196 protein-coding genes, 1 tRNA gene, 1 other RNA gene, 1 pseudogene and 1 other annotated feature (1 of these 200 cut by a window edge) are annotated in these 208,356 nt (G+C 56.7%); of the genes and pseudogenes, 96 read left to right on the top strand and 103 right to left on the bottom strand.

Features of this window, described 5'->3' with window-relative positions; translation table 11 throughout:
• Positions 1-189 precede the first annotated feature (189 nt).
• From GV764_RS11110 to tdcB, 5 genes are read right to left on the bottom strand one after another with little or no spacing between them, the layout of a single operon-like run.
• The gene (locus GV764_RS11110; protein ID WP_144132065.1) at positions 190-579 is read right to left on the bottom strand and encodes a RidA family protein; all 390 of its coding nucleotides are present in this window, start codon (positions 577-579) and stop codon (positions 190-192) included.
• Between the two features lie 54 nt (positions 580-633).
• Positions 634-2,925 carry a formate C-acetyltransferase gene (gene pflB / locus GV764_RS11105; RefSeq protein WP_161660208.1) on the bottom strand — a complete coding sequence of 764 codons (2,292 nt, stop codon included), beginning with the start codon at positions 2,923-2,925 and terminating at the stop codon, positions 634-636.
• Positions 2,926-2,967: 42 nt separating this feature from the next.
• A complete protein-coding gene (gene tdcD / locus GV764_RS11100) occupies positions 2,968-4,176 on the bottom strand; it encodes a propionate kinase (RefSeq protein ID WP_161660207.1) in 1,209 nt (402 codons plus the stop codon).
• Positions 4,177-4,230: 54 nt separating this feature from the next.
• On the bottom strand, positions 4,231-5,565 hold the full coding sequence (tdcC, locus tag GV764_RS11095; RefSeq protein ID WP_161660206.1) for a threonine/serine transporter TdcC: 1,335 nt from the start codon (positions 5,563-5,565) through the stop codon (positions 4,231-4,233).
• Between the two features lie 24 nt (positions 5,566-5,589).
• The gene (tdcB, locus tag GV764_RS11090; RefSeq protein WP_161660228.1) at positions 5,590-6,582 is read right to left on the bottom strand and encodes a bifunctional threonine ammonia-lyase/L-serine ammonia-lyase TdcB; all 993 of its coding nucleotides are present in this window, start codon (positions 6,580-6,582) and stop codon (positions 5,590-5,592) included.
• A 529-nt stretch (positions 6,583-7,111) separates the two neighbouring features.
• Here tdcB and GV764_RS11085 point away from each other — a divergent pair.
• A complete protein-coding gene (locus GV764_RS11085; RefSeq protein ID WP_161660205.1) occupies positions 7,112-8,317 on the top strand; it encodes a sugar transporter in 1,206 nt (401 codons plus the stop codon).
• A gap of 107 nt (positions 8,318-8,424) precedes the next feature.
• Here GV764_RS11085 and GV764_RS11080 read toward each other — a convergent pair whose 3' ends face one another.
• Positions 8,425-9,096, bottom strand: a complete 672-nt coding sequence (locus GV764_RS11080) for a MarC family NAAT transporter (protein WP_161660204.1) — start codon at positions 9,094-9,096, stop codon at positions 8,425-8,427.
• Between the two features lie 264 nt (positions 9,097-9,360).
• Here GV764_RS11080 and marR point away from each other — a divergent pair, with 264 nt between their 5' ends.
• Genes marR through marB form a run of 3 tightly spaced genes read left to right on the top strand, consistent with a single transcriptional unit; the run spans position 9,361 to position 10,432 of the window.
• Positions 9,361-9,795 carry a multiple antibiotic resistance transcriptional regulator MarR gene (gene marR, locus GV764_RS11075; protein ID WP_161660227.1) on the top strand — a complete coding sequence of 145 codons (435 nt, stop codon included), beginning with the start codon at positions 9,361-9,363 and terminating at the stop codon, positions 9,793-9,795.
• A 17-nt stretch (positions 9,796-9,812) separates the two neighbouring features.
• Positions 9,813-10,187: an MDR efflux pump AcrAB transcriptional activator MarA gene (gene marA, locus GV764_RS11070; RefSeq protein ID WP_161660203.1), complete on the top strand. Its 375-nt coding sequence runs from the start codon at positions 9,813-9,815 to the stop codon at positions 10,185-10,187.
• Positions 10,188-10,228: 41 nt separating this feature from the next.
• The gene (marB, locus tag GV764_RS11065) at positions 10,229-10,432 is read left to right on the top strand and encodes a multiple antibiotic resistance regulatory protein MarB (protein ID WP_161660202.1); all 204 of its coding nucleotides are present in this window, start codon (positions 10,229-10,231) and stop codon (positions 10,430-10,432) included.
• 33 nt (positions 10,433-10,465) lie between these two features.
• Here marB and eamA read toward each other — a convergent pair whose 3' ends face one another.
• Positions 10,466-11,362, bottom strand: coding sequence for an O-acetylserine/cysteine exporter (gene eamA, locus GV764_RS11060; protein ID WP_161660201.1), 897 nt, complete (start codon positions 11,360-11,362; stop codon positions 10,466-10,468).
• Between the two features lie 199 nt (positions 11,363-11,561).
• Between eamA and ydeE the strand changes: the two genes are divergently transcribed.
• Entirely contained in the window at positions 11,562-12,752 is a 1,191-nt protein-coding gene (ydeE, locus tag GV764_RS11055; RefSeq protein ID WP_161660200.1) for an efflux MFS transporter YdeE, read from the top strand.
• 32 nt (positions 12,753-12,784) lie between these two features.
• On the opposite strand, the gene urtE is transcribed toward ydeE, so the two are convergent.
• From urtE to GV764_RS11005, 10 genes are all read right to left on the bottom strand, one after another.
• Positions 12,785-13,483 (bottom strand): urea ABC transporter ATP-binding subunit UrtE, encoded by a 699-nt coding sequence (gene urtE / locus GV764_RS11050; RefSeq protein ID WP_161660199.1) that lies wholly within the window; start codon positions 13,481-13,483, stop codon positions 12,785-12,787.
• A gap of 9 nt (positions 13,484-13,492) precedes the next feature.
• The gene (gene urtD / locus GV764_RS11045; protein WP_161660226.1) at positions 13,493-14,290 is read right to left on the bottom strand and encodes an urea ABC transporter ATP-binding protein UrtD; all 798 of its coding nucleotides are present in this window, start codon (positions 14,288-14,290) and stop codon (positions 13,493-13,495) included.
• Positions 14,290-15,366, bottom strand: coding sequence for an urea ABC transporter permease subunit UrtC (gene urtC / locus GV764_RS11040; RefSeq protein WP_201743143.1), 1,077 nt, complete (start codon positions 15,364-15,366; stop codon positions 14,290-14,292). Before urtC ends, urtD begins: the two co-directional genes overlap by 1 nt.
• Positions 15,363-16,937 (bottom strand): urea ABC transporter permease subunit UrtB, encoded by a 1,575-nt coding sequence (gene urtB / locus GV764_RS11035; protein ID WP_476561217.1) that lies wholly within the window; start codon positions 16,935-16,937, stop codon positions 15,363-15,365. Before urtB ends, urtC begins: the two co-directional genes overlap by 4 nt.
• Positions 16,938-16,994: 57 nt before the next feature.
• Complete coding sequence (urtA, locus tag GV764_RS11030) at positions 16,995-18,266, bottom strand: urea ABC transporter substrate-binding protein (RefSeq protein WP_161660198.1); 1,272 nt, start codon at positions 18,264-18,266, stop codon at positions 16,995-16,997.
• Between the two features lie 36 nt (positions 18,267-18,302).
• On the bottom strand, positions 18,303-18,986 hold the full coding sequence (locus GV764_RS11025; RefSeq protein WP_161660197.1) for a GntR family transcriptional regulator: 684 nt from the start codon (positions 18,984-18,986) through the stop codon (positions 18,303-18,305).
• Positions 18,986-22,603 carry an urea carboxylase gene (gene uca, locus GV764_RS11020; RefSeq protein ID WP_161660196.1) on the bottom strand — a complete coding sequence of 1,206 codons (3,618 nt, stop codon included), beginning with the start codon at positions 22,601-22,603 and terminating at the stop codon, positions 18,986-18,988. Before uca ends, GV764_RS11025 begins: the two co-directional genes overlap by 1 nt.
• Before the next feature lie 10 nt (positions 22,604-22,613).
• Positions 22,614-24,425: an allophanate hydrolase gene (atzF, locus tag GV764_RS11015; protein WP_161660195.1), complete on the bottom strand. Its 1,812-nt coding sequence runs from the start codon at positions 24,423-24,425 to the stop codon at positions 22,614-22,616.
• 262 nt (positions 24,426-24,687) lie between these two features.
• Positions 24,688-25,791, bottom strand: coding sequence for a cobalamin-independent methionine synthase II family protein (locus GV764_RS11010; RefSeq protein ID WP_161660194.1), 1,104 nt, complete (start codon positions 25,789-25,791; stop codon positions 24,688-24,690).
• 197 nt (positions 25,792-25,988) lie between these two features.
• Positions 25,989-26,933: a sugar-binding transcriptional regulator gene (locus GV764_RS11005; RefSeq protein ID WP_161660193.1), complete on the bottom strand. Its 945-nt coding sequence runs from the start codon at positions 26,931-26,933 to the stop codon at positions 25,989-25,991.
• 207 nt (positions 26,934-27,140) lie between these two features.
• On the opposite strand from GV764_RS11005, the gene GV764_RS11000 reads away from it, so the two are divergent.
• The 8 genes from GV764_RS11000 to GV764_RS10965 all read left to right on the top strand — a co-directional run bounded on the left by GV764_RS11000 (position 27,141) and on the right by GV764_RS10965 (position 36,089).
• Entirely contained in the window at positions 27,141-28,082 is a 942-nt protein-coding gene (locus GV764_RS11000) for a D-ribose ABC transporter substrate-binding protein (protein WP_161660192.1), read from the top strand.
• A gap of 12 nt (positions 28,083-28,094) precedes the next feature.
• Positions 28,095-28,688, top strand: a complete 594-nt coding sequence (locus tag GV764_RS10995) for a DUF2291 family protein (RefSeq protein ID WP_161660191.1) — start codon at positions 28,095-28,097, stop codon at positions 28,686-28,688.
• Complete coding sequence (locus GV764_RS10990; protein WP_201743142.1) at positions 28,688-30,202, top strand: sugar ABC transporter ATP-binding protein; 1,515 nt, start codon at positions 28,688-28,690, stop codon at positions 30,200-30,202. Before GV764_RS10995 ends, GV764_RS10990 begins: the two co-directional genes overlap by 1 nt.
• Position 30,203: 1 nt before the next feature.
• Positions 30,204-31,304: an ABC transporter permease gene (locus GV764_RS10985; RefSeq protein WP_161660190.1), complete on the top strand. Its 1,101-nt coding sequence runs from the start codon at positions 30,204-30,206 to the stop codon at positions 31,302-31,304.
• Positions 31,305-31,391: 87 nt separating this feature from the next.
• Positions 31,392-32,222: a transketolase gene (locus GV764_RS10980; protein WP_161660189.1), complete on the top strand. Its 831-nt coding sequence runs from the start codon at positions 31,392-31,394 to the stop codon at positions 32,220-32,222.
• The gene (locus tag GV764_RS10975) at positions 32,215-33,159 is read left to right on the top strand and encodes a transketolase C-terminal domain-containing protein (protein ID WP_161660188.1); all 945 of its coding nucleotides are present in this window, start codon (positions 32,215-32,217) and stop codon (positions 33,157-33,159) included. Before GV764_RS10980 ends, GV764_RS10975 begins: the two co-directional genes overlap by 8 nt.
• A gap of 2 nt (positions 33,160-33,161) precedes the next feature.
• Positions 33,162-34,649, top strand: coding sequence for an FGGY family carbohydrate kinase (locus tag GV764_RS10970; protein ID WP_161660187.1), 1,488 nt, complete (start codon positions 33,162-33,164; stop codon positions 34,647-34,649).
• Between the two features lie 21 nt (positions 34,650-34,670).
• Positions 34,671-36,089, top strand: coding sequence for an L-fucose/L-arabinose isomerase family protein (locus GV764_RS10965; RefSeq protein ID WP_161660186.1), 1,419 nt, complete (start codon positions 34,671-34,673; stop codon positions 36,087-36,089).
• Positions 36,090-36,354: 265 nt separating this feature from the next.
• Here the strand turns inward: GV764_RS10965 and GV764_RS10960 are convergent.
• Positions 36,355-36,846 (bottom strand): annotated as a pseudogene (locus GV764_RS10960) (substrate binding domain-containing protein); the annotation flags it as partial.
• A 621-nt stretch (positions 36,847-37,467) separates the two neighbouring features.
• Here GV764_RS10960 and GV764_RS10955 point away from each other — a divergent pair.
• Positions 37,468-37,977, top strand: a complete 510-nt coding sequence (locus GV764_RS10955) for a hypothetical protein (RefSeq protein WP_161660185.1) — start codon at positions 37,468-37,470, stop codon at positions 37,975-37,977.
• A gap of 406 nt (positions 37,978-38,383) precedes the next feature.
• On the opposite strand, the gene GV764_RS10950 is transcribed toward GV764_RS10955, so the two are convergent.
• The 4 genes from GV764_RS10950 to GV764_RS10935 form a co-directional block, all read right to left on the bottom strand.
• The gene (locus GV764_RS10950; protein WP_161660184.1) at positions 38,384-39,325 is read right to left on the bottom strand and encodes a VirK/YbjX family protein; all 942 of its coding nucleotides are present in this window, start codon (positions 39,323-39,325) and stop codon (positions 38,384-38,386) included.
• A gap of 517 nt (positions 39,326-39,842) precedes the next feature.
• Positions 39,843-40,127, bottom strand: coding sequence for a MipA/OmpV family protein (locus GV764_RS22405; RefSeq protein ID WP_161660221.1), 285 nt, complete (start codon positions 40,125-40,127; stop codon positions 39,843-39,845).
• A 91-nt stretch (positions 40,128-40,218) separates the two neighbouring features.
• Positions 40,219-42,315 carry a pyrroloquinoline quinone-dependent dehydrogenase gene (locus GV764_RS10940; protein WP_161660183.1) on the bottom strand — a complete coding sequence of 699 codons (2,097 nt, stop codon included), beginning with the start codon at positions 42,313-42,315 and terminating at the stop codon, positions 40,219-40,221.
• Between the two features lie 12 nt (positions 42,316-42,327).
• On the bottom strand, positions 42,328-42,693 hold the full coding sequence (locus tag GV764_RS10935; RefSeq protein WP_161660182.1) for a hypothetical protein: 366 nt from the start codon (positions 42,691-42,693) through the stop codon (positions 42,328-42,330).
• A gap of 471 nt (positions 42,694-43,164) precedes the next feature.
• Between GV764_RS10935 and GV764_RS10930 the strand changes: the two genes are divergently transcribed.
• A complete protein-coding gene (locus tag GV764_RS10930; protein ID WP_161660181.1) occupies positions 43,165-43,506 on the top strand; it encodes a hypothetical protein in 342 nt (113 codons plus the stop codon).
• A gap of 237 nt (positions 43,507-43,743) precedes the next feature.
• Here GV764_RS10930 and GV764_RS10925 read toward each other — a convergent pair whose 3' ends face one another.
• The gene (locus GV764_RS10925) at positions 43,744-44,205 is read right to left on the bottom strand and encodes a winged helix-turn-helix transcriptional regulator (protein WP_161660180.1); all 462 of its coding nucleotides are present in this window, start codon (positions 44,203-44,205) and stop codon (positions 43,744-43,746) included.
• 132 nt (positions 44,206-44,337) lie between these two features.
• Between GV764_RS10925 and GV764_RS10920 the strand changes: the two genes are divergently transcribed.
• Both GV764_RS10920 and GV764_RS10915 read left to right on the top strand, forming a co-directional pair.
• A complete protein-coding gene (locus GV764_RS10920; protein WP_161660179.1) occupies positions 44,338-45,549 on the top strand; it encodes an MFS transporter in 1,212 nt (403 codons plus the stop codon).
• Positions 45,546-46,421, top strand: coding sequence for an EamA family transporter (locus GV764_RS10915; protein WP_161660178.1), 876 nt, complete (start codon positions 45,546-45,548; stop codon positions 46,419-46,421). The genes GV764_RS10920 and GV764_RS10915 overlap by 4 nt, the downstream gene beginning before the upstream one ends.
• A 35-nt stretch (positions 46,422-46,456) precedes the next feature.
• On the opposite strand, the gene GV764_RS10910 is transcribed toward GV764_RS10915, so the two are convergent.
• Together GV764_RS10910 and GV764_RS10905 are read right to left on the bottom strand one after the other, a co-directional pair.
• A complete protein-coding gene (locus GV764_RS10910) occupies positions 46,457-46,903 on the bottom strand; it encodes a hypothetical protein (RefSeq protein ID WP_161660177.1) in 447 nt (148 codons plus the stop codon).
• 44 nt (positions 46,904-46,947) lie between these two features.
• Entirely contained in the window at positions 46,948-48,441 is a 1,494-nt protein-coding gene (locus GV764_RS10905; protein WP_161660176.1) for a SmvA family efflux MFS transporter, read from the bottom strand.
• A gap of 117 nt (positions 48,442-48,558) precedes the next feature.
• On the opposite strand from GV764_RS10905, the gene GV764_RS10900 reads away from it, so the two are divergent.
• The 6 genes from GV764_RS10900 to narI all read left to right on the top strand — a co-directional run bounded on the left by GV764_RS10900 (position 48,559) and on the right by narI (position 57,523).
• The gene (locus GV764_RS10900) at positions 48,559-49,143 is read left to right on the top strand and encodes a TetR family transcriptional regulator (RefSeq protein ID WP_161660175.1); all 585 of its coding nucleotides are present in this window, start codon (positions 48,559-48,561) and stop codon (positions 49,141-49,143) included.
• A 284-nt stretch (positions 49,144-49,427) separates the two neighbouring features.
• A complete protein-coding gene (locus GV764_RS10895; protein WP_161660174.1) occupies positions 49,428-50,816 on the top strand; it encodes a NarK family nitrate/nitrite MFS transporter in 1,389 nt (462 codons plus the stop codon).
• A gap of 53 nt (positions 50,817-50,869) precedes the next feature.
• Entirely contained in the window at positions 50,870-54,610 is a 3,741-nt protein-coding gene (locus tag GV764_RS10890; protein WP_161660173.1) for a nitrate reductase subunit alpha, read from the top strand.
• A complete protein-coding gene (gene narH, locus GV764_RS10885; protein WP_161660172.1) occupies positions 54,607-56,151 on the top strand; it encodes a nitrate reductase subunit beta in 1,545 nt (514 codons plus the stop codon). The genes GV764_RS10890 and narH overlap by 4 nt, the downstream gene beginning before the upstream one ends.
• A complete protein-coding gene (gene narJ, locus GV764_RS10880) occupies positions 56,151-56,846 on the top strand; it encodes a nitrate reductase molybdenum cofactor assembly chaperone (protein ID WP_161660171.1) in 696 nt (231 codons plus the stop codon). Before narH ends, narJ begins: the two co-directional genes overlap by 1 nt.
• Positions 56,843-57,523 carry a respiratory nitrate reductase subunit gamma gene (gene narI / locus GV764_RS10875; RefSeq protein ID WP_161660170.1) on the top strand — a complete coding sequence of 227 codons (681 nt, stop codon included), beginning with the start codon at positions 56,843-56,845 and terminating at the stop codon, positions 57,521-57,523. Before narJ ends, narI begins: the two co-directional genes overlap by 4 nt.
• A 7-nt stretch (positions 57,524-57,530) precedes the next feature.
• On the opposite strand, the gene smrA is transcribed toward narI, so the two are convergent.
• Complete coding sequence (gene smrA / locus GV764_RS10870) at positions 57,531-58,094, bottom strand: DNA endonuclease SmrA (RefSeq protein WP_161660169.1); 564 nt, start codon at positions 58,092-58,094, stop codon at positions 57,531-57,533.
• 543 nt (positions 58,095-58,637) lie between these two features.
• Between smrA and ogt the strand changes: the two genes are divergently transcribed.
• From ogt to GV764_RS10850, 4 genes are all read left to right on the top strand, one after another.
• On the top strand, positions 58,638-59,153 hold the full coding sequence (gene ogt, locus GV764_RS10865) for a methylated-DNA--[protein]-cysteine S-methyltransferase (RefSeq protein WP_161660168.1): 516 nt from the start codon (positions 58,638-58,640) through the stop codon (positions 59,151-59,153).
• 167 nt (positions 59,154-59,320) lie between these two features.
• Positions 59,321-60,073, top strand: a complete 753-nt coding sequence (fnr, locus tag GV764_RS10860; RefSeq protein ID WP_125293384.1) for a fumarate/nitrate reduction transcriptional regulator Fnr — start codon at positions 59,321-59,323, stop codon at positions 60,071-60,073.
• Between the two features lie 136 nt (positions 60,074-60,209).
• Entirely contained in the window at positions 60,210-61,160 is a 951-nt protein-coding gene (gene uspE / locus GV764_RS10855) for a universal stress protein UspE (RefSeq protein ID WP_161660167.1), read from the top strand.
• 122 nt (positions 61,161-61,282) lie between these two features.
• Positions 61,283-62,296 (top strand): LacI family DNA-binding transcriptional regulator, encoded by a 1,014-nt coding sequence (locus GV764_RS10850; protein ID WP_161660166.1) that lies wholly within the window; start codon positions 61,283-61,285, stop codon positions 62,294-62,296.
• A 63-nt stretch (positions 62,297-62,359) separates the two neighbouring features.
• Here GV764_RS10850 and GV764_RS10845 read toward each other — a convergent pair whose 3' ends face one another.
• The 13 genes from GV764_RS10845 to pntA all read right to left on the bottom strand — a co-directional run bounded on the left by GV764_RS10845 (position 62,360) and on the right by pntA (position 78,213).
• Positions 62,360-63,283: an OmpG family monomeric porin gene (locus GV764_RS10845; protein WP_161660165.1), complete on the bottom strand. Its 924-nt coding sequence runs from the start codon at positions 63,281-63,283 to the stop codon at positions 62,360-62,362.
• Positions 63,284-63,355: 72 nt separating this feature from the next.
• Positions 63,356-64,438, bottom strand: coding sequence for an ABC transporter ATP-binding protein (locus tag GV764_RS10840; RefSeq protein WP_161660164.1), 1,083 nt, complete (start codon positions 64,436-64,438; stop codon positions 63,356-63,358).
• A 9-nt stretch (positions 64,439-64,447) separates the two neighbouring features.
• Entirely contained in the window at positions 64,448-65,128 is a 681-nt protein-coding gene (gene pgmB / locus GV764_RS10835; protein WP_201743141.1) for a beta-phosphoglucomutase, read from the bottom strand.
• Positions 65,106-67,379, bottom strand: a complete 2,274-nt coding sequence (locus GV764_RS10830) for a glycoside hydrolase family 65 protein (protein WP_161660163.1) — start codon at positions 67,377-67,379, stop codon at positions 65,106-65,108. The genes pgmB and GV764_RS10830 overlap by 23 nt, the downstream gene beginning before the upstream one ends.
• A complete protein-coding gene (locus GV764_RS10825) occupies positions 67,376-68,422 on the bottom strand; it encodes a D-glucoside 3-dehydrogenase (RefSeq protein WP_161660162.1) in 1,047 nt (348 codons plus the stop codon). Before GV764_RS10825 ends, GV764_RS10830 begins: the two co-directional genes overlap by 4 nt.
• 13 nt (positions 68,423-68,435) lie before the next feature.
• A complete protein-coding gene (locus tag GV764_RS10820; protein ID WP_161660161.1) occupies positions 68,436-69,224 on the bottom strand; it encodes a sugar phosphate isomerase/epimerase family protein in 789 nt (262 codons plus the stop codon).
• 18 nt (positions 69,225-69,242) lie between these two features.
• Positions 69,243-70,295 (bottom strand): D-guloside 3-dehydrogenase, encoded by a 1,053-nt coding sequence (locus GV764_RS10815; protein WP_161660160.1) that lies wholly within the window; start codon positions 70,293-70,295, stop codon positions 69,243-69,245.
• Positions 70,296-70,321: 26 nt separating this feature from the next.
• The gene (locus GV764_RS10810; protein WP_161660159.1) at positions 70,322-71,164 is read right to left on the bottom strand and encodes a carbohydrate ABC transporter permease; all 843 of its coding nucleotides are present in this window, start codon (positions 71,162-71,164) and stop codon (positions 70,322-70,324) included.
• Positions 71,151-72,029: a carbohydrate ABC transporter permease gene (locus GV764_RS10805; RefSeq protein WP_161660158.1), complete on the bottom strand. Its 879-nt coding sequence runs from the start codon at positions 72,027-72,029 to the stop codon at positions 71,151-71,153. Before GV764_RS10805 ends, GV764_RS10810 begins: the two co-directional genes overlap by 14 nt.
• A 22-nt stretch (positions 72,030-72,051) precedes the next feature.
• Positions 72,052-73,341 carry an ABC transporter substrate-binding protein gene (locus GV764_RS10800; protein ID WP_161660157.1) on the bottom strand — a complete coding sequence of 430 codons (1,290 nt, stop codon included), beginning with the start codon at positions 73,339-73,341 and terminating at the stop codon, positions 72,052-72,054.
• A gap of 18 nt (positions 73,342-73,359) precedes the next feature.
• Positions 73,360-75,039 (bottom strand): sugar phosphorylase, encoded by a 1,680-nt coding sequence (locus GV764_RS10795; RefSeq protein ID WP_161660156.1) that lies wholly within the window; start codon positions 75,037-75,039, stop codon positions 73,360-73,362.
• 245 nt (positions 75,040-75,284) lie between these two features.
• On the bottom strand, positions 75,285-76,673 hold the full coding sequence (gene pntB, locus GV764_RS10790; protein ID WP_161660155.1) for a Re/Si-specific NAD(P)(+) transhydrogenase subunit beta: 1,389 nt from the start codon (positions 76,671-76,673) through the stop codon (positions 75,285-75,287).
• A 10-nt stretch (positions 76,674-76,683) separates the two neighbouring features.
• Positions 76,684-78,213, bottom strand: coding sequence for a Re/Si-specific NAD(P)(+) transhydrogenase subunit alpha (gene pntA / locus GV764_RS10785; RefSeq protein ID WP_161660154.1), 1,530 nt, complete (start codon positions 78,211-78,213; stop codon positions 76,684-76,686).
• A 521-nt stretch (positions 78,214-78,734) separates the two neighbouring features.
• On the opposite strand from pntA, the gene ydgH reads away from it, so the two are divergent.
• From ydgH to tus, 6 genes are all read left to right on the top strand, one after another.
• Positions 78,735-79,679 carry a DUF1471 family protein YdgH gene (gene ydgH / locus GV764_RS10780; RefSeq protein ID WP_161660153.1) on the top strand — a complete coding sequence of 315 codons (945 nt, stop codon included), beginning with the start codon at positions 78,735-78,737 and terminating at the stop codon, positions 79,677-79,679.
• 190 nt (positions 79,680-79,869) lie between these two features.
• Positions 79,870-81,252: an amino acid permease gene (locus GV764_RS10775; RefSeq protein WP_161660152.1), complete on the top strand. Its 1,383-nt coding sequence runs from the start codon at positions 79,870-79,872 to the stop codon at positions 81,250-81,252.
• Between the two features lie 41 nt (positions 81,253-81,293).
• Positions 81,294-82,016 (top strand): dihydromonapterin reductase, encoded by a 723-nt coding sequence (folM, locus tag GV764_RS10770; protein ID WP_161660151.1) that lies wholly within the window; start codon positions 81,294-81,296, stop codon positions 82,014-82,016.
• Positions 82,017-82,091: 75 nt separating this feature from the next.
• Complete coding sequence (rstA, locus tag GV764_RS10765; RefSeq protein WP_161660150.1) at positions 82,092-82,814, top strand: two-component system response regulator RstA; 723 nt, start codon at positions 82,092-82,094, stop codon at positions 82,812-82,814.
• A gap of 15 nt (positions 82,815-82,829) precedes the next feature.
• Positions 82,830-84,104: a two-component system sensor histidine kinase RstB gene (gene rstB / locus GV764_RS10760; RefSeq protein WP_161660149.1), complete on the top strand. Its 1,275-nt coding sequence runs from the start codon at positions 82,830-82,832 to the stop codon at positions 84,102-84,104.
• Between the two features lie 90 nt (positions 84,105-84,194).
• Positions 84,195-85,121 (top strand): DNA replication terminus site-binding protein, encoded by a 927-nt coding sequence (gene tus / locus GV764_RS10755; protein ID WP_161660148.1) that lies wholly within the window; start codon positions 84,195-84,197, stop codon positions 85,119-85,121.
• Here tus and fumC read toward each other — a convergent pair.
• Complete coding sequence (gene fumC, locus GV764_RS10750) at positions 85,118-86,515, bottom strand: class II fumarate hydratase (protein ID WP_161660147.1); 1,398 nt, start codon at positions 86,513-86,515, stop codon at positions 85,118-85,120. The genes tus and fumC overlap by 4 nt on opposite strands.
• Before the next feature lie 153 nt (positions 86,516-86,668).
• On the bottom strand, positions 86,669-88,315 hold the full coding sequence (gene fumA, locus GV764_RS10745; RefSeq protein WP_161660146.1) for a class I fumarate hydratase FumA: 1,647 nt from the start codon (positions 88,313-88,315) through the stop codon (positions 86,669-86,671).
• 203 nt (positions 88,316-88,518) lie between these two features.
• Here fumA and manA point away from each other — a divergent pair, with 203 nt between their 5' ends.
• Both manA and GV764_RS10735 read left to right on the top strand, forming a co-directional pair.
• The gene (gene manA / locus GV764_RS10740) at positions 88,519-89,697 is read left to right on the top strand and encodes a mannose-6-phosphate isomerase (RefSeq protein ID WP_161660145.1); all 1,179 of its coding nucleotides are present in this window, start codon (positions 88,519-88,521) and stop codon (positions 89,695-89,697) included.
• A gap of 105 nt (positions 89,698-89,802) precedes the next feature.
• Entirely contained in the window at positions 89,803-91,359 is a 1,557-nt protein-coding gene (locus GV764_RS10735) for a YdgA family protein (RefSeq protein ID WP_161660144.1), read from the top strand.
• A gap of 28 nt (positions 91,360-91,387) precedes the next feature.
• Here the strand turns inward: GV764_RS10735 and malI are convergent, their stop codons facing one another.
• Positions 91,388-92,416 carry a Mal regulon transcriptional regulator MalI gene (gene malI / locus GV764_RS10730; RefSeq protein ID WP_161660143.1) on the bottom strand — a complete coding sequence of 343 codons (1,029 nt, stop codon included), beginning with the start codon at positions 92,414-92,416 and terminating at the stop codon, positions 91,388-91,390.
• A 159-nt stretch (positions 92,417-92,575) separates the two neighbouring features.
• Between malI and malX the strand changes: the two genes are divergently transcribed.
• The 3 genes from malX to add all read left to right on the top strand — a co-directional run bounded on the left by malX (position 92,576) and on the right by add (position 96,694).
• Positions 92,576-94,168: a maltose/glucose-specific PTS transporter subunit IIBC gene (gene malX / locus GV764_RS10725; RefSeq protein WP_161660142.1), complete on the top strand. Its 1,593-nt coding sequence runs from the start codon at positions 92,576-92,578 to the stop codon at positions 94,166-94,168.
• Between the two features lie 48 nt (positions 94,169-94,216).
• Positions 94,217-95,392, top strand: coding sequence for a MalY/PatB family protein (locus tag GV764_RS10720; RefSeq protein ID WP_161660141.1), 1,176 nt, complete (start codon positions 94,217-94,219; stop codon positions 95,390-95,392).
• Between the two features lie 300 nt (positions 95,393-95,692).
• Complete coding sequence (gene add, locus GV764_RS10715; protein ID WP_161660140.1) at positions 95,693-96,694, top strand: adenosine deaminase; 1,002 nt, start codon at positions 95,693-95,695, stop codon at positions 96,692-96,694.
• Positions 96,695-96,736: 42 nt separating this feature from the next.
• Here add and GV764_RS10710 read toward each other — a convergent pair whose 3' ends face one another.
• Positions 96,737-97,777: an oxidoreductase gene (locus GV764_RS10710; RefSeq protein WP_161660139.1), complete on the bottom strand. Its 1,041-nt coding sequence runs from the start codon at positions 97,775-97,777 to the stop codon at positions 96,737-96,739.
• A 582-nt stretch (positions 97,778-98,359) separates the two neighbouring features.
• Here GV764_RS10710 and ydgT point away from each other — a divergent pair.
• From ydgT to gstA, 11 genes are all read left to right on the top strand, one after another.
• Positions 98,360-98,575: a transcription modulator YdgT gene (gene ydgT, locus GV764_RS10705; protein WP_161660138.1), complete on the top strand. Its 216-nt coding sequence runs from the start codon at positions 98,360-98,362 to the stop codon at positions 98,573-98,575.
• 93 nt (positions 98,576-98,668) lie between these two features.
• On the top strand, positions 98,669-99,109 hold the full coding sequence (locus GV764_RS10700) for a DUF2569 domain-containing protein (protein WP_161660137.1): 441 nt from the start codon (positions 98,669-98,671) through the stop codon (positions 99,107-99,109).
• Between the two features lie 77 nt (positions 99,110-99,186).
• Positions 99,187-99,771, top strand: a complete 585-nt coding sequence (gene rsxA, locus GV764_RS10695; protein ID WP_161660136.1) for an electron transport complex subunit RsxA — start codon at positions 99,187-99,189, stop codon at positions 99,769-99,771.
• Entirely contained in the window at positions 99,768-100,346 is a 579-nt protein-coding gene (gene rsxB / locus GV764_RS10690; protein ID WP_161660135.1) for an electron transport complex subunit RsxB, read from the top strand. The genes rsxA and rsxB overlap by 4 nt, the downstream gene beginning before the upstream one ends.
• A complete protein-coding gene (gene rsxC / locus GV764_RS10685) occupies positions 100,339-102,381 on the top strand; it encodes an electron transport complex subunit RsxC (protein ID WP_161660134.1) in 2,043 nt (680 codons plus the stop codon). The genes rsxB and rsxC overlap by 8 nt, the downstream gene beginning before the upstream one ends.
• On the top strand, positions 102,382-103,434 hold the full coding sequence (gene rsxD, locus GV764_RS10680) for an electron transport complex subunit RsxD (RefSeq protein WP_161660133.1): 1,053 nt from the start codon (positions 102,382-102,384) through the stop codon (positions 103,432-103,434). It abuts the gene before it with no gap.
• 9 nt (positions 103,435-103,443) lie between these two features.
• The gene (rsxG, locus tag GV764_RS10675) at positions 103,444-104,067 is read left to right on the top strand and encodes an electron transport complex subunit RsxG (RefSeq protein ID WP_161660132.1); all 624 of its coding nucleotides are present in this window, start codon (positions 103,444-103,446) and stop codon (positions 104,065-104,067) included.
• Entirely contained in the window at positions 104,067-104,762 is a 696-nt protein-coding gene (locus GV764_RS10670) for an electron transport complex subunit E (protein ID WP_161660131.1), read from the top strand. Before rsxG ends, GV764_RS10670 begins: the two co-directional genes overlap by 1 nt.
• Entirely contained in the window at positions 104,762-105,397 is a 636-nt protein-coding gene (gene nth, locus GV764_RS10665) for an endonuclease III (RefSeq protein ID WP_161660130.1), read from the top strand. The genes GV764_RS10670 and nth overlap by 1 nt, the downstream gene beginning before the upstream one ends.
• Before the next feature lie 573 nt (positions 105,398-105,970).
• Positions 105,971-107,476, top strand: coding sequence for a dipeptide/tripeptide permease DtpA (gene dtpA / locus GV764_RS10660; protein WP_161660129.1), 1,506 nt, complete (start codon positions 105,971-105,973; stop codon positions 107,474-107,476).
• A 146-nt stretch (positions 107,477-107,622) separates the two neighbouring features.
• Positions 107,623-108,228, top strand: a complete 606-nt coding sequence (gene gstA, locus GV764_RS10655) for a glutathione transferase GstA (RefSeq protein ID WP_161660128.1) — start codon at positions 107,623-107,625, stop codon at positions 108,226-108,228.
• A 42-nt stretch (positions 108,229-108,270) separates the two neighbouring features.
• Here gstA and pdxY read toward each other — a convergent pair whose 3' ends face one another.
• The 5 genes from pdxY to anmK all read right to left on the bottom strand — a co-directional run bounded on the left by pdxY (position 108,271) and on the right by anmK (position 113,003).
• Entirely contained in the window at positions 108,271-109,131 is an 861-nt protein-coding gene (gene pdxY / locus GV764_RS10650; protein ID WP_161660127.1) for a pyridoxal kinase PdxY, read from the bottom strand.
• A gap of 89 nt (positions 109,132-109,220) precedes the next feature.
• Complete coding sequence (gene tyrS, locus GV764_RS10645) at positions 109,221-110,495, bottom strand: tyrosine--tRNA ligase (RefSeq protein ID WP_161660126.1); 1,275 nt, start codon at positions 110,493-110,495, stop codon at positions 109,221-109,223.
• A gap of 256 nt (positions 110,496-110,751) precedes the next feature.
• A complete protein-coding gene (gene pdxH, locus GV764_RS10640) occupies positions 110,752-111,408 on the bottom strand; it encodes a pyridoxamine 5'-phosphate oxidase (RefSeq protein WP_161660125.1) in 657 nt (218 codons plus the stop codon).
• A gap of 57 nt (positions 111,409-111,465) precedes the next feature.
• Entirely contained in the window at positions 111,466-111,789 is a 324-nt protein-coding gene (gene mliC / locus GV764_RS10635) for a C-type lysozyme inhibitor (RefSeq protein WP_161660124.1), read from the bottom strand.
• 89 nt (positions 111,790-111,878) lie between these two features.
• Entirely contained in the window at positions 111,879-113,003 is a 1,125-nt protein-coding gene (anmK, locus tag GV764_RS10630; RefSeq protein WP_161660123.1) for an anhydro-N-acetylmuramic acid kinase, read from the bottom strand.
• 278 nt (positions 113,004-113,281) lie between these two features.
• Between anmK and slyB the strand changes: the two genes are divergently transcribed.
• Positions 113,282-113,749: an outer membrane lipoprotein SlyB gene (gene slyB, locus GV764_RS10625; protein WP_125293433.1), complete on the top strand. Its 468-nt coding sequence runs from the start codon at positions 113,282-113,284 to the stop codon at positions 113,747-113,749.
• 110 nt (positions 113,750-113,859) lie between these two features.
• Here the strand turns inward: slyB and slyA are convergent, their stop codons facing one another.
• A complete protein-coding gene (slyA, locus tag GV764_RS10620) occupies positions 113,860-114,300 on the bottom strand; it encodes a transcriptional regulator SlyA (RefSeq protein WP_161660122.1) in 441 nt (146 codons plus the stop codon).
• Positions 114,301-114,503: 203 nt separating this feature from the next.
• Here slyA and GV764_RS10615 point away from each other — a divergent pair, with 203 nt between their 5' ends.
• Genes GV764_RS10615 through GV764_RS10605 form a run of 3 tightly spaced genes read left to right on the top strand, consistent with a single transcriptional unit; the run spans position 114,504 to position 117,613 of the window.
• A complete protein-coding gene (locus GV764_RS10615; RefSeq protein ID WP_161660219.1) occupies positions 114,504-114,719 on the top strand; it encodes a DUF1656 domain-containing protein in 216 nt (71 codons plus the stop codon).
• Positions 114,719-115,573, top strand: a complete 855-nt coding sequence (locus GV764_RS10610) for an efflux RND transporter periplasmic adaptor subunit (protein ID WP_161660121.1) — start codon at positions 114,719-114,721, stop codon at positions 115,571-115,573. The genes GV764_RS10615 and GV764_RS10610 overlap by 1 nt, the downstream gene beginning before the upstream one ends.
• Positions 115,574-115,576: 3 nt before the next feature.
• Positions 115,577-117,613, top strand: a complete 2,037-nt coding sequence (locus tag GV764_RS10605; RefSeq protein ID WP_161660120.1) for an FUSC family protein — start codon at positions 115,577-115,579, stop codon at positions 117,611-117,613.
• Here the strand turns inward: GV764_RS10605 and sodC are convergent.
• The 3 genes from sodC to GV764_RS10590 all read right to left on the bottom strand — a co-directional run bounded on the left by sodC (position 117,603) and on the right by GV764_RS10590 (position 119,392).
• Positions 117,603-118,124: a superoxide dismutase [Cu-Zn] SodC gene (sodC, locus tag GV764_RS10600; protein ID WP_125293438.1), complete on the bottom strand. Its 522-nt coding sequence runs from the start codon at positions 118,122-118,124 to the stop codon at positions 117,603-117,605. The two genes, GV764_RS10605 and sodC, sit on opposite strands and share 11 nt — an antisense overlap.
• A gap of 80 nt (positions 118,125-118,204) precedes the next feature.
• Positions 118,205-119,101 (bottom strand): aldo/keto reductase, encoded by an 897-nt coding sequence (locus GV764_RS10595; RefSeq protein WP_161660119.1) that lies wholly within the window; start codon positions 119,099-119,101, stop codon positions 118,205-118,207.
• Positions 119,102-119,152: 51 nt separating this feature from the next.
• On the bottom strand, positions 119,153-119,392 hold the full coding sequence (locus tag GV764_RS10590; RefSeq protein ID WP_151604873.1) for a DUF1289 domain-containing protein: 240 nt from the start codon (positions 119,390-119,392) through the stop codon (positions 119,153-119,155).
• A gap of 143 nt (positions 119,393-119,535) precedes the next feature.
• Here GV764_RS10590 and GV764_RS10585 point away from each other — a divergent pair, with 143 nt between their 5' ends.
• The 4 genes from GV764_RS10585 (at position 119,536) to rnt (ending at position 122,519) form a co-directional block, all read left to right on the top strand.
• The gene (locus GV764_RS10585) at positions 119,536-120,132 is read left to right on the top strand and encodes a TetR/AcrR family transcriptional regulator (protein ID WP_161660118.1); all 597 of its coding nucleotides are present in this window, start codon (positions 119,536-119,538) and stop codon (positions 120,130-120,132) included.
• Between the two features lie 54 nt (positions 120,133-120,186).
• A complete protein-coding gene (gene nemA / locus GV764_RS10580) occupies positions 120,187-121,284 on the top strand; it encodes an alkene reductase (RefSeq protein WP_161660117.1) in 1,098 nt (365 codons plus the stop codon).
• A 79-nt stretch (positions 121,285-121,363) separates the two neighbouring features.
• Positions 121,364-121,771 (top strand): lactoylglutathione lyase, encoded by a 408-nt coding sequence (gloA, locus tag GV764_RS10575; protein ID WP_002433542.1) that lies wholly within the window; start codon positions 121,364-121,366, stop codon positions 121,769-121,771.
• 97 nt (positions 121,772-121,868) lie between these two features.
• On the top strand, positions 121,869-122,519 hold the full coding sequence (rnt, locus tag GV764_RS10570; protein WP_161660116.1) for a ribonuclease T: 651 nt from the start codon (positions 121,869-121,871) through the stop codon (positions 122,517-122,519).
• A 44-nt stretch (positions 122,520-122,563) separates the two neighbouring features.
• On the opposite strand, the gene GV764_RS10565 is transcribed toward rnt, so the two are convergent.
• The gene (locus GV764_RS10565) at positions 122,564-122,905 is read right to left on the bottom strand and encodes a Grx4 family monothiol glutaredoxin (protein ID WP_125293445.1); all 342 of its coding nucleotides are present in this window, start codon (positions 122,903-122,905) and stop codon (positions 122,564-122,566) included.
• 330 nt (positions 122,906-123,235) lie between these two features.
• Between GV764_RS10565 and GV764_RS10560 the strand changes: the two genes are divergently transcribed.
• Both GV764_RS10560 and sodB read left to right on the top strand, forming a co-directional pair.
• Positions 123,236-124,066, top strand: coding sequence for a C40 family peptidase (locus GV764_RS10560; protein ID WP_161660115.1), 831 nt, complete (start codon positions 123,236-123,238; stop codon positions 124,064-124,066).
• A gap of 119 nt (positions 124,067-124,185) precedes the next feature.
• Entirely contained in the window at positions 124,186-124,767 is a 582-nt protein-coding gene (gene sodB / locus GV764_RS10555) for a superoxide dismutase [Fe] (protein ID WP_161660114.1), read from the top strand.
• 36 nt (positions 124,768-124,803) lie between these two features.
• Here sodB and GV764_RS10550 read toward each other — a convergent pair whose 3' ends face one another.
• Together GV764_RS10550 and cydH are read right to left on the bottom strand one after the other, a co-directional pair.
• Positions 124,804-125,970 (bottom strand): MFS transporter, encoded by a 1,167-nt coding sequence (locus GV764_RS10550; RefSeq protein ID WP_161660113.1) that lies wholly within the window; start codon positions 125,968-125,970, stop codon positions 124,804-124,806.
• A 234-nt stretch (positions 125,971-126,204) separates the two neighbouring features.
• Positions 126,205-126,294: a cytochrome bd-I oxidase subunit CydH gene (cydH, locus tag GV764_RS10545; RefSeq protein ID WP_125293449.1), complete on the bottom strand. Its 90-nt coding sequence runs from the start codon at positions 126,292-126,294 to the stop codon at positions 126,205-126,207.
• A gap of 287 nt (positions 126,295-126,581) precedes the next feature.
• Between cydH and purR the strand changes: the two genes are divergently transcribed.
• Positions 126,582-127,607 carry an HTH-type transcriptional repressor PurR gene (gene purR, locus GV764_RS10540; protein ID WP_161660112.1) on the top strand — a complete coding sequence of 342 codons (1,026 nt, stop codon included), beginning with the start codon at positions 126,582-126,584 and terminating at the stop codon, positions 127,605-127,607.
• 15 nt (positions 127,608-127,622) lie between these two features.
• On the opposite strand, the gene punR is transcribed toward purR, so the two are convergent.
• Complete coding sequence (gene punR / locus GV764_RS10535; protein ID WP_161660111.1) at positions 127,623-128,534, bottom strand: DNA-binding transcriptional activator PunR; 912 nt, start codon at positions 128,532-128,534, stop codon at positions 127,623-127,625.
• A 124-nt stretch (positions 128,535-128,658) separates the two neighbouring features.
• Between punR and punC the strand changes: the two genes are divergently transcribed.
• Together punC and cfa are read left to right on the top strand one after the other, a co-directional pair.
• A complete protein-coding gene (punC, locus tag GV764_RS10530) occupies positions 128,659-129,861 on the top strand; it encodes a purine nucleoside transporter PunC (protein ID WP_161660110.1) in 1,203 nt (400 codons plus the stop codon).
• Positions 129,862-130,115: 254 nt separating this feature from the next.
• Positions 130,116-131,264, top strand: coding sequence for a cyclopropane fatty acyl phospholipid synthase (cfa, locus tag GV764_RS10525; RefSeq protein ID WP_161660109.1), 1,149 nt, complete (start codon positions 130,116-130,118; stop codon positions 131,262-131,264).
• A gap of 34 nt (positions 131,265-131,298) precedes the next feature.
• On the opposite strand, the gene GV764_RS10520 is transcribed toward cfa, so the two are convergent.
• On the bottom strand, positions 131,299-131,934 hold the full coding sequence (locus GV764_RS10520; RefSeq protein ID WP_161660108.1) for a riboflavin synthase subunit alpha: 636 nt from the start codon (positions 131,932-131,934) through the stop codon (positions 131,299-131,301).
• A 219-nt stretch (positions 131,935-132,153) separates the two neighbouring features.
• Between GV764_RS10520 and mdtK the strand changes: the two genes are divergently transcribed.
• Positions 132,154-133,527: an MdtK family multidrug efflux MATE transporter gene (mdtK, locus tag GV764_RS10515; RefSeq protein ID WP_161660107.1), complete on the top strand. Its 1,374-nt coding sequence runs from the start codon at positions 132,154-132,156 to the stop codon at positions 133,525-133,527.
• A gap of 174 nt (positions 133,528-133,701) precedes the next feature.
• Positions 133,702-133,778, top strand: a tRNA-Val gene (locus GV764_RS10510).
• A 9-nt stretch (positions 133,779-133,787) separates the two neighbouring features.
• Here the strand turns inward: GV764_RS10510 and GV764_RS10505 are convergent.
• From GV764_RS10505 to GV764_RS10490, 4 genes are all read right to left on the bottom strand, one after another.
• Entirely contained in the window at positions 133,788-133,979 is a 192-nt protein-coding gene (locus GV764_RS10505; RefSeq protein ID WP_161660106.1) for a hypothetical protein, read from the bottom strand.
• Between the two features lie 180 nt (positions 133,980-134,159).
• Positions 134,160-134,531 carry a hypothetical protein gene (locus GV764_RS10500; protein WP_161660105.1) on the bottom strand — a complete coding sequence of 124 codons (372 nt, stop codon included), beginning with the start codon at positions 134,529-134,531 and terminating at the stop codon, positions 134,160-134,162.
• A 517-nt stretch (positions 134,532-135,048) separates the two neighbouring features.
• Complete coding sequence (fumD, locus tag GV764_RS10495; protein ID WP_161660104.1) at positions 135,049-135,267, bottom strand: fumarate hydratase FumD; 219 nt, start codon at positions 135,265-135,267, stop codon at positions 135,049-135,051.
• A 185-nt stretch (positions 135,268-135,452) separates the two neighbouring features.
• Positions 135,453-135,884 (bottom strand): OsmC family protein, encoded by a 432-nt coding sequence (locus tag GV764_RS10490; RefSeq protein ID WP_161660103.1) that lies wholly within the window; start codon positions 135,882-135,884, stop codon positions 135,453-135,455.
• A 177-nt stretch (positions 135,885-136,061) separates the two neighbouring features.
• Between GV764_RS10490 and GV764_RS10485 the strand changes: the two genes are divergently transcribed.
• The 4 genes from GV764_RS10485 to lpp all read left to right on the top strand — a co-directional run bounded on the left by GV764_RS10485 (position 136,062) and on the right by lpp (position 138,613).
• Positions 136,062-136,205 carry a hypothetical protein gene (locus tag GV764_RS10485; RefSeq protein ID WP_161660102.1) on the top strand — a complete coding sequence of 48 codons (144 nt, stop codon included), beginning with the start codon at positions 136,062-136,064 and terminating at the stop codon, positions 136,203-136,205.
• Positions 136,206-136,404: 199 nt separating this feature from the next.
• Positions 136,405-136,644 (top strand): protein YnhH, encoded by a 240-nt coding sequence (ynhH, locus tag GV764_RS22400; RefSeq protein ID WP_476561216.1) that lies wholly within the window; start codon positions 136,405-136,407, stop codon positions 136,642-136,644.
• Between the two features lie 12 nt (positions 136,645-136,656).
• The gene (gene pykF, locus GV764_RS10480) at positions 136,657-138,069 is read left to right on the top strand and encodes a pyruvate kinase PykF (RefSeq protein WP_161660101.1); all 1,413 of its coding nucleotides are present in this window, start codon (positions 136,657-136,659) and stop codon (positions 138,067-138,069) included.
• Positions 138,070-138,376: 307 nt separating this feature from the next.
• Positions 138,377-138,613 carry a murein lipoprotein Lpp gene (gene lpp / locus GV764_RS10475; protein ID WP_001082307.1) on the top strand — a complete coding sequence of 79 codons (237 nt, stop codon included), beginning with the start codon at positions 138,377-138,379 and terminating at the stop codon, positions 138,611-138,613.
• A 64-nt stretch (positions 138,614-138,677) separates the two neighbouring features.
• Here the strand turns inward: lpp and ldtE are convergent, their stop codons facing one another.
• From ldtE to sufA, 7 genes are all read right to left on the bottom strand, one after another.
• Positions 138,678-139,727: a L,D-transpeptidase LdtE gene (gene ldtE / locus GV764_RS10470; RefSeq protein ID WP_161660100.1), complete on the bottom strand. Its 1,050-nt coding sequence runs from the start codon at positions 139,725-139,727 to the stop codon at positions 138,678-138,680.
• Between the two features lie 100 nt (positions 139,728-139,827).
• Positions 139,828-140,244, bottom strand: coding sequence for a cysteine desulfuration protein SufE (sufE, locus tag GV764_RS10465; protein WP_161660099.1), 417 nt, complete (start codon positions 140,242-140,244; stop codon positions 139,828-139,830).
• 13 nt (positions 140,245-140,257) lie between these two features.
• Positions 140,258-141,478 carry a cysteine desulfurase SufS gene (gene sufS / locus GV764_RS10460; protein ID WP_161660098.1) on the bottom strand — a complete coding sequence of 407 codons (1,221 nt, stop codon included), beginning with the start codon at positions 141,476-141,478 and terminating at the stop codon, positions 140,258-140,260.
• A complete protein-coding gene (gene sufD, locus GV764_RS10455; RefSeq protein WP_161660097.1) occupies positions 141,475-142,746 on the bottom strand; it encodes a Fe-S cluster assembly protein SufD in 1,272 nt (423 codons plus the stop codon). Before sufD ends, sufS begins: the two co-directional genes overlap by 4 nt.
• The gene (gene sufC / locus GV764_RS10450; protein WP_161660096.1) at positions 142,721-143,467 is read right to left on the bottom strand and encodes a Fe-S cluster assembly ATPase SufC; all 747 of its coding nucleotides are present in this window, start codon (positions 143,465-143,467) and stop codon (positions 142,721-142,723) included. Before sufC ends, sufD begins: the two co-directional genes overlap by 26 nt.
• A 16-nt stretch (positions 143,468-143,483) precedes the next feature.
• Complete coding sequence (sufB, locus tag GV764_RS10445) at positions 143,484-144,968, bottom strand: Fe-S cluster assembly protein SufB (protein WP_161660095.1); 1,485 nt, start codon at positions 144,966-144,968, stop codon at positions 143,484-143,486.
• A gap of 2 nt (positions 144,969-144,970) precedes the next feature.
• Positions 144,971-145,348 (bottom strand): Fe-S cluster assembly scaffold SufA, encoded by a 378-nt coding sequence (gene sufA, locus GV764_RS10440; protein WP_161660094.1) that lies wholly within the window; start codon positions 145,346-145,348, stop codon positions 144,971-144,973.
• Between the two features lie 518 nt (positions 145,349-145,866).
• Between sufA and GV764_RS10435 the strand changes: the two genes are divergently transcribed.
• On the top strand, positions 145,867-146,073 hold the full coding sequence (locus tag GV764_RS10435; RefSeq protein WP_161660093.1) for a glycogen synthesis protein GlgS: 207 nt from the start codon (positions 145,867-145,869) through the stop codon (positions 146,071-146,073).
• A 75-nt stretch (positions 146,074-146,148) separates the two neighbouring features.
• Here the strand turns inward: GV764_RS10435 and GV764_RS10430 are convergent, their stop codons facing one another.
• From GV764_RS10430 to ydiJ, 3 genes are all read right to left on the bottom strand, one after another.
• The gene (locus GV764_RS10430; RefSeq protein ID WP_161660092.1) at positions 146,149-146,349 is read right to left on the bottom strand and encodes a hypothetical protein; all 201 of its coding nucleotides are present in this window, start codon (positions 146,347-146,349) and stop codon (positions 146,149-146,151) included.
• Between the two features lie 261 nt (positions 146,350-146,610).
• Entirely contained in the window at positions 146,611-147,021 is a 411-nt protein-coding gene (gene menI, locus GV764_RS10425) for a 1,4-dihydroxy-2-naphthoyl-CoA hydrolase (RefSeq protein ID WP_161660091.1), read from the bottom strand.
• Complete coding sequence (gene ydiJ, locus GV764_RS10420) at positions 147,018-150,074, bottom strand: D-2-hydroxyglutarate dehydrogenase YdiJ (RefSeq protein ID WP_161660090.1); 3,057 nt, start codon at positions 150,072-150,074, stop codon at positions 147,018-147,020. Before ydiJ ends, menI begins: the two co-directional genes overlap by 4 nt.
• 249 nt (positions 150,075-150,323) lie before the next feature.
• On the opposite strand from ydiJ, the gene ydiK reads away from it, so the two are divergent.
• A complete protein-coding gene (gene ydiK, locus GV764_RS10415) occupies positions 150,324-151,439 on the top strand; it encodes an AI-2E family transporter YdiK (protein ID WP_161660089.1) in 1,116 nt (371 codons plus the stop codon).
• Between the two features lie 185 nt (positions 151,440-151,624).
• Positions 151,625-151,732, top strand: an RNA gene (gene rprA, locus GV764_RS10410) — antisense sRNA RprA.
• A gap of 108 nt (positions 151,733-151,840) precedes the next feature.
• Here the strand turns inward: rprA and ppsA are convergent.
• Positions 151,841-154,219, bottom strand: a complete 2,379-nt coding sequence (gene ppsA, locus GV764_RS10405) for a phosphoenolpyruvate synthase (RefSeq protein WP_161660088.1) — start codon at positions 154,217-154,219, stop codon at positions 151,841-151,843.
• Between the two features lie 336 nt (positions 154,220-154,555).
• Between ppsA and ppsR the strand changes: the two genes are divergently transcribed.
• The 8 genes from ppsR (at position 154,556) to GV764_RS10365 (ending at position 162,689) form a co-directional block, all read left to right on the top strand.
• Positions 154,556-155,389, top strand: coding sequence for a posphoenolpyruvate synthetase regulatory kinase/phosphorylase PpsR (gene ppsR, locus GV764_RS10400; protein ID WP_125293472.1), 834 nt, complete (start codon positions 154,556-154,558; stop codon positions 155,387-155,389).
• 154 nt (positions 155,390-155,543) lie between these two features.
• On the top strand, positions 155,544-156,590 hold the full coding sequence (locus tag GV764_RS10395) for a 3-deoxy-7-phosphoheptulonate synthase (protein ID WP_161660087.1): 1,047 nt from the start codon (positions 155,544-155,546) through the stop codon (positions 156,588-156,590).
• 234 nt (positions 156,591-156,824) lie between these two features.
• Complete coding sequence (gene hemP / locus GV764_RS10390; RefSeq protein ID WP_439954638.1) at positions 156,825-157,004, top strand: hemin uptake protein HemP; 180 nt, start codon at positions 156,825-156,827, stop codon at positions 157,002-157,004.
• Between the two features lie 70 nt (positions 157,005-157,074).
• Complete coding sequence (locus GV764_RS10385; protein WP_161660086.1) at positions 157,075-159,063, top strand: TonB-dependent hemoglobin/transferrin/lactoferrin family receptor; 1,989 nt, start codon at positions 157,075-157,077, stop codon at positions 159,061-159,063.
• Between the two features lie 21 nt (positions 159,064-159,084).
• Entirely contained in the window at positions 159,085-160,116 is a 1,032-nt protein-coding gene (locus tag GV764_RS10380; protein WP_161660085.1) for a ChuX/HutX family heme-like substrate-binding protein, read from the top strand.
• Positions 160,113-160,931, top strand: coding sequence for a heme/hemin ABC transporter substrate-binding protein (locus GV764_RS10375; RefSeq protein WP_161660084.1), 819 nt, complete (start codon positions 160,113-160,115; stop codon positions 160,929-160,931). The genes GV764_RS10380 and GV764_RS10375 overlap by 4 nt, the downstream gene beginning before the upstream one ends.
• Positions 160,932-160,945: 14 nt before the next feature.
• The gene (locus GV764_RS10370; protein WP_201743154.1) at positions 160,946-161,917 is read left to right on the top strand and encodes a FecCD family ABC transporter permease; all 972 of its coding nucleotides are present in this window, start codon (positions 160,946-160,948) and stop codon (positions 161,915-161,917) included.
• The gene (locus GV764_RS10365) at positions 161,910-162,689 is read left to right on the top strand and encodes a heme ABC transporter ATP-binding protein (RefSeq protein ID WP_161660083.1); all 780 of its coding nucleotides are present in this window, start codon (positions 161,910-161,912) and stop codon (positions 162,687-162,689) included. Before GV764_RS10370 ends, GV764_RS10365 begins: the two co-directional genes overlap by 8 nt.
• On the opposite strand, the gene selO is transcribed toward GV764_RS10365, so the two are convergent.
• The 15 genes from selO to GV764_RS10290 all read right to left on the bottom strand — a co-directional run bounded on the left by selO (position 162,690) and on the right by GV764_RS10290 (position 176,480).
• Positions 162,690-164,135, bottom strand: coding sequence for a protein adenylyltransferase SelO (gene selO / locus GV764_RS10360; protein ID WP_161660082.1), 1,446 nt, complete (start codon positions 164,133-164,135; stop codon positions 162,690-162,692).
• Positions 164,136-164,196: 61 nt separating this feature from the next.
• Complete coding sequence (locus GV764_RS10355; protein WP_161660081.1) at positions 164,197-164,916, bottom strand: EAL domain-containing protein; 720 nt, start codon at positions 164,914-164,916, stop codon at positions 164,197-164,199.
• Positions 164,917-165,263: 347 nt separating this feature from the next.
• Positions 165,264-165,728 carry an NlpC/P60 family protein gene (locus tag GV764_RS10350; protein WP_161660080.1) on the bottom strand — a complete coding sequence of 155 codons (465 nt, stop codon included), beginning with the start codon at positions 165,726-165,728 and terminating at the stop codon, positions 165,264-165,266.
• A gap of 83 nt (positions 165,729-165,811) precedes the next feature.
• Complete coding sequence (btuD, locus tag GV764_RS10345; RefSeq protein WP_161660079.1) at positions 165,812-166,558, bottom strand: vitamin B12 ABC transporter ATP-binding protein BtuD; 747 nt, start codon at positions 166,556-166,558, stop codon at positions 165,812-165,814.
• The gene (locus GV764_RS10340) at positions 166,558-167,109 is read right to left on the bottom strand and encodes a glutathione peroxidase (protein ID WP_151604835.1); all 552 of its coding nucleotides are present in this window, start codon (positions 167,107-167,109) and stop codon (positions 166,558-166,560) included. The genes btuD and GV764_RS10340 overlap by 1 nt, the downstream gene beginning before the upstream one ends.
• A 29-nt stretch (positions 167,110-167,138) precedes the next feature.
• Positions 167,139-168,116 (bottom strand): vitamin B12 ABC transporter permease BtuC, encoded by a 978-nt coding sequence (gene btuC, locus GV764_RS10335; RefSeq protein ID WP_161660078.1) that lies wholly within the window; start codon positions 168,114-168,116, stop codon positions 167,139-167,141.
• A gap of 101 nt (positions 168,117-168,217) precedes the next feature.
• Positions 168,218-168,517 carry an integration host factor subunit alpha gene (ihfA, locus tag GV764_RS10330; protein WP_001229266.1) on the bottom strand — a complete coding sequence of 100 codons (300 nt, stop codon included), beginning with the start codon at positions 168,515-168,517 and terminating at the stop codon, positions 168,218-168,220.
• Between the two features lie 4 nt (positions 168,518-168,521).
• Positions 168,522-170,909, bottom strand: coding sequence for a phenylalanine--tRNA ligase subunit beta (gene pheT, locus GV764_RS10325; RefSeq protein ID WP_161660077.1), 2,388 nt, complete (start codon positions 170,907-170,909; stop codon positions 168,522-168,524).
• Between the two features lie 15 nt (positions 170,910-170,924).
• On the bottom strand, positions 170,925-171,908 hold the full coding sequence (pheS, locus tag GV764_RS10320) for a phenylalanine--tRNA ligase subunit alpha (protein WP_161660076.1): 984 nt from the start codon (positions 171,906-171,908) through the stop codon (positions 170,925-170,927).
• A 54-nt stretch (positions 171,909-171,962) separates the two neighbouring features.
• Positions 171,963-172,086, bottom strand: a sequence feature (Phe leader region).
• Positions 172,037-172,081, bottom strand: coding sequence for a pheST operon leader peptide PheM (gene pheM / locus GV764_RS21980; RefSeq protein ID WP_001386830.1), 45 nt, complete (start codon positions 172,079-172,081; stop codon positions 172,037-172,039). It overlaps the preceding feature by 45 nt.
• A 115-nt stretch (positions 172,087-172,201) precedes the next feature.
• Entirely contained in the window at positions 172,202-172,558 is a 357-nt protein-coding gene (gene rplT / locus GV764_RS10310; RefSeq protein WP_000124849.1) for a 50S ribosomal protein L20, read from the bottom strand.
• Between the two features lie 47 nt (positions 172,559-172,605).
• Positions 172,606-172,803 (bottom strand): 50S ribosomal protein L35, encoded by a 198-nt coding sequence (rpmI, locus tag GV764_RS10305; RefSeq protein WP_001124225.1) that lies wholly within the window; start codon positions 172,801-172,803, stop codon positions 172,606-172,608.
• Between the two features lie 98 nt (positions 172,804-172,901).
• The gene (gene infC, locus GV764_RS10300; RefSeq protein WP_125293487.1) at positions 172,902-173,444 is read right to left on the bottom strand and encodes a translation initiation factor IF-3; all 543 of its coding nucleotides are present in this window, start codon (positions 173,442-173,444) and stop codon (positions 172,902-172,904) included.
• A gap of 3 nt (positions 173,445-173,447) precedes the next feature.
• On the bottom strand, positions 173,448-175,376 hold the full coding sequence (thrS, locus tag GV764_RS10295) for a threonine--tRNA ligase (RefSeq protein WP_161660074.1): 1,929 nt from the start codon (positions 175,374-175,376) through the stop codon (positions 173,448-173,450).
• Between the two features lie 345 nt (positions 175,377-175,721).
• Positions 175,722-176,480, bottom strand: a complete 759-nt coding sequence (locus GV764_RS10290; RefSeq protein ID WP_161660073.1) for a DUF481 domain-containing protein — start codon at positions 176,478-176,480, stop codon at positions 175,722-175,724.
• 293 nt (positions 176,481-176,773) lie between these two features.
• Between GV764_RS10290 and pfkB the strand changes: the two genes are divergently transcribed.
• From pfkB to GV764_RS10275, 3 genes are all read left to right on the top strand, one after another.
• Positions 176,774-177,703: a 6-phosphofructokinase II gene (pfkB, locus tag GV764_RS10285; protein ID WP_161660072.1), complete on the top strand. Its 930-nt coding sequence runs from the start codon at positions 176,774-176,776 to the stop codon at positions 177,701-177,703.
• 80 nt (positions 177,704-177,783) lie between these two features.
• Positions 177,784-178,074 (top strand): type V toxin-antitoxin system endoribonuclease antitoxin GhoS, encoded by a 291-nt coding sequence (gene ghoS / locus GV764_RS10280; protein WP_161660216.1) that lies wholly within the window; start codon positions 177,784-177,786, stop codon positions 178,072-178,074.
• Between the two features lie 103 nt (positions 178,075-178,177).
• Positions 178,178-179,038, top strand: coding sequence for a fructosamine kinase family protein (locus tag GV764_RS10275; protein ID WP_161660071.1), 861 nt, complete (start codon positions 178,178-178,180; stop codon positions 179,036-179,038).
• Positions 179,039-179,067: 29 nt separating this feature from the next.
• Here the strand turns inward: GV764_RS10275 and GV764_RS10270 are convergent, their stop codons facing one another.
• Complete coding sequence (locus GV764_RS10270) at positions 179,068-179,604, bottom strand: YniB family protein (RefSeq protein WP_161660070.1); 537 nt, start codon at positions 179,602-179,604, stop codon at positions 179,068-179,070.
• 357 nt (positions 179,605-179,961) lie between these two features.
• Here GV764_RS10270 and hxpB point away from each other — a divergent pair, with 357 nt between their 5' ends.
• The 4 genes from hxpB (at position 179,962) to GV764_RS10250 (ending at position 183,753) form a co-directional block, all read left to right on the top strand.
• Entirely contained in the window at positions 179,962-180,630 is a 669-nt protein-coding gene (gene hxpB / locus GV764_RS10265) for a hexitol phosphatase HxpB (RefSeq protein WP_161660069.1), read from the top strand.
• Between the two features lie 141 nt (positions 180,631-180,771).
• Positions 180,772-181,533, top strand: coding sequence for a 2-dehydro-3-deoxy-D-gluconate 5-dehydrogenase KduD (gene kduD / locus GV764_RS10260; protein ID WP_161660068.1), 762 nt, complete (start codon positions 180,772-180,774; stop codon positions 181,531-181,533).
• Positions 181,534-181,642: 109 nt separating this feature from the next.
• Positions 181,643-182,233: a metal-dependent hydrolase gene (locus GV764_RS10255; RefSeq protein ID WP_125293555.1), complete on the top strand. Its 591-nt coding sequence runs from the start codon at positions 181,643-181,645 to the stop codon at positions 182,231-182,233.
• Positions 182,234-182,361: 128 nt separating this feature from the next.
• Positions 182,362-183,753, top strand: coding sequence for an L-cystine transporter (locus GV764_RS10250; protein ID WP_161660067.1), 1,392 nt, complete (start codon positions 182,362-182,364; stop codon positions 183,751-183,753).
• A gap of 67 nt (positions 183,754-183,820) precedes the next feature.
• Here GV764_RS10250 and cedA read toward each other — a convergent pair whose 3' ends face one another.
• Positions 183,821-184,051 (bottom strand): cell division activator CedA, encoded by a 231-nt coding sequence (gene cedA, locus GV764_RS10245; protein ID WP_161660066.1) that lies wholly within the window; start codon positions 184,049-184,051, stop codon positions 183,821-183,823.
• A 189-nt stretch (positions 184,052-184,240) separates the two neighbouring features.
• Between cedA and katE the strand changes: the two genes are divergently transcribed.
• The 3 genes from katE (at position 184,241) to GV764_RS10230 (ending at position 189,346) form a co-directional block, all read left to right on the top strand.
• A complete protein-coding gene (gene katE, locus GV764_RS10240; RefSeq protein ID WP_161660065.1) occupies positions 184,241-186,493 on the top strand; it encodes a catalase HPII in 2,253 nt (750 codons plus the stop codon).
• A 199-nt stretch (positions 186,494-186,692) separates the two neighbouring features.
• The gene (locus tag GV764_RS10235; RefSeq protein WP_161660064.1) at positions 186,693-188,678 is read left to right on the top strand and encodes an Hcp family type VI secretion system effector; all 1,986 of its coding nucleotides are present in this window, start codon (positions 186,693-186,695) and stop codon (positions 188,676-188,678) included.
• Positions 188,675-189,346, top strand: a complete 672-nt coding sequence (locus GV764_RS10230; protein WP_161660063.1) for a DUF2931 family protein — start codon at positions 188,675-188,677, stop codon at positions 189,344-189,346. The genes GV764_RS10235 and GV764_RS10230 overlap by 4 nt, the downstream gene beginning before the upstream one ends.
• 70 nt (positions 189,347-189,416) lie before the next feature.
• On the opposite strand, the gene osmE is transcribed toward GV764_RS10230, so the two are convergent.
• Positions 189,417-189,764, bottom strand: coding sequence for an osmotically-inducible lipoprotein OsmE (gene osmE / locus GV764_RS10225; protein ID WP_151604819.1), 348 nt, complete (start codon positions 189,762-189,764; stop codon positions 189,417-189,419).
• 244 nt (positions 189,765-190,008) lie between these two features.
• Here osmE and nadE point away from each other — a divergent pair, with 244 nt between their 5' ends.
• From nadE to cho, 3 genes are all read left to right on the top strand, one after another.
• Complete coding sequence (nadE, locus tag GV764_RS10220) at positions 190,009-190,836, top strand: ammonia-dependent NAD(+) synthetase (protein WP_161660062.1); 828 nt, start codon at positions 190,009-190,011, stop codon at positions 190,834-190,836.
• Between the two features lie 67 nt (positions 190,837-190,903).
• Complete coding sequence (gene yddG, locus GV764_RS10215) at positions 190,904-191,788, top strand: aromatic amino acid DMT transporter YddG (protein ID WP_161660061.1); 885 nt, start codon at positions 190,904-190,906, stop codon at positions 191,786-191,788.
• Between the two features lie 71 nt (positions 191,789-191,859).
• A complete protein-coding gene (gene cho, locus GV764_RS10210; protein ID WP_161660060.1) occupies positions 191,860-192,720 on the top strand; it encodes an excinuclease Cho in 861 nt (286 codons plus the stop codon).
• 2 nt (positions 192,721-192,722) lie between these two features.
• Here the strand turns inward: cho and ves are convergent, their stop codons facing one another.
• From ves to GV764_RS10170, 8 genes are all read right to left on the bottom strand, one after another.
• Entirely contained in the window at positions 192,723-193,271 is a 549-nt protein-coding gene (gene ves, locus GV764_RS10205; RefSeq protein WP_161660059.1) for an environmental stress-induced protein Ves, read from the bottom strand.
• Between the two features lie 282 nt (positions 193,272-193,553).
• Positions 193,554-194,045, bottom strand: coding sequence for an ATP-independent periplasmic protein-refolding chaperone Spy (gene spy / locus GV764_RS10200; protein WP_161660058.1), 492 nt, complete (start codon positions 194,043-194,045; stop codon positions 193,554-193,556).
• Positions 194,046-194,395: 350 nt separating this feature from the next.
• Positions 194,396-195,358 carry a succinylglutamate desuccinylase gene (gene astE, locus GV764_RS10195; RefSeq protein ID WP_161660057.1) on the bottom strand — a complete coding sequence of 321 codons (963 nt, stop codon included), beginning with the start codon at positions 195,356-195,358 and terminating at the stop codon, positions 194,396-194,398.
• 9 nt (positions 195,359-195,367) lie between these two features.
• Entirely contained in the window at positions 195,368-196,696 is a 1,329-nt protein-coding gene (gene astB / locus GV764_RS10190) for an N-succinylarginine dihydrolase (RefSeq protein WP_161660056.1), read from the bottom strand.
• Positions 196,693-198,171: a succinylglutamate-semialdehyde dehydrogenase gene (gene astD / locus GV764_RS10185; RefSeq protein WP_161660215.1), complete on the bottom strand. Its 1,479-nt coding sequence runs from the start codon at positions 198,169-198,171 to the stop codon at positions 196,693-196,695. The genes astB and astD overlap by 4 nt, the downstream gene beginning before the upstream one ends.
• Positions 198,171-199,205 (bottom strand): arginine N-succinyltransferase, encoded by a 1,035-nt coding sequence (gene astA / locus GV764_RS10180; RefSeq protein WP_161660055.1) that lies wholly within the window; start codon positions 199,203-199,205, stop codon positions 198,171-198,173. Before astA ends, astD begins: the two co-directional genes overlap by 1 nt.
• Entirely contained in the window at positions 199,202-200,422 is a 1,221-nt protein-coding gene (locus GV764_RS10175) for an aspartate aminotransferase family protein (protein WP_161660054.1), read from the bottom strand. Before GV764_RS10175 ends, astA begins: the two co-directional genes overlap by 4 nt.
• 226 nt (positions 200,423-200,648) lie before the next feature.
• Positions 200,649-200,786 carry a hypothetical protein gene (locus GV764_RS10170; RefSeq protein ID WP_161660053.1) on the bottom strand — a complete coding sequence of 46 codons (138 nt, stop codon included), beginning with the start codon at positions 200,784-200,786 and terminating at the stop codon, positions 200,649-200,651.
• A 57-nt stretch (positions 200,787-200,843) separates the two neighbouring features.
• Here GV764_RS10170 and xthA point away from each other — a divergent pair, with 57 nt between their 5' ends.
• Together xthA and GV764_RS10160 are read left to right on the top strand one after the other, a co-directional pair.
• A complete protein-coding gene (gene xthA / locus GV764_RS10165; RefSeq protein WP_161660052.1) occupies positions 200,844-201,650 on the top strand; it encodes an exodeoxyribonuclease III in 807 nt (268 codons plus the stop codon).
• A gap of 23 nt (positions 201,651-201,673) precedes the next feature.
• Entirely contained in the window at positions 201,674-202,087 is a 414-nt protein-coding gene (locus GV764_RS10160) for a pyrimidine (deoxy)nucleoside triphosphate diphosphatase (protein WP_161660051.1), read from the top strand.
• On the opposite strand, the gene GV764_RS10155 is transcribed toward GV764_RS10160, so the two are convergent.
• A complete protein-coding gene (locus GV764_RS10155) occupies positions 202,047-202,319 on the bottom strand; it encodes a YnjH family protein (RefSeq protein ID WP_161660050.1) in 273 nt (90 codons plus the stop codon). The genes GV764_RS10160 and GV764_RS10155 overlap by 41 nt on opposite strands.
• Before the next feature lie 255 nt (positions 202,320-202,574).
• Here GV764_RS10155 and gdhA point away from each other — a divergent pair, with 255 nt between their 5' ends.
• Positions 202,575-203,918: an NADP-specific glutamate dehydrogenase gene (gene gdhA, locus GV764_RS10150; protein WP_161660049.1), complete on the top strand. Its 1,344-nt coding sequence runs from the start codon at positions 202,575-202,577 to the stop codon at positions 203,916-203,918.
• A 39-nt stretch (positions 203,919-203,957) separates the two neighbouring features.
• On the opposite strand, the gene GV764_RS10145 is transcribed toward gdhA, so the two are convergent.
• The 4 genes from GV764_RS10145 to GV764_RS10130 form a co-directional block, all read right to left on the bottom strand.
• The gene (locus tag GV764_RS10145) at positions 203,958-204,134 is read right to left on the bottom strand and encodes an HTH domain-containing protein (protein ID WP_161660048.1); all 177 of its coding nucleotides are present in this window, start codon (positions 204,132-204,134) and stop codon (positions 203,958-203,960) included.
• Between the two features lie 63 nt (positions 204,135-204,197).
• Positions 204,198-206,141 carry a DNA topoisomerase III gene (locus GV764_RS10140; protein ID WP_161660047.1) on the bottom strand — a complete coding sequence of 648 codons (1,944 nt, stop codon included), beginning with the start codon at positions 206,139-206,141 and terminating at the stop codon, positions 204,198-204,200.
• Positions 206,142-206,145: 4 nt separating this feature from the next.
• Positions 206,146-207,186, bottom strand: a complete 1,041-nt coding sequence (gene selD / locus GV764_RS10135) for a selenide, water dikinase SelD (RefSeq protein WP_201743139.1) — start codon at positions 207,184-207,186, stop codon at positions 206,146-206,148.
• 126 nt (positions 207,187-207,312) lie between these two features.
• Positions 207,313-207,864 (bottom strand): NAD(P)H nitroreductase, encoded by a 552-nt coding sequence (locus GV764_RS10130; RefSeq protein ID WP_161660045.1) that lies wholly within the window; start codon positions 207,862-207,864, stop codon positions 207,313-207,315.
• 175 nt (positions 207,865-208,039) lie between these two features.
• Between GV764_RS10130 and sppA the strand changes: the two genes are divergently transcribed.
• Positions 208,040-208,356: the beginning of a signal peptide peptidase SppA gene (gene sppA, locus GV764_RS10125; RefSeq protein ID WP_161660044.1), read on the top strand. The gene runs 1,534 nt beyond the window's last position; 317 of the gene's 1,851 nt are visible here — the first part of the coding sequence; the start codon lies at positions 208,040-208,042; its stop codon lies beyond the right edge, outside the window.

The following is a 208,356-nucleotide window of genomic DNA, read 5'->3' as shown; positions in this document are numbered from 1 at the left end:
AACGAAACCATTCCACCGAACGAAACCATTCCACTAAACGGAACCCTTCCACTAAACGGAACCCTTCCACTAAACAAAAACCTCCGCCCCGTTCCACCGAGCGAAACAATCCCCCCTTGCCCCCCGGCAAAAAAAAAGCTCCCGCCTTTCGGCGAGAGCAACCAGGGTACTACAAATGAAAACCTACACTTACGGACGTACTGCAATCGCTTCGATTTCGATTTTTACATCTTTCGGCAACCGCGCCACTTCAACACACGACCGCGCCGGGAAGTTCGCGTTATGCTCCATAAAGAACCCGTTATACACACGGTTCACCGCCTCAAAATCCGCCAGATCCTTCACGAATACGGTGGTTTTGATGATGTTATTCACCGTCAGCCCCGCCGCTTCGATAATCCCTTTGACGTTTTGTAACGACTGCAGCGTTTGCGCCTCAATGTCCGCCGCAATCGCACCCGTCTCGGGGCACAGCGGGATCTGCCCGGAAGTAAAGACGAAACTGCCCATATCCACACCCTGGACGTACGGTCCGATCGCCGCCGGGGCCGTGTTGGTCGAAATAATGGTGGTAGTCATACTCGCTCCTTTTTAAAAAAGGTTATACGTGCGGCTTTCCGCCGCACGCAATGGTTACAGGGCGCTGGTGAAAGTCCTGGACACCACATCCTGCTGCTGCTCGCGGGTGAGCGCGTTAAAACGCACCGCATAGCCGGAAACGCGGATCGTCAGGGTTGGGTATTTCTCCGGATGATCGATAGCGTCCAGCAGCATTTCACGGTTCATCACGTTGACGTTAAGGTGCTGGCCGCCCTCAATCGCCACATCGTGATGGAAGTAACCGTCCAGCAGCCCTACCAGGTTGTTTTTACGCGCCATCTCGTCTTTGCCCAGCGCGGCCGGGACGATAGAGAAGGTATAGGAAATCCCGTCTTTGGCGTATTTGAACGGCAGTTTCGCCACCGACGTCAGGGACGCGACCGCGCCTTTACGATCGCGGCCGTGCATCGGGTTGGCGCCCGGCGCGAACGGCGTACCGCCACGGCGGCCATCCGGGGTGTTGCCGGTTTTCTGGCCATACACCACGTTGGAGGTAATGGTCAGAATCGACTGGGTCGGCACCGCGTTGCGGTACGTCGGCAGCGCCTGGATCTTCTGCATAAAGCGCGAGACCAGGTCGCAGGCGATGCTGTCGACGCGATCGTCGTTGTTGCCGTACTGCGGGTATTCCCCTTCAATCACAAAATCCAGCGCCAGACCGTTGTGATCGCGCACCGGCATCACGCGGGCATATTTGATTGCCGACAGCGAATCCACCGCCACCGACAGACCGGCGATACCGCAGGCCATGGTGCGGTGCACATCGCGATCGTGCAGCGCCATCAGCGAGGCTTCGTAGCTGTACTTGTCGTGCATATAGTGGATCAGGTTCAGGGCGCTGACGTACTGCACCGCCAGCCAGTCCATAAAGCTGTCGAGGCTGGCCATCACGGTGTCGTAATCCAGTACTTCATCCATGATCATCGGCGTTTTCGGGCCGACCTGGATTTTCAGCTTCTCGTCCATCCCGCCGTTGATGCAGTACAGCAGCGTTTTGGCGAGGTTGGCGCGCGCGCCGAAGAACTGCATCTGTTTGCCGATCACCATCGGGCTGACGCAGCAGGCAATGGCGTAATCGTCACTGTTGAAGTCCGGACGCATCAGATCGTCGTTCTCGTACTGCAAAGAGGACGTTTCGATTGACACTTTAGCGGCATAGGCTTTAAACGCTTTCGGCAGCGCTTCCGACCACAGAATGGTCAGGTTCGGTTCCGGCGACGGGCCCATGGTGTGCAGGGTGTTGAGATAGCGGAATGAATTTTTGGTCACCAGCGTGCGGCCATCCAGCCCCATCCCGCCGATCACTTCGGTAGCCCAAATCGGGTCGCCGGAGAACAGCGTGTCGAATTCCGGGGTACGCAGGAAGCGCACCATGCGGATTTTCATAATGAAATGGTCAATCAGCTCCTGAGCCTGCACCTCGTTCAGCACGCCGGCTTTGATGTCGCGCTCAATGTAGATGTCGAGGAAGGTCGCGGTACGGCCCAGCGACATCGCGCCGCCGTTCTGGGACTTCACCGCCGCCAGATAGCCAAAGTACAGCCACTGCACCGCTTCCTGGGCATTACGCGCCGGGCGGGAGACGTCAAAGCCGTAGTTACCGGCCATCTCGGTGATTTGCTGCAATGCGCGGCGGTGCTCGGCCAGCTCTTCACGCAGACGGATGGTGGCTTCCAGATCTTCGCCGCGCTCCAGTCTCGGTTGCAGATCGGCAAACTGCAATTCACGTTCGCGGATCAGATAAGCGGTGCCATACAGCGCCACGCGGCGGTAGTCACCGATGATGCGCCCGCGACCGTAGCCGTCCGGCAAACCGGTCAGCACGCCGGATTTACGGCAGCGCAACATGTCCGGAGAATAGACGTCGAACACGCCCTGGTTGTGGGTTTTGCGCAGATGGGTAAAGGTGTACTCGAAATCGTTGTCCATTTCGCGGCCATAGGCCTCGAAAGAACTTTTGATCATGTTGACGCCGCCGTAGGGGTGTAGCGCGCGCTTCAGCGGCTGGTCGGTTTGCAGACCGACGATTTTTTCCAGCCGCTGCTCGATATACCCCGGCGCGTGGGCGGTAATGGTTGTCGCGACATTGGTGTCGAAATCGACCGGCGCATGGGTGGCGTTCTCTTTGCGGATGCCTTCCATGACTTTTTCCCACAGCTGCACGGTGGCTGGCGTGGCGTCGGCGAGGAAGCTTTCGTCGCCTTCATACGGGGTATAGTTATGCTGAATAAAATCGCGGACGTTAATCGCTTCCTGCCAGTCAGACCCGGCGAACCCACGCCAGGCGTCGAGATACGTGTCGTTTAACGCTACATCAACCTTCATGACAAACTCCCTCTGTACGGTACAGATTTAATAAATTCGATATCAGGCAAATTCAGGCTGTGAAACCTGGCGGCCCAGGCGAATAGCATCCTGAGCGATCATTTTTTCTTCATTGGTCGGGATCACCGCCGCAGCGGCGCGCGACTGCGGCGCGGAAACCACACGCGGCCCCACGCGGTTGGGCTGGGCGTTTCTGGCGTCGTCCACCACAATGCCGAACACCTTCAGGCGTTGAATCACCAGATTGCGGATAAGCACCGAGTTCTCGCCAATCCCGCCGGTGAAGATCACCCCGTCCAGACGGCGCAGCGCGCTGGCATGGCCGCCAATATGGCGTGCGATACGGTGGACAAACGCGCCAATGGCACGCTGCGCGCCCGCATGGCCTTCGTGATACGCCTGCTCAAGCACGCGTAAATCCGACGACAACCCCGACAGGCCGAGCAGCCCGGAAGATTTATTCACCACCCGCTCCAGATCCTCAAGGCTCTGCCCGGTCTGGCGCGCAAGATAGGCCAGCGCGCCGAAATCCACATCGCCGCTGCGGGTGCCCATAATCAGCCCTTCCAGCGGGGTCATGCCCATGGAGGTATCGACGCTTTTGCCGTCCTGTACCGCGCAAATCGACGCGCCGTTACCCAGGTGGGCAATCACCAGTCCGGCGTCGTTGGGGTCCAGATTAAGCAGCGTCACGGCTTCGCTGGCCACATAGCGGTGCGAGGTGCCGTGAAAACCGTAGCGGCGCACGCCGTGCTGTTCCGCATACTGATACGGCAGCCCGTAGAGATAAGCTTCCGGTTTTAAGGTCTGATGGAAACCGGTGTCGAAGACCGCGACCTGCGGCAAACCGGGGAACAGATGGCGCGCGGCTTCCACACCCGCCAGGTTGGCGTAGTTGTGCAGCGGCGCCAGCGGCGACACTTTCTTGATTTGCTCAACCACCTCGTCGGTGATGATCACCGCGTCGCTAAAGATCTCACCGCCGTGCGCAATGCGGTGGCCGATTAACGTCACCGCATCCATTAACTGACGCGTGTCCAGCTCCCTGGCGATGGCCGCCAGCGCGGCGTCGTAGGTGCTGTCAGCGAGTTTGATTTCGGTGGTTTTATCTACCACCAGCAGGGCATTGTCGGAGCCAATGCTGTCGGCAATGCCGGAAAGAACCACGTCGCAATGCTCAACGTCTAAAACGGAAAACTTAATCGACGACGAGCCACAATTGATGACAAGTACCACAGAATCTACGTTCATTACACTGCTCCGCCCACCCTTTCGGGTGGGCTTTGAGGTTAAACAGAGTGGGGATTAAAACAGTTTGTAAGCGATGTTCAGGATGGTCAGCAGGCCAATCAGGGTAACGAAGATGTTATCCGCACGACCTTTGTACTTCGCCAGCGCCGGGGTTTTACCAATCGCGTACATCGGCAGCAGGCACAGCAGAGAAGCGATAATCGGCGCGCCCATGGCTTCAATCAGGTCCAGAATGTTCGGGTTCGCGTAAGCCACTACCCAGGTGGAGCCCATGATGAAGACCATGCTGATGGTGTTCAGTTTGCCTTCAGAGATTTTGTTTTTGTCGCCTTTGTAACCGAACTTCAGGATCAGACCGTTCAGGCCTTCCAGCGTGCCCAGGTAGTGGCCGAAGAAGGATTTGAAAATCGCCACCAGCGCAATCAGCGAAGCCGCGTATTCCAGGGTCACCGCGAAGGTAGACTTGGTGCCGCTCATGGAAGCGAAGTGGTTAGCCAGATAAGAAAGCACCGGAATGTTCTGCGCTTTGGCTTCCGCCATGTTGGCCGGAGACAGGGTGAACAGGCAGCTGAAAGCGAAGAACATCACCACGGCGACCATCAGCATGCTGGCGCGAGAGATGATCTGGGAGCATTTCTTCTCGGTGTACTCTTTCCCGAAATCGGCTTCGTACTCTTCGCGTTTGGAGACCACGAAGGAAGAGACGATCGGCGAGAAGTTAAAGGAGAACACCATGATGGAAATACCCAGCCATACGGTCACCAGGATGCCATCGTGGCCCAGCAGAGAGATATCCGCGACCTGAGCCTGTTCGATCACCGCGCCGTTCCAGTAAGGGATCAGCGACAGGGAGATCAGCACCAGGCTGGCGATAAACGGCCATACCAGGTAGCTCATCACTTTTACCATCAGGTCTTTACCAAACCAGATAACGAATGCCATCAGCAGCAGCAGGAACAGCGCCACAAAGCCGCGGTTCAACGGCGCCATGCCGAGCTGGTTGACCCAGAAGGTCATAAAGGTATTGGTGATGGTGACGCCATAAATCCACAGCAGCGGACAAATCGCGAAGAAGTACAGGAAGGTGATCACCACGCCGCCGGTTTTACCGAAGTGCTCTTCAACCGTTTCAGTGATGTTGCCTGACGGATTGCTGCCGGACAGACACAGGCGCGCCAGCGCACGGTGGCAGTAGAAGGCAATCGGGTAAGCCAGCACTAACATTAATAAAATTGGAATTAAGCCGCCAAAGCCCGCGCGAATCGGGAAAAATAATACTCCAGCGCCGATGGCCGTACCAAACAGACCCAACGTCCACGTGGTGTCAGATTTACGCCAGGCGAAGCCCGACGCTTTCTGACCGGTTACAACAGTATTATCCAAACTCATTTGAAGTATCCTGTACAAAAATTATTAGTGAGTGGTTTCGAGACCGGTAATTTGCGAAACGCGCGACAGGTCAATATTGCCACCGGAAATAACGCTAACGGTTTTCTTACCCTGGATATAATGATCAAGCTTGCCGCTTAATAATGCAGCGCTGGCTAATGCGCCTGCCCCTTCAGTGATGATTTTATTTCTCTGGATCAGGTGAACCATACTGGAGCGAATTTCTTCTTCCGTCACCAGGACAATATCCGTGACCAGATCTTTAACGATTTCATAAGTTAAAACACCGGGGCGTGCCACGTCGCAACCGTCGGCGAGCGTTCCGGCATTACGGTGATTGGTAATATGACCGGCATAATAAGAAGACGCCATACCGTGAACGTTTTCTGACTGGACGCCGATAATATTAATGCGGGGGTTGATGGATTTAATCGCCAGCGCCACGCCGGCAATCAGTCCACCGCCGCCGATGGGCACGATAACGTTGTCGACATCGTACAAATCTTCAAGGATTTCAAGGCCAATAGTGCCCTGACCGGCGATGACTTTCTCATCATCAAAGGGCGGAATAAATAAGCGCCCTTCCATCTCCATAATTTCACTGGCTTTCGCGATAGTTTCGTTAAAGCTATTTCCGTGCAGGATCACTTCTGCTGAATAATCGGTGGTTGCGGCCACTTTTGATTTCGGCGCGCAGGATGGCATCACCACCTTACCGTTAATGCCTAACATGGCACAGGAAAGAGAAACACCCTGAGCATGATTCCCTGCTGAGCAGGCAACAACGCCCTGACGCTTTTCCTCTTCAGTTAATGAACTTAATTTATTAAAGGCTCCACGAATTTTAAATGACCCGGTGCGTTGCATATTTTCAAACTTAAGAAATATTTCTCCCTTACAACGCTCGCTTAAATAATTGGAACGTGGTTGACCAGTTTTATAGATGCGCCCATTAAGACGGGTGCGGGCTTCCATAATGTCATGGATGGTCAGTGGAAGATTATCGTAGGTTATCATGGTAAATCCTTTCGTAGCCGTCTGATACAGAGTTTTATTTTCAAGACGCGGCGATCCTAAGGCACATCCACCACCATTAATGTGACACACACGTCAAAACGCCCCCGGTCAATGTTTTCGGTGAGTAATTATTGAAGAAAATGCTACGGGGTCGACATTTTAATTATTTCGGATTACTTTAACTAATCCGAAGTAAATAAAATTAGTAATACCTCTTTAGAGGCAATATGTATAATTTTAAATCGAAAGTTAATTTGCGAATTAATTACAGCGCTTTTAAATAAAATATAAATTACACCCTTCACCAGGCATTAACATATTATTTACTTATGGGTGAATTGGTGATCATAAGCAATCTGAATGTTTTTTGACCGGCATGCTTTTCCGCAAGGAAATTTTTCCGGGTATAACCGACCCCACCAACGCGCCTCTAAATGAGATTTCGATCACAAAAAGATTGAACTTCACGGAGTGATGGTTTTATGATCGCTGCATTCCCACCATTTATTAACCATCGCGATACCTTCCTATGACAAACAACGCCGTCTCACGCAAAACCGCGTGGCTGCGGGTGGTTACGCTTGCTGTCGCCGCATTCATCTTTAACACCACCGAGTTTGTGCCGGTGGGATTACTGTCTGACATCGCCAGCAGCTTTTCTATGCAAAGCGCCCAGGCAGGCATCATGTTGACGATTTATGCCTGGGTAGTGGGCCTCATGTCCCTGCCTTTTATGCTGCTGACCAGCCAGATTGAGCGCCGCAGGCTGCTGATTGCCCTGTTCGTGGTGTTTATCGCCAGCCATATCCTGTCGTTCCTCGCCTGGAGTTTTGAGGTGCTGGTGATAAGCCGCGTCGGCATCGCCTTTGCCCATGCGATCTTCTGGTCGATTACCGCCTCGCTGGCGATACGCCTGGCGCCGGCGGGCAAACGCGCCCAAGCGCTGAGCCTGATTGCCACCGGCACCGCGCTGGCATCGGTGCTGGGCATTCCGATTGGCCGCGTGGTCGGGCAGTACTTCGGCTGGCGCACCACCTTTTTCGCCATCGGGATGGGCGCATTGATTACCCTGGTATGCCTGGCGCGCCTGCTGCCGAAGCTGCCGAGCGAGCATTCCGGTTCGCTGAAAAGCCTGCCGGTGCTGTTCCGCCGCCCGGCGCTGATCGGTGTCTATATTCTGACGGTGGTGGTCGTCACCGCGCATTTCACCGCCTACAGCTATATCGAACCCTTTGTGCAGACCGTCGCCGGCCTGAGCGAAAACTTCGCCACTTATATGCTGCTGGTGCTGGGCTTTACCGGGATTATCGGTAGCGTGATCTTCGGCAAGCTGGGCAACCAGCACGCCTCGCTGCTGATCGCGCTGGCGATAGCCCTGCTGGTGTGCTGCCTGCTTCTGCTGCTGCCCGCCAGCGCTAACCGCTGGAGCCTGACCGCGCTGTGCGCCTTCTGGGGGATTGCGATTATGCTGATCGCGCTGGGAATGCAGGTGAAAGTGCTGGCGCTGGCGCCGGACGCCACCGACGTCGCTATGTCGCTGTTTTCCGGCATTTTTAATATTGGCATTGGCGCGGGGGCGCTGGTGGGCAATCTGGTGAGTATGAATCTTTCGATGGCGTCGGTGGGCTATATCGGCGCTATCCCTGCGCTGGCGGCGCTGGTGTGGGCGGCGATCATTTTCCGCCGCTGGCCGGTGTCGCTGGAGGATCCGGCGCGTCAGGTTAACCCGAACTAAACACGCTTTTCATCACGCTCTCCTGCCTGCTGAACCACGGGTTCCGGGTCAGGCGGGCGTGATAACCGTCCTGCAGCCACATCACTCAGCCAGCTTGCGCGCATCCCTTATCCTCCGTGATAGCTGCTCACAATCTCCAGCACGCCGTTAATAATAAACTGCACGCCCATACAAACCAGCAGAAAGCCCATCAGGCGCGAAATGGCTTCAATGCCGCCCTTACCCACTACGCGCATCACCGCCCCGGAACTGCGCAGGCTGCCCCACAGGATAATGCCGACAATTATAAACAGCAGCGGCGGCGCAACGGCGATAATCCAGGCCGGAAAGGCGTCGGAATGGCGCAGCGTGGAGGCAGAGCTGATGATCATCGCGATGGTGCCCGGCCCGGCGGTGCTGGGCATCGCCAGCGGCACGAACGCGATATTGGTATCCGGCTCTTTGCTGATCTCTTCGGTTTTGCTCTGGACCTCCGGCGCGTCGTGGCCTTTTGGCGCAGGAAACAGCATCCGGAAACCGATAAACGCCACAATCAGCCCGCCCGCAATACGCAGACCGGGAATCGAAATCCCGAAGGTGTCCATGACCAGCTGACCGGCGTACCACGCCACCAGCATAATCACCACCACGTTAATCGACGTCATCAGCGCGGTGCGGTTACGCTCGGCGCTGCTCATATGGCCGGACAAGCCTAAAAAAAGCGCCACGGTGGTCAGCGGGTTCGCCAGGGGTAACAGCACCACCAGCCCCAGACCCAGGGCCTTAAATAATTCCAGCATATCAATCCTCTTACGGTAAATGGCAGGCGAAGTATAAGGATGCCCGCGCCGGGATACTCTCCTCAAAGCGTAAAGTTTCGTCGCCGTCTTTACAAACCCGGTGAATAACCTGAAGGCGTTGATGAGTGGGTAACATTTCGCCGTGAAAAGTTTAACTTATGAAACGTTTTAGCAGATCGTGTCATCTTAAATCCATTCGGTTGACTTATATTTGCCTGGGCAATAATATCTGCCGTGACTAATCTACTTGCCTGGGCAACCACTGTGAACAATCCTGACGATCTGTTTAATAACATCATCCCGCTGGGTCGCCTGATCCATCTGGTGAATCAGAAAAAAGATCGTTTGCTTAATGACTACCTCTCCCCGCTGGATATCACCGCCGCGCAGTTCAAAGTGCTGTGTTCCATCCGCTGTGGAGGTTCCATTACGCCGGTGGAGCTGAAAAAGGTGCTTTCCGTAGATTTAGGCGCCCTAACCCGCATGCTTGACCGCCTGGTCAGCAAAGGCTGGATCGCACGTTTGCCGAACCCCAACGACAAGCGCGGCGTACTGATCCAGCTGACCCCGGAAGGCGCGGCGCTGTGTGAGCAATGTCATCAATTAGTAGGGCAAACCCTGCATCAAGAATTAACTAAAAATATGACGGCAGAAGAAGTGGCAACCCTTGAATACCTGCTCAAGAAGGTTCTGCCGTAACCGACGGAGATAAGACGATGTCCAGACGTAACAATGATGCGGTGACGATTCATAGCATTTTGGACTGGATTGAAGAGAATCTGGAGTCCCCACTGTCACTGGAGAAGGTGTCCGAACGTTCGGGTTACTCGAAATGGCACCTGCAACGGATGTTCAAAAAAGAAACCGGTCATTCATTAGGCCAGTACATCCGCAATCGCAAACTGACGGAAATCGCCCGGCAGTTGAAAAGCAGCAACGAGCCAATTCTGTTTTTGGCGGAGCGCTATGGGTTTGAATCGCAGCAAACCCTGACCCGCACCTTCAAGAACTATTTTTCGCTGCCGCCGCATAAGTTCCGCGTGAATGCCACCGCGAACGATGCGCTGTATCTGCACAGAATCAACCATTAAACCTGCAATAACTTCACGTGTTGTACGTGACTGAGGAAATCATGAAATACGTCTTAGCAGCCTGCGCCCTGCTGGTACTGGCGACAGGCTCTGCTGCGGCGGAGCAATCCACCGGCTTCAGCCATCAGGAAGCCCGCGACCCGATGCTGACCTCCACCACCCACTGCACCTCGCCGTATGATTTTAATCATCGCGGCGCGGGCAGCGATAAATCCGATGAGCTTGGGGTGGCATACTACAACTGAGTTTAGCGGCGGGCGTTGCGCCCGCCTGCACATTCAGGCTTTGCGCGCCTTACGCGCCATCGGGAAGCCAAACACGTTGATATACAGCCCGCCCATAATCAGCACCGCCCCGCACATCTGTAGCCATGACAGCGTCTCGCCTAACAGCAGCGCGGCGCTCGCCAGCCCCACCACCGGCACCAGCAGCGACAGCGGCGCCACGCGCCAGGTTTCATAACGCCCTAACAGCGTGCCCCAAATCCCGTAGCCGACAATCGTCGCGCCAAACGCCAGGTACAGCAGCGATAAAATGGTCACCATATCGATGTGCATCAGGCTCAGCACCACCGTGGTGGGGCCATCCAGCAGCATACTGGCGACCAGGAACGGCGCGATGGGGATCAGGGCGCTCCAGACGACCAGCGACATCACCGCCGGGCGCGCTTCATGCTGCATGATCTTCTTATTAAAAATATTGCCGCAGGCCCAGCTAAATGCGCCGCCCAGCGTCAGCATAAAGCCCAGCAGCGGCACGTGCTCGCCGGTGAGGCTGTCTTCAATCAGCACCAGCACCCCCACCACCGCCAGCAGAATCCCCGCCAGCTGGCGCGGCTGCAAACGTTCGCCAAAGGTCAGCGCGCCGAGAATGATGGTGAAAAACGCCTGCGCCTGGAGCACCAGCGAGGCCAGCCCGGCAGGCATGCCAAACTTAATCGCGCAGAACAGAAAGGCGAACTGCCCAAAGCTGATGGTCAACCCGTAGCCCAGCAACAGGCGCAGCGGGACTTTCGGACGGGCAACGAAAAACAGCGCCGGAAAGGCCACCAGCAGAAAACGTAACCCTGCCAACAGCAGCGGCGGCATCGCGTGCAGCCCCCACTTGATGACGACAAAATTGACTCCCCATACCGTCACCACCAGCAGCGCCAGTAGCCCATCTTTTCGTGTCATACCCTGCCCCAAAATAATTAAATAATTGTTAACACTTCACCCTACCGCAAATCTTTACAAAAAGGGACCACCAAAATATGCCTCGTTAAAAAGCACGTCAGAACAACAGGCTGGGTGTACAACGCCGGTACGCCGTGGTATTGCTTGAGGGCATCACAACCGCAGCACATCTCACTGCCAATGACAAAAAGATCACAATATGCAGCCCAGGCACACATTATCAATCGGCGCACTGCTCGCCTCGTCGCTTCTGTTAACCATCGGTCGCGGCGCGACGCTGCCCTTTATGACCATCTACCTCAACCGCCAGTACGCGATGCCGGTGGATGAGATTGGTATCGCCATGAGTATCGCCCTGACGGTGGGCGTGTTCTTTAGCCTCGGATTCGGCATTCTGGCCGACCGCTTCGAGAAAAAACGTTATATGCTGCTGGCCATCGCGGTGTTTGTCGGCGGCTTTATCGCAATCCCCCTGACCCACAACGCCGCGCTGGTGGTGGCCTGGTTTTCGCTGGTGAACTGCGCCTATTCGGTGTTCGCCACGGTATTGAAAAGCTATTTTTCCGATACCCTGACCCCGGCGGTAAAAGCCAAAGTCTTTTCGCTGAACTACACCTTTTTGAATATCGGCTGGACCGTCGGGCCGCCGCTCGGCACCTGGCTACTGCTGTACGGGGTCAATATGCCGTTCTGGCTGGCGGCCCTCTGCAGTTCGATCCCCTTTGTCCTGATCCAGTGCTGCGTTAAGCCGCTGCACACCAGTCCGGATAGCCAGGCCGAAAAGCGCAGCGCCATCGCCGTCCTGTTGCAGGATCGCGCGCTGATTTACTTTACCCTGTCGGCGTTTCTCGGCTCGCTGGTGTTTGGATCTTTCGCCTCCTGCATTGCGCAATACGTAATGGTAGTGGCGGACAATCGGCTGGCGGAAACCGTAATCGGCGTGGTACTGCCGGTGAACGCGGCGGTAGTGGTATCGCTGCAATACCTGGTCGGGAAGCGCATTCGCGCCGAGAATCTCAAGCGCCTGATGCTATTAGGGACGCTGTTTTTCCTGCTGGGGCTGGGCGGCTTTATGATTTCCGGAGGCAATCTGTGGCTGTGGGGATTATCCGCCGCCGTGTTTACCTTCGGGGAGCTGATCTACGCGCCAGGGGAATATATGCTGGTGGACAACATCGCGCCCAACGGCCTGAAAGCCAGCTATTTCTCCGCCCAGTCGCTGGGCTGGCTGGGCGGGGCGCTCAACCCGCTGCTGACCGGGGTGATCCTGACTCACCTGCCGCCCTGGTCGCTGTTCGCGATCCTGATGGTGGCAACGTTGGGCGCATACCTGCTGATGCTGAAAGGGATGCGCGCGCCAGGGCCTGAAGCGATAACGACAGGTATTTAAATGTACAAAAACAGGCCGGGCCTTTGCCCGGCCTAAATCGCCACCAGCCCCCTGACCCCTTCCTGCTCCATCTGGCTGCCCGCGCCGCGCTGGATGATTTCGCCGCGCGACATCACCAGGTAGCTGTCCGCCAGTTCAGCGGCGAAGTCGTAAAACTGCTCCACCAGCAATATCGCCATATCCCCGCGCTTCGCCAGCTCGGCAATCACCGCGCCGATCTGTTTAATCACCGAAGGCTGGATGCCTTCCGTCGGTTCATCCAGGATCAGCAGTTGTGGGCGGCAGGCCAGCGCCCGGCCAATCGCCAGCTGTTGCTGCTGGCCGCCGGAGAGATCGCCGCCGCGCCGCTGTTTCATTTCATGCAGCACCGGGAACAGCGCGTAGATCTCATCGGGAACGGTACGCGCGTCGCGGCCTGAAAAGCGCGACAGCCCCATCAGCAGGTTTTCCTCCACCGTTAAGCGCGGGAAAATTTCCCGGCCCTGCGGCACGTAGGCCATACCCGCCCGCACCCGCTGGTGCGGCTTCAGGCGCGTGATGTTTTTATCCTGAAAGAGGACGTCGCCGGAACGGGCGGCAATCAGCCCCATCAGGCACTTCAGCAGGGTGCTTTTCCCCACGCCGTTACGCCCCAGCAGGCAGGTAACCTGCCCCGGCTGCACCTCAAACGACACGCCGCGCAGAATATGGCTGCCGCCGTAATACTGATTCAGACCGCTGACTGTTAACATTCCTGCTCCTTAACGCCCTAAATAGACGTCGATAACCTGCTCGTTGTTCTGCACGTCGCGCAACGATCCTTCCGCCAGCACCTGGCCCTGATGCAGCACCGTCACCCGGTCGGCGATGGTTTCAACAAAACCCATATCGTGTTCCACCACCATCAATGAATGTTTTCCTGCCAGGGCGCGGAACAGCTCGGCGCTGTATTCGGTTTCTGCGTCGGTCATGCCCGCCGCCGGCTCATCGAGCAGCAGCAGGTGCGGCTCCTGAATCAGCAGCATGCCGATTTCCAGAAACTGCTTTTGCCCGTGGGATAAGGTGCCCGCCGGGCGCTGGCGTTCGGCATTCAGCCGCAGCAAGCTTAACATCTCGTCGATGCGGTCGCGCTTTTCGCCGCTGAGACGCGCCCGCAGCGTGCCCCACACCGACTTGTCGCCTTTTTGCGCCAGTTCGAGGTTTTCAAACACGCTCAGCGCCTCAAACACCGTCGGCTTCTGGAATTTGCGTCCGATGCCCTGACGGGCGATATCTATCGACGACAGCGCGGTCAGGTCGGTGGACTGGTCGTAAATCGCCCGTCCGCTCTGGGGCCGGGTTTTGCCGGTGATCACGTCCATCAGCGTGGTTTTGCCCGCGCCGTTAGGGCCGATAATGCAGCGCAGCTCACCCACGCCAATCTGCAAACTGAGATCGGTCAGCGCCTTAAAGCCGTCGAAGCTGACGTTAATGTTCTCCAGTTGCAGTACCGGGTCGGTTTGCGCGCGATACCGATCGGTCATTTGTTGACGGGTGAACAGTCCTTCATCCGGTTGCATCATTGCCTGCCTCGCTTGATCAGACCCACCACGCCGCGCGGTAAAAAGCGCGTCACCAGAATAAACATCAGCCCCAGGAACAGCAGCCAGTACTCAGGCATCGCCACGGTGAACAGGCTCTTCGCACCGTTGACCAGCCCTGCGCCAATCACCGGGCCAATCAGCGTGCCGCGCCCGCCCAGCGCCACCCAAATCGCCGCCTCGATAGAGTTGGTGGGCGACATTTCGCCGGGGTTAATGATCCCCACCTGCGGCACATACAACGCGCCCGCCAGCCCGCACAGCACCGCCGACAGCGTCCAGACCAGCAGCTTGAAACCTTTGGGATCGTAGCCGCAAAACGTCAGGCGGCTTTCCGCGTCGCGCACCGCCGTCAGCACCCGGCCAAGCTTGCTCTTCGCCAGTAGCCAGCCGATTGTCAGGCTGAGGGTTAACACCAGCACCGTGGCGACAAACAGCCCAATGCGCGTCCCGGTGGCGGTCACCGGCATCCCCAGCAGCGTGGTGAAACCGGTAAACCCGTTATTGCCGCCGAAGCCGGTTTCGTTGCGGAAAAACAGCAGCATCCCGGCCCAGGTCAGCGCCTGGGTCATGATCGAGAAATACACGCCTTTGATTTTCGAGCGAAACGCGAAGTAGCCGAACAGCAGCGCCAGCAGGCCCGGCACCAGCACAATCAGCATCAGCGTCCAGAAAAAGCTGCTGGTGCCGAACCAGTACCAGGGCAATTCGCTCCAGGACAGGAAACTCATAAACCCCGGCAGCCCGTCGCCGGCGGCCTGGCGCATTAAATACATCCCCATCGCGTAGCCGCCGAGGGCGAAAAACAGCCCGTGGCCCAGCGACAGCATCCCGGCATAGCCCCAGACCAGATCCAGCGCCACCGCCATGATCGCGTAGCAGAGGATTTTGCCCACCAGCGTCAGCATCCATTCCGACAGGTGCAGCGGATGCGCGGCGGGCAGCAGCGCCAGGAACGGCAGCACCAGCAGCGCCGCCAGGATCGCGCCGCCGAGCGCCAGGCTCAGTCTGGGTCGCCGCCGGGTGGCGGCGGTGGATAACGGCAGGCTAATCATTCAACAACCCTCCCTTTGAGTGCGAACAGGCCCTGCGGGCGTTTCTGGATAAACAGCACAATCAGCAGCAGGATCAGAATTTTGCCCAGCACCGCGCCAAGCTGCGGTTCGAGGATTTTATTCAGGATACCGAGGCTGAACGCCGCCGCCACGCTGCCCGCCAGCTGGCCGACGCCGCCCAGCACCACCACTAAAAATGAATCGATGATGTAGCCCTGGCCGAGTTCCGGGCCGACGTTGCCGAGCTGCGACAGCGCCACGCCGCCCAGCCCGGCGATGCCGGAGCCGAGGCCGAACGCCAGCATATCCACGCGCCCTTCCGGCACGCCGCAGCACGCCGCCATGGCGCGGTTTTGCGTCACTGCCCGTACGTTCATCCCCAGCCGGGTGCGGTTGAGCAACAGCCAGGTAAAGGCCAGTACCAGCAGCACAAAACCAATCACCGCCACCCGGTTCCACGGCAGGATCAGGTTCGGCAACACCTGAATGCCGCCGGAGAGCCACGCCGGGTTCGCCACCTCGACGTTCTGCGCGCCAAACGCCATGCGCACAAGCTGGATCAGCATCAGGCTGATGCCCCAGGTGGCGAGCAGCGTTTCCAGCGGACGACCGTATAAATGGCGGATCACGCTGCGTTCCAGCGTCATGCCTATCCCCGCCGTGACCAGGAACGCCACCGGCAGCGCCACCAGCGGATAGAGCGCCAGCCACTGCGGCGCCCAGGCGGCGAAAGCGTTCTGGGTAAGCCAGGTACTGTACGCGCCGAGCATCAGCATTTCGCCGTGGGCCATATTGATGACCCCCAGCAGGCCGTAGGTGATGGCGAGGCCCAGCGCCGCCAGCAGCAGAATCGACCCCAGCGACAGGCCCATAAACGCCTGGCCCGCCAGTTCGCCCCACATCAGGCGCTGGCCGATGGCCTGCACGCTTTTTTCCGCCTGGGCGCGCACGTCGGCGTCGCGTTCCGTGTGCGGATCGGTTAACGGTTGCAGCCGCGCCTGCACCTGCGGCGATCCGGAGTTCTCCAGCTGTCTGGCCGCCGCCAGACGGACGGCGGGCTGCGGGTCGGTGAGATTCAGCAGCGCCAGCGCGGTAATCAGCGCCTCGCGCACCGCGCCGTCGGTTTCCTGCTGACGGCGCGTTTCCAGCAGCGAGGCCATCTCCGGGCTGGCGTCGCGCTGTAGCGTCTGCGCGGCGCGCAACCTTTCCGTGACGTTGTCACTCACCAGATAGTGAGACGCCAGCGCCGCCGTCGCCAGATTACGCAGCCGGTTAGTCAGGCGCAGCTTTTGGGTATCGCCCGCAGGCTCTGCGGCATCGCCCAGCGGCGTTAAATTTCCGGCGCTGGCGTCAAAAACCTGTTTCCGGCTATCCAGCACCACCCGCTCGGCGGCCAGCGCTTTCAAAAACGGTAATCGGCTGGGTTCGGGCGCATTGCCCCAGGCTTCCAGCATTTTCGCCTGTTCGGCGCGGTTGGCGCGTCCGAAATCATCGCCAGCGGCGGCCCATGCGCGTGCCGGAAGCAGCAGCATCACCAACAGCACATAGATAAAGGTGGCGGGTTTCATCATCAGGTCTCCGCATCGGCTCTGCGTAAGATGGCCTCCTGTCGCCAGGAGGCATCAGGCTTAGTTGCTGGCGGTTTTCACCGGCTGGTCGGATTTTTTGTCGTTACCGGCGATAAACGGGCTCCACGGCTGGGCGCGAACCGGCTGTTCGGTCTGCCACACCACGTTAAACTGACCGTTACCTTCGATTTCGCCAATCATCACCGGCTTGTGGAGGTGATGGTTGGTGGCGTCCATGGTCAGGGTAAAGCCGGACGGGGCTTTGACGGTTTGCCCGGCCATGGCGGCGCGCACTTTGTCCACATCGGTGGTGCCGGCTTTCTCTACCGCCTGCGCCCACATATGAATGCCCACCCAGGTGGCTTCCATCGGATCGTTGGTCACCACGCTATCGGCGTTCGGCACCTTGTTGGCTTTGGCCCAGGCTTTGTACGCAGCGACAAACTGGGTATTGGTCGGGTTATCCACCGATTCAAAGTAGTTCCACGCCGCCAGGTTGCCCACCAGCGGCCTGGTGTCGATGCCGCGCAACTCCTCTTCGCCCACCGAGAATGCCACCACCGGCACGTCGGTGGCTTTCACCGCCTGGTTTGCCAGCTCTTTATAGAACGGCACGTTGGAATCGCCGTTAATGGTGGAGATCACCGCGGTTTTGCCGCCCGCCGAGAATTTTTTGATGTCCGCCACGATGGTCTGGTAATCGCTGTGGCCGAACGGCGTATACACCTCCTGGATGTCCTTATCCGCCACGCCTTTGGAATGCAGGAACGCGCGCAGGATCTTGTTGGTGGTGCGCGGGTAGACATAGTCAGTACCCAGCAGGAAGAAGCGCTTCGCGCCGCCGCCGTCTTCGGTCATCAGATATTCCACCGCCGGGATCGCCTGCTGGTTCGGTGCCGCCCCGGTATAGAACACGTTCGGCGACATCTCCTCGCCTTCATACTGCACCGGGTAGAACAGCAGCCCGTTCAGCTCCTCGAACACCGGCAGCACCGATTTACGGGATACCGAGGTCCAGCAGCCGAACACCACGTCGACGTTGTCCTGGCTCAGCAGCTGGCGGGCTTTTTCGGCAAACAGCGGCCAGTTGGACGCCGGATCCACCACCACCGGCTCAAGCTTTTTACCCAGTACGCCGCCTTTGGCGTTGATTTCGTCAATGGTCATCAGCGCCACGTTTTTCAGCGGCGTTTCCGAGATCGCCATGGTGCCGGAAAGCGAGTGCATAATCCCTACTTTGATGGTATCCGCAGCCTGAACGCTGAAGGTCACGCCCATCGCCGACACGGATGCGCAGAGGGCGAAGGCTTTTAACAAGATACGTCGTTGCATAACGATGACTCCCAAAAATGTGCTGTGTAATCAGGGTTAACGACACTTCTCCTGCCGCGCCTGGTGCAGCATATGAAGCGTAATTTTGCGAACTTCTTTCTGGCTTTGTGCGATATGCGCGGTCAGTCGGTCACACGCCTCCTCTGCGTCACGGTGGATAATGGCGAGCAAGATGGCGCTATGCTCGGCGTAAGTTGCCGCCACGCGCGGGGCCTGAGTGAAATCAAGGCGCCGCACGATGCGAATTTTCTCGGTCACTTCGCGGTGTACCCGCGCCATTTCCGGGTTACCGGCGGCGCTCACCAGCGTCATATGAAAAGCTTCATCCCAGGGCGCGACGTCGCTGCCCTCCGCCAGGGCTGGCGAGTCGATCCAGAAGCGCGCCAGTTCCTGAAGCGCAGCCGGGATCGCGCTATTCGCGCGCTGGCAAAGACGGCGCACCGCTTCGCTTTCCAGCACTACCCGCAGGTCGTAAAAGGCTTCCAGCGCGTCGAAATCCACCGGCTTCACCTGCCAGCCGCTGCGCGGCTGTACGTCCAGATAGCCCTCCTGCTCCAGGGCATACAGCGCCTGGCGCACCGGGGTGCGGCTGACGCCCACCCGGGTGGCGATATCCGATTCGCTGAACCGGTCGCCGGGCAGCAGCTGGAAATCAAAAATCGCCTGTTTGACGTGCTGATAGACCCGTCCGGCGATGCCCTCCTGGGCCAGCATGCTCATCAGCTGGCCGCCAGCCACAGCAGCGCGTCGCCGGGGCCGACCGGACGCCCCTGCTGGCAGCCTATGGCGGTGACCGTACCGTCGTTCGGGGCGCAGACCATCAGTTCCATTTTCATGGCCTCGACCACGATCAGCGGCTCGCCCTGTTTTACGCACTGTCCCGGCTCGACGAGGATTTTCCAGATATTGCCGTTGAGATCGGCGTTGACCCGCTGGCCCTGATGCGGGTCATCGGCGGCGTTAAGCATGACGCCTTCCGTGACGTTGTCACTTTCTTCGCTCTGCCAGCGCGCCACTTCTTCGCTAAACGCCGCCTGCTGACGCGCGCGAAACGCGGCGATATCGGCGGCGTTATCCGCCAGAAACTGCTGGTAGGCAGCAAAGTCGAATTCACTCTCCTCGATGCGCACCTCGGCGCGCCCTTCCCGGAAGGCTTCGCGGAATTCAGTTAATTCGTCTTCACTGACCGGATAAAAGCGCACCTGGTCGAAGAATTTCAGCAGCCACGGCTCGTCGCCAAACTGGCCGTTGCGCAGGAATTTGTTCCAGATAGGCAGCGTGCGCCCCACCAGCTGGTAGCCGCCCGGGGAATCCATGCCGTAGATGCACATATACATCCCGCCGATGCCCACGGTGCCTTCGGCGGTCCAGGTGCGCGCCGGGTTGTATTTGGAACTTAACAGGCGGTGACGCGGGTCGACCGGCACCGCGCAGGGCGCGCCGAGGTAGACGTCACCCAGCCCGAGGATCAGATAGCTGGCGTCGGCGATAATCCGCAGCACCTCGTCGCGGTCGCTCAGGCCGTTGGCGCGGGCGATGAAATCGACGTTGTTGGGCAGCCACGGCGCCGCCGGGCGCACCGTTTGCTGATAGCGCTCTACCGCCGCCAGGGTGGCGCTGTCTTCAAACGCCATCGGCAGGTGGACAATGCGCGACGGGATTTTCAACGTCGCCACGTCACCCAGCGACGCTTCCAGATGCAGCAGTTGCGCCATCAGCTGGGACTGAGAGATATGCTGCCCGTCGTAGCGCACCTGGAGCGATCGCACCCCGGGAGAGAGTTCCTCGACGCCGGAGATAGCCGCCTCGCGGATGGCTGCCATCAGCAGATGCACCCGCAGGCGCAGCGCCAGATCCAGCACGTTCTCGCCATACTCAATCAGGATGTAGCTGTCGCCCGCCTGCCGCCATACCACCGCCGGGCGTGTATCCTGCGCCTCCCACTGGGCGAGGATCGCCGCGCTGCGGGTGACGCCCGGTTCAATCGAGGCCGGAATATCCGGCAGCGTACTGGCGGCGCACAGGTTGGTGACTGCCACCTGGTGCGCCAGTTCCAGCGACTGCGCCCAGGCAAAGCTCACCGGATGGAAGCGGATTTTATCGCCAGGCTTGACCTGGCCGACTTTCCACAGCTCGCCTTTCGCGATGGTTACCGGGCAGACGAAGCCGCCGAGGCTTGGGCCGTCGCGGGTTAAAATCACCGGGAAATCACCGGTAAAGTTAATCGCGCCGATCGCGTATTCGCAGTCGTGAACGTTTGACGGATGCAGGCCCGCTTCGCCGCCGTCGGCGCGCGCCCACTGCGGTTTAGGCCCGGTCAGCCGCACGCCGAGGCGGTTGGAGTTGTAATGCACCTCCCACTCGGTGGCGAAAAAGGTTTCCATCGATTCGGGTGTAAAGAAATCCGGCGCGCCGTGCGGCCCGTACAGCACGCCGATTTCCCACGTATCGCCGTAATTCGGGATCAGCGCCGGTTCCGGCATTTGCGGCAGGGCAATCGGCGCAGGCGTAGTGCAGGCCGCCAGTTCCGGTCGGGAAATCGCCAGGATGTCGGCGACCTTCAGGGTGCGCCCGGCGTGACCGCCAAACTGCCCGAGGGCAAAGGTGGAACGGCTGCCGAGATACAGCGGCACGTCGATGCCGTTGCGCACCGCCAGATAGGTACGGCAGCCGCGGGTGGCGCGGCCCAGCGTCAGGGTTTGCCCCGCTTTGACGATGACTGGCTGCCAGTAGGCCACCGGTTTATCGTCCAGTTGCGCCGGACAGCTGGCGCCGGTCAGGGCGATAATCGCGTCGCTGTGAAAACGCAGCGTCGGGCCTTGCAGGGTAAACTCCAGCCCCGCCGCGCTCGGATGGTTGCCGACAATGCGGTTGGCAAGCTGAAACGCCAGATCGTCCATCGGCCCGGAGGGCGGTACGCCGATATCCCAGTAGCCGGGGCGGCCCGGAAAATCCTGCACGCTGCTCCAGGTGCCGGGCTCCAGCACTTCAATGGCGTAGGCCTGATAACTGACCTCATCCAGCAGCCGGGTCCACATCACCCCGGCTTTAAATTCCGGCAGCACTGCCAGCTGGCGAAGATAATCGAGGTTGGTGGCGATGCCCGCTAACCGGGTAGCGTCAAGCGCGCGGCGCAGCTTAAGCAGCGCATCCTGGCGATCCTGACCGTGAACAATGATTTTGGCGATCATCGGATCATAAAACGCGCTGACCTCGCTGCCGGTGCTGACCCAGCCGTCTACCCGCACATTATCCGGGAAGCAGACCTCGGTGAGCACGCCGGGGCTGGGCTGGAAGTTTTTGAGCGGATCTTCGGCGTAGAGCCGCACCTCAATCGCCGCGCCGCCGGGCGCACGTGCCATCGCCGGCCAGTCCAGCGGCTGCGCCGCCGCCAGCCGGACCATGCATTCGATCAGATCGAGCCCCGTCACCATTTCGGTCACCGGATGCTCCACCTGGAGCCGGGTGTTGACCTCAAGAAAATAGAACGCGTCCTGCGCCGGTTCGTAGATAAATTCCACAGTCCCCGCGCTGCGGTAATTCACCGATTCCCCCAGCGCCACGGCGGCGTTGAGCATCGCCTCGCGGGTGGACTGCGGTAAATTGGGCGCGGGCGTCTCTTCCAGCACTTTCTGGTTGCGGCGCTGGAGCGAACAGTCGCGCTCGCCGAGCGCCACCACCTTGCCCTTGCCGTCGCCGAAGATTTGCACTTCCAGATGGCGCGCCCGGTCGATGCAGCGCTCAAGGAATACGCCGTCATCGCTGAAGAACTGCGCCCCCTGGCGTTTGACGGTTTGCCACGCCTCGCACAGCGCCGCCCTGTCCTCGCAGCGCATCAGGCCGATGCCGCCGCCTCCGGCGGTGGTTTTCAGCATCAGCGGGAACCCGACCTGCGCCGCCTGCTCGCAGGCCTCTTCGAGGCTTTGCAATAGCCCGGTGCCGGGCGTCATCGGCAACCCCGCCTGCGCCGCCAGCGCCCGGGCGCGGTGCTTCTGGCCGAAATCGGCGATTTGCGAGGCGTCCGGGCCGATAAACACAATGCCCGCCATTTCACAGGCGGCGGCAAATTCCGCGCGCTCGGAGAGAAAGCCGTAGCCGGGGAAAATCGCCTCTGCGCCGCTCTCCTTTGCCGCCGCGAGGATCTTATCGATATTCAGGTAGGTGTCCCGCGCGCTGTCGCCGCCCAGGGCAATCGCCCGCGTGGCGTCGGCGACGTGCGGCGCGTTGCGGTCGCTGTCGGAATACACCGCCACGCTCTCAACGCCCATGCGGTTGAGGGTGCGAATGGCGCGGCAGGCGATTTCGCCACGGTTGGCAATCAGTACACGTTGAAACATGACGTTCTCCTCAGGCGCTGTGGTGACGGGCGAGCCAGGCTTTCCAGCCGCCCCATGACGTGATATCCGTGGCGTCTGCCAGGGCATACGGCTCGCAGATAAAGCCCTTCACCTGGCGACCGTCGTGCAGCGTCAGCGAGCCGATGCCGAGCGGCGCAGGCACTTCCGCCACCAGTTCGCCGAAGCGCGCCAGCGGCACGTCCCACAGTTCCACCACAATCGGCTGGCCCCTGTCGCCCCGCGCCAGGCCGGGCTTCGGCGGCGTGGTGTTCGCCAGGGCATACAGCTGATAGCGGGCGTCGGTGGTGGTTTCTTCCACAAAAACCGCGTTGCGGGTGGTGAGCTGGAAATTAAGCGGCTGGCCCCGCAGGTGCGCGCCCACGACCGCCAGACGCACAAACCCCTGCGCGGCGACCGGCGTGCTGACGGGTAAGGCTTTGGATGTCGCGCCTAACGGCAGCGGCAGCGCCTGCTGCCAGAGACGCCCGAAATCCGCCAGCGCCGCGTCGTGCCAGGCCGGGGCGATTAACGTAATGCCCGCCGGTAATCCGTCGGCGCGGAAATCCCCCGGCAGCGCCAGCGCGCTGAGATCGGCAAGGTTGGTAAAGTTGGTGTAGGTGCCAAACTGCGAGTTGTAGCGCACCGGCTCCCCGGCCATCTCGTCAAGGGTGCGGATGGTGGGTGATGTGGGAACCACCAGCGCGTCGAACCCGGCCAGCACGCTGTTGATTTCCCGGGCCAGCGCGGCGCGGGTGTATTCCGCCTGCCAGGCGTCGCAGGCGCTAAAGCGCTTGCCGCCCTCAACGATGCCGCGCACCGTCGGGTCCATCGCTTCCGGGAAGCGCGCCAGGGTATCGCCCACCGCGACGGTGCGTTCCGCCACCCAGGCCCCGGCGTAAAGCTGTTCGGCAAGCTGGCGGAACGGCGTGAAATCAACGGGAACGCACTGCACACCCAGCGCGTCGAGGCGCGTCAGGCTTTTGGCAAAGGCGGCTTCGCTCAGCTCATCGCCAAAAAATTCAAGGCGATCCGGCACCGCCATGCGCGGCCTGGCGCTAAAGCGCGCGGGGGCGGTATACGGGTTGCGGCGCGAATAAGCGTCTTCGGCGTCAAACCCGCCGGCGATGCGGGCGACTTGCGCCGCATCGTCGACGGTGAGCGCGAATACCGACACCGTATCGTTGAGGCGGCAGGCAGGCACCACGCCGCTCGCCGAGAACCAGCCTTTGGTCGGCTTCAGGCCAACAATGTTGTTAAAGCCCGCCGGGACGCGGCCTGAACCGGCGGTATCGGTGCCGAGGGCAAACGGCACCAGCCCGCGCGCCACCACCGAGGCCGAGCCGGAGCTGGAGCCGCCGCTGACGTAGCGGGCATCAAAGGTATTGGGCACCGCGCCATACGGCGAACGGGTGCCCACCAGTCCGGTAGCAAACTGATCGAGGTTGGTTTTGCCCACCACAATCGCCCCCGCCGCTTTGAGCTTCGCCACCACGGTGGCGTCTTTTTCCGGCAGATAGGCAAAGGCCGGACAGGCGGCGGTGGTTTCAAACCCGGCGACGTCGATATTATCTTTTACCGCAAACGGCACGCCCCACAGCGCGAAATCGTGCGGGCTTTTGCCCTCTGTCAGCCATGCGGCTAATTGCGCTATTTGCGAATCGATTAATTCCTCGCTGGCGCAGCGAATCCACGCGGGATCCTGTTTATCAAACCCATTTATAAGCTGGCGATAAATATCTGACAGGGCATCGGTCGAGTGAGAACAGAATTGTTTCCATTCATCGACAGTCATTACGCCCGGTGAAGAAGAGAGTGGCATCATTGGCTGGCATCCCAACTGGTATACAAGATGGGATTAATAAAGCAATTGTAATGCCAGTATTTAAAAAACCTTTAATTACATAATGTTAACTATTTAAATAATGAAAAAATGATATTCGCCATCACCGCGCGATAATATAAAAAGACATTTTGGTGCAAGGCTGCATTAAAGACGTGCAATAAAACAATATCCGCCTGCGTTAACAGACGGATATAAGTTTTTATTATGACAATTTATTATCGGCCATCATTAATCACGATATTTACCACACCTCAGCCGCAATCTCCGTGACCAGACGGACTTTATTCCACTGCTCGGCTGGCGTAATGGCGTTGCCCTCTTCCGTTGAGGCAAATCCGCACTGCGGGCTGAGGCAAACCTGGTTGAGATCCACATACTGTGACGCTTCTTTCAGGCGCGCTTTAATCTGCTCGCGGTGCTCCAGTTCGCCGTTTTTGGTGGTGATCAGGCCCAGCACCACCTGCTGTTTGCCCGGACGGATAAAGCGCAGCGGAGAGAAATCGCCGGAGCGGTCGTTATCATATTCAAGGAAAAACGCGTCGACGTTAACGGTGCCGAACAGCACCTCGGCCACCGGCTCGTAGCCGCCTTCGGCAATCCAGCTGGAGCGGAAGTTGCCCCGGCAAACGTGCAGGCCGATGGTCAGATCCTCCGGTTTGCCTTCCAGCGCCTGGTTCAGTACCCGGGCATAAATTTGCGCCAGATGGTCCGGGTCTTCGCCGCGATCGCGGATCTGCTGGCGCTGTTCATCAGAGCACAGGTAGGCCCAGACGGTGTCGTCGAGTTGCAGATAGCGACAGCCCGCGTCGTAAAACGCGCGGATGGCGTCGCGCCAGGTCACGGCGAGATCGGCGAAGTAGTCATCGAGATTCGGGTAGACGTTGCGGTCAATGGCTGCCGCGCCGCCGCGAAAGTGCAGCACGCTCGGGCTGGGGATAGTCATTTTCGGCTCAGCGTTGCCGCTGACGCTTTTCAGGAAGCGGAAATCTTCCAGCATCGGATGGTTGCCGAACGCCACTTTGCCGGTGACGCGCACGCTCTGGGCTTTGGTCTGGATGCCGGAGAACTGAATGCCCTGGTTCACTTCCACCAGCTCCACGCCCTGCAGTGCGGCAAAGAAATCAAGGTGCCACCAGGCGCGGCGGAATTCGCCGTCGGTGACCACCGTCAGGCCGCAGGCGCACTGCGCTTCCACACAGGCGCGGATGGCGTCGTTTTCCACCTGGCGCAGCTGGCTGGCATCGATATCACCACGGGCGAACTGTTCGCGGGCGGCCTTAATCGCGTCAGGGCGTAAGAAACTGCCGACGACATCGGCGCGGTACGGGGGAAGTTGGCGTTGCATGGTGTCTCCTTGACCCTGAAAGTAATTGCCCAGGGTGATTGTTCGCATTATGAATTTTTAGCCATCTGGACGGCTAGATGCATTCAGAGTGTCACGCAGCGGGAGGTTGTGCAAACGAAGAAAATTCACGGCACATGAGAAAAATTCACGTTGGGTTGAGGATTGCTCAGGGCACCGGTCAGATGCCCCTTACTGAATCAGGCGAGCTGGCGCGCGGTGGGATAATCGGTGATCAGCACATCGATGTATTTACCCTTCAGCGCCCCGCGAATGGCGTTGACCTTTTCGGTGCCGCCGGCCAGCGCCACCACGTGCGGGCAATCGCGCACCTGGCTGAGCTCCATGCCGATCACCGGATCTTCCTCCTTGCTCAGCACCGGCTCGCCCTCGGCATTGTAGTAATGCAGGCAGATATCCCCCACTGCGCCGCGCGCCGCCAGGGTTTTCAGCATGGCTTCGCCATAGTAGTTGCCGGAATTTTTCAGCAGCTGCGACGGCTCCAGATCGCCGATGCCGAGGATCGCCACGTCCACTTCGCTGAATTTGCGCACCACTTCCGCCACGTCATCGCTCGACACCAGCCGGGCGCGCTCTTCGACGGAATGTTCGATGCTTTGCGAGGGCAACAGCCAGGCCTGGCAGCCCAGCTGCGCCGCGAGATTCTGGGTCAAAATGGTCGCCTGCACGTTGCCGTTCGGCCCCACGCCGCCCAGCAGTTGGATCACCCCGCGCGCTTTGATGCTCTGCGGGTGCAGCTCGTCCACCATGGCGCGGATGGTGCTGCTCCAGGAGGAGATGCCCACTAAATCGTTGGGCCGCAGCCGCGTTTCCACGTAGTGCGCAGCGGCGCTGCCGATGGCGTGTTTGATTTGCGCCGATGACGCCGGTTCATCCACGTCCACCACAATCGCCTGGCGGATACCGTATTTCTGCTCCAGCGCGTTCTCCAGCGACAGAAAAATATTCGGCGGTTGGATCACGCTGATTTTCACCACCCCTTCTTTCTGGCAGCGGGTGATGACGCGCGAGACAAATGACTGCGAAAGCTGCAGAAGGCCAGCAATGTCAGATTGCTTCATTCCATCGACATAATAGAGCGTGGCGATTTTCACCAGCAGCCGTTGTTCATCCTGTTTCGACATAGCACCTCCTGAGTCCCTCTGTATTTTTATTCAAGACCGAATAAATAACAAGTAAGACCCCTTTTTGACCCATAAGTGAACAAATTGTGATCGCTTTCGCCTTTTCATCATTTCGCTGAATTGACCGTAGACAGAACAAGTTCCGGGGCATATGGTTACATTGAATAATAAATCATGTTTGAATATATATTCAATGTGGAGATAAAAATGAAACATACCCTACTGAAAGCCTCATTAGTCGCTGCGCTGTTTGCGGCGTCTGCCAACCTCTGTGCCGCTGACAACGGACTGATTGCCATTATCACCCCTTCACACGACAACCCGTTCTTTAAAGCCGAAGCGGACGGCGCTGCCGCTAAAGCCAAAGAACTCGGCTACACCACGCTGGTGGCCTCGCATGACGATGACGTGAACAAACAGAACCAGCTGATTGAGACCGCCATCGCCCGTAAAGCCAAAGCGATCATTCTTGATAACGCCGGTGCGGACGCCACCGTCGGCCCGCTGGAAAAAGCCAAAGCCGCTGGCGTTCCGGCATTCCTGATCGACCGTGAAATCAACAAAACCGGCGTAGCGGTGGCCCAGATTGTGTCGAACAACTATCAGGGCGCGCAGTTGGGCGCAGAGAAATTCGCCAAACTGCTCGACGGCAAAGGCAAATACGTTGAGCTGCTGGGCCGCCAGTCGGATACCAACGCCCACGTGCGCTCGCAGGGCTATCACGACATTCTCGACGACTACCCGGACATGAAGATGGTGGCCCAGCAGACCGCTAACTGGAGCCAGACCGAAGCCTTCAACCGTATGGAAGCCATTCTGCAAACCCAGCCGGACATCGTCGGCGTGATTTCCGGTAACGACACCATGGCGCTGGGCGCGGAAGCGGCGCTGAAAGCGGCAGGTAAAACCAATGTGATCGTGGTGGGCTTCGACGGCAGCGACTATGTGCGCGATTCGATTAAAGCCGGCAGCAACATCAAAGCCACCGTACTGCAACCGGGCTGGGAGCAGGCGCAGATGGCGGTCGTTCAGGCGGATTACTACCTGAAAAACGGTAAAGCCAAAGAGCAGGAAAAACAGTTGATGGACTGCGTGCTGATTGACGAGTCCAATGCGTCAAAACTGAACACCTTCAAACTGAGCAACTAAGCCGGAGGTTGTATGTCGTTGAAACAATGGGGTATTGGCGTGTTGTGTTGCAGTACCCTGTTGCTGACTGCCTGCCGGGTGGTGGATCTGGACGAGAATGGTAAACCGATCATTCCGCCAGATCCCAACGCGAAAGCGAGTTTCGCCAATATGACACCCGCGCAGATAGCGCAACAAACATGGGACAGCCGGGTCAGCGCCCCGGCGCGCGACCATGCGCTGGATGCCGCGACGCTGCCCAACAGCCCGACGCCGCAAAGCGTGTTTGTGCGCCTGCACAGCAACATCGAAAAAGTCGATTTAACCAACCCACGCGAACGGTCGGTGACCGTGACGCTGAACAATAAGCCGCTGGAGGTCCAGATTGGGCCGTTAATCAGGGGCAATGCGGTGCGCGACGCCGCCGGTTTTAAATTTGAGGATTTCACCAACCAGGTCCAGTTTGCTCAGCTTTCCAAAGCCTATAACCGCGAAGCGGTGAAACACCTGCCGCCGGTTGACGCGTCCTGGCAGCAGCAGCCGGTGACGATGCTAATTGCCGGCAATCTCAAAGATGGCGTGCTGTCCGACGCCGTGGCGCTGGATATCCAGCAGGGAGCGAAATAATGCAGGATCCGATTGTTTTGCGTACCCGTGGGGTGTCGATGCTGTTCCCCGGCACCGTGGCGCTGGATAACGTCGATTACAACGTCTGGCGCGGCAAAGTGAATGTGATTATCGGCGAGAACGGCGCGGGGAAATCCACGCTGATGAAAATCCTCGCCGGGGTACAGCAGCCCAGCACCGGCACCATCGAGCTCAACGGCAAACCGGTGCATTTCGCCAATACCCGTGACGCCGCCGCTCACGGCATCGGCATGGTGCATCAGGAGCTGAATCTGTTTGAGAACCTGACCGTGGCGGAAAACATCTTTCTGGGCCGCGAACTGCAACAGGGTCTGAAGCCGATTGATGAAGCCACTCAGATCCAGCGCAGCGCGGAACTGCTCAGGCGCCTCGATCAGCCGATCTCGCCCAATGAACAGGTGGCGAACCTGAAAGTCGGCCAGCAGCAGCTGGTGGAGATCGCCAAGGCGCTGGCGGAAGACGCGGATATTTTAATCCTCGACGAACCCACCTCGGCGCTGAGTAAAACCGAAGTGGAGATCCTGTTCCGGGTGATCCGTGAACTCACCCGCCAGGGCGTATCCATCATCTATATCTCCCACCGGCTGGAAGAGCTGATGGCGATTGGCGATGTGATCACCATTCTGCGCGACGGCAAGTTTCAGGCCGAGGCGCAGGTCAGCGACATCGACGTACCGTGGATCGTGCGCGAAATGCTCGGCAGCGAACCGGTGTCCAGCTTCCTGACGCCGGGCCGCCAGTTTGGCGCGCCGGTGCTGGAAGCGGAGCACATTACCTGCGTTAACGCCTCGGGCAATGCGGTCGTGGACGATGTGACCTTTAACGTGCGCGCCGGGGAAATCGTCGGCATTTACGGGCTGATGGGCGCGGGGCGTACCGAGCTGTTCGAGTGCCTGCTGGGCACCAATCGCAACTACCTCGGCAAACTGTGGCTGGACAGCAAACCGGTGCCGCCGCGCTTGTCCACAGCGGAGCGCATCCGCATGGGGATGAGCCTGGTGCCGGAAGATCGCAAGCGCACCGGCATCTTCCCGATCTCGTCGGTGGCCAGCAATTTGACCATCGCCAGCCTGTGGCGGCGTTTGCAGAGCGGGTTCGCGATTTCCCGGCGCGATGAGGAACAGGTGGTGGCGACCACCATCGGCAATCTGTCAATCAAGGTCTCCTCGCCGGAAGTCGAGATTCAGGCGCTGAGCGGCGGCAACCAGCAAAAAGTGGTGATTGGCCGCTCGCTGCTCACCAACCCGAAGCTGCTGCTGCTGGATGAACCGACGCGCGGTATCGACGTGGGTGCCAAAGCCGACGTGTTCCGCATGATGGTGCAGCTCTCCGAACAGGGTATCGCGGTGGTGTTTTCCACCTCGGATCTGAAAGAAATTATGGCGGTGTCGGACCGCATCCTGGTGATGTCCGGCGGCAAAGTGACCGCAGATATTCCCCGTGAAAACGCCGAAGAGTCGGCATTGGTTTCCGCTAGTGCACAAGGATTCTGATATGAAAACGAATGAGACAGTCGCGCTTAACGCAAGACCCGCCTCGCTATTCAGTTCGCGGGAAAATATCCTCCTGCTGCTGTTAAAGCTGCGCACTTTTATTGCGCTGTTTTTGATAGTCGGCTTTTTCTCCATCATGGTGCCCGACTTCCTCGCCATGGGCAGTATGGTGATCATGATTAAACACATCGCCATTAACGCCTTCCTGGCGCTCGGCATCACCTTTGTGATTATTACCGCGGGCATTGACCTGTCCATCGGCGCGACCCTCGGGCTGTGCGGGATGATCGCCGGGTGGCTGATCACCAAAGGCATTGTGCTGCCGATGTTCGGCATCGCGATTTTCCCCAGCGTCTGGGTGATTGTGCCGCTCGTGCTGCTGATTGGCGGGCTGATTGGCGCCACCAACGGCTGGATCATCACCCGCTATAACGTGGCCCCGTTTATCTGCACCCTCGGCACCATGTACGTGCTGCGCGGCGCGGCGATGCTGACGTCGGGAGGCGAAACCTTCCCGGGCCTCTCGGGTAACCCGCAGTTGGGCAACACCGGTTTCGACGAGATCGGCGCGGGTAACTTCCTTGGTATGCCCTGGGCTATCTGGATGATGATCGTGCTGGCGATTGCCATCGCCTACGTCGCCCGTCGCCTGCCTTTTGGCCGCCACGTTTACGCCATCGGCGATAACGAACGCGCTGCCGAACTGTCCGGCGTGAAAGTCAAACAGGTAAAAATTTGGGTCTATACCCTCTCCGGCTTCTGCGCCGCGATCGCCGGGATTGTGGTCTCCGCGCAGCTGGTGGCGAGCCACCCGGCGAACGGTACGGCCTTTGAGATGAACGCTATTGCGGCAGTGGTGCTCGGCGGAACCTCGCTGGCAGGCGGGCGCGGCACCATTCTCGGCACCCTGGTCGGCGCGTTTGTGATCGGCTTCCTGGCGGATGGCCTGGTGATGATGGGCGTCAGCGAGTTCTGGCAGATGGTGATCAAAGGCATCGTGATTATTGTGGCGGTGATTATCGACCAGATGCAGAACCGGATGCAGCAGAAAGCCGCCGTGGTGGCGCAAAAAGCCGCGATGGAAGGCAGCGCAAAAGCGTAGCGCGTCACAGTTTGGTTCGAAAGGCGATTTTTTTTACCCTTATCGAATAAATATTCATATATGATTTTTAATGCAAGAGGTAAGCCTATGAATCCGTTTTCATTGTCGGTTGCGGATCTGGAAAAGAAAGCCCGCGCGGTGCGCCGTCGCATCATTACGCTGAACGCTAACAGCCCGGCAGGCGGGCATACCGGGGCCGATCTCTCTCAGGTTGAGATCCTCACCGCGCTCTATTTCCGGGTGATGAACTGCTCGCCGGAACAGGTGAACAGCGACCAGCGCGATATGTATATTCAGTCCAAAGGCCACGCGGTGGGCGGCTATTACTGCGTGCTGGCGGAAGCCGGGTTTATTCCGGTGGAGTGGCTGTCGACCTATCAGCACGCCGACTCCCACCTGCCCGGCCACCCGGTGAAGCATAAAACCCCGGGCGTGGAGCTGAATACCGGCGCGCTCGGCCACGGGTTACCGGTGGCGGTGGGCATTGCCCTGGCGGCCAAACGCAGCAATAACCCGCGCCGGGTGTTCGTGGTCACCGGCGACGGCGAACTGGCGGAAGGCAGCAACTGGGAAGCGGCGCTGGTGGCAGCCCATTACCAGCTCGATAACCTGATCATTATTAACGATAAAAACAACTTACAGCTGGCGGGGTTAACCAAAGATATTCTCAACACCGATCCGCTGGATGAAAAATGGCGCGCGTTCGGCATGGAAGTGACCCAGTGCAACGGCAACGACATGCAGGACGTGGTGACCACCATTGAAGGGCTGAAACCGGGCGGCAAACCGCACGTGATTATCGCCAACACCACCAAAGGCGCGGGCGTGTCGTTTATTCAGGGACGCGCGGAGTGGCACCACCGGGTGCCGAAGGGTGAAGAAGTGGAACTGGCTCTGGAGGAACTGAAAGATGAGTAATAGCGAACATCTGGCAACGGTGATGGTGAATGCGTTTATCGACGCGGTAGAACGCGGTATCGACCTGGTGCCGGTGGTGGCGGACTCCACCTCCACCGCCAAAATCTCGCCGTTTATTAAACAGTTTCCGGACCGGCTGGTGAACGTCGGCATCGCCGAGCAAACCCTGGTGGGCGCCGCCGTGGGGCTGTCGATGGGCGGTAAAATCGCCGTCACCTGTAACGCCGCGCCATTTTTGATCTCCCGCGCCAACGAGCAGATCAAAGTGGACGTCTGCTACAACAACAGCAACGTCAAACTGTTCGGCCTGAACGCAGGAGCCAGCTACGGCCCGCTGGCCAGTACTCACCACAGTATCGACGACATCGCCGTGCTGCGCGGTTTCGGCAATATCGAAATCTACGCGCCCTCCTGCCCGGTTGAGTGCCGCCAGATTATCGATTACGCGCTGGATCACGTTGGCCCGGTGTATATCCGTCTCGACGGCAAAGCGCTGCCGGAGCTGCACGACGCCAGCTACAACTTTACGCCGGGCGCGATTAACGTGTTGCGCGACGGCGCGGACGTGGCGCTGGTGGCGATGGGTTCAACGGTGCATGAGATCGTCAGCGCCGCCGCGGCCCTGGCGGACCAGGGCATTGACGCGGCAGTGATCAACGTGCCCTCGATTCGCCCGTGCGATACCGCGCAACTGCTGGCCGCGCTGCAAAAATCACGCCGGGTGATCACCGTGGAAGAACATAACGTCAACGGCGGCGTCGGTAGCCTGGTGGCGGAAGTGCTGGCGGAAGCCGGTTGCGCTATCCCGCTGACCCGGCTGGGGATTGCCGACGGCGGGTACGCCATTGCCGCCGATCGTAAGGATATGCGCGCCCATCACGGTATTGACGCCGCCGGTGTGGTACGCAAAGCCACTGCGCTGTGTGAAGGAGCATAACCATGTCGAGCCCAATAATTCTCGCGATTGATGAGGGCACAACCAACGCCAAAGCGGTGGCCGTCAACCGCGAAGGGCAAATCGTCGGGCGCTGCGGCGTGGGGGTGGAGATCCGCCACCCGGCTCCCGGCCTCGCCGAGCAGGATCCGCTGGCGATCTGGCAGGCGGTGGTCGAGGCGATTAACGGCTGTTTACAGCAGGCCGGTCCGGTGCAGGTGGCCGGGATCGCCATCAGCAACCAGCGCGAATCGGTCGTAATCTGGCAACGCGCCGACGGCACCCCCCTCACCCCGGTGGTGAGCTGGCAGGACCGCCGCTCAGAGGCGCGCTGCGCTGAACTTCAGGCCCAGGGCCACGACGCGCTGATTACCCAACGCACCGGATTGCCGGTGGATCCGCTGTTCCCGGCGGCGAAAATCAGCGCCCTGCTGGAAGCCCTGCCGGACGGCGTGGCGCGTGCAGAGCGCGGTGAATTATGCATCGGCACTATCGATAGCTGGCTGAACTGGCAGTTTACAGGCGGACGCGCGTTCACCACCGATTACGCCAACGCCGCCCGCACCCAGTTGTTCAACATTTATGAAGGCCAGTGGGATGAGCAACTGCTCGCCCTGTTTAACGTGCCGCGCGCCGCGCTGGCGGACGTCAGGCCGTCGAGCGGTTTGCACGGCGAAGTGCAGGTCGGGTTTATCCCCGGCGTACCGGTGGGCACGCCGATCCTGTCGCTGATTGGCGATTCCCACGCCGCGCTCTACGCCCAGCGTCGCGCCTGCGGCAACGTGGTGAAGGCCACTTACGGCACCGGGTCGTCGCTGATGTTTTCGATTCCGGAACCGGTGTCGCGGGCCAATCGACTGAGCACCACCCTCGCCTGGCACGACGGCGAACGCACCTTCGCGCTGGAAGGCAATATCACCCATACCGGCTCCGGCGCGGCCTGGCTCGGGCGGATGCTGGGAATAAACAATCCGGCGGAACTGACCGCGCTGGCGCAGTCGGTGCCGGACAATCAGGGCGTCTATTACGTTCCGGCGCTGTCGGGCCTCGGCGCGCCCTGGTGGGATCTCCAGGCGCGCGGCACGATTTGCGGCTTAACCGACGCCGCCACGCCAGCGGTGCTGGCCCGCGCCGCGCTGGAATCGGTGGTGTATCAAATCGCCGATGTGTTTTTCGCCATGGAACAGGCCTGCGGTCAGCCGCTGGAAACGCTGTGCGTCGACGGCACCGCCACCCAAAACCGCTGGCTGATGCAGTTGCAGGCCGACGTGTTACAACGACCGTTAATTATTCAGCCCGCCGCCGAAGTTTCGGCGCTGGGCGCCGCGCTGCTCGCCGGCAACGCGCTGGGCTGGTGGCAGGAGGAAATGCCTGCGGCGCTGGCAAGCCAGGGCGAACGTATTGCGCCGCAGCCCGCGCGGCAACAACAGATGCAACAAAACTATAAACAGTGGCTTGAAGCCGTGGCGCGCTGCCGCTTTCAGCCCAAATAATCCTTTTACTGGAGTGATGCCATGTCCCGTATCCCACATCAATTAACCTTCGGCGTTATTATCGGCAACCGCGGATTCTTCCCCAGCTATCTGGTGGCGGAAGCCCGCGAGCAGGCTGAAGCGCTGTTCTCCCGCCTCGGCATCAATACCGTGATGCTGAAAGATGGCGAAACTTACCTCGGCGGCGTGGAAACCCGCCAGGATGCCAAAGTGTGCGCCGAACTGTTCCGCAAGCACCGCGACCAGATCCACGGCGTGGTGGTACTGCTGCCGAACTTTGGCGATGAAAAAGCGGTAGCGGAAGCCATTCGCCTGTCCGGTCTCAACGTGCCGGTGCTGATCCAGGCGGAAGAAGACAACCTCGATAAAATGGGCCTCGCCACCCGCCGCGACAGCTTCTGCGGAAAGATTTCCTTGTGCAACAACCTGCGCCAGTACGGCATTCCGTTTACCCTGACCACCCAGCACGTCTGCGCGCTGACCAGCGAGGTGTTCGCCAGCGATTTGCAGCGCTTTACCCAAATCTGCCGGGTGGTGAGTTCGATGAAAGGCGTGCGTATCGGGGCCATCGGCGCGCGTCCCGCGAGCTTCAATACCGTGCGCTACAGCGAAAAACTACTGGAGAAAATGGGCGTCGCGGTGGAAACCCTCGATCTGTCGGAGATTTTCACCCGCATCAAACACATCAGCGATGACGACATCCGGGTGCAGGAAAAACGCGGCATCCTGATGGACAACGCCGACGCCAGCGCCATTCCGGCGGACAAACTGGTGACCATGGCGAAACTGTTCGTGGTGATCAGCGAATGGGTGACGGCCAACGATATCGACACCACTGCCATTCAGTGCTGGACGTCATTGCAGGAAAATCTCGGGATTAACGTCTGTTCAATCATGAGCGTGATGTCCGGCCAGTTGATGCCGAGCGCCTGTGAAGTGGATGTGATGGGCGCGCTGTCGATGTACGCCCTGGCGAGCTGCTCGCTGAACCCGGCATCGATTGCCGACTGGAACAACAACTTCGGCGACGATCGCAACAAGTGCGTGCTGTTCCACTGCGGCAACTTCGCCAGCGCCAGCCTGGAATCCCCGGCGATGGGCACCGCCGATATCATCGGCACCACCGTGGGCAAAGAGAACACCTGCGGCGCGGTGCACGGTCGCCTGAAGAGCGGCCCGCTCACCTACTTCCGCCTCTCATCGGATGATTTTACCGGCGAGATCAAAGCCTACGTCGGCGAAGGCCAGTCGGTGGACGACGCGCTGGACACCGTGGGCTGCCGCGCGGTGATCGAAGTGCCGCATCTGGAAAACCTGCTGGCGTGGATCTGCAATAACGGCTTCGAACACCACGTGGCGATGAACCACTCGGCGACCGGCGCGGTGTTGCAGGAGGCATTTAGTAAGTATCTGGGGATTAGCTGTTACTGGCATCGTTGATGTTAAACAACGCTGCAACCGCACACGGCGCAGGGCCGGGTGCGGTTTTTTTTTGAGGTCCGGGTTGAGGGGCGGCGTAAAACGGCACGGCGCCGGGCGGTATTGATATCGCTTCACAGGTCCTGTTAACGTCATGCCCGCGTCACGCATCTGTCGGCTGCCCGCCTGGCAGGCGGTTTTCACCCATCCGGCAACCTGCTCAGGCTAGTTCACCGCAAACGTGGAGAGGGACGCACAACCCGCGCCCCTGCGAGGCGGAGAACGGCTATTCATTTTCCAGCCACTGTATAAAAAATTCGCTGAAGGCCGTCACCTGTAAAGGCTGAAAGCGGCGCTGCGGGTAAACAAACTGCAGGCCGACCTGCCTGCGGTCATGGCGGCTGAAGCCGATGAACTGCTCCGGAAACAGGACCGTCAGTCGGCCCTGCTCCACATCACGTTTGACATCCCACCAGGATTTACTGGCGATGCCCGCGCCCGCCAGTACCCATTGCCGCAACAGTGCGCCGTCGTCACACACCATGGCCGGCGTGACGCGCACCGTGGCCGGTGCATCCTGGCGTTCAAAGCGCCATTCGTTCATCAGCGTGCCGCGCTGCTCCATAACCAGGCAGCGATGCTGATGAAGTTCATCCGGGTGTTGCGGCAGACCGTGGCTTTCCAGATAACGTTTCGAGGCCACCAGAACACGGGAATTGGGGCGAATATACCGGGTCACCAGATTACTGTCCGGCAGGTTACCGAACCGGATGCTCAGTTTGGTCGGGCGCAGGACCTGGCGAAAGGTTACCTGTTCGTCATGGATAACCCGTTTGTTACCGGCGCGGTGGTGGATACTGAGGGTGGCGCCCTGATTAACTGAGGTTGCGGCTCTTTCCGGGGCAAGGGAGGATGAAGCGAAATACGCGGACGGACCCCGCCCCGGTTGACGATGCTGCCCAAACAGGTCGGCAGCATTTTCTCACTCGATAAATAACCCGGAGTGTGGTCGAAACCGGGGCGCCTGACCGGTTCGTGAGCCCCGTTATCGCAGGATGTACCGCTTTGTTTACGGGGTGAATTATCAACGCCACAAAGTGAAATTTTTTTAGCTATTTGTGCTTAAGTGTGATCGCCATCAATATTTGAACACCTGCGCTCCGTATAGTTATTTTACGCTGAAAAATTCACTCAACGAATATATCCGTTCCTCTTCAGCGTTCAGGCTTTGAGCGTGATAAAAGCGCGTCATCCTTGCAGGGAATCTGGTGAGGGTGGAAATAACGCGACATATCGCAATAGCGCACCCTGTTTAAACCGTTGTTCTGACTGGTTGCGGTGATACATCAGATAGCGGTTAACGTGGAATGCTCATGATATTAATAAGTAAGGTTTAATGATGAAAAAGTTATGTATTGTCGGCGTGTTGATTCTGGCGGGTTGCTCTTCTCAGGCGTCCAGAATGCAAGAATGTGAAAATCAGGGGATTAGCCGTGATACTTGCTATATCGCTGAACAAAACAGACAAAGCGCGATTAACGCTGCTGCTGAGAAACAGGCACTGGAGAACGCTGCCAGGCAATACGGTCAAGCCTCGCATAAGCATCTTGATCGGCTTGCGGCTAACGGCTGTACACAAGTTGATGAAGCTAACGGCCTGTGTGACGAAACGCATGCAAAAGCGCAAGCGCCTGTCAGTAGCGCAAAGCCTTTCACAAAGCACGTAGGGGATGTGGAAATTAAGCGTGATCGTTTAGGGCTTGTCAGTATTGATGGTAAACCCGCCGTTGAAATCGAACATGAAATGGGTAATCAATCCTTTGAAGCCGGGATATATATCACGACGATTTACGCTAACGGGAAAGTGGCACTGTTTAAAAATCGCGTATTCGTAGCGAACGCGAAATAGCGATGAATGAGCCGGCTATAAAGCGCAGCGGTAACGACTTACGGCTCCGCGACGTCCGGCACCCTGTTCAGAGTTAATGAAGACTTTACGCCTGATTTAAATTAACAGTGTTTTTATCGGTGGCGGTTATTCATTCTGAGAAATGAAAAAGGGGAGAGTGTAAGTAAATCTACGATGGTTGATGACTGATAGTATTGGGACAGGTTTGTTAATCATCCGGATTACACTCCCCCACTTCTCATGGGGGATTTTTATGTCACAGAAATTAGCGCATACGCTGCATAATAATGGGTGAACCCTTTTCAACCCTTCTTCAGGAAAAGCGGTTTGAATACCCGGCGTATTAAAAACCCGCTTAACGCACAACGCTATTTTTAACATCACGTATCAAATCATCTTGCAGACATTAAAAATACGCTTTTACGCCTGTCCCGATTTCATCAAGCAGCCCAAAGCGGCGGCGGTATTCAGCTCGTTTTTTACTGGCAATATCCTCCAGCGATTTACGTGCTATCTGAAGCGGCAATTGCCAGCAATATGCCGACACCTTTTCTCCGTCGAGAGTACGCCAGAACTCGTCATAACTGGCATGAAAGTGACGTCCTTTACTCAGCCGATAACGAAGGGCGCGGAACACATGCCCTTCATCGCTCACGGCGTGAATGGCGTTGATATGTGTTTGTGAAGCCAGTAATAAAAGAACTTCAATCAGCACACGCTTTGGGAACAAACCGTGACAGGCGCGCGTCGCCTGCTTAATTACCTCCCGTGAAACGTTTCGACGTGGCCCCTGTAATCCGCCGATCACCAGCACCGATTGACCGTTCCTGCATACGACGCTAAAAGTCAGGCTCGCCAGCAGGTTATTTTCATTATCACGGATCCATAATGTACTTTCACCCTCGCGCTCGGCTTTGTGCGCAGAAGAAGCAGTAATGCTATAACTGACGTCATCTCTGACATGAAAGTGAACAAGAGTGTGTTCAGTCGGACTTAATAAGGCCTGTGCCAGAAAAGAGGATTTAAGGCTATCGATCCAGTGATAGTGGTTAACTACAGCCTCTGCACGATCTCTGGCGCTCAGGCCCCGCATCAGGTACTGGCGATGTGTCCTGGCGGGCAGTGTGACTTGTGTAGCCAGCAGGCGGTTAAAATCATCGCGACCGGATAGCGCGTCCAGCATGTGACGGGTTGAAGACCAGAACAGAAGTGAGCGTAAAAGAAATTTCAGACGATAGTCGCGCTTCTGCCAGATGGGCCCCGGGACCCGTTTCCCTCTCACAAGCTCAGAAATGATATTTGTATGATGCGGGTGAAATGCATCGTCCTGCAGGTGTGTATGTGACACGTGAAGCTTCTCCTCTTATTCACCGCCTATTTTACAGGGCGGCTAAAAATGGATTAATACCGTGGAGAGCTTTATTTGCGTTTGGTTTACCTTTTGTTTGGTTTTGTTATACCTTGCCCCGTCATTCATCCTGACCTTCTGCAATTATCGTTCCCTGAGGGAGGCGTGTGGATTAGAGCAAAAAAAAGTGAGCAACGGCGTATATCTGATCCTGCGGTGATGTATACGTCCCCGGGCAGTCTCTGCTATTCAGATAATGCAGCCCCGGCAACCTTATTTTCAGGGATTATTTACAAACAAAACCTTCGTGAGGGATTAATGCTTAGCGAAAAGGACGGAGTGGCTTTTTAAAAAAATCACTGCATTTCTGAAGAGGACTTTCACTGATATTATCTTATTACCCCGGCGCAGAACCGGGACTCATTTAACCTGTCAGCGGCACACTGAGTTGATTATCACGGTGGGTCATCAAAATGAGTGAGTGGTAAAAGACCGGGCGAACAAACCCGGCTCATCATTAGAATGTGTAAGCAATACCGGTCCAGAAGGAAAGAAGCGAGTCTTTTTCTGTCACTGGGCTTTTTTTGACATCATCCGGCAATAAGGTGTAGCGAACCCCCCCGTAGATGTCCCAGTGTTCAGTCAGCGTATCATTCACGCTGATTTCGGCATAAGGTGTGACACTTTCACCTGGCGTATATTTTCGTAACCCACTTCTCCCGGCCTCCCCGGTGCTAACGCCGTAGTAATAGTGATTAAACTTCCGGTCATTCCAGTAAAAACCAAAGCGGGTGCGATACAGGCCGGAATTGAGTCGGTGGAAGGGTGGATTAAGAGCATAAACGTGGGGCCCTGGGGCCCCACGCTGTTTTCATTAATCGTTCTGGAAGAAGTTATTCCGGCAACGCGTAGACCACCACCTGGTCGCCCACCTGATCCTTCAGAATCGTGTTCCCTCCCGCGACGAACGCGACATACTGGCGGCCTTTATACTCATACACCGACGGGTTGGCCACCGCAGGTGCTTCAGCCTGATCTGACCACAACTCTTCGCCGGTCTCTACCGAGTAGGCGCGCACTTTGGCGTCCATTGAGGCACCAATGAAGATCACGCCGCCCGCCGTTACAGCCGGGCCGCCGATGGTGGGTGAACCCCAGCTTTCCGGCATAAAGAAGCCATACTGCTGCGATGCGCCAACAGGACGGCGCCACTTCACGTCTCCCGTATGCATATCCAGCGCCACGATTTCACCAAACGGCGGCTTCCAGCACGGCATACCCAGCCAGTTGTTCGCGACCATCAGGCGCAGGCCGTAAGGCGCGCCCTCCTGGGGCGCAAAGCCGCTCTCGTTGCCAGCGTCTTTATCGGCTTTGTCGTAGTCTTCGCGGCTATAAAGCTTCACGTACTGCACGATATGAGAGGTGTTTACGATAGCGATCTGTTTATGGGGATCAAATGCCACCCCGCCCCACTGCACGCCACCGGCGCTGTCCGGGTAGGTCAGCGCCCCCTCGCCTTTGGTGGTCGGCGGCGTGTACATTCCCTTATACGTCAGGTTATCCCACAGGCGGGAGCACTGGCCTGCGCCGACCATATCGGCCAGCGTCCAGATCTCCGGCTTTTTCGACTGATCGAGCAGCGGCGCAGGCCTGGTCGGGAATGGCTGGGTTGGCGAAAGCACTTCCCCCTGCACCGAACCGTCGCCCTGCGGAACAGGACGCTCTTCAATAGGCCAGACATCCTCCCCCGTCAGGCGGTTAACCACAAACAGGAAGCCCTGTTTGGTGGCCTGAATCAGCGCCGGGATCTGTTTGCCGTTTACGGTGATATCCATCAGCGTTGGGGCGGAGTTAATATCGTAATCCCACACGTCGTGATGCACCCACTGGCGAGACCAGACAACCTTACCGGTGTTGATATCCAGCGCGGTAGTGGATGTACCAAGCGGAATAGGATCTACCCGGTTACCGCCCCAGTAGTTCGGGGACGGGGAGGAGACCGGCAGATAGACCAGGCCATTCGCCTCGTCGGCAGACATATGCGTCCAGACGTTGGCCGTCCCGGTGCGTTTGCGGATGTCAGCGGGGATGGCTTCGAAAGACCATTCACGTTCGCCGGTCTGCGCGTTGATTGAAAAGACGGTGCCCGGAGGCGCTTCAGCATAGGCCCAGTCCTTACCGGCCCAGCCCACAAGCAGATGGTTACCGACCACCGTTGGCGGCTGAAGAATGGACAGCGGATATTTGGCGTTTACCGTGTTCCATTGATTAATATCCAGTACCCCCTTGTCCGCAAAGCCGCTGCACGGCTTGCCTGAATCGGCATCCAGCGCATACAGCCGGCCATCAACGGTGCCCATATAAACGATTTTCTGACAGGCTTCTCCGGCGACCGGTTGTTTTGCCTGCCAGTAAGAGACGCCGCGGTTTTTCAGTACCGGCTGCGTGAGAGCTTTGCGCGAAGATTTCGTGTCATAGTGCCACTTCTCTTTGCCCGTACCCGGATCCAGCGCAATCAGGCGATCGAAAGGCGTGCCTGTATAAATCGTCTCGTTAGCAAAAATCGGCGTCGCGGACCAGACGGTTGCAGGCGTGTCGCCTTTACCATCCGAGACATCGCCGGTATGAAACTCCCAGACTTTTTTCAGTTTGCCAACGTTCTCCGCCGTGATCTGGGTCAGCGGACTGTATTTCTGCGCGTTAAGCTGTCCGTGAAAGCTGTCCCAGGTTGCGGCGGAAGGCACCAGCGGCGTCGCCGGCTGGTCAGCCGACGCGACTTTCTGTCCTTCGCTTTTTCCGGTTGAGGCTTCATCGGTGGTTTTGGTGGTGCCCGGCGCCTGTTGGTCGGCAGCATCCACGTTGAGCGTTTCCTGGGTCCCCTGAGAGGCTTCGGCGGCTTTATCCTGTGCCTGCAGCGAAAGCGGAGCGACCAGCAGCGCCAGCGCTGTCATGCTGACTTTTATTAATGGGTAGTGTTTATCGTTATGCACGGGTGGGGCTCCTCAGGCTCTGACGCGGGGATGGCGGTGAACGGAAGAGCTGCTCAGCATAATCAGACCAATCAGGCCGACCACCATTGCTGCAGTAATGATGTACTGGTGCAGCAGCGCGGCTGCAAAACCAATACCCGCCAGTGCCACAAGGGTGACAATAATCAGGAAGATGCGCGCGCCACGACCGGATGCGGCACGCAGCATAAAGGCCAGTATCGCCAGTACCGCGCAGGCAATGGCAACGCCCAGCGCACCAATAGTACCCGTGACGCCAGTAAGCGGCGTCAGCCAGGCGTATAACGCAATCGCGAAGCCAGTCACCGCAGCCAGCAGCAGCAATAGCGTGCCAGCCCGTGAGGGATGAGAATACAACATACCAGGAAGTCCCCTATCACAAATAAAAATTAACCAGAAAGTCATATGCGCAGGTGAATGCCGCTGTGACTGGCAAGAACACAAGTAAAAAATTCAGGCAGTTAAGAAAACAGCGGCATAGTTCACTACACGTCACTGAGTATAGAAGAAGGTTTTTAAAGGGGTGTTCAAACATGGGTAGGGTCAATGCAGAACGCTTTCAGCATCAAGCCGACGCATCGCTCGGCGTGGAGCATCGGTGTCTGGAAATAAAGCGCTACAGTCTTGTGATAATTTGTCTCGGAATAACGTAGTTTTTATAGCGCGACCCGGTGCTCAAACTCACGGTTCCCATTGATTTGCATACTACGAGGGCTGAAAGGTCCGCCAGATATGTCTTTCAATTCTATCGATATGGTAGTGTTACTCACCTCGTTTTTAATACATCACTATGCTAGTTTGTGAAGTCTATTCCCGTGTTCAGGAGAGCCTATGGGTGTTGAGTTTCACATTACGAGAGCTGAATTTTGGGCAGATAATGATGATGCGCAGATAACTGCTGACGAATGGCTTAACTACATTAATAACGATAATGAATTAAGCAGACATATTATCAACGGCGATTACCACGCCTTGTGGTCAGGTCCCTCATTGTATGAAACGCCATGGCTTGACTGGAGCGCAGGTAATATTTATACCAAATGGCCAGATACCTGCCTGTACAAAAAAATGTTAGAGATTGCCAGACATCTCAATGCCCAGGTAATGGATGATGAGGGTACGATTTACCGTGACGAATCAGAGTGGGAGTACGATCCGTCAATCGATGCTTAACGTCTGCTTCTGTCACAGGGCTGCTGTTGCCGCCCTCACACAGTAGACGTCCGGAGACTCAGATATCTGTAAGGTATTATCCACTTTGCAGCCAGGATACCAGACCGTTCTTTCGCGTTTTTTGTGACCCAACAGTAGCGGGATCACCGAAGATTCTGCGTTTTTATGGCCTGGTTGAAAGATATCGTGAAGAACCGACGCGGGACTGGAATAGAGAGTCAGCGTTACGCAGTTAAGCTAAAGCCTGGCCCCGGCAGCGACACGTTGACGATAACAATCAGCTGGCCCCAGTTTCTCCCCCCGGGATGAGCAAACGTCTAACACGGGCAAAGGCTCGCCGTTCGCCTTATCCAGCAACACAGAGTGTATCTCGCCCTTTTCAAACATATAGCGCTCACCCCACTGCCGCATGGCGACCACAATCGGAAATACGGAACGACCCCTTTCGGTCAGGATGTATTCCTTGTAGGCGCTGCCATCAGAGGCGGGACAGATATCAAACACGCCGATTTCCACCAGATGCCTGAGACGTGCCGCAAGGATATTTTTCGCCAGGCCAAGGTTCTTCTGGAATTCGCTGAATCGCCGCACATCATCAAACGCTTCACGAATGATCATCAGACACCAGCGCTCGCCTATCGATTCTAAGGTCCGGGCAACAGGACATTCACTGGTTCTGAGCGCTTCCTGTTTAGCCATCTCCTCTCTCCTTTTGCACGTTGACAGACAGACGCCAGATTAACCTTCTGGAAAAGAAGTTGCAAAAAAAAACCTTCGCTGATAATTATGGTGGCACAGAGGTTTCAAAAAGCAACCAGAAAGGAACGCAATATGAACATTTCGGCGGGCAGAGCTTGTGCCCTGGGGATCGATACCCTGTCTTCAGGCGCGTCACCGCTATCGCCTCGAATAATCTTTTTATTCTCGCTGACCTGCGCGCTGGCGGTCGCCAATGTTTATTCTGCTCAGCCGTTACTGGAATCGATCGCCGCAAGCATGAATGTGCATCCCGGCGCCACAGGTACGGTGGTTACCGCAACCCAGGCAGGCTACGCCATCGGGTTACTCTTTCTGGTTCCGCTGGGCGATCGGTGCAATCGTAAAACGCTGGTGATTGTCCAGTTGTTGCTCTCGGTAGTGGCGTTAACCGTGGCGGCCTTTGCAGCGAATTTTATAACGCTGCTGGGCGCGATGCTGCTGGTAGGTTTGATGGCGGTGGTGGCGCAACTGATGGTCGCGTGGGCCGCAACGCTGGCGGCCCCTGAGCAGCGCGGTCAGGTTGTAGGCAGCGTGACCAGCGGCATTGTCCTGGGCATATTATCCGCACGCTTTGTATCAGGATCCATCGCCGATTTGGCTGGATGGCGGGCGGTTTATCTCACTGCCGCCTGCCTGCTATTTCTGGTATCTCTGGCACTGGCAAAAGTGATGCCCGCTACCGCTATCACCATACCGCGTACTTCATACCCTTTCCTGGTGCTGTCTGTCTTTCAGCTGTTCATTACTGAACCGCAGTTGCGTAAGCGAGGCATACTGGCTCTGCTGATTTTTGCGGCCTTCAGTATGCTCTGGACCTCAATGGTGATGCCGCTCAGCGCCCTGTCCCTGTCGCACACCCAGATCGGCTTATTTGGCTTAGCGGGGGTAGCCGGTGCGCTGGCGGCTTCCCGGGGCGGGTTGTGGGCTGACGAAGGCCGGGGGCAACGCGCGAGCGGCTCCGCGCTGGCGTTACTGACGCTCTGCTGGCTACCCATTGCCTTTCCCGAAAAATCGTTATTGTTGCTGGCTCTCGGCGCCGTCATGTTGGATTTCGCCGTCCAGACAGTTCACGTCATTAATCAAAGCATGATTATTGCCGCCAGACCCGAGGCTGCAAGCCGTCTCGTCGGGGCGTATATGTGTTTCTATTCGCTGGGAAGCGCGCTGGGCGCGATTGCCGCTACCCAGCTCTATGCGTTTGGTGGATGGCATTGCGTGTGTTATGCCGGTGCGCTGGTCAGTGCCTGCGCTTTTCTGTTCTGGTTGGGATCGCGTCACTCATGAAATTACCTCACTTACTCCTCGCGGTGTTGATTACGGCGATCTGGGGCGTCAACTTTTCCGTGATTAAATTAGGGCTGCACGCGGTCGATCCCTTTATTCTGGCCGGTCTCCGCTTTACGCTGTGCGCCCTGCCGGCGCTACTGTTTATTAAAAAACCGGATGTCCCGTGGCGTTATCTCATCGGTTACGGTCTGGTTTTTGGTATTGGTCTGTGGGGGCTGGTTAATCTGGGTATTAAAACCGGCCTGTCGGCGGGCATTGCCTCGCTGGTGCTTCAGTTCAGCGCGTTTTTCACGCTTATTGCAGGAAGCTGGCTCTTCAAAGAACCTCTCAGCCGCTATCAGTTGGCAGGTTTTGCGCTCGCCGGCGCAGGATTACTGAGCATTTTTTTCATCACCGATGGCTCAGTCACGTTCTCCGGCATGACGCTGGTGCTTGCGGCCGCGATGGCGTGGAGCATAGCTAACATCATGATCAAAAAAACCGGCACAAAACAGGTGTTTGCATTTTTGGTCTGGTCGAGCGCCTTTTCCCCCATCCCGCTTTTCCTGCTGGATTGGCTGGTCAACGGGCCCGGTGGCTATCGTTCGCTCATCAGCCATATGGATGCGCGTGCGCTGTTTTCCATTTTGTTTCAGGTTTACCCTAACACCCTGTTTGGCTATTGGGTGTGGAACTCGCTTATTAAGCGTTATCCTGTTTCCACCGTTGCGCCATTATCCTTGCTGGTGCCGGTATTTGGCATTCTCGGCTCTGTGATGATTTTTGGTGAAACCGTCCCGGCGATGAAGATTGTCGCGCTGACGCTCATTATTACAGGGCTGGCTGTCGGCCTGTATGGTCAGCGGCTACAGCGATATTTTACTCACTAGCGCGGCGGTGACGCAGACAGCCCGTTTTCCGTGGTTCAGAGATTGAAAAACGTCAGCGCTTTGATCTCCGCTTCTGGATTGGCTTGTTTAACCGCTGACAAAAAACCAGAGAAATTGTGATTAAAAATCGTTAAGTTGTTGAAAAACTCAACGTGCTTTTTCTCGCCGTGTTTAAGATAGCTCACCAACCAGTTTCGCCGGTTATTTATTTGAGTATAACCCGGTTTGATTTGAATAATTTCGCTGAGGGGAATTTTAGAGGTCACGTCGTTTTTAACCTCATATAAATACTCGCTGTCATAATAATAAACTTTCTGCGAAGCCCCCCGAAAAATCGAGGGGTTACCAGAAATTTTCTTCATGCCATTGCTTTCTGAAATAATGCGTTTTGGTTGTCGCACCGCCCTGAAAAACAGTCTGAACAGAATGAATAACGCCATCATGGGTAAAGTCACTGACAGGATATTCATTATTTCGCGCATCTTTACCCCCGGTATAAGTGAACAGTAATACTTATTGATGACGATCACTCTGTCAATCGCTGCACCGGCCTCAGCGCAAACCACACTCCTGCTGTCAGCACCAGCAGCATCCCGCTGGCGACGCTCAGCACCGCGCTGTGCGATTCTTTAAACGCCACGTTGGCAGCCCTGGCTACCTGCTCGCCCAGCGCCGGGCTTAGCTGCTGCGCCACCAGCAGCGCCTCGTTGATTGACGCGCTGGCCTGGGCCATTAGCGTGGCGGGCAGTTCCGTCGGCAGGTCAATGGCGCCGCTAAACGAATGGCTTAAAATCATGCCGAAAATGGCAATGCCCATGCCCGCACCCAGCTCATAGGCCATGGTTTCGATCGCCCCCGCCGCCGTGGCTTTTTCCTTCGGTGCCGCAGACATAATTGCAGCGGTAGAGGCCAACAGCGCGGTGGCGGCGCTAAGCCCCAGCAGGATCATCCAGCCCCAGGCCACGGCGCGCTGGTTGGCCATATCGGTCATCGCCAGGCCGTAAAAACTCAGGGCGCTCAGCGCCATGCCGAGCGTCGCCACCTTACGCAAGCCGAAGCGCCCCACCAGCGCCCCCGCCGCCGGGCCGCTAAAGCTACAGGCCAGCATCAGCGGCAGCATAAACATCCCGGCCTCCAGCGGCGTAAAGCCGTGGACAAATTGCAACTCCTGCGCCATCAGCAGTTCGAATCCGACCAGGGTGATCATCGCGGTCAGTGCCATCAGCACGCCGGTTAAAATAATGCGATGGGTAAACAGCGTCAGGTCGATCATCGGCGCGCTTGCCCGCAGCTGGCTGCGGATAAACAGCCCCATCAGCAGCGCGCCGCTGAGTAAGGCCCCGAGCACCAGCGCCAGATTGCTGTTCGCTTTCAGGCTGGTTTTCGCGGCCAGCACCAGCAGCAGGATCGCCGCGATCAGCATCAGGGCCTGGGTTAAATTCAGGGTTTGGGCACGCTGTACCGGCTGGCGCGGGATACACAATGCGGTAAACAGCAGCACCAGCGCGATAATCGGCAGATTAATCAAAAACACCGCGCCCCAGTAGTAGTGCTCAAGCAGAATACCGCCCACCAGCGGGCCGAACGCCGCGCCGCCAGAGCCGACAGCCACCCAAATCCCCAGCGCGATACCGCGCTCGCGCTCGTGATTGAAGGTGCTGCGAATGCCCGCCAGCGTCGCCGGCACGATCATCGCCGCGCCCACCGCCAGCAGCGCCCGCGCGGCAATCAGTTCGCTGGCCTGGGTTGAAAACGCCGCCGCCAGCGACGCCGCGCCAAACAGCGAACTGCCGATCAGCGTCAGGCGCTTGTAGCCGATGCGATCGCCCAGCGCCCCCATCGGCAGCACCATCCCGGCCATCACCAGCGAATAGATATCGATAATCCACAGCAGTTCGTTACCGGACGCCCCCAGCGCCAGGGTTAATGACGGCACCGCCACGTGCAGCACCGTGGCATCAATGGCAACAGGAATATAGATCAGCACCAAAATGGCTAAGGTATACCATCTACGAAACATACGTTTATCACTCTTCACACAAACTTGGACGGTTGTCCAGCATTGCGATTCTACGGAAATTTGAATGCGCGTCCAACTTTTTTGATACACTCGGGATCCGCCACTGAGGAACCAGATATGAGTTATATGAGCCGTGAAGACCGCCGGGAAAACGTGATGGAAGCCGCGATGCGCGTGGCGCTGACCGACGGACTTTCCGCCATGACGGTGCGCCGCATCGCCAGCGAGGCCGGGATCGCCGCAGGCCAGGTGCATCACCATTTTGCTTCGTCGATGGCGTTAAAAGCCGAGACGTTTTTGCGCCTCAGCCGCCAGTCGCTGGATCTGGAAGGCGCTCCGCCGCTGAAAAGCTGGCGTGCAAAGCTGAACTGGACGCTGGGATTCGATAACCCTGACATCGAGCAGTACCTCCGGCTGTTCGGCGAAGCAGAAGCCCTCGCCCGGCGCGAAGCGGAAATGAAACAGGCGTGGATAATATCGATGGAAATGTGGCATGACGCGACCACGCAAATTATTTCCGCTGGCGCAAATGAGAATGAATTTCAGCTTCGCGACACCCCGCAAAATATTGCCTGGCGAATTATCGCCTTTGTCAGCGGGCTGGATGGCATTGCTAAACTGGGATTATCCGGGATGGATGAAGAGGCCTTTCGCCGTCACGTTGATATCATGATTAATAATGAATTAACGCCCGCATCATAAAACTGCAACAGGAGAGCGGCGCAATAAATAATTGTGAATCAGGTCACTATTACTTTTTATTATTCTGTTAAAGGTTATCTATAACATTCATCGCTCAGGGTTTAATTATTACAATTAGTAACAATTAACCAAGCGGTTAATCCCCGTCACACCCTGTCTCTGCGACTTTTTTATCTATTCTTGATTTGTTCACCCATTCAATTTTGTCGCTTTATTATCAAACGGATGCGCAATTATTCGCCGTAACCTTTTGTTTCTAATGCCGATTCAGGCAAGGGGCGATCATGTTACCGACAACGACCAAATCCAATAGTTATTTATTAAAAGACTGGAAACCTGAAAACGACGCCTTCTGGAACAATAAAGGTAAAGCCATTGCGCGCCGCAATTTAGTTATTTCCGTCGCCTGCTTATTATTAGCCTTCTGCGTCTGGATGTTATTTAGCGCCGTGGCGGTCAATCTCAATAAGGTCGGGTTTAATTTCACCACCGATCAGCTTTTTTTATTAACCGCGTTACCTTCATTATCCGGCGCTATTTTACGCGTGCCCTACTCCTTTATGGTACCGGTGTTCGGTGGGCGTTACTGGACGGTATTAAGCACCGTGATCCTGATTATTCCCTGCGTCTGGCTCGGCTTCGCTATTCAAAACCCGGCTACTCCGTTTGAAGTATTTATGATCATCGCATTGCTGTGCGGATTCGCAGGGGCCAATTTCGCCTCCAGCATGGGCAATATCAGCTTCTTCTTCCCCAAAGCCCGTCAGGGCAGCGCGCTGGGGATTAACGGCGGGATGGGCAACCTGGGCGTCAGCGTGATGCAGATGGTGTCCCCGCTGGTCATCACCCTGCCGATGTTCGTGTTCCTGGGCGTACACGGCGTCGAGCAGCCGGACGGCTCTTCGCTGTGGCTGGCGAACGCCGCGTGGATTTGGGCGCCGCTGTTACTGGTCGCTACCGTCGCCGCCTGGTTCGGCATGAACGATATCGCCAGTTCGAAAGCGTCGATTCGCTCCCAGTTGCCGGTGTTGAAGCGCGCGCATCTGTGGCTGTTGAGCCTGTTGTATCTGGCGACCTTCGGCTCGTTTATCGGTTTTTCGGCAGGTTTTGCGATGCTGGCGAAAACCCAGTTCCCCGACGTCAACATCCTCAGGCTGGCGTTTTTCGGCCCGTTTATCGGCGCGCTGGCCCGCTCGGCGGGGGGCATGATCTCCGATCGCTTCGGCGGCGTGCGGGTCACGCTGATTAACTTCGTGTTTATGGCGCTGTTCAGCGCCCTGCTGTTTTTAACCCTGCCGGGCAGCGGCTCAGGCAGCTTCGTGGCGTTCTATCTGGTGTTTATGGGGCTGTTTCTCACCGCGGGTTTAGGCAGCGGCTCCACCTTCCAGATGATCGCGGTGATTTTCCGGCGCATCACGATCTACCGGGTCAAGCTGAAGGGCGGCAGCGAGCAGCAGGCCCAGCAGGAAGCGGTCACCGATACCGCCGCCGCGCTGGGCTTTATCTCCGCCATCGGCGCGGTGGGCGGTTTCTTTATCCCGAAAGCTTTCGGCACTTCGCTGGAAATGACCGGTTCTCCGGTGGGCGCCATGAAAGTGTTTCTGGTGTTCTACATCGTTTGCGTGCTGGTGACCTGGCTGGTGTATGGCCGCCCTCAGCGCGGAAAAAAATAACTATCGATTCGGCAGTATCATTCAGGAAGCCTTCTTCCTGTCAGGAGAAAGCAATGAGCAAACTTCTCGACCGATTCCGCTATTTCAAACTCAAAGGCGACACCTTTGCCGACGATCACGGCCAGGTGATGCACACCAACCGCGACTGGGAGGACAGTTATCGCCAGCGCTGGCAGTACGATAAGGTGGTGCGCTCCACGCACGGCGTGAACTGTACCGGCTCCTGTAGCTGGAAAATTTACGTCAAGAACGGCCTGGTGACCTGGGAAACCCAGCAGACCGACTATCCGCGCACCCGCCCCGACCTGCCTAATCACGAGCCGCGCGGCTGCCCGCGCGGGGCCAGCTATTCGTGGTATCTGTACAGCGCCAACCGCCTGAAGTATCCGCTGGTGCGCAAACGCCTGATCGAACTCTGGCGCGAAGCGCTGACCCACAACAGCGACCCGGTGGAAGCCTGGGCATCGATCATGGCCGACCCGGAAAAAACCCAGAGCTACAAGAAAGTGCGCGGTCGCGGCGGGTTTATCCGCTCCAGCTGGCAGGAGCTGAATCAGTTGATTGCCGCCGCCAACGTCTGGACCATCAAAACCTATGGCCCGGACCGGGTAGCCGGTTTTTCGCCGATCCCGGCGATGTCGATGGTCTCTTACGCGGCGGGCACCCGCTATCTGTCGCTGCTCGGCGGCACCTGCCTGAGCTTTTACGACTGGTATTGCGACTTACCCCCCGCGTCGCCAATGACCTGGGGCGAACAAACCGATGTCCCGGAATCCGCCGACTGGTACAACTCCAGCTATATCATCGCCTGGGGCTCTAACGTGCCGCAGACCCGCAGCCCGGACGCGCACTTTTTTACCGAGGTGCGCTACAAGGGCACCAAAACCATCGCCATCACTCCTGACTACTCGGAAGTGGCCAAGCTGTGCGACCAGTGGCTGGCCCCCAAACAGGGCACCGACAGCGCGCTGGCGATGGCGATGGGCCACGTGATTTTGCGCCAGTTCCACCTTGATAATCCCGGCGACTACTTTATCAACTACTGCCGCCGCTATACCGATATGCCGATGCTGGTGCTGCTGGAGCCGCGCCCGGAGGGTTACTACGCGCCAGGCCGGATGCTGCGCGCCAGCGATCTGCTGGACGGTTTGGGCGAGGCCAACAATCCTGAGTGGAAAACCGTGGCGTATAACCGCGCCGGGGACTTAGTGGTGCCGAACGGGTCGATTGGCTTCCGCTGGGGCGAACAGGGCAAATGGAATCTGGAAAGCCTGGCGGCAGGTGTGGAGACCGAACTGGCGCTGAGCCTGCTGGGGCGGCATGACGCCATCGACGAGGTGGCGTTCCCCTACTTCGGCGGCCAGGAAAACCCGCACTTCCGTCACGTCAAACGCGACCCGATCATGCTGCACAAACTGCCGGTGAAAACCCTGACCCTGGCGGACGGCAGTGCAGCCAGAGTTGTCAGCGTTTACGATTTGATCCTCGCGAACTACGGTCTCGATCGCGGGCTGGACGATGAACACTGCGCCAGCGATTTCAATGAAATTAAGCCCTATACCCCGGCCTGGGCGGAGCAGATTTGCGGCGTACCGCGCCGGCATATCGAGCAAATCGCCCACGAGTTCGCCGATACCGCGCTGAAAACCCACGGCCGCTCGATGATTATTCTCGGCGCGGGGGTCAACCACTGGTATCACATGGACATGAACTACCGGGGGATGATCAATATTCTGGTGTTCTGCGGCTGCGTCGGGCAAACCGGCGGCGGCTGGGCGCACTACGTCGGCCAGGAGAAATTAAGGCCGCAAACCGGCTGGCTGCCGCTGGCGTTCGCGCTGGACTGGAACCGCCCGCCGCGCCAGATGAACAGCACCTCGTTTTTCTATAATCACGCCAGCCAGTGGCGCTATGAAAAACTCACCGCGCAGGAATTACTGTCGCCGCTGGCGGATCCGTCCAGATTTACCGGTCATCTGATTGATTTCAACGTGCGGGCAGAGCGCATGGGCTGGCTGCCTTCCGCGCCGCAGTTGGGGGTTAACCCGCTGCATCTGGCCGCCAGGGCCAGAGAGGCCGGAATGTCGCCCATCGACTACACCGTTCAGGCGCTGAAATCCGGCGATTTGCGCTTCGCCTGCGAGCAGCCGGACAACGGGCAGAACCATCCGCGCAATATGTTCATCTGGCGCTCGAACCTGCTGGGCTCGTCCGGTAAAGGCCACGAGTACATGCTGCGCTACCTGCTGGGCACTGAAAGCGGCATTCAGGGCGAGGATCTGGGCAGCACCGACGACGTGAAGCCGGAAGAAGTGGAATGGCAAGGCGGCGCGATCGAAGGCAAACTGGACCTGCTGGTCACCCTCGATTTCCGCATGTCCAGTACCTGCCTGTTCTCGGATATCGTGCTGCCCACCGCCACCTGGTATGAAAAGGACGATATGAATACTTCGGATATGCATCCGTTTATTCATCCGCTCTCCGCCGCCGTGGATCCGGCGTGGGAATCGAAAAGCGACTGGGAGATTTACAAAGGCATCGCTAAAGCGTTTTCGGCGGTGTGCGTCGGGCATCTGGGTAAAGAGACCGACGTGGTGTTGCAGCCGCTGCAGCATGATTCCCCGGCGGAGCTGGCCCAGCCGTTCGAGATCCTCGACTGGCGCAAAGGCGAATGCGATCTGATCCCCGGTAAAACCGCGCCGAACATAATGGTGCTGGAGCGCGATTATCCGGCCACCTGGGAGCGCTTTACCTCCCTCGGCCCGCTGATGGATAAACTCGGCAACGGCGGCAAAGGCATCAGCTGGAATACCGAAAGCGAAGTGGAACTGCTCGGCAAGCTTAACTACCGCAAAGCCGACGGCCCCGCCGCCGGGCGGCCAAAAATCGACAGCGCCATTGACGCCTCGGAAGTGATCCTGGCGCTGGCCCCGGAAACCAACGGCCAGGTGGCGGTGAAGGCCTGGGAAGCGCTGAGTAAAATCACCGGGCGCGAGCACCATCATCTGGCGCTGCCGAAAGAAGACGAGAAGATCCGTTTTCGCGACATCGTGGCCCAGCCGCGCAAAATCATCTCCAGCCCCACCTGGTCCGGGCTGGAGGATGAGCACGTTTCCTATAACGCCGGGTACACCAACGTGCATGAACTGATCCCGTGGCGCACGCTGTCGGGCCGTCAGCAGCTGTATCAGGACCATCTGTGGATGCGCGCGTTTGGGGAAAGCCTGGTGACCTACCGTCCGCCGGTGGATACCCGCAGCGTCAGCGCGATGCGCGATGTGCCGTCCAACGGTTTTCCGGAAAAGGCGCTGAATTTCCTGACGCCGCACCAGAAATGGGGCATCCATTCCACCTACAGCGAAAACCTGCTGATGCTGACCCTGTCGCGCGGCGGGCCGATTGTCTGGATCAGCGAAAGCGATGCCAGAGAGTTAGGCATCGCCGATAACGACTGGATCGAAGCCTTCAACGCCAACGGCGCGCTCACCGCCCGCGCGGTGGTCAGCCAGCGCGTCCCGCCGGGCATGACCATGATGTATCACGCTCAGGAGCGACTGATGAATATCCCCGGTTCGGAGGTGACCGGTATGCGCGGCGGCATCCACAACTCGGTGACCCGCGTCTGCCCGAAACCGACCCATATGATCGGCGGCTACGCGCAGTTGGCCTACAGCTTTAACTACTACGGCACTGTGGGGTCGAACCGCGATGAATTCATCCTGATCCGCAAGATGCGCAACATCGACTGGCTGGATGACGAAGGCAATAACCAGCGACAGGAGGCGGCAAAATGAGAATACGTTCACAAGTCGGTATGGTGATGAACCTGGATAAGTGCATCGGCTGCCACACCTGTTCGGTGACCTGTAAAAACGTCTGGACCGGGCGCGAAGGCATGGAGTACGCCTGGTTTAATAACGTCGAAACCAAACCGGGCATCGGTTATCCGAAAAACTGGGAAGATCAGGACCGCTGGGAAGGCGGCTGGATCCGCAAAATCAGCGGGCGGCTGGTGCCGCGTCTCGGCGGCAAGCTGGGGGTGATGTCGAAAATTTTCGCCAACCCGGTCCTGCCGTCTATCGACGATTATTACGAGCCGTTCACCTTCGACTATCAGCATCTGCATAACGCGCCGGAAGGCAAACACGTTCCCACCGCCCGCCCGCGTTCGCTGCTGACCGGCAAACGCATGGAAAAAGTGGAATGGGGGCCGAACTGGGAAGAGCTGCTGGGCGGCGAATTCAGCAAGCGCCAGGCGGACAAGAACTTCGAAGCCATGCAGACCGAGATGTACGGCCAGTTTGAAAATACCTTCATGATGTACCTGCCGCGCCTGTGCGAACACTGCCTCAACCCAAGCTGCGTGGCGACCTGCCCGAGCGGCGCGATTTATAAGCGCGAGGAAGACGGCATCGTGCTGATCGACCAGGACAAATGCCGCGGCTGGCGGTTGTGCATCAGCGGCTGCCCGTACAAGAAAATCTACTTTAACTGGAAGAGCGGCAAGTCGGAGAAATGCATTCTCTGCTATCCGCGCATTGAATCCGGCCAGCCGACGGTGTGCTCGGAGACCTGCGTGGGACGCATTCGTTATCTCGGCGTGGTGCTGTACGACGCAGACCGTATTCTTGAAGCCGCCAGTACCGAACACACCACCGATCTGTACGAGCGCCAGTGCGACGTGTTCCTGAACCCTAACGATCCAAACGTGATTGAAGAAGCGCTGAAACAGGGTATTCCGGCTAACGTCATCGACGCCGCGCAGAAATCCCCGGTGTATAAGCTGGCGATGGACTGGAAGCTGGCGCTGCCGCTGCACCCGGAATACCGCACCCTGCCGATGGTCTGGTACGTGCCGCCCCTGTCGCCGATCCAGTCGGTGGCGGACGCGGGCGGCCTGCCGCGCACCGATTCGGTATTACCGGCGGTGGAGAGCCTGCGCATTCCGGTGCAGTACCTGGCGAATATGCTCAGCGCGGGCGATCCGGCCCCGGTGCTGCGCGCCCTGAAGCGCATGATGGCGATGCGCCACTATATGCGCTCGCAAACCGTCGAAGGCGTGACCGATACCCGCGCCATTGACGAAGTGGGCCTCAGCGAAGCCCAGGTGCAGGAGATGTATCGCTACCTGGCGATCGCCAACTACGAAGACCGCTTCGTGATCCCCACCAGCCACCGGGAAATGGCCCGCGACGCGTTCCCGGAGCGCAACGGCTGCGGCTTCACCTTCGGCGACGGCTGCCGCGGTTCGGACAGCAAGTTTAACCTGTTCAACAGCAGCCGCATTGACGCCATTAACATCACCGAAGTGCGCGATAAAGCGGAGGGTGAATAATGCAAAGCTTAAAAATTATCGCCCTGCTGATGGAATACCCCAACGAGGAGCTGTGGGAAGCGGCGGACGAACTGCGCGCCGCCGTGGCGCAGGACGCGCCGCGCGTCACGCCGTTTGCGGAACAGCTGTTTGCCGCCCCGCTGATCGACAAACAGGCGGAATGGTGCGAGCTGTTCGATCGGGGCCGCGCCACCTCGTTGCTGCTGTTTGAGCACGTGCACGCCGAGTCGCGGGATCGCGGCCAGGCGATGGTGGATCTGATGGCGCAATATGAAAAGGCTGGCCTGCAACTGGACAGCCGCGAACTGCCCGACTGGCTGCCGCTGTATCTGGAATATCTCAGCATCCAGCCTGAACAGGACGCGCTTCAGGGGCTGAACGACGTGGCGCCGATCCTGGCGCTGCTGGGCGGGCGGCTTAAACAGCGCCAGTCGCCGTACAGCCAGCTGTTCGATGCGCTGTTAGCGATTGCCGGCAGCCCGTACCGCAGCGACAGCGTCGTCAGTCAGGTTACCCAGGAAACCCGGGACGACACGCCGCAGGCGCTGGACGCCATCTGGGAAGAGGAACAGGTGAAGTTTATCGACGACCAGGGCTGTAGCACCGATGCGTCACCGCAACAGCAGCATCAGCGGCGCTTTAGTGACAACGTCACGCCTCAGTATCTGGATATCAGTGCCGGAGGTCCCAAATGATCAACTATCTGAATTTTTTCTTTTACGACATCTACCCGTACCTGTGCGGAACGGTGTTTATCCTCGGCAGCTGGCTGCGTTATGACTACGGACAATATACCTGGCGCGCGGGCTCCAGCCAGATGCTGGATAAAAAAGGCATGACGCTGGCGTCCAACCTGTTTCATATCGGAATTATCGGCGTGCTGTTTGGCCATTTCTTCGGGATGCTGACCCCCCACTGGATGTATGCCTGGTTTTTGCCGATGGCGACCAAACAGTTGATGGCGATGTGGCTGGGCGGGATTTGCGGCGTGCTGACGCTGGTCGGCGGGTTAATGTTGCTGTACCGGCGGATTTTCAACCCGCGCGTGCGGGCCAGCTCCAGTAACGCGGATATTCTGATCCTCGCGCTGCTGATGATCCAGTGCGCCCTGGGCCTGCTGACCATCCCGTTTTCCGCGCAGTTTATGGACGGCAGCGAAATGCTCAAACTGGTGGACTGGGCGCAGGCGGTGGTGACCTTCCAGGGCGGCGCGGCGACCTATCTTGACGGCGTGGCGTTGGTCTACCGGGTGCATCTGGTACTGGGCATGACATTGTTTCTGCTGTTCCCGTTTACCCGGCTGGTGCACATGTGGAGCGCGCCGGTGGAGTACTTCACCCGGCGCTATCAGATTGTCAAATCCCGGCGCTAGCCATGGCTCAGCGGCTGCGTTTGGCGTGACGCTCCCGGTTATCCAGCCGCTGGGCATCCGATTTTTTGAGTGCCACGTAACAGGCTCCGCTGCCGCCATGATGGGGCAGCGCAGTGCAAAACGCCTGCACCTCTTCAAACTCCCCTAACCAGCGCGCCAGATAGCTACGCACAATGTTCGCGTGGGATTTCTCTTCCCGTCCTTTGCCGTGAACGATCAGCACATTGCGCAGCCCCTGCTGTTTCGCCTGATGGATAAAGGCGAACAGTGCTTGTCGGCACTGTTCAACCGGCATACGCAGCAGACTCAGGTTCGCCTGTTGGGGGTATTTTCCCTGGCGCAGTTTATCCAGCACCCCCTGCTGCACCCCTTCGCGCTTAAATTCCAGCGGTTGGTCGAGCGGTACGATGTCCAGATAACCGGTGGTTAAAAAGTTGTCGAGTTGCAGCACGTCTATCGACGCCACCGCGCGGGCAGGCTTTGATTTTTGCCATGTGGTGCAGGAGGCGTTTTTCAGCGGTTTAACATCATCCATGGCCTCAAGAAAAAGTGATTTATCGTCAGGTTTCATCTGCGGGCCTCCGGATGTCATGCAGGTCAGACACTATAGCCGCCCTTGGCCTGTGCCTCAAGACAGGCATCAATCTTATCAAAACGTGCTTATTTTTTATTTCAGGAATTCGCTTAGATTTATCGCAAAATATCTCTTTTATAAGTTTGTGGTAATTTTTTGAGCGGCGAATAATGCAGCAATAATTATTCATCGAATCGTTTCGCTGCCGGTTTTGTGAATTTAATCACTTAAATAAATTATTCATTTTAATTCTTCGTTGCTATACCTTACTCAACCTGACACACAGGAAATAGTGCAGGAAATAAGCCCCGGACAGCACTGCTGTGTACTGTGGAGCCTGTTCGATGTCGGCAGGCTCTTTTTTTATTTTTAAAATCCCGTTATCTGGAAATAATAAACGCCTGTTGTTTCTTTTATTCTCCACCAAAAATAAAGCGCCCTGGGGCGAAATTCATTCTCGTTAAGGGGTATGTCGAATATATCTGGAACGTGCTATGTTGGCGCAATCCCTTATCCGGTGACGGCAACGAGAATATAATCATGCTAACCCTTCTTGAAGATAAAATAGACACCCCGCTGGGGCCGCTGTGGATATTGTGCGATGAGCAATTCCAGCTGCGCGCCGTGGAATGGGAAGAACACAGCGCCAGGATGGTTGAACTGCTTAATATTCACTATCGCGCCAGCGGCTATACCCGCGTCGCCAGTGACAACCCCGGCGGCCTGAGCGCAAAACTGCAGGACTATTTCGACGGCGATCTGGCGGTTATCGACACGCTGCCTACCGCGACGGCCGGTACGCCGTTCCAGCGCGACGTCTGGAAAGCGTTGCGCGCTATCCCCTGCGGGCAGATCCTCTCCTATGGTCAACTGGCTGCGCAGCTGGGTCGCAGCGGCGCGGCGCGCGCGGTGGGCGCCGCGAACGGATCCAATCCGGTAAGTATCGTCGTGCCCTGCCATCGGGTGATTGGCAGCAGCGGCGCATTAACCGGCTATGCGGGCGGCGTCACCCGTAAAGAGTGGTTACTGCGCCACGAGGGCTATCTTTTAATATAATTGAACTCATTTTTCGGAACTTTTAATATCCCTATCAATCAAGGGGATAGAAAAAAAGCACTTCTTTTTTCATGTGTTTGTGATCGGTTTGCTGTTCCGGTCGATTTACCTGCTCAACAAAAAGATGTTAAAATTGACCAATATCAATGTAAGGCTTGAGCAGACCTATGATCCCGGAAAAGCGAATTATTCGACGCATTCAGTCTGGCGGTTGTGCTATCCATTGTCAGGATTGCAGCATCAGCCAACTGTGCATCCCCTTCACCCTCAACGAACACGAGCTCGACCAGCTTGATAACATTATCGAGCGCAAAAAACCGATTCAGAAAGGGCAAACGCTGTTTAAGGCGGGTGATGAGTTGAAGTCGCTGTATGCCATTCGTTCCGGTACTATCAAGAGTTACACCATTACCGAGCAGGGCGACGAGCAAATCACTGGCTTCCACCTGGCGGGCGATTTAGTCGGCTTTGACGCCATCGGTTCTGGGCATCACCCGAGCTTCGCCCAGGCGCTTGAAACGTCGATGGTCTGCGAAATCCCGTTCGAAACCTTAGACGATCTGTCCGGTAAAATGCCGAATCTGCGTCAGCAGATGATGCGTCTGATGAGCGGCGAGATCAAAGGCGACCAGGACATGATCCTGCTGTTGTCCAAGAAAAACGCCGAAGAGCGCCTGGCCGCGTTTATCTACAACCTGTCGCGCCGTTTTGCCCAACGGGGTTTCTCACCGCGTGAGTTCCGTCTCACCATGACCCGTGGCGATATCGGTAACTATCTCGGCCTGACCGTAGAAACCATCAGCCGCCTGCTGGGTCGTTTCCAGAAAAGCGGCATGCTGGCGGTAAAAGGCAAATATATCACCATCGAAAACAGCGACACGCTGGCACAGCTGGCAGGCCATTCCCGTAACGTCGCCTAACCGCGCTTTCTAAAACGCCGTATCGTTAAATTTTTTAATTTATTGATCCGGCGTCTACTTCTCCCCTGTTTCATTCATTCTCTATGGGTTAATCTTACTTTACAGACTGTGGTTTGCAGTTGTAAGGAGACCCTGTATGGCAAATTATCAAAACATGCTGGTGGTGATTGACCCAGGCCAGGACGATCAACCCGCACTGCGGCGTGCGGTGTATTTGCATCAACGCATTGGCGGCAAAATTAAAGCCTTTCTGCCGATTTATGATTTCTCGTATGAGATGACCACCCTGCTGTCCCCCGATGAGCGCACCGCGATGCGCCAGGGCGTGATAAGCCAACGAACCGCATGGATACGCGAGCAGGCGCAGCACTATATCGAATCGGGTATCCCGATTGACATAAAAGTGGTGTGGCATAACCGCCCTTTTGAAGCCATCATCCAGGAAGTGAAAACCAGCAAGCACGATCTGGTGCTGAAAATGACCCATCAGCACGACAAACTCGAATCCGTTATCTTTACCCCCACCGACTGGCACCTTCTGCGTAAATGCCCGTGCCCGGTGTGGATGGTGAAAGACCAGCCCTGGCCGGAAGGCGGCAAAGCGCTGGTGGCGGTGAACCTGGCGAGTGAAGAGATTTACCACAACGCGCTGAACGACAAGCTGGTACGCGAGACGCTGCATCTGGCCGAGCAGGTCAACCATACCGAAGTACACCTGGTGGGCGCGTTCCCCGCCACGCCGATTAACATCGCCATCGAACTGCCCGATTTTGATCCCAGCGTGTATAACGACGCGATCCGCGGTCAGCATTTAATTGCCATGAAAGCGCTGCGCCAGAAATACTCGATTGGCGAAAACATGACTCACGTGGAAAAAGGCCTGCCGGAAGAAGTGATCCCCGATCTCGCCGAGCATTTGCAGGCCGGGATTGTGGTACTGGGCACCGTGGGCCGTACCGGACTGTCCGCTGCGTTTTTAGGCAATACCGCTGAACAGGTTATTGACCATTTGCGCTGCGATTTGCTGGCGATTAAACCAGACGACTACCAGACGCCGGTAGAGCTGGACGACGACGAAGACGATTAACCTCAGTTACCCGTGACAGCACGCCCCTGTGGCGTGCTTTTTTGGCGACGTGGTTAAAATAGACACACCATGAAGCCTGGAGTAACATCGCTGTTCTGTTTCAACAGGGAGTTTGCAGACTGATGTCGCCGACAATTTATGATATCGCACGGGTTGCAAAAGTATCTAAATCTACCGTTTCGCGAGTTCTCAATAAGCAAACCAATATTTCTGACGATGCCCGCGAGCGGGTTTTAAAGGCTATTGAAGAATTAAATTACCAACCAAATAAACTGGCGCGCGCCCTGACCTCATCAGGTTTCGACGCCATTATGGTTATTTCTACCCGTTCCACCAAAACCACTTCCGGCAATCCTTTCTTTTCCGAAGTATTGCATGCCATTATCGCACGGGCTGAGCATGAAGGCTTTGATGTGATATTACAGACGTCAAAGAACAGCGCCGAAGATTTAGAAAAATGCCTGACCAAAATAAAACAAAAAATGGTTAAAGGCATTATTATGCTCAGCTCACCCGTTAATGAGCACTTCTTTGCGGAACTGGATAAATATAATATTCCGGTGGTGGTTATCGGTGGGCTAAAGGGCTGTTATCAAAATATCGTTTCCGTGGATACCGATAATTTTCATGACAGCATCGCGTTAACGCAAACCCTGATTGACAAAGGTTTTCGGCGCATTGCCTGTTTACATGCGCCGCTTGATTATCACGTGTCACTCGACCGGCTTGAGGGATGTAAAACGGCGCTGATGCGCAACGGGCTCGCGGTCGATTCCGCGCTGATGGTTGACGGCGGTTATACCCAGCAAAGCGCGCTTGAAGCGGCGGAAAAATTGTTAACGCGCTCTCCACTTCCTGAGGCCATTTTCGCTACCGACAGTCTGAAGTTAATGAGCCTGTATCGCATGGCGGCGCGTCTTAATATTGCTATTCCGCAGCAACTGGCAGTGATCGGCTATAGCGATGCCCTGTTATCATTTATGCTGAGCCCGCCGCCAGGCGGCATTGAAGTGCCTATTCAGGCGCTCGGGGATACCAGTAGCGCGTTATTGTTTGATCGTATTGCGAATAAGCCAACCCCGGCATCAATCATACTTGCCACACAAAATGTGATTACCGGGTCAATTCCAGGATAACGTCTGAGCGCAGGTGCGTCCGCCTGCGCTCAGGGGGATATCACGAACGTTAAGGAAGGCGCGTTAAAAAGCGTAATTCACGCCTATACCTGCATAGTGAAAAATATCATGTGTATCCCCTTCGCGGTGCGTCTGCCATTCGTAAGCATATTCCAGCGTCATTGACAAACCGTTCTCGAAATCATGGGCGTACAGCAGGCCCAGACGGTTATAGTCATGATCTTCCGAATCAGAGCCGTCATTCTGCCAGTCCCAGTTGCTCCAGCGATCGATGGTTAAGCGGGTATAAGGGGTAAAGGTATTGTTTCCGAGGGCGATGGGGAAATAAATACGTGCCTCGTTTGTGGAAAACTCGCCCTGTTTATTGCCGCTCACGGTGTTATAGCCGCGCTCAAGATAATAGTGCGCCTGAACCGAGAATGTCTCATTAAAGTGATAATTTAACCCGGTTTCCGTTTCGACACGGCTATCGGAATAACCGGTTTGGTTTAGATCGTTTACGAACCGATACCAGGCCAGCCATCCCTCAAACGCCAGATCCTGATTGATTTTCACATTCCAGTCCGGCTGAATTTTCCAGCGCTGGGTATTGGCGGTACCGGCAGGAGAACCGTCCTCGTTTTTAAAATGGTAACCATAATTGCGCACACCGCCGGTTAACCCCAGGGAGAAATCATCATTTTCTGTTAACTGATAACGCAGGTTAAATTCCGGGCGGTTGAAATAGGTTCCGCGCGACATGGAACTGTAATCAACCGGACCTTCCTGATACATCACCAGATTAATACTCCAGGGACCGTAAGCGGCATTGAAATAGACAGAGGGTTCATAGAGCCCGTCCCTGTCTTCTGCCTGACCCTCGACGTTCTCAATTTCATACATCGCGCCAATGCTGTATTGCCAGCTATTTTGCGGTGTTTCCTGCGCCTGGGCACACATTGCCCCAGCAACAGGCAACAGTAGCAGCGTCCGAATTATGGCATTCATATTTTCGTTCCTTCATTTGTGGGTACTGCCGGGGTAATGCAAAGGCAAGCCGCAAGCCTGCCCTTGCGGTCATTAATCGATGGCGTGTTCCGTTTCGCTGTTGAAGAAATGGGATTTGGTCATATCAAAATAGATAGGCTGCGTTTGTCCGGCGTGATAATGCCCGTCTGCACTGGTGCGAACCACAAATTCATGCCCGCCAACCGAGGTATACAGCATAAATTCCGCGCCGGTCAGTTCGGCCACGCTAATATGCGCATCGGCGCTATTGTGTTGTTGCGCGCCCGTAGAGATATCTTCCGGACGAATCCCCATCACGATCGGTTTGCGGTAATAACCTCTGTCATTAAGCAGTTCGCGCTTTTCTTCCGGTAATTCCAGCTTGAGGGTCTCGGTCACGAAGTGGCTGCCGTCAAATGCGCCGCGCACAAAGTTCATGGCGGGTGAACCGATAAAGCCCGCGACAAACATGTTGGCCGGATGGTTGTAGACCGTTTTTGGCGTACCTACCTGCTGGATTATGCCGTCCTTGAGGATCACAATGCGCGTCGCCATGGTCATGGCTTCCGTCTGGTCGTGGGTAACGTAAATCATGGTGGTATTGAGTTTCTGGTGCAGTTTGCCGATCTCGGCGCGCATCTGCACCCGCAGCCGGGCATCCAGATTGGACAGCGGCTCATCCATCAAAAACACGCCCGCCTCCCGAACAATTGCTCTGCCCAGCGCCACCCGCTGGCGTTGCCCGCCCGAAAGCGCGCCTGGCTTGCGCTTGAGGTACTCTTTCAGGCCGAGGATCTGCGCGGCCCATTCGACTCTCTCGCTAATGACTGCCGGGGCGATTTTCTGCATTTTCAGGCCGAAAGCCATGTTGTCGTAGACGCTCATATGGGGATAGAGCGCGTAGTTCTGAAACACCATGGCGATGTCGCGCGATTTAGCAGGGACATCATTCATTCTTACCCCGTCGATATAGAGTTCACCGTGGGTGATGTCCTCCAGCCCGGCGATCATGCGCAGCGTGGTGGATTTACCGCAGCCTGACGGGCCAACGAAAACAATAAATTCCTTGTCGGCAATCTCAAGGGTGAAATCCTTTACCACGTGAACGTTATTGTCATAAACCTTCTGAAGGTGCTGTAAGGAAAGTTGTGCCATATCAATCCCTTAACGGCGAACAGACGTCGCCGTATCTGTGAGGTCCATAAGCCCGGCGATCCGCCGCCAGGTGAGTTCTTCCGTGCTGTTAAGCCGTAAATTCGCATCGGTGAGCGTAGCCCCGATACCAATCGATACCATGCCGCTGGCGTTAATCGCCGCAATCCCGGCCTGGGCGTCCTCCACGCCGATGCAGCGTTGCGGCGTGGCGCCCAGCCCGGCGCAGGCCGCGAGAAAAATTTCCGGATCGGGTTTGGAATGGACAATGCGGCTGGCGTCGGCGCAGTAATCAAACATCGCCGTCAATCCGAGCGCCTGTAATATACCCGGCGCATTTAACGAGGCGGACGCCAGACCAATGCCAATGCCGCGCGACTTTAATTCAGCCAGCAGCGAGGCGATGCCCGGCAGAACAGATTCCGGCCCCAGCGAACTCAGCAGTGCGACGTAACGGTCGTTTTTACGGCGGGCGATCGCTGCCTTCTCCGTTACGCTAAATAACTCCGCCTTACCGCCAAACTGCAAAATACGCTCAAGCGACGCCATCCGGCTGATGCCTTTTAACGACTGGTTCACCTCTTCATCTATCGTGATGCCCAACTCCGCGGCAACCGAACGCCACGCGATAAAGTGCAAATGCGCGGTATCGGTGATAACGCCGTCTAAATCAAATATCAGTGCCTGTAACATGATCCCTTCCCGGGAGCGCTCCCATCCTGAGTGAAATAAAATCCTGATACGCCCAACGCCCCTGGCCGCTAAAGGATACGGAATGACCATATAGCCGGAAGGTTAACGGCGCGGACGTTGTCATCGTCAGATGCGTTGGCGTGAGCTCCAGCGTTAACCGGATACCCTGGTAGCACAGCGGGAAGCGCAACCGCCGCCAGCCCTCGGGCAACCGCGGAGCAATGCACAGCCCGTGCTCGACGCTCACGCCGGCGAAGCCCTCAATCACACCGAGCCAGATTGCGCCCGTTGCGGCAGCATGCAAACCGTCATCACTGCTGTGCGGATCGTCACCCAGATCGATCTGGCTCCCTTCTCGCCAGAAACGGTACGCGGTCTGCGCATCGTTACAGCGCGCCGCCACGATGCCGTGGATGGTCTTGCTGAGCGACGAATCATGGATAGTGCGCGGCAGATACCACGCCAGGCTGGCCTGCTGGGTTTCTGGCGTAAACAGCCCCGGCTGGAGATAGAACAGCATCACCACGTCGGCTTGCTTGAGGATCTGCATCTCGTTGACTTCAGCCCGCGAGTAATCCAGCAAAATGGTTTGCTTGCCCGCCTGCGCCTGGTAACGGCTCAGGTCGATAAATGGCTTGCTAAAAAAACTGTCATCCTGCGGCAGCACGTGGCGCATATCAGGCACAGGCAGCCGCAAACGGGCGATAAAATCCGCCGCTTTGGTTTTAAAATCCACTGCCATCCGCGCTGCCGGGCAATGCTTCAGCGCACTTGCTACGTTGTAGAGCGCCATATAGTTAGTGAAGGCGTTGTTGTTAACGTGCTCGGTATACTCATCGGGCCCGATGACATCGTGGATTTCCAGATGACCCTCCACTTCGGTCGTGCGGCTAATCCAGAAGCAGGCCGTTTGATATAACAGTTCGCCGCCTTCCCCCTGTAAAAACGCATCGTCACCGGTAATCTCCACATAGCGCATCACGGCCCAGCCGATGTCTGCCACCAGATGATGCTCGGCCAGAGCAGACGCGACGCGCTGGCGCTGGCCGGTACGAATGTTGATGGCGGCAAATTCCGGCGTCTCTTCTTCACCCGTACGGGCGCTTTCCCACGGAAACAGCGCCCCCTGGTAACCGCAGTGGCGGGCTTTCTGCTGTGCGGCAGGCAGATTATGCCAGCGATAACGCAGGAGCTGACGCGCGATTTCAGGATGGGTATAGAGATAAAATGGCAGTAAAAATACCTCGGTATCCCAGAACACATGGCCCTTATACCCCTCGCCGGTGAGCCCTTTCGCCGCGATGCTGGCGCGTTCGTCATGTACCGGCGTCATGGCATGCAGGTGAAACAGGGCAAAGTCCAGCGCCTGCTGATCCTGCAAATCATCGCAATCCAGCTCCACCCGGCTTTGCCGCCACCACTGCGTCATGGCCTGACGCGACGCAGTCAGTAGCGCTTCATAGCCGAGGTCTGCCGCCACTTTAAGCGCCGCCAGGCTCTGCGCCTCAAGGCCGTTCGGCGTGGCGTCGGGGTCGCCTGCGATCCAGCAGATTTTTTCACAACACAGCGTATCGCCCTGGGCAACAAGGGCGGTGGAATGCTGCATCAGCTTGCGGTTAACGGCGCTGATGCGGTTTACCGCATGGGTCACCGTGCAGCGGCAGCCGATGGTCACATCGATCTGACTGCCCTGTGCGCGATAAACGCCCTGAAGATAGCGCTCTTCATAGACGCGCAGAGAAATTTCATCCAGATGCTGCCGCCCGCTGTTAGTCTGGGTCGCGTCAATACCGGTGGTCAGCTTTACCTGCGCCGCGCCGTCCAGCGGGGTGATGGAAAGCCGCATCGCAAACAGCGGTTTTTGAGCGGCAGAAAGAAAGCGGCGGCTTTCAATGCGGTAGCGCCGCCCGTTCGGGGCGCGCCAGAGTACGTCGCGCACGACTTCGCCGCTGGAGAATGACAGTTCGCGCCGCCAGTCGAGGATCTCCCCGGCCAGCAGGCTAAAAATAGCCCCGTCGATGTCGATTTCCATGCCCACCACGTCGGGCAAATTAATCAGTTCGGTTACGTCCCGCTTCCCCGCGCGGTGGTACAAGCCCGCGAGATACATGCCGCGGTTTTGCTGGCTGTAACTCTCTTCGTGGGTGGCGCGGATGCCCAGATAGCCGTTTCCTGCCGCCATCAGCGAGGCGTATTTATTCAGGCAATGCGGATCAAAGCGCGCTTCATTCAGCGTGGTCATCGGTTTCATAAGGTGACGGCGACCCCCTGCTCGGCGGCGTCATAAATCGCCTGCACCAGCCGCTGGATCTGATACCCCTGCTCGGCTTCGGCCAGCGCGACCGGGCTGCCCTTCACCGCATCGATAAAAGCAGACATCGAGCGGAAATGACGCAAATCATCCGCCGCGTCTCGCTGCATCAGGGTGACCAACTCTCCTGCTTCATCGTAATAAATATGCGCCGGGAACAGCGTGCCGCCCGCCTTATCCCCGCAGAACTGGACGTTCATGATGCTCTGCTCAGGGATATTCAGCGCGAACGAGGTTTCAAGGCGCAGAATGCCGCCGTTGTGAAATTCGAGCGTGGCGAACAGCGCGTCTTCGACGGTGTAATTCGCCGGGTCCCATGCGCCGAATTGCCCGTTGTTTTTGGTGGTGCCCAGTTTCTGAAAGCTGTGGGCGGTCACGCACTTCACCGCCGGGAATCCCAGCACAAACAGGGCGGCATCCAGCATATGAATACCGATGTCGATGAGCGGCCCGCCGCCCTGGAGCGCTTTATTGGTGAACACGCCCCAGCCCGGCACGCCGCAGCGGCGCAGCGCCCGGGCGTTAGTGACGTACACTTTCCCCAGGGTGCCCGCCGCGACCTGCTCGCGCAGCAGCTGGACGTCGAGAGCGAAACGATGATGGAAATCGTAAGCCAGCAGCCGACGCGCTTTGCGCGCCGCCAGCCGCATCTCGTCCGCCTCCTGCGGCGTCATCGCCGGGGGTTTCTCGCACATCACATGGCAACCCGCCGCCAGCGCGGCCAGCACATGCTGGTAATGAAACCGATTGGGCGAACAGACGCTGACCGCATCCGGGCGCAGCGTCGACAGCATGGTATCCACATCATCAAACGCCGCGCAGCCGTACTTATTGGCAAACATCTGCGCCTGCTCTGGCCGGTTATCGCACACGCCCACCAGCTCGGTATCTGGGCTGGCGTGATAGAACGATGCGTGAACTCTTTCGGCAATATTCCCTGCGCCGATAATGGCAACGCGCAATGTCTTGTCGCTACCGCTCATAGTGCTACGCCCCTCAGCATGACCGTAAGAAAGCGAGTGACTGGCGGTAGGCGGCGGCAGGATCGTCGGCGCGGACGCGGCACTCGTATACGACCCACCCGTCATAATCGTTGGCGCGCAACGTATCAAAATGCTTCTTGAAGTCGATGCAGCCGCTACCGGGCTGGTAGCGATGATTATCAGCAAGGTGAACGTGACCGAGCAGGTCGCGATGGGTCGTCAGCGCCGCGCTCAGGTCGTCCTCTTCAATATTCATATGGTAGAAGTCGCCGATGATCCGCACGTTGCAATACCCGCCTTCGTCGATATAGCGACGCGCCTCAGCGAGGGTATTGATCATGTGATCCTGATAGCGATTCAGCGGCTCAAGGAAAATTATAGTGCCTGTGCGGCGCGCCACCGCATCGAGCTGGCGCAGCGAGTCGCTGACCGCTTTGCGATCGCCTTCAACGCTGCGCGGCGAGGTCATCGGCGGCAAACGAAAGGTGAACATCCCCCAGGCGGCCGGGACGATAATCCCCGTACCGCCGACTTCCGACAGCGCCTCCAGAATGCGGGTGATCTGCGCGATGCCGTTCAGACGGCGCTCTTCGATAAAGTCGCCAATCCAGCCGTCATAGCCGCCGCAGGCGGTGACCACCGGCAAGCCGGTTTCCTGGATAGCCGCTTTGACTTCCGCCAGGTTATCCACCAGCAGCTTGCCGTCGATTTCAAAACCATCAAAGCCCATCGCCTTGATGTAACGGAACTTCTCTGTGATCCCCTGCGGGAAAAATGCCTGATTCTGCGTTGCGATTTTCATTTTTTACCTCCCTGTACGTTAAAACGTGACGCCCATTTTGATGCTCAGTTCCGGCTGGCGGTCGACATATTTCATATAGCTCTCCGGGCTGCTGGCGAAGGTCACCACCGGATCGATCAGGTCCTCGCAGTTGAGATAACCGTTCATCAGTAATTCCCAGCAGGTTTCCTCAATGCGTTTGCGGTTCCAGCGCGGGTAGTCCGGGTTTGGCTCGCTGCAGGCGCGGGAGAACACGATTTTGGCGTTATTGAAATGCGCCTCGCGGCCCAGATTGAACCCCGCCGGGAACGGTTTGGCGAAGGCGATATAGGAGATGGTGCCGCCGTAAGCCAGGCCGCGTAGCGCGCTTTGCAAGGCGTCTGCATAACCGCTGGATTCGATAATGCTGTCGGCGCCCTGCTTACCGGTCAGCCGTTTGATCTCCAGCCCGACATCGCACGCCAGCGGATTGAGGCAGGCATCTGCGCCGTGTCGCCGGGCGATATCGCAGCGATGCGCAATAGGATCCACGCCGATGACCGTCGAGGCGCCCGCCTTTTTGGCTAGCTGGATGGCGATTTGGCCAATCGCGCCGAGACCGACCACCACCACAAAATCGCCGACCCGCACGTTGGCGTCGCGTACGCCGCTCATGGCGAACTGCGCCGGATCGTAGCAGACCGCGTTTTTCCAGCTCGCGCCGTCCGGCATTTTGCGCAGCTTGTAGTTGTTCACGCCATTAACAATGACGGTTTCCTGAAGCGGACCATAGGTGCAAACGCGATCGCCTTTTTTAACCGCGCTGACGTCTGCGCCGATCTCAATCACATCGCCCACCACCATATTGCCGAGCTGGAAGTGCCCGAACTGGATCCCGCGCGGGGCACCTTCCGGGCGCGGCATAAACATCTGCCATTCTGAATTGAAGTCTTCATCAATAAACGGGCTGGCGGCGCGGAAATCGACCACTTCGGTGCCGTGCTTCGGCGCACCGAACAGTACCTTAATTTTGACTTCATTCGCCGCCACCGGACGATCCTGATACTCCACAAGCGCCGCCACGCGCGGCTCAGATGCAATAAGCTTTTTCATTAAAAATTCCTGAATGTAAATTGCGGTTAGCCTTTAACGCCGCCCGCGGTTAACCCACTTTTAATAAAACGTTCGGATAGCGCGTACATCACCACAACCGGCAGTGCGGTCACCAGCGATGCCGCCATCATGCGGCCCCAGATGTAATCGGGGGTGCTGAACAGCGCGTTCAGCCCAACGGGAAGCGTGAAGTTGCTGGCGCTGGAGAGGAAAATCGAGGCAAACAGAAAGTCGTTCCACGCCACCATAAAGCAGTAAACAAACACCGAGATCAGCCCGGAAATCGCCAGCGGCACGGTGATATAGAAGATGATCTGCAGTCGGTTCAGGCCATCCATCATGGCCGCCTCTTCTATTTCGTCCGGCAGCGTGTCGAAGTAGCTTTTCAACATAAATACCGCCGTCGGCAGGGTTTGCGTCACCATGGTGATAATCAGCGCCATCTCCGTGTCGTATATCCCGAGCGCGGTGATGATTTTGAACAGCGGGACCATCAGCAAAATCCCGGAAAACATATACACGGTGTAAAAACTGGCATTGACCGCCATCCGTCCTTTGAAGCGCAGTTTGGACAGGGCGTAGGCCCCAAGGATGCCGATCACAACCGCCAGCCCGGAAGAAACCAGCGACACCACCAGGCTATTCTGGAAGTAGGTGACAAACGGAAAAATGGTCGGGTTAAAAATGTCCAGGTAGTGCTGGAGCGTCCAGTGCTGCGGCAGCAGCGTCGGATGCAGCGAGATCGCCTCTTTAGAGCTTTTGAACGAGGTCATCAGCATCACAAAAAAGGGAAACAATGTGATGCCAAGAAACAGCACCAGCCCGAGATAAAACCCGATGCGCGGTGCAAGGCGTTTATTTGTTGCCATGGAGATTCACCCGTTTTCTGGAAATCAGGATCACAGCGAACACAATGGCGAACAGCACCACGGAAATCGCCGATGCTTTGCCTAAGTCGTTAAATGCGAACGCCGTTTTGTAGAGGTAGACGCCGAGGATGTCGACTTTGGTGGTCAGCAACCAGACGTCGGCGAACATGTAAAACATCCAGATCGTGCGCAGCGTGATCACCGTTGCCAGCACCGGCATAATCGCCGGCAACGTGACGATGCGAAACCGCTGCCAGGCGTTCGCCCCGTCCATTTCCGCGGCTTCATACAGCGATTTGTCGATGGTCTGTAAAATCGCGAGGAACGAGATAAATGCGTAGGGGAAATAGCGCCAGATGGCGAACAGTACCACCAGCACAAAGCTGCTGCCGGGGTTGTCGAACCACAGCGGTGCTTTTTCGTAAAGATGCAGGATATCCACACCGAGGTAGTTCACCAGCCCGTAGCCGTTGTTGAACATGTACTTCCAGGCAAACACCAGCGAGATGGACGGCGTGACGTAAGAGAGGATCACCAGCGAGCGCGCGGTTTTGCGAAACCGAAACTCGCGGTTGAAAAACAGCGCCACTGCCAGCCCTAAGCCTGAGCTCCCAATCACCACCAGCGCGGTATACCAGAAGGTCGTCCACAATGCGTGCCAGAAGCCGGGATCGCCGAGGATGCCCGCATAGTTGGCCAGCCCGACAAAATGCGCGGCAATGCGCGGATTCAGCGGCAGGCGCAAAAAACTGATTTCGACGTTCGAGAGCATTGGCCACGCCACCAGGCCCCCCAGCAATAACAGGCTGGGGGCCAGCAGCATCAGGGCAAATGGCAAATCTGAACGACCAGAAAATACCTTCATAACACCCTTCCTTGCGTTGACGTTACTGCGCAGCCAGCGCGGCGATGCGCGTTTGGCTCTGGGCCAGCGTAGCGTTTACGTCCTTGTTGCCGACCGTCACGTTATTCACCATGGCGTTCAGCGCGCCGGAGCCGGTGATATCGCCCATGCGGGTGAAGTTTTTATCGCCGACCGACCCAAAAACCTGCACGTTGGGATACTGGGCGATAAGCTGGGCGGGCAACGTGCCGAAGGCTTTGATGACCGGATTGTCTTTATAGGATGGGGTATCCGACACGGCGCGGATCACCGGCAGCGCCGCGCCAGGTGACATCAGCACCCAATCCGCCGCGTTTTGCGCCTGCTCCATAAACACCACGAATTTTTTTGCAGCCTCGGTTTCCGGCTCGGACTGACCCACGGTAAGCGTCAGCGAAGTAATCATCCCGTATACCGCCGGGCTTTTCTGGTTCGGCACCACAAAACCGAGATCCTGCGGATCGCCTTCGCTGTAGACGGCGGGTAGGATATAAGTGGAGTAAATCGCCATCGGCGCTGCGCCATTCATAAAGGCATCTTTGATTTCCATGACGTTGTTGGAACCCGGCATGGTGTCTTTGGCCAGCGCCTGATAGAACGTCAACGCCTGCGCCATTTGGGGCGTATTGATAGTCACCGCGCCGCTGGCGTCGAATACGTTGGCGTTATTGGACAGCGCAAACTGGGAAAAGGCCTGTTCGGTCATGACGCTTTCCGCCGTCGGCAGCGCAATACCGTATTTTTTATGCGCCGGATCGTTTAACGCGCCAGCGACAGCCAGCAGCGAATCCCAGTCGCGAGGCGGCTGTAGCCCTGCATTGGCTAAGGCCGATTTTTTGTACCAGATGCCCTGAATCCAGGCGCTGATCGGAACCCCGGTCCAGGCTTTTGCGTCCTCGGTGCGCACAATGCGCAGCACCCCATCGTAAAAAGCGCTATCGCCCAGGGTAGAAATCACCCCCTGAATAGCCTCCCGATCGAGCAGTTGTTCTTTATCCATGACCTTGGCGTAGTCATGACTGATCTCGATGATATCCGGCAAGGCCCCGGAGCGTGCCAGGGTGGTCACCTTGGTATTGTAGGCATCTTCTTCCACGGGCACTTGTTTAACCCTGATACCCGGATTCTCTTGTTCGAAGCGTTCGATCAGTTTGCCAATCACGGCCTGGCGCTCCTGCTCAACGGAGGAGTGCATAAATTCAATGGTGACGGAATCCTTTTTTTCATCATTGCAGCCTGCCAGTAAGGCGCAGGCGACCAGTGCTGATAACAGCACGATTTTATTTTTCCGCATGGTCATTTCCTTTTTGTATTAGCTAAGCCACAGGGATTGCCAGGGACCTAACGTTATTGCGTTACCATTAATAAATTCCCCGCGGATTAATTCATTATATTGCCCCTTCCCTAAGGATAATGACTGAGGCCGATCGGTGAAATTAAATAGCGCGGTGATTTTTCCTTCTTGCGCGTTGCCTCGAATAATTTCCAGCACGCCGTGAGATTTTTCATTAATACTGAATTCGCTGTCGGGGTGAAAGGCGGTATGACGCTTACGAACCGCAATAAGATGCGTCAATGCTTCCAGCGTGCGCGCGCGTAAATTTTCAGGTTGCGAAATTAACTGTTCGATTTCCGACTCGCGGTATTTTTGACGATTAATTGCCCGGTTATAGCCCAGGCGCGCCACACCCTGATAATCATTACGCGACCCCAGCACGCTTTGAATATAAATTGCCGGAACGCCAGGGAAGGTTAATAACAAGGCATGCGCCAGCACAAAACGCGCCAGCCGTTCATTGTCATCGCAGTCCGGCGGCGTCAGGGCGTCCATATAGGTTACGTTTAATTCATAAGGGCTACGGGTGCCGTCGGGGTTATTTTTCCAGTTGACCTTCGCGCCATCCGTTTCCAGCATTGCCACTAAATCTAAAATTTCCTGTTCGCCAATAATCCCGCGCAGCGGATTCAAACCAATGCCGTCATGCGAAGCGAGAAAGTTAAACCAGGTGGTCCGCCCGTCGCCTGTTGGCGGCAGCACGCTGGCCCAGTTTTTCAGCGTGCTCACCGACTGGGTACGAATGGCATGCAGCACCAGCGGCGGCAGCGGGAACTGGTAAACCATATGCGCTTCATCGCCGCCGTTGCCCAGGTAAGAGACGTTGTCTTTATGGGGCACGTTAGTTTCAGTCACAATTACCGTACCCGGCGCGACCTTATCGGCAACGGCGCGGAATAGCTTCACCAGCAGGTGGGTGTTTTCCAGATGGATACAGGACGTACCGGGGGTTTTCCACATAAAGCCCACGGCGTCCAGGCGAATATAATCGGCTCCCTGCTCCAGGTAGTGGATCAGCACGTCCACCATCGCCAGCATGACGTTAGGGTTGGCGAAATTGAGGTCAACCTGGTCTGCGCTGAAGGTTGTCCAGACATATTTTGTTTCGCCACTCGCAAAGGTGAACGGCGTTAACAGCGGCAATGCCCGGGGACGTGTGACGGCGGATAAATCCACGCCGGGGTCGATAGCAATAAAGAAATCCTGATATTCAGGGCTGTGATTAAGATAGCCTTTAAACCATTCGCTTTCGGCTGACATATGATTGCAAACAAAATCAAACATCAGGCGCGTGGATTTTTTAAGGGCATCGATATCGTGCCAGTCGCCATAGTCAGGAGACACCTGGTGATAATCTTTTACGGAAAATCCATCATCGGACGTCCAGGGATAAAACGGCAAGAAATGCACCAGGGGAAAAGCGCTGGCGAGATAATCATTATAAAATCGGCTGAATGTTGTTAACGTTTTTTCATTTGGTGCAGAGAATTGATCGGCATAAGTAATAAGGACCACATCTGATTCATCCCATCCCTGCTTACGGGCGCTTTTAATTCTCTGGCATCCATTGAGAACCTGCGCCGTTAATTTATCGCGTAACGCCTGATTAAAGGAATCCGGATAAATGCGTTCGACTATCTGAATTATTTTGTCCATTGCTGATTTTCCATGGTAGCGGTCCCACGAAAAAGAAATCTACTCCTGAGGCTTATTTCTGTCAATGCAGCCTGCATCACAGAAATTGTTAACACTGAAAATTGGGATGTGTGAAAGTGGACATCACGACGGGTATTTTCGGTAAAGGTCCCTGTTAGCCGCTCAGAAAGAATGTATTTATTAAACCCATTGAAAAAAGATATAAAAAAACCGCTCCGAAGAGCGGTCAGGCATTGCGCGAACCATTACAGCGCTTTAAGGATCGCATCCACGCTGGCTTTGGCATCGCCAAACAGCATATGCGTGTTTTCCTTGAAGAACAGCGGGTTCTGAACGCCAGCGTAGCCGGTATTCATCGAACGTTTAAACACGATAACGTTTTGCGCTTTCCACACTTCTAACACCGGCATACCGGCGATGGGGCTACGCGGATCGTCCTGCGCCGCCGGGTTAACCGTGTCGTTAGCGCCGATAACCAGAACGGTGTCGGTATCGGCGAAGTCGTCGTTGATTTCGTCCATTTCCAGCACGATGTCATACGGCACTTTGGCTTCCGCCAGCAGCACGTTCATATGGCCTGGCAAACGGCCCGCAACCGGGTGAATGCCGAAACGCACCTTGATGCCGCGCGCGCGCAGACGTTCAGTAATTTCCGCTACCGGATACTGCGCCTGCGCCACCGCCATGCCATAGCCAGGGGTAATGATCACCGAGTGGGAGTTTTTCAGCATCTCCGCAGTATCTTCTGCACTGATTTCACGATGCTCGCCCACTTCGTCGCTTTCGCCAGTGGAAGAACCGTCGGTGCCGAAGCCCCCCGCGATCACGCTGATAAACGAGCGGTTCATTGCCTTACACATAATGTAAGACAGAATCGCCCCCGAAGAGCCTACCAGCGCGCCGGTCACGATCAGCAGGTCGTTGCTGAGCATAAAGCCCGCCGCCGCTGCCGCCCAACCGGAATAGGAGTTGAGCATCGACACCACCACCGGCATATCCGCCCCGCCGATAGAGGCCACCAGGTGCCAGCCAAACGCCAGCGCGATGAGGGTCATAATCAGCAGCGCCAGCACCTGCAGCCCCACGCTTTCGGTACGCACGAACACGATCAGCAGCAGGAACGAGACCACCAGCGCCGCCAGGTTCAGCTTGTGACGGTTCGGCAGCATCAGCGGTTTAGACGAAATCTTGCCGCGCAGTTTGCCAAACGCCACGATGGAGCCGGTAAAGGTCACCGCGCCGATAAACACGCCCAGGAACACTTCGGTCAAATGAATGTTGACCAGAATCGGCTCCAGGCCCGCGTCGTGATACAGATAGCTGTTGAAACCCACCAGCACCGCCGCCAGACCGACGAAGCTGTGCAGAATGGCCACCAGCTCCGGCATTTCGGTCATTTCGACTTTCTTCGCCAGGTGAATACCGATCGCGCCGCCAATCACCATGGCAACGATGATCCACACCACGTTGCCGGTATCCGGCCCGAAAATGGTGGCAATCAGCGCAATTGCCATACCGGCGATACCAAACATGTTGCCCTGACGGGACGTCTCATGTTTGGAAAGCCCGGCCAGGCTGAAAATAAACAGAATCGCGGCAACAATGTATGCAGCTGTGACTAATCCTCCAGACATGTGTTACCCCTTAGTTCTTCCGGAACATTTTCAGCATGCGCTGAGTGACGGTGAATCCACCAAAAATATTGATACTGGCGATCAGCACGGCGATGAAGCTTAAGAAACTTACCCAGCCGCCATGGCCAATTTGCAATAGCGCGCCCACCACGATAATTCCCGAGATGGCGTTGGTCACCGACATCAGCGGCGTATGCAGCGCATGGGAGACGTTCCATACCACGTAGTAGCCGACGACACAGGCGAGGGCGAACACGGTGAAGTGACCGAGGAAGGCTTTCGGGGCCACATCCGCCAGCCAGCCGAACAGAATAATCGCCAGCGCCATCAGGGCGTATTTCCGCCACGGTGAAGCCGGTTTCGGCGGTTCAATGTGAGCGGCTTCGACTTTTTTGGCCGCCTGCGGCTGAGCGGAAACCTGAATCGGCGGCGCAGGCCAGGTGACTTCGCCGTCGCGGATCACGGTGACGCCGCGCACCACCACGTCATCGAAATCGATGACCACATTACCGTCTTTTTCTTTGCACAGCAGTTTCAGCAGGTTGACCAGGTTGGTACCGTAGAGCTGGGATGACTGGGTCGGCAGACGGCCCGGCAGGTCGGTATAGCCAATCACTTTCACGCCATTGGCGGTTTCAAAGACCTGGTTCGGGACGGTGTATTCGCAGTTGCCGCCGTTTTGCGCCGCCAGATCGACCACCACGCTGCCCGGCTTCATGGAGTCAACCATTTCGCGGGTGATCAGCGTCGGCGCGGGTTTACCGGGGATCAGCGCCGTGGTGACGATGATGTCGACGTCCTTCGCCTGAGCGGCAAACAGCGCCATTTCGGCCTTGATAAACGCTTCAGACATCACTTTGGCATAGCCATCGCCGCTGCCCGCCTCTTCCTTGAAATCCAGCTCAAGGAATTCCGCGCCCATACTCTGCACCTGCTCTTTCACTTCCGGGCGGGTGTCGAAGGCGCGCACGATAGCGCCGAGGCTGTTGGCCGCACCAATTGCCGCCAGACCGGCAACGCCTGCGCCAATCACCATCACTTTTGCCGGCGGAACTTTGCCTGCCGCCGTGATCTGCCCGGTGAAGAAGCGGCCGAACTGGTGCGCGGCTTCCACAATCGCCCGATAACCCGCGATGTTCGCCATTGAGCTTAAAGCATCGAGAGACTGGGCGCGCGAAATACGCGGTACCGAGTCCATGGCCATCACGGTGACGTTGCGCGCCGCCAGCTGCTCCAGCAATGCGGGGTTTTGCGCGGGCCAGATAAAGCTCACTAACGTGGTTCCCGGATTCAGCAGCGGGATTTCTTCCCCGGTGGGGGCGTTAACTTTTAAAATAACGTCCGATGCCCAGATCTCATCGGAACCCACTACCTCCGCGCCTGCCTGTACAAACGCGTCGTCATCAAAGCTTGCCAGTTTGCCCGCGTCGCGCTCAATGGCGACGGTGAAACCCAGTTTCAGCAGCTGTTCCACCGTTTTAGGCGTTGCTGCGACGCGGGTTTCATTGGCCAACCGCTCTTTTGGTACACCAATACGCATAGTATTCCCTTCCATCGGTTTTTAATGATGGTTTGCCCATTTAACCCTGGCGCAAGCAGCCCGTTCTGGCGCCGCTTAACGCCTGGAAAAATATCTTTGTAACAAACTTTCTATAACCTACTGAAAATAACGACTGTGATCCAGATTCGATCTACTGAATTTTTGGGTTAATCGCGAAAACGGAAGTGAATACCGGTGCTGATAGCTTTTTTTATCGGGTTTTCCTTCCGGAAGGCCGATTTAACGCTTTATTGCCGCGACAAAACATGATTCTACACCGCGTCAAATCGCTGTTTTAACATCAATTTAACGCTAAAAGTCATAAGCTTTATCATTTATTCCGGTCAGGCGGCTATTTTTGCATCCATAACGCGAGGTTATTACCCCAAAGAGTGCCTGGCGCACCAGATGACAAAAATGGCGCAGACAATAACGTCCTTTCAATGCAATAATCAGCGGCTGACGGTTTTTAGCATGCAATATCAGTTTTCATTTTTGCGCAAGGCAAAGGATTAATGTTTATGAAGCTCAAGAATTCCCTTCTGGTGTCTGCTGTGTTGTCGCTCTGCGCGTTATCCGCACAGGCTGCCACCGAATTAACGCCAGAGCAGGCAGCCGCGCTGAAACCCTTTGACCGTATCACCATCACGGGAAGGTTTAACGCAATCAACGAAGCGGCGACAGCCATCTCGCGTAAAGCCGATAGCGTTGGCGCCGCCTCCTTTTATATCGTTGATACGAATGACACTGGCAACAGCGGCAACTGGCGCGTCATTGCAGACGTTTATCATGAAAATGCACCAACAGCAGAAGCCGTTAAAAACCGTGTGATCGCGGGCGTCATGGAGCTGCCGAAAGATCAGGCGATTGCTCTGGAACCTTTCGACACCGTGACCGTTCAGGGCTTCTACCGTAGCCAGCCGGAAGTCAATGAAGCCATCGCCAAAGCAGCGAAAGCCAAAGACGCCGCGTCGTTCTATATCGTTCGTCAGGTCGATGCCAACCAGGGCGGCAACCAGCGTATTACCGCTTTTATCTATAAAGCAGATGCCAAAAAACGCGTACTGCAAAGCCCGGATGCCATCCCTGCGGATTCCGATGCCGGACGCGCAGCCATTGCTGCGGGCGGTGAAGCGGCTAAACAGGTTGAAATCCCGGGCGTGGCGACCACCGCTTCGCCAAGCAGCGATGTCGGCCGCTTCTTTGAAACCCAGTCGTCTAAAGGCGGTCGTTACACTGTCACGCTGCCGGACGGCACTAAAATCGAAGAAGTGAACAAAATCACCGCAGCGCAAATGGTGCCGTTCGATAGCGTGAAATTCACCGGCAACTACGGCAACATGACCGAAATCTCCTACCAGGTGGCGAAACGCGCCGCCAAAAAAGGCGCGAAGTATTACCATATTACGCGTCAGTGGCAGGAGCGCGGCGGCAACATTACTATCAGCGCCGACCTCTTTAAATAAGCGTCCCGACTACGCTTTTAAAGGCAGCCCATGGCTGCCTTTTTTCATGTGCGTAAGTTTTTATGTGATACATCATTGAAAGCTGACTTCGCACTCCGTAGAATCGCGCGCCTCAGAGCGATCCTCCATGGTTATGCGCCCGGGCGGTATAATTATTCTGGATCAGCCTTATTTTTCAAACAGGATTCCTATGGATAAAAAACTGGGCCTTACCGCATTAACCGCGCTGGTTTTAAGCTCGATGCTGGGCGCGGGCGTTTTCAGTTTGCCGCAGAATATGGCGCAGGTCGCCAGCCCCGCTGCGCTGTTGATTGGCTGGGCGATTACTGGCGTCGGGATCCTGATGCTGGCGATGGCGATGCTGTTGCTTACCCGTATCCGTCCCGATCTCGACGGCGGGATTTTCACCTACGCCCGTGAAGGTTTTGGCGAGTTAATCGGTTTTTGCTCGGCATGGGGTTACTGGCTGTGTGCGGTGATCGCCAACGTTTCCTATCTGGTCATCGTGTTTTCGGCACTCAGTTTCTTTACCGATACCCCAGAGCTGCGGCTGTTCGGCGATGGGAATACCTGGCAATCCATCGTCGGCGCGTCGGTATTACTGTGGGTTGTCCACTGGCTGGTGCTGCGCGGCGTCCAGACTGCCGCCAGCATTAACCTGGCCGCCACCCTGGCGAAGCTGTTACCGCTGGGGCTGTTTATTGTCCTGGCGATTATCGCCTTCCGGTTGCCGACCTTTAGCCTCGACTTTACCGGCGTGGCGTTAGGCGTCCCGGTGTGGGAACAGGTGAAAAATACCATGCTGATCACCCTGTGGGTGTTTATTGGTGTGGAGGGTGCGGTAGTGGTATCCGCGCGCGCCCGCAACAAACGTGACGTGGGCCGCGCTACGCTGCTGGCGGTATTTGCCGCGCTGGCGGTGTATCTGCTGGTGACGCTGCTGTCGCTGGGGGTGATCGCCCGTCCGGAGCTGGCGCAGATGCGTAACCCTTCAATGGCGGGGCTGATGGTGGAAATGATGGGGCCGTGGGGCGAAGTAATTATCGCCGCCGGGCTAATTGTTTCTGTATGCGGGGCGTATTTGAGCTGGACCATCATGGCCGCCGAGGTGCCGCTGTTGGCCGCGACCCATAAAGCCTTCCCGCGCATTTTCTCACGCCAGAATCAAAACGGCGCGCCGTCGGCGTCGCTGTGGCTGACCAATATCAGCATTCAGCTGTGCCTGGTGCTGATCTGGGCCACCGGTTCGGATTACAACACCCTGTTGACCATCGCTTCTGAGATGATTCTGGTGCCCTACTTCCTGGTCGGCGCTTACCTGCTCAAAGTCGCCACCCGGCCGCTTCACACCGCCGTAGGTGTCGGTGCCTGTATTTATGGGTTATGGTTGCTGTATGCGTCTGGCCCGATGCACCTGCTGCTTTCCGTGGTGCTGTATGCACCGGGTTTGCTGGTGTTTCTGTATGCCCGCCGCACGCACGATAACAATATCGTGCTTAAGCAAACTGAAAAATTGCTGATAGGCTTATTACTGGTTGCCGCTTTGCCAGCCACATGGATGCTGATGGGGTAAACGCCCCATCTTCGTCATGATCTACTGACGAGGGTTACGTTATGGGGAATACACCACACCGACCAATTTTGATTACCGGGGGCGGCCGCCGTATCGGGCTGGCCCTCGCCCACCATTTTCTGGCTGAAAAGCACCCGGTTATCGTGAGCTATCGCGCCCATTACCCTGCCATCGACGTGCTGACGGAGATGGGCGCGCAGTGTATCAAGGCTGATTTTTCCACCGATGAAGGCATCCTGGCTTTCGCGGAACAGGTTAAGAAACTGACGCCGTGCCTGCGCGCCATTATTCATAACGCCAGCGCCTGGCAAACGGAAAAGGCCGGGCCGATTTCCGGAGATGTGATCACCGAAATGATGCAGGTGCATGTCCACGCGCCCTATTTAATCAACCTTTCCCTTGAGCCACTGCTGCGCGGTCACGGCCATGCGGCCAGCGATATCATTCACTTTACCGATTACGTGGTGGAGCGCGGCAGCGAAAAACATATCGCCTATGCAGCCAGTAAGGCGGCGCTGGATAATATGACGCGCTCTTTTGCCCGTAAGCTTGCTCCGGAAGTCAAAGTGAACGCCATTGCCCCGTCGCTGATCTTATTTAACGAGCTGGATGACGCCGCCTACCGGCAACGCGCGCTGAATAAATCGCTGATGAAAACTGAACCGGGGGAGAAAGAAGTTATCGACCTGGTGGAATATCTGCTGACCAGCTGTTACGTGACAGGACGCAGTTTTCCGGTGGACGGCGGACGCCATCTTCGCTAGTGGTTTACCCGGCGTTAATGGAACCCGGCGCGATGAAGGTGTAACCTGTTTTTTTTGGTCGATAAGCGCCGGTCTATGAGCAAAATTGTATTTGTGGAAGACGATCCTGAGGTAGGCTCGCTGATTGCAGCCTACCTTGGCAAGCATGATATCGAGGTGATGCTGGAGACGCGCGGCGATCGGGCCATCGACGTGATTCTGGCGCAGCAGCCGGATCTGGTACTGCTGGATATTATGCTACCGGGAAAAGACGGCATGAGTCTGTGCCGCGACCTGCGCCCGCTATGGCCGGGGCCGATCGTGCTGCTCACCTCGCTGGACAGCGATATGAACCACATCCTGGCGCTGGAAATGGGCGCCAACGATTACATCCTTAAAACCACCCCGCCTGCGGTACTGCTTGCCCGCCTGCGTTTGCACTTACGCCAGCGCCTGAGCACCGCATCCCCTGAACCCACCCCGTCGCGTTCACCGCATAAAGCATTGCACTTCGGCACGCTGTGCATCGATCCCCTCAACCGCCAGGTGCGGCTGGGCGAGCGGAATGTGGTGCTCTCCACCGCCGATTTCGACCTGCTCTGGGAGCTGGCGACCCATGCCGGCAATATTATGGACCGCGACGCGCTGCTCAAAAATTTGCGCGGCGTGAGCTATGACGGGCTGGATCGCAGCGTGGATGTGGCTATCTCACGGCTAAGAAAGAAGCTCAACGACAGCGCGACCGAACCCTACCGTATCAAGACCGTGCGCAATAAGGGCTATCTCTTTGCCCCTCATGCCTGGGAAACAGCGGATTAAACGAATAGTGGCCGTATGAAGAAACTCTTTATTCAGTTTTATTTGCTGCTGTTCGTCTGTTTTCTGGTGATGACGATGCTGGTCGGCCTGGTTTATAAATTCACCGCTGAACGTGCCGGGCGCCAGTCGCTGGATGATTTAATGAAAAGCTCGCTGTACCTGATGCGCAGCGAGCTGCGCGAAATTCCGCCGAAAGACTGGAATAAAACCATTAAACAGCTGGATTTTAACCTGTCGTTCGATCTGCGGATTGAGCCTCTGAATCATTTTCATCTCGACGCCCGGCCCGCCGAGCGCCTGCGCAGCGGCGAGATCGTGGCGCTGGATGATGAATACACCTTTATTCAACGCATCCCCCGCAGCCACTACGTGCTGGCGGTTGGGCCAGTACCTTATCTCTATTTTATGCATCAAATGCGCCTGCTCGACGTGGCGCTGATTGTGTTTATTGCCTTCTCGCTGGCGGTGCCGGTATTTATCTGGCTGCGACCGCACTGGAAAGAGATGCTCCGGCTGGAATCCGCCGCGCAGCGGTTTGGAGAAGGCCATCTGGATGAGCGTATCCATTTTGACGATACCTCAAGCTTTGAACGGCTCGGCGTGGCCTTTAATCAGATGGCGGATAACATCAATACCCTGATTGCCAGTAAAAAACAGCTGATCGACGGCATTGCTCACGAACTGCGCACCCCGCTGGTGCGGCTGCGCTACCGGCTGGAGATGAGCGATAACCTGTCGGAGGCCGAAAACGCTGCGCTGAACCGCGACATTGGCCAACTGGAAGCGTTGATTGACGAACTGCTGACCTACGCCCGCCTCGACCGCCCCCAACACGAGCTGCACCTGAAACCGGTGGAATTAGCAGGCTGGCTGGAAAATCACCTCAGCGATCTCCAGGCGCTGCATCCGGCCAAAACGCTGACGCTGCTGCCCTCAACGCCGTGTGAAAGCCTGTTGGATCTACGCCTGATGGCGCGGGTGCTGGATAACTTAGTTAACAACGCGCTGCGCTACTGCCAGCAGCGTATTGAAATTCAGTTCGCCAGCGACGGCGTTACCGGCGTGTTGACGGTGGATGATGATGGACCCGGCATTCCGGACGGCGAACGCCAGCGGGTTTTTGAACCTTTTGTGCGCCTCGATCCGAGCCGCGACCGCGCAACCGGCGGCTGCGGTCTGGGGCTGGCGATTGTCAGCTCGGTGGCGACGGCGATGGGCGGCAGCGTAGCGGCCCGTCACAGCCCGCTCGGCGGCGCTCGGTTTGAATTTAGCTGGCCGCTCCAGCGCTGAATTTTACCTTGCCAGACTTTACAGCACGGTGGTCAGACGCAGGTTCTCATGCTATATCTATATAGTATGTTGTAACTAAAGGTGCCCACAATGCGCTACGATCTCGCCCAACGCCTCACGTCTACTTTTCAGGAGATGGAACATCTGCTGCTCGGGTTTAAAGAGATGCTCGAACCCTGCCGCCGGCTCAGCGCCAGGGTGTTCGCCCTTCCGCCTGTCGATAAAGGCAAAGAGCACGATCCGCTGGAAAAAATCAGCGTGACTCAGCTCCTGAGTAAAGCAGCCCATGACGCCACGATGCGTCACTTTACCCATCTTTTTATCCAGCAACAGTCGGAAAACCGCAGCAGCAAAGCGGCCCTGCGTCTGCCCGGCGCCATCTGTTATGCGGTGAGCACCGCCCAGCGCCAGCAGCTGCTGGAGACCATCCAGACGATTAACCAGCTCAAAACCCAGTTCTCGGAGATTGTCGCGGTGGAATCTGGCCTGACGCCCGCGCAGCGCTTTGAGTGGGTGCATCACTATCTGCCGGGCCTGATCACGCTAAACGCCTATCGGCAAATTACGGTGCTGGAAAACCCGGCGACCCTCCGCTTCGGCTGGGCCAATAAGCATTTCATCAAGAATTTCACCCGCGAAGAGGTGCTGGGGATGCTGGAGAAAAGTCTGAAGTCACCCCGGGCGGTGGCGCCGTGGAGCAAGGAGCAGTGGCGCGAAAAGGTGGAACAGGAGTATCACGCAATCGCCTCGTTGCCGGAAGCCGCGCGCTTCAAAATCAAGCGCCCGGTTAAGGTGCAGCCGGTGGCGCGCGTGTGGTATGCGGCGCAGCAAAAGCAGGTGCAAATCGCCTGCCCGTCGCCGCTCATCGTGCTGTGTTCCGATGAGCCCGGCACGCCGGTGCCGGAAATCGGCGAACTGCTTAACTACGATGCCGAACACGTTCAGCACCGGCATAAGCCGCAGGCGGAGCCGCTGGAACTGCTGATCCCCCGCCTGCACCTTTACCTTGCGCGTTAAGGCTTCATGCTGCCGACCATATCCTGCGGGCGCACCCAGGCGTCGAATTCGGCCTCCGTCAGGTAGCCCAGTTTCAGGGCGGAGGCCCTGAGCGTCAGCCCCTCTTTGTGGGCTTTTTTGGCGATTTCCGCCGCTTTGTCGTAGCCGATATGGGTATTGAGCGCCGTTACCAGCATCAGCGAATCGTTGAGCAACTGGTCGATGCGCTCGCGGTTCGGTTCAATCCCGGTAGCGCAATGGTGATCGAAGCTGTCCATCCCGTCTGCCAGCAGGCGAATCGACTGGAGGAAGTTGTCGATAACCATCGGGCGGAACACGTTCAACTCAAAGTTGCCCATCGCGCCGCCCATGTTGATAGCCACATCGTTGCCCATCACCTGGCAGCACAGCATGGTCAACGCTTCGCACTGGGTCGGGTTAACTTTGCCTGGCATGATCGAGCTGCCCGGTTCGTTTTCCGGAATAGTGATTTCACCGATGCCGCAGCGCGGGCCGGAGGCCAGCCAGCGTACATCGTTGGCGATTTTCATCAGCGAAGCTGCCAGCCCTTTCAGCGCGCCGTGGGCGTGAACCAGCGCGTCGCAGGTCGCCAGCGCCTCAAATTTATTCGGCGCGGTGACGAACGGCTGGTTGGTGATTGCCGCCAGCTCGTTAGCCACCCGCTCAGCATACTCCGGATGGGTATTCAGCCCGGTGCCCACCGCCGTACCGCCCAGCGCCAGTTCAGCCACGTGCGGCAGGCTCTGTTCGATGTGCCTCAGGTTATGCTCCAGCATCGCCACCCAGCCGGAAATTTCCTGCCCGAGGGTCAGCGGCGTGGCGTCCTGCAGGTGGGTACGGCCAATCTTGACGATATCGCTGAAGGCGCTGGATTTGGCTTTCAGGGTGGCGGTGAGCTGGTTGAGCGACGGGATCAGCTGCTCGCGCAGGGCAATGACCGCCGCCACGTGCATCGCCGTGGGGAACACGTCGTTGGAGCTTTGGCTTTTATTCACGTCATCGTTCGGGTGAACGTTGCGCCCCATACCACGCTCGCCGCCCAGCAGTTCGCTCGCCCGGTTCGCCAGCACTTCATTCATGTTCATGTTGGTCTGGGTGCCGGATCCGGTTTGCCAGATTGCCAGCGGGAATTCGCCGGCATGCTGGCCGTTAAGCACTTCATCCGCTGCCGAAATAATCGCCTCGCCCCGCTCTTGCGGCAACAGCTGCAAATCCATATTCACTTTGGCCGCCGCGCGTTTGGTGAGTGCCAGCGCGTGGATCAGCGCCGTCGGCATTTTTTCCGTTGAAATGCGAAAATGTTCCAGCGAGCGCTGGGTCTGCGCGCCCCACAGTTTATCGGCAGGCACATCAATCGCGCCCATGGAATCACTTTCACTACGATACGTTGCCATTCAATGTCTCCTTAACAAGAAAGTTATCAAGCCGACATGACTCACAGAAAATTAACGCTTTAAGTATTGATTAAGAAGGCCGTTTAGTTTGCTGGTTAGTGCGGTTATCGAAGGGAAAAACCGCCTCCCGTGAACGAGAGGCGGTAAAAACAGTTATTTGACGCAGCTGGCGCACTGCGAGGACTGGATTTGAGCGAAGAAGTCGTTGCCTTTGTCATCCACGAGGATAAACGCCGGGAAATCTTCCACTTCGATTTTCCAGATCGCTTCCATACCCAGCTCCGGGTATTCGACGCATTCGAGGCTCTTGATGCTGCTTTGGGCCAGCACCGCCGCCGGGCCGCCGATGCTGCCCAGGTAGAAGCCGCCGTGTTTGTGGCAGGCGTCGGTAACCTGTTTGCTGCGGTTGCCCTTCGCCAGCATGATCATACTGCCGCCGTTGGCCTGGAGCAGGTCAACGTAGGAGTCCATGCGCCCTGCGGTGGTCGGGCCGAGCGAGCCGGAGGCGTACCCTTCCGGGGTTTTGGCCGGGCCGGCGTAATAGATCGGGTGATCTTTCACGTACTGCGGCAGCCCTTCGCCGTTATCGATGCGCTCTTTGAGTTTGGCGTGGGCGATGTCGCGCGCCACGATGATGGTGCCGGAGAGCGACAGGCGGGTAGAGACCGGATATTGCGACAGTTGCGCCAGGATGTCGCTCATCGGGCGGTTAAGGTCCACGCGCACCGCTTCGCCTTCCCCTGCGCGTTGCAGTTCTTTCGGGATGTACTTGCCTGGATTATTTTCCAGTTTTTCAATCCAGATGCCCTGGCGGTTGATTTTGGCTTTGATGTTGCGGTCTGCCGAGCAGGAGACGCCCATGCCCACCGGGCAGGACGCGCCATGACGCGGCAAACGCACCACGCGGATGTCGTGGGCGAAGTATTTGCCGCCAAACTGGGCCCCGAGACCGAGTTTTTGCGCCTCTTCCAGCAGCTCTTTTTCAAGCTGGATATCGCGGAATGCCTGGCCGTGCTCATTACCTTCCGTCGGCAGGCCGTCGTAATATTTGGTGGATGCCAGCTTCACGGTTTTTAAGGTCGATTCCGCCGAGGTGCCGCCGATGACGAACGCAATGTGATACGGCGGACAGGCTGCGGTGCCAAGGCTACGCATTTTCTCCACCAGCCAGTTTTTCAGCTTGCCGGGGCTGAGCAACGCTTTGGTTTCCTGGTACAGATAGGTTTTGTTAGCTGAACCGCCGCCTTTAGCGATGCACAGGAATTTGTACTCGTCGCCGTCCACGCTGTAGAGGTCAATCTGCGCCGGTAAGTTGGTGCCGGTGTTCACCTCTTTGTACATATCCAGCGCGGCATTCTGGGAGTAACGCAGATTATCTTCGGTGTAGGTGTTATAAACGCCGTGCGCCAGCGCCGCTTCATCACCGCCGCCGGTCCAGACACGCTGGCCTTTTTTCCCGACGATAATCGCGGTGCCGGTGTCCTGGCAGGTCGGCAAAATACCTTTGGCAGCAATTTCTGAGTTGCGTAAAAATTGCAGGGCCACATACTTGTCGTTTTCGCTGGCTTCCGGGTCGGCCAGAATATCCGCTACCTGCTGCTGATGGGCCGGGCGCAGCATAAACGAAGCGTCATGGAAGGCGTGTTGCGCCAGCAAGGTCAGCGCCTGCGGTTCGACTTTAAGGATCTCCTGGCCTTCGAATTCGCTGACGCTGACGTGATCGGTGCTCAACAAATAGTATTCGGTATCATCCTTTTTGAGCGGAAAAGGGTCCTGATAATGGAAGGGTTTGTTTGACATTGTTCTCTCACTGACAGCCTAAGTTTAACTATTATTCATTCAGCACATTGTCCATGTGCCGTGTGCAAAAGCGAGTGCTGACATGCTACACAATTTTTTAACAAAAACTGAGACAAAGACGACTTTTTACCATCCGGGGTTACTTCACCACGAATTGTTGGTTTAATACAGCAAGTTAATTCCACCTTGTTAAAGGCTTAATCATGCAAAAACTCATTAACTCAGTGCAAAACTATGCCTGGGGTAGCAAAACTGCGCTTACAGAGCTGTACGGCATTGCCAATTCTGAAAATCTGCCGATGGCGGAATTATGGATGGGGGCGCACCCGAAAAGCAGTTCGAAAATTGAGGGCCAGGACGGTAGCCTTCACGCTTTGCGTGACGTGATTGATGCAGATAAGTCAGCCCTGCTGGGCGACGCGGTGGCAACGCGCTTCGGCGAATTGCCGTTCCTGTTTAAAGTGCTGTGCGCCGACCAGCCGCTGTCTATCCAGGTTCACCCCAACAAGCAGGCTTCCGAAGACGGCTTCGCCAAAGAAAATGCCGCGGGCATCCCGCTGGACGCGGCTGAGCGTAATTACAAAGATCCTAACCACAAGCCGGAACTGGTGTTTGCGTTAACGCCCTTCCTGGCGATGAACGCCTTCCGCGAATTTTCTGACATTATCGCCCTGCTCCAGCCGGTGGCGGGCGCGCATACTGCTATCGCTCATTTTCTGGAAAACCCCAATGAAGAGCGGCTGAGCCAGCTCTTCGCCGGCTTGCTGAGTATGGAAGGCGAGAAAAAATCCAGGGCGCTGGCCGTGTTGAAAGCCGCACTCAACAGTCAGCAGGGCGAACCCTGGCAGACTATCCGTATGATTTCAGCGTTTTATCCGGACGACAGTGGCCTGTTTTCTCCGCTGCTGCTGAATGTGGTGAAACTCAACCCTGGCGAGGCGATGTTCCTGTTTGCCGAAACGCCGCATGCTTACCTGAAAGGCGTGGCGCTGGAGGTGATGGCCAACTCTGACAATGTGCTGCGCGCGGGTTTAACGCCGAAGTACATCGACATCCCGGAACTGGTGGCGAACGTGAAATTCGCGCCGCGCGCCGCCGACAGCCTGCTGACCGCGCCGACGCGCGACGGCAATATGCTGGACTTCCCGATCCCGGTTGAGGACTTTGCTTTCTCTTTGCATGACCTGACCGCCGACCCCGCCACGCTGAGTCAGCAAAGCGCTGCTATCCTGTTCTGCGTAGAGGGTGAAGCGACCCTCACTCAAGAGGCTCAGACGTTGACGCTTCACGCGGGTGAATCTGCCTTTATCAGCGCCGCCGACGCCCCTGTTGGCATCAGTGGCAATGGCCGTTTAGCCCGGGTTTATAATAAGCTCAACTAAGTTACTGATCTTTTAGAAAGGCGTTGCTAAGCTTTATCCAGCACGTCATTCATCATGCCAGACGATGAGAGGTCGTCTGGCTTTATTTTTTAGGGATAAACCATTATGAAAAAATCTCTGGTTGCCGTCGGTGTGATTGTCGCTCTGGGCGTAGTGTGGACCGGCGCGTCCTGGTACACAGGCAAACAACTCGAATCGCGGATTGCTGGCATGATCGCCAACGCCAACAGCGAACTGAAGCGCAGCGCACCGCAAGCGGGCGTTGAGTTAGGCTATCAGAATTATCAGCGCGGCGTATTCTCCAGCCACCTGCAACTGGTCGTTAAACCTATCGAGGGCGTCGCCAATCCGTTGATTAAACCTGGTCAAAGCGTGGTGTTTAATGAAGACGTCAGCCATGGCCCCTTCCCGCTTGCACAATTGAAAAAGCTTAATGTGATCCCGTCGATGGCGTCGGTTCGCACCACGCTGGTCAATAACGAGGCGTCAAAACCGCTGTTTGACATGACCAAAGGCCAGTCGGTATTCGATTCCCAAACCCGCGTAGGCTACAACGGCAGCACAGCTTCAGAGATTACGCTTGCGGCGCTGAATTACGAAAACGCCGAAGAGAAAGTGGCGTTCAGCGGCGGCACATTTACTCTCGACGCCGACGGTGAAGGCAACGAAATCAGCCTGAAAGGCGATGCGCAGAGCGGTCTGGTCAGCGCGGTCAACGAATACGGCCAGCGGGTGCAGATGACCTTCAACGGCCTGAAATCCGATGGTTCCAGCAAACTCACCGAGTTTGACGAGCGCGTCGGCGCACAGAAACTGTCGGTTGAAAAATTTGCCGTGGCGATAGAAGGCAAAGAAATGGCGGTCATTGATGGCCTTCATCTGGACGCGAAATCTGACGTCGGCCAGGACAAGAAAAAAATCGACAGCGAAATCAACTACGTAATGGATGCGCTGAAAGTGCAGAACCAGAACCTGGGCAGCGGCAAACTCACCGTGAAAATCGGCGGGATCGACGGCCAGGCATGGCATCAGTTCAGCCAGCAGTATAACGGTCAAATCCAGGGGCTGTTAACCGACCCTGCCGTCCAGGACAATCCGGCGCTTTATCAGCAGAAAGCATTAGAAATCCTGATGGCTAACTTCCCGCTGCTTCTGAAAGGCGACCCGGTAGTGACCGTAGCCCCGCTGAGCTGGAAAAACGATAAGGGCGAAAGCGCTTTCAACCTGTCGCTGTTCCTGAAGGATCCTTCCGCGAACACCACGCCTGCCACGACACCGGAGCAGCAGCTCGACCGGGTGGTGAAATCGCTGGAAAGCAAACTGGTGATCCCGGTCGATATGGCGACCGAGTTTATGACCCAGATCGCCCGTCTGGAAGGGTATCAGGACGACCAGGCTGAGAAGCTGGCCTCTCAGCAGGTGAAAGGCCTTGCGGCCATGGGACAGATGTTCCGCATCACCTCGATGGAAGACAACAACATTGTCTCCAGCCTGCAATACGGCAATGGCCAGGTCACGCTGAACGGACAGAAAATGCCGCTGGCAGATTTCGTGGGTATGTTTGGTTTAGCGGGTGATGCCGTGCCGGTACCCGTCCCGGTTCCGGTGCCTGTCCCGGTTCCTGCTCCGGCGACCCCGCCTGCCGCCGTACCGCAGCAGTAATTGTAAATGGCCTCGCAAGAGGCCATTTTTATTTACGCTTTATCAACCTTCCTGCCAGTACGTGATGCCGGTGTGCTTCATCGCTGCGCTCGATGCGTTGAGCCATACGCTCGGCAGCCTCACGCCCCATCTCCTGTGCCGGCAGCGCCATCCAGGTGACGGGAATATCTTCAAGCTTTTCGTCGGATAGTTCAGTAAAAGCCCCTAAGGCTACGCTGCGGTCAAAGTAGCTTTCCAGCCCCGATTCGCCGCTTTGCAGCCCGGCGCGCATCAGCCCAAACCATGCGCCAAGCGCGATAGTGCTGTTATGACAAATGACTGCGCTGATGGTGGGATTGTGGCGCAGCAATGCGCTGATGGCCTCTGCGGCCTGCTTCTGGCTGTTTTCGCACTCCACCACCCATTCGCTGTGAAAAGGCAAACCGTATTGCAAAAGCGTGGCGCAATACCCGCCGAGCCGTTCGGCGCGGGTCAGCGAACCGCTGTTGCCGCCCAGCCAGGCGATACGCTGGTGTCCCTGCCTGATCAGATGTTCCGTGAGCATCTGCGCCGCCTGGAGGTTGTCAGGGCGCAGCGTGTCGGCTTCATCGAGGTAGCTGGCGCGTGAAGCAAACACCAGGGGAATGTCTCTCTGCTGCGCCTTTGCACGCAGTTCCGCGCCCATTCCCGCTGCGCCCGCGATAATCACCCCATCGACACCCTGATTCAGTAAAGTATCAAAGCAGTGCAGCATCTGCTGGCCGTCTTGTCCGCTCTGGCTGAGCAGCAACATCCTGCCCTGCTTTTCCAGCGTATCGGTGAGCCCGGCGATCAACTGCGCGTAAAAAGGATGGCAGACGTCCCGGGCAATCAGACCGATGACCCCACTTTGCCCGCCGCGCAATGCCGACGCCTGGCGGTTACGTACAAACCCCAGTTTTTCGACGGCTTCATTGACGCGCAACCCGGTCGCCGCCGAGATACGGCCTTTGCCGCTGAGTACCAGCGAGACGGTACTGACCGATACGCCCGCCTCCAGCGCCACGTCGTTAATCGTAATTTTCTTTTCCTGCATCATCCGGCAGGCGCTCCTGACTGTCGATAAAACGTTTTATCAGTATCGGACTATTATAAATGTTTCTCAGTGATAAATTGTGACTGGCTGCTCATTAAAATTTGATAAAACGTTTTATCTTGCGCTGCATCACTAAACACTGACGTTTATCAAGGAGCCGCTATGGCGACATCACCCCCCCAAAAAATCACTCTCTGGGAATTCTTTCAGCAGTTGGGCAAGACGTTTATGTTGCCCGTCGCCCTGCTTTCGTTTTGCGGCATTATGCTGGGGATCGGCAGTTCCCTGAGCAGCCACGACGTCACCACCCTGATGCCTTTCCTGGCGAATCCGGTACTGCAATCCCTCTTCGTCTGGATGAGCAAAATCGGTTCGTTTGCGTTCAGTTTCCTGCCGGTCATGTTCTGTATCGCCATCCCGTTAGGGCTGGCGCGTGAAAATAAAGGCGTTGCCGCGTTCGCTGGTTTTGTTGGCTTTGCGGTGATGAACCTGGCGGTGAACTTCTGGCTGACGGCGAAGGGGATTTTGCCCACCAGCGATCCAGCGATCCTCAAGGCCAATAATATTCAGAGCATCCTCGGCATTCAGTCTATCGACACCGGGATCCTCGGCGCGGTTATCGCCGGGGTAATCGTGTGGCTGCTGCACGAGCGGTTTCACAGCGTGCGTCTGCCGGATGCGCTGGCCTTCTTCGGCGGTACTCGCTTTGTCCCCATCGTGACGACCTTTGTGATGGGCCTGGTGGGCCTGGTGGTTCCGCTCATTTGGCCGTTCTTCGCCATGGGCATTAACGGGCTTGGTCATATTATCAATAGCGCCGGGGATTTTGGCCCGATGCTGTTCGGCACCGGCGAGCGGCTGCTGTTGCCCTTCGGCCTGCAGCACATTCTGGTGGCATTGATTCGCTTTACCGATGCGGGCGGCACCCTGGACGTCTGCGGCCATACGGTGAGCGGCGCGCTGACCATTTTCCAGGCCCAGCTAAGCTGCCCGGAAACGCACGGTTTCGCAGAAAGTGCCACCCGCTTCCTCTCCCAGGGTAAGATGCCGGCGTTCCTCGGCGGCTTGCCGGGCGCGGCGCTGGCGATGTATCACTGCGCGCGTCCGGAGAACCGCCATAAGATCAAAGGCCTGTTGATCTCCGGCGTGATCGCCTGCGTCGTGGGCGGCACCACCGAACCGCTGGAATTCCTGTTCCTGTTTGTCGCGCCGCTGCTGTATTTAATCCACGCGCTGCTGACCGGCCTTGGCTTTACCATGATGGCGGTGCTGGGCGTGACCATCGGCAACACTGACGGCAACGTGATCGATTTTGTGGTATTCGGCATTCTGCACGGCCTGTCGACTAAGTGGTATATGGTGCCGGTGGTGGCTGCGGTGTGGTTCGTGGCTTACTATGCGATTTTCCGCTTCGCCATTACCCGCTGGAATATCAAAACCCCTGGCCGTGAGAGTGAAACCGCAAACGTTCAGGAAAAACTGCAGGCTGGCGCGCCGGGTAAATCGGGCTATAACGTCCCGGCAATACTGGCGGCGCTGGGCGGCGCGGAGAATATTGTTTCGCTCGACAACTGCATCACCCGTCTGCGTCTGTCGGTAAAAGAGATGTCGCTGGTGGATGTCGACGCGCTGAAAGCCCATCGCGCCATAGGCGTCGTGAAGCTTAACCAGCACAATCTCCAGGTTGTCATTGGCACTCAGGTTCAATCTGTAAAAGATGAAATGGCTAACCTGATGAATATGGTCGAAGCATAAAATGAAGGCCCCTTCGCGTCACGAAGGGGCATGGCTTAAGGAAGGACGATGTTTGATTTTTCTACCCCGGTGGATCGTCACGGCACCTGGTGTACCCAGTGGGATTATGTCGCCGACCGCTTCGGCACTGCGGATCTGCTGCCCTTTACCATTTCTGATATGGATTTCCCCGCGGCTCCCTGCATCCTCGATGCGCTGAACCAGCGGCTCGCCCACGGCGTTTTCGGCTACAGCCGCTGGAAGCATGACGATTTTCTTTCTGCCATCAGCCACTGGTTTGCGACGCGCTTTCATGCACAGATTGATCAAGACGCCGTGGTTTATGGGCCGTCGGTCATTTATATGGCTTCTGAAATGATTCGTCAGTGGTCGAATCCCGGCGATGCGGTGCTGATCCATACCCCGGCTTATGATGCCTTTTATAAAGCCATTGAGGGCAATCAGCGTCAGGTGTTGGCCGCGCCGCTGCAAAAAAAGGCTAACGCGTGGTTATGCGATATGGCGCAACTGGAGGCGCTGCTGGCGCGCCCGGAGTGCAAAGTCATGCTGCTGTGCAGCCCGCATAATCCCACCGGCAAGCTGTGGAGCCGGGATGAACTGTTGACCATGGCGCAGCTGTGCGCCCGCCATGATGTGCGGGTAATCAGCGATGAAATTCATATGGATATGGTATGGGGCGGCCAGCGTCATATCCCCTGGAGCGAAGTGGGTGGCGATCGCTATGCGCTGTTCACCTCCGGCTCAAAAAGCTTCAATATCCCCGCGCTGACCGGTGCCTGGGGGGTGATTGGCGACACGGCGGATCGGGCAGCTTATCTCTCGGCGTTGAAAGGCCGTGACGGGCTCTCCTCCCCGGCGGTGCTGGCAGTGGCCGCGCATATCGCCGCGTACCGGGACGGCGCGCCCTGGCTCGACGCGTTGCGCGACTACCTTGAACACAATATGCAGTACATTGCCCAGCGGCTGAATCAGGCTTTTCCGCTGCTAAACTGGCAGCCGCCTGAAGCAACCTATCTGGCATGGATTGATTTACGCGCGTTACACATTGACGATGCCCTGCTGCAAAAAAATCTTATTGAACAGCAGAAGGTCGCCATTATGCCGGGCGATACTTACGGCGATGAAGGGCGCGGCTTTGTCAGGCTCAACGCCGGTTGCCCGCGCGTCAAGCTGGAAAAAGGCGTCGACGGACTCATTAATGCGATACGCGCCTGCATGGCGTAACGGCATTGTGGTATTGTGTCGCCGCAAAAAAACTGCGGAGCCATTATGCGTAAAACAACCTGGATACTTATTGCCGTCGCCATTGTGGTGTGGGCAGCCAGTCAGGCTGGCTGGATCTGAACAAACCCGGGAAACCGGGTTTTTTATTGGCAGGCGATCGCTTGTTGCGCAACAACGAACCACTTGATGCGCAAACAACAGATTGTTGCGTGCATGGGGGGTGACAAACCCTTTATAATAAAATGCACTTTATTCAAAAAACGCGTGAACTCCGCACGCAAATTCAAAAAGAGTGCAACTATGATTGATACGACTCTGCCGTTAACCGATCTGCATCGCCATCTCGACGGCAACATTCGCCCGGAAACGATCCTCGATCTGGGCCAGCAGTTTAACCTTCCCCTGCCGTCCCACACGCTTGAAGGATTACGCCCCCACGTTCAGGTCATCGAAACCGCCCCCGATCTGGTGAGCTTTTTAAGCAAGCTGGACTGGGGCGTAAAAGTGCTCGGCTCTCTCGACGCCTGCCGCCGCGTCGCGCGGGAGAACGTCGAAGACGCCGCGCGTCAGGGGCTGCATTATGTCGAGCTGCGCTTTTCGCCCTGGTATATGGCAATGAACCACAACCTGCCGGTGGCGGGCGTGGTGGAAGCGGTGATTGACGGCGTGCGCCAGGGCGCGCGGGAATATGGCGTCGAGGTCCGTTTGATCGGCATTCTGAGCCGCACCTTTGGTGAGACCGCCTGCCTGAATGAACTGGATGCGCTGCTGGCGCACCGCGACCAGATCACCGCGCTCGATCTGGCGGGAGATGAACTGGGCTTCCCGGGCAGCTTGTTTTTAAATCACTTTAATCGCGGCCGCGATGCGGGCTGGCGCATAACGGTCCATGCCGGCGAGGCCGCCGGTCCGGAAAGTATCTGGCAGGCCATTCGCGAACTGGGTGCCGAGCGCATTGGTCATGGCGTCAAAGCCATCGAAGATCCGGCGTTGATGGATTTTCTCGCGGAGCAGAAAATCGGTATTGAGTCCTGCCTGACGTCCAATATCCAGACCAGCACCGTGCCGTCGCTGGAGGACCATCCGCTTAAGCGCTTCCTTGAGCACGGTATTCTGGCGACGATTAATACCGACGATCCGGGCGTTCAGGGTGTGGATATTATTCATGAATACCAGATTGCCGCCGTACAGGCCGGGCTGTCGCTGGATCAGATGCGTACCGCCCAGCGCAACGGGCTGGAAATCGCCTTCCTGTCGGAGAGCGAAAAACAGGCCCTGCGGGATAAAATCGCTAAAAGTTAAAAAAAACGCGCCGAAAGGCGCGTTTTTTATGGCTGAAGTGAATTACGTCAGGCTAAGCGTTGAGCGATGCCTGGCGGATTCAATCCCCAGTTCAATCAGCTCCATAACGCGGATCGCCTGGCTGGCGGGCACCGGGTTCTCGCCCTGGCCGTTAAGCGCATCGCGGATTGCCGCATAGTAAGCCGGATAGTTGCCCGGCACGGTCAGCAGGGTTTGCGCGTCCAGCTCATCGCCGGAAGCCAGGGTCAACACGCCATCACGCATATCGTAGCCCCAGTCTTGTTGCGGCAGCCGCTCGCCCGCTTTCAGGCGATCTTCCTGTGGGTCGAGACCAAATTTGACATAACTGCCCCGGGTGCCGTGCACGATATAACGCGCCGATTCGGCTGCCGCCAGCATGGTGCTATGCAGTACTACGCGGCGCTGTGGATAGGTCAGCACTGCGTGAAAATAATCGGTGGTTTGCGCATCCGGACGCAACTGCGCCATATCGACAGTGATACTGACCGGTACGCCGAACAGCACCAGCGCCTGGTCAATCAGGTGCGGACCTAAATCGTACCAGATACCGCTTCCGGGACCGGCTTGTTCGCGCCAGCGATTACGCACCTGCGGGCGATAGCGATCAAAGTGCGATTCAAAATAGCTCACTTCGCCCAGCCTGCCTTCGGCAATCAGGCCCTTGAGGGTCAGGAAGTCGCTATCCCAGCGACGGTTATGGAATACCGACAGCACCAGACCGCGGCTTTTCGCCAGCGCCTCCAGCTCGCGCGCTTGTGACAACGTCACGGTAAAGGGTTTATCCACCACCACATGCTTTCCCGCTTCCATGGCAGCGCGAGCCAGGGGGAAGTGGGTGTCGTTAGGGGTGGGAATGACGATAAGATCGATATCAGGATCGTTGAACAGCTGTTTGGGGTCGGAGACTACGGAAACGCCGGGCCAGTCGGCGTGTACTTTAGACGCATCGCTACTTGAGACCGCCGCCAGGGTCATTCCCGGCGTACCGACAATCAGCGGAGCATGGAAGGTTTTACTGGCATAGCCATACCCAATTAATCCAACACGCACGTTATCGCTCATTTACATTCCTCTCGTCTATGGACGAAGGTATTTCACACTATTCGCTTCCCGGTAACAACTGTTAATCCGGTTTGCTCTGTCAGTGTAGCCGTTGTCAGGAGGGCGTATAAAACGCAGCGACCCGTCAGGTCGGGATCTCGTGTTACCTGAAAGAATAACCCAGCGCCCTGTGATAATTAATGTTTTACCAATGACAACGATTTGTGAAATATAAAAAGAAGTGATTTATCCTTTTTCAGTGTGAAGTTGATAATAGCGTTTAAGGATAAAGCCGTATTACGCAACTCACGTATCGTCACATCCCGGCATAAACCAACCTGGTCACATTTCACCCGATACAGTATCTAACCCGGCTACGTAGCTGAAAAGTTTCTATCGTTATCATAAGTTTATTGCCAGATATGCGTAATATAGCTATCTTGAGATCTACGCGTTACGTCGGGCCTTTTACTCTTTTTCGGGTTAAGCCCGGAACACATGATATATCTTCCACCCAACGCTGAATATGACTCCGCTTCGTTTACTTATTAACGTGTGCCAGCACGTAAATATTGCTCATGATATTAAGGACAGGAACGACCCATGACCGTTCAGGATTATTTATTTAAGTTTCGTAAAATCAATTCGCTCGAAAGTCTTGAGAAATTGTTCGATCACCTCAACTATTCCCTGGAAGGGAGTGAAGAGATTATCAACATGTACCGGGCTGCCGACCACCGCCGCGCAGAGATTGTCTCCGGAGGGCGATTGTTTGACCTGGGCCAGGTGCCCAGGTCCGTCTGGCGCTTCGTTCAATAAGCCCGGGTAGCTTTTAGCGCAAAAATCCTTATAATTCTTGCGCTGAAATTCACGTAGCGAATAGCGTTAATGAACTGCCCCGCCGGAGGTAAAATGACCACCACGCCAGCACTGCGTATCGGGGGATGGCTGTTAGCCCCTCTCGCCTGGCTTTTGCTGACCTTACTGAGCACATCATTAGTGGTGGTCATGTATTTTACCGCCCTGCTCTCGCCCGAAACGCGTCAGGCGCTTGGTCAGCAAGCGGGGCAGGATGCCCTGTGGGTGTATGTGTCCCTGCTTTCGGCGGTATCAATGTGGAGTTATACCCTGTGGCTGACCATCGGTTTTTTTAAACGCCAGGCAAAGGTGCCGAAGCACTATATTATCTGGCTGTTGGTTTCGGTGTTGCTGGTGCTGAAATCCTTTGCGTTTTCGCCGGTGTCCGATGACGCGATTGTGCGCCAGCTGGTGTTTCAACTGATCGCCGCCGCGCTGTTTGTCCCCTATTTCAAGCGTGCGCAGCGCGTTAAGCTGACTTTCGTCAATCCTTAATAACCTTACAGATTCTCTGTTGTCGCCATGTGATCCATGTCCGATAATAGGCGGCTATTTTTGTTCCAGGTCGGATAATGACTGATTACTTGCTGTTATTTGTTGGTACTGTGCTGGTCAATAACTTCGTGCTGGTGAAGTTTCTTGGCTTATGCCCGTTTATGGGGGTTTCCAAAAAACTGGAGACGGCCATTGGCATGGGGCTGGCGACCACGTTCGTGATGACTCTGGCGTCGGTTTGCGCCTGGCTTATCGACAATTTTATTTTGATCCCCCTCGACCTTATTTATCTGCGCACCCTCTCTTTTATTCTGGTGATTGCCGTTGTGGTGCAGTTCACCGAAATGGTGGTGCGCAAAACCAGCCCGGCACTGTATCGGCTGCTGGGTATTTTTTTGCCGTTGATTACCACCAACTGTGCGGTTTTAGGCGTGGCGTTGCTGAACATTAACCTCGGCCACAATTTTCTCCAGTCGGCGCTGTACGGCTTTTCGGCGGCGGTGGGCTTCTCCTTTGTTATGGTCCTGTTCGCGGCGATTCGCGAGCGGCTGGCGGTGGCCGATGTGCCCGCACCGTTTCGCGGTAATGCGATTGCGTTAATCACCGCCGGGCTGATGTCGCTGGCGTTTATGGGCTTTAGCGGGCTGGTAAAAGTGTCATGAGTACCGTCTGGATCGCGATTTTATCCCTGGGCTCACTGGGGCTGGTGTTTGGCCTGCTGCTGGGCTTCGCTTCACGGCGCTTCGCCGTGGAAGAAGACCCGATTGTCGACAAAATCGATGCGATTCTGCCCCAGAGCCAGTGCGGCCAGTGCGGCTACCCCGGCTGTCGGCCTTATGCCGAAGCGGTAGGCAATCAGGGTGAACATATCAACCGCTGCGCACCCGGCGGCGAAGCGGTAATGCAAAAAATCGCCACCTTATTGAACGTCGATCCGCAGCCTGTCGGCGGCGATGACGCCGCTCCTGAGCCGGTGCGGATGCTGGCTGTGATTGACGAAAACAACTGTATCGGCTGCACCAAATGTATTCAGGCATGCCCGGTTGACGCCATCGTGGGCGCTACCCGCGCGATGCATACCGTCATGAGCGATCTGTGCACCGGATGCAATCTGTGCGTTGACCCGTGCCCGACACGTTGTATTGAATTACGACCTGTCGCGACCACAACGGAAAACTGGAAATGGAATCTGGACAGTATTCCGGTTCGAATTATTCCTGTGGAACACCATGCTTAAATTATTTTCTGCCTTCAGAAAAGAGAAAATCTGGGATTTCGACGGCGGCATTCATCCGCCGGAGATGAAAACCCAGTCCAGCGGCACCCCGCTGCGCCACGTGCCGTTGCCTGGCCGTTTTGTTATTCCGTTGAAGCAGCACATCGGCGCTGAGGGTGAGCTGTGCGTTCAGCCTGGCGATCGCGTATTACGCGGCCAGCCGTTAACTCGCGGTTGGGGCCGGATGCTGCCGGTACATGCGCCGACCTCCGGCACCGTGATCGCCATCGCGCCGCACAGTACCGCGCACCCTTCCGCGCTGGCGGAACTGAGCGTAATTATTGAACCGGACGGCGACGACCGTTGGATCGATCGCGACGGCTGGCAGGATTATCAACAGCGCAGCCGGGAAGCCTTAATCGAGCGTATCCACCAGTTCGGCGTGGCCGGGCTGGGCGGCGCGGGCTTCCCTACCGGGGTAAAACTCCAGGGCGGCGGCGATAAAATTGAAACGCTGATCATTAACGCGGCGGAATGCGAGCCCTACATCACAGCGGATGACCGCCTGATGCAGGAGTGTGCAGCGCAGATTGTCGAAGGCATTCGCATCCTGGCGTGGATCTTAAAGCCGCGTGAAGTGCTGATCGGCATCGAAGATAACAAACCCCAGGCCATCTCTATGCTGCGGGCGGTGCTGAGCCACGAGCACGGCATGGCGTTGCGCGTGATCCCGACCAAATATCCCTCCGGCGGAGCCAAACAGCTGACACAGATCCTGACCGGCAAACAGGTGCCTCACGGCGGTCGCTCTTCTGATATCGGCGTGCTGATGCATAACGTCGGCACGGCCTATGCCGTTAAGCGCGCAGTGATTGACGGCGAACCCCTGACCGAGCGCGTCGTGACGCTGACCGGTGAATCCATCGCCAACCCTGGCAACGTGTGGGCGCGGTTGGGTACGCCGGTGCGTCATTTACTTGAGTTTGGCGGTTTTTGCCCCGCCAGCGATCAACTGGTGATTATGGGCGGCCCGCTGATGGGCTTTACCCTGCCCTGGCTTGATGTGCCGGTGGTTAAAATCACTAACTGCCTGCTGGCACCTTCCCCTGATGAAATGGGCGAGCAGCAGGAAGAGCAGCATTGCATTCGCTGCAGCGCCTGCGCCGACGCCTGTCCGGCGGATCTGCTTCCTCAGCAGCTTTACTGGTTTAGTAAAGGACAACAACACGACAAAGCCACGGCGCACAACCTTGCCGACTGTATTGAGTGCGGCGCCTGCGCGTGGGTTTGCCCGAGCAACATTCCGCTGGTGCAGTATTTCCGCCAGGAGAAGGCAGAGATCCGCGCCGTTCAGTTGGAAGAGCAACGCGCCGCCGAAGCTAAAGCGCGTTTTGAAGCCCGCCAGCAACGGCTGGAGCGGGAAAAAGCCGCGCGTCTGGAACGGCATAAGAAAGCGGCTGTCCAGCCGGATGCGCAAGATCAGGACGCGATTCAGGCCGCGCTTGCCCGCGTAAGAAATAAGAAAACGGCTGATGTGATTGTGGTACAGGCGAACAGCGAACCGGACAACCAGGCCGTCATTGCCGCCCGTGAAGCACGCAAAGCCCAGGCGCGTGCGCGTCAGGCCGAAAAAGCGGCAACGGTTGCGCCTGAATCGACGAACCGCGAAGCTACTGACCCGCGCAAAGCCGCGGTGGAAGCCGCCATCGCCCGCGCCAAAGCCCGCAAACAGGCAACCGCCGAGCCGGGAGACGAAACCGCCAGCGACGCGCCGGTCGATCCGCGCAAAGCCGCAGTGGAAGCTGCCATCGCCCGCGCCAAAGCCCGTAAACAGGCAACCGCCGAGACGGTAGACGACACCGCCAGCGACGCGCCGGTCGATCCGCGCAAGGCCGCGGTGGAGGCTGCCATCGCGCGCGCCAAAGCCCGTAAACAGGCGGCGCAACTGGAATCTGCAAATGACGAACCTGTCGACCCGCGTAAAGCCGCAGTCGCAGCGGCAATTGCCCGCGCCCAGGCCAAAAAAGCCGCTCAGCAGGCTGTGAACGAGGAATAAATGGTTTTCAGAATCGCAAGCTCCCCTTATACCCATAATAAGCGTCAGACCTCGCGCATCATGATGCTGGTCTCACTGGCGCTGCTGCCCGGTATTGTGGTGCAGTGGTACGACTTCGGCTGGGGATCGTTAATTCAATTACTGCTCGCTATCGTCAGCGCGCTGGCGGCAGAAGGCCTGGTATGTAAACTGCGCAAGCAGCCGCTGTCAGGCATGTTGGGCGATAACTCCGCGCTGCTCACCGGGCTGCTGTTGGGCATCAGTATTCCTCCCCTGGCGCCCTGGTGGATGGTGATCCTCGGCACAGGGTTCGCCATCATTATTGCCAAGCAGCTCTACGGTGGATTGGGCCATAATCCGTTTAACCCGGCGATGATCGGCTATGTGGTGCTACTGATCTCATTCCCGGTCCAGATGACCAGTTGGTTGCCGCCACTGAGCGTTGCTGCGGTGCAGCCGGATTTACTGGATACGCTGCGAATGATCTTTACCGGCCATACCTCCAGCGGCGACACGCTGATTCAACTGAAGCTGGGCATTGACGGCGTGAGCCAGGCGACGCCGCTGGATAGTTTCAAAACCGGCCTGCGAGCCGGCAGCGACGCGGCGCAGTTGATGAATACCCCGATGCTGAGCGGCGTGCTGGCGGGGCCAGGCTGGCAGTGGGTCAACGTGGCGTTTCTGACGGGCGGCGTGTTCCTGCTCGTCAAAAATCTGATCCGCTGGCATATTCCGGTGAGCTTCCTGCTGTCACTACTGGTCTGTTCCCTGCTCGGCTGGCTGATTGCGCCGGAGCAGTTCGCCTCTCCGCTGGTGCATCTGTTCTCCGGTGCGACCATGCTGGGTGCGTTCTTTATCCTTACCGATCCGGTCACCGCCTCCACCACTAATCGTGGTCGTTTAATCTTTGGCGCGCTGGCTGGCGTGCTGGTTTGGCTGATCCGCAGCTATGGCGGCTATCCGGATGGCGTGGCGTTTGCCACGCTGCTGGCGAACATGACCGTGCCACTGATCGACTATTACACCCGCCCGCGGGTTTACGGGCATCGCTAAGGAGCGCTTATGCTGAAAACCATGCGAAAACATGGCGTGACGCTGGCGCTGTTTGCCGCGTTCTCCACCGGTCTGACCGCAGCCATTAATGAACTGACCAAAAATACCATTGCCCATCAGGCGGCCGTGGTACAGCAGGCGCTGTTCGACCAGGTATTCCCAACCGATAAATACGATAACGACCTGCAACAAAGCTGCTTGTGGGTTAACGACCCGGCGCTCGGCAAGGGCGAGCATCGTATTTATGTGGCGCGTAAAGGCGATAATCCGGTTGGCGTCGTGATGGAGGCCACTGCGCCCGACGGCTATTCCGGGGCGATCCAACTGCTGGTGGGCAGTGATTTCCAGGGAACCATCTGGGGCAGCCGCGTCACGGAACATCATGAAACGCCGGGACTTGGCGATAAAATCGAACTACGTATCAGCGACTGGATCACCTCGCTGAGCAATAAACATATCCAGGGTGCGGACGACGCCAGCTTTGCCGTAAAAAAAGACGGCGGCCAGTTTGACCAGTTTACCGGGGCGACGATTACGCCGCGCGCGGTGGTCAATGCCGTGAAGCGCGCCGGACTGTATGCTGAAACGCTGCCTGAAAAACTGTCCGGTTTACCGGCCTGTGGAGAACCCTGATGAGCCAGATGAAAGAGGTTGTGGTACAGGGGCTGTGGAAAAACAATTCCGCGCTGGTGCAATTACTCGGACTGTGTCCCCTGCTGGCGGTGACCTCTACCGCGACTAACGCGCTGGGGCTCGGTCTGGCCACCACGCTGGTATTGACGCTGACCAACACCGCAGTTTCCGCGCTGCGTCGCTGGATGCCCCCCGAAGTGCGCATCCCGATTTACGTGATGATTATTGCTTCGGTGGTCAGTGCGGTGCAGATGCTGATCAACGCGTATGCGTTCGGGCTTTATCAGTCGCTGGGGATCTTTATTCCGCTGATCGTTACCAACTGTATTGTGATTGGCCGCGCCGAAGCGTTTGCCGCGCGCAATAGCATCGCAATATCCGCACTTGACGGCTTTGCTATCGGCCTTGGCGCCACCAGCGCGATGTTTGTGCTGGGTTCGATCCGGGAAATTATCGGCAACGGAACGTTATTTGACGGGGCGGATCAGCTGTTGGGTAGCTGGGCGAAAGTCCTGCGTATCGAAATTTTCCATACCGACACGCCTTTTTTACTGGCGATGCTGCCGCCGGGGGCGTTTATTGGCCTGGGTCTGATGCTGGCGGTGAAGTACCTGATTGACGAGAAAATGAAAACCCGTCGCGCTGCCACGGCTTCTGTGACCGATGCGGTCGACGCCGATGCTGAGAAAGCGTAATGAACAAAGCGAAACGTCTGGAAATACTCTCGCGCTTGCGCGAACACAATCCCCATCCCACCACCGAGCTGAATTTCAATTCACCGTTTGAGTTGCTGATTGCGGTGCTGCTCTCCGCCCAGGCGACAGACGTCAGCGTCAATAAAGCCACCGCCCGGCTTTACCCGGTGGCGAATACCCCTCAGGCGATGCTGGAACTGGGCGTGGACGGCGTAAAGGAGTACATCAAAACCATCGGCCTGTTTAACAGCAAAGCCGAGAACGTGATTAAAACCTGCCGACTGTTAATCGAAAAGCACCAGGGCAACGTGCCTGAAGATCGTGCAGCGCTGGAAGCCCTGCCCGGCGTGGGGCGTAAAACCGCCAATGTGGTATTAAATACCGCTTTCGGCTGGCCGACTATCGCGGTAGATACTCATATTTTCCGGGTGTGCAACCGCACCGAATTTGCCCCAGGTAAAAACGTCGAGCAGGTTGAGGAGAAGCTGTTAAAAGTGGTTCCAGCCGAGTTTAAGGTGGACTGCCACCACTGGCTGATCCTGCATGGCCGTTATACCTGCATTGCGCGCAAACCGCGCTGCGGCTCGTGCATCATTGAAGATCTGTGTGAATACAAAGAGAAAGTCTACTCCTGACGCTGACACCTGCCGCTCAATGGCAGGTTCTTTCCGCACAATGCACCGCCAATTAGCCATATCATTATGATAATTCACTAAGGCTAATCGTCCCTCCCGGTCAATCGTTCTTTTTCGTCCAGAAATTTCTATAAAAATGTGACAGAAATCACATCGGCAACATGATGTTAAAGCGGTGTGATTTTTTTCTTAATTTATCATCAGCATTGTTATTTTTTATCTTCACGAGCCAACACATTCGACCACTTGTTGTTTATAAACCGGACTTTATCACTGGCTTTTAAACTGGAAAGCAGAATATATCACCTGATCGGGCAATCTGATAGCAACAGACGGATATTCGAACTGTTAATTTTATCGTACTGAAATTTAACTCTGGATGAGGTTTCAATGAGGCGACTAAAATTCTGCCCGCAAGATATGTAACAGAGTATTGCAAAGCTCTTGTCTGAGAAGCCAGGATAGTGAACATTACCCGCCGTTTCCCCTCCTTATAACAACAAGCGACTGCCCGCAATGGCATCACGCTGAGTTTTTTCCCCATTAATATGGGACGTAAAAAAAGAGGTATATGTGTCGACTGCAAACAATAAACCAACCGAAAGCGTCAGCCTGAACGCTTTTAAACAACCGAAATCGTTCTATCTGATCTTTTCCATCGAGTTATGGGAGCGTTTTGGTTTTTACGGCCTGCAAGGGATCATGGCCGTCTACCTGGTTAAACAGCTGGGTATGTCAGAAGCGGATTCAATCACCCTGTTCTCCTCCTTTAGCGCGCTGGTCTATGGCCTGGTGTCTATTGGCGGCTGGCTGGGTGATAAGGTACTGGGTACAAAGCGCGTTATCCTGTTAGGCGCAATTGTGCTGGCGATTGGTTATGCGCTGGTTGCATGGTCGGGTCATGACGCCGCCATCGTTTACATCGGTATGGCGACTATCGCCGTGGGTAACGGCCTGTTTAAAGCCAACCCGTCTTCCCTGCTCTCAACCTGCTACGCGAAAGATGACCCGCGTCTCGATGGCGCATTCACCATGTATTACATGGCGATTAACATTGGTTCATTCTTCTCGATGCTGGCGACACCGTGGCTGGCCGCGCAGTACGGCTGGAGCGTGGCGTTCGCGCTGAGCGTAGTGGGTATGCTGATCACCGTGGTCAACTTCCTGTTCTGCCGCGCCTGGGTTAAAGATTACGGTTCTCAACCGGATTTCCAGCCGGTGCACTTCGGCAAACTGCTGGCCACGCTGGCAGGCATCGTCGTGCTGATCACTATCGCGACCTGGCTGCTGCACAACCAGGGTATCGCGCGCATGGCGCTGGGCTTTATCGCGCTGGGCATCGTGTTTATCTTCGGTAAAGAAGCTTTTGCCATGCAGGGCGCGGCACGCCGTAAAATGATCGTGGCATTCATTCTGATGCTGGAAGCGATTGTATTCTTCGTTCTGTACAGCCAGATGCCGACCTCGCTGAACTTCTTCGCTATTCGCAACGTTGAGCATGCGATTCTGGGTATCTCTTTTGAGCCGGAACAGTATCAGGCGCTGAACCCGTTCTGGATCATGATTGGTAGCCCGATTCTGGCCGCTATCTATAACAAGATGGGCGACCGTCTGCCGATGCCGCATAAATTCGCCATCGGTATGGTGATGTGTTCTGGCGCGTTCCTGATCCTGCCAGTAGGGATTAAATTCGCCAACGACGCCGGTATCGTGTCCGTTAACTGGCTGATTGCCAGCTATGCGCTGCAGAGCTTCGGTGAACTGATGATCTCCGGTCTGGGCCTGGCGATGGTTGCGCAACTGGTTCCACAGCGTCTGATGGGCTTCATCATGGGTAGCTGGTTCCTGACTACGGCAGGCGCTAACCTGATTGGCGGCTACGTCGCAAACATGATGGCGGTGCCGGAAAACGTCACCGATCCGCTGCAGTCGCTGGAAGTGTATGGCCGCGTATTTATGCAAATCGGTATCGCCACCGCGGTGATTGCCGCGATCATGATCCTGACCGCGCCGAAACTGAACCGTATGACGCAGGACGACGAAAAATCTGCTAAAGCCATTGATACCGCTACGGCGTAATCCTCCTCACCGGATAAAAGCTCGCTTCGGCGAGCTTTTTTTTTGACATTATCGGTCACACAATTTTCGTTAAAATGCCTGAATCCCAACGCGTTACTGTGTAGTATCAGTAAATCTCGATCCCCCAATGCGTTAAGGAAATGTCCATGAAACTGTTTTATAAACCCGGCGCGTGCTCCCTCTCTCCGCATATCGCACTGCGCGAGGCGGGCCTGGATTTCACGATGGAGAAAGTCGATTTAGCGGCGAAAACCACCGAGCACGGTGCTGACTATCTGGCAATCAACCCGAAAGGCCAGGTACCGGCGATACAGCTTGAAGATGGTTCGCTATTGACCGAAGGCGTCGCCATTGTGCAGTTTATCGCCGATAAAGTACCGGATCGCCAGCTGCTGGCCCCGTCGGGCAGTATGACGCGCTACCACACCCTGGAATGGCTGAACTATATCGCCACCGAGCTGCACAAAGGCTTTACGCCGCTGTTCCGCCCGGATACGCCGGAAGAGTTTAAACCCATCGCCCGCAAGGCGCTGGAGAAGAAGTTGCAATACATCGACGACGAACTGGCAGATAAGCAGTGGCTGCTGGGGCTGCGTTTCACCGTAGCGGATGCCTATCTGTTTACCGTGCTGCGCTGGGCCTATGCCATCAAGCTGGATATGAGCGCGTTTTCGAATATCGCCAGCTATATGGAACGTGTCAAAGCACGTCCGGGCGTAGCGGCGGCGCTGGCAGCGGAAGGTATTGCTTAAATTGCCCGCGATGCCTCCGCCCGGAGGCATCGTTTTAAATGCTTACACCACGCTGGCGTTAAAACGCACCTCAGGTTTAGCGATTTGGTCCTGCGCAGCAACCACCTGCAACTCGTACTCCTTCATCTCTTTGGTCACCGCCATTACGCCGTAAACGGCTGCCGTGACGTGCTCGAGCGCATCGCGCAGGGTCGCGCCCTGTAACAGTTTGACCAACAGCAATCCACTGGTGACATCGCCGACGCCCACCGGCTGACGCGCGCCGAAATCCACCAGCGGGCGGCTGATATGCAGCGCCTCGTCGGCAGTGACCAGCAGCATTTCGAATTTATCCAGCCGGTAACCGGCGCGGGCCAGGTGCTTAATCAACACGATTTGCGGGCCCTGCGCGATCAGCTCACGGGCTGCGCTAACGGCTTGATCGACGCTATTCACCGCGTGGCCGGTCAGGATCTCCAGCTCGATGAGATTAGGCGCGATGATGTCGCTGGCGGGCATGGCGTAGCGGGTATGGAATTCCGCCACGCCGGGGGCGACGATGCAGCCCTTCTCCGGATGCCCCATCACCGGGTCGCAGAAATATTTCGCCGCCGGATTGGCGGCTTTAACCTGGCGAACGATGCCGAGGATCTGCTCGCCCTGTTCCGCCGACCCTAAATAACCGCTGAGCACCGCGTCGCAGCGCTGAAGCTGACCGATATCGGCGATGCCCTGAACAATGTCGCTAAGGTGGTTCGCCGGCATCACGCAGCCGGTCCACTGCCCGTATTGGGTATGATTTGAAAACTGAACGGTATTCAGCGGCCAGACGTTTGCGCCAAGACGACGCATCGGGAATTCCGCGGCACTGTTACCGGCATGGCCGAATACCACGTGGGATTGAATCGCGAGGATGTTTTTCATCTCTGTTTCCAACAACTTTACTGACGACAACAGGCTTTATTCAGACAAAATAAAAGGGCGTGGTTTCCCACGCCCTTCAACATCAAATATTACTTCCAGCAAACCAGACAGTAATTCTTTTTGCCGCGACGTAATAAGGTGTAGCGGCCAAACAGTTTATCGGCCTCGCTGAAGGTGTACTCCGGGTCTGACTGTTTTTCACCGTTAATGGTGACCGCGTTGGAGGCGATGGTTTTACGCGCCTGGCCGCGGGACGGCTGAAGCTCAGAGTCAACCAGCGCCTGCTGTAAATCTGCGCCTGTCGCCAGTTCAACCATCGGTACGCCGTCCTGCGCCAGCTGTTCGAAATCCGCTTCGCTCAGTGAGCTCAGATTGCCGTTGAACAGGCTTTCGGTGATGCGTTTCGCCGCCACCAGTCCTTCTTCGCCATGCACCAGACGCGTCACTTCATCGGCCAGCACGTACTGCGCGCGCGGCGCTTTGCCGCTGGTTTTGTCTTCCTGCTCCAGCGCATTGATGGCGTCGAGATCCATAAAGGTGAAGAATTTCAGGAAGCGGTAAACATCGGCGTCAGCGGTGTTGATCCAGAACTGGTAGAACTTGTACGGGCTGGTTTTCTTCGGATCTAACCACACCGCGCCGCCTTCGGTTTTACCGAATTTAGTGCCGTCGGCTTTGGTGATCAGCGGAACCGTCAGGCCGAATACCTGGTTCTGATGCAGACGGCGGGTCAGATCGATACCGGAGGTGATGTTACCCCACTGGTCGGAGCCGCCAATTTGCAGCGCCACGCCGTGCAGTTCGTTCAGGCAGGCGAAGTCGTAACCCTGCAGCAGGTTATAGGAGAATTCAGTAAAAGAGATCCCGACGTCGTCGCGGTTAAGACGCTGCTTAACGGCTTCTTTGTTAATCATCTGGTTAACAGAGAAGTGTTTGCCGATGTCGCGCAGAAAGGTCAGCACGTTCATATTGCCGAACCAGTCATAGTTATTGGCGGCAATCGCGGCGTTGCTGCCGCAGTCGAAGTCCAGGAACGGAGCAACCTGTTTACGGATTTTGTCTACCCACTCCTGCACGGTTTCTTCGGTATTCAGCTTGCGTTCCGCGGCTTTAAAGCTCGGATCGCCGATCAGACCGGTTGCGCCGCCTACCAGCGCTACCGGCTTATGCCCTGCCTGCTGGAAACGCTTCAGGCACAGCAGAGGAACCAGATGGCCCAAATGCAAGCTATCGGCGGTCGGATCGAAGCCGCAATAGAGTGCAATTGGCCCTTGCGCCAGTCGCTCTGCTAACGCTTCCTCGTCCGTCACCTGGGCCACAAGGCCCCGCTCTTGCAATTGTTTAATCAAATTGCTGGTTGCCATCAATTTCTCCATGTATTTACGACTGCACCTGTGCCGGTACACGGCTCTTCGCCCACTGGCGAAAATTAAAAGGATTTATCTACCCTAAATAATTCGTGTTGCAGGACGGCGGCAAGTGAAGGATTCCCGGGAGCTTACAACAGTAAGTGACTGGGATGAATGAACGCAGCCAACGCATCTGCAACGCGAAATATGACGGGTATAGAATAAAGCGCTCGCAACGGGAGTACCAGCGCTTAAAGAATAAAACCGATACTCAGGGCGCCAGCCTGTCTATTTTCCAGGCATCAGCGTCGCGCTGGTATAAAAAACGATCGTGCAGACGGTGTTCGCCGCCCTGCCAGAACTCCATTTGCTCTATGGAGACGCGAAAACCGCCCCAGAAGCTGGGCAAGGGGATCTCGCCCTGCTGGAATTTTTGCTTCAGTTCGAGGAATTTGCTTTCCAGAATGCCGCGCGCGGAGATACGGCTGGACTGCTTCGACACCCAGGCGCCGATTTGGCTGTCGCGCGGGCGGCTATGGAAGTACTTCATTACTTCCAGGGTAGACAGGCGTTCGGCCTGGCCTATCACCATCACCTGGCGCTCCAGCATGTGCCAGGGGAACAGCAGGCTAATGCGGGGATTATGTTCGATCTGGTGCGCTTTGCGGCTGCCGAGGTTGGTGTAAAACACCAGTCCGCGCTCGTCATAATGTTTGAGCAGAACAATCCGCTGATAGGGCTGATTGTTTTCATCCACCGTGGCGACCACCATGGCGGTGGGATCGGCCAGTTTGGCTTCGCAGGCCTGGCCAAGCCACTTTTCAAACAGCGCTAACGGTTGGTCGGGCAAATCGTGACGACGTAAACCGCCTTTCGTGTATTCGCGGCGTAAATGCGCGATCTGTTGCAGGGCATCGTTGTCAGACATAGTGATTCTTAGAGGAATTTTCGGGTGGCGTTATTGTGCGCCCCACCCGATAAAATCTCAACGCTTAGGGTTTTGCAACTGGCAGTTATTCAACACGATGCGATCTTTGTCGTAAACCGTTGCGCTATCGCCTTTTGACCAGAAAACATAAATGCCATCGGTATAACGCGCGCCGGACGCAGAAAGTCCCTGTTTGAGGGTGAGCGGTTTATCATCGTAAACGAAGCTGACTTCCTGGCGGGTATTGTTGAGATTGACGCTCAGCGGCTTTTCATCGCACTTGTACTCAAGCGTATCGGTATGCATACGCTCAACGAAGTTGTTATAGGTTGAGCAACCCGCCAGCAGCGTGGGGAGTAAAACGACAAGTAATTTTTTCATGGGCGTATCCTGAATAAACCTGTTCCCTGGAGAGCTGCGCCCTCCATGTAATGAACAGTCTATCGGTTACGCCCACCGTGGAACTTCAGTTAACTCTGATAGTTCAGAGCATTGGCGGGAAAAATGGCCCCTAATACTGTGGCATTTGCGGCCCCCGTCACAGAAGGCAAATTGCCCGGCAAGCCGTTGAGGGTGCGCCAGGCGAGCCAGGCAAAGGCCAGCGCTTCCATATCATCACCGCTGATACCGGCTTCATCAGTGGTGGTCACTTCCGTGCCGGGCAGCAGGCGGGAAAGACGCGCCATCACCAGCGGATTTCGCCCTCCGCCCCCGCATACCAGCACACGCTCACAACCGCCGCACAGTAAAATTTGTTCTGCGATGGTGACTGCCGTCAGTTCGGCCAGCGTCGCCTGCACGTCCTGCGCTTTCACGCCGGGGAAGTTCGCCAGATGGCGCTCCAGCCAGCCGTAATTGAAATACTCACGACCGGTGCTCTTGGGGGCTGGCGCGGCGAAATAGGGATCGCTGAGCATTTGCTGTAATAAAGGAGGGATAACGCTACCGCTGCTCGCCCATTGGGCATCCCTGTCGTACGGTTTGCCGCGCTGACGCCAAATCCAGGCGTCCATCAGCATGTTGCCCGGCCCGGTGTCGTAGCCTCTGACCGGCGCGCCGGGAAACAGCATGGAAAGGTTAGCGATACCGCCGATATTCAGCACCATACGCCTTTCGCTGGGGTGCGCCAGCAGCGCATGGTGGAAAGCCGGCACCAGCGGCGCGCCCTGCCCGCCAAGCGCCACATCCCGCCGCCGGAAATCGCCGACCACGGTCACGCCGGTGCGGGCAACAATCTGGTTATTGTCGCCTATTTGCAGCGTGTGCGGCGCATCGCCCTGTGGCTCATGCCACACGGTTTGCCCGTGACAGCCGATCGCCACAATGTCTTCAGGACGCAGTTTCTCCTGCTGCATCAGCGCCTGCACCGCATCGGCAAACAGGCGGCCCAGCCGGGTATCCAGTTGCCCGAACTGAGAGAGGGTCAACTGCTGCCCCTGACACACCGCCAGCACGGCCTCTTTCAGCGTATGCGGAATCGGCCAGGACAAGCTCGCCTGCTGGGCAACCATGTTTTCATCAATGGTCGCCAGGACCACGTCCACCCCATCAAGGCTGGTGCCTGACATCACTCCGATATAACGACCCGATTTCATACTCAATCCTTTTTTATGCCGCCTGAGGCAATAACTGAATCATAACCACTCTGATTACGCCATGTTTAATTGGCAACATGACCGGGTTAGCCTGTAAAGAAATTTTTAGATTGTGTCTGGCGCGGCAGCATCACCGATGTTTAGCTACGGTTAATGAAGACGCTTCTATTATTTTTGTATCGAGGCTCCACAATAGTGTGAAATCACAGTGTGGAGTATCTTATAATTTGCCATAAGGATGCTCATTTTGAGCGTAGCGTGGTGAACAGGAGATTTACATGATTTCACGAGTTCTGATGGTTTCGCTGGTGGGTTTAACGCTGGCGGGTTGTGTGAATAACGATAGCCTTTCAGGCGACGTCTATAGCGCGTCAGAAGCCAAACAGGTTCAGCGTGTAACCTATGGTACCGTTGTCAACGTTCGTCCGGTGCAGATTCAGGGTGGCGACGATAATAACGCCATCGGCGCTATCGGCGGTGCGGTGCTGGGCGGCTTCCTGGGTAACACCATTGGCGGCGGCACCGGTCGTTCGCTGGCCACCGCTGCGGGCGCAGTGGCAGGCGGCGTGGCAGGCCAGGGCGTACAGGGTTCAATGAATAAAACGCAGGGCGTTGAACTGGAAATTCGTAAAGATGATGGCGATACCATCATGGTTGTGCAGAAACAGGGCGCGACTAAATTCTCTGCCGGTCAGCGCGTTGTGATGGCCAACAAAGGCAGCCAGGTTACCGTTTCCCCACGTTAATCTTTCCCGTAAGCGGCTTACATTAGCCGCTTTTTGTTGATTACAGCCCCCCATTCTGAGCAGGGTTTTCTGCACTCAACAAAAAGGCCTCGTGGAAGCGAGGCCTTTGATTAATCCTGGCCCTGAAGCCGGATAATGTTCTTTTCAATGCGCCCGATCAGGTTGATTAACAGTTCGAGCTCCTGCTGGCTGATGCCGCCGAGGATTTCGCCCCGGGTTTTACGGATCACATCTTCCATTTCACTGATGATCGGCGCCGCTTTTTCAGTCAGCTTGATGCGTTTTGCGCGTCTGTCATTTGCGCAGGTGTGACGGGCGATCAGCCCCTTCTCTTCCAGCTGATCCAGCGTACGCACCAGCGACGGCTGTTCGATACCGATCGCTTTAGCCAGTTGTATTTGCGATTGATCGGGCGGCAACTCATGAATGTTATGCAACGTGACCCAGTGGGTTTGCGTCAACTCCAGAGGTTTCAGGCGATGGTCAATCAGAGCACGCCATATGCGTACCAGCCGCGCCAGATCAGAACCTAATGGCGATTCCAATTTCATCTCCTTATAATTAGCTTGCTAACTTATTGTACTGATTTTAAACTTAGTGTGCAGCATTTATATGTCTAAAACAAATTACTGATTTTCCTGTCGCTTCGCGCAAAGTCTATAATTTGATTCTACAACCTGTCAGGGAAACAGCGTGTTATGGCCGTTATGATTAGGGTTAATCCGAAGTGAAACTGTTATCTGTGCCGCCCGGCATGCCGCTACAGGATGTGGTGGTTGGCGCTTCTGTCTACTTCCCTCCCATTTTTAAAGCGGTGTTTATCGGCCTGTTTATCTGGCTCATCGTGCATCGCCTGGTGCGTAACTGGCTCTACTCAGGCGCTGTCTGGCACCCCACGCTGATGGATTTATCGCTGTTTGTCCTGTCGGTATGCGGCGGGATGTTTCTTCTGACAACAGGGCTGTTTTAATGATGAAGACCGTGAAGTACTTTTCCACGCTGATTGTCCTGGCGGCGGTGATTCTGGCCGGCTGGTGGCTGTGGAACTATTACATGCAATCCCCCTGGACGCGCGACGGGAAAGTGCGCGCAGAGTTGGTGGATATTTCGCCCCAGGTCGCCGGCACGATCACGCACATCGACGTGCGGGATAATCAATTTGTCAAAGCCGGTGCGCCGCTGTTCAGCATAGACGCCACGCCGTTCCGCATTGCGGTACTTAACGCGCAAGCGCAGCTGGCCCATGCTCAGTCCGACCTGGCGAAAGCGCAGAATGAAGCCAGCCGCCGCCAGCATCTGCCGCACAACTATATTTCCGCCGAAGAGTTAGACAGCGCCACCCTCAACGTGAAAGCCATGCAGGCCGCCGTGAATGTGGCAAAGGCCGCGCTGGAGCAAGCCCAATGGCAACTCTCCCAAACTAACGTGACCGCGCCAGTCGACGGCTGGGTAACCAATCTGTCAGTACGCGTCGGGAACTACGCCTCCACCGGCGCCCCGGTTTTCGCGTTAATCGACAGCCACTCCTTTTATGTGGTGGGCTATTTTGAAGAGACCAAACTGCGCCATATTGCGCCGGGCGCAACCGCCCGAATCACTCTGCTCAGCAACGATACGCCGCTTGCTGGCCGGGTTGAGAGCATTGGCCGGGCTATCTACGATCAAAGTGTGGAAACTGACAGCGGGCTGGTGCCCGACGTTAAACCCAATGTGCCCTGGGTCAGGCTGGCCCAGCGGGTGCCGGTACGTTTTGAGCTGCAAAACGTACCGGATAACGCGCTGTTAGTCTCCGGCACCACCTGCACCATCGCTATCGAGCAGTAATCCATGAATCTCGGCTGGCTTGACTGGCAACGCGCGCCCTGGGGCAAAGCAACGGGCAACCAGTGGCGCTATGCCCTGCGCAATGCGATTGCCATGTGCCTGGCGCTGAGTATCGCCTACGCGCTCGATCTGGATGAGCCTTACTGGGCCATGACGTCTGCCGCCGTGGTGAGCTTCCCGACGCCCGGCGGCGTGATCAGCAAAAGCCTTGGCCGGGTGGTAGGTAGCCTGATCGGGGCCAGCGCATCGCTGATCATCGCCGGGAGTACGCTCAACGAGCCGTGGTTTTTTTCGCTTTCTATGGCCGGCTGGCTGGCGCTATGCACCTGGACCTCCAGCCATTTTCACAATAATGCCGCCTATGCCGCACAGCTTGCGGGTTACACCGCCGCGATCATCGCCTTTACCATGGTGAACACCGTGGAAACGACCCAGCTCTGGGATATCGCCCAGGCGAGGGTCTGCGAGGTACTGATCGGCATCGCCTGCGGCGGTTTTATGATGATGGTGCTGCCCAGCACCTCTGATGGCACCACGCTGCTGGTCTCCCTGAAATCCCTGCATGCACGGCTGCTGGAACATGCCCATTTACTCTGGCAGCCGGACACCACCGACGCGATGCGCACCGCCCATCAGGGCATGATCGGCCAAATTCTGACGCTGAATATTTTGCGTATTCAGGCGTTCTGGAGCCATTATCGTTTTCGCCAGAATAACAATCTGCTCAATGCCATCCTGCATCAACAGTTACGGCTGACCAGCACGATTTCAGGCTTGCGTCGGTTGTTAATTAACTGGCATGACATGCCGCCGCACATCGCTGCGTTGCAGAGTGATATCCTGGCGGAACTGGCGCGTGAGCAGCCGGATCGCTACCGTATTGCCCGCCTGCTGGCGCTGTGCCTGCCGCAGAAAGCGAATGATTACCGGCACCTCGCGTACTGGCAGCGCCTGCGCTATTTTTGCCATACTTATCTGCGGGTGAATCATCAGCTGGTGGTACTGGAAAACGATCGCGCGGGTATCGCCGTCCCCACGCCGAAAACCGCCTCGCTAACCCGCCATGCCGATATCGCTGAAGCCCTTTGGAATGCGTTACGCACGTTTTGCGTCATTATTCTGGGCTGCGCATGGACGATAGAGGCGCAGTGGGATGCCGGCAGTTCTGCACTGACCATGATCGCTATCTGTTGCGTGCTCTATTCTGCCTCGCCTTCCCCGCATCAGTCGTTATCCCTGCTGATGCGCACCCTGATATTGCTGTCGCTGTTTAGCTTTGCGGTAAAATTCGGCCTGATGATCCGGGTCACCGAGCTGTGGGAGTTCCTGCTGTTTTTATTTCCGCTGCTGACCACCATGCAACTCATGAAGCTCCAGCAACCCAAATTCGCCGGTCTGTGGGGGCAACTCATCGTGTTCATGGGTTCCTTTATCGCGGTGACCAATCCGCCGGTGTATGACTTTGGCGATTTTCTTAACGATAACCTGGCGAAAATCATCGGTGTCGGCCTGGCCTGGATGGCGTTCTCGATTCTGAAACCCGGTTCGGACACCCGCAAAGGCCGCCGTCATATTCGGGCGCTGCGCCGGGGCTTTATCGATCAGCTGAGCCGTAAACCTGAGTACAGCGAAAGCGAATTCGAATCGCTGGTGTATCATCACGTCCACCAGCTCAGCCAGGCGAAAGAAGAGCGCGCCCGCCGCTGGCTGCTGCGCTGGGGGGTGGTCTTGCTCAACTGTTCACATGTGGTATGGGCGCTTCGCGCCTGGGAAGCGCGTTCCGATCCGCTGTCGCAAGTGCGGGATATCTGCATCAGCACGTTACGCAATGTGATGAGCGAGCGCGGCATTCAGAAAAAACCGCTCGGGGTGGCGTTAATCGAATTGCAGCGTTATGCCGGGGTGTTAGCCCGACGCAACGATCCGGCTGCGGTGGAGCTGGCGGCGTTGATTTGGCGACTGTACTGTTCGCTCAAACAGCTGGAACAAGCGCCGTCGGCGGATAATCCCGCTGACGGCGCACCGGCGACTATTTTATAACGCCACAGGCGAAACGTGCCCCGCCGCCGCCAAGCGGTTCCGGTTTATCGGACATGTTATCGCCGCCGACGTGGATCATCAGCGCCTTACCTTTCACCTCATCCAGTTTTTTCAGACGTGGCGCGGTGACCGCCTCTTTGGCGTTGCCGTCTTTATCCACTAACAGCACCGGGAGATCCCCGATATGGCCTGCGCCTTCAGGGCCCTGGTGCTTACCGGTCGTTTGCGGATCGAGGTGTCCGCCCGCCGCTTCTGCGGCGGACGGTTTACCGTCTTTCATTGCCGGTTCGCAGCTGCCGTTAGCATGGATATGGAAACCGCGTTCGCCGGGCGGCAGCGCTTTCAGATCGGGGGTAAATTTCAGGCCGTTGTCGGTTTCTTCGATTTCGACTTCACCGATGGATTGACCGATGCCCTGAGGGGTAACCAGATGCATCTCAACGTCTTCACTGGCTGCCTGGGCTGCGCCGCAGGCAAACAGGACTACCATTGCCAGACTGATTTTTTTCATCGTGCCTCCTGATTCATGAATTTGCCTGTTAAGTCTAGAACACAGGCAGGATCCGAAGCGGGAGGCGGCAATTTTAGGAATTACGGTACATCGTAACCCAGCGCGGCTTTGCGGATGCGGAACCACTGCTGGCGAGTCATCTCCAGCGACAGCGCATGGATCGCGGAACGCACGCGTTCGATTTTCCCCGAGCCGATGATCGGCAGCGGCTGCGACGGCAGGCGCATTACCCATGCGTAGACCACCTGCTCGATGGTTTGCGCGCCGATCTCCTGCGCCACCTGTTGCAGCTCATCACGCAACGGCTGGAACGACTCATCGTTAAACAGACGGCCGCCACCGAGGCAGGACCAGGCCATTGGGCGAATGCGCAGCTGTTGCAACTGATCAAGCGTACCGTCCAGCAGCAGCGGCTGATGAACCGGAGAAATTTCTACCTGGTTGGTCGCCAGCGTAAACGGCAGACGCGACTGGAGCAGCGAGAACTGCGCCGGCGTGAAGTTAGACACGCCGAAGTGGCGTACTTTTCCCGCCTGATGCAGTTGCAGGAAGGCTTCGGCCACCTCATCCGCATCCATCAGCGGGTCCGGGCGGTGGATCAGCAGCAAATCGAGATGTTCAACGGCAAGATTTTTCAGCGACGTCTCGGCGCTTTCGACAATATGCGCGCGATCGGTGATGTAGTGGCCGATTTTGTTTTCCGCTTTGGCCGTGGTGGCGATGCCGCATTTGGTGACAATTTCCATTCTGTCGCGCAACTGCGGCGCCAGCTTCAGCGCTTCGCCAAACGCCGCTTCGCACTGGTAGCCGCCGTAAATATCGGCATGGTCGACGGTGGTGATCCCTAAATCGAGATGTTGTTCGATAAAGCTGACCAGCTCCCGCGCCGACATATTCCAGTCCATCAGCCGCCAGTAGCCCATCACCAGACGCGAAAATTCCGGGCCTTGCGGCGCAAGGGTAATACGCTGAACCATCTTAATTACCTCGACGAATAAATGAATGCTGAGTATACGTGACTGCGCGGGCTAGAAAAGTGAAGGTTGTTGCGGTTCGTCATCCTGCGAGGTTTTACTGGCGCGCAGCTTACGCAGCCAGCGCTGGCGGCACAGGCGTAGCACCTCCTGCTTTTGCGCATCGCTCATGGCCTGCCAGTTGAAACGCTCGTCTCTGCTGCGCATACAGCCGCGGCAAAATCCCTTTTCATCAGACTGGCAAATGCCGCGACACGGGCTTTGGATCGGGAAAAACTCGAGTTGTTCGGCCACTGACCCTCCGGATTAAACGCCTTACTACTATTCAAGCCTGTGACAGCCGTTGTTGCAAGTGCCCAGCTCTTTTATGTGACAACGTCACGCGGAGCGATAAAGAAAAATTGCATTAGACCGATTGGTCTACTACAGTAAGCGCCATGAACAAGATAGCTGAACACGATACCCGCGAACACATCCTTGCTACCGGCGAGCAGCTTTGCCTGCACCGGGGCTTTGTGGGCATGGGATTAAGCGAGCTGCTAAAAACCGCTGAAGTGCCCAAGGGGTCGTTCTACCACTACTTTCGCTCCAAAGAAGCGTTTGGCGTGGCGATGCTTGAACGCTATTACACGGCCTATCATCAACGCCTGACCCGGCATTTTTCCGCCCCGGGCAGCAACGCCCGTGAAAAGCTGTTGGCGCACTATCAGCAAACGCTGCAACAGTTTTGCAGCCACGATCGGATTAACGGCTGCCTGACGGTAAAGCTGTCTGCCGAGGTGTGTGATTTATCCGAAGATATGCGCGTTGCGCTCGATCATGGCGCGGCGAAAATCATCGCCCTGCTGGCGGAAAACCTGGCGCAAGGGGTACAGGAAGGCAGCCTGAAATTAACCCATGATGCCGTTTCCACCGCCAATATGCTTTATGCCCTGTGGCTGGGCGCCAGCCTTCAGGCCAAAATTTCGCGTAGCGCCCTGCCGTTAGAAAGCGCGCTTGGGCATGTGAAAGCCTTACTCTCTGCACCTGCGTAACAGGTGCTTTTTATTTCGAATAACACTAGACGACCGGTCTACTCAGGAGTTTTTATGTCATCAGAAAAACTGTTTACCCCGCTTAAAGTTGGCGCTGTCAACGCGCCGAACCGCGTGTTTATGGCGCCGTTGACCCGTCTGCGCAGCATCGAGCCGGGCGATATCCCCACCGCCATGATGGTGGAGTATTACCGCCAGCGCGCCAGCTCCGGTCTGATCATCAGCGAAGCGACCCAGATTTCCGCCCAGGCTAAAGGCTATGCAGGCGCGCCAGGCCTGCACAGCGCTGAACAAATCGCCGCATGGAAAAAAATCACCGCAGCAGTTCACGAACGCGATGGCCGTATTGCGGTCCAGCTGTGGCATACCGGCCGTATTTCTCACGCCAGCCTGCAACCGGGCGGCGAAGCGCCGGTTGCGCCGTCGGCGATCCGTGCGGAAACCCGCACCTCGCTGCGTGATGAACAGGGCCACGCTATCCGCGTCGATACCTCCACCCCGCGCGCGCTGGAAACCGCGGAAATTCCGGGAATTGTTAACGATTTCCGCCAGGCCGTCATTAACGCCCGCGAAGCCGGATTCGATCTGGTGGAGCTGCACGCCGCCCACGGCTATCTGCTGCACCAGTTCCTCTCTCCGGCGTCTAACCAGCGTACCGACTCGTACGGCGGCAGCATCGAAAACCGCACTCGCTTAGTGCTTGACGTGGTGGATTCGGTGAGCGACGCCTGGGCATCCGATCGCATCGGTATTCGCATTTCGCCGCTCGGCCCGTTCAACGGCCTCGACAACGGTGAAGACCAGGAAGACGCCGCGCTGTACCTGATTGGCGAGCTGGCAAAACGCAACCTGGCCTACCTGCATATTTCCGAACCGGACTGGGCGGGCGGTAAGCCTTACTCTGACGAATTCCGCGCCAAAGTACGTCAGCAGTATCCGGGCGTTATCATCGGGGCCGGTGCCTATACGGCAGAAAAAGCGGAAGATTTGATTTCCAGAGGCTATATCGACGCCGTAGCATTTGGCCGCGTCTATATCGCCAACCCGGACCTGGTAGAGCGTCTGCAGCGTAAAGCGGAACTGAATGCCCAGAAACCGGAACTGTTCTACGGCGGCGGCGCGGAAGGCTATATCGACTACCCCACACTGTAATGGAATTGATAGCGGCGACGTATCGCCGCTATACTCAAATTCCCTTGATGGTTAAAAACTTACAGATAACGAGGATGTTATGCGTTTACTTCACACCATGTTACGCGTTGGCGATTTGCAACGTTCCATCGATTTCTACACCAAAGTGCTGGGCATGACCCTGCTGCGCACCAGCGAAAACGAAGAGTACAAATATTCTCTGGCGTTCGTTGGCTACGGTCCGGAAAGTGAAGAAGCCGTTATCGAGCTGACTTACAACTGGGGTGTGGACAGCTATGAGCTCGGCACCGCCTATGGCCACATCGCGTTAAGCGTGGATAACGCGGCGGAAGCCTGCGAACGCATTCGTGCCAACGGCGGCAACGTCACCCGCGAAGCCGGCCCGGTTAAAGGCGGCACCACGGTTATCGCTTTCGTTGAAGATCCGGACGGCTATAAAATTGAGCTGATCGAAGCTAAAGACGCCGGCAAAGGCCTCGGCAACTGATCTCCTGGCGGGCGCTTACTGCGCCCGCCCTGCTGCAACTCCTGCCTTTTTTTGCCATAATACGCGCTGCTTTTCATTCCCCAACATAGAGACGCTGATGTCCGACAACGCTCAACTTACCGGTCTGTGCGACCGTTTTCGTGGTTTTTATCCCGTCGTGATTGATGTGGAAACTGCCGGATTCAACGCTAAAACTGACGCCCTGCTGGAAATCGCCGCCGTCACGCTCAGGATGGATGAACAGGGTTGGCTCGGTATCGACGAAACGCTGCACTTCCATGTCGAACCCTTCGAAGGCGCGAATCTTCAACCTGAAGCTCTGGCTTTTAACGGCATCGACCCGCATAACCCGCTGCGCGGCGCGGTTAGCGAATACGACGCCTTACACGCTATCTTCAAAATGGTGCGTAAAGGCATTAAAGATCGCGGCTGTAACCGGGCGATTATGGTGGCGCACAATGCCACATTCGACCACGGCTTTCTGATGGCGGCGGCGGAACGCGCCTCGCTGAAGCGCAACCCGTTCCACCCGTTTGTGACCTTTGATACCGCAGCGTTAAGCGGTCTGGCATTAGGGCAAACCGTGCTGGCAAAAGCCTGCCTGGCAGCCGGCATTCCGTTTGACAGCACCCAAGCGCATTCCGCCCTGTACGACACCGAACAAACGGCGCGGCTGTTTTGCGAAATCGTCAACCGCTGGAAGCGTCTGGGCGGCTGGCCAGTCCCGCCGTTACAGGCCGATGAATAAACAAAAAAAGCGACCCTGGGTCGCTTTTTTTATGCCTGCGCGAATTATTCCGCGTCAGACTCTTTATGTTTTTCAGCGGTTTCTTTGATCAGCTGCTGCAGTTCGCCGCGCTGGTACATTTCGATAATGATATCGCAGCCGCCGACCAGTTCGCCGTCAACCCACAACTGCGGGAAGGTTGGCCAGTTCGCGTATTTCGGCAGCTCGGCGCGGATGTCCGGGTTCTGCAAAATATCGACGTAAGCAAAACGTTCGCCGCACGCGGATAACGCCTGTACGGCCTGAGCGGAGAAACCACAGCTCGGCAGCTTCGGGGAGCCTTTCATGTACAGCAGGATCGGGTTTTCAGCAATCTGGCGTTCAATTTTTTCGATAGTGGTGCTCATTGTCTTGCTTCCTCAAGCTTCTCAGGCAAATAGCCTGTATTTTACTGGTTATCAGGGAACCGTGTAAATCTGGCAGATAAACGCAACAGTCCCGGTAAACATGTGGCAAGAATAACATTTTCGCCACGTAAAACCTTACTCTTTCACTCAACTATTGTGCAAAAAACCATCATGTGATTTGCCGGTTGGTTATTTTATTTGCGCCCGGTATCAAAACAGCGTTTTGAGGGAATAACGCTCTTACCTTCAGGCAATTTTATAGATTAGAATCGACGGGTTTTTGAAATCACACGTTGGCATGATTGTCAGCTTAGTTCAGGGGAACGCTCAGTGGCGCGGATGAATAAAGTTTCGCTTACGCTTTGTGCTCTGTTTTTTACTTCGTTAACCTTTACGCCATTAACTCAGGCGTCAGAGCACGCACGTCCCTCGGCCGTGCATAAGCAAATCACCAAAACGAAAACCAGCACTAAACAAACCAACGCCAGCAAGACCGCAGCAAAAAAGAAAACCGCCAAACCATCAGCAGTAAAAACCGCGAAAACAACTACCGCTAAAAAAAGCACCTCCGGCAAGAAAACCGCCGCCTCTTCCAAAACCGTAGCCAAAAATCGTCGGGTTTCTCAGCCCGTCACTGCCGCTGCGGAGGTCGTCAAACAGACCTGCACCCAATCCCGTAAAACCGGCAAGAAACAGTGCGTGGCGGCAAAAGCCGGCAAGCCCACCACTATTGCCGAAGCGCATAAAATTCGGGTGCAAAAAGCGCAACAAACCGCCATGACCAAACTGATGGGCCAAATCGGCAAACCTTATCGCTGGGGGGGATCGTCGCCGCGTACCGGTTTCGATTGCAGCGGGCTGATTTATTACGCCTATAAAGATCTGGTGAAGTTCCGTATTCCGCGTACCGCCAACGAAATGTACCACCTGCGCGATGCCGCACCGGTCAACGTGGCGGAGCTGGAAAGCGGTGACCTGGTGTTCTTCCGCACCCGGGGCCGCGGCACCGCCGATCACGTGGGCGTTTATGTCGGCAACGGGAAGTTCATTCAGTCCCCGCGCTCCGGTCGCGATATTCAAATCACTTCTCTGAGCGAAGATTACTGGCAGCGTCATTACGTGGGCGCACGCCGCGTCATGACCTCAAAGACCATTCGTTAATCCTTTACCTGCCTGGCTAACAGGCAGGTAACTTCATCTTTTGCTTACCCTTTTGATTTGCTACCCTAAAGCCACACTAAATTTGTGGAATTTAGTGGATCATAATAAGGAGTGAAGCAATGTCGTTCGAATTACCTGCATTACCGTATGCCAGAGAGGCCCTTGCGCCGCACATCTCCGCAGAAACGCTGGAGTATCACTACGGGAAGCACCATCAGGCCTATGTCACCAACCTGAATAACCTGATCAAAGGCACCGCGTTAGAAGGCAAATCGCTGGAAGAGATCGTGCGCAGCTCGGAAGGCGGTGTATTCAACAACGCCGCCCAGGTGTGGAACCACACTTTCTACTGGCACTGCCTGGCTCCCAACGCGGGCGGCGAACCAACCGGCGCGCTGGCGGAGGCAATCAATCAAGCGTTTGGCAGCTTCGCGGAGTTTAAAGCGCAGTTTACCGATGCCGCGATCAAGAACTTCGGTTCCGGCTGGACCTGGCTGGTGAAAAAACCTGACGGCGCGCTGGCGATTGTTTCAACGTCTAACGCCGGCACCCCGCTGACCAGCGACGCTAAACCGCTGCTGACGGTAGACGTGTGGGAACATGCGTATTACATCGACTACCGTAACGCCCGCCCGCAATACCTGGAGCACTTCTGGGCGCTGGTAAACTGGGCATTTGCGGCGAAAAACTTCGCTGAGTAAGTCCGTATCACGGAGAAGGTCGCCCTTCTCCGTTTTTTATTCCGCCGCGCACAGCGTCTGGCGTTCGCGTCGGGAAGAGAGCACCACCAGCCCCAGACCGATAGCCGCAATCATCGCCCCCATCACCGGCACCATGCTGAACCCTAAGCCCGCCTGGATCACCGCGCCGCCCGCCGCCGCGCCCAGAGCGTTGCCGAGGTTAAACGCGCCGATATTAACCGAAGAAGAGAGCCCCGGCGCTTCGCTGGCTACGCGCATTACGCGCATCTGTAACGGCGGCACCACGGCAAAGGTCGCCGCGCCCCATACCACCATGCTCAGCGCCGCGCCGAACTCGCTGCGCGCCAGCCACGGAATAGCGGCCATAATGACGATCAGCAGCAGTAAAAAGCCTTTCAGCGTGCCGGTGACGGATTTATCCGCCAGGCGGCCGCCCAGCCAGTTGCCGAGGGAGAAACCGACGCCAATCAGCACCAGCATTGCGGTAACAAACAGCGGCGTGGCGTGGGTGATGTGCTGCAATACCGGTGAAATATAGGTATAGAGCGTAAACATCGCCCCCGCGCCCAGCACGGTGGTCATCAGCGCGCTCACCACCTGCGGGCGCATCAGCACCGACAGCTCTTTCTTCACGTCAGGACGCTCGCCTGCGCCGCCTTTCGGCAGCGACAATCCCAGGCTAACCATGGAAATGACCCCGAGGCCTGCCGTCGCCAGGAACGACATTCGCCAGCCGATACTTTCGCCAAGCCAGGTTGCCGCCGGCACGCCCCCGATATTGGCGATGGTCAGCCCCATAAACATGGTGGCGACCGCGCTGGCCTGTTTGTGCTTCGGCACCACGCTTGCCGCCACCACCGATCCCAGACCGAAAAACGCGCCGTGGTTCAGGCTGGTGATAATGCGCGACACCATCAGTGTGGCGTAATCCGGCGCGATGGCGGACAACACGTTACCGAGAGTGAAAATCGCCATCAGGAAAATCAGCGCGCTGCGCCGGGCGCGATGCGACAGCAGCAGCGTCATCAGCGGCGCGCCGACCATCACCCCTACCGCGTAGGCGCTGATCAGCATCCCGGCGGCGGGGATCGACACGTCTACCCCTTTTGCGATGACCGGCAGCAGCCCCATCGGTGAAAACTCTGTCGTACCGATCCCAAACGCGCCAATAGCCAGCGCCAGCAGCGGAGTGTTTATTTTCATTGGTGAATTCCAGAAGTCGTGTCGCTTCACTACGGTCTTCGCAGAGCGACCTGTCAGAAAAAAGAAGCAAAGAGTGACATTTGTCACATCAGAAGGGAAGAAACCATTTTGGCAAAAGATTTTTGCACAATTGTGAATAATGGAGGCGGCTATTCTGAAGAGGGAATCAAACACCAAAAAATCGCAATTTTCTGGTGTTTGTTAATGCCAGACGCGGTCGAAATGCAATTTTGTTTAGTTGAGTACCGCAACTAAACCCGTTGCCACAATCAGTCCCAGTACGATAACGGTCGTCACCAGAGAAAATTTCAGGTCTGTGCTCATTTTTGCTCTCCTTGTTACCCACATTAAAAGTGTGTGCAGATCATTTTTGCATAAATTCAGACAAAAATACCACGGGATTTAAACTGATATGCGTTTTCCCTCTTCCCCTTTTGCGCAAGATCAGACAAAATCCGTCGCTACCTTATTTTTCACCAGCCATTGACCCCCTCCTTTTGATGTCGCACTCCCCGACATAATGCAACCGAAATGTTGCGGACCGAGGTTGGCATAGGCAAACGTTTAACCTGTGATAAACAGGGGCTCGGAGAGGGTCTGGAGTAACAAGAATGGCAACAATAAAAGATGTCGCTAAACGCGCAAACGTTTCCACTACAACTGTGTCGCATGTTATTAACAAAACCCGCTTTGTTGCGGAAGAAACGCGCAATGCAGTCTGGGCAGCAATTAAAGAATTGCACTATTCCCCGAGTGCCGTGGCACGCAGTTTAAAAGTAAACCACACCAAATCCATCGGTTTGCTGGCTACCAGCAGCGAAGCGCCCTACTTTGCTGAAATCATCGAAGCCGTAGAAAACAGCTGTTTCAGCAAAGGCTATACCCTGATCCTCGGCAACGCCCACAACAACCAGGAAAAGCAGCGCGCTTACCTGTCGATGATGGCGCAAAAACGCGTCGACGGTTTACTGGTGATGTGCTCCGAATACCCGGAATCGTTGCTGTCGACGCTGGAAGAGTACCGACATATCCCGATGGTGGTGATGGACTGGGGCGAAGCCAAAGCCGACTTCACCGACTCGGTGATCGACAACGCCTTCCAGGGCGGCTACATGGCCGGCCGCTACCTGATTGAACGCGGTCACCGCGAAATCGGCGTCATCCCCGGCCCGCTGGAGCGCAATACCGGCGCGGGCCGTCTGGCCGGTTTCCTGAAAGCGCTGGAAGAAGTGAACATCACCGTGCCGGAAAACTGGATCGTGCAGGGTGATTTCGAGCCGGAATCCGGCTATCGCGCCATGCAGCAAATCCTCTCCCAGCAGCCGCGTCCGACCGCCGTGTTCTGTGGCGGCGATGTGATGGCGATGGGCGCGATTTGCGCCGCAGATGAAATGGGCCTGCGGGTGCCGCAGGATATTTCGGTGATCGGTTATGACAACGTGCGCAACGCGCGCTACTTCAGCCCGGCGCTGACCACTATCCACCAGCCGAAAGATTCGCTGGGGGAAACCGCGTTTAATATGCTGCTCGACCGCATCGTCAATAAGCGCGAAGAGTCGCAAACCATCGAGGTGCACCCGCGCCTGATTGAACGCCGTTCCGTGGCGGACGGCCCGTTCCGCGATTATCGTCGTTAATCCTGCCGGAGCCGGTTATTCCGGCTCCATCAACCACTCCCGGTTCAGCGTTTCGCTGTCTCCCAGATAATCCAGCAGCCACAATAGCGCTGGCGAGGTATCGGTCTGTTTCCACGTCAGGCAACACGGCGAATCCGGGAACGGATCGTCGAGCATCAGCGTTTTCCAGCGCCCGGCGACGACCGGATCGTGGGCCACATGTGCAGGCACCATCCCCACGCATAAGCCATTGTTGAGGCACGCCATCGCCGTCGCCCAGTCCGGCACCACCACGCGACGCTGATTATCCAGCAGCCAGGTGGTGCGCTTGGGCAGCGAGCGCGAGGTATCTTCCAGCACCAGCGACGGCCACTGGCGCAGTTGGTCATCGCTGAGCGGCGCGTTTTCCTTCGCCAGCGGATGATCGGCGCTTACCACGCACTGCCAGCTTAGCGGCCCCATATCGCGAAATGCGAAACGCCCCCCCACCGGGATCGCCTGAGTCGCGCCAATCGCCAGTTCAACGCGCCCGTCCGACAGCGCGTCCCACACGCCGTTAAACACCTCCTGAGCGACAATCAGCTCCACATCGTCGAAATGACGATAGAAATCGAGGATCAACTGCCGGGTGCGCGCCGGTTTGACGATGTTGTCCACGGCGATAGAGAGTTGACCGCGCCAGCCGTTGGCGATCTGCTGGCACTGCTGGCGGGTGACCATCATTTTTCTGATAACAGAACGGCCTTCCTTCAAAAACCACGCCCCGGCAGGGGTGAGTTCGACCTCCCGGTGGCGGCGGATAAATAGCGGAACCGCCAGCCATTCTTCGAGTTGCTTGACGGTATAGCTCACCGCTGACGGCACCCGGTGCAGTTCCTGCGCTGCCGCGCTGAAACTGCCGTTACGCGCAACCGCATCAACCACTTCAAGAGAATATTCAGACCACATTTTCTGCCTGCAAAAATTTTGAAAGGAACGTGCAAATATTAACGTTTCACAACAACGATTGCACTTTTGTACACTCCTGCGTCCGTAGTTTGGGTTATCAGATCAAGAAAAGAAGAGAATTACCATGCGTCCTTCACGAGGTTTTTTAGTCTGGCTGGCGGGGTTGAGCGTTCTGGGCTTCCTGGCCACCGATATGTATTTACCGGCGTTTGCCGCCATTCAACAGGATCTGGGGACCGAGGCTTCCGCCGTCAGCGCCAGCCTGAGCCTGTTCCTTGCCGGATTTGCCGTTGCGCAACTGGCGTGGGGCCCCTTATCCGACCGCTATGGCCGCAAACCGATCCTGCTGGCCGGGCTGAGCATTTTCGCCCTGGGCTGCCTGGGTATGCTGTGGGTAGACAACGCCGCCATGCTGCTGGCGCTGCGCTTTGTCCAGGCGGTGGGCGTCTGTGCCGCCGCAGTAACCTGGCAGGCCCTGGTGACTGATTACTATCCCGCGACCCGCACTAACCGTATTTTCGCCACCATCATGCCGCTGGTGGCTCTGTCGCCCGCCCTCGCCCCGCTGCTGGGCAGCTGGCTGCTGCACCATTTCGACTGGAAAGTGATCTTCCTGGTACTGTTCGCCGTGACCCTGGCGCTGATGATCCCGGCGCTGCGCCTGAAGCCGCGCAGCCAGGCGCACCCTGCCGACGCGCCGTCGCTCAGCTTTATGACCCTGCTGCGCTCGAAAACCTACCGTGGCAACGTGCTGATTTATGCAGGCTGCTCCGCCAGCTTTTTCGCCTGGCTGACCGGCTCGCCGTTTATTCTTAATGATATGGGTTACGGCCCGACGGCTATTGGCCTGAGCTATGTGCCGCAGACGATCGCCTTTCTGATTGGGGGTTATGGCTGCCGCAGCGCGCTGAAAAAATGGCATGGCCCGCAGATGCTGCCGTGGCTGCTGATCCTGTTCGCCCTGAGCGTAGTGAGCACCTGGGGCGCGGGACTGATGCCTAACCCCAGCCTGACGCTGATCCTTATCCCGTTCTGCCTGATGGCGGCGGTCAATGGCGCGATTTACCCTATCGTGGTGGCCTCTGCACTACAGCCTTTCCCGCAGGCCACGGGCCGCGCCGCCGCGCTGCAAAATACCTTACAGCTGGGGCTGTGTTTCCTGTCCAGCCTGGCCGTTTCCTGGCTGGTCTCCTCTGCGCCGCTGCTCTCTACGACCAGCGTGATGTTGTCCACCGTGCTGATCGTCGCACTGGGCTACCGGATGCAGGCGACTGACAGCGCAACGGCGCAGTTGCGCCAGCCCGCGACGTCGTCGCAAAGCTCCTGATCCGCTTCATCATTTTAATTAGACTGCTAATTATTTTTTATTGAACCCCCGTTGGGTGAGTTCTATACTGATTGGCAGTCTTTTAAAAATAAAAGTAACCACGGACTTTTCACTTAGCACCACGGATGGCCTTTACGGTAAGGGCCTTCTCCCTTCCTCTGTTCTCGTCGGATTTCAGGCTCGCGGTATCTGCCGCGAAATTTCTCGCCGCCCTGGCCTCAGGGTGATGTTCACCGCACAGTGATGGAGAAGCTATGAGTTCATCGTGTATAGAAGAAGTCGGATTACGGGATAACCAGTGGTTCCGCATCGTCAATGACCTGCTGAGCAAAGCGGGTATCACCATTAATGGCCCTTCCCCTGCCGACCTTCAGGTCAAAAACCCCGATTTTTATAAACGCGTTTTGCAACAGGGATCGCTTGGTCTGGGCGAGAGCTATATGGACGGCTGGTGGGAGTGCGAGCGGCTGGACCAGTTTTTTACTAACGTGATCAAAGCGGGCCTGGAAAATCAGTTGCCGACCCACTTTAAAGATACCTTGCGGGTAGTGGGCGCGCGTATTTTTAATCTCCAGACGCAAAAGCGCGCCTGGAGGGTGGGCAAAGAGCACTACGATTTAGGCAACGACCTGTTCAGCTGCATGCTCGACGGGCAGATGCAGTACTCCTGCGGCTACTGGAAAACGGCTGACAATCTCGCCGATGCCCAGCGCGATAAACTGCGGCTGGTGTGTGAAAAACTCCAGCTGGCGCCGGGGATGCGCATTCTGGATATCGGCTGCGGCTGGGGCGGGCTGGCGGAGTTCGCCGCGCGGGAATACGGCGTATCGGTCACCGGCGTGACCATCTCCGCCGAACAGCAGAAAATGGCCCGTGAACGTTGCCAGGGCCTGGATGTTACTATCCTGCTGAAGGACTACCGCGACCTTAACGATCGTTTTGACCGCATTGTCTCGGTAGGCATGTTTGAACACGTCGGCCCGAAAAACTATGCCGCCTATTTTGACGTGGTGAACCGCAATCTGGCGCCGGACGGGATTTTCTTATTGCATACCATCGGCTCGCGCAAAACCGATAACAATGTCGATCCGTGGATCAATAAGTATATTTTCCCCAACGGCTGTCTGCCTTCAATGCGCCATATCGTCGATGCCAGCGCGGATCATTTTGTCATGGAAGACTGGCATAACTTTGGCGCGGATTATGATAAGACGCTGATGGCCTGGCACGCGCGGTTTATGGAGGCGTGGCCTGCGCTGGCGGGCCATTATTCCGAACGTTTCAAACGGATGTTCAGCTATTACCTGAACGCCTGCGCCGGCGCGTTTCGCGCCCGGGATCTTCAGCTCTGGCAGGTGGTTTTTAGCCGGGGCATCGAAAACGGTTTGCGTGTGGCGCGCTAAAAAAAACCCCGGCCAGCCGGGTTTTTTTAAGGGATTATGCGTCGGGGATTTTCACCGCCGCGTCGCGCGCTGCCAGCACGCGTTCAACGGTATCCACCACCGCCTGGGTTTGCGGATCGATTTCAATATTGACTCGCTGACCGAGCTTTTTATTTCCCAGCGTCGTGCGCTGAAGCGTCTCTGGAATTAAATAGACGCAGAAGCGGGAAGCGGTCACTTCGCCCACCGTCAGGCTAATACCGTCAATGCCAATAAACCCTTTGTGCAGAATATACTTCATCAGCGTGGCATCCTGCGGTTTAAACCAGATTTGGCGGTTATTTTCCGAGGTTAATATTTTTGAAACGTCCGCCGTGGTCATAATATGGCCGGACATCAAATGCCCTCCAATTTCATCGCTGAACTTCGCGGCGCGTTCAATATTTACCAGGTCCCCCACCGCCAGCTCACCGAGGTTAGTGATGCGCAGGGTTTCTTTCATTAAATCAAAGCTTACCTGGTTACCGTCAATGTGGGTCACCGTCAGGCAACAGCCGTTGTGCGCCACCGACGCGCCGGTTTCGAGGCCCGGCAGCAGCGACGGCGGTAATTCCACCACGTGGGTACGGAAATTCGGTTTTTCATCGATGGCGATAATTTTCGCCACGCCCTGGACAATACCGGTAAACATAAGGCTAACTCCTGAATAACAGCAAACTGGCAAGGTGCCATTCACACGATGCATGCACAATAACAGGTGAAAATTGCGCTTGCCAGTAGGTTACACAATTCACTGGCTTAATAATGAACTCCCGCTACAATAGTCTGACTATTCCCCTGCAACCTCTTCTTGCTGCCACCGTTGGCGGCTTTTTGTTTTTCATATAACAACAATATAAAAGGTGTTCTCGTGCAGAAGTATTTTGTCGAAGCGCGTCAGTTATTAGCTCTGGCGATCCCGGTGATCCTCGCGCAAATCGCCCAAACCGCAATGGGATTCGTCGATACGGTGATGGCCGGTGGTTACAGCGCCACCGATATGGCCGCCGTTGCCATTGGCACCTCGGTATGGCTGCCCGCGATCCTGTTCGGCCATGGCCTGCTGCTGGCGCTGACGCCGGTTATCGCCCAGCTTAACGGCTCAGGGCGGCGTGACCGCGTGCCCCATCAAGTCCAGCAGGGCTTCTGGCTGGCGGGTATGGTGTCGCTGTTAGTGATGTTCGTGCTGTGGAATGCCGGTTATATCATCCACGCCATGCACGATATTGACCCCCTGATGGCTGATAAAGCGGTTGGCTACCTGCGGGCGCTGCTGTGGGGCGCACCGGGCTACCTTTTTTTCCAGGTGATGCGTAACCAGTGCGAAGGGCTGGCGAAAACCAAACCGGGTATGGTGATGGGCTTTATCGGCCTGCTGGTTAACATTCCGGTGAACTATATCTTTATTTACGGCCATTTCGGGATGCCGGAACTGGGCGGCGTCGGCTGCGGTGTGGCGACGGCGGCGGTGTACTGGGTGATGTTTATCGCCATGCGTTCTTATGTCACCCGCGCCCGTTCAATGCGCGATATTCACAGCGCCACCGGGTTCCAGAAACCAGACTGGGCAGTGTTGAAACGCCTGACCCAACTGGGTCTGCCCATCGCGCTGGCACTGTTTTTCGAAGTCACGCTGTTTGCGGTGGTGGCCTTGCTGGTATCGCCGCTGGGGATTGTCAACGTGGCCGGTCATCAGATCGCCCTCAACTTCAGCTCGCTGATGTTCGTATTGCCGCTGTCGCTGGGCGCGGCAGTGACCATTCGCGTGGGCTATCGCCTGGGCCAGGGTTCCACCCTGGAAGCGCAAACCGCCGCCCGGACCGGTCTGGGCGTCGGCGTGTGCATGGCGGTGTTCACCGCGCTGTTCACGGTGATTTTTCGCGAGCCTATCGCCCTGCTGTATAACGACAATCCGGCGGTTATCGCCCTTGCTACCCAACTGATGCTGCTGGCGGCGATTTATCAGATTTCCGACTCCATCCAGGTGATCGGCAGCGGCATCCTGCGCGGTTACAAAGATACGCGTTCAATTTTCTTTATTACGTTCACCGCGTACTGGGTGCTGGGGTTGCCGAGCGGCTATATTCTGGCGCTGACCGACTGGGTAGTGGAGCCGATGGGGCCGGCAGGCTTCTGGATGGGCTTTATTATCGGGCTGACCTCAGCGGCGATTTTGATGATGCTGCGGATGCGCTTCCTGCAACGCCAGCCGTCGTCGGTGATTTTGCAGCGCGCGGCGCGCTAATGTTAAAGGGCATCTGCGGATGCCCTGTTTATTTCTGGCTAAGGTACTGATTACTTTCTCCCCGTTTTGCGCAGTTGCTCAGCAATCGCGTGAAATCCGGAAGAAAATTGCCATTTTTCCCTTGCAAGCCTCCAGGGCTGCCGCTAATATTCGTCCCCGCTGTCACACAGTAATGCGTTCATAGCTCAGTTGGTTAGAGCACCACCTTGACATGGTGGGGGTCGTTGGTTCGAGTCCAATCGAACGCACCATTTTCAGTATCAGATTCCCTTTTCTTCAGCCGCTTCAGGCCTTATCCACACCGCAGGATCGCCCAGAACAATATAGTGACGATAATCGTCACGCACGGTGCGCAGCGCCAGAATCTCATTCTCCGCCACTTTCTTACCGTCCCTGGCATTGTTAAGCACAGTGATTAACTCACTACTCCAGATGCCCCATTTGACCAACACGTAACTCCGTCTTCAACTTGCCCACAACATCGCGAAATCCCTGAGTCTGTGCAACGTCTTTGATTGTCTGGAAACTGGTTGCCCAGGCGCGATCAACATGACCGCGGGAAGCCAGAATGCGCCCGAGGAAACTCATCAATTTTTGTGGCAAGCGCGCGGTCATGGCAGAGGGAGCAATCTTCATTTTCGGGTGTTGAAAATCAAAATCATCATACTCTGGCGTACCCGCGCCGATCGCCGCTTGCCAGAAAAGATGCGCGACTTCGGGTCCGGCAATATCACTATGCCTCCCCGAAATGCCTCCACCCTTGTAGAGGTATTGACTGCCATTGAATAGGCTTGATTTGCCGGCAACGTCATCATGGATTCGGCATCCACGTCCTGAATACCGAATGCACCGGTCGTGCCAGAAAGGGGGAGCATACCGATCCCTCTGGCTACCGAGAGTTCGCGCGCTTTAATAAATTCGTTGCGTAATTCATCAGAGGAAAATAACGCCTGACTGAGGATATTTCCTGTGCGCCCAGGATCGCGCAGCAAGGGGTCGGCCATATCAAGCTCAAAAGGTACGATTGGCGCTATGCTTTCCCCCCATTAGGGCGACGGCATGCATACGCTTGCAATCTCCCGTCTATTGCCTGCTGTATCACCAGTTCTAACTCAGAATAATCAGTCATCATTTCTCCCTGCAATCGGTATTGCCAGAAAACTCATAAGGATCCAGGCAGCGTTAATTCAGCAGCAATAACACTGCGGGACTGACGATTAATACTGCTTAGACGACTGTTTTTTTTGGGCTGAGCCCAGGAGGTACGCCAGAGAATGCTGTCAATTAACGATCATGAATGATGAAAAGTATTATTCTATATTGACACGCCATTCAAATGGCCTGGATATAAGTATGTTCATCACTAAAAAATTTAGCGGTTAAACTAACCCTGTCCACTGCGGCTCGCTTATTTAAGCTTGTTTTTAATAAGGGATTAATTTTGAATGAAATCCATTTATTAAAACGTCGATAAAACAACGAGGGCTAACGCAACGCGCCTCGTCGCTCAAAAGCCACGAATCAGCCGCGCTGCGGTGCCAACGCGTCGATGACTCGTGACATAGCTTCAGCCGTAAGCGCGCTACGCGTTAATTTTGTATTCGCCAGCGCCGCTCTGACAACACCTGCGATAACAATGTGTTTTGGCTCCTGGCCTAAATCACGCATTTCCAGTACCACCTTGCCCACGACTCTGCACATCTCCTGATAAAGCGCTTCGTCTGTACGTTGATTACCCATAAATACTTGCTCACGTAAAAAATAGAGAACCCAAATTTTTCAGACGTTAATGATTACCTGGCATGAATCAAAATGCGACACAAAAATAGACGCATCAGGGTGAGGTCAACAGGTTCACATTGAAAGCCGACAAAAAAGTGAACGGTCACCGATTAAGGTGACCATTCTATTGTTGAAGCAGAGAATTAATTTTTCAACGTGTAATTGAGCGTAATCTCTGCATTCAGCACTTTAGAAACCGGGCAACCTTCTTTGGCTTTTTGAATAATTTCGTCGAATTCATTTTTATCGACGCCCGGTACAGAAATTTCACTGGTCAGCGCGACTTTAGTGATTTCAAAACCACCGCCCGCTTTATCCAGCGAGACCACGGCTTTGGTATCAATAGACTGCGCTTTATGCCCCGCCTCGCCCAACATTAGCGAAAGCGCCATTGAGAAACAAGCCGCGTGCGCCGCGCCAATCAGCTCTTCCGGGTTGGTGCCTTTTGCGCCTTCGAAACGGGTATTAAAGCCGTAAGGCTGTTGGCTCAGCACGCCGCTCTCGGTAGTGACGGTGCCTTTGCCGCTTTTGATATCGCCTTCCCAGTGTGCCTGACCGCTTTTTTGAATCGTCATCGTTACTCTCCTGTTTCGGGAACAAAGCCTAAGTATAGGAAAAAATAGTCAACCTGCCGGAGATGACAGGAAGATGATGCGTCGGTTAAATGCGGAACAATTAAATTAATGCCGTCAGTTTTTCTTCCGCTTTTCATCAGCCAGATTGAAAGCGTTCCCGAATGAGGAGAAACCAGGATGATTAAACAATATCTGCAAAACCTGAAAGAGGTCTGGGCCCGTGAACCCCGTCGCCACTGCCCCTCGCCTTTTTATTTGACCCCCGAGCAGCGGATCCGCATTTTGAGAGAATTGCTGTACCCGGTATCTAAGACCAAATAACGCGTAAATCGGACGCATCTCTCCGGGTGCGTCTATACAACATCGGCGCAGTGATTTATTTCATGTTCCCACAGACCCGATAATGAGCGGTCGGTCACAATATGATTAACAAAGTTTATTCAAACGCAACGTGCTGATAACAGGCGATTGTGAAACTGCCTGAAACTTTTATGAAACAGCGTTTTTATTTTCCTTCCTGTTGCGTTTGCCTTATACTAGCGCCGTTTCTAACTTGAATGGTTTCAGCATATTGGACGGCCTTAATTCTTATAATAACTTTGCCTGCCTGTTACTGGCTGAAACTTCAGCATACATTCCTCTGCACGCTTTTTTGATGTCACCTATTCTTATACGGTGCCACCAGCGCTTTAAACAACCTGTTTCCGCCCATGGCACGCGATGCCGTGGGGTAAAAATCCCTTATCCTTCTCAACGTTAAGATTAAACTGTCATGAAAAAGACCAAAATTGTTTGCACCATCGGCCCGAAAACCGAATCTGAAGAGATGCTGTCTAAAATGCTCGACGCGGGCATGAACGTGATGCGTCTTAACTTCTCCCACGGTGACTATGACGAGCATGGCCAGCGCATCAAAAACCTGCGCAACGTGATGGCTAAATCCGGCAAGAAAGCCGCCATCCTGCTGGACACCAAAGGTCCGGAAATTCGTACCATCAAACTGGAAGGCGGTAACGATGTTTCGCTGAAAGCGGGCCAGACCTTCACCTTCACTACTGACAAAACCGTCGTTGGCAACAGCGAAATCGTTGCTGTCACCTATGAAGGCTTTACCAATGACCTGAGCGTCGGCAACACCGTACTGGTGGACGATGGCCTGATTGGTATGGAAGTGACTGCTATCGAAGGCAACAAGGTTATTTGTAAGGTTCTGAACAACGGCGACCTGGGCGAAAACAAAGGCGTTAACCTGCCAGGCGTTTCCATCGCTCTGCCGGCGCTGGCTGAGAAAGATAAAAAAGACCTGATCTTCGGTTGCGAGCAAGGCGTTGATTTCGTAGCAGCGTCCTTTATCCGTAAGCGTTCCGACGTGGAAGAAATTCGCGCCCACCTGAAAGCCAACGGCGGCGAAGCTATCCAGATCATCTCCAAAATCGAAAACCAGGAAGGCCTGAACAACTTCGACGAAATCCTCGAAGCGTCTGACGGCATCATGGTTGCGCGCGGCGACCTGGGTGTGGAAATCCCGGTTGAAGAGGTCATCTTCGCGCAGAAGATGATGATCGAAAAATGCGTTCGCGCCCGTAAAGTGGTGATCACCGCGACCCAGATGCTGGACTCCATGATCAAAAACCCGCGCCCTACCCGCGCAGAAGCCGGTGACGTGGCGAACGCCATCATCGACGGCACCGATGCCGTGATGCTGTCCGGCGAATCGGCCAAAGGGAAATACCCGCTGGAAGCGGTCACCATCATGGCGACTATCTGCGAGCGTACCGATCGCGTGATGCAGAGCCGTCTGGACAACCATAACGGCAACCGTAAACTTCGCATCACCGAGGCCGTGTGCCGTGGCGCGGTGGAAACCGCTGAAAATCTGGAAGCCAACCTGATTGTTGTGGCCACCCAGGGCGGTAAATCCGCTAAAGCAGTACGTAAATACTTCCCGAACGCCACCATCCTGGCGCTGACCACTAACGAAATCACCGCCCGTCAGCTGGTGCTGAGCAAAGGCGTGGTCACGCAGTTGGTAAAAGAGATCGCCTCTACCGATGATTTCTATCGTCTGGGTAAAGAAGCGGCGCTGGAAAGCGGCCTGGCGAATAAAGGTGACGTGGTGGTAATGGTATCCGGCGCGCTGGTTCCGAGCGGCACGACCAATACTGCATCGGTACACGTTCTTTAATTAAAAACGTTAATTAATGCGTTAAAAAAGCACCTTCGGGTGCTTTTTTTATTTTCGTCATTAGCCAAATTAAATAAAAAATCAAATCGGATTGAGCTATTCAACAGAACAAAAATCTAAGATGAATCCGATGAAAAAAGACTGTTTTAACACACTTTTTTTAACAGAACAGAGAAATTCGCTGGTTCTTTGAGCGAACGATCAAAATTAAGTGGATTCTCATCAAAAAAATATTCTCAACCTAAAAAACTTTGTGTAATACTTGTAACGCTACATGGAGATTAACTCAATCTAGAGGGTATTAATAATGAATCGTACTAAACTGGTACTGGGCGCGGTAATCCTGGGTTCTACTCTGCTGGCTGGTTGCTCCAGCAATGCTAAAATCGATCAGCTGTCTTCTGACGTTCAGACTCTGAACGCTAAAGTTGACCAGCTGAGCAACGACGTGAACGCAATGCGTTCCGACGTTCAGGCTGCTAAAGACGACGCAGCTCGCGCTAACCAGCGTCTGGACAACCAGGCTACTAAATACCGTAAGTAATAGTACCTGTGTTAAGAATGGCGCACTTTGTGCGCCATTTTTTTTGCACTGCGTTTAAGCCCCTTCACTGCATCACTACGCCGTTTTGCCCACTTACTAACGTAATGTCCTGCTGAGGACTTCCCGCGTCCTGCGGCTGCGCTTTAACGCTCTGAATCGGTGCTACCGGCGCTAAGCCAGACGGTTTGCTTTGCATGCCGCTGACGTCCACCGGATAGCCTGCCCGCCGGGTGATGGCATTATCCACCGCCATGCCGTCGGTCCGCCCGTCATCGATGAACTGCCCAAAGGCGGCATTGATCGCGATAGGCAGGGTTTGCGGATTATCCCAGTCGTTTTTCGACAGCGGCTGGTGCACTTCAACATAACGTTTGCCGTCCGGCTCGACGCTGTACTTCACCGGCTCATCAATAATCTGCACGCGCGTCCCCCATGCCGCCTGGCTAAACAGCGCTTTGATATCTGGCGCGCGCATGCGGATACAGCCAGAGCTAACCCGCATCCCGATGCTGCTGCGCACGTTGGTGCCGTGGATCAGATACTCACCGCCGCCCTCTTCCAGACGCAGCGCATAGCGCCCTAACGGGTTATTCGGCCCGGCAGGCACCACTGCGGGCAGTTTGATGCCCTGCGCCAGCGAGCGCGCCCGGATATTGGCGGTCGGCGTCCAGGTCGGATTAGGGATTTTCTGGCTAATGCGGGTCACCATCACCGGCGTTTCACGCCCCAGTTGACCAATCCCCAGCGGGTAAACTTCCACCCGGTTCTGCCCTGGCGGATAGTAATACAGTCGCAGCTCCGCCAGATTAATTACAATTCCCTCGCGCGGCGTATCCGGCAGGATCATCTGCGAGGGGATAATCAGCGGCGTGCCCGGTTTGGGCAGATAGGGGTCGACGGTATTGTTAGCTTCAATCAGCGACAACACGCCGGTTTCAAACTTCTCGGCGATGTATTCGAGACTTTTGCCGTCATTGGGCACGACGTAGGTTTGGTTATGCCCAATGATACGGCTGCCTGGCGGCGGCAGCGGATAATCCACGGCAAACGCCGCCTGTGAGGCGCCCAACAGTATTGATAATGTTACTGGAGTTAAAGAGACCGCGCGTTTCATATAATTATTTCCTGTGTTCACCGGCAGAACGCCGGAATGCTGAAAGAACACGAGGCGATTCATCGCCTCGCATAACAGGATGAAAGCAATCTCTTTGAGTTTAGCTAAGTTCTGCGGCCCTGGCGCGAATTGCGCGGATCATTGCTTCAAGCCCTTGGGAGCGGGACGGGGTAAGATGCTGCGTCAGCGCCATCTGTTCAAACCACGGACGCACATCAAAGGCGACAATGTCCTGAGCGGTCATCTGCTGATACAGCGCAAATACCACCGCGATCAGCCCTTTAACGATGGCGGCGTCGCTGTCGCCCTGTAATTCGATGACGCCGTCGTCGCGCTGATTCAGTACAATCCACACCTGGCTCTGGCAGCCCTGAATTTTGTTTTCCGCGCTGTGCGCCTCGTCGCTGAGCGCAGGCAGGCGCTGTCCCAGTTCAATGATATAGAGATACTTCTCTTCCCAGTTGGCGCAGCGATTAAAGTTGCGCAACAGTTTTTCACGTTCCGGCAATGTTGCCATCAGAATCTCCCTGTCAGCCCAACAGACGGTGAATGCGGATTAATCCCGCCACCAGCCTGTCGACCTCTTCTTCGGTGTTGTACATCGCCAGTGACGCGCGGCACATGGCCGGTACGCCGTAAAAATCCATCAGCGGCATGGCGCAGTGGTGGCCGGTGCGCACCGCAATGCCGTAGTTATCTAAAAAGCTCCCGACGTCATAGGCATGATGCTTGCCGAGGTTGAAGGCGATCACCCCTAACCGCGACGCGGGGCCATACAGCGTGAGATCCGGCACCTTCGCCAGTTCGTCCAGCGCATAACGCATCAGCGTCTGTTCGTATTCGTTAATGTTCGCCAGGCCGATCTCCCCGACATACTGGATCGCCGCGCCCAGGCCGATAATCCCGGCGGTATTCGGCGTCCCGGCTTCGAAGCGCCAGGGAGCCGCCGTCCAGGTGGTGCCTTCGGTCAGGCTGACGGTGGCGATCATCGCCCCGCCCCCTTCCCAGGGCGGCATGGCCTGCAAAATGGCCTCTTTGACGTACAGCACGCCGATGCCCGTCGGGCCGTAGAGCTTATGGCCCGAAAACACGTAGAAATCGCAGTCCAGCGCCGCGACGTCAACAGGGTGGTGCATCACCGCCTGAGCGCCGTCTATCAGCACTTTAACGCCTGACTGATGCGCCAGCTTAATCATTTCAGCAACCGGGTTTTCGGTGCCCAGCACATTAGAGACCTGGGTGATGGCCAGCAGTCTGGTGTTGGCGTCAATCAGTTCAGGAAGCCGTTCTAGCTGGAGCGTACCGTCCTGATTGAGCGGGATCACCCGCAGCTCGGCCCCGGTGCGTTTGCACAGCATCTGCCACGGCACGATATTGGCGTGATGCTCCATGGTGGAGATGATGATGTTATCCCCGGCGGAGACCGCGCTCATGCCCCAGCTATTAGCCACCAGGTTAATCCCCTCGGTGGTGCCGCGCACAAACACGATTTCTTCCGGTGAAGCCGCGCCAATAAAGCGCGCCACCTGGCTGCGCACGTTTTCCATTCGCTCGGTGGCTTCGGCGCTCAGGGTATGGATCCCGCGATGCACCGCCGCGTAGCCGTGGCGATAGAGTTCCGACTGCGCATCGATCACCGCGTTGGGTTTCTGGGCGCTGGCGGCGCTATCGAGATAGGCCAGCGGTTGCCCGTTGACTTCACGGGTCAACACCGGGAAATCGGCGCGGACCTGTTCAACGTTATAACTCATGCCTCACCTCCCAGGCGCTCCTCGATCCGGGCCAGCACCTGCTGTTTGACTACGTCATCGGTCACCGACTCGGTCAGTTCGGCGGCAAAGGCGTAAATAATCATTTTCTGCGCCGAAATCTGGTCGATCCCGCGCGAGCGCAGATAGAACATCTGTTCGTCGTCGATGCGCCCGACGGTCGCGCCGTGGCTGCATTTAACGTCGTCGGCGTAAATCTCCAGCTGCGGCTTAGTATCCACTTCCGAAAGACGCCCCAACAGCAGGTTGTTATTGGTCATCTGCCCGTCGGTTTTCAGCGCATGCTTCGCCACCTTAATCAGGCCGTTGAACACCGCTTTACCGCGATCCCGGGCGATGACTTTATGTAGCTGGCGGCTGTTGCAGTAGCCCTTGTTATGCTCCAGCCAGGTACGGCTGTCGCACACCTCGTTATTCACCGGCAGCGCCAGGCTGTTAAGGCGCAGTGTGATGTTTTCACCGTTAAGCTGAGTGCTGGTGTTGTGGCGCAGCACCGCGCCGCCTAGCAGAAAGCTGCTGCTCAGCACCGACGCGTCCTGCTCCAGCAGCAGATCGTTATGGGCGAAGTGGTGGCATACCGGGTTTTCGAACGCCAGCTTGTAGTGATGCAGCTGGCTGTTGGCGCCGCCTTCAATAGTCAGGCGCGACCCGGTGAAGTGGCGCAGCGCGTCAAGGCTGACGTAGTGCTCATACACCGTGGCCTGCGCCCCGCTCTCCAGCACCAGATGGTGACGGTAATGGGCGGTGCTGATTTCATCGCCATCGCGCCCGCTGCTCAGGTGCATTAACAGCAGCGGCTTTGCCGGCTGCTGGTTGCGCCTGACGCGAATATGGGTCACCGAACGCGCCAGGCTTTCCGTCAGATGCAAAAACACCTCCGGCTGAACGGCGGGCGGCAGGCTGTCGCGCTGGTCGTTGACAGCAATGTCAAATCCGCTGTTGCTGGCGTCATCGCTCAGCGATGGCTCATATTCGCCGTCAACGAACACCAGTTTGATGGCCTCTACCGGCAGAGCCAGACGCTGAACCTGCGCCGCCTCCACCGGCTGGCGCGCCGGGGCGACGAATGTGCGCTCCAGCAGGCCGTTCAACGGCGTGTATTTCCAGTTTTCATGTTTACGGCCCGGCAGCCCTTCACGCAGCAGCTGTTGCAGGTGCTCCTGCGCCTGAGGAGAGCGCGTTTCGCCCCCGGCCTCAAACAGGCGGTGCCATTGTTGCAGTGCGTTAGCGCTGTTCGGTAAGCCAGCCATAGCCTTGCTCCTCCAGTTGTTTCACCAGGGTGAAGTCGCCGGATTTCACGATGCGCCCCTGATAAAGCACGTGTACATAGTCAGGCTTGATGTAATCAAGAATACGCTGGTAGTGAGTTACGATGATGAACGAGCGCTTGCCGTCGCGCAGGGCGTTAACGCCGTCTGCCACAATCTTCAGGGCGTCGATGTCCAGCCCGGAGTCGGACTCATCCAGAATGCACAGATCCGGCTCCAGCACCGCCATTTGCAGAATATCGTTGCGCTTTTTCTCGCCGCCGGAAAACCCGACGTTGACCGAACGGGTCAGCAAATCTTCCGGCATCTTCAGCAGCTTGATTTTTTCTTCCATCAGATCCTGGAAATCAAAGCGATCAAGCTCTTCCTGCCCGCGGTATTTACGCACGGCGTTCAGCGCGGTTTGCAGGAAAAACTGATTGCTGACGCCGGGGATCTCTACCGGATACTGAAACGCCATAAAAATGCCTTCCCCGGCGCGGTCTTCCGGATCCAGCTCCAGCAGGTCTTTGCCTTTGAAATGCACCTCGCCGCCGGTCACTTCATAATCTTCCCGTCCCGCCAGGGTCGCTGACAGGGTGCTCTTCCCGGAACCGTTCGGCCCCATGATGGCGTGCACTTCTCCTGGCCGCACCTCAAGGGATAAACCACGCAGGATCTGCTTATCTTCAACGCTAACGTCTAAATCTTTAATACTTAACATTTCGTATCCTTATGGCTTAACCGACGCTGTGCTCAAGGCTGATGGCTAATAGTTTTTGGGCTTCCACCGCAAACTCCAGCGGCAGCTCGGAAAATACATCCTTACAGAAGCCGTTGACGATCATCGAGATAGCGTCGTCTTCGCTGATGCCGCGTTGCAGGCAGTAGAACAGCTGGTCTTCACCGATGCGCGAGGTGGTGGCTTCATGCTCCAGCTGCGCCGAGTTATTGCGGCACTCCACATACGGGAAGGTATGCGCCCCGCAGTCCGGTCCGATCAGCATTGAGTCGCACTGGGTAAAGTTACGCGCATTGGTGGCGGTCGGCATGATTTTCACCAGACCGCGGTAGCTGTTCTGGCTGTGTCCTGCTGAAATCCCTTTCGAGATAATGGTCGACCGGGTGTTTTTACCGATGTGGATCATCTTGGTGCCGGTATCGGCCTGCTGGTGCCCGCTGGTCAGCGCCACCGAGAAGAATTCGCCGATAGAGTTATCGCCGCGCAGAATGCAGCTTGGGTATTTCCAGGTAATGGCGGAACCGGTCTCGGACTGGGTCCAGGACATTTTGCTGTTCTCGCCTTCGCACAGCGCGCGCTTGGTCACGAAGTTTAAAATCCCGCCGGTGTTGTTATCGCCCGGGAACCAGTTCTGCACCGTGGAGTATTTCACCTCTGCGTCTTTATGGATGATCACTTCCACCACCGCCGCGTGCAGCTGATAGCTGTCGCGCACCGGAGCGGAGCAGCCTTCGATATAGCTGACGTAGCTGCCTTCATCGGCGATCAGAATAGTGCGCTCGAACTGACCGGTTTTTTCCGCGTTAATGCGGAAATAGGTCGACAGCTCCATCGGGCAGCGCACCCCTTTCGGGATGTAGATAAAGGTGCCGTCCGACGCCACCGCCGCGTTCAGCGCCGCGAAAAAGTTGTCGTTAGACGGCACCACGGTCCCCAGATACTGGCGCACCAGCTCCGGGAATTCGTGGATAGCCTCGCCGAAAGAACAGAAAATAATCCCCTGGTCGGCCAGCTTTTCGCGATAGGTGGTCGCGACCGACACCGAGTCAAAAATGGCGTCCACCGCCACCTCTTTCCCCTCGCGCACCGGCACGCCAAGCTGTTCGAAGGCTTTTTCCACTTCGTCGGTTAAATAGCTGTTGCTGCCGGTCTGCTGGACGGCGCCCGGCTGGGAACCGCAGCTATCATCGCAGTTGCCGCAGGACGGCGCGGAGTAATAGCTGTAATCCTGATAGTTCAGCTTATCGTAATGGGCCTTGAGCCAGTGCGGCTCTTCCATCTCCAGCCACGCGCGATACGCATCGAGACGGAATTGCAGCATCCAGTCGGGTTCGTTACGGCGCGCAGAGATCGCCCGCACCACCTCTTCGTTAATGCCTTTTGCCAGCTCATCGGTCTGTAACCGGGTAAAAAAGCCCTCTTTATAGTTGAGGTGCCCGGTCCAGGTTTTGACATCGTCAGTTGCTTCAGTATTACGAGACATAATTAATCCGCCTGGACCCCAAAACTTTCGCCGCAGCCGCATTCATTCTGGGCTTTGGGGTTATGGAATTTGAACAGTTGATTTAATCCTTCGCGCACATAATCGACTTCCGTGCCATCGATAAACGGCATTGCCGACAGCGGCACGTACAGCCGCGCCCCATCCTGCTCGAACAGCAGATCGTCTTTATGGGGTGCTTTCACGGTGTCCAGCACATAGCCGAAGCCCGCGCAGCCGGTTTGCTTGATGCCAAGACGTATGCCCAGCATGCCTTCCTGCGCTGCCGTCAGCTTGCGGACGTGCTCCGCCGCCTCAGGCGTCAGGGTCAGTCCCTGCCAGGCGAAGTCTTTCGGATCGAAGTTATCAGTTTGCACATCCATCGTTCACCTCATTGATTCAAAGCCCACAGGCCGATAGCCCTATGTTAGTGATAACTATTCTCAATACAACATTCTGGTAACAGGGGTATTCGCGGAATGCTGCATTTTTGGGCGTCTTTACTAAGGATAGACCCTCACAGCAGTCTTGCAGATGGCGATGCGTGCGGTTTAGTCAATTGAAATAAAAGGCATTTTGATATGCAAAATGGGCATGTCACGGCACAATAAAAAGATGTATAGATAATACCTATTTATGTGATTAGGTAAGAAAGTTACCGACATTCAGATACAGCTTTTCGCTGTCTCGTCACTCAGGCAAACGTATCAGAACTGCATTCTTTTATCTGTTTCTATCCATAAGCGAATAAATATTACCGCTACGCTTCACTCTGCACGATAAAAAATACAGGCCATTGATTTAAATGATGAAAATATTTTCCACATTTTTCTGGAATATCGCTAATACTTATCTCCGGTCAACGTTAAACCCTTTAAACATTGTCGTAGAGGTGCAATAGATGCAGTTTGTGAGTGAAAGTAGTGTAATGTCTGAACAAAACTTTGATTTTCTTGCATTTAGTTTCGCCGGGATGCAATTACGCGGCAGGGATGTGAATCTGGATAATATTACCGGCCTGATGGAGCATGAAAGCAAAATCTGGTTCCGGAATCGGTATGATTACTACCTGAATCAGTTCAGAAATGGGTTTGCAACTCACAGTTAACTGCGCATCAACCGGGTAGCGTTCGCTACCCGGCCTGTCTGGCGTAAACACCCGCCACCAACGTATCCTTAAACATTACAACGGCCTGACGGGCCTGTCCGGATCGTCAATATCCGGGACATCGGGGTCGATGTCGTCTTCCGGAAGCCGATCGGGGTCTTCAATATCGGGAATATCCGGGTCTAAGGGATCGTAATCATCAGGCGGCAAACGTTCAGGGTCATCGGTGATCGGTCTGTCAGAGGGGATCGGATCATAATCAGGGCGCTGAGACATATTACCTCCGGCTACTCGATAAAAAGCTACTGTTCGCTATTTCCTGTTTTCCCGGGTTCGTCTTCCTTCCAAATCAAACCATTTATCGGGATCTTTCGGTGGTTCTTTGATCATGCTTAAAACAAGGCATTTCATGGCCGGCTCCGCAGGATAAGCAGTACATGCTGCGACTGAAGTATAGGCACGGTGCGGCATTCCGGCGAGCGGAGCGGGATCGGATTCGTCTCTGTTCGGGCCAGTTTATTGACCCGAACAGGGGTTTTACACTACCGAAGTGGTCAGACGGGAAGTACAGCAGAGTTTGTTTTGTTCATCGAAAATATCGATTTGCCACACCTGGTGACGACGGCCAACGTGCACCGCGCGGCAGACGCCGCGCACGATGCCCGCCCGGGCGGAGCGCAGGTGGTTGGCGTTAACTTCCAGCCCCACCACCCGTTGTTCCCCCTCGGTGCACAGATAGCCCGCCACCGAACCGAGGGTTTCCGCCAGCACTACCGATGCGCCGCCGTGCAGCAACCCAAACGGCTGGCGGGTGCGGCTGTCCACCGGCATGGTGGCTTCCAGCGAATCGTCGCCGATATGGCTGAAGGTGATAGCCAACAGCCCCACCATATTGTCGTGCCCCATGGCGTTAAGGGCTTCCAGCGTCGCGCTGCGTTTCCAGATCATCCCAGTATCTCCAGCATTGCCTGTAAGGGGTGACGCACGCCGTTGCCTTCGATGCGCTTCACCTGGCTGCGGCAGGAGTAGCCGGTCGCCAGGCAGCGGTTGCGCGGCAGGCGCTGCATCGCCTGATGCCACGACAGCTCGTAAATCCCCAGCGAGTTGGCGTGATTGTTAATTTCGTGGCCATAGGTGCCCGCCATGCCGCAACAGCCGACGCTGACGTTTTCCAGCTTCGCGCCAAGATGGGCGAACAGCGCCGCCCACTGCCCCGTCGCGCCGGGCAGCGCGGTGACTTCGGTACAGTGGCCAAACAGATACCAGGATTCGCCCACCACCGGCGCCGCCACTTTATTTTCAAATACCTGCAGCAGCCATTCGTGAACCAGCAGCACGTTGAAATCACCACGCGCCTCGCCGATCGCCTGGCGGTATTCGTCGCGATAGCACAGCACCAGCGCCGGATCGACGCCTACCATCGGCATCCCGAGTTGGGCCACGCGGTTAAGAAAATCCGAAGTTTTGCGCGCGGTACGGGCAAAGCGATCGAGAAAGCCTTTAATATGCTGCGCTTTGCCGTTGGGCGAGAACGGCAGCACCACCGGATTAAAGCCCAGCCTCTCGATCAGCCGGACAAAATCCGCCACCACCTGTGCGTCGTAGTAGCTGGTGAACGGGTCCTGCACCACCAGCACCGTGCGGTCGCGTTCGGCAATGCTCAGCCCTTCAAGATCGTCCAGCGTCATATTGGCGCTGCGGTGGCCCACCAGCTGCTGTTGCAGCGTCGGGGTGGAAAGCAGCGGCACATCCACCATACCGATATGCTTCGCCGACAGTTCCTTCACCCACGGCTGACTCATAAAGAAATTGAATACTTTCGGCGCGCGCGCCATCAGCGGCGCATAGCTCTCGACGGTCGCCACAACGTGATCGCGTACCGGGCGCAGATAGCGGGTGTGATACAGCTGCAAGAAGCGCGAGCGGAACTCCGGCACGTCGATTTTAATCGGGCACTGGGTTGAGCAGGCTTTGCAGGCCAGGCAGCCGGACATCGCCTCTTTGACTTCATGGGAAAAGTCATACTCGCCTTTCTGCGCATGCCAGGTGTTGCGGGTGCGCTCAATCAGGGTGCGCAGGCTGGCGCGTTTCTCCGGCAGGCTTTTTTCCAGCTTGATCGGGTCGACGCCGCGATCTTCCAGCAGCCGCAGCCATTCTCGCACCAGCGTGGCGCGCCCTTTCGGTGAGTGAATGCGGTTGCTGGTGATTTTCATTGACGGGCACATCGGGCTATTCACGTCGAAGTTAAAGCACAGGCCGTTGCCGTTGCACTCCATCGCCCCGCGCCAGGCGCTGCGTACCGCGATGGGGATTTGCCGGTCGAAGGTGCCGCGCTTAACGTCATCGACTTTTTTCATCGGCGCGTCAATGCCTGCAGGCGGGCAGATTTTGCCAGGGTTTAAGCGATTTTTCGGGTCGAACACCGCTTTAATCACCCGCAGTTCGTGGTACAGCTCATCGCCGAAAAACGCCGGGCTGTATTCGGCGCGGAAGCCTTTACCGTGTTCGCCCCACAGCAGGCCGCCGTATTTCGCGGTCAGCGCCACTACGTCATCGGAGATGCGCTTCATCAGGACTTCCTGATGCGGGTCGCACATGTCCAGCGCCGGACGCACGTGCAGTACGCCCGCATCCACATGGCCGAACATGCCGTAACTCAGGCCGTGGCCGTCCAGCAGCGCCCGAAACTCAACGATGTAATCCGCCAGGTTTTCCGGGGGCACGCAGGTGTCTTCGGCAAACGGGATCGGCTTGGCCAGCCCCTTTGCGTTGCCCAACAGCCCGACCGCTTTTTTACGCATCGCGTAGATGCGCTCAACGCCCGCTAACTCAGCGCACACCTGCCAGCCGATCACCCCGCCTTCACCGCGCGCCATCAGTTCATCCAGACGGGCGCACAGTGCCATCACCTGGCTTTCGATCAGCGCTTCATCGTCTCCGGCGAATTCAACAATGTTCAGCCCGAGCAGATCTTTCTCCGGCACGTCGGTAATCAGCTCTTTTACCGAGTGCCAGACGATATCTTCCCGCGCCAGGTTAAGCACTCTGGAATCGACGGTTTCAACCGACAGCGCCTGGGCCTGCACCATAAACGGCGCGTTGCGCAGCGCGGAGTCGAACGAGTCATACTTGACATTGACCAGCTGGCGCACTTTGGGCAGCGGCGTGATATCCAGCCGCGCTTCGGTGATAAACGCCAGGGTGCCTTCCGAACCGGTAAGAATGCGCGTGAGGTCAAAGCGGCTCAAATCGTCGCTGTAGACGTTTTTCAGGTCATAGCCGGTCAGGAAGCGGTTAAGTTTCGGAAATTTCGCCAGGATCAGCGGGCGCTGTTCGCGGCAGCGTTCCACCACGGTTTTATAGATGCGGCCAATCGGTCCCGGCTCGCGCCCCATTTCTTCCGCCAGCGTGGCGGGCATCTCATGGGTATCGAGAATATCGCCGCCCAGCAGCACCGCGCGTACGCCTAAGACGTGATCGGACGTTTTCCCGTACACCAGCGACCCCTGCCCGGAGGCGTCGGTGTTGATCATGCCGCCGAGGGTGGCGCGATTACTGGTAGAGAGCTCCGGCGCGAAGAAAAAACCGTAGGGTTTAAGAAACTGGTTAAGCTGGTCTTTGATCACGCCCGCTTCAACCCGCACCCAACCCTCCTCAGGGTTAATCTCCATGATGCGGTTCATATAGCGCGACATATCCACAATAATGCCGCTGTTCAGCGCCTGGCCGTTGGTGCCCGTGCCGCCGCCGCGCGGGGTAAACACCAGCGAGGCAAAGCGCGCTTCATCCGCCAGCCGGGCGATCAGCGCCACGTCCGCCGTGGAGCGCGGAAAGAGCACCGCATCGGGTAAAAGCTGATAAATACTGTTGTCGGTCGCCATTGTGAGACGATCGGCGTAGCGGGTAGCGGTATCGCCGGTAAACCCGTGTTGCTCCAGTGCCTGCAAAAAGTTGACAACCAGCTGAACTAACCCTGGCGCCTGAGAAATTTGTGGGATCATTAGCCTTAAACCTGCCACATCGAGAAGTTGTGAGTTGCGAGCCTGCTACAACAAGCCTCGTTGTCATCATTGGAAGTTATCGTTTGCGTGACAACACACGTTTGTATCACACTTTTTCGGACTCGCCCACGAGATTTAACGACGGTTTGAGACTCGTAAAACCACCTGAAATCACTCATCATTTATCAACCTCAACGTAATGCAACTTTTCGCGCCGTCGGTTTGGCGCATCACCTTGTGAAGGTCAATATGATTAATTCTCGTCAACCCATGGACGTGCCGCAGACGCTCCTGTCCGTCCTGTTTTTATCGATCATGATTATTGCCTGTCTGTGGATTGTTCAGCCGTTTATTCTGGGCTTTGCCTGGGCGGGAACGGTGGTGATCGCCACCTGGCCGGTACTGATCCGCCTGCAGCGGATGTTGTGGGGCCGCCGCTCGCTGGCGGTGGTAGTGATGACGCTGCTGCTGATCCTGCTGTTCGTGATCCCTATCGCCCTGCTGGTCAACAGCCTGGTGGACAACAGCGGCCCGCTGATTGACTGGGTATCGAAAGGCCAGACCGGGATGCCGGATCTGGACTGGCTGAACAGCATCCCGCTGATTGGCGCCAGGCTCTATTCCGGCTGGCACAACCTGCTGGAAAGCGGCGGCAGCGCGATTATGGCCAAAGTGCGGCCCTATATCGGCAGTACCACCACCTGGTTTATCGGCCAGGCGGCCCACGTCGGGCGGCTGGTGATGCACTGTGCATTAATGCTGCTGTTCAGCGCCCTGCTGTACTGGCGCGGCGAGCAGGTGGCCTACGGCATTCGCCACTTCGCGATTCGCCTGGCGGCCAAACGCGGCGACGCGGCGGTACTGCTGGCGGGCCAGGCGATCCGCGCGGTGGCGCTGGGCGTGGTGGTCACCGCGCTGGTGCAGGCAGTGTTAGGCGGCATTGGTCTGGCCATCACCGGCGTTCCGTACGCCGCCGTATTAACGGTGGTCATGGTGCTCAGTTGTCTGGTGCAATTGGGGCCGTTGGTGGTGCTGATCCCCTCGATTATCTGGCTGTACTGGACCGGCGACACCACCTGGGGCACGGTGCTGCTGGTATGGAGTTGCGTGGTGGGGCTGATGGACAACGTCATCCGCCCGATGCTGATCCGCATGGGCGCGGACCTGCCGATGATTTTGATTCTCTCCGGCGTCATCGGCGGGCTGATCGCGTTTGGCATGATTGGCCTGTTTATCGGCCCGGTGCTGCTGGCGGTTTCCTGGCGGCTGTTCTCGGTCTGGGTTCAGGAAGCGCCCGCGCCGCAGCAGTCCACCCGCGACGCGGTTGATTCGCTGGAACAACAAAACCTTCCTCTTGATAAATAACCCGATCGGGCGAAGCCATTCGCCCGATACTTTAGTAAATCTAATCATTACCCGCTGCGTTTTTATCCGCTATACCCTCGAAGCCTGATGCCGCTTAACATTCTGTGCCGCAAATAATTTACCTTTAGTTAACGATTGGGACGAATCTGATCGACGCTGGAAGTGCGTCTACCTACAATCAAATCACGGTTATGAATCAACGCGTTGATTTATAAGCATGGAAATCCCCTGAGTGAAACAACGAATTGCTGTGTGTAGTCTTTGCCCATCTCCCACGGTGGGCTTTTTTTTACTTAAAATTTGAGTATTCAGGCGCGTGATTGATTAAGGATTTCAACAGAAAAACCGGGCAGGAAATAAAAAAGGCGGCTAAATCAGCCGCCTGAGGGAAGGTCTAAGGATTATTTACGCAGTTCAGCCAGGCTGAGCCAGGTCTGCACCACCGTATCCGGGTTCAGAGAGAGGCTGTCGATGCCCTCCTCCATCAGCCAGGCGGCGAAGTCTTCATGGTCGGATGGCCCCTGACCACAAATCCCCACGTATTTACCCTGTTTCTTCGCGGCGCGGATCGCCATGGACAGCAGCGCTTTCACCGCCTCGTTACGCTCATCGAACAGTTCGGACACCACGCCGGAATCACGATCCAGACCGAGCGCCAGTTGGGTCATGTCGTTGGAGCCGATGGAGAAGCCGTCGAAATATTCGAGGAACTGCTCCGCCAGCAGGGCGTTGGACGGGATTTCACACATCATGATGACTTTCAGCCCGTTCTCGCCGCGTTTCAGCCCCTGACGTTCCAGCTCTTCCACCACCGCTTTGGCCTGGTCGACAGTACGCACAAACGGCACCATCACCTCTACGTTGGTAAGGCCCATCTCGTTACGTACCCGCTTAACGGCTTCACACTCCAGCGCGAAGCAGTCGCGGAAGCTGTCGGAGACATAGCGGCCTGCGCCACGGAAGCCCAGCATTGGGTTCTCTTCATGCGGCTCGTAGCGCTCGCCGCCCACCAGGTTAGCGTATTCGTTGGATTTGAAGTCAGACATCCGCACAATCACGCGCTTCGGCCAGAACGCCGCGCCCAGGGTCGCGATGCCTTCGGTCAGACGGCCAATGTAAAATTCCACCGGCGAGTCGTAGCCCTTCATCATCTCCCTGATCTCTTTTTGCAGCGCTGGCTCCTGCTGATCAAACTCCAGCAATGCGCGCGGGTGCACGCCGATCATCCGGTTGATGATGAATTCAAGACGCGCCAGGCCGACGCCTTCGTTCGGCAGGCAGGCAAAGTCAAATGCGCGGTCGGGGTTGCCGACGTTCATCATGACCTTCAACGGCAGGTCTGGCATGGTGTCGACGCTGGAGCTTTTCACGCTGAAGTCGAGCAGCTCGGCGTAAACGTAGCCGGTGTCCCCTTCGGCGCAGGAGACGGTGACGTTCTGGTCGTCTTTCATGCGCTCGGTGGCGTCGCCACAGCCGACCACCGCTGGGATGCCCAGCTCACGGGCGATAATCGCCGCGTGGCAGGTGCGTCCGCCGCGGTTGGTCACGATGGCCGCCGCTTTTTTCATGATCGGCTCCCAGTCCGGGTCGGTCATGTCGGTGACCAGTACGTCGCCCGGCTGGATGCGGTTCATCTCGCTGATGTCGTGGATCACTTTCACTGCGCCGGAACCGATGCGGTGGCCGATGGCGCGGCCTTCGGCAATGATATTGCCGTGAGCGTTCAGGGTATAACGCTCCATCACCTGACCGCGGGAACGCACGGTTTCCGGACGCGCCTGGACAATAAACAGCTTGCCGGTGTGGCCGTCTTTGGCCCATTCGATATCCATCGGACGGCCATAGTGTTTCTCAATCAGCACCGCCTGCTTCGCCAGCTCCTGCACCTCGTCATTGGTGATACAGAAGCGGTCGCGCTGTTCCTGCGGTACGTCTTCAATTTGCACCTGTTTGCCATGCTCCTGGGTCGCCGCATAGGTCATGCGGATTTTTTTCGAGCCCATGGTACGGCGCACAATCGCCGGGCGCCCCGCTTCGAGGGTCGGCTTGTGAACGTAAAATTCATCCGGGTTCACCGCGCCCTGCACCACCATCTCGCCGAGGCCCCACGCGCCGGTGATAAACACCACCTGGTCGAAGCCGGATTCGGTATCGATGGAGAACAGCACGCCTGACGCCGCCAGGTCGGAACGCACCATGCGCTGCACGCCCGCCGACAGCGCCACGCCGCGGTGGTCGTAGCCCTGATGTACGCGATAGGAGATGGCGCGATCGTTAAACAGCGAAGCAAACACGTGCTTCACCGCCACCATCACCGCATCAATGCCCTGTACGTTCAGGAAGGTCTCCTGCTGACCGGCGAACGACGCGTCCGGCATGTCTTCCGCGGTGGCGGACGAACGCACGGCGAAAGAGGCGTCGGCATCATCGGCGGAGAGCTGGTTATAGGCATCACAAATCGCCTGCTCAAGTTCAGGCTGGAACGGGGTGTCGATCACCCACTGACGGATCTGCGCACCGGCTTTCGCCAGTTCGGATACATCATCGATGTCGGTTTTATCCAGCAACTCGTAAATGCGCTGGTTAACGCCGCTTTGGTCGAGGAACTGATTAAACGCATCAGCGGTAGTAGCAAACCCGTTTGGCACGGAAACACCCACGCCGGACAGGTTTGTAATCATTTCACCCAGGGAGGCATTTTTGCCCCCAACTCTGTCTACATCATTCATGCCGAGTTGGTTATACCAAAGCACTAGCGGTGACGAGCCATTGTTGGACATCGAAACAATCCTTTTGTGATATTTGATAGGGGTAAATAAATATCTGACGACGCATTAAGCCTGGCATATTTAGCCAGTCGGGAAAAACGGTGAATCGTTCAAGCAAAATAAAAAATGTTCATTGCAATGTGCAAACGCTCAAAAATCTAACTTATTGATTAGAAACAGGTCATTAATATACCCATGGTTTAAAAGGAAATATCGAAAAATGAAATCCGCTTTTCATAATAAATAAAAACACCATTTCATTTTTAAAAAATGAGAGGATCGCTATGTCTGAACGGCAGGATTTAAATTATCCTCTAAGGATATTCCCAATTTCATCAGGACGTTATTATGGACAGCAGTGTCGATCGCCACGTGTTTTATATTTCCGACGGAACGGCCATTACCGCCGAAGTGCTGGGCCATGCGGTGATGTCGCAGTTCCCGGTGTCCATTAACAGCATCACCCTGCCGTTTGTGGAAAATGAAAGCCGCGCCAAAGCGGTGAAAGAGCAGATCGACGCGATATATCAGCAGACCGGCGTGCGTCCGCTGGTGTTTTATTCGATCGTGATGCCGGATATTCGCGCCATTATTCTGCAAAGCGAAGGTTTCTGTCAGGACATCGTTCAGGCGCTGGTGGCCCCGCTGCAACAGGAGATGAAGCTCGATCCGACGCCCATCGCCCACCGCACCCACGGCCTGAATGCCGCCAACCTGAATAAATACGACGCCCGTATCGCCGCCATTGATTACACCCTGGCGCATGATGACGGCATCTCGATGCGCAACCTCGATCAGGCGCAGGTGATTTTGCTGGGCGTATCGCGCTGCGGTAAAACCCCTACCAGTTTGTATCTGGCGATGCAGTTCGGCATCCGCGCCGCCAACTACCCCTTTATTGCCGACGATATGGATAATCTCAACCTTCCCGCCGCGTTAAAACCGCTCCAGCACAAGCTGTTCGGCCTGACGATTAACCCGGAACGCCTGGCGGCCATCCGTGAAGAACGCCGCGAAAACAGCCGCTACGCCTCAATGCGCCAGTGCCGGATGGAAGTCGCGGAAGTGGAAGCCCTGTACCGTAAGCACCAGATCCCGTATCTCAACAGTACTAACTATTCGGTGGAAGAGCTGGCGACAAAACTGTTAGATATCATGGGTCTCAATCGCCGCATGTACTAATTTACTAGTACAAAAGTGCATTTTTTTGTGATAGGGTGTCGCGCATTGTGGCCCAGCGCAGCCGCTTATCTTGAAATCAATCAGGATTGGTTTATTGTGATGCCCATCACTTCCCGGTACTGAAGCCGTTGAAGCACAAAATTTTGAGACACCCATGAATAAAACTGACGAACTCCGCACGGCGCGGATCGATTCGCTGGTGACGCCAGCCGAACTCGCCCAGCGCTACCCCGTTTCTGCCAGCGTCGCAGAACACGTCACCGCCTCACGCCGTCGCATCGAGAAAATTTTAAACGGCGACGATAAGCGCCTGCTGGTGATTATCGGCCCCTGCTCGATCCACGATGTTGACGCCGCCATGGATTACGCGGCGCGTTTACAAACCTTGCGCGAGAAATACCAGTCGCGGCTGGAAATCGTGATGCGCACTTATTTCGAGAAACCGCGCACCGTGGTGGGCTGGAAAGGCCTGATTTCCGACCCTGATCTCAACGGCAGCTACCGCGTCAATCACGGTATTGAGCAGGCGCGCCGTCTGCTGCTGCGCGTTAACGAACTGGGTGTGCCCACCGCCACCGAGTTTCTCGATATGGTGATCGGCCAGTTTATTGCCGACGTGATCAGCTGGGGCGCGATTGGCGCACGCACCACCGAAAGCCAGATCCACCGCGAAATGGCCTCGGCGCTCTCCTGCCCGGTAGGATTCAAAAACGGCACCGACGGCAATACCCGCATCGCGGTGGACGCCATCCGCGCCGCCCGCGCCAGCCATATGTTCCTGTCGCCGGATAAGCACGGCCAGATGACCATCTACCAGACCAGCGGCAACCCTTACGGGCATATCATCATGCGCGGCGGCAAACAGCCTAACTATCACGCAGAGGATCTCAACGCCGCCTGCGACGCGCTGCGCCAGTTCGATCTCCCGGAGCATCTGGTGGTGGACTTCAGCCACGGCAACTGCCAGAAGCAGCACCGCCGCCAGCTGGATGTGTGCGACGAAATTTGCGCGCAAATCCGCAGCGGCTCCCGCGCCATTGCCGGGGTGATGGTGGAAAGCTTTATCCAGGAAGGCAACCAGCCCATCACGACCGGCAAGCCGCTGGTGTACGGTCAGTCGATTACCGACCCGTGCCTCGGCTGGGACGACAGCGAAACGCTGCTCGCAATGCTCAACGACGCGGTAGAAACCCGATTCTGACCTCCTTCACTGCCCTCGTCCGGGGGCAGTTTTTTGTCCTTTGCTGGCGGTTGCAAAATATCTCTGCCACCTAACCGAATGATCCGTATAAATTTTGCGGGATTAACGCGCGCTTTCGGCAAAAATTGATTTCTTCACAATTTTCTCACAAATAACGCTTGCCGCTCCGATGCTGATTATTGATAATGATTCTTATTGTTACCTTTATTGTCATTTTTAAACAGCATGATGCAGATTGAGAAAGCCCTGGGCTCCGGCGCTACGCCGAAAAACGCCGCTGAAAACGCGACCGCGCCACGCCAGATCGACAGCAAAACCCTGCTCGGCCCGGACGGGCGCATCGTTATCGTGCATGACGGCCAACACTATCTGCTACGGCAGACTCAGGCCGGAAAACTCATTCTGACCAAATAACACCCCACGCCCGCCACCCAGGTTATCCCAGGCAGCCAGCGCTTTCATTTTTTCTCTATGGAGAGTTGCTATGCCTTACCTGCACACCGCAGGCCCGCGCCTGTCCGCGCTGGCCTTACTGGTTCTCGGTGCCCTGCCTGCCGCTTCACTGGCGGCGGCACAGGAGCAGATGACCGTAACCGCCACCGGCAACCAACGCAGCAGCTTTGAAGCGCCGATGATGATAAGCGTCATCGACGCCGATACCCCCACCGGCCAGACTGCCTCCTCCGCCGCCGATCTGCTGCGTAAAGTGCCGGGCATGACGCTGGACGGTTCGGGCCGCGCCAACGGCCAGGATATTAATCTGCGCGGCTATGACCGCCGTGGCGTGCTGGTGCTGGTGGATGGCGTTCGACAGGGCACCGATACCGGTCACCTGAACAGCACCTTTATCGATCCGGCGCTGGTGAAGCGCATTGAAGTGGTACGCGGCCCGGCGGCGCAGCTGTACGGCAGCGGCGCGCTGGGCGGCGTGGTTGCTTTTGAAACCAAAGACGCCAGCGACCTGCTGTTTGACGGCCAGAACAGCGGATACCGGGTATTCGGCACCGGCGCGACCGGCGATCATAGCCTCGGCATGGGCGCCAGCGCCTTTGGCCGCACCGACGACTTAGACGGCGTGGTGGCCTGGTCCAGCCGCGATCGCGGCGATATCCGCCAGAGCGACGGGCAAAGCGCGCCGAATGATGAAAGCATCAACACTATGCTGGCGAAAGGCACCTGGAAAATCGACGCCGACCAGGCGCTTTCCGGCTCGCTGCGTTATTACAACAACAGCGCTCAGGAGCCGGTGAACCCACAGACCGCAGGCCCAGTCACCACCAGCAATCCGCTCACCGATCGCTCGACTATTCAGCGCGATGCCCAACTGGGCTATCACCTTAATCCGCAGGGCAACGACTGGCTGGATGCCGACGCCACGGTTTACTGGTCGGAAGCGCGGATCAACGCGGAGAATCAGGACAATACCAACCAGTTCCGCAAACAGACCACCAAAGGCGGTAAGCTGGAGAACCGTTCGCGCCTGTTTACCGGCAGCGTCGCCAGCCATTTGCTGACTTACGGCGGCGAGTATTACCGTCAGGAGCAGCGTCCGGGCGGCGCAACTACCGGGTTCCCGCAGGCCAGTATCGATTTCAGCTCCGGCTGGCTGCAGGATGAAATTACCCTGCGCGATCTGCCGGTCTCCCTGCTGGCGGGCACCCGTTACGATAATTACCGGGGCCGCAGCGAAGGCTACGAGGATGTGAATGCCGATCAATGGTCATCCCGCGCCGGGCTGTCCATCACGCCGACCGACTGGCTGATGCTGTTTGGCTCTTACGCCCAGGCGTTCCGCGCCCCGACCATGGGCGAGATGTATAACGACGATCTGCACTTCGCCATCGGGCGGTTCTACAGCAACTACTGGGTGCCGAACCCGAACCTGCGACCGGAAACCAACGAAACTCAGGAGTACGGCTTCGGCTTGCGCTTTAACGATTTGATGCTCGGTAACGACCAACTGGAATTGAAAGCCAGCTATTTCGATACTCACGCCAAAGACTATATTTCCACTGCCGTGGATTTCGCCCGGGCGACCACCATGTCGTATAACGTGCCGAACGCCAAAATCTGGGGCTGGGACGTGATGGCGAAATACAGCGCCGACCTGTTCAGCCTGGACGTAGCCTATAACCGCACCCGGGGCAAAGACAGCGATACCGGTGAGTGGATCGCCAGCCTCAACCCGGACACTGTCACCACGCAACTGGACATCCCGGTGGCGCAGAGCGGCTTCTCCGTGGGCTGGGTCGGCACTTTCGCCGATCGTTCCGACCATATCAGCAGCAGCTACAGCGAGCAGGCGGGCTATGGCGTGAATGACTTTTACATCAGCTATCACGGCCAGCAGCAACTACGCGGTTTAACCACCACGCTGGTGCTGGGCAACGCCTTTGATAAAGCGTACTGGTCGCCGCAGGGCATCCCCCAGGATGGCCGCAACGGCAAAGTATTTGTTAGCTATCAGTGGTAACCCCTTTATAAGGAAGACAACATGAGCCACCTGCACCAAACCTGGCTGACGTTAAAAGCCGAACATCCGCAAAAATACGCCCGCGATATCGCCGCGATGATGACTCTCAGCGAAGCGGAGCTGGCCCATGCCCGCGTCGGCCATGATGCCTGGCGCTTACAGGGCGACATCCGCAGCATCCTGCACGCGCTGGAAAACGTCGGTGAAACCAAATGCATTTGCCGCAATGAGTATGCGGTGCATGAACAAGTGGGCCGCTTTGAAAACCTGCACCTGCAGGGCCATGCCGGGCTGGTGCTGAACCCGCGCGCGCTGGACTTGCGTTTGTTCCTCAACCAGTGGGCGTATGCGTTCCATATCCGCGAAGCCGCCAAAAACGGCGAGCGCCAGAGTATCCAGTTCTTTGATTATCAGGGCGACGCCCTGCTGAAAGTGTATACCACCGATAACACCGATTTTGACGCCTGGGCCGAAGTGCTGGCGCGGTTTATTCATGCCGATAACCCGGCGCTGGACATCCAGGCCGCCGCCGACCAGCCGGAAACCGTCGAGGTGGATGCCGCCGTGGTGGAGCAGGAATGGCGCGCCATGACCGACGTGCATCAGTTTTTTATGTTGCTCAAGCGTCATAACCTCAGCCGCCAGCAGGCGTTCCGCCTGGTCAGCGACGATCTGGCCTGCCAGGTCGATACTCAGGCGCTGAGCCAGTTGCTGAATATGGCTCATGACGACGGCAACGAAATTATGATTTTCGTTGGCAACCGCGGCTGCGTGCAGATCTTTACCGGCGCGATTGAAAAAGTGCTGCCGATGCATAACTGGATCAACATCTTCAACCAGCGCTTTACCCTGCATCTTCAGGGCGACCAGATTGCCGAAGCCTGGGTGACCCGCAAGCCGGGTTCCGACGGCCATGTCACCAGCCTGGAGCTGTTCGCTGCCGACGGCACGCAAATCGCCCAGCTGTACGGCCAGCGCACCGAAGGTTCGCCGGAACAAACCCAGTGGCGCAGCCAGATCGACGCCCTGTGCCAGAAAGGACTCGCCGCATGAAAGCCTGGCTGTTGGGTTTACTCGCCCTCCCCTGGCTGGCGGTGGGCGCAGAGCAGCGGCTGATTACCATCGGCGGCGACGTCACCGAAATCGTCTATGCCCTCGGCGGGCAACAGCATCTGGTGGCGCGCGACAGCACCAGCCTGTCGCCGGAAGCGGCGACCACACTGCCGGATATCGGCTATATGCGCCAGCTCAACGCTGAAGGGATCCTGGCGCTGCGCCCGACGTTAATCCTCGCCAGCCACCAGGCGAAGCCGTCGCTGGCGCTGGAGCAGGTGGCGTACAGCGGCGCTAAAGTGGTGACCATTCCGGCGGACAACAGCCTGCAAGGCATCGATGCGAAAATCAGCGCCGTGGCCGCCGCGCTCCATAAAGAGCCGGCAGGCCGCGCCCTGCAACAGCGGTTAACCACCGCGCTGAACGCCATTCCCGGCCAGCCGCTGGATAAAAAAGTGCTGTTTATCATGAGCCACGGAGGAATGAGCGCCATGGCGGCGGGCCAGCAAACCGCTGCCGATGCCGCCATCCAGGCCGCCGGGCTGCGTAACGCCATGCAGGGCTTTACCCGCTATCAGCCGCTGTCCCAGGAAGGGATGATTGCCAGCGCGCCGGATCTGGTACTGGTGACCCGCGACGGGATCCGCACGCTGGGGGGCGAGGAACAGGTCTGGGCGTTGCCCGGGCTTGCCCATACCCCTGCCGGGAAACGGCGCCAGCTGATGGTAGTGGATGATATGGCGCTGCTCGGCTTCGGCATTCGCACCCCGCAGGCCATTGCCGAGCTGCGCCAGCGCGCGGAAACCCTGCCGTGACGGCCCGCCGCGCTATGCTGACCATGATGTTGGGGCTGATCGCGCTTTCGCTGTTGGCCGCCAGCCTGGGGGCCATGCGCCTGCCGCTCAGCATGCTGTGGAGCAGCGATGCCGGCTGGTTGCGGGAAATCTGGTGGACTATCCGTCTGCCGCGCGTGCTGCTGGCGTCGCTGACTGGCGCGGCGCTGGCGCTCTCCGGCTGCGTGATGCAGGGGCTGTTTCGCAATCCGCTGGCCGACCCCGGTTTGCTGGGGATCAGCAGCGGCGCGGCGCTGGCGGTCGGGTTTTACGTGGTGCTGCCGTTCAGCCTGACGGGATTTTTCGTGCTCTACGCGCCGATGATCGCCGCGTTTATCGGCAGCCTGGCGGTCACGGCGGCGATTTTTGTGCTCAGCCAGCGCCACGATAACACCCTGTCGCGCCTGCTGCTGGTGGGGATTGCCATCAACGCCCTGTGCGGCGCGGCGGTAGGCGTGCTTTCCTGGTTGAGCAACGACGCCCAGTTGCGCCAGCTATCGCTGTGGGGTATGGGCAGCCTCGGGCAGGCGCAGTGGCCGACCCTGCTGGCAGCCGCCTCATTGACGCTCCCCGCGTCGCTGCTGATCGGGAGGCTGGCGCGGCGGCTTAACCTGCTGCAACTCGGCGATGAAGAGGCTCACTATCTGGGCGTCGATGTCCAGCGCACCCAGCGCCAGCTATTAATCCTTAGCGCGCTGCTGGTGGCGGGCGCGGTGGCGATCAGCGGCGTGATTGGCTTTATCGGCCTGGTGGTGCCGCATCTGGTGCGGCTGTGGCTGGGTTCCGATCATCGCGCGCTGATACCGGGTTCGATGCTGGCGGGAGCCATGCTGTTGCTGTGCGCCGATACCCTGGCGCGCACGCTGGTGGCCCCGGCGGAAATGCCGGTGGGCCTGTTGACCAGTTTACTGGGCGGCCCGTGGTTTTTGTGGATGATTTTCCGTCGCCGGGGAGGCGTGGATGAATAATGGCCTGCAGGCGCAACGTCTTACGCTAACGCGTCATGGACGCCATCTGGTGAATGATGTGTCGTTGAGCCTTAAACCGGGCGAATTAGTGACGCTGATCGGCCCCAACGGCGCGGGTAAATCAACCCTGCTGCGGATGTTGACCGGCTTCCTTTGTCCCAGCCAGGGCGAGTGCATTCTCGAGGGTCAATCCCTTATTGACTGGCATAAAGATGCCCTGTCGCGCCAGCGGGCAGTCATGCGCCAGAACAGCCAACTGGCGTTTTCCTGGCCGGTTGAGGAGATTATCGCCATGGGCCGTGCGCCCTGGGGCGAATCAACGGAAGCGGAAATCATTGAGCAGGTAATGGCGCTAACCGGCTGCGAAGATCTGCGCGGACGCGACTACTGCCAGCTCTCCGGCGGCGAGCAACAGCGCGTACAGCTGGCGCGGGCGCTGGCCCAACTCTGGCATCACGATGGCCCACGCGGCTGGCTGTTCCTTGATGAGCCCACGTCGGCGCTGGATTTGTACCACCAGCAGCATCTGCTGCGCCTGCTGCATCAACTGACGCGAGCGGGCAAGCTGCACGTATGCGTGGTGCTGCACGATCTGAATCTGGCGGCGCTGTGGGCCGACCGCATTTTGTTAATGCATCAGGGGAAACTGGTCGCCAGCGGATCGCCCTGGCAGGTGCTGAAAGAAGATACCCTGCGCCGCTGGTATCAGGCAGATGTCCGGGTGCGGCCGCACCCGGAACACAACACGCCGCAGGTGTTTTTGCGTCCGTGATCAACTGGAACAGCTTACCTCCAGCCGTTTTCCCCAGTCCGGCGGACGACGGCTGTACTCATCGTTACGGTCGGCAAACGGCTGGCGCAGCGCCTCGCTCAGGCGCAACATCTCGCCGGCGTCGCCCTGCTCTGCGGCTTCAATCGCACGCTGCGCTAAGTAGTTGCGCAACACAACCGCCGGGTTGACCGCTTTCATCGCCGCCTGACGCACTTCGTCGGCAACCTCTTCCTGTTGAAGCCGTGCGCGGTAGCGGCCAAACCAGCCGTCAAACGCGGCGCGATCGATAAACTCATCGCGCAACGGCGAGGCGGCGGAGTGCTGCTCGGTTTCGCTGAGCATCCTGAAGGTGCGGGTATAATCACTGCCTTCGCGCTGCATGATGGCCAACAGTTCGTTCAGCAAGTCGTTATCGCCGTGCTGTTGGGTCATCAACCCCAGTTTGGCGCGCATCAGTGCGCCGTAATCCCGCAGCAAGACCTCCTGATAGCTGTCCAGCAGCGCGTTAAGCCGTTCGGCGCTGACGAACGGCGCGAAGGTTTGCGCCAGCCGTTGCAGGTTCCACAAGCCCACCGCCGGTTGATTATCGAAGGCGTAGCGCCCCTGGTAATCAGAATGATTACAGATAAAGCGCGGCTGCCAGTCGTCCATAAAGCCATACGGGCCGTAATCAATGGTCAGGCCGAGGATCGACATGTTGTCGGTGTTCATCACGCCGTGGCTAAATCCGACCGCCTGCCAGCGGGCGATCAGCGCCGCGGTGCGGACGACCACCTGCTCAAGGAACAGCGCCAGCCGATCCGGTTCATCCACCAGCGCCGGGAAATGGTGACGAATCACATATTCCGCCAGTTGCTGCACCCTTTCCGGCTCACGCCGATAGTAAAAGTGCTCAAAGTGGCCGAAACGCACGTGGCTTTCGGCAATACGCATCAGCATCGCGCCGCGCTCGGCGGTTTCGCGGTAGACCGGCGTATCGCTGGTGACAATGCTTAGCGCGCGGGTGGTGGGAATACCCAGATAATGCATCGCCTCACTGGCAAGACTCTCGCGCAGCGTTGAACGGATCACCGCCCGGCCATCACCCATGCGGGAATACGGCGTCAGACCCGCACCTTTCAGATGCCAGTCGAACCGCCGCCCGTCGGTGAGCTGCTGCTCGCCAAGCAGGATGCCGCGTCCGTCGCCCAGTTGTCCTGCCCAGACGCCAAACTGATGGCCGCTGTAAACCTGCGCCAGCGGCAACATGCCCGGTAGCAGCGTTTCCCCGCCCCAGACGCCCGCGCTGCCCTGGTAATCGAACAGGGAATCGGGCAGCGCCAGCGATTGCGCCAGTTGGGGGTTATGCCAGAACAAACGCGCATTGCTCAGCGGCGTCGGCGAGAGCTCACTGTAAAAGCCGGGTAGCTCGTCACGCCAGGTGGTAATAAATTTTGGATTTTTCATCAGGCCTCCTGCTTCCAGTGTAGTGCCTGACGAAAAGTTTAAACACGGGTTAACCTGAGGGTTATTGGTGATTGCGCAACAAAAACAGCAATGCTTCGGGTTCCATCACCGGCCACAGATTGCCCTGCATGGCGTGGAAACGCACATTAATCGCCTTCTGACGTGCGTTATCGGTATCGATGCCGGCAACGATCATGGTGTGGCAAAACGGCGCGACCTGATCGACGATGGCCTTCATAAAAGGCTCGAACGAAGGCTCGCTAATACGTTTATGAATAAAAAATTTATCCATGATGATGCGCTTAAACAGGCGGTCGAATATAGAACGGGTGGTCGCCACGCCTGCGCCGAAATTTGCCAGTACCAGCGCATAGCGGCGAGAAAATGTCAGTAAAGAGAGATTGTCTTTCCCGTCGTTTAATCCCGGGTAATTCTCGCTAAGGGTAAATTCCAGAAAAGGAAGCTGCGCCAGACGCGTCGCCAGTTTTTCATTGCTCAAAATAGCCGCGACGTGAACGGCGTTTATATTTATCCATGCGCAAAGGCCGTGGTTTATAAAATGAACGCGGAATTGTTCCAGCAGCGCGAGTTTCTCATAAAATAGTATTAACTGCTCATCATCACTAATACGAGGAATAACCAGATCGGTTGGAATACGGATATCACCTTCGCGTGATGCAAAGTTTGCTATCACCTCTACGCCCAATAGCGTGCCGTTAACCTTCCTGATCGGCTGGAATAGTAGGGTTGACTGATAATCTTTATCGAGTGAAATAATCATATTACCTGTCCCATTAACTGGGTAATAAACGGCATCCCTCCGCTCGCAGGGCTTTGCTGAATACGGTTACACGTATCCGGATAAAACGCACATCTCGGCTGGAATTGTTGATGCATTACGTGCACTTTCACGCGCCAGTGTAACTAAGATAGCCTGGTAATCATAATAGAGTTAACGTTGGGTAAATATATTTAATTTAACGTTACTGCGTACACTTAACTATAACTACCAATATTAGTACCTTGATATTAAATGGAGGAAAACTCACCCGTTTGCGATATGGATTAATCTGATTCGCCTGCTAAGGATCGTAAATTACGCGTAAGAATATATCGCAGGTTCGTTGGCTAGATGCGTCTGGCTTGCCAGAACTTCTTATTCCAGTACACATTGTCCAGCGAGGATTTAATCACGCCCTGGCTGGTGGAGGCATGGATAAATTGATTGTCGGTGTCGTAGATACCGACGTGTAAGCCATTTTCACCGGACCCGGTTTTAAAGAACACCAAATCCCCGGGCAACAGATCGTTTTTATCGATGCGGGTGCCGATTTCAGCTTGTTCACGGGTTTGCCGGGGCAAGCGCAGCGCAAAGCGGTCGCGGAAGGTGACTAATACAAAGGCGGAGCAATCGACGCCGCGGCGGCTCATTCCACCGTAGCGGTACGGCGTGCCGTGCCAGGTGCGAAGCTGATCGTTAAGCTCGGCGATGACGGTAATAGAATCCGACAGCCGCGCGTTTGGCGGCGGCGCATGATGGTGCCCACAGCCCGCCAGTAATAATGTTGCGATAACAATGATCCACATCCGCATTTTTCAGGCACATCCTCTACCCATTATTCCTGGAAGGTAATTTAGCGTGAGCCGCCAGCCGTGGCAAGACGCGTTGCGTTAACTTACGGGCAGATCAGCAGCGTATGCCCATCCACCGCCACGCGTTGGAAATCAATACCATACACCGGGTTAAGGTGGGTTGGGTTCATTACGTCCCTGCTTAATCCCTGAGCAATGAGTTTTCCAGTTTGCAGCAGCCACACGCGATGGGCACGTCGCAGGGTATGGTTGAGGTCGTGGCTGCTCATCACCACGCTGACGCCCTGCTCGCACAGTTCGTGCAATAACGCATCCAGCGCTGCCTGCTGCGCCACGTCAAGACTGTTCATGGGTTCATCCAGCAGCAGTAATGCGCCATGGGGATTATTACGCGGATGAATTTGCAGGATCACAGCGGCAAGGCGCACCCGCTGCCATTCGCCGCCGGAAAGTTGATTGACGGGACGGGTGAGTTTACGGGTCAGCCACAGGGCATCGGTGATCTCGTTAAGCAGCGCGTCATCGGTGACGCCGTGGCGGTGCAGCGCCAGATAGTGCCAGACCGGCATCGCGAACGGCGGCGTTTGCTGCTGGGTGAGCCAGGCGCGGTGTCGCGCCAGCGCCTCGCCCTGCCACTGGTCGAGCGGCAATCCCAGAAAGACGATCGCCCCGTCCGGCTGGCGCATGCCGGCCAGCCCGGCGAGCAGCGTGCTTTTCCCGGCACCGTTAGGGCCCACCAGATGCAGCCACTCACCTTTATGGATTTCAGCGGTAACCGGACCGATTCTTCCCGGCTCCTGCACCGCCTCCAGCGACATCAGTACGGTCATTACTTCGCCAGCGCCAGTTTGATGGCTTCCATGACAATCGGATCTTCCGGCGTCATATCCGGCGAGAAGCGCTGAACCACCTGGCCGTCACGCCCTACCAGGAATTTTTCAAAGTTCCACAGGATGTCGTCCGGGTAAAGCGGCGCGCGGCCTTTGCTCGCCATACGTTCGTAAAAGCCGCTGGCTTCCGGCGCAACGGCGGTCGGCGCGGCGTCGATCAGTTTCTGATACAGCGGATGACGGTTTTCGCCGTTGACGTCGATTTTGCTGAACATCGGGAAGGTCACGCCGTAAGTGGTGCTACAGAACGTTTTGATTTCCTCTTCGCTGCCAGGCTCCTGGCCGAGGAACTGATTACAGGGGAAACCGAGCACCGAGAAGCCCTGGTCGCGCCAGGCCTTATGAATGTTCTCCAGCTGCTCATACTGCGGCGTCAGGCCGCATTTAGAGGCAACGTTGACGATCAACAGCACGTTGCCGCGCCATGGCTCAAGTGTGGTGGACACGCCGTCAATGGTTATCACGTCAGTGTTCAAAATGTCGTTATGCATAGCAACCTCATTATAATGGTGTGATGTTTTTACCGGGCTTTTAATAATAGCCAGATAAATACCGGCGCGCCGAGAGAAGCGGTAACGACGCCGATGGGCAGTTCCGCCGACGACAGCGCCAGCCGCGCGATTACATCGGCCAGAAGCAGCACTGCCGCCCCGGCGGCCATGCAGGCGGGAAGCAGCACGCGGTAATCCGTCAGGCCGCAAAGCCGCAGCACGTGCGGGATAACCAGGCCGATAAAGCCAATCGATCCGGCCAGCGCGACGCTGATCCCCACCAGCCAGCCAGTGGCGATAACCAGCAGGTTGCGCCACAGCCAGACCGGCAATCCCAACTGCCGGGCGGACATTTCCCCCAGCGCCAGCACATTAAGCGGATGCGACTGACGGCAGACCCAGGCCATCACCGGGACAAGCGCCAGCATCAGCCAGCCCTGACGCCAGTCGACGCCGCCAAAACCGCCCATCATCCAGTACATCAGCTGACGTAAATCGAGACTGGTACTGAAATAGACCGCCCAGGTCATCAGAGCGCTGCAAATGATGCCCAGCGCCACGCCTGCCAGCAGTAGTCGGCTATTGGAGAGATGGCGTCTGGCGAAGCGTAGCAGGATCAGCGTGATCAGCAGCGCCCCCGCGATAGCGCACAGGCTGAGGGCCCAGCCGGGCAACACGCCCTGCCCCAGCAAAATGGCGGCGATTAGCCCGACGCCCGCGCCGTTCGAAACGCCAAGCAGGCCCGGCTCCGCCAGCGGGTTTTCGAACAGCGCCTGGAGGATAGCCCCGCATAGCGCCAGCGAACCGCCTACCGCCATCACCGCCAGGGTGCGCGGCAGGCGAATTTGCCAGACGAACAGCTGGCCGGTGGGCGAAAACCAGTCGCCGGGGCCGATCCACATGTCGCCGGCGCACAGGCTGATCAGCGCCCCCGCCAGCAGCAGCAGCGTCAGCGTGGTCAGCCAGGTGCGTTCCCGTCGGCGTTGTGTCTGTATCAATGAATGCATAAATAAAATGAATGGCTTACAGAGAGGATTGATTCTACGGTGCCCTGACGGGCAGGCAAAGAAAAAAGGCCGCACATTGCGGCCTTTTTAATTACGTCAGATTACTCTTCTTTCGGCGAGGCGTTTTCAACCCGGCTTTTCAGCTTTTGACCGGGTCTGAAGGTCACCACACGACGAGCCGTAATGGGAATATCCTCACCAGTTTTTGGGTTGCGCCCGGGACGTTGGTTTTTATCGCGCAGATCGAAATTCCCGAAACCGGAAAGTTTAACCTGTTCGCCATTTTCCAGAGCACGACGGATCTCTTCGAAAAACAGTTCAACCAGTTCTTTGGCATCCCGTTTGCTAAGTCCAAGCTTATCAAACAGATATTCTGACATTTCAGCTTTAGTAAGCGCCATAGGTTCAATCCCTCAATGATGCCTGGAATCGCTCTTTTAGTGCCTCTACGCATCTGGCAACGGTAGCGGCAATCTCCTCTTCTTCGAGTGTACGGCTGGTATCCTGAAGGATCAGGCTGATGGCAAGGCTCTTAAAGCCCTGTTCAACACCCTTGCCACGGTACACGTCAAATAAGTTTACGCCAACTATCTGATTTGCGCCAACTTTCTTACACTCGGATAAAATTTCCGCTGCGGGAACGTTTTCTGCCACCACAACCGCGATGTCGCGGCGGTTCGCCGGGAAGCGTGAGATTTCCTGAGCTTGCGGTACAACACGGTCAGAAACCTTGTCCCACAGCAGCTCGAACACCAGCGTACGGCCATTCAGATCGAAGCTACGCTCCAGCTCAGGATGAATAACGCCAATGAAACCAATGCGTTCGCCTTTTAAATATATAGCAGCACTTTGGCCAGGATGCAGCGCCGGGTTGGCTTCCGCTTTAAATTCAATTTCAGAAAGTTTACCGGTAAGTTCCAGAACGGATTCCAGATCGCCTTTGATGTCATAGAAATCGACGCCGGTTTTCGCCTGGTCCCAGTGCTCTTCCACGCGGTTGCCGCAGATAGCGCCTGCCAGCATCACGTCCTGGCGAATGCCCAGCGGAGCCTGGGTATCCGGCACAAAGCGCAGACCGGTTTCGAAAATACGCACCCGGCTCTGTTGACGGTTCTGGTTGTAGACCACGGTGCCCAGCAGCCCGGTCCACAGCGACAGGCGCATCGCCGACATATCGCTGGCGATCGGGTTCGGCAGGATCAGCGCGTCTTCGCCTGGATGCACCTGCTGCTGCAGTTTCGGATCCACAAAGCTATAAGTGATGACTTCCTGGTAGCCTTTGTCGTTAAGCAGGGTTTTCACACGCTTGAGCGACAGGTTAGCTTCACGGTGGTTGCCCATCACCAGACCCGCCTGTACCGGCTCGTCAGGGATGTTGTCGTAGCCGTAAATACGCGCCACTTCTTCCACCAGGTCTTCTTCGATTTCCATATCGAAACGCCAGCTCGGCGCAATCGCCTGCCACTGGCCTTCGCCTTCGGTCACGTCACAGCCCAGGCGGCGCAGAATATCGCTGACCTGCTCATCAGGGATGTGATGGCCAATCAGGCGGTCCAGCTTGCTGCGGCGCAGCGTGATGGTGGCGCGTGTAGGCAGATGCGACGCGTTGGTTACGTCAATCACCGGGCCCGCTTCACCGCCGCAGATGTCAATCAGCAGACGGGTGGCGCGCTCCATAGCTTTATGCTGCAACGCCGGATCGACGCCGCGCTCATAGCGGTGAGAGGCATCGGTGTGCAGACCGTGACGGCGCGCGCGGCCAGTAATCGACAGCGGGCTGAAGAACGCGCATTCCAGCAGCACGTTCCGGGTTTGGTCGTTAACGCCGGAGTGCTCGCCGCCGAAAATACCGCCCATCGCCAGCGCTTTGTGATGATCGGCAATCACAACGGTGTCTTCATCAAGTCTGGCTTCGCTACCGTCCAGCAGCACCAGGGTTTCACCCGGCTTCGCCATCCGTACCACGATGCCGCCGTCGATGCGATCTTTATCGAACGCATGCATCGGCTGGCCCAGTTCGAGCAGCACGTAGTTGGTAACGTCTACAACCGCGTCAATGGAGCGGATGCCGCAGCGGCGCAGCTTCTCTTTCATCCACAGCGGAGTCGGCGCGTTCACATTGATGCCTTTAACCACGCGGCCCAGATAGCGCGGGCATGCCTGCGGGGCGTCGACGGTGATGGGCAGCGTATCGTTGATGGCAGCGGCAACCGGCGCAATTTCCGGTTCGTTGAGCGGCGCTTTGTTGAGCACCGCCACGTCGCGCGCGACGCCGATAATCCCCAGGCAGTCGGCGCGGTTAGGCGTGACGCTGATTTCAATGGTGTTATCGTCGAGCTTCAGGTAATCGCGAATATCGGTGCCGATTGGCGCATCCGCCGGCAGCTCGATAATGCCGCTGTGATCGTCGGAAATGCCCAGCTCGGAGAACGAGCACAGCATCCCTTCGGACGGCTCACCGCGCAGTTTAGCCGCTTTGATTTTGAAATCGCCCGGCAGTACTGCGCCTACGGTCGCCACGGCGACTTTCAGGCCCTGACGGCAGTTTGGCGCGCCGCAGACGATGTCCAGCAGGCGATCGCCGCCCACATTGACTTTTGTCACGCGCAGTTTGTCGGCGTTAGGATGCTGGCCGCATTCGACCACTTCACCCACCACCACGCCGTGGAACGCGCCGGCAACCGCATCCACGCCGTCCACTTCGAGGCCAGCCATGGTGATTTGCCCGGACAGCGCGTCGCTATCAATGGCGGGATTTACCCATTCACGTAACCAGAGTTCACTGAATTTCATTGGATAGTCCTGCCCTTATTTAAACTGTTTGAGGAAACGTAAATCGTTTTCGAAGAAAGCGCGCAAATCGGTGACACCGTAACGCAGCATGGTCAGACGTTCCATGCCCATGCCGAAGGCGAAGCCGGAATAGACTTCAGGATCGATGCCCACGTTGCGCAGCACGTTCGGGTGCACCATGCCGCAGCCCAGCACTTCCAGCCATTTGCCGTTTTTACCCATTACATCCACTTCTGCGGACGGCTCGGTGAACGGGAAGTAGGACGGACGGAAACGAACCTGCAGGTCTTCCTCAAAGAAGTTATTCAGGAAATCGTGCAGCGTGCCCTTCAGGTTGGTGAAGCTGATATTTTTATCAACGATCAGGCCTTCCATCTGATGGAACATCGGGGTGTGGGTCTGATCGTAATCGTTACGGTAGACGCGGCCCGGCGCGATAATGCGGATCGGCGGCTGCTGATTTTCCATGGTGCGGATCTGCACGCCGGAAGTCTGGGTGCGCAGCAGACGGGTCGCGTCGAACCAGAAGGTATCGTGGTCAGCGCGCGCCGGGTGGTGGCCCGGAATGTTCAGCGCGTCAAAGTTGTGGTAATCGTCTTCGATTTCCGGGCCCGTCGCCACGGTAAAGCCCAGTTCCCCAAAGAAGTTTTCAATACGATCGATGGTGCGGGTCACCGGATGCAGGCCGCCGTTCTCGATGCGACGGCCCGGCAGGGAAACGTCGATGGTTTCTGCGGCGAGGCGCGCATTCAGAGCGGCGCTTTCGAGGTCAGATTTACGGGCGTTCAGCGCCTGCTGCACCTGTTCTTTGGCTTCGTTGATCACCGCGCCTGCTGCCGGACGCTCTTCTGGCGGCAGTTCACGCAGGGTGGTCATTTGAAGGGTCAGGTGCCCTTTCTTGCCCAGATATTCGACGCGTACATTATCTAACGCGGCAACATCGGAGGCCTGGTCTATAGCTGCCTTTGCACTGGCAACCAGCTCTGCGAGATGTGGCATGGTTTTCCTCATAATAGTGGCGCGTGCGCCTGAGTAGTGATTGTTCTGTCGACCAAAAAAAAAGCCTCCACGATGGAGGCTTTTGGCGTTTATTTTCCGTTTCTTTCTTACGCGCAAGCCCCCTGAGATCAGGTGCTAAAGTAAAAAAAGAAGCGGAAAATAGCAGCGTTCATGCTTGCAGTTACCTTAATACTGGAAACGAATTCGTCTATTGAAAGGCTATCAGGTTGAAATGTCAATAAAACGAAGGCCAGAAAGCAAAAGAGGGAGCAAGCTCCCTCCTTCAAACTGGCTTATGCCAGTGCTGCTTTCGCTTTTTCAACCAGGGCAGAGAATGCCACTTTGTCGAATACGGCGATGTCAGCCAGAATCTTACGGTCGATTTCAACAGAGGCTTTTTTCAGGCCATTGATGAATTTGCTGTAAGAGATACCGTTCTGACGTGCTGCTGCGTTGATACGCGCAATCCACAGTTGACGGAACTGACGCTTACGTTGACGACGGTCACGGTAAGCATACTGACCAGCTTTGATAACAGCCTGGAAGGCAACGCGGTATACGCGTGAACGCGCACCGTAGTAGCCTTTAGCTTGTTTCAAAATTTTCTTGTGACGTGCACGTGCAATTACACCACGTTTTACGCGAGCCATAGTGCTCTCCTGTTTCTATTCTGTAAAAAAGTTAAAAGTTAAACGGCTTATGCGTACGGCAGGCACGCGATGACCAGACCCAGATCGCCTTTGGAAACCATGGCTTTCGGGCGCAGGTGACGTTTACGCTTGGTAGCTTTTTTGGTCAGAATATGACGCAGGTTAGCGTGCTTGTGCTTAAAACCACCTTTACCGGTTTTTTTGAAGCGCTTAGCAGCACCGCGTACGGTCTTAATTTTTGGCATCTTAATAACTTCCACTTCGCATTGTTGATTAAACGAAACGTAGGGCGAACAAAATCTGTGAAGCCCAAAGGCTCCACAGACATTGTTACTTGAAGGCCTTACTGTTTCTTCTTAGGAGCGAGCACCATAATCATCTGGCGGCCTTCGATCTTCGTTGGGAAGGATTCGACGACTGCCAGTTCATTCAGATCTTCTTTCACGCGATTAAGCACTTCCATACCGATCTGTTGGTGGGCCATCTCACGACCGCGGAAACGCAGCGTGATTTTGGCCTTATCGCCTTCTTCGAGAAAGCGAATCAGGCTGCGGAGTTTTACCTGATAGTCGCCTTCGTCAGTACCAGGACGGAATTTAATTTCCTTAACCTGGATAACTTTCTGCTTTTTCTTCTGTTCCTTAGAAGACTTACTCTTTTCATAAAGGAACTTGCCGTAGTCCATGATACGACAAACTGGCGGTTCGGCGTTAGGGCTGATTTCAACTAAATCTACTCCAGCTTCTTCAGCCTTTTCGATCGCTTCTCTCAGACTCACAATACCCAGTTGCTCACCTTCCAGACCGGTTAAGCGAACTTCCTGGGCGCGAATCTCGCCATTGATACGATTCGGACGTGCCGTTTGAACTCGTTTTCCGCCTTTAATACCTTATTCCTCCAGTTGTTGAAGACTGCGGCTGCGAATTTCGTGTTGCAGCTTCTCAATCACTTCACTTACGTCCAGGCTTCCCAGGTCTTTCCCGCGGCGAGTGCGAACGGCAACTTTGCCTGCTTCCACTTCTTTATCACCACAGACCAACATATACGGGACACGACGTAAAGTGTGCTCGCGGATTTTAAAGCCAATCTTCTCGTTTCTCAAGTCCGCTTTTACTCGAATGCCCGCATTTTGTAGTTTACGGGTCAATTCGTTAACGTATTCGGACTGCGAATCGGTGATATTCATCACCACCACCTGGACCGGAGCCAGCCATGTCGGGAAGAAACCGGCGAACTCTTCAGTCAGAATACCGATGAAACGTTCCATGGAGCCCAGAATCGCGCGGTGGATCATCACCGGCACCTGACGGTCGTTGTTTTCAGCAACATACGACGCGCCAAGACGCTGTGGCAGCGAGAAGTCTAGCTGAACTGTACCACATTGCCAGGCGCGATCGAGGCAATCGTACAGGGTAAACTCGATTTTCGGGCCGTAGAACGCGCCTTCGCCGAGCTGGTATTCAAACGGAATCCCGTTCTCTTCCAGCGCTACCGCCAGGTCTGCCTCGGCGCGATCCCACATCTCATCGCTACCGATACGTTTTTCCGGGCGGGTCGACAATTTCACCACGATTTTTTCGAAACCGAAGGTGCTGTACATGTCGTAAACCAGGCGAATACAGCCGTTTACTTCGTCACGTACCTGCTCTTCGGTACAGAAAATGTGAGCGTCGTCCTGAGTAAAGCCGCGCACGCGCATCAGGCCATGCAGCGCGCCTGACGGCTCGTTACGATGGCAGCTGCCGAACTCCGCCATACGCAGCGGCAGGTCGCGGTAGGATTTCAGGCCCTGGTTGAAGATCTGAATGTGGCCCGGGCAGTTCATCGGTTTGATGCAGTATTCACGGTTCTCGGAAGAGGTGGTGAACATCGCATCCTTGTAGTTTTCCCAGTGACCCGTTTTTTCCCACAGGACGCGGTCCATCATGAACGGGCCTTTCACTTCCTGGTACTGATACTCTTTCAGCTTGGAGCGGACGAACACTTCCAGTTCACGGAAAATTGTCCAGCCGTCGTTGTGCCAGAACACCATACCCGGCGCCTCTTCCTGCATGTGATACAGGTCGAGCTGCTTACCAATTTTACGGTGATCGCGCTTCGCGGCTTCTTCTAAACGCTGTAAATAGGCGTTCAGGGCTTTTTTATCCGCCCATGCGGTGCCGTAGATACGCTGCAACATCTTGTTGTTGCTGTCGCCGCGCCAGTAGGCCCCTGCCGTTTTCATGAGTTTGAAGTGGTGGCAGAAACGCATATTCGGCACGTGCGGGCCACGGCACATATCCACGTATTCTTCATGATGATACAGACCAGGCTTGTCATCATGAGAGATATTTTCGTCAAGAATGGAAACCTTATAGCTTTCGCCACGGTTCACGAAGGTTTCGCGGGCTTCATGCCAGCTGACCTTTTTCTTGATCACGTCGTAATTTTTCTCAGCCAGCGCGTGCATGCGCTTTTCGAGGGCGTCGAGATCTTCCTGGGTCAGGGTATTTTCCAGATCAACGTCATAGTAGAAACCATTATCGACGACCGGACCGATCGCCATCTTGGTGTTCGGCCAGAGTTGTTTAATGGCATGACCCAGTAAGTGCGCGCAGGAGTGGCGGATAATCTCCAGTCCTTCGTCATCCTTTGCGGTGATAATAGCCAGTTGGGCGTCCTGTTCGATCAGGTCGCTGGCATCGACTAATTCACCATTAACGCGGCCTGCGATACAGGCTTTTGCGAGACCCGGACCAATGTCCAGGGCAACATCCATGGGGCTTACAGCGTGGTCATAATGGCGTTGGCTGCCATCAGGAAGAGTAATAACGGGCATTTTTTGTCCTTATTCGCAGTGGTGACCCACACGAAAGATCACATACGAAACAGTAATATTTAATCATTATCAACTGGTTATGAGCTGATTCCCGCTGCACTCTGCGAAATATGGTCCTTACGCGTACGAAACGCTGCAAACACCTCGGCCCGCCAGTTGATAACACCGCTTGCAATATTACACATCATCCGCAAGGGGTTAAAGGCTCTATCCATTCAGCACGCATGAATAAGCCATAACCGCGACGGTAAATCACAAAAAAACGGCGGTGGTCAGGATTATTTTGACCAGATTGAACGCATCAACGGGGTAAAGAAAACAGGCCGGTATAAACCGGCCTGATAATCACATTTTATAGCCCAGCGTTACAGAGGTGCGGGTATCGGTGTGATCGGGCGCGCTGGCCGGCGGGTTGGAGTTCCAGGTGACGTTATAAGCGACTTTCAGCCCAAAATGCTCGTTAATCGCCACGTTCAACGCGGTTTCGGAGTTCACGGTGGTGTCGTCCGCGCCGAACACGGAAACACCCTGGGTGAATTTCGCATTATCGGTGAACTGCCACGCGTAAGCGCCGGAGGCATAGCCCAATGCCTGGGTTTTGTCAGTGCCGTCGGTGTATTCGTCGTAACGCACACCCGGACCGAATTCAAAACGCAGGCTGTGAACCGGCCCGTTGAGGAACTGGCGACCGTAACCGGCGGTGAGCACATCGCGCTCATGGTAACCGTTGTAACGATCCGTCAGCCAACTGCCCTGTCCGAACAGATAGTCCACGTCAGTCATGTTGTAACGGCTACGGCCGCCCAGCGCATATTTCTCGGAAGAACGTTCGTCGTTGGAAGAGTTGTTGCTGGCATTTCCCCACAAAGACCACGCGGTGGTGCTGCCGTACCAGGTCAGCGCGCTGTCTGCGGTCAGAGAGGAGCTCTTGGTATTACCAGACTGCGCCAGATAACCACCGTTAAGATAGCCTTCGAAAGGCTTTTTCGCACTGGAAGGGTCATCCATGACAGTAAAAACGGAATCATCAGCGGTTGCAAAATGACTGAACAACGCGCTCCCCGCCAGCATAAACACTGCGGGTACTGTCTTTAAAAGCTTCATTTAATTTTTAAGGTCCGCACAACAAAAAAAGAGACCATAACGGTCCCGGAAACTCTCCACGGGATCAACGAACCGGTCCGCGGGAAAGGTAACAAATTATAAAAAGCCACGAATTACATAGCAATGAGTTCCTGAATCATTTTTTGTATAAGAGAGATCTGAAAATCGCTTTTATTTCATAAGGATAAAGTGTCAGCCTTAAGTGCTATTCATATTAAAAATCAGAGTGTTAATTGACACTTCCTCACGCCATGAGTGCTACGCTTAGGTCAGCCCATTCAAAAGGAGGTTATATGGTTCCGGTCTTTACCCTGACGCTCGCCCCGTCGCTGGACAGCGCGACGGTCACGCCGCAAATCTACCCTGAAGGGAAATTACGCTGTACCGCGCCGGTATTCGAACCCGGCGGCGGCGGCATTAACGTTGCCCGCGCCATCAGCCATTTAGGCGGCGACGCCACGGCGCTGTTCCCCGCTGGCGGTGCCACCGGCGAGCATCTCATCGCTCTGCTTAAAGAAGAAAACGTCAGTGTCGACACCATCTCGTCTCATGACTGGACGCGCCAGAATCTACACGTGCACGTTGAAGCCAGCGGCGAGCAATACCGCTTTGTGATGCCCGGCGCACACTTGTCGCAGGACGAGTTTCGGCAACTGGAGGAAAAAGTGCTGGCCATTGGATCCGGTTCGCTGCTGGTGGTGAGCGGCAGCCTGCCGCCGGGCGTTGACCTGGCTGATTTTACGCAGTTGATCGCCCGTGCCCAGCAAAACGGCCTGCGCTGCATTATCGACAGCTCCGGCGAGGCGCTGGCCGCCGCGCTGGATATCGGCGGCATTGAGCTGGTGAAACCCAACCAGAAAGAGCTGGCAGCGCTGGTGGGCCGCGATTTAACCCAGCCTGACGACGTGCGCCAGGCGGCCCAGGAGCTGGTGCGAAGCGGTAAAGCCAAACGCGTTGTGGTGTCGCTCGGGCCGCAGGGCGCGTTAGGCGTCGATGAATCGGATTGCGTGCAGGTCGTCCCGCCACCGGTAAAAAGCCAGAGCACCGTCGGCGCGGGCGACAGCATGGTCGGCGCAATGACGCTGAAGCTTGCCCGGCAGGCTCCGCTGCTGGAAATGGTGCGCTATGGCGTGGCAGCCGGGAGCGCAGCGACGTTAAATAAGGGAACGCGTCTCTGTTCCCATGAGAATACGGAAAAGATTTATCAATATTTGCAAAGCTAACCGCAGCCTGGTCATTAAATGCGCGATTCATCAGCGCATCGGCTATGCTGAAATCTTTCGGGTAAACAAAGAGGTGAATGATGGCTACTGGAGACATCAAGCGTTACGTTGTCACGTTTCGCTTTCATGAGGAAAACCTGACGGATATTAATGAGCTCAACAATCACCTGACCCGCGGCGGTTTCACGCTCACCATGAGCGATGACGACGGCAAAGTGCATGAATTGGGCATCAATACGTTTGGGCTGATCACCGCCCAGGATGAGCAGGAAGTCAGGGCGCTGGCCGAAGGGTTAGGCGAATCGGCCCTCGGTCAGAAACCAGAAGTGGATATCACCACCTGGGAAGCCTGGCAGGCGGATGATTCCTGATATAAAGGCAGATTGTCGCGTCGGGATGTGCGCCAGTTCCTGTTTTTAACCGGTAGTAATGCGCTAAGGTAATGAAATATCAGGCAACCTGGGGAGAGACATTATGTGGCAAGCCATCAGTCGTCTGTTAGCAGAGCAGTTCGGCGAGCAGGAACTCACGCAGCGCACCGAATTACCCGGCGGAGAAATTCACGCCGCGTGGCGGGTGCGTTACGGCACCCATGAGGTGTTCGTAAAATGTGACGATCGCGAGCTGCTGCCGATTTTCACCGCAGAGGCTGACCAACTCGCCCTGCTTGCCCGTAGTCAAACCGTTCGGGTGCCTGAAGTATGGGGTGTTGGCAGCGACCGGGATTACAGCTTTGTGCTGCTGGAATATCTCGAACCTCGCCCCCTTGACGCCCATAATGCCTTCCTGCTGGGCCAGCAGCTGGCGCGCCTTCACCAGTGGAGCGACCAGCCGCAGTTCGGACTCGATTTTGACAACGATCTCTCCACTACCCCGCAGCCCAACGCCTGGCAGCGCAAATGGTCGACGTTTTTCGCCGAGCAGCGCATCGGCTGGCAGCTGGAGCTGGCGGCGGAAAAAGGGCTGGAATTTGGCGATATCGATTTAATTGTTGATGTCGTAGCGGCACAGCTGGCATCCCATCAGCCGCAGCCGTCGTTGTTGCATGGCGATTTATGGTCAGGCAACTGCGCGCTGGGGCCGGACGGGCCTTATCTCTTTGATCCCGCCTGCTACTGGGGCGACAGGGAGTGCGATCTGGCGATGCTGCCGCTGCACCCCGGCCAGCCGCCGCAAATCTACGACGGCTACCAGTCCGTTTCTCCCCTGCCCGCTGGCTTCCTGCAGCGCCAGCCGCTGTATCAGCTGTATACCCTGTTGAACCGCGCCATTTTGTTTGGCGGCAATCATCTGGTGGCGGCGCAAAAGGCGCTGGAGAGGATCCTGGCGGCTTAACAACAACGCTCCCGACCGGGAGCGTTGTTTTACATAAATCCCAACAGCTTAAAGAAGAAGTACCCGGCGATAATCACTATCACCGGCAGGATATACAGCGGGAATATCTGAAGAAATATCGTATGGCGCGGCACCACAATGCGCTCTTCAAGCTGCGCTTTGGTCAGCCCGTCGGCCCCTTTCGCCTGTTCCAGAATCAGCTGATCCTGAATTCCCTCACGCAGGAAACGCGCCTGGCGGCTCATCCGCGCGCCGGAAGCCTGCAGCGCCAGCCCGACAAAAATCAGAATAAAGATAAGCCAGAATGTGATATTGGCCTGATGCTGAAAATCAGGCAACGGTGAGTTGTACCAGAAAAAATTCAGGAACGGCGTATTGAAGCGCATCATATCAATCATGATATGGGCGAAATCCAGCATGACGGCATTGATGCCTGGCTGCTTTTCGCTGTGCTCATACATAAATTTTAATAGTGAAATCAGCGTTGAAATCACCGCCGGTATAAAGATAATCCACCCGGCAAGGCGTTTTACAACAGCAATGCGTCCAGCTTGTTGATACGTCATTCTCTCCCCTTTTAAAAAGCCTGCTCATAAGGCTATTTTATTTGCCATTTTGAACCCGGGCAGTGCTCACAAAGATTTATCTTTGAACGCCCTCCGGGCGGCCCGCACGGGTGAGCCTGGCGAATCAAGCCCTCACGTACCTGAGTACGCACCGGTTTTTCCGCGCTGGCCGTATTCAAACTGGCGGCAACAATAACGCCTTCTGAACAGGTTTTACGACGCTTTATCGTCAGAACAAGTCTACCTGCTCAACCAATATTTCGCCTGAAGTTTACTGCGAAATTCACAAAGCGGTAGCGATAAGCTGATTTTCAGGCTATTGATAACACAACATGTTAACCACAGGAGTGATGACTGATGCCTGATTCGCGCCCGATCCTCGCCGCGATTTTTGATATGGATGGCCTGCTGATTGATTCAGAACCGCTTTGGGATAAGGCGGAACTGGAGATCATGGCGACGCTTGGCGTGGATGTTTCCCGCCGCCATGAACTGCCTGATACATTAGGTTTACGCATCGATTTGGTGGTGGATCTCTGGTTTATCCATCAGCCCTGGAACGGCCCGTCGAAAGCGGAAGTGACCGACCGCATCATCACCCGGGCGATTACCCTGATAGAAGAGCAGCGCCCTGCCTTGCCAGGCGTAACCGAGGCGGTGGCGTTATGCAAAGCGCAAGGGCTTAAAGTCGGCCTGGCGTCGGCGTCCCCGCTGCGTATGCTGGAAAGCGTCCTGTCGATTTTGGGTTTGCGCGACCAGTTCGATGCGGTCTCCTCGGCGGAAAAGCTGCCGTACAGCAAGCCGCACCCGCAGGTCTACCTGGATGCCGCGGCTAAACTGGGCGTCGACCCGCTGTGCTGCGTCACGCTGGAAGACTCGGTCAACGGGATGATTGCCACCAAAGCCGCGCGGATGCGCTCGATTGTGGTCCCCGCCGCCGAAAATCGCGCCGATCCCCGCTGGGTATTAGCCGACGCGAAACTCGACTCGCTGGAACAGCTCACCCTCCGTCATTTGATGGGCTAACCCTCCGCTATAAAGACGGCTCAGGCCGTCTTTTTTTATACCCTCATCATAATTTTGAAACATTGTTTTATTTTTATCTGGTTATTTTCTTTTCCCCGCCTATGATCATCCCGATAACATCCAGCAGATAACGAGGACACTATGATTCTTGATGCCTTTAACCTTGCAGGTAAAGTCGCGATGGTGACGGGATGTGACACCGGTCTGGGCCAGGGAATGACGCTGGGGCTCGCCCAGGCGGGATGCGATATCGTCGGCGTGAACCGTAAAATCCCGCACGATACCGAGCAAAAAGTCACGGCGCTGGGTCGGCGCTTTACCGCAATCCAGGCTGATTTAAGCCGTCAGGATGATATTGATGCCATTGTGCAGACTGCGGTAGCACGCATGGGCCGGGTAGATATTCTGGTTAATAATGCCGGCACCATCCGCCGGGAAGACGCGTTGAATTTTACCGAGAAAGACTGGGACGACGTGATGAACCTGAATCTGAAGTCGGTGTTCTTCTTATCCCAGGCGGTTGCCCGGCAGTTTATCGCTCAGGGCGGCGGCGGCAAAATCATTAATATCGCCTCAATGCTCTCTTTCCAGGGCGGCATCCGCGTCCCCTCTTATACCGCGTCGAAAAGCGGCGTGCTGGGTTTAACCCGGCTGCTGGCCAATGAGTGGGCAGCGCATCACATTAACGTTAATGCCATCGCGCCGGGCTATATGGCGACCAACAATACCCAACAGTTGCGCGAAGACGCCGCTCGTTACCAGGAAATACTCGACCGCATCCCCGCCGGACGCTGGGGCGAACCGGCGGATTTGCAGGGGCCGGTGGTGTTTTTAGCCTCCGACGCGTCGGCCTATATTAACGGTTATACGATTGCCGTTGATGGCGGCTGGCTGGCGCGCTAACACAATGACACGTCGGTGACAAAGAGTTACACCGTCACCGCTTCCGTCTACTGTATAAAAACCCTATACTGGATGAATCGACAGTCAGCATTTTTCTGGGTTTTTTAACATGACGGCGGAAGGCCACCTCTTTTTCTCCATTGCGTGTGCGGTGTTTGCGAAAAACGCCGAACTCACTCCTGTGCTGGCGCAGGGGGACTGGTGGCATATTATTCCCTCGGCGATCCTCACCTGTCTGTTGCCGGATATCGATCACCCTAAGTCGCTGCTCGGCCAGCGGCTAAAGTGGATATCTAAACCTGTCGCCCGGGCTTTCGGCCATCGGGGCTTTACCCACAGCCTGCTGGCGGTGTTTATCGCCCTGACGCTGTTTTACCTGAAAGTGCCCGATAGCTGGATCATCCCGGCGGACGCCATTCAGGGTATGGTGCTGGGTTATCTGAGCCATATTCTGGCGGATATGCTGACGCCTGCGGGCGTGCCGCTACTGTGGCCCTGCCGCTGGCGCTTTCGCCTGCCGATCCTGATGCCGCAAAAAGGCAATCAGCTGGAGCGGGTGCTGTGCATGGCGTTCTTTGTCTATGCCGTATGGATGCCCCAGGGGTTGCCAGAGAACAGCGCTATTCGCTGGTCGTCCCAGATGATTAATTCACTGCAAAACCAGTTTGATCGCTTTATTCATCACCAGACCGAACGTTAAACCAGCGAAAAACGACTTTTGGATATAATCAATTCCATTTGATTATAAGAACCCCCTGCGTCTTCTGTTACCCTTTGCGCCATAAAGACGGGCCACTTCGAGCCTGTCAGTGAAACAGGAGAACGGGGATGAATTTTCCATTAATAGCGAACATCGTGGTGTTCGTTATCCTCTTGCTGTTGCTGGCGCAAACCCGCCACCGGCAGTGGAGTCTGGCAAAAAAAGTATTAGTAGGTCTGGTGATCGGCGTGGTGTTTGGCTGCGTTCTGCATGCCATTTACGGCGCGGATAGCCCGGTCCTGAAAACCTCTATCCAGTGGTTTAACGTGGTCGGCAACGGCTATGTGCAACTGCTGCAAATGATCGTGATGCCGCTGGTGTTCGCCTCGATCCTGAGCGCGGTCGCCCGTCTGCATAACGCCTCCCAGCTCGGTAAAATCAGCCTACTGACCATCGGTACCCTGCTGTTCACCACGCTTATCGCCGCGCTGGTGGGTGTGCTGGTGACCAACCTGTTCGGTCTGACCGCAGAAGGCCTGGTACAGGGCACGGCGGAAACCGCCCGTCTGAGCGCCATTGAAAGCAACTACGCCGGTAAAGTGGCCGACCTGAGCGTACCGCAGCTGCTGCTGTCGTTCATTCCGAAAAACCCGTTTGCCGATCTGACCGGCGCGAACCCGACCTCTATCATCAGCGTGGTGATTTTCGCGGCGTTCCTCGGCGTGGCGGCACTGAAACTGCTGAAAGACGATGCGCCGAAAGGCGAGCGCGTGCTGATCGCCATCGACACCCTGCAAAGCTGGGTAATGAAACTGGTTCGCCTGGTGATGCAGTTGACCCCGTACGGCGTGATGGCGCTGATGACCAAAGTGGTCGCCAGCTCCAACCTGCAGGATATCATCAAGCTGGGCAGCTTTGTGGTCGCTTCGTACCTGGGACTGGGCATTATGTTTGTGGTGCACGGCCTGCTGCTGGCGGTGAACGGCGTGAGCCCGCTGAAGTACTTCCGTAAAGTGTGGCCGGTGCTGACCTTCGCGTTCACCAGCCGCTCCAGCGCCGCGTCGATTCCCCTGAACGTCGAAGCGCAAACCCGCCGTCTTGGCGTACCGGAATCCATTGCCAGCTTTGCCGCCTCCTTTGGCGCCACCATCGGCCAGAACGGCTGTGCCGGTCTCTATCCGGCGATGCTGGCGGTGATGGTGGCCCCGACCGTGGGCATCAATCCGCTGGATCCGATGTGGATTGCCACCCTGGTGGGCATTGTGACCGTGAGCTCCGCAGGCGTTGCCGGCGTGGGCGGCGGTGCCACCTTCGCCGCGCTGATCGTACTGCCGGCGATGGGTCTGCCGGTGACCCTGGTCGCACTGCTGATCTCCGTTGAGCCGCTGATCGACATGGGTCGTACCGCGCTGAACGTGAGCGGTTCAATGACTGCCGGTACGCTGACCAGCCAGTGGCTGAAGCAAACCGATAAAGCGATCCTCAACAGCGACGAAGAAACCGAACTCGCGCACCGCTAATCACCTTCCAGAAGTAAAAAACCGCATTGAAAAATGCGGTTTTTTTTATTTCAGAAATAGCCGAAAGCTAAACCATATCCTGCCTGACCTGCGACGCCCAGCGCTGCGCCGACTCCGGAACGGTGAACGCGGGAGAACGTATAAAGCCGTCATTCACCAGCACAAAGGCCACATATTTCCCCCGCAGCAGCCAGACGTCTTTGAAACCCTCCATGCGTACCGCGTGCTCCGGCGGCGCGGGTTCAATCCGTGGCGTGTAAGTGATAACAGGACGATTTTGTTGGCGTAAAGGTTTCATCAGCAGCAATCAATATCAAACATTCAGATTCGTGCCTCTATGATAACGGATCTCACGCTTCCCTGCAGCCCGACCTCTGCCCATCTCACCCCGTTGCCTGAAAGCAGTACGGCGGCATTGTTCTATAGTTAGAAGGGTTTTGACTTCACAACGAGTCAATTTTCAGCAATGAAATAAGGAGCGAGTTCAATGTCGCATAACGATAAGCCCTCACACCAGGCGCCAGTCCACGACGCCAGTGAATCACAACCCGGAATGGATTCTCTGGCTCCCGAAGACGGTTCGCACCGCCCTGCGCCGGTCCCCAGCGCGCCAGGCGAATACCCGACAGCCCCCGGCAGCCTGAAGGCCCCGGACACCTCTAATGAAAAACTCAAGGCGCTCGATCATTTCCGTAAAGGCAGCGAAGATTTCCCGCTTACCACTAATCAGGGCGTGCGCATCGCCAACGATCAAAACTCGCTGCGCGCCGGAACCCGTGGGCCAACCCTGTTAGAAGACTTCATTCTGCGCGAGAAGATCACCCACTTCGACCACGAGCGCATCCCGGAGCGTATCGTCCACGCGCGCGGCTCGGCAGCCCACGGTTATTTCCAGCCTTATAAAAGCCTGAAAGAGATTACCAAAGCGGATTTCCTGAGCGACCCGGAGAAAATCACGCCGGTGTTTGTGCGCTTCTCAACGGTACAGGGCGGCGCTGGATCCGGGGATACGGTGCGTGATATCCGCGGTTTCGCCACCAAATTTTATACCGAAGAAGGGATTTTCGATCTGGTGGGCAACAACACGCCGGTGTTCTTTATTCAGGACGCCCACAAATTCCCGGACTTTGTTCACGCAGTCAAACCCGAGCCGCACTGGGCGATCCCGCAGGGTGCCAGCGCCCACGATACCTTCTGGGACTATGTTTCCCTGCAACCGGAAACCCTGCATAACGTTATCTGGGCGATGTCGGATCGCGGCATTCCGCGCAGCTATCGCACCATGGAAGGCTTCGGCATCCATACCTTCCGGCTGATCAACGCCGAGGGCAAAGCCACTTTTGTGCGCTTCCACTGGAAGCCGGTGGCGGGTAAAGCCTCGCTGGTGTGGGATGAGTCCCAGAAGCTGATTGGTCGCGACGGCGATTTCCACCGCCGCGAGCTGTGGGAAGCCATTGAAGCGGGCGATTTCCCGGAATATGAGCTGGGCCTGCAATTGATCACCGAAGAAGACGAGTTCAAATTCGATTTCGATCTGCTCGACCCAACCAAGCTGATCCCCGAAGAGCTGGTGCCGGTACAGTTAGTGGGCAAAATGGTGCTCAACCGCAATCCGGATAATTTCTTCGCCGAGAACGAACAGGCGGCGTTCCATCCGGGCCATATTGTCCCCGGTCTGGACTTCACCAACGATCCGCTGTTACAGGGGCGTCTGTTCTCCTATACCGATACCCAAATCAGCCGTCTCGGTGGGCCGAATTTCCACGAGATCCCGATTAACCGCCCGGTTTGTCCGTATCACAACTTCCAGCGCGACGGCATGCACCGCATGGATATTGATACTAACCCGGCGAACTACGAGCCAAACTCCATCAACGACAACTGGCCGCGCGAAACGCCGCCCGGCCCGAAACGCGGGGGATTCGAATCTTATCAGGAGCGCGTCGAGGGGCATAAAATCCGCGAGCGTAGCCCGTCGTTCGGCGAATACTACTCCCATCCGCGCCTGTTCTGGCAAAGCCAGACCCCGGTGGAACAACAGCACATTATTGATGCCTTCAGCTTCGAGCTGGGCAAAGTCGCCCGCGCCTATATTCGCGAGCGCGTGGTGGATCAGCTCTGCCATATCGACGTCTCCCTTGCCAGCGCGGTGGCGGAAAATCTGGGCATCACCCTCACCGATGAGCAGATCCACACCGCCCCGCCGAAGGACGTCAACGGCCTGAAGAAAGACGCAGCGCTTAGCCTGTACGCGGTGCCAGGCGGCACCGTAAAAGGTCGCGTGGTGGCGATCCTGCTCAACGAGCAGGTCAACGCCGCGGATTTGCTGGCGATTATGCAGGGGCTGAAGCGCGAAGGGGTCCACAGCAAGTTGCTCTATTCCCGAATGGGTGAAGTCACAGCGGATGACGGCTCGCAAATCACCGTGATGGGCACCTTCGAGGGCGCGCCGTCGTTGACGGTGGATGCGGTCATCGTCCCCGGCGGTGCGGTGAGCGGCCTGCTTAATCGCGGCGATGCGCGCTACTACCTGCTGGAGGCCTATAAGCATCTCAAACCGATTACACTGCTCGGCGACGCCCGCCAGTTCAAATCGGTGCTGGGCGTGGATGCCCAGGGCGAGGAAGGCGTGATTGAAGCCGACGACGCGCAGGGCGACGCGGTGGATACGTTGATCGCGCTCCTGCATAAGCACCGCGTCTGGTCGCGCACCAACAAAATCCCGGCGATTCCGGCGTAAACAGGCGCGTTATTGATTAAGAAATCACGGCCTTGTCAGATTCTGGCAAGGCTTTTTTTATCTGATGACGCGATGGTTGTGCGTCTATTTATACACTTTCAATGAAAGTTAGCCGTTATTGCTCATCAGAGCCGAATTAACCTGCTTATATTTACTCCGCTTTTTTTATATTTTAAATAACTATAAATGGAATAAATAGATGAGCAACATGATTTATCTTAAAATAATGGGTGAACAGCAGGGGGATATTTCTCAGGGGTGTGGAAGCGAGCAATCATCAGGCAACCGTTATCAGCTGGGGCATGAAGATGAAATATACGTTTTCAGCTTAGACGATTCCATAACGAATACCACTCAGGGCGTAAAGCATCACGGCATTCATTTCTGTAAAACGGTGGATAAAAGTTCCCCGCTGCTTATGAATGCCATTACTAATAATGAACGCTGCTGGATGAATTTTGACTTTTACCGGATTAACCGTTCAGGCAGATGGGAGAAATATTTTAATATTGAGGTGCGCGGCGCGTCGCTCAGCCAGGATATCACCCTGATACGCGAAAGTTGTCTCGATCAGGAATATATCACAGTCAGGTATGATTACATCTGCTACCGGCATCTGGCTGCAGGTACTGAGTACTGCCACCTTATCGCCCCGGAGCGTTATAACACGCTCTTACCTGTGGCGATAAAAACCACCGAACCGGAGATTAAAAAGCGGGAAATTACGCTGACGATTGGCGTCTTTTTTGACGGCACGGGTAATAATATTACCAACACGAACCTGAGAATGAGCGACTGCAGCCCCGAACGTTTTGGGATTGATCCCGCCGAAGCCGGTGAATTTAATCAGCGGTGTATGGAAAAAAAAGGAATTACGGGGACAGGGGCCACCAGCTATTTAGGTGGGCATACTAATATTCACTGGCTGAATTCTTTGTACGTTGAAGATGCGGAAATAACGGATGACCAGACAGCGTATCAGCGGCAAATCTATGTTGAGGGTATTGGCACCGAGAATAACAAGGCCGATTCGCTGATGGGGATGGGGCTGGGTAATTATGATACGGGAGTGATTGCGAAGACTGACCGGGCTGTTCAACTTATTCGAGAAAAATTAGTAATTTTCGCTCACGGTATTCCAGGCCAACAGGTGACGATAAAAGCGCTTCAGTTCGACGTGTTCGGCTTCAGCCGCGGCGCGGCAGCGGCGCGGCACTTCGCTAACCGGGTCTTTCAGCGGGACCCGGCGCTGGTGAATGCCGTTTCGGCGGCGTTCAGCGCAGTGACGTATCAGGGAAAACCGGCCGGCGAGGTGCGCTTTCTCGGTCTCTTTGACACGGTCGCCGCCGTGGGCGGCGTGGAAGACGGTTTCGACCCGCATGACAGCACTAACCCCGGCGTCAGACTAACGCTGCCGCGTGGCATTGCCAGACAGGTTTTTCACCTGACCGCGATGCACGAATGCCGGTATAACTTCTGCCTTAACAGCGTGAAAGGGCACTGGCCGGAGCTCAGCCTGCCGGGCGCGCATTCCGATATCGGCGGCGGCTATAACGACACGGAAACAGAGTATCTTTTCCTGACCCGTCCTGAAATAGAAACTCAGCCGGAGTCCGTACCGGATAGCGAAACCCGCGTGTACCGCCATGCCGCCGGGCAGGCCAGACGGTTATTGGACTACCCCGTGCTGGCTCCGCTGTTACCCTCCGGCGTGATGAAGACGGAAAGCGATGCGGACGACAAAATGCCGCAGGATCGGTATGGCAATGCGCAAAAACGGGTGGGTGCGGCGGTGACCTTTCACCGGACGGTTACTAACGAGTGGTCGAAAATACCGCTCAGGGTGATGTATGAAATTGCAGGAATGGCCGGGGTTAACTTTATGGACATACAGAAAAGTAAAAAACTTCTCCCGACTCCTGATTTACAGAGCTTGTGTGATAAAGCCATTCAGCAGGCGAAAGCGCTTGTAAAGAATGAACGGGTTGTTCCTTTTACCTCCGAAGAACTCCGTATCATTGGCCAGTATATTCACTGCTCCGCCAACTGGAATACTGTTGATTATCATCTTAAAAACAGCATAACTTCCGCGGCTGCGCCCGCAGAGACCTTCAGTTATGTTAATCGTCCGGATGAAGAATGGACGCGCACCGTTTACAACATGGATGGAGCAAAACAGCGATGAAAAAGTTCCTGTTTTATCTGCTGATAGCAGTCAGCCTGCCGGGATGCACCGGCGGCAACAACGCGGCCGGAAACGCAAAGCTACCTAAGCCCTACGACTACTGGTTTTTTAATTTTGCCTACCCGAAGGCGCTGCCTGCGTGGGTGACCTATGTGGAGATGCTGGACAGGGAAGGCTATTACTACCAGTTCCGCATGCTGGATGGCACTCACCCCAGAAAGAGAAGTATTGACCGGTGGAAGGAGCCTGTGGGCGGAACTGATTCGTCCTTAAACAAAGTCAACGACCCGCCGCGATATATTCATTTCTGCTGGGACTCTGTCATTGATAAAAAGGTCTATGAAACGGAGATCGCGTTCAACAGTCGGATAGACAACATGATGCTGGTGCCTTCTCCTTCCGTACCACACGTCACTGACACGCTTTATTTTCGTTTTATGGTGATAGGCCTGGCGCCGGAAGGGAAAGTGCGGGTGTGGCTGGAAAATGACGTTCATAATTATATCCGGTTGTCGGATCTGCCGGTGCGGGATTTTAAAATAAAAACCGTTTCCGGTTCGCAGCTAAAAATGTGTAAAGGCGTGACGTATTTTGGCGACGGATACGAATATATCGACGAAACCATCAATTTCATCAAAGGAAAAAAATACCCCTACGGGGAATGGTGAGTCTGTTACCCATTAATGCGATAAACAAAAAAACCTGCCGAAGCAGGTTTTTTTATGCGGGAAGCAAAACTTACTGTTTCGCTTTCGGCGCCTGTGGATCGGTATCGTATTCAGCACAGGTCTGGTAGCCGGAGTTCATTACGTGGCCGGTGTCATCCAGCGCGACGAAGTAAGTCTGCGCTTTACCATCGCGTTGACCCAGAATGTAGGTCTGGCAAGTGCCGCGAGCGTGGATCATGCTCACTTCAGAAGAAGGCTGGCCGGCAATCTGGCGGACCTGCTCACGGCTCATCCCTTTTTTAACGTCTTTCACTACCGGTTCGGTGATTTGGTCTTTGGTACGATCATACGCCGTACAACCTGCCAGCATCGTCATTACCGCTGCCGCACCCAGTAATCCTGCAAACTTGTTATTCATTATGTCTTCCTCTTGTTTCTGCGTGTGAACTAAGCCTGGAAGGCAAAGTAACATTTTTCAAGTTGTTAGAGCGTAACGGCTTTTTTTAGGACGATTCTACTTTTATGGAAAATTGCCTTATTTTGCGTCATTCGGGCGGGGAAACCGCCGCACGCCTTGTCGTTTCCGGCACATCGGGTTAGTTTTAAGGATTAAACTTTACCGATATGAATTCAAATCAGACAGGCTGTGATCGGAGGGGTAAATGGCTCTACAACAAGACATTATTCAGGCTCTCGGCGTAAAACCGCAGATCGATGTTCAGCAGGAAATACGCCGTAGCGTGGATTTTCTTAAAGCATATCTGAAAGCGCACCCGTTTATTAAGACGCTGGTACTGGGTATCAGCGGCGGTCAGGACTCTACCCTGGCAGGAAAACTCAGCCAGTTGGCTATCACGGAACTGCGCGATGAAACCGGCGACGCCAGCTATCAGTTTATCGCCGTGCGTCTGCCTTACGGCGTCCAGTTCGACGAGCAGGATTGTCAGGACGCGCTGGGGTTTATCCAGCCAGATCGGGTGCTCACCGTAAACATTAAAGCCGCCGTGCTGGCCAGCGAGCAGGCGTTGCGCGACGCGGGCATTGAGCTGAGCGACTTTGTGCGCGGCAATGAAAAAGCGCGTGAGCGTATGAAAGCCCAGTACAGCATCGCCGGGATGACTAAAGGCGTGGTGGTGGGCACCGATCATGCGGCAGAAGCGGTCACCGGTTTCTTCACCAAATACGGCGACGGCGGCACCGATATCAATCCGCTGTTCCGCCTCAATAAACGCCAGGGCAAACAGCTGCTGCGCGAACTGGGCTGCCCTAAGCATCTCTATACCAAACTGCCGACGGCGGATCTGGAAGACGATCGCCCTTCCCTGCCGGATGAAGTGGCGCTGGGCGTCACCTATGAAAACATTGATGACTATCTGGAAGGCAAAACGCTGGATGAAAGCATCAGCAAAACCATCGAGGGCTGGTATCTGAAAACCGAGCACAAGCGCCGTCCCCCTATCACCGTATTTGATGATTTCTGGAAAAGATAACGCCAGCTGGTGTGGCTAAGGTTCACCTTTTATCAGGCGGCGTTGCCGCCTTTTTCACGGATTGACTATGCAAACCCCCGTAGCACGCGCCACGCTGATTGGTCTGATCGCGATTTTACTCTGGAGTACCTCGGTTGGGCTGTTCCGCAGCATTGCCGAACATTTCGGCCCGGTGGGCGGCCCTGCCCTGATTTACACCCTCAGCGCCTGCTGTTTATGGCTGGCGCAGGGACGTCCGCGCCCCGAAGGCTTACCGCTGCGCTATGCGCTGGTGGGCGGCGGGCTGTTTGTGGCCTATGAAATGTGCCTGGCGCTGTCCATCGGCTTTGCCCATAACCGCAGCCAGTCGCTGGAGCTGGGGATGATTAATTACCTGTGGCCGAGCTTAACGGTGCTGTTCGCGCTGTGGATGAACAACCAGCGCAGCACCTGGCTTATCTGGCCGGGGCTGCTGTTAGCCATTGCGGGCGTGGCGCAGGTGATGAAAGGCAATGGCGACTGGTCGCCGATGATAATGTGGCGCAACATTCTGGATAACCCGTTGGCCTATGGGTTGGCCTTTGCTGCCGCCATTACCTGGGCGTTGTACTGTAACCTCACCCGGCGCTGGAGCAACGGGAAAAGCGGCGTCACGCTGTTTTTTTGCGCCACCGCGCTGGCGCTGTGGATCCACTACGCGCTATCCAGTGAAGGGCCGATGACTTTTACCCTTCCCGGCACCCTGCAACTGTGCTTTATGGGGGTCTCCACCGCCGTGGCCTACTCCGCCTGGAACCATGGGATTTCCCATGGGAACATGACGTTACTGGCAACTGCGTCGTACTTCACACCGGTCTCCTCCGCACTGTTGGCCAGCCTGTGGCTGGGGTTAACCCCGGGCATCAGTTTCTGGCAAGGCGTGGCGATGGTGGTAGCCGGATCGCTGCTTTGCTGGCTTGCCACGCGACGTTAACTGCGATTGCTGCTTTTTCAACCCATAATCCCTTGTTATACTGGACAAGCAACCAGTATCAGGAGTTATATGTGGTCCGACGCAGCATGAGCCCGCGCCTCGACTTTGAAGCCGAGGCGATTTATCAGTATCCCGAACATTTACGCCCGTCGCTGGCAGAACTGCCCCGCGCGCCCGGCGTGTATATTTTTCATGGCGAAAGTGAAACCCTGCCGCTGTATATCGGTAAAAGCATTAATCTGCGCGCCAGGGTGATGTCCCATCTGCGCACGCCCGGCGAAGCGGCGATGCTGCGCCAGGCGCGGCATATTACCTTTACCCGCACGGCAGGCGAGCTGGGCGCGCTGTTGCTGGAAGCGCAGATGATCAAAGCCCAGCAGCCGCTGTTCAATAAGCGGCTACGTCGCAATCGCCAGCTCTGTTCGCTGCTGCTTAGCGGCTCCCGCCCTGAAGTGGTGTATGCCAAAGAAGTGGATTTCTCTCATACTCCGCATCTCTACGGGCTGTTCGCCAATCGCCGGGCGGCGCTGGAAAAGTTGAAAAGCATCGCCGATGAACAGCGGCTATGTCACGGCCTGCTCGGGCTGGAAAAGCTCAGCGCGGGCCGCGCCTGTTTTCGTGCGGCGCTGAAACGCTGCGCCGGTGCCTGCTGCGGCCTGGAGCCGGTGGATGACCATAACGCGCGCCTGCTGGAGTCGCTATCCCACCTTCAGGTGGTGTGCTGGCCGTGGCGCGGGCCGGTGGCGGTGAAAGAGCAGACTGACGATATGATCCAGTATCTGATTATCGATAACTGGGTATGGCTGGGCACGGTGGACAGTCTTGAGGATGCGGCGCGCTTAACCCGGGCCTCGCCGGGTTTCGATCATGACGGCTACAAGATACTGTGCCGCCCGCTGATCCGCGCCGAACAGGATATTATCGAACTGTAGCGCTACAGATAGGTGATTTCGCTGAACAGCAGCCGCCCTTCCGCCTTAAGCAACCGCAGCGTATGGCATCCCGCTTCCCACCACGCGCCCTGATCGCTGGTGAGCAGCTTATCGCCCAGCTGCCAGGCGCCGCTCAGCACGTAGATAATGCCGCCGCGCGGCGCAAAGGTGGTGAAGGTGCGATCGGCAACGCGCACTTTTGCGCGGCAGCGATCCCGGTGGGTAATGATGTTGAAATCCATCGACATGCGTCCGTCGCTCAGCTCGGCGCGTACCGATTGTTCGCCAGAAAAACTGAATGGCTGGTAGTGTTTCAGCGTATGGCGAAAAGCGTTGCCGCCGTCCAGGGTCAGTTCGCCGCCTTCCAGCAGCGTGACGGTGCGTTCAACCTGGGGGATTTGGCTGAATTCGCCGTTGGCGGAGAGTGAAGCAATACTGGCGCGCCAGTTAAAATCCCGGGTCGCGGGCGGGAAACAGCAAATTTCACGGGTTTCCCCTGCCCCGTTACGCCAGAGATTCACCTGCATTTTCTGTAAATCGAAATACTCCATCACCACTCCTGAGCGCACTAAAAGAGCGAACGCCGCGCACGCAAAAAATGTCACCCCTTTGTTATCGGCAATAAACGCGCGGGCTTCAGGTCTGCGTGTTCAGATTATAAGGATATTGGGGTAACGTTCTGATTAGACGTGTAAAGTTAACATTACGCGCGTCAGGAAGGAAGAGGATTGGCGATAAGACGTGACGGGAAAAGTAAAACCGCCGGTACTGTCCAGAGCACCATTTCTGCGCTATGGACAACACCGGCGGTCTTGTGTGGATTGGCTGAGCGGTTATTCAGCAGCCACTGGCATCTTACCCGGTTTGGCCGGACGTTCTGTCAGACGCTTCTCAAAATTGGCATTAAACTGTTTTTTCTGCTCAGGCGTCAGGATGTTGTAGATTTTGTTCTGGGTTTCCATGCGTGACAGCATCATCTCTTTATGCTGTTCCGCCATCTTGTTAACCGCCTCTTCCGCCTTCGCGCGGTCAAAGGTATCGGACGCGACCAGCGAATGCATAGCGCGACGCTCATCCAGCGACGGGCGTTTCATTTTATCGCGCTGCGCTTTCATGATGTCGCGAATCTGCTGCTTCTGCGCGTCGGTCAGGTTGAGATCTTTAAACATCATGTCATGGTGCGGGCCACGCATGCCTTTGTGGTACGGCTGCGCGGTGGTGGTATCCGGTGCGGTGGCAGTGGTTGCGGTTTCTGCCGCATGCGCCAGATTCGCTGCGCCCAGCGCCAGAGAGGTAGCCATTACAATCGCAGTTAATTTACGCATATCACTATCCTTTATTTCAGTTTATTTTTCGGCACGGTTGCCGTGTTGACGAGAATAAGTGTACGTGGTGTAACGTCAAGTATTCAGAGTCTGGGTAAAGCATTGAAAGTGTAAAAAACAATAATCAATCAATTATGGAGAAAATAAGGAAAAAACAAGGAGAGTGGCAAGAAAATAATTCAACTGACTGATAAAGCAGAAAATGTGCAGAGAGTATACGGTTTGCCTGCTGATAAATAAAGCGCTTACCAGGATAAATCCGGATAAATTGACTAACCGTTGAAAATTAAAAAATTGATTAAGGCCGTACCGGTGCGTAATAACCATCCGCACCGGCAGAAATTATTTCGTCAGGTTATCTCTTTGAGCATTAACCCGGCCCGCAGGCCGAGCGCCACGTTGGGATTCGGGAACAGGACATATTCGGTGTCGTTTTCTACCCGGTAAACCGTTGCGCCATCCTCCGCCAGTAGCGTGCCTTTGGCAAAAGCGGTGAAGTTCTGGGTCTGGGCCGACATATGCAGCACAAACGCCTCGCTTTGCCGGGTGATTTGCCGGACCACGTCATAGCGCAGCGGCTGAGCATTGAGGGGTTCCGTGGGCTCCCCTGCCAGCAGCGCCCGCAGCGCCGCTTTGGTGACGTCAAACTGAGTGAGATCGTTTTGCCCGAACGGCTGCGCTTTTCCTAACTCCAGGGTGCAGCTTTGCGCGTCAAAATGATCGCTGCTGAAGTGGGTAAAAGTGCCGCCGGGGGCGCGATGAAAGACCAGCGCCTGCAATCCGGCATCGGCCATCCAGCGTAAAAACGCTTTCTCATAAGGGGTTTTACGCGCCGGAAAGACGCCGAAGCGTGGATGATATGAACTGCGGATCGCGGTATGCATATCCAGATGCCAGGCCGGTCCTGCGCAGGTCAGGAAGCGTTCCACACAGTGCTCAAGCACGCAGGCGCGCCGGGTTTCGCCGCTTTCCGGGAAATTTTGCCAGCGGCCGCTGAACATGCGGTTCATATCATCCGTGAGATAGCGCTTGCCGGCGCGCAGGGCGGCCGGATTACCTAAAATAACCAGCAACGGGCGCGCGAGGGCGATATCGCCGTGATGCAACGCCTCCATCAGGGCATCCAGCATTTCAACCGGGGCAGTTTCATTGCCGTGAATGCCCGCCGACAGTACCAGCGCGGGCAGCGTTGCGTGATGCGGCGCCAGCTCGACGACCCCTTCATCCCACCACGTCCAGCGAAACTGCGCCGTCTCGCCACACCGCCTGGCCGGGGTTTCGCCAGCCAGGGTGTACGCCAAAAACTCCTGCATAACTTCACCTTAGCGCTGGAACGGGTACACCGACCCCAGCTTTAATATCTGCGTTAATTCATCGAGCGCTTCGCGCCCTTCGCGTAACAGCTGCGGATCGATGAGATCGCTCTGAACCAACCGATCGCGATAGTGCTTATCGACCCACTGATTAAGGGTAGTAAAAAGCGCGTCATTCATCATCACGCCGGGATTCACCGCCGCCCGCTCGGCATGATTCAGCACCACCCGCAGCCGCAGGCAGGCCGGGCCGCCGCCGTTGGCCATACTTTCCCGCAGATCGAAAACCTTCAGTTCGTTGATCGGATTATCCGGCGACTCCACCAGCTCGGTCAGATAGCCCCACACGCCGGCATGATCCCGGGATTCCTGGGGCAGCACCAGCATCATGTCTCCCTGCTCACGGCTCAGCAGTTGGCTGTTAAACAGATAGGTTTCCACCGCGTCCGCCACGCTAACGCGATCGTCCGGCACTTCGATGGCCTGAAAGCCCTCCAGCTTTTGCGCCAGGGTCTGGTACAAGCCCGCCTGATTGACAAATGCCGACTGATGGGCGAACAGCACCTGACGGTTGGTCACCGCGATAACGTCGTTATGAAACACGCCCTGGTCGATCACCGCCGGGTTTTGCTGGGCGAATACGAGTTGTTCCGGGTTGACCTGGTTGAGCCGCGCCACGGCCTGAGAGGCCTGCAGCGTCTGGCGCGCCGGATAGCGCCCGGGCGTCTGCCCGCCGATGGCATTGCGGCCATAGACGAACAATTGAATGCCCGGATCGCCGTAATCATGGGAGAGCCGGTTATGGTTGGCCGCGCCCTCATCGCCGAGCATCGCCACCTGCGGCAGCGCCTCGTGGACGCTGAAATAGCGTGAGTCATTAAAAATGGCGTTCAGCACCCGTTCCGTGGTCACCGCCTCGCTGGCGCGGTGCAGTTTATTATTCAGGTTGGCGACGGTGAGATGCACCCGACCGTCCAGCGCGTCGGCGGAGGGGCAGACCGTGGCGGCGTTGGCGACCCACATCGACGAGGCGGAACAGGCGGCGGAAAGCAGGTCCGGGGCCAGCTTCCAGGCCTTTTCCACCACCTGCTGATCGGTGCCGTCAAAACCAAGCTGGCGTAGCAGGCCGATATTTGGCCGCTCCTGCGGCGGGATGATCCCCTGCGGGTAGCCCCTATCCGCCAGCGCTTTCATCTTCATCAGCCCCTGCTTCGCCGCCAGCTTCGGGTTGGACACCTGAAAACGGTGTTTGGTGGAGGCTTCATTACCAAACGACAGCCCGGCGTAATGGTGGGTCAGGCCCACCAGCCCGTCGAAATTGACTTCACGCGCGTTCATGCCTGCTCCTCACGACCAAAATCCAGCCCCGGACTTAAGATTTCCGGCAGGGCGAAGGTTGGGCTTTCCAGCGTCGCCATCGGCCAGGCGCAGTAATCCGCCGCGTACCAGGCGCTGGGGCGATGGTTGCCGGACGCCCCTACGCCGCCGAACGGCGCAGTGCTGGCGGCCCCGGTCAGCGGCTTGTTCCAGTTGACGATCCCGGCGCGCGCTTCCAGCAACAGTTGGTCAAAATGCTCGCGTCGGGGGGAGATCAGCCCGCTCGCCAGGCCATAACGGGTGTTGTTAGCCAGCGCGATGGCTTCGTCGAAGTCGTCATAGCGGTAGACGCACAGCAGCGGGCCGAAGACTTCTTCATCCGGCACATCCGCCACCCCGGTCAGCTCGACGATGCCGGGCGTCAGCAGCGAACTGCCAGGCTGCACCAGCGCAGGCGTTAACAGCGCTTTCCCGCCGCGCGCCAGGTGTTCCTGCCAGGCGGCGATCACCCGCCCGGCGGCCTGAGGCGATATTAGCCCGCCGATAAACGGCTGCGGTTCGGCATCCCACTGCGCCGGACGGATCCGCGCGGCAACCTCAACCAGGCGGGCGAGGAAGGCGTCGCCCTGATCGCCGCGTTTGACCAGCAGGCGGCGCGCGCAGGTGCAGCGCTGCCCGGCGGTGACAAACGCCGACTGGATGGTTAAATGCACCGCGCCGTCGATATCCGCCGGATCGTCGACGATCAGCGGGTTATTGCCGCCCATCTCCAGCGCCAGGATTTTTTCCGGCTGTCCGGCAAGCTGGCGGTGAAGCTGATAACCGGTGTGGGCGCTGCCGGTGAACAGCAGCCCGTCAATGTCCGGGGACGCCGCCAGCGCCTGGCCGGTGTCGCGCGCGCCCTGCACCAGGTTGAGTACGCCGTGTGGCAACCCCGCTTCCTGCCACAGTTTGACCACCCGCTCGGCGGTCATCGGCGTCATTTCGCTGGGCTTAAAGACGATAGTATTACCTGCCAGCAGCCCCGGCACGATATGGCCGTTAGGCAGATGGCCGGGGAAATTATAGGGGCCGAAGACGGCGAGCACGCCGTGGGGGCGATGGCGCAGCGAGGCCGCGCCGTCCGCCATCGGCGTGACCTGTTCGCCGGTGCGCAGGTGATACGCCTTCACCGAAATGGCGATTTTGTTGATCATCGCCGCGACTTCGGTGGTCGCTTCCCAGCGCGGTTTGCCGGTTTCCCGGGCGATAATGTCGGTGAGTTCGCTTTTATGGCTTTCCAGCAGCCCGGCGAAGCGCTCAATAATCGCCTGACGTGAGCTAAACGGCTGGCGCGCCCAGGGCGGGAAAGCATTGCGCGCCGCGTAGCAGGCCTGCTGGACCTGTTCGCCGCTGGCTGCCGCGCCCTGCCACAAACGGTCGCCGGTGACCGGATTATGTTTTTCCAGCACGTCTCCCTGGCCTTCAATCCATTCGCCATCAATCCACAGACTCATCATTTTTTCTCCTCGGCGCATAAACGCACCAGCCGCACGGTATCGCCGGGCTGGCATTTAAGGGCATCCAGCGTGGCGGCATCCAGCACCAGACGCGGGGTATCCGGGTTGGCGCGGATCAGTATTACGCGGAACATGTCGTATTTTTCATTGGCGACCATACAGGCGGGCAGCTCCTCGCCCACGGCGGGCTGGCCTTCCGCCACCTCAACCAGTCGGCTTTTGCGGATCGCCCGCACCCGGTCGATATCGCACTCCAGAGTCGGGCCGCCGTCGAAGATGTCGATGTAGTCGCGATAGCGGAACCCCTCTTTCTCCAGTACGGCGCGAGCGGGCGCGGTTTGCGGATGCACCTGGCCGATCACCGCCTGCGCCTCCGGCGTCAGAAAGTGGGTATAAATGGGGTGCTTGGGCATTAGCTCGGCAATAAAGGCTTTTTGCCCGGTGCCGCACAGATAGTCGGCGCGGCTGAACGCCATCGAGAAAAAGCGCTGGCCGAGGCTTTCCCAGAACGGCGAGTAGCCGTGCTCGTCAATCACCCCGCGCATCTCGGCCACCACCTTGTCGTTAAAGCGGTCGCGAAACGCGGCCATAAACATAAAGCGCGATTTAGACAGCAGGTAGCCGTTGCCCTCTTTGCGCCAGTCCGGATCAAGAAACAGGGTGCAAAGCTCGCTGCTGCCGGTGTGGTCGTTGCTGAGAAACAGCGTCGGCAGCGCGTTATAGACGTTAAGCTCTTTAGAGGCGTGCACCAGGGTGCCGACCCGGTAGTTGTACCAGGGGTCGTTAAGGCCCACCGCCACTTCGATGGCGCAGATGCCCACCACGCTGCCGGTAGTAGCCTCTTCCAGCACGAATACGTAGCCCTGATCGCCCTTCGGCAAGCTGCCCTGCCAGGTAGCGAGGGAGCGCTCGATACGCGCGCTCAGGGTCGCCTCATCCGCCGGCAGCGAGGTCAACCCGCCGCCGGTTTTCCCGGCCAGTTTCAGCAATGGCCCCAGGTCATTGCGTTCAATGGGGCGGATCACCATCATGTTGGCGTCTTCGCGATCAGGCGCTCGCAGGCGCGGGCAAAGCGTTCGAGGCCGGTGCTGATTTCCTCCGCGCTGATAATCAGCGACGGCGCGAAGCGCACCACGCTGGCACCGGCGATCAGCACCATCGCGCCCTCTTCCGCCGCCAGTTGGGAAATCTCTTTGGCGCGGCCGGCGTAGTTGTCGCTCAGCACACAGCCGATCAGCAGACCGACGCCGCGCACCGCTTTAAACAGCCCGTGCTGACGGTTGATGGCCTCGATTTGCTCCACGATGGCGTCGTGGCGCTGCTTGACGCCGTTCAGCACATCCGGGGTGTTGACGATTTCCAGCACCTTACCGGCCACCGCGCCCGCCAGCGGGTTGCCGCCGTAGGTGGTGCCGTGAGTGCCGACGGTCATCGAGCGGGAGAACTGTTCGCGGGTCAGTATTGCGCCAATCGGGAAGCCGCCCCCCAGCGCTTTCGCGGTGGACAGCACGTCCGGCGTCACGCCGTAGTGCATATAGGCATACAGCGCGCCAGTGCGGCCCACGCCGGTTTGCACTTCATCAAAAATCAGCAGCGCGTTGTGGCGATCGCACAGCTCGCGCAGCCCCTTCAGGAAAGCGGGCTCTGCGGGCACCACGCCGCCCTCGCCCTGAATCGGCTCGACGATCACCGCGCAGGTGTTGTCGTCAATCAGCGCGGCGGCGGATTGCAGATCGTTATATACCGCGTGGGAGATATCCGGCGGCAGCGGCGCGAAGTCCTGCGAATAAGCGGGCTGGCCGCCCGCGGTCACGGTAAACAGGGTGCGTCCATGGAAAGCGTTTTTGAACGCCACGATGCCGCTTTTCTGCGGGCCGTAGACGTCGTGGGCATACTTACGCGCCAGCTTCAGCGCCGCTTCGTTGGCCTCCGCGCCGGAGTTGCAGAAGAACACCCGATCGGCAAAGGTGGCGTCAATCAGTTGCTTCGCCAGCCGCAAAATCGGTTCGTTGGTATAGCCGTTGCCGGTGTGCCACAGCTTCCCGGCCTGCTCTTCCAGCGCCTTGCGCAGTTCAGGGTTAGCATGGCCCAGCGCGTTGACTGCGATGCCGCCGGCAAAATCAATGTAGGATTTGCCCTGCTGATCCCACAGCGTGGATCGCTCTGCCCGAACCGGCACAAAAGGCGCCGGTGCGTAAACCGGAATCATCCATTCATCAAAGTTCTGGCGGGTGATTGACGAAGACATAGCGACCTCACTGGTAAATTAATGGTTGTTTAAATGTTAATGAATATGATGTGTTTGCACCCTGAATGTAGATTGCAGACTTCGTGCCAGCCAGCGGTAAAAATGCATAACGAGGGATTTAAGAAGCAATATCAATCACTTAAAAACCAGCATTATTCACTTAAAGTGCATAAATAGTGAATAACTATCTGATAAAGCGGCCTGCGCATCACGATTTGCCGAGATATTATTCATCGATAAAATATAATTCTGGATTTGTGATCGCAGATGGGATTTGCTCAGGCGGTAAGCGCTTTTTCAGGGCAATACGCGCCATTTTGGTGCTTTTCGCGCCCGAAAAAGGGCGTTGCACAACAGCAGGCATACGGGCTCGATTTCTGCTACCATCCTGCCACTTATTGCTCTAGTAACGGCAGCGACTATGAAATTCGTCTCTTTTAATATCAACGGCCTGCGCGCCCGCCCTCATCAACTTGAAGCGATCGTTGAAAAACACCAGCCCGATGTGATCGGTTTGCAGGAAACCAAAGTCCACGACGATATGTTTCCCCTCGAAGAGGTGGCGAAGCTGGGCTACAACGTGTTTTATCACGGCCAGAAAGGCCATTACGGCGTGGCGCTGCTGACTAAAGAGACGCCGGTAGCGGTGCGTCGCGGCTTCCCGGATGACGACGAAGAAGCCCAGCGTCGCATTATCATTGCCGAAATTCCGTCGCCGCTCGGCAATCTGACGGTGATTAACGGCTATTTCCCCCAGGGCGAAAGCCGCGACCATCCCACCAAATTCCCGGCCAAAGAGAAGTTTTACCAGAACCTGCAACAGGTGCTGGAAACCGAACTGACCAAAGAGAATCCGGTGTTGATTATGGGCGATATGAATATTAGCCCCACGGATCTGGATATCGGCATCGGCGAAGACAGCCGCAAACGCTGGTTGCGCACCGGCAAATGCTCATTCCTGCCGGAAGAGCGCGAATGGCTGGGCCGCCTGCTGAACTGGGGGCTGGTGGACACCTTCCGTCACGCCAACCCGGAAACCCAGGATCGCTTCTCGTGGTTCGATTACCGCTCGCGCGGGTTTGATGACAACCGCGGCCTGCGTATCGACCTGCTGCTGGCGAGCCATCCGCTGGCCCAGCGCTGCGTGGAAACCGGCATCGACTACGATATCCGCAGCATGGAAAAGCCGTCCGATCACGCGCCGGTGTGGGCGACCTTCAGGTTCTAACCCCCGGGATGGCGGAGTCAGTAATGAAAGAAATCGATGTGGTGGCCGCCATTCTGGAGCGCGACGGGAAAATCCTGCTGGCCCAGCGCCCGCCTGAAGGCGACCAGCCGGGCCTGTGGGAATTTCCCGGTGGAAAAACAGAAGCGGGCGAAAGCCAGCGTGAGGCGTTAATTCGCGAACTGCGCGAAGAGCTGGCGATTGACGCCGCGCCCGCGCGCTATGTGGCAAGCTACAGCTGGCCGGTCAGCGGGCGAATTATTCATCTTCACGCCTGGCATGTGCCGCGGTGGGAGGGGGAATTGCAGCAGCTGAGCCACAGCGCTCTGGTATGGTGCTTCCCTGACGAAGCCAGCCGTTACCCGCTGGCCCCGGCGGATATCCCGCTGTTAAACGCGTTTATGGCTTTACGCGCCGCCACACCAGCGGATGGGTGCTGAGGGTTTTATCATCCCGCTGGCACTGCAACAGCACGCCTTCCGCTTTAATGACCGCCCCTTCGGAATAGTTTTGATCCTGATAAACGCAGCACTGATTGCAGGGCTGCGCCCGTTGCCCGCCGGAACTGAACACTTCGGCGGGCACGTTAACCTCCACATCCGGGCGATAGCGTTCTGCCGCCGCCGGCAGTGCCAGAGTCAGCGCTAACGCCGCCGCGAATACTCTCTTCATTGTCTGTTCCTTTTTTGCAGCCGGGTAACCCCGCGTTATTGTTAATAATATAGCCGCAGCGCCCCCGCCTCGTGGGTCGAAAAGCCCTGTTTTTTGCCATCATTTTTTCTAATGGCTGGCTGAAAAAAATCCCGTCCAGGGGTGAATTTTTGCTTGATTTCAGGCCGACCGTCGATGGTATAGTCTTTTATGCTGCATTTTTATGCAGGAATATTACAAATAAAATCAATCCTTCATAGCAGGAGCTTATGGTTTATGGGACAGACTTTATCATTGGCGCAGTTTCTCAATACCGTTGCCGCGCGCGATCCGCACCAGGTTGAATTTGCACAGGCCGTTCGGGAAGTCATGACCACGCTGTGGCCGTTCATTGAACAGAACCCGCGCTATCGCAACAACGCGCTGCTGGAGCGCCTGGTCGAGCCGGAGCGCGTGATCCAGTTCCGCGTGGTGTGGGTGGATGACCGCAACCAGGTGCAGGTTAACCGCGCGTGGCGCGTGCAGTTTAACTCCGCTATCGGCCCGTTCAAGGGCGGGATGCGGTTTCACCCGACGGTGAACCTGTCGATCCTTAAGTTCCTCGGCTTTGAGCAAACGTTTAAAAACGCCCTGACCACCCTGCCCATGGGCGGCGGCAAGGGCGGCAGCGATTTCGATCCGAAGGGCAAAAGCGACGGCGAAATCATGCGTTTCTGCCAGGCGCTGATGACCGAGCTGTATCGCCATCTGGGCGCGGATACCGATGTGCCTGCGGGCGATATCGGCGTCGGCGGCCGTGAAGTGGGCTATATGGCGGGGATGATGAAAAAGCTCTCCAATAACACCGCCTGCGTGTTTACCGGCAAAGGCCTGTCGTTCGGCGGCAGTCTGATTCGCCCGGAAGCCACCGGCTACGGATTAATTTATTTTGTCGATGCGATGCTGAAACAGCACGGCCTGGGGATGGAAGGGATGCGCGTAGCGGTCTCCGGATCCGGCAACGTGGCGCAATATGCCATCGAGAAAGCGATGGCGTTCGGCGCGCGGGTGATCACCGCCTCGGACTCTAACGGCACCGTGGTCGACGAAGCCGGTTTCACCCAGGAAAAACTCGACCGCCTGTGTGAAATCAAAGCCAGCCGCGATGGCCGCGTCGCCGATTACGCCCGCGAGTTCGGCCTGACCTATCTGGAAGGCAAGCAGCCGTGGGGCGTGCCGGTGGATATCGCCCTGCCGTGCGCGACCCAGAACGAGTTGGATACCGATGCCGCGCGTACCCTGATTGCCAACGGCGTGAAGGTGGTGGCGGAAGGCGCAAACATGCCGACCACCATCGAAGCCACCGATCTGTTCCTCGAAGCAGGCGTGCTGTTTGCGCCAGGCAAAGCCGCCAACGCGGGCGGTGTGGCGACTTCTGGCCTGGAAATGGCGCAAAACGCCGCGCGCATGGGCTGGAAAGCGGAAAAAGTCGATACCCGTTTGCATCACATCATGCTGGATATTCACCAGGCCTGCGTGGCGTGGGGCGAACAGGATAAGCAGGTTAACTACGTGCGCGGCGCGAATATCGCCGGGTTTGTGAAAGTCGCCGACGCAATGTTTGCTCAGGGCGTGATTTAACCAAAAATGCCGCCTGCGTAACGGCAGGCGGCATACTGGTCAGGCAGGTTGCCATTTACAGCGAACCGGAGAAACGATCTTCCCCTGCTCTTTCAGGTTTTTGAACGCCTTATCAATGACCTTGCGGTCCAGGCCGCTCAGCTTTTCAATTTCCCCCGCCGACACCGGTTTTCCGGCCTGCTCCATCAGTTGCAACACCTTTGCTTCGTTGTCCATCTGTTCACGCCCTGTGGTGATAATGTGCCGCGCCAGTATAGCCGGGTCCTGCAGGCTTAACGCTCAGCCTGCCGCACTTTGAGAAGAAGGCGCGTCCGGTTTCTTTTTCCGTTTGGCGTAGCGGGGTTTCCCTTCACCTTTGGTTTGCGGGGCAATCAGGCCGCGAAACTGCCGCACCGGCGTGACGCGGGCCTGGTCGATAAGCGAGTACAGGGTTTGCACCAGCGGCTCCATAAAGTCCTGGTAGCGACGCTGTTTTTCGCTGATCTGCGTCAGCACCGACTCCCAGTGCGCGGTCATATCCGGCCTGGCGGCCTGCTCCGGCAGAGAGTGGATCAGCGCGCGTCCTGCTTCGGTCGAGTGAATGTAACGGCCCTTTTTCACCAGGAAGCTGCGTTTAAACAGCAGTTCGATGATCCCGGCGCGCGTGGCTTCGGTGCCTAATCCATCGGTGGCGCGCAGGATCTTTTTCAGATCTTTATCCTGCACGAAGCGCGCGATACCGGTCATAGCCGACAGCAGCGTGGCGTCGGTGAAGTGGCGCGGCGGCTGGGTTTGCCGCTCCACCACTTCGCCGTGCTCGCACAGCAACGTGTCGCTTTTCGCCACCACCGGCAGCGGCGTACCGTCGTTATCCTCATCACGCTCTTTGGCCCCCAGCAGCGTGCGCCAGCCCGCTTCCGCCAGAAAACGCGCTTTGGCGATAAACTTGCCGCCTGCGATATCCAGCTCAATGGTGCATTTGCGAAACACCGCGTCGGCGCAAAACTGCATCAGATACTGGCGGGCGATCAGGTTGTAGATCTTCGCCTCATCCTGGGACAGCGACACGCCGGAACTGCGCGCGGTCGGGATAATAGCGTGGTGGGCATCGACTTTTTTATCGTCCCAGCAGCGGTTGCGCAGATCGGCATCCACCGCAGGCTGCGGCAGTAAATCTTTCCCGTGAACGCTGATGGCGTTGATCACCGCGTGGCGCCCGGCAAAGTGCTCCTCTGGCAGATAGCGGCTATCCGAGCGCGGATAGGTAATCAGTTTGTGGGTTTCGTACAGCTTCTGGCAGATATCCAGCACGTTCTGAGCGCTCAGGCCGAAGCGTTTGGCCGCCTCGATTTGCAGCGCTGACAGAGAAAACGGCAGCGGCGCGGGTTCGCTTTCACGCTTGTCGGCGTAGGACGTGACGTCCGCCGGCTGGCCTGCAATGCGCTTTACCACATGCTCAGCCAGCGCCCGGTTGAGCAAACGCCCCTCTTCATCCTGATGCGGCTCGCAGGCTTCGCTGGGCTGCCACACCGCCACAAAGCGCTCCTCTTTCGGCGTGACGATATGCGCTTTCACTTCGAAATAGTCTTTAGCGACAAAGTTTTCGATCTCTTCATCGCGCCGTACCACCAGCCCTAACACCGGGGTTTGCACCCGGCCCACCGACAATACGCCCTGATAGCCCGCGTTGCGGCCTAATAACGTCCAGGCGCGGGTCATGTTGATGCCGTACAGCCAGTCGGCGCGGGCGCGGGCCAGTGCCGATACGCACAGCGGGACAAACTCGCTGTTGGAACGCAACCGGGAGATCGCCCGCTCCACCGCCTGGGGGTTGAGATCGTTAATCAGGCAGCGCTGCACCTGTTTACGTTTCTCCGGAGAGAGCGCCAGATAATCCAGCACTTCATCCACCAATAGTTGCCCTTCGCGATCCGGGTCACCGGCGTGGACCACTTCGCTGGCGTCGGAGAGCAGTTTCTTGATCACGTTAAGCTGTTTCGCCACTGACGGACGCGGCTGAAGCTGCCATTTCTGCGGAACGATAGGCAAATCGGCCAGATTCCAGCGGGCGTAGCGGCTGTCATACGCGTCCGGCTGCGCCTGCTCCAGAAGGTGGCCCACGCACCAGGTCACGACCTGGTCGTTGCCGCAGGCGATATAGCCCTCCCCCCGCCGATGGGGTTTGGGCAGCACATCGGCTATGGCGCGGGCGAGGCTGGGTTTTTCGGCAATAAATAACCGCATTGTGTTAGCGGATCTCGATCATCGGGCGACCGCCACGGGCGGTTTTCAGTTCGCCGATGGCGGTCAGGGTAATGCCGTGACGGGCCGCGACGTCGGCCACATCCCGTTCAGCGCCCGGCTCGACCGCCAGTAACAGCCCGCCGGAGGTTTGCGGATCGCACAGCAGATCGCGCCAGTGCGGCGGCATGTCGCCCATCAAATGACCGTAGCTGGCGAAGTTGCGGCTGCAACCGCCCGGCGCGCAGCCTTTCGCGATGTACTCTTCCACGCCCGGCAGCTTCGGCACGTCCTGATACCAGATTTCCGCCTGCAGGCCCGCGCCCTGGCACACTTCGCTCAGGTGGCCCAGCAGGCCGAAGCCGGTGACGTCGGTCATGGCCTTAACGCCGTCGATGTTGGCGAAATCCGCCCCTGCCTTGTTCATCTGGCACATCACTTCCGTCGCCAGCCCGGCGTGCTCATCGCGCAGCAGGTTCTTTTTCCCGGCGGTGGTCAGCACGCCAATGCCCAGCGGTTTGGTGAGATAGAGTTTGCACCCCGCGGTGGCGGTGCTGTTGCGCTTAACGCGCTCGGTGGGCACGACGCCGGTGACCGCTAACCCGAAGATCGGCTCCGGCGCGTCGATGGAGTGACCGCCCGCCAGCGCAATCCCCGCCTGCTGGCACGCGTGACGACCGCCTTCAATCACCTGGGCGGCGATTTCCGGAGCCAGTTTATCGACCGGCCAACCCAGAATGGCAATCGCCATAATCGGCTTGCCGCCCATCGCGAAAATGTCGCTGATGGCGTTTGTTGCGGCGATACGGCCAAAATCGAACGGGTCGTCAACAATCGGCATAAAGAAGTCGGTGGTGCTAATCACGCAGGTGCCGTTCCCCAGATCGTACACCGCCGCGTCGTCGCGGGTTTCATTGCCCACTAAAAGCTGCGGGTCAATAAATTTGGCCTGATTGCTGTGCAGAATGGTTTCCAGTACTTTCGGGGAAATTTTACAGCCACACCCAGCGCCGTGGCTGTACTGGGTCAGGCGAATAGCTTGGTTCATGGACATCTCCTGTCGATAGTTGACGCTTCATGTCATACAGGCTGTCTATGGTAGCGCCAGAAGTATCCGGAGGTAAGTAGGTCCGTCTGAATTGCGAGGCTTTCGCTCACAATCCAGACAGAATCGTCAAAACTGGCGGACGAACGGGGAAGTGTCGGGGATGCTGGTGGTGGTTGAGGCCTTCAACTGCGGCGTGCCGAGATACAGGAAACCGACGATTTTGTCCTGCTCGCGGCATTCAAAGGCTTCACGCACCTGCGGGTTGTCGGTCATCGGGCCGCTGCGCCAGATACCGTTAAAGCCCTGCGCCAGCGCCGCCATCTGCATCGCCATGACTGCGCAACCGGCTGACAGCAGCTGTTCCCACTGCGGCACTTTAGGGTGCGCTTCGCATTTCGCCACTACGGTGACAATTAACGGGGCGCGGAACGGCCCGCTGCGCGCTTTTTCAATCGCTTTGTCGTCCAGCCCGCTTTCGCGCGCCGCCTTTTCCAGCAACTGGCTGAAGCGTTCGCGGCCTTCGCCCTCGATCATAAAGAAGCGCCACGGCTGTAGCGTGCCGTGATCCGGTGCGCGCATTGCGGCGCGGATAATGTTTTCACGCTGCTCGCCCTGCGGGGCGGGTTCCACCAGGCGGGAAGCGCTGCGGCGGTTAACTAACAGGTCTAATGCATCCATTTTCCGGCTCCATCAGTGATTTTCTTACACAAAATTAACACACGCCCTCAGTTTGTTACAGCTTAGCGGGTGATTGCGGCTGACAAGCGCGATCGCAAAATTTAGGATACCCTTCTTGCTAAACGTTCCGCATAGTGCGAACCGAGATCTTGTTAATCACCTTCAGGGAGAATCCATGCGCACCCTTTGGCGTATTTTTGCCGGTTTTTTCAAGTGGACCTGGCGTCTGCTTAATTTCATCAGGGAACTGGTGCTCAATCTGTTCTTTATTTTGCTGGTGCTGGTGGGCGTCGGGATTTGGCTGCAAATGAGCAACTCCCCTGCCGAGCCGTCGCGCGGCGCGCTGCTGCTGGATATCAGCGGCGTGGTGGTGGATAAGCCCTCGGTGAGCAATAAGCTCGGCGTGATTGGCCGCCAGCTGTTTGGCGCCTCCTCCGACCGGCTTCAGGAAAACTCGCTGTTCGATATCGTCGACGCCATTCGTCAGGCGAA

It is taken from the genome of Atlantibacter hermannii, from assembly GCF_009907385.1.
GTDB lineage: Bacteria > Pseudomonadota > Gammaproteobacteria > Enterobacterales > Enterobacteriaceae > Atlantibacter > Atlantibacter hermannii_A.
Note: the sequence above shows the minus strand (reverse complement) of the source record. Positions and strands in the feature narration are given on the sequence as shown.

What these genes read in the sequence shown, in the direction of transcription:
- GV764_RS11110 (WP_144132065.1), bottom strand. Translation starts at nt 579, where the DNA reads ATGACTACCACCATTATTTCGACCAACACGGCCCCGGCGGCGATCGGA.
- pflB (WP_161660208.1), bottom strand. Translation starts at nt 2,925, where the DNA reads ATGAAGGTTGATGTAGCGTTAAACGACACGTATCTCGACGCCTGGCGT.
- tdcD (WP_161660207.1), bottom strand. Translation starts at nt 4,176, where the DNA reads ATGAACGTAGATTCTGTGGTACTTGTCATCAATTGTGGCTCGTCGTCG.
- tdcC (WP_161660206.1), bottom strand. Translation starts at nt 5,565, where the DNA reads ATGAGTTTGGATAATACTGTTGTAACCGGTCAGAAAGCGTCGGGCTTC.
- tdcB (WP_161660228.1), bottom strand. Translation starts at nt 6,582, where the DNA reads ATGATAACCTACGATAATCTTCCACTGACCATCCATGACATTATGGAA.
- GV764_RS11085 (WP_161660205.1), top strand. Translation starts at nt 7,112, where the DNA reads ATGACAAACAACGCCGTCTCACGCAAAACCGCGTGGCTGCGGGTGGTT.
- GV764_RS11080 (WP_161660204.1), bottom strand. Translation starts at nt 9,096, where the DNA reads ATGCTGGAATTATTTAAGGCCCTGGGTCTGGGGCTGGTGGTGCTGTTA.
- marA (WP_161660203.1), top strand. Translation starts at nt 9,813, where the DNA reads ATGTCCAGACGTAACAATGATGCGGTGACGATTCATAGCATTTTGGAC.
- marB (WP_161660202.1), top strand. Translation starts at nt 10,229, where the DNA reads ATGAAATACGTCTTAGCAGCCTGCGCCCTGCTGGTACTGGCGACAGGC.
- eamA (WP_161660201.1), bottom strand. Translation starts at nt 11,362, where the DNA reads ATGACACGAAAAGATGGGCTACTGGCGCTGCTGGTGGTGACGGTATGG.
- ydeE (WP_161660200.1), top strand. Translation starts at nt 11,562, where the DNA reads ATGCAGCCCAGGCACACATTATCAATCGGCGCACTGCTCGCCTCGTCG.
- urtE (WP_161660199.1), bottom strand. Translation starts at nt 13,483, where the DNA reads ATGTTAACAGTCAGCGGTCTGAATCAGTATTACGGCGGCAGCCATATT.
- urtD (WP_161660226.1), bottom strand. Translation starts at nt 14,290, where the DNA reads ATGCAACCGGATGAAGGACTGTTCACCCGTCAACAAATGACCGATCGG.
- urtC (WP_201743143.1), bottom strand. Translation starts at nt 15,366, where the DNA reads ATGATTAGCCTGCCGTTATCCACCGCCGCCACCCGGCGGCGACCCAGA.
- urtB (WP_476561217.1), bottom strand. Translation starts at nt 16,937, where the DNA reads ATGATGAAACCCGCCACCTTTATCTATGTGCTGTTGGTGATGCTGCTG.
- urtA (WP_161660198.1), bottom strand. Translation starts at nt 18,266, where the DNA reads ATGCAACGACGTATCTTGTTAAAAGCCTTCGCCCTCTGCGCATCCGTG.
- GV764_RS11025 (WP_161660197.1), bottom strand. Translation starts at nt 18,986, where the DNA reads ATGAGCATGCTGGCCCAGGAGGGCATCGCCGGACGGGTCTATCAGCAC.
- uca (WP_161660196.1), bottom strand. Translation starts at nt 22,603, where the DNA reads ATGTTTCAACGTGTACTGATTGCCAACCGTGGCGAAATCGCCTGCCGC.
- atzF (WP_161660195.1), bottom strand. Translation starts at nt 24,425, where the DNA reads ATGATGCCACTCTCTTCTTCACCGGGCGTAATGACTGTCGATGAATGG.
- GV764_RS11010 (WP_161660194.1), bottom strand. Translation starts at nt 25,791, where the DNA reads ATGCAACGCCAACTTCCCCCGTACCGCGCCGATGTCGTCGGCAGTTTC.
- GV764_RS11005 (WP_161660193.1), bottom strand. Translation starts at nt 26,933, where the DNA reads ATGTCGAAACAGGATGAACAACGGCTGCTGGTGAAAATCGCCACGCTC.
- GV764_RS11000 (WP_161660192.1), top strand. Translation starts at nt 27,141, where the DNA reads ATGAAACATACCCTACTGAAAGCCTCATTAGTCGCTGCGCTGTTTGCG.
- GV764_RS10995 (WP_161660191.1), top strand. Translation starts at nt 28,095, where the DNA reads ATGTCGTTGAAACAATGGGGTATTGGCGTGTTGTGTTGCAGTACCCTG.
- GV764_RS10990 (WP_201743142.1), top strand. Translation starts at nt 28,688, where the DNA reads ATGCAGGATCCGATTGTTTTGCGTACCCGTGGGGTGTCGATGCTGTTC.
- GV764_RS10985 (WP_161660190.1), top strand. Translation starts at nt 30,204, where the DNA reads ATGAAAACGAATGAGACAGTCGCGCTTAACGCAAGACCCGCCTCGCTA.
- GV764_RS10980 (WP_161660189.1), top strand. Translation starts at nt 31,392, where the DNA reads ATGAATCCGTTTTCATTGTCGGTTGCGGATCTGGAAAAGAAAGCCCGC.
- GV764_RS10975 (WP_161660188.1), top strand. Translation starts at nt 32,215, where the DNA reads ATGAGTAATAGCGAACATCTGGCAACGGTGATGGTGAATGCGTTTATC.
- GV764_RS10970 (WP_161660187.1), top strand. Translation starts at nt 33,162, where the DNA reads ATGTCGAGCCCAATAATTCTCGCGATTGATGAGGGCACAACCAACGCC.
- GV764_RS10965 (WP_161660186.1), top strand. Translation starts at nt 34,671, where the DNA reads ATGTCCCGTATCCCACATCAATTAACCTTCGGCGTTATTATCGGCAAC.
- GV764_RS10955 (WP_161660185.1), top strand. Translation starts at nt 37,468, where the DNA reads ATGAAAAAGTTATGTATTGTCGGCGTGTTGATTCTGGCGGGTTGCTCT.
- GV764_RS10935 (WP_161660182.1), bottom strand. Translation starts at nt 42,693, where the DNA reads ATGTTGTATTCTCATCCCTCACGGGCTGGCACGCTATTGCTGCTGCTG.
- GV764_RS10930 (WP_161660181.1), top strand. Translation starts at nt 43,165, where the DNA reads ATGGGTGTTGAGTTTCACATTACGAGAGCTGAATTTTGGGCAGATAAT.
- GV764_RS10925 (WP_161660180.1), bottom strand. Translation starts at nt 44,205, where the DNA reads ATGGCTAAACAGGAAGCGCTCAGAACCAGTGAATGTCCTGTTGCCCGG.
- GV764_RS10920 (WP_161660179.1), top strand. Translation starts at nt 44,338, where the DNA reads ATGAACATTTCGGCGGGCAGAGCTTGTGCCCTGGGGATCGATACCCTG.
- GV764_RS10915 (WP_161660178.1), top strand. Translation starts at nt 45,546, where the DNA reads ATGAAATTACCTCACTTACTCCTCGCGGTGTTGATTACGGCGATCTGG.
- GV764_RS10910 (WP_161660177.1), bottom strand. Translation starts at nt 46,903, where the DNA reads ATGCGCGAAATAATGAATATCCTGTCAGTGACTTTACCCATGATGGCG.
- GV764_RS10905 (WP_161660176.1), bottom strand. Translation starts at nt 48,441, where the DNA reads ATGTTTCGTAGATGGTATACCTTAGCCATTTTGGTGCTGATCTATATT.
- GV764_RS10900 (WP_161660175.1), top strand. Translation starts at nt 48,559, where the DNA reads ATGAGTTATATGAGCCGTGAAGACCGCCGGGAAAACGTGATGGAAGCC.
- GV764_RS10895 (WP_161660174.1), top strand. Translation starts at nt 49,428, where the DNA reads ATGTTACCGACAACGACCAAATCCAATAGTTATTTATTAAAAGACTGG.
- GV764_RS10890 (WP_161660173.1), top strand. Translation starts at nt 50,870, where the DNA reads ATGAGCAAACTTCTCGACCGATTCCGCTATTTCAAACTCAAAGGCGAC.
- narH (WP_161660172.1), top strand. Translation starts at nt 54,607, where the DNA reads ATGAGAATACGTTCACAAGTCGGTATGGTGATGAACCTGGATAAGTGC.
- narJ (WP_161660171.1), top strand. Translation starts at nt 56,151, where the DNA reads ATGCAAAGCTTAAAAATTATCGCCCTGCTGATGGAATACCCCAACGAG.
- narI (WP_161660170.1), top strand. Translation starts at nt 56,843, where the DNA reads ATGATCAACTATCTGAATTTTTTCTTTTACGACATCTACCCGTACCTG.
- smrA (WP_161660169.1), bottom strand. Translation starts at nt 58,094, where the DNA reads ATGAAACCTGACGATAAATCACTTTTTCTTGAGGCCATGGATGATGTT.
- ogt (WP_161660168.1), top strand. Translation starts at nt 58,638, where the DNA reads ATGCTAACCCTTCTTGAAGATAAAATAGACACCCCGCTGGGGCCGCTG.
- fnr (WP_125293384.1), top strand. Translation starts at nt 59,321, where the DNA reads ATGATCCCGGAAAAGCGAATTATTCGACGCATTCAGTCTGGCGGTTGT.
- uspE (WP_161660167.1), top strand. Translation starts at nt 60,210, where the DNA reads ATGGCAAATTATCAAAACATGCTGGTGGTGATTGACCCAGGCCAGGAC.
- GV764_RS10850 (WP_161660166.1), top strand. Translation starts at nt 61,283, where the DNA reads ATGTCGCCGACAATTTATGATATCGCACGGGTTGCAAAAGTATCTAAA.
- GV764_RS10845 (WP_161660165.1), bottom strand. Translation starts at nt 63,283, where the DNA reads ATGAATGCCATAATTCGGACGCTGCTACTGTTGCCTGTTGCTGGGGCA.
- GV764_RS10840 (WP_161660164.1), bottom strand. Translation starts at nt 64,438, where the DNA reads ATGGCACAACTTTCCTTACAGCACCTTCAGAAGGTTTATGACAATAAC.
- pgmB (WP_201743141.1), bottom strand. Translation starts at nt 65,128, where the DNA reads ATGTTACAGGCACTGATATTTGATTTAGACGGCGTTATCACCGATACC.
- GV764_RS10830 (WP_161660163.1), bottom strand. Translation starts at nt 67,379, where the DNA reads ATGAAACCGATGACCACGCTGAATGAAGCGCGCTTTGATCCGCATTGC.
- GV764_RS10825 (WP_161660162.1), bottom strand. Translation starts at nt 68,422, where the DNA reads ATGAGCGGTAGCGACAAGACATTGCGCGTTGCCATTATCGGCGCAGGG.
- GV764_RS10820 (WP_161660161.1), bottom strand. Translation starts at nt 69,224, where the DNA reads ATGAAAATCGCAACGCAGAATCAGGCATTTTTCCCGCAGGGGATCACA.
- GV764_RS10815 (WP_161660160.1), bottom strand. Translation starts at nt 70,295, where the DNA reads ATGAAAAAGCTTATTGCATCTGAGCCGCGCGTGGCGGCGCTTGTGGAG.
- GV764_RS10810 (WP_161660159.1), bottom strand. Translation starts at nt 71,164, where the DNA reads ATGGCAACAAATAAACGCCTTGCACCGCGCATCGGGTTTTATCTCGGG.
- GV764_RS10805 (WP_161660158.1), bottom strand. Translation starts at nt 72,029, where the DNA reads ATGAAGGTATTTTCTGGTCGTTCAGATTTGCCATTTGCCCTGATGCTG.
- GV764_RS10800 (WP_161660157.1), bottom strand. Translation starts at nt 73,341, where the DNA reads ATGCGGAAAAATAAAATCGTGCTGTTATCAGCACTGGTCGCCTGCGCC.
- GV764_RS10795 (WP_161660156.1), bottom strand. Translation starts at nt 75,039, where the DNA reads ATGGACAAAATAATTCAGATAGTCGAACGCATTTATCCGGATTCCTTT.
- pntB (WP_161660155.1), bottom strand. Translation starts at nt 76,673, where the DNA reads ATGTCTGGAGGATTAGTCACAGCTGCATACATTGTTGCCGCGATTCTG.
- pntA (WP_161660154.1), bottom strand. Translation starts at nt 78,213, where the DNA reads ATGCGTATTGGTGTACCAAAAGAGCGGTTGGCCAATGAAACCCGCGTC.
- ydgH (WP_161660153.1), top strand. Translation starts at nt 78,735, where the DNA reads ATGAAGCTCAAGAATTCCCTTCTGGTGTCTGCTGTGTTGTCGCTCTGC.
- GV764_RS10775 (WP_161660152.1), top strand. Translation starts at nt 79,870, where the DNA reads ATGGATAAAAAACTGGGCCTTACCGCATTAACCGCGCTGGTTTTAAGC.
- folM (WP_161660151.1), top strand. Translation starts at nt 81,294, where the DNA reads ATGGGGAATACACCACACCGACCAATTTTGATTACCGGGGGCGGCCGC.
- rstA (WP_161660150.1), top strand. Translation starts at nt 82,092, where the DNA reads ATGAGCAAAATTGTATTTGTGGAAGACGATCCTGAGGTAGGCTCGCTG.
- rstB (WP_161660149.1), top strand. Translation starts at nt 82,830, where the DNA reads ATGAAGAAACTCTTTATTCAGTTTTATTTGCTGCTGTTCGTCTGTTTT.
- tus (WP_161660148.1), top strand. Translation starts at nt 84,195, where the DNA reads ATGCGCTACGATCTCGCCCAACGCCTCACGTCTACTTTTCAGGAGATG.
- fumC (WP_161660147.1), bottom strand. Translation starts at nt 86,515, where the DNA reads ATGGCAACGTATCGTAGTGAAAGTGATTCCATGGGCGCGATTGATGTG.
- fumA (WP_161660146.1), bottom strand. Translation starts at nt 88,315, where the DNA reads ATGTCAAACAAACCCTTCCATTATCAGGACCCTTTTCCGCTCAAAAAG.
- manA (WP_161660145.1), top strand. Translation starts at nt 88,519, where the DNA reads ATGCAAAAACTCATTAACTCAGTGCAAAACTATGCCTGGGGTAGCAAA.
- GV764_RS10735 (WP_161660144.1), top strand. Translation starts at nt 89,803, where the DNA reads ATGAAAAAATCTCTGGTTGCCGTCGGTGTGATTGTCGCTCTGGGCGTA.
- malI (WP_161660143.1), bottom strand. Translation starts at nt 92,416, where the DNA reads ATGATGCAGGAAAAGAAAATTACGATTAACGACGTGGCGCTGGAGGCG.
- malX (WP_161660142.1), top strand. Translation starts at nt 92,576, where the DNA reads ATGGCGACATCACCCCCCCAAAAAATCACTCTCTGGGAATTCTTTCAG.
- GV764_RS10720 (WP_161660141.1), top strand. Translation starts at nt 94,217, where the DNA reads ATGTTTGATTTTTCTACCCCGGTGGATCGTCACGGCACCTGGTGTACC.
- add (WP_161660140.1), top strand. Translation starts at nt 95,693, where the DNA reads ATGATTGATACGACTCTGCCGTTAACCGATCTGCATCGCCATCTCGAC.
- GV764_RS10710 (WP_161660139.1), bottom strand. Translation starts at nt 97,777, where the DNA reads ATGAGCGATAACGTGCGTGTTGGATTAATTGGGTATGGCTATGCCAGT.
- ydgT (WP_161660138.1), top strand. Translation starts at nt 98,360, where the DNA reads ATGACCGTTCAGGATTATTTATTTAAGTTTCGTAAAATCAATTCGCTC.
- GV764_RS10700 (WP_161660137.1), top strand. Translation starts at nt 98,669, where the DNA reads ATGACCACCACGCCAGCACTGCGTATCGGGGGATGGCTGTTAGCCCCT.
- rsxA (WP_161660136.1), top strand. Translation starts at nt 99,187, where the DNA reads ATGACTGATTACTTGCTGTTATTTGTTGGTACTGTGCTGGTCAATAAC.
- rsxB (WP_161660135.1), top strand. Translation starts at nt 99,768, where the DNA reads ATGAGTACCGTCTGGATCGCGATTTTATCCCTGGGCTCACTGGGGCTG.
- rsxC (WP_161660134.1), top strand. Translation starts at nt 100,339, where the DNA reads ATGCTTAAATTATTTTCTGCCTTCAGAAAAGAGAAAATCTGGGATTTC.
- rsxD (WP_161660133.1), top strand. Translation starts at nt 102,382, where the DNA reads ATGGTTTTCAGAATCGCAAGCTCCCCTTATACCCATAATAAGCGTCAG.
- rsxG (WP_161660132.1), top strand. Translation starts at nt 103,444, where the DNA reads ATGCTGAAAACCATGCGAAAACATGGCGTGACGCTGGCGCTGTTTGCC.
- GV764_RS10670 (WP_161660131.1), top strand. Translation starts at nt 104,067, where the DNA reads ATGAGCCAGATGAAAGAGGTTGTGGTACAGGGGCTGTGGAAAAACAAT.
- nth (WP_161660130.1), top strand. Translation starts at nt 104,762, where the DNA reads ATGAACAAAGCGAAACGTCTGGAAATACTCTCGCGCTTGCGCGAACAC.
- gstA (WP_161660128.1), top strand. Translation starts at nt 107,623, where the DNA reads ATGAAACTGTTTTATAAACCCGGCGCGTGCTCCCTCTCTCCGCATATC.
- pdxY (WP_161660127.1), bottom strand. Translation starts at nt 109,131, where the DNA reads ATGAAAAACATCCTCGCGATTCAATCCCACGTGGTATTCGGCCATGCC.
- tyrS (WP_161660126.1), bottom strand. Translation starts at nt 110,495, where the DNA reads ATGGCAACCAGCAATTTGATTAAACAATTGCAAGAGCGGGGCCTTGTG.
- pdxH (WP_161660125.1), bottom strand. Translation starts at nt 111,408, where the DNA reads ATGTCTGACAACGATGCCCTGCAACAGATCGCGCATTTACGCCGCGAA.
- mliC (WP_161660124.1), bottom strand. Translation starts at nt 111,789, where the DNA reads ATGAAAAAATTACTTGTCGTTTTACTCCCCACGCTGCTGGCGGGTTGC.
- anmK (WP_161660123.1), bottom strand. Translation starts at nt 113,003, where the DNA reads ATGAAATCGGGTCGTTATATCGGAGTGATGTCAGGCACCAGCCTTGAT.
- slyB (WP_125293433.1), top strand. Translation starts at nt 113,282, where the DNA reads ATGATTTCACGAGTTCTGATGGTTTCGCTGGTGGGTTTAACGCTGGCG.
- slyA (WP_161660122.1), bottom strand. Translation starts at nt 114,300, where the DNA reads ATGAAATTGGAATCGCCATTAGGTTCTGATCTGGCGCGGCTGGTACGC.
- GV764_RS10615 (WP_161660219.1), top strand. Translation starts at nt 114,504, where the DNA reads ATGCCGCTACAGGATGTGGTGGTTGGCGCTTCTGTCTACTTCCCTCCC.
- GV764_RS10610 (WP_161660121.1), top strand. Translation starts at nt 114,719, where the DNA reads ATGATGAAGACCGTGAAGTACTTTTCCACGCTGATTGTCCTGGCGGCG.
- GV764_RS10605 (WP_161660120.1), top strand. Translation starts at nt 115,577, where the DNA reads ATGAATCTCGGCTGGCTTGACTGGCAACGCGCGCCCTGGGGCAAAGCA.
- sodC (WP_125293438.1), bottom strand. Translation starts at nt 118,124, where the DNA reads ATGAAAAAAATCAGTCTGGCAATGGTAGTCCTGTTTGCCTGCGGCGCA.
- GV764_RS10595 (WP_161660119.1), bottom strand. Translation starts at nt 119,101, where the DNA reads ATGGTTCAGCGTATTACCCTTGCGCCGCAAGGCCCGGAATTTTCGCGT.
- GV764_RS10585 (WP_161660118.1), top strand. Translation starts at nt 119,536, where the DNA reads ATGAACAAGATAGCTGAACACGATACCCGCGAACACATCCTTGCTACC.
- nemA (WP_161660117.1), top strand. Translation starts at nt 120,187, where the DNA reads ATGTCATCAGAAAAACTGTTTACCCCGCTTAAAGTTGGCGCTGTCAAC.
- gloA (WP_002433542.1), top strand. Translation starts at nt 121,364, where the DNA reads ATGCGTTTACTTCACACCATGTTACGCGTTGGCGATTTGCAACGTTCC.
- rnt (WP_161660116.1), top strand. Translation starts at nt 121,869, where the DNA reads ATGTCCGACAACGCTCAACTTACCGGTCTGTGCGACCGTTTTCGTGGT.
- GV764_RS10565 (WP_125293445.1), bottom strand. Translation starts at nt 122,905, where the DNA reads ATGAGCACCACTATCGAAAAAATTGAACGCCAGATTGCTGAAAACCCG.
- sodB (WP_161660114.1), top strand. Translation starts at nt 124,186, where the DNA reads ATGTCGTTCGAATTACCTGCATTACCGTATGCCAGAGAGGCCCTTGCG.
- GV764_RS10550 (WP_161660113.1), bottom strand. Translation starts at nt 125,970, where the DNA reads ATGAAAATAAACACTCCGCTGCTGGCGCTGGCTATTGGCGCGTTTGGG.
- cydH (WP_125293449.1), bottom strand. Translation starts at nt 126,294, where the DNA reads ATGAGCACAGACCTGAAATTTTCTCTGGTGACGACCGTTATCGTACTG.
- purR (WP_161660112.1), top strand. Translation starts at nt 126,582, where the DNA reads ATGGCAACAATAAAAGATGTCGCTAAACGCGCAAACGTTTCCACTACA.
- punR (WP_161660111.1), bottom strand. Translation starts at nt 128,534, where the DNA reads ATGTGGTCTGAATATTCTCTTGAAGTGGTTGATGCGGTTGCGCGTAAC.
- punC (WP_161660110.1), top strand. Translation starts at nt 128,659, where the DNA reads ATGCGTCCTTCACGAGGTTTTTTAGTCTGGCTGGCGGGGTTGAGCGTT.
- cfa (WP_161660109.1), top strand. Translation starts at nt 130,116, where the DNA reads ATGAGTTCATCGTGTATAGAAGAAGTCGGATTACGGGATAACCAGTGG.
- GV764_RS10520 (WP_161660108.1), bottom strand. Translation starts at nt 131,934, where the DNA reads ATGTTTACCGGTATTGTCCAGGGCGTGGCGAAAATTATCGCCATCGAT.
- GV764_RS10500 (WP_161660105.1), bottom strand. Translation starts at nt 134,531, where the DNA reads ATGGCCGACCCCTTGCTGCGCGATCCTGGGCGCACAGGAAATATCCTC.
- fumD (WP_161660104.1), bottom strand. Translation starts at nt 135,267, where the DNA reads ATGGGTAATCAACGTACAGACGAAGCGCTTTATCAGGAGATGTGCAGA.
- GV764_RS10490 (WP_161660103.1), bottom strand. Translation starts at nt 135,884, where the DNA reads ATGACGATTCAAAAAAGCGGTCAGGCACACTGGGAAGGCGATATCAAA.
- GV764_RS10485 (WP_161660102.1), top strand. Translation starts at nt 136,062, where the DNA reads ATGATTAAACAATATCTGCAAAACCTGAAAGAGGTCTGGGCCCGTGAA.
- pykF (WP_161660101.1), top strand. Translation starts at nt 136,657, where the DNA reads ATGAAAAAGACCAAAATTGTTTGCACCATCGGCCCGAAAACCGAATCT.
- lpp (WP_001082307.1), top strand. Translation starts at nt 138,377, where the DNA reads ATGAATCGTACTAAACTGGTACTGGGCGCGGTAATCCTGGGTTCTACT.
- ldtE (WP_161660100.1), bottom strand. Translation starts at nt 139,727, where the DNA reads ATGAAACGCGCGGTCTCTTTAACTCCAGTAACATTATCAATACTGTTG.
- sufE (WP_161660099.1), bottom strand. Translation starts at nt 140,244, where the DNA reads ATGGCAACATTGCCGGAACGTGAAAAACTGTTGCGCAACTTTAATCGC.
- sufS (WP_161660098.1), bottom strand. Translation starts at nt 141,478, where the DNA reads ATGAGTTATAACGTTGAACAGGTCCGCGCCGATTTCCCGGTGTTGACC.
- sufD (WP_161660097.1), bottom strand. Translation starts at nt 142,746, where the DNA reads ATGGCTGGCTTACCGAACAGCGCTAACGCACTGCAACAATGGCACCGC.
- sufC (WP_161660096.1), bottom strand. Translation starts at nt 143,467, where the DNA reads ATGTTAAGTATTAAAGATTTAGACGTTAGCGTTGAAGATAAGCAGATC.
- sufB (WP_161660095.1), bottom strand. Translation starts at nt 144,968, where the DNA reads ATGTCTCGTAATACTGAAGCAACTGACGATGTCAAAACCTGGACCGGG.
- sufA (WP_161660094.1), bottom strand. Translation starts at nt 145,348, where the DNA reads ATGGATGTGCAAACTGATAACTTCGATCCGAAAGACTTCGCCTGGCAG.
- GV764_RS10435 (WP_161660093.1), top strand. Translation starts at nt 145,867, where the DNA reads ATGCAGTTTGTGAGTGAAAGTAGTGTAATGTCTGAACAAAACTTTGAT.
- GV764_RS10430 (WP_161660092.1), bottom strand. Translation starts at nt 146,349, where the DNA reads ATGTCTCAGCGCCCTGATTATGATCCGATCCCCTCTGACAGACCGATC.
- menI (WP_161660091.1), bottom strand. Translation starts at nt 147,021, where the DNA reads ATGATCTGGAAACGCAGCGCGACGCTGGAAGCCCTTAACGCCATGGGG.
- ydiJ (WP_161660090.1), bottom strand. Translation starts at nt 150,074, where the DNA reads ATGATCCCACAAATTTCTCAGGCGCCAGGGTTAGTTCAGCTGGTTGTC.
- ydiK (WP_161660089.1), top strand. Translation starts at nt 150,324, where the DNA reads ATGATTAATTCTCGTCAACCCATGGACGTGCCGCAGACGCTCCTGTCC.
- ppsA (WP_161660088.1), bottom strand. Translation starts at nt 154,219, where the DNA reads ATGTCCAACAATGGCTCGTCACCGCTAGTGCTTTGGTATAACCAACTC.
- ppsR (WP_125293472.1), top strand. Translation starts at nt 154,556, where the DNA reads ATGGACAGCAGTGTCGATCGCCACGTGTTTTATATTTCCGACGGAACG.
- GV764_RS10395 (WP_161660087.1), top strand. Translation starts at nt 155,544, where the DNA reads ATGAATAAAACTGACGAACTCCGCACGGCGCGGATCGATTCGCTGGTG.
- GV764_RS10385 (WP_161660086.1), top strand. Translation starts at nt 157,075, where the DNA reads ATGCCTTACCTGCACACCGCAGGCCCGCGCCTGTCCGCGCTGGCCTTA.
- GV764_RS10380 (WP_161660085.1), top strand. Translation starts at nt 159,085, where the DNA reads ATGAGCCACCTGCACCAAACCTGGCTGACGTTAAAAGCCGAACATCCG.
- GV764_RS10375 (WP_161660084.1), top strand. Translation starts at nt 160,113, where the DNA reads ATGAAAGCCTGGCTGTTGGGTTTACTCGCCCTCCCCTGGCTGGCGGTG.
- GV764_RS10370 (WP_201743154.1), top strand. Translation starts at nt 160,946, where the DNA reads ATGCTGACCATGATGTTGGGGCTGATCGCGCTTTCGCTGTTGGCCGCC.
- GV764_RS10365 (WP_161660083.1), top strand. Translation starts at nt 161,910, where the DNA reads ATGAATAATGGCCTGCAGGCGCAACGTCTTACGCTAACGCGTCATGGA.
- selO (WP_161660082.1), bottom strand. Translation starts at nt 164,135, where the DNA reads ATGAAAAATCCAAAATTTATTACCACCTGGCGTGACGAGCTACCCGGC.
- GV764_RS10355 (WP_161660081.1), bottom strand. Translation starts at nt 164,916, where the DNA reads ATGATTATTTCACTCGATAAAGATTATCAGTCAACCCTACTATTCCAG.
- GV764_RS10350 (WP_161660080.1), bottom strand. Translation starts at nt 165,728, where the DNA reads ATGCGGATGTGGATCATTGTTATCGCAACATTATTACTGGCGGGCTGT.
- btuD (WP_161660079.1), bottom strand. Translation starts at nt 166,558, where the DNA reads ATGACCGTACTGATGTCGCTGGAGGCGGTGCAGGAGCCGGGAAGAATC.
- GV764_RS10340 (WP_151604835.1), bottom strand. Translation starts at nt 167,109, where the DNA reads ATGCATAACGACATTTTGAACACTGACGTGATAACCATTGACGGCGTG.
- btuC (WP_161660078.1), bottom strand. Translation starts at nt 168,116, where the DNA reads ATGCATTCATTGATACAGACACAACGCCGACGGGAACGCACCTGGCTG.
- ihfA (WP_001229266.1), bottom strand. Translation starts at nt 168,517, where the DNA reads ATGGCGCTTACTAAAGCTGAAATGTCAGAATATCTGTTTGATAAGCTT.
- pheT (WP_161660077.1), bottom strand. Translation starts at nt 170,909, where the DNA reads ATGAAATTCAGTGAACTCTGGTTACGTGAATGGGTAAATCCCGCCATT.
- pheS (WP_161660076.1), bottom strand. Translation starts at nt 171,908, where the DNA reads ATGCCACATCTCGCAGAGCTGGTTGCCAGTGCAAAGGCAGCTATAGAC.
- rplT (WP_000124849.1), bottom strand. Translation starts at nt 172,558, where the DNA reads ATGGCTCGCGTAAAACGTGGTGTAATTGCACGTGCACGTCACAAGAAA.
- rpmI (WP_001124225.1), bottom strand. Translation starts at nt 172,803, where the DNA reads ATGCCAAAAATTAAGACCGTACGCGGTGCTGCTAAGCGCTTCAAAAAA.
- thrS (WP_161660074.1), bottom strand. Translation starts at nt 175,376, where the DNA reads ATGCCCGTTATTACTCTTCCTGATGGCAGCCAACGCCATTATGACCAC.
- GV764_RS10290 (WP_161660073.1), bottom strand. Translation starts at nt 176,480, where the DNA reads ATGAAGCTTTTAAAGACAGTACCCGCAGTGTTTATGCTGGCGGGGAGC.
- pfkB (WP_161660072.1), top strand. Translation starts at nt 176,774, where the DNA reads ATGGTTCCGGTCTTTACCCTGACGCTCGCCCCGTCGCTGGACAGCGCG.
- ghoS (WP_161660216.1), top strand. Translation starts at nt 177,784, where the DNA reads ATGGCTACTGGAGACATCAAGCGTTACGTTGTCACGTTTCGCTTTCAT.
- GV764_RS10275 (WP_161660071.1), top strand. Translation starts at nt 178,178, where the DNA reads ATGTGGCAAGCCATCAGTCGTCTGTTAGCAGAGCAGTTCGGCGAGCAG.
- GV764_RS10270 (WP_161660070.1), bottom strand. Translation starts at nt 179,604, where the DNA reads ATGACGTATCAACAAGCTGGACGCATTGCTGTTGTAAAACGCCTTGCC.
- hxpB (WP_161660069.1), top strand. Translation starts at nt 179,962, where the DNA reads ATGCCTGATTCGCGCCCGATCCTCGCCGCGATTTTTGATATGGATGGC.
- kduD (WP_161660068.1), top strand. Translation starts at nt 180,772, where the DNA reads ATGATTCTTGATGCCTTTAACCTTGCAGGTAAAGTCGCGATGGTGACG.
- GV764_RS10255 (WP_125293555.1), top strand. Translation starts at nt 181,643, where the DNA reads ATGACGGCGGAAGGCCACCTCTTTTTCTCCATTGCGTGTGCGGTGTTT.
- GV764_RS10250 (WP_161660067.1), top strand. Translation starts at nt 182,362, where the DNA reads ATGAATTTTCCATTAATAGCGAACATCGTGGTGTTCGTTATCCTCTTG.
- cedA (WP_161660066.1), bottom strand. Translation starts at nt 184,051, where the DNA reads ATGAAACCTTTACGCCAACAAAATCGTCCTGTTATCACTTACACGCCA.
- katE (WP_161660065.1), top strand. Translation starts at nt 184,241, where the DNA reads ATGTCGCATAACGATAAGCCCTCACACCAGGCGCCAGTCCACGACGCC.
- GV764_RS10235 (WP_161660064.1), top strand. Translation starts at nt 186,693, where the DNA reads ATGAGCAACATGATTTATCTTAAAATAATGGGTGAACAGCAGGGGGAT.
- GV764_RS10230 (WP_161660063.1), top strand. Translation starts at nt 188,675, where the DNA reads ATGAAAAAGTTCCTGTTTTATCTGCTGATAGCAGTCAGCCTGCCGGGA.
- osmE (WP_151604819.1), bottom strand. Translation starts at nt 189,764, where the DNA reads ATGAATAACAAGTTTGCAGGATTACTGGGTGCGGCAGCGGTAATGACG.
- nadE (WP_161660062.1), top strand. Translation starts at nt 190,009, where the DNA reads ATGGCTCTACAACAAGACATTATTCAGGCTCTCGGCGTAAAACCGCAG.
- yddG (WP_161660061.1), top strand. Translation starts at nt 190,904, where the DNA reads ATGCAAACCCCCGTAGCACGCGCCACGCTGATTGGTCTGATCGCGATT.
- ves (WP_161660059.1), bottom strand. Translation starts at nt 193,271, where the DNA reads ATGGAGTATTTCGATTTACAGAAAATGCAGGTGAATCTCTGGCGTAAC.
- spy (WP_161660058.1), bottom strand. Translation starts at nt 194,045, where the DNA reads ATGCGTAAATTAACTGCGATTGTAATGGCTACCTCTCTGGCGCTGGGC.
- astE (WP_161660057.1), bottom strand. Translation starts at nt 195,358, where the DNA reads ATGCAGGAGTTTTTGGCGTACACCCTGGCTGGCGAAACCCCGGCCAGG.
- astB (WP_161660056.1), bottom strand. Translation starts at nt 196,696, where the DNA reads ATGAACGCGCGTGAAGTCAATTTCGACGGGCTGGTGGGCCTGACCCAC.
- astD (WP_161660215.1), bottom strand. Translation starts at nt 198,171, where the DNA reads ATGAGTCTGTGGATTGATGGCGAATGGATTGAAGGCCAGGGAGACGTG.
- astA (WP_161660055.1), bottom strand. Translation starts at nt 199,205, where the DNA reads ATGATGGTGATCCGCCCCATTGAACGCAATGACCTGGGGCCATTGCTG.
- GV764_RS10175 (WP_161660054.1), bottom strand. Translation starts at nt 200,422, where the DNA reads ATGTCTTCGTCAATCACCCGCCAGAACTTTGATGAATGGATGATTCCG.
- GV764_RS10170 (WP_161660053.1), bottom strand. Translation starts at nt 200,786, where the DNA reads ATGCCTGCTGTTGTGCAACGCCCTTTTTCGGGCGCGAAAAGCACCAAA.
- xthA (WP_161660052.1), top strand. Translation starts at nt 200,844, where the DNA reads ATGAAATTCGTCTCTTTTAATATCAACGGCCTGCGCGCCCGCCCTCAT.
- GV764_RS10160 (WP_161660051.1), top strand. Translation starts at nt 201,674, where the DNA reads ATGAAAGAAATCGATGTGGTGGCCGCCATTCTGGAGCGCGACGGGAAA.
- GV764_RS10155 (WP_161660050.1), bottom strand. Translation starts at nt 202,319, where the DNA reads ATGAAGAGAGTATTCGCGGCGGCGTTAGCGCTGACTCTGGCACTGCCG.
- gdhA (WP_161660049.1), top strand. Translation starts at nt 202,575, where the DNA reads ATGGGACAGACTTTATCATTGGCGCAGTTTCTCAATACCGTTGCCGCG.
- GV764_RS10145 (WP_161660048.1), bottom strand. Translation starts at nt 204,134, where the DNA reads ATGGACAACGAAGCAAAGGTGTTGCAACTGATGGAGCAGGCCGGAAAA.
- GV764_RS10140 (WP_161660047.1), bottom strand. Translation starts at nt 206,141, where the DNA reads ATGCGGTTATTTATTGCCGAAAAACCCAGCCTCGCCCGCGCCATAGCC.
- selD (WP_201743139.1), bottom strand. Translation starts at nt 207,186, where the DNA reads ATGAACCAAGCTATTCGCCTGACCCAGTACAGCCACGGCGCTGGGTGT.
- GV764_RS10130 (WP_161660045.1), bottom strand. Translation starts at nt 207,864, where the DNA reads ATGGATGCATTAGACCTGTTAGTTAACCGCCGCAGCGCTTCCCGCCTG.